The 227,303-nt window shown below is 70.1% G+C and carries 191 protein-coding genes, 4 tRNA genes and 4 pseudogenes (2 of these 199 running past the window's edge); 76 read left to right on the top strand and 123 right to left on the bottom strand.

The window, feature by feature from the left end; genetic code table 11:
• The 6 genes from ABTV91_RS08160 to creD form a co-directional block, all read right to left on the bottom strand.
• Positions 1-950, bottom strand: the 5' portion of a protein-coding gene (locus ABTV91_RS08160) for a M28 family metallopeptidase (RefSeq protein WP_433854037.1). It extends 643 nt beyond the left edge of the window; the window shows 950 of its 1,593 coding nt (coding positions 1-950); its start codon is at positions 948-950; its stop codon lies off the left edge, out of view.
• Positions 951-1,143: 193 nt separating this feature from the next.
• Positions 1,144-2,043: a carbon-nitrogen hydrolase family protein gene (locus tag ABTV91_RS08155; protein WP_433854036.1), complete on the bottom strand. Its 900-nt coding sequence runs from the start codon at positions 2,041-2,043 to the stop codon at positions 1,144-1,146.
• The gene (locus ABTV91_RS08150; RefSeq protein ID WP_433854035.1) at positions 2,040-2,645 is read right to left on the bottom strand and encodes a GNAT family N-acetyltransferase; all 606 of its coding nucleotides are present in this window, start codon (positions 2,643-2,645) and stop codon (positions 2,040-2,042) included. Before ABTV91_RS08150 ends, ABTV91_RS08155 begins: the two co-directional genes overlap by 4 nt.
• A gap of 27 nt (positions 2,646-2,672) precedes the next feature.
• The gene (locus ABTV91_RS08145) at positions 2,673-3,023 is read right to left on the bottom strand and encodes a hypothetical protein (protein WP_433854034.1); all 351 of its coding nucleotides are present in this window, start codon (positions 3,021-3,023) and stop codon (positions 2,673-2,675) included.
• A gap of 22 nt (positions 3,024-3,045) precedes the next feature.
• Complete coding sequence (locus ABTV91_RS08140) at positions 3,046-3,423, bottom strand: hypothetical protein (protein WP_433854033.1); 378 nt, start codon at positions 3,421-3,423, stop codon at positions 3,046-3,048.
• 5 nt (positions 3,424-3,428) lie between these two features.
• Positions 3,429-4,757 (bottom strand): cell envelope integrity protein CreD, encoded by a 1,329-nt coding sequence (gene creD / locus ABTV91_RS08135; RefSeq protein ID WP_433854032.1) that lies wholly within the window; start codon positions 4,755-4,757, stop codon positions 3,429-3,431.
• Between the two features lie 231 nt (positions 4,758-4,988).
• Here creD and ABTV91_RS08130 point away from each other — a divergent pair, with 231 nt between their 5' ends.
• Positions 4,989-8,054: a bifunctional diguanylate cyclase/phosphodiesterase gene (locus ABTV91_RS08130; RefSeq protein ID WP_433854031.1), complete on the top strand. Its 3,066-nt coding sequence runs from the start codon at positions 4,989-4,991 to the stop codon at positions 8,052-8,054.
• Between the two features lie 62 nt (positions 8,055-8,116).
• Here the strand turns inward: ABTV91_RS08130 and creC are convergent, their stop codons facing one another.
• Entirely contained in the window at positions 8,117-9,553 is a 1,437-nt protein-coding gene (gene creC, locus ABTV91_RS08125) for a two-component system sensor histidine kinase CreC (RefSeq protein ID WP_433854030.1), read from the bottom strand.
• 118 nt (positions 9,554-9,671) lie between these two features.
• A complete protein-coding gene (gene creB, locus ABTV91_RS08120) occupies positions 9,672-10,364 on the bottom strand; it encodes a two-component system response regulator CreB (protein ID WP_433854029.1) in 693 nt (230 codons plus the stop codon).
• Between the two features lie 45 nt (positions 10,365-10,409).
• On the opposite strand from creB, the gene ABTV91_RS08115 reads away from it, so the two are divergent.
• The 5 genes and pseudogenes from ABTV91_RS08115 to ABTV91_RS08095 all read left to right on the top strand — a co-directional run bounded on the left by ABTV91_RS08115 (position 10,410) and on the right by ABTV91_RS08095 (position 16,450).
• A complete protein-coding gene (locus tag ABTV91_RS08115) occupies positions 10,410-11,267 on the top strand; it encodes a 23S rRNA (adenine(2030)-N(6))-methyltransferase RlmJ (protein WP_433854028.1) in 858 nt (285 codons plus the stop codon).
• Positions 11,268-11,460: 193 nt separating this feature from the next.
• Positions 11,461-12,006 (top strand): GNAT family N-acetyltransferase, encoded by a 546-nt coding sequence (locus tag ABTV91_RS08110; protein WP_153190733.1) that lies wholly within the window; start codon positions 11,461-11,463, stop codon positions 12,004-12,006.
• A 139-nt stretch (positions 12,007-12,145) separates the two neighbouring features.
• Positions 12,146-13,435 (top strand): annotated as a pseudogene (locus ABTV91_RS08105) (transcription-repair coupling factor); the annotation flags it as partial.
• A 126-nt stretch (positions 13,436-13,561) separates the two neighbouring features.
• Positions 13,562-15,739 (top strand): annotated as a pseudogene (gene mfd, locus ABTV91_RS08100) (transcription-repair coupling factor); the annotation flags it as partial.
• A 90-nt stretch (positions 15,740-15,829) separates the two neighbouring features.
• On the top strand, positions 15,830-16,450 hold the full coding sequence (locus ABTV91_RS08095) for an HD-GYP domain-containing protein (protein WP_433854027.1): 621 nt from the start codon (positions 15,830-15,832) through the stop codon (positions 16,448-16,450).
• Between the two features lie 18 nt (positions 16,451-16,468).
• On the opposite strand, the gene cls is transcribed toward ABTV91_RS08095, so the two are convergent.
• Positions 16,469-17,968, bottom strand: coding sequence for a cardiolipin synthase (gene cls, locus ABTV91_RS08090; RefSeq protein ID WP_433854026.1), 1,500 nt, complete (start codon positions 17,966-17,968; stop codon positions 16,469-16,471).
• A gap of 256 nt (positions 17,969-18,224) precedes the next feature.
• Here cls and ABTV91_RS08085 point away from each other — a divergent pair, with 256 nt between their 5' ends.
• Entirely contained in the window at positions 18,225-18,578 is a 354-nt protein-coding gene (locus tag ABTV91_RS08085) for a DUF2834 domain-containing protein (protein WP_433854025.1), read from the top strand.
• A 172-nt stretch (positions 18,579-18,750) separates the two neighbouring features.
• Here ABTV91_RS08085 and ABTV91_RS08080 read toward each other — a convergent pair whose 3' ends face one another.
• From ABTV91_RS08080 to ABTV91_RS08070, 3 genes are all read right to left on the bottom strand, one after another.
• Complete coding sequence (locus ABTV91_RS08080; RefSeq protein ID WP_433854024.1) at positions 18,751-20,844, bottom strand: M13 family metallopeptidase; 2,094 nt, start codon at positions 20,842-20,844, stop codon at positions 18,751-18,753.
• A 139-nt stretch (positions 20,845-20,983) separates the two neighbouring features.
• Positions 20,984-21,463, bottom strand: coding sequence for a VOC family protein (locus tag ABTV91_RS08075; RefSeq protein ID WP_433854023.1), 480 nt, complete (start codon positions 21,461-21,463; stop codon positions 20,984-20,986).
• Between the two features lie 132 nt (positions 21,464-21,595).
• A complete protein-coding gene (locus tag ABTV91_RS08070) occupies positions 21,596-22,819 on the bottom strand; it encodes an MFS transporter (RefSeq protein ID WP_433854022.1) in 1,224 nt (407 codons plus the stop codon).
• A 72-nt stretch (positions 22,820-22,891) separates the two neighbouring features.
• Here ABTV91_RS08070 and ABTV91_RS08065 point away from each other — a divergent pair, with 72 nt between their 5' ends.
• The gene (locus ABTV91_RS08065) at positions 22,892-23,689 is read left to right on the top strand and encodes an AraC family transcriptional regulator (RefSeq protein WP_433854021.1); all 798 of its coding nucleotides are present in this window, start codon (positions 22,892-22,894) and stop codon (positions 23,687-23,689) included.
• A 14-nt stretch (positions 23,690-23,703) separates the two neighbouring features.
• On the opposite strand, the gene ABTV91_RS08060 is transcribed toward ABTV91_RS08065, so the two are convergent.
• Positions 23,704-24,075, bottom strand: a complete 372-nt coding sequence (locus ABTV91_RS08060) for a PilZ domain-containing protein (protein WP_433854020.1) — start codon at positions 24,073-24,075, stop codon at positions 23,704-23,706.
• A gap of 230 nt (positions 24,076-24,305) precedes the next feature.
• On the opposite strand from ABTV91_RS08060, the gene ABTV91_RS08055 reads away from it, so the two are divergent.
• A complete protein-coding gene (locus tag ABTV91_RS08055; protein WP_433854019.1) occupies positions 24,306-24,677 on the top strand; it encodes a helix-turn-helix domain-containing protein in 372 nt (123 codons plus the stop codon).
• A gap of 144 nt (positions 24,678-24,821) precedes the next feature.
• Here ABTV91_RS08055 and gpmA read toward each other — a convergent pair whose 3' ends face one another.
• Positions 24,822-25,571, bottom strand: a complete 750-nt coding sequence (gpmA, locus tag ABTV91_RS08050) for a 2,3-diphosphoglycerate-dependent phosphoglycerate mutase (protein WP_433854018.1) — start codon at positions 25,569-25,571, stop codon at positions 24,822-24,824.
• Positions 25,572-25,674: 103 nt separating this feature from the next.
• Here gpmA and nfi point away from each other — a divergent pair, with 103 nt between their 5' ends.
• From nfi to ABTV91_RS08030, 4 genes are all read left to right on the top strand, one after another.
• Positions 25,675-26,355: a deoxyribonuclease V gene (gene nfi, locus ABTV91_RS08045; RefSeq protein WP_433854017.1), complete on the top strand. Its 681-nt coding sequence runs from the start codon at positions 25,675-25,677 to the stop codon at positions 26,353-26,355.
• A gap of 91 nt (positions 26,356-26,446) precedes the next feature.
• The gene (locus tag ABTV91_RS08040) at positions 26,447-27,307 is read left to right on the top strand and encodes a pirin family protein (protein ID WP_433854016.1); all 861 of its coding nucleotides are present in this window, start codon (positions 26,447-26,449) and stop codon (positions 27,305-27,307) included.
• An 89-nt stretch (positions 27,308-27,396) separates the two neighbouring features.
• Positions 27,397-28,119 (top strand): aquaporin Z, encoded by a 723-nt coding sequence (aqpZ, locus tag ABTV91_RS08035; RefSeq protein WP_433854015.1) that lies wholly within the window; start codon positions 27,397-27,399, stop codon positions 28,117-28,119.
• A 239-nt stretch (positions 28,120-28,358) separates the two neighbouring features.
• On the top strand, positions 28,359-28,814 hold the full coding sequence (locus ABTV91_RS08030; protein ID WP_433854150.1) for a hypothetical protein: 456 nt from the start codon (positions 28,359-28,361) through the stop codon (positions 28,812-28,814).
• A gap of 99 nt (positions 28,815-28,913) precedes the next feature.
• Here ABTV91_RS08030 and ABTV91_RS08025 read toward each other — a convergent pair whose 3' ends face one another.
• On the bottom strand, positions 28,914-29,765 hold the full coding sequence (locus tag ABTV91_RS08025) for a pirin family protein (RefSeq protein WP_433854014.1): 852 nt from the start codon (positions 29,763-29,765) through the stop codon (positions 28,914-28,916).
• A gap of 232 nt (positions 29,766-29,997) precedes the next feature.
• Here ABTV91_RS08025 and ABTV91_RS08020 point away from each other — a divergent pair, with 232 nt between their 5' ends.
• Entirely contained in the window at positions 29,998-32,064 is a 2,067-nt protein-coding gene (locus ABTV91_RS08020) for a carbon starvation CstA family protein (protein ID WP_433854013.1), read from the top strand.
• The gene (locus tag ABTV91_RS08015) at positions 32,064-32,288 is read left to right on the top strand and encodes a YbdD/YjiX family protein (RefSeq protein ID WP_054664081.1); all 225 of its coding nucleotides are present in this window, start codon (positions 32,064-32,066) and stop codon (positions 32,286-32,288) included. The genes ABTV91_RS08020 and ABTV91_RS08015 overlap by 1 nt, the downstream gene beginning before the upstream one ends.
• A gap of 148 nt (positions 32,289-32,436) precedes the next feature.
• On the opposite strand, the gene ABTV91_RS08010 is transcribed toward ABTV91_RS08015, so the two are convergent.
• The 4 genes from ABTV91_RS08010 to ABTV91_RS07995 form a co-directional block, all read right to left on the bottom strand.
• The gene (locus ABTV91_RS08010; RefSeq protein ID WP_433854012.1) at positions 32,437-33,687 is read right to left on the bottom strand and encodes a DUF819 domain-containing protein; all 1,251 of its coding nucleotides are present in this window, start codon (positions 33,685-33,687) and stop codon (positions 32,437-32,439) included.
• 242 nt (positions 33,688-33,929) lie between these two features.
• The gene (locus tag ABTV91_RS08005; RefSeq protein WP_433854011.1) at positions 33,930-35,183 is read right to left on the bottom strand and encodes a DUF819 domain-containing protein; all 1,254 of its coding nucleotides are present in this window, start codon (positions 35,181-35,183) and stop codon (positions 33,930-33,932) included.
• Between the two features lie 260 nt (positions 35,184-35,443).
• On the bottom strand, positions 35,444-37,507 hold the full coding sequence (locus ABTV91_RS08000; RefSeq protein WP_433854010.1) for a prolyl oligopeptidase family serine peptidase: 2,064 nt from the start codon (positions 37,505-37,507) through the stop codon (positions 35,444-35,446).
• Positions 37,508-37,658: 151 nt separating this feature from the next.
• Positions 37,659-39,620: an OPT family oligopeptide transporter gene (locus tag ABTV91_RS07995; protein ID WP_433854009.1), complete on the bottom strand. Its 1,962-nt coding sequence runs from the start codon at positions 39,618-39,620 to the stop codon at positions 37,659-37,661.
• A gap of 252 nt (positions 39,621-39,872) precedes the next feature.
• Between ABTV91_RS07995 and ABTV91_RS07990 the strand changes: the two genes are divergently transcribed.
• Entirely contained in the window at positions 39,873-41,630 is a 1,758-nt protein-coding gene (locus tag ABTV91_RS07990) for a peptide MFS transporter (RefSeq protein WP_433854008.1), read from the top strand.
• A gap of 70 nt (positions 41,631-41,700) precedes the next feature.
• Here ABTV91_RS07990 and ABTV91_RS07985 read toward each other — a convergent pair whose 3' ends face one another.
• Together ABTV91_RS07985 and ABTV91_RS07980 are read right to left on the bottom strand one after the other, a co-directional pair.
• Positions 41,701-43,659, bottom strand: a complete 1,959-nt coding sequence (locus ABTV91_RS07985) for an alpha/beta hydrolase family protein (protein ID WP_433854007.1) — start codon at positions 43,657-43,659, stop codon at positions 41,701-41,703.
• A 197-nt stretch (positions 43,660-43,856) separates the two neighbouring features.
• Positions 43,857-46,685, bottom strand: a complete 2,829-nt coding sequence (locus tag ABTV91_RS07980; protein WP_433854006.1) for a TonB-dependent receptor plug domain-containing protein — start codon at positions 46,683-46,685, stop codon at positions 43,857-43,859.
• A 579-nt stretch (positions 46,686-47,264) separates the two neighbouring features.
• On the opposite strand from ABTV91_RS07980, the gene ABTV91_RS07975 reads away from it, so the two are divergent.
• Entirely contained in the window at positions 47,265-48,563 is a 1,299-nt protein-coding gene (locus tag ABTV91_RS07975; protein WP_433854149.1) for a serine hydrolase domain-containing protein, read from the top strand.
• Between the two features lie 63 nt (positions 48,564-48,626).
• Here ABTV91_RS07975 and dgcA read toward each other — a convergent pair whose 3' ends face one another.
• Positions 48,627-49,610, bottom strand: coding sequence for an N-acetyl-D-Glu racemase DgcA (gene dgcA, locus ABTV91_RS07970; RefSeq protein WP_433854005.1), 984 nt, complete (start codon positions 49,608-49,610; stop codon positions 48,627-48,629).
• A 7-nt stretch (positions 49,611-49,617) separates the two neighbouring features.
• Positions 49,618-50,640 carry a DUF1611 domain-containing protein gene (locus tag ABTV91_RS07965; RefSeq protein ID WP_433854004.1) on the bottom strand — a complete coding sequence of 341 codons (1,023 nt, stop codon included), beginning with the start codon at positions 50,638-50,640 and terminating at the stop codon, positions 49,618-49,620.
• A gap of 284 nt (positions 50,641-50,924) precedes the next feature.
• Here ABTV91_RS07965 and ABTV91_RS07960 point away from each other — a divergent pair, with 284 nt between their 5' ends.
• On the top strand, positions 50,925-52,037 hold the full coding sequence (locus ABTV91_RS07960) for a helix-turn-helix transcriptional regulator (protein ID WP_433854003.1): 1,113 nt from the start codon (positions 50,925-50,927) through the stop codon (positions 52,035-52,037).
• Positions 52,038-52,324: 287 nt separating this feature from the next.
• Here ABTV91_RS07960 and ABTV91_RS07955 read toward each other — a convergent pair whose 3' ends face one another.
• The 5 genes from ABTV91_RS07955 to ABTV91_RS07935 are packed head-to-tail and all read right to left on the bottom strand — an operon-like array spanning position 52,325 to position 55,665.
• Positions 52,325-53,488: a P1 family peptidase gene (locus ABTV91_RS07955; protein WP_433854002.1), complete on the bottom strand. Its 1,164-nt coding sequence runs from the start codon at positions 53,486-53,488 to the stop codon at positions 52,325-52,327.
• Positions 53,488-53,685 (bottom strand): hypothetical protein, encoded by a 198-nt coding sequence (locus ABTV91_RS07950; protein WP_433854001.1) that lies wholly within the window; start codon positions 53,683-53,685, stop codon positions 53,488-53,490. Before ABTV91_RS07950 ends, ABTV91_RS07955 begins: the two co-directional genes overlap by 1 nt.
• A gap of 41 nt (positions 53,686-53,726) precedes the next feature.
• Positions 53,727-54,752 (bottom strand): ACR3 family arsenite efflux transporter, encoded by a 1,026-nt coding sequence (gene arsB, locus ABTV91_RS07945; protein ID WP_433854148.1) that lies wholly within the window; start codon positions 54,750-54,752, stop codon positions 53,727-53,729.
• A 13-nt stretch (positions 54,753-54,765) separates the two neighbouring features.
• On the bottom strand, positions 54,766-55,278 hold the full coding sequence (locus tag ABTV91_RS07940; RefSeq protein WP_433854000.1) for an arsenate reductase ArsC: 513 nt from the start codon (positions 55,276-55,278) through the stop codon (positions 54,766-54,768).
• Positions 55,279-55,332: 54 nt separating this feature from the next.
• Complete coding sequence (locus tag ABTV91_RS07935; RefSeq protein WP_433853999.1) at positions 55,333-55,665, bottom strand: ArsR/SmtB family transcription factor; 333 nt, start codon at positions 55,663-55,665, stop codon at positions 55,333-55,335.
• Between the two features lie 17 nt (positions 55,666-55,682).
• Between ABTV91_RS07935 and arsH the strand changes: the two genes are divergently transcribed.
• Positions 55,683-56,414 carry an arsenical resistance protein ArsH gene (gene arsH, locus ABTV91_RS07930; RefSeq protein WP_433853998.1) on the top strand — a complete coding sequence of 244 codons (732 nt, stop codon included), beginning with the start codon at positions 55,683-55,685 and terminating at the stop codon, positions 56,412-56,414.
• 256 nt (positions 56,415-56,670) lie between these two features.
• Here the strand turns inward: arsH and ABTV91_RS07925 are convergent, their stop codons facing one another.
• Together ABTV91_RS07925 and ABTV91_RS07920 are read right to left on the bottom strand one after the other, a co-directional pair.
• A complete protein-coding gene (locus ABTV91_RS07925) occupies positions 56,671-57,207 on the bottom strand; it encodes a single-stranded DNA-binding protein (protein ID WP_433853997.1) in 537 nt (178 codons plus the stop codon).
• Positions 57,208-57,342: 135 nt separating this feature from the next.
• Entirely contained in the window at positions 57,343-57,936 is a 594-nt protein-coding gene (locus tag ABTV91_RS07920; protein WP_433853996.1) for a DUF2239 family protein, read from the bottom strand.
• An 82-nt stretch (positions 57,937-58,018) separates the two neighbouring features.
• Between ABTV91_RS07920 and ABTV91_RS07915 the strand changes: the two genes are divergently transcribed.
• A complete protein-coding gene (locus ABTV91_RS07915; RefSeq protein ID WP_433853995.1) occupies positions 58,019-58,363 on the top strand; it encodes a GIY-YIG nuclease family protein in 345 nt (114 codons plus the stop codon).
• Between the two features lie 70 nt (positions 58,364-58,433).
• Positions 58,434-59,474 (top strand): LacI family DNA-binding transcriptional regulator, encoded by a 1,041-nt coding sequence (locus ABTV91_RS07910; RefSeq protein WP_433854147.1) that lies wholly within the window; start codon positions 58,434-58,436, stop codon positions 59,472-59,474.
• A gap of 147 nt (positions 59,475-59,621) precedes the next feature.
• Here the strand turns inward: ABTV91_RS07910 and ABTV91_RS07905 are convergent, their stop codons facing one another.
• From ABTV91_RS07905 to ABTV91_RS07895, 3 genes are all read right to left on the bottom strand, one after another.
• Positions 59,622-60,002, bottom strand: a complete 381-nt coding sequence (locus ABTV91_RS07905) for an SseB family protein (protein WP_433853994.1) — start codon at positions 60,000-60,002, stop codon at positions 59,622-59,624.
• A gap of 65 nt (positions 60,003-60,067) precedes the next feature.
• Positions 60,068-61,798, bottom strand: coding sequence for an alpha-amylase family glycosyl hydrolase (locus tag ABTV91_RS07900; RefSeq protein WP_433853993.1), 1,731 nt, complete (start codon positions 61,796-61,798; stop codon positions 60,068-60,070).
• Positions 61,798-63,279: an MFS transporter gene (locus ABTV91_RS07895; RefSeq protein WP_433853992.1), complete on the bottom strand. Its 1,482-nt coding sequence runs from the start codon at positions 63,277-63,279 to the stop codon at positions 61,798-61,800. The genes ABTV91_RS07900 and ABTV91_RS07895 overlap by 1 nt, the downstream gene beginning before the upstream one ends.
• A 196-nt stretch (positions 63,280-63,475) precedes the next feature.
• Between ABTV91_RS07895 and ABTV91_RS07890 the strand changes: the two genes are divergently transcribed.
• The gene (locus ABTV91_RS07890; protein ID WP_433853991.1) at positions 63,476-65,542 is read left to right on the top strand and encodes a glycoside hydrolase family 97 protein; all 2,067 of its coding nucleotides are present in this window, start codon (positions 63,476-63,478) and stop codon (positions 65,540-65,542) included.
• A 310-nt stretch (positions 65,543-65,852) separates the two neighbouring features.
• Positions 65,853-68,612 (top strand): TonB-dependent receptor, encoded by a 2,760-nt coding sequence (locus ABTV91_RS07885; RefSeq protein ID WP_433853990.1) that lies wholly within the window; start codon positions 65,853-65,855, stop codon positions 68,610-68,612.
• Positions 68,613-69,347: 735 nt separating this feature from the next.
• Here ABTV91_RS07885 and ABTV91_RS07880 read toward each other — a convergent pair.
• Positions 69,348-70,961 carry an alpha-glucosidase gene (locus tag ABTV91_RS07880; RefSeq protein ID WP_433853989.1) on the bottom strand — a complete coding sequence of 538 codons (1,614 nt, stop codon included), beginning with the start codon at positions 70,959-70,961 and terminating at the stop codon, positions 69,348-69,350.
• A gap of 176 nt (positions 70,962-71,137) precedes the next feature.
• Between ABTV91_RS07880 and ABTV91_RS07875 the strand changes: the two genes are divergently transcribed.
• Both ABTV91_RS07875 and ABTV91_RS07870 read left to right on the top strand, forming a co-directional pair.
• Positions 71,138-72,136, top strand: coding sequence for a polyprenyl synthetase family protein (locus ABTV91_RS07875; protein ID WP_433853988.1), 999 nt, complete (start codon positions 71,138-71,140; stop codon positions 72,134-72,136).
• Positions 72,137-72,296: 160 nt separating this feature from the next.
• Complete coding sequence (locus ABTV91_RS07870; RefSeq protein WP_433853987.1) at positions 72,297-72,545, top strand: helix-hairpin-helix domain-containing protein; 249 nt, start codon at positions 72,297-72,299, stop codon at positions 72,543-72,545.
• 239 nt (positions 72,546-72,784) lie between these two features.
• Here ABTV91_RS07870 and ABTV91_RS07865 read toward each other — a convergent pair whose 3' ends face one another.
• The 5 genes from ABTV91_RS07865 to ABTV91_RS07845 all read right to left on the bottom strand — a co-directional run bounded on the left by ABTV91_RS07865 (position 72,785) and on the right by ABTV91_RS07845 (position 79,721).
• Positions 72,785-73,582 carry a dienelactone hydrolase family protein gene (locus ABTV91_RS07865; RefSeq protein ID WP_433853986.1) on the bottom strand — a complete coding sequence of 266 codons (798 nt, stop codon included), beginning with the start codon at positions 73,580-73,582 and terminating at the stop codon, positions 72,785-72,787.
• Positions 73,583-73,769: 187 nt separating this feature from the next.
• Complete coding sequence (murD, locus tag ABTV91_RS07860) at positions 73,770-75,176, bottom strand: UDP-N-acetylmuramoyl-L-alanine--D-glutamate ligase (RefSeq protein ID WP_433853985.1); 1,407 nt, start codon at positions 75,174-75,176, stop codon at positions 73,770-73,772.
• Positions 75,157-76,614, bottom strand: a complete 1,458-nt coding sequence (murL, locus tag ABTV91_RS07855) for a UDP-N-acetyl-alpha-D-muramoyl-L-alanyl-L-glutamate epimerase (RefSeq protein ID WP_433853984.1) — start codon at positions 76,612-76,614, stop codon at positions 75,157-75,159. Before murL ends, murD begins: the two co-directional genes overlap by 20 nt.
• A gap of 69 nt (positions 76,615-76,683) precedes the next feature.
• Complete coding sequence (locus tag ABTV91_RS07850) at positions 76,684-77,124, bottom strand: hypothetical protein (RefSeq protein ID WP_433853983.1); 441 nt, start codon at positions 77,122-77,124, stop codon at positions 76,684-76,686.
• On the bottom strand, positions 77,121-79,721 hold the full coding sequence (locus tag ABTV91_RS07845) for a bifunctional aspartate kinase/diaminopimelate decarboxylase (RefSeq protein ID WP_433853982.1): 2,601 nt from the start codon (positions 79,719-79,721) through the stop codon (positions 77,121-77,123). Before ABTV91_RS07845 ends, ABTV91_RS07850 begins: the two co-directional genes overlap by 4 nt.
• Before the next feature lie 212 nt (positions 79,722-79,933).
• On the opposite strand from ABTV91_RS07845, the gene ABTV91_RS07840 reads away from it, so the two are divergent.
• From ABTV91_RS07840 to ABTV91_RS07825, 4 genes are all read left to right on the top strand, one after another.
• Positions 79,934-80,806, top strand: coding sequence for a PhzF family phenazine biosynthesis protein (locus ABTV91_RS07840; RefSeq protein WP_433853981.1), 873 nt, complete (start codon positions 79,934-79,936; stop codon positions 80,804-80,806).
• A 153-nt stretch (positions 80,807-80,959) separates the two neighbouring features.
• A complete protein-coding gene (locus tag ABTV91_RS07835) occupies positions 80,960-81,820 on the top strand; it encodes a PhzF family phenazine biosynthesis protein (protein ID WP_433853980.1) in 861 nt (286 codons plus the stop codon).
• A gap of 319 nt (positions 81,821-82,139) precedes the next feature.
• Complete coding sequence (locus ABTV91_RS07830) at positions 82,140-83,015, top strand: PhzF family phenazine biosynthesis protein (protein ID WP_433853979.1); 876 nt, start codon at positions 82,140-82,142, stop codon at positions 83,013-83,015.
• Between the two features lie 38 nt (positions 83,016-83,053).
• Positions 83,054-83,851: a hypothetical protein gene (locus ABTV91_RS07825; protein ID WP_433853978.1), complete on the top strand. Its 798-nt coding sequence runs from the start codon at positions 83,054-83,056 to the stop codon at positions 83,849-83,851.
• 71 nt (positions 83,852-83,922) lie between these two features.
• On the opposite strand, the gene tsaB is transcribed toward ABTV91_RS07825, so the two are convergent.
• The 4 genes from tsaB to mrcB form a co-directional block, all read right to left on the bottom strand.
• A complete protein-coding gene (tsaB, locus tag ABTV91_RS07820; RefSeq protein WP_433853977.1) occupies positions 83,923-84,627 on the bottom strand; it encodes a tRNA (adenosine(37)-N6)-threonylcarbamoyltransferase complex dimerization subunit type 1 TsaB in 705 nt (234 codons plus the stop codon).
• A 170-nt stretch (positions 84,628-84,797) separates the two neighbouring features.
• Positions 84,798-86,780: an ATP-dependent DNA helicase gene (locus tag ABTV91_RS07815; RefSeq protein ID WP_433853976.1), complete on the bottom strand. Its 1,983-nt coding sequence runs from the start codon at positions 86,778-86,780 to the stop codon at positions 84,798-84,800.
• Positions 86,781-86,857: 77 nt separating this feature from the next.
• Entirely contained in the window at positions 86,858-87,394 is a 537-nt protein-coding gene (locus ABTV91_RS07810) for a hypothetical protein (RefSeq protein ID WP_433853975.1), read from the bottom strand.
• Positions 87,394-89,799 carry a penicillin-binding protein 1B gene (mrcB, locus tag ABTV91_RS07805; protein WP_433853974.1) on the bottom strand — a complete coding sequence of 802 codons (2,406 nt, stop codon included), beginning with the start codon at positions 89,797-89,799 and terminating at the stop codon, positions 87,394-87,396. Before mrcB ends, ABTV91_RS07810 begins: the two co-directional genes overlap by 1 nt.
• A 96-nt stretch (positions 89,800-89,895) precedes the next feature.
• Here mrcB and ABTV91_RS07800 point away from each other — a divergent pair, with 96 nt between their 5' ends.
• The gene (locus ABTV91_RS07800; RefSeq protein ID WP_433853973.1) at positions 89,896-92,001 is read left to right on the top strand and encodes a glycosyltransferase; all 2,106 of its coding nucleotides are present in this window, start codon (positions 89,896-89,898) and stop codon (positions 91,999-92,001) included.
• Between the two features lie 101 nt (positions 92,002-92,102).
• On the opposite strand, the gene ABTV91_RS07795 is transcribed toward ABTV91_RS07800, so the two are convergent.
• Entirely contained in the window at positions 92,103-93,533 is a 1,431-nt protein-coding gene (locus tag ABTV91_RS07795; protein WP_433854146.1) for a hypothetical protein, read from the bottom strand.
• A 165-nt stretch (positions 93,534-93,698) separates the two neighbouring features.
• Positions 93,699-95,861 carry a RelA/SpoT family protein gene (locus tag ABTV91_RS07790; RefSeq protein WP_433853972.1) on the bottom strand — a complete coding sequence of 721 codons (2,163 nt, stop codon included), beginning with the start codon at positions 95,859-95,861 and terminating at the stop codon, positions 93,699-93,701.
• Between the two features lie 63 nt (positions 95,862-95,924).
• On the opposite strand from ABTV91_RS07790, the gene ABTV91_RS07785 reads away from it, so the two are divergent.
• Positions 95,925-96,437, top strand: a complete 513-nt coding sequence (locus ABTV91_RS07785; RefSeq protein ID WP_433853971.1) for a hypothetical protein — start codon at positions 95,925-95,927, stop codon at positions 96,435-96,437.
• 140 nt (positions 96,438-96,577) lie between these two features.
• Positions 96,578-97,069: a DUF4124 domain-containing protein gene (locus ABTV91_RS07780; RefSeq protein WP_433853970.1), complete on the top strand. Its 492-nt coding sequence runs from the start codon at positions 96,578-96,580 to the stop codon at positions 97,067-97,069.
• A gap of 83 nt (positions 97,070-97,152) precedes the next feature.
• Here the strand turns inward: ABTV91_RS07780 and hrpA are convergent, their stop codons facing one another.
• Positions 97,153-101,337, bottom strand: a complete 4,185-nt coding sequence (gene hrpA / locus ABTV91_RS07775) for an ATP-dependent RNA helicase HrpA (protein ID WP_433853969.1) — start codon at positions 101,335-101,337, stop codon at positions 97,153-97,155.
• Positions 101,338-101,424: 87 nt separating this feature from the next.
• On the opposite strand from hrpA, the gene ABTV91_RS07770 reads away from it, so the two are divergent.
• The 3 genes from ABTV91_RS07770 (at position 101,425) to recQ (ending at position 106,561) form a co-directional block, all read left to right on the top strand.
• Positions 101,425-101,973 carry a Dps family protein gene (locus tag ABTV91_RS07770; RefSeq protein WP_433853968.1) on the top strand — a complete coding sequence of 183 codons (549 nt, stop codon included), beginning with the start codon at positions 101,425-101,427 and terminating at the stop codon, positions 101,971-101,973.
• Positions 101,974-102,611: 638 nt separating this feature from the next.
• A complete protein-coding gene (locus tag ABTV91_RS07765) occupies positions 102,612-104,627 on the top strand; it encodes a diguanylate cyclase (RefSeq protein WP_433853967.1) in 2,016 nt (671 codons plus the stop codon).
• Positions 104,628-104,755: 128 nt separating this feature from the next.
• Positions 104,756-106,561, top strand: a complete 1,806-nt coding sequence (gene recQ, locus ABTV91_RS07760) for a DNA helicase RecQ (RefSeq protein ID WP_433853966.1) — start codon at positions 104,756-104,758, stop codon at positions 106,559-106,561.
• Here the strand turns inward: recQ and ABTV91_RS07755 are convergent.
• The 19 genes from ABTV91_RS07755 to ABTV91_RS07665 all read right to left on the bottom strand — a co-directional run bounded on the left by ABTV91_RS07755 (position 106,558) and on the right by ABTV91_RS07665 (position 126,575).
• Positions 106,558-109,314: a protein kinase domain-containing protein gene (locus tag ABTV91_RS07755; protein WP_433853965.1), complete on the bottom strand. Its 2,757-nt coding sequence runs from the start codon at positions 109,312-109,314 to the stop codon at positions 106,558-106,560. The genes recQ and ABTV91_RS07755 overlap by 4 nt on opposite strands.
• Positions 109,314-109,865, bottom strand: a complete 552-nt coding sequence (locus ABTV91_RS07750) for an ECF-type sigma factor (protein WP_433853964.1) — start codon at positions 109,863-109,865, stop codon at positions 109,314-109,316. Before ABTV91_RS07750 ends, ABTV91_RS07755 begins: the two co-directional genes overlap by 1 nt.
• Before the next feature lie 138 nt (positions 109,866-110,003).
• A tRNA-Lys gene (locus ABTV91_RS07745) sits at positions 110,004-110,079 on the bottom strand.
• A 234-nt stretch (positions 110,080-110,313) separates the two neighbouring features.
• Complete coding sequence (gene queC / locus ABTV91_RS07740; protein ID WP_433853963.1) at positions 110,314-110,979, bottom strand: 7-cyano-7-deazaguanine synthase QueC; 666 nt, start codon at positions 110,977-110,979, stop codon at positions 110,314-110,316.
• Positions 110,980-111,054: 75 nt separating this feature from the next.
• A complete protein-coding gene (queE, locus tag ABTV91_RS07735) occupies positions 111,055-111,756 on the bottom strand; it encodes a 7-carboxy-7-deazaguanine synthase QueE (RefSeq protein ID WP_433853962.1) in 702 nt (233 codons plus the stop codon).
• A gap of 93 nt (positions 111,757-111,849) precedes the next feature.
• Positions 111,850-112,644: a tol-pal system protein YbgF gene (gene ybgF, locus ABTV91_RS07730; protein WP_433853961.1), complete on the bottom strand. Its 795-nt coding sequence runs from the start codon at positions 112,642-112,644 to the stop codon at positions 111,850-111,852.
• Positions 112,645-112,647: 3 nt separating this feature from the next.
• The gene (gene pal / locus ABTV91_RS07725; protein ID WP_433853960.1) at positions 112,648-113,166 is read right to left on the bottom strand and encodes a peptidoglycan-associated lipoprotein Pal; all 519 of its coding nucleotides are present in this window, start codon (positions 113,164-113,166) and stop codon (positions 112,648-112,650) included.
• Positions 113,167-113,228: 62 nt separating this feature from the next.
• On the bottom strand, positions 113,229-114,548 hold the full coding sequence (gene tolB, locus ABTV91_RS07720; RefSeq protein WP_433853959.1) for a Tol-Pal system beta propeller repeat protein TolB: 1,320 nt from the start codon (positions 114,546-114,548) through the stop codon (positions 113,229-113,231).
• 162 nt (positions 114,549-114,710) lie between these two features.
• Positions 114,711-115,787 (bottom strand): cell envelope integrity protein TolA, encoded by a 1,077-nt coding sequence (gene tolA, locus ABTV91_RS07715; protein ID WP_433853958.1) that lies wholly within the window; start codon positions 115,785-115,787, stop codon positions 114,711-114,713.
• Positions 115,777-116,205 (bottom strand): protein TolR, encoded by a 429-nt coding sequence (gene tolR / locus ABTV91_RS07710; RefSeq protein WP_433853957.1) that lies wholly within the window; start codon positions 116,203-116,205, stop codon positions 115,777-115,779. Before tolR ends, tolA begins: the two co-directional genes overlap by 11 nt.
• Positions 116,206-116,242: 37 nt before the next feature.
• Positions 116,243-117,019, bottom strand: coding sequence for a protein TolQ (tolQ, locus tag ABTV91_RS07705; RefSeq protein WP_433853956.1), 777 nt, complete (start codon positions 117,017-117,019; stop codon positions 116,243-116,245).
• A gap of 10 nt (positions 117,020-117,029) precedes the next feature.
• Positions 117,030-117,458 (bottom strand): tol-pal system-associated acyl-CoA thioesterase, encoded by a 429-nt coding sequence (gene ybgC, locus ABTV91_RS07700; RefSeq protein WP_433853955.1) that lies wholly within the window; start codon positions 117,456-117,458, stop codon positions 117,030-117,032.
• On the bottom strand, positions 117,451-118,491 hold the full coding sequence (gene ruvB, locus ABTV91_RS07695; RefSeq protein ID WP_433853954.1) for a Holliday junction branch migration DNA helicase RuvB: 1,041 nt from the start codon (positions 118,489-118,491) through the stop codon (positions 117,451-117,453). Before ruvB ends, ybgC begins: the two co-directional genes overlap by 8 nt.
• A 114-nt stretch (positions 118,492-118,605) precedes the next feature.
• Entirely contained in the window at positions 118,606-120,519 is a 1,914-nt protein-coding gene (locus ABTV91_RS07690) for a potassium transporter Kup (protein WP_433853953.1), read from the bottom strand.
• A 32-nt stretch (positions 120,520-120,551) separates the two neighbouring features.
• Positions 120,552-121,139 (bottom strand): Holliday junction branch migration protein RuvA, encoded by a 588-nt coding sequence (gene ruvA, locus ABTV91_RS07685; protein ID WP_433853952.1) that lies wholly within the window; start codon positions 121,137-121,139, stop codon positions 120,552-120,554.
• A 199-nt stretch (positions 121,140-121,338) separates the two neighbouring features.
• On the bottom strand, positions 121,339-121,860 hold the full coding sequence (gene ruvC / locus ABTV91_RS07680; RefSeq protein WP_433853951.1) for a crossover junction endodeoxyribonuclease RuvC: 522 nt from the start codon (positions 121,858-121,860) through the stop codon (positions 121,339-121,341).
• Between the two features lie 75 nt (positions 121,861-121,935).
• Positions 121,936-122,667 carry a YebC/PmpR family DNA-binding transcriptional regulator gene (locus tag ABTV91_RS07675; protein ID WP_433853950.1) on the bottom strand — a complete coding sequence of 244 codons (732 nt, stop codon included), beginning with the start codon at positions 122,665-122,667 and terminating at the stop codon, positions 121,936-121,938.
• A 66-nt stretch (positions 122,668-122,733) separates the two neighbouring features.
• Entirely contained in the window at positions 122,734-123,384 is a 651-nt protein-coding gene (locus ABTV91_RS07670) for a lipase family alpha/beta hydrolase (protein ID WP_433853949.1), read from the bottom strand.
• 101 nt (positions 123,385-123,485) lie between these two features.
• Positions 123,486-126,575 (bottom strand): TonB-dependent receptor domain-containing protein, encoded by a 3,090-nt coding sequence (locus ABTV91_RS07665; RefSeq protein ID WP_433853948.1) that lies wholly within the window; start codon positions 126,573-126,575, stop codon positions 123,486-123,488.
• A gap of 190 nt (positions 126,576-126,765) precedes the next feature.
• On the opposite strand from ABTV91_RS07665, the gene ABTV91_RS07660 reads away from it, so the two are divergent.
• The gene (locus ABTV91_RS07660; protein WP_433853947.1) at positions 126,766-127,260 is read left to right on the top strand and encodes an RNA polymerase sigma factor; all 495 of its coding nucleotides are present in this window, start codon (positions 126,766-126,768) and stop codon (positions 127,258-127,260) included.
• Complete coding sequence (locus ABTV91_RS07655; RefSeq protein ID WP_433853946.1) at positions 127,257-128,264, top strand: FecR family protein; 1,008 nt, start codon at positions 127,257-127,259, stop codon at positions 128,262-128,264. Before ABTV91_RS07660 ends, ABTV91_RS07655 begins: the two co-directional genes overlap by 4 nt.
• Before the next feature lie 57 nt (positions 128,265-128,321).
• Here the strand turns inward: ABTV91_RS07655 and ABTV91_RS07650 are convergent, their stop codons facing one another.
• Together ABTV91_RS07650 and aspS are read right to left on the bottom strand one after the other, a co-directional pair.
• Entirely contained in the window at positions 128,322-128,840 is a 519-nt protein-coding gene (locus ABTV91_RS07650) for an N-acetyltransferase family protein (protein WP_433853945.1), read from the bottom strand.
• Positions 128,841-128,939: 99 nt separating this feature from the next.
• Positions 128,940-130,700, bottom strand: coding sequence for an aspartate--tRNA ligase (gene aspS, locus ABTV91_RS07645; protein WP_433853944.1), 1,761 nt, complete (start codon positions 130,698-130,700; stop codon positions 128,940-128,942).
• Between the two features lie 161 nt (positions 130,701-130,861).
• Between aspS and ABTV91_RS07640 the strand changes: the two genes are divergently transcribed.
• Complete coding sequence (locus tag ABTV91_RS07640) at positions 130,862-131,830, top strand: DUF3011 domain-containing protein (protein WP_433853943.1); 969 nt, start codon at positions 130,862-130,864, stop codon at positions 131,828-131,830.
• A 32-nt stretch (positions 131,831-131,862) separates the two neighbouring features.
• Here the strand turns inward: ABTV91_RS07640 and ABTV91_RS07635 are convergent, their stop codons facing one another.
• The 4 genes from ABTV91_RS07635 to blaCESS form a co-directional block, all read right to left on the bottom strand.
• The gene (locus ABTV91_RS07635) at positions 131,863-132,507 is read right to left on the bottom strand and encodes a hypothetical protein (protein ID WP_433853942.1); all 645 of its coding nucleotides are present in this window, start codon (positions 132,505-132,507) and stop codon (positions 131,863-131,865) included.
• A gap of 47 nt (positions 132,508-132,554) precedes the next feature.
• Entirely contained in the window at positions 132,555-135,284 is a 2,730-nt protein-coding gene (locus ABTV91_RS07630; protein WP_433853941.1) for a protein kinase domain-containing protein, read from the bottom strand.
• Positions 135,285-135,357: 73 nt separating this feature from the next.
• Complete coding sequence (locus tag ABTV91_RS07625) at positions 135,358-136,593, bottom strand: cation:proton antiporter (RefSeq protein ID WP_433853940.1); 1,236 nt, start codon at positions 136,591-136,593, stop codon at positions 135,358-135,360.
• A 120-nt stretch (positions 136,594-136,713) separates the two neighbouring features.
• On the bottom strand, positions 136,714-137,604 hold the full coding sequence (blaCESS, locus tag ABTV91_RS07620; RefSeq protein ID WP_433853939.1) for a CESS family extended-spectrum class A beta-lactamase: 891 nt from the start codon (positions 137,602-137,604) through the stop codon (positions 136,714-136,716).
• Positions 137,605-137,777: 173 nt separating this feature from the next.
• Between blaCESS and ABTV91_RS07615 the strand changes: the two genes are divergently transcribed.
• Complete coding sequence (locus ABTV91_RS07615) at positions 137,778-138,647, top strand: LysR family transcriptional regulator (protein WP_433853938.1); 870 nt, start codon at positions 137,778-137,780, stop codon at positions 138,645-138,647.
• A gap of 274 nt (positions 138,648-138,921) precedes the next feature.
• Here the strand turns inward: ABTV91_RS07615 and ABTV91_RS07610 are convergent.
• Together ABTV91_RS07610 and ABTV91_RS07605 are read right to left on the bottom strand one after the other, a co-directional pair.
• A pseudogene (locus ABTV91_RS07610) lies at positions 138,922-139,101 on the bottom strand (ABC transporter C-terminal domain-containing protein); the annotation flags it as partial.
• 107 nt (positions 139,102-139,208) lie between these two features.
• Positions 139,209-140,934 (bottom strand): annotated as a pseudogene (locus ABTV91_RS07605) (ABC-F family ATP-binding cassette domain-containing protein); the annotation flags it as partial.
• 310 nt (positions 140,935-141,244) lie between these two features.
• On the opposite strand from ABTV91_RS07605, the gene ABTV91_RS07600 reads away from it, so the two are divergent.
• Together ABTV91_RS07600 and ybaL are read left to right on the top strand one after the other, a co-directional pair.
• Positions 141,245-143,635, top strand: a complete 2,391-nt coding sequence (locus ABTV91_RS07600; protein WP_433853937.1) for a TonB-dependent receptor plug domain-containing protein — start codon at positions 141,245-141,247, stop codon at positions 143,633-143,635.
• A 151-nt stretch (positions 143,636-143,786) separates the two neighbouring features.
• A complete protein-coding gene (gene ybaL / locus ABTV91_RS07595; RefSeq protein ID WP_433853936.1) occupies positions 143,787-145,469 on the top strand; it encodes a YbaL family putative K(+) efflux transporter in 1,683 nt (560 codons plus the stop codon).
• Positions 145,470-145,506: 37 nt separating this feature from the next.
• Here ybaL and ABTV91_RS07590 read toward each other — a convergent pair whose 3' ends face one another.
• Positions 145,507-146,412 (bottom strand): LysR family transcriptional regulator, encoded by a 906-nt coding sequence (locus tag ABTV91_RS07590; RefSeq protein ID WP_433853935.1) that lies wholly within the window; start codon positions 146,410-146,412, stop codon positions 145,507-145,509.
• Between the two features lie 123 nt (positions 146,413-146,535).
• Between ABTV91_RS07590 and ABTV91_RS07585 the strand changes: the two genes are divergently transcribed.
• Positions 146,536-147,186: an NAD(P)-dependent oxidoreductase gene (locus ABTV91_RS07585; RefSeq protein WP_433853934.1), complete on the top strand. Its 651-nt coding sequence runs from the start codon at positions 146,536-146,538 to the stop codon at positions 147,184-147,186.
• A 210-nt stretch (positions 147,187-147,396) separates the two neighbouring features.
• On the opposite strand, the gene ABTV91_RS07580 is transcribed toward ABTV91_RS07585, so the two are convergent.
• From ABTV91_RS07580 to ABTV91_RS07560, 5 genes are all read right to left on the bottom strand, one after another.
• Complete coding sequence (locus ABTV91_RS07580; RefSeq protein ID WP_433853933.1) at positions 147,397-148,683, bottom strand: O-acetylhomoserine aminocarboxypropyltransferase/cysteine synthase family protein; 1,287 nt, start codon at positions 148,681-148,683, stop codon at positions 147,397-147,399.
• A gap of 153 nt (positions 148,684-148,836) precedes the next feature.
• The gene (gene clpB, locus ABTV91_RS07575) at positions 148,837-151,422 is read right to left on the bottom strand and encodes an ATP-dependent chaperone ClpB (RefSeq protein WP_433854145.1); all 2,586 of its coding nucleotides are present in this window, start codon (positions 151,420-151,422) and stop codon (positions 148,837-148,839) included.
• A 160-nt stretch (positions 151,423-151,582) separates the two neighbouring features.
• Positions 151,583-152,437 carry a DUF3014 domain-containing protein gene (locus ABTV91_RS07570; RefSeq protein WP_433853932.1) on the bottom strand — a complete coding sequence of 285 codons (855 nt, stop codon included), beginning with the start codon at positions 152,435-152,437 and terminating at the stop codon, positions 151,583-151,585.
• Between the two features lie 72 nt (positions 152,438-152,509).
• A complete protein-coding gene (locus tag ABTV91_RS07565) occupies positions 152,510-154,099 on the bottom strand; it encodes a hypothetical protein (RefSeq protein WP_433853931.1) in 1,590 nt (529 codons plus the stop codon).
• 75 nt (positions 154,100-154,174) lie between these two features.
• Positions 154,175-154,648 (bottom strand): DUF3574 domain-containing protein, encoded by a 474-nt coding sequence (locus ABTV91_RS07560; protein WP_433853930.1) that lies wholly within the window; start codon positions 154,646-154,648, stop codon positions 154,175-154,177.
• A gap of 193 nt (positions 154,649-154,841) precedes the next feature.
• Here ABTV91_RS07560 and ABTV91_RS07555 point away from each other — a divergent pair, with 193 nt between their 5' ends.
• The 4 genes from ABTV91_RS07555 (at position 154,842) to otsA (ending at position 161,400) form a co-directional block, all read left to right on the top strand.
• On the top strand, positions 154,842-157,277 hold the full coding sequence (locus ABTV91_RS07555) for a TonB-dependent receptor plug domain-containing protein (protein WP_433853929.1): 2,436 nt from the start codon (positions 154,842-154,844) through the stop codon (positions 157,275-157,277).
• 156 nt (positions 157,278-157,433) lie between these two features.
• Positions 157,434-158,177 carry a trehalose-phosphatase gene (gene otsB / locus ABTV91_RS07550; RefSeq protein ID WP_433853928.1) on the top strand — a complete coding sequence of 248 codons (744 nt, stop codon included), beginning with the start codon at positions 157,434-157,436 and terminating at the stop codon, positions 158,175-158,177.
• Positions 158,178-158,254: 77 nt separating this feature from the next.
• A complete protein-coding gene (locus tag ABTV91_RS07545; protein WP_433853927.1) occupies positions 158,255-160,036 on the top strand; it encodes a glycoside hydrolase family 15 protein in 1,782 nt (593 codons plus the stop codon).
• Positions 160,033-161,400 carry an alpha,alpha-trehalose-phosphate synthase (UDP-forming) gene (gene otsA / locus ABTV91_RS07540; RefSeq protein ID WP_433853926.1) on the top strand — a complete coding sequence of 456 codons (1,368 nt, stop codon included), beginning with the start codon at positions 160,033-160,035 and terminating at the stop codon, positions 161,398-161,400. The genes ABTV91_RS07545 and otsA overlap by 4 nt, the downstream gene beginning before the upstream one ends.
• A 543-nt stretch (positions 161,401-161,943) precedes the next feature.
• Here otsA and ABTV91_RS07535 read toward each other — a convergent pair.
• Genes ABTV91_RS07535 through rluD form a run of 4 tightly spaced genes read right to left on the bottom strand, consistent with a single transcriptional unit; the run spans position 161,944 to position 164,688 of the window.
• On the bottom strand, positions 161,944-162,351 hold the full coding sequence (locus tag ABTV91_RS07535; protein WP_433854144.1) for a thiol-disulfide oxidoreductase DCC family protein: 408 nt from the start codon (positions 162,349-162,351) through the stop codon (positions 161,944-161,946).
• A gap of 22 nt (positions 162,352-162,373) precedes the next feature.
• Positions 162,374-162,919: a DUF4166 domain-containing protein gene (locus ABTV91_RS07530; protein ID WP_433854143.1), complete on the bottom strand. Its 546-nt coding sequence runs from the start codon at positions 162,917-162,919 to the stop codon at positions 162,374-162,376.
• Between the two features lie 2 nt (positions 162,920-162,921).
• On the bottom strand, positions 162,922-163,701 hold the full coding sequence (gene pgeF, locus ABTV91_RS07525) for a peptidoglycan editing factor PgeF (protein WP_433853925.1): 780 nt from the start codon (positions 163,699-163,701) through the stop codon (positions 162,922-162,924).
• A gap of 3 nt (positions 163,702-163,704) precedes the next feature.
• Complete coding sequence (gene rluD, locus ABTV91_RS07520) at positions 163,705-164,688, bottom strand: 23S rRNA pseudouridine(1911/1915/1917) synthase RluD (RefSeq protein ID WP_433853924.1); 984 nt, start codon at positions 164,686-164,688, stop codon at positions 163,705-163,707.
• Positions 164,689-164,801: 113 nt separating this feature from the next.
• Here rluD and ABTV91_RS07515 point away from each other — a divergent pair, with 113 nt between their 5' ends.
• Complete coding sequence (locus tag ABTV91_RS07515; RefSeq protein ID WP_153192184.1) at positions 164,802-165,686, top strand: outer membrane protein assembly factor BamD; 885 nt, start codon at positions 164,802-164,804, stop codon at positions 165,684-165,686.
• A 449-nt stretch (positions 165,687-166,135) separates the two neighbouring features.
• On the opposite strand, the gene ABTV91_RS07510 is transcribed toward ABTV91_RS07515, so the two are convergent.
• The 3 genes from ABTV91_RS07510 to ABTV91_RS07500 are packed head-to-tail and all read right to left on the bottom strand — an operon-like array spanning position 166,136 to position 167,993.
• Positions 166,136-166,459 (bottom strand): EF-hand domain-containing protein, encoded by a 324-nt coding sequence (locus ABTV91_RS07510; protein WP_433853923.1) that lies wholly within the window; start codon positions 166,457-166,459, stop codon positions 166,136-166,138.
• Positions 166,456-167,730: a UDP-N-acetylglucosamine 1-carboxyvinyltransferase gene (gene murA / locus ABTV91_RS07505; protein WP_433853922.1), complete on the bottom strand. Its 1,275-nt coding sequence runs from the start codon at positions 167,728-167,730 to the stop codon at positions 166,456-166,458. The genes ABTV91_RS07510 and murA overlap by 4 nt, the downstream gene beginning before the upstream one ends.
• A 32-nt stretch (positions 167,731-167,762) precedes the next feature.
• Complete coding sequence (locus ABTV91_RS07500; RefSeq protein WP_055767883.1) at positions 167,763-167,993, bottom strand: BolA family protein; 231 nt, start codon at positions 167,991-167,993, stop codon at positions 167,763-167,765.
• A 52-nt stretch (positions 167,994-168,045) separates the two neighbouring features.
• Here ABTV91_RS07500 and ABTV91_RS07495 point away from each other — a divergent pair, with 52 nt between their 5' ends.
• The 14 genes from ABTV91_RS07495 (at position 168,046) to mgtE (ending at position 179,608) form a co-directional block, all read left to right on the top strand.
• Entirely contained in the window at positions 168,046-169,047 is a 1,002-nt protein-coding gene (locus tag ABTV91_RS07495) for a KpsF/GutQ family sugar-phosphate isomerase (RefSeq protein ID WP_433853921.1), read from the top strand.
• A 63-nt stretch (positions 169,048-169,110) separates the two neighbouring features.
• A complete protein-coding gene (locus tag ABTV91_RS07490; protein WP_433853920.1) occupies positions 169,111-169,659 on the top strand; it encodes a KdsC family phosphatase in 549 nt (182 codons plus the stop codon).
• Positions 169,656-170,231 carry an LPS export ABC transporter periplasmic protein LptC gene (gene lptC / locus ABTV91_RS07485; RefSeq protein ID WP_433853919.1) on the top strand — a complete coding sequence of 192 codons (576 nt, stop codon included), beginning with the start codon at positions 169,656-169,658 and terminating at the stop codon, positions 170,229-170,231. The genes ABTV91_RS07490 and lptC overlap by 4 nt, the downstream gene beginning before the upstream one ends.
• A complete protein-coding gene (gene lptA, locus ABTV91_RS07480) occupies positions 170,209-170,745 on the top strand; it encodes a lipopolysaccharide transport periplasmic protein LptA (protein ID WP_433854142.1) in 537 nt (178 codons plus the stop codon). The genes lptC and lptA overlap by 23 nt, the downstream gene beginning before the upstream one ends.
• On the top strand, positions 170,745-171,464 hold the full coding sequence (gene lptB, locus ABTV91_RS07475) for an LPS export ABC transporter ATP-binding protein (RefSeq protein WP_433853918.1): 720 nt from the start codon (positions 170,745-170,747) through the stop codon (positions 171,462-171,464). The genes lptA and lptB overlap by 1 nt, the downstream gene beginning before the upstream one ends.
• Positions 171,465-171,506: 42 nt before the next feature.
• Positions 171,507-172,925 (top strand): RNA polymerase factor sigma-54, encoded by a 1,419-nt coding sequence (locus ABTV91_RS07470; protein ID WP_433853917.1) that lies wholly within the window; start codon positions 171,507-171,509, stop codon positions 172,923-172,925.
• Between the two features lie 58 nt (positions 172,926-172,983).
• Entirely contained in the window at positions 172,984-173,298 is a 315-nt protein-coding gene (hpf, locus tag ABTV91_RS07465) for a ribosome hibernation-promoting factor, HPF/YfiA family (RefSeq protein ID WP_054663771.1), read from the top strand.
• Positions 173,299-173,322: 24 nt separating this feature from the next.
• Positions 173,323-173,775, top strand: coding sequence for a PTS sugar transporter subunit IIA (locus ABTV91_RS07460; RefSeq protein WP_433853916.1), 453 nt, complete (start codon positions 173,323-173,325; stop codon positions 173,773-173,775).
• Positions 173,772-174,722, top strand: coding sequence for an HPr(Ser) kinase/phosphatase (hprK, locus tag ABTV91_RS07455; RefSeq protein ID WP_433853915.1), 951 nt, complete (start codon positions 173,772-173,774; stop codon positions 174,720-174,722). Before ABTV91_RS07460 ends, hprK begins: the two co-directional genes overlap by 4 nt.
• Entirely contained in the window at positions 174,719-175,597 is an 879-nt protein-coding gene (rapZ, locus tag ABTV91_RS07450; protein WP_433853914.1) for an RNase adapter RapZ, read from the top strand. Before hprK ends, rapZ begins: the two co-directional genes overlap by 4 nt.
• A 65-nt stretch (positions 175,598-175,662) precedes the next feature.
• Entirely contained in the window at positions 175,663-176,055 is a 393-nt protein-coding gene (locus ABTV91_RS07445; protein WP_153192212.1) for a PTS sugar transporter subunit IIA, read from the top strand.
• Positions 176,048-176,317, top strand: coding sequence for an HPr family phosphocarrier protein (locus ABTV91_RS07440; RefSeq protein ID WP_054663755.1), 270 nt, complete (start codon positions 176,048-176,050; stop codon positions 176,315-176,317). Before ABTV91_RS07445 ends, ABTV91_RS07440 begins: the two co-directional genes overlap by 8 nt.
• Positions 176,318-176,372: 55 nt before the next feature.
• Positions 176,373-178,097 carry a phosphoenolpyruvate--protein phosphotransferase gene (gene ptsP / locus ABTV91_RS07435; RefSeq protein WP_433853913.1) on the top strand — a complete coding sequence of 575 codons (1,725 nt, stop codon included), beginning with the start codon at positions 176,373-176,375 and terminating at the stop codon, positions 178,095-178,097.
• A gap of 149 nt (positions 178,098-178,246) precedes the next feature.
• On the top strand, positions 178,247-179,608 hold the full coding sequence (gene mgtE / locus ABTV91_RS07430; protein WP_054663749.1) for a magnesium transporter: 1,362 nt from the start codon (positions 178,247-178,249) through the stop codon (positions 179,606-179,608).
• 51 nt (positions 179,609-179,659) lie between these two features.
• Here mgtE and ABTV91_RS07425 read toward each other — a convergent pair whose 3' ends face one another.
• Positions 179,660-180,457 carry a hypothetical protein gene (locus ABTV91_RS07425; protein ID WP_433853912.1) on the bottom strand — a complete coding sequence of 266 codons (798 nt, stop codon included), beginning with the start codon at positions 180,455-180,457 and terminating at the stop codon, positions 179,660-179,662.
• A gap of 136 nt (positions 180,458-180,593) precedes the next feature.
• Here ABTV91_RS07425 and ABTV91_RS07420 point away from each other — a divergent pair, with 136 nt between their 5' ends.
• Together ABTV91_RS07420 and ABTV91_RS07415 are read left to right on the top strand one after the other, a co-directional pair.
• Entirely contained in the window at positions 180,594-180,860 is a 267-nt protein-coding gene (locus tag ABTV91_RS07420; RefSeq protein ID WP_433853911.1) for a hypothetical protein, read from the top strand.
• 67 nt (positions 180,861-180,927) lie between these two features.
• A complete protein-coding gene (locus ABTV91_RS07415) occupies positions 180,928-181,728 on the top strand; it encodes a prolyl oligopeptidase family serine peptidase (protein WP_433853910.1) in 801 nt (266 codons plus the stop codon).
• 44 nt (positions 181,729-181,772) lie between these two features.
• Here the strand turns inward: ABTV91_RS07415 and ABTV91_RS07410 are convergent, their stop codons facing one another.
• From ABTV91_RS07410 to ABTV91_RS07395, 4 genes are read right to left on the bottom strand one after another with little or no spacing between them, the layout of a single operon-like run.
• A complete protein-coding gene (locus ABTV91_RS07410) occupies positions 181,773-182,723 on the bottom strand; it encodes an aspartate carbamoyltransferase catalytic subunit (RefSeq protein WP_433853909.1) in 951 nt (316 codons plus the stop codon).
• Positions 182,724-182,738: 15 nt separating this feature from the next.
• Complete coding sequence (gene ruvX / locus ABTV91_RS07405) at positions 182,739-183,206, bottom strand: Holliday junction resolvase RuvX (protein WP_433853908.1); 468 nt, start codon at positions 183,204-183,206, stop codon at positions 182,739-182,741.
• The gene (locus tag ABTV91_RS07400) at positions 183,199-183,765 is read right to left on the bottom strand and encodes a YqgE/AlgH family protein (protein WP_433853907.1); all 567 of its coding nucleotides are present in this window, start codon (positions 183,763-183,765) and stop codon (positions 183,199-183,201) included. The genes ruvX and ABTV91_RS07400 overlap by 8 nt, the downstream gene beginning before the upstream one ends.
• A gap of 44 nt (positions 183,766-183,809) precedes the next feature.
• Complete coding sequence (locus ABTV91_RS07395) at positions 183,810-185,165, bottom strand: sensor histidine kinase (RefSeq protein WP_433853906.1); 1,356 nt, start codon at positions 185,163-185,165, stop codon at positions 183,810-183,812.
• Positions 185,166-185,323: 158 nt separating this feature from the next.
• On the opposite strand from ABTV91_RS07395, the gene ABTV91_RS07390 reads away from it, so the two are divergent.
• Complete coding sequence (locus ABTV91_RS07390; RefSeq protein WP_433853905.1) at positions 185,324-185,860, top strand: DNA-3-methyladenine glycosylase I; 537 nt, start codon at positions 185,324-185,326, stop codon at positions 185,858-185,860.
• Positions 185,861-185,923: 63 nt separating this feature from the next.
• Here the strand turns inward: ABTV91_RS07390 and ABTV91_RS07385 are convergent, their stop codons facing one another.
• Complete coding sequence (locus ABTV91_RS07385) at positions 185,924-187,054, bottom strand: PilT/PilU family type 4a pilus ATPase (protein ID WP_433853904.1); 1,131 nt, start codon at positions 187,052-187,054, stop codon at positions 185,924-185,926.
• A 129-nt stretch (positions 187,055-187,183) separates the two neighbouring features.
• Positions 187,184-188,221: a type IV pilus twitching motility protein PilT gene (locus tag ABTV91_RS07380; protein ID WP_055767813.1), complete on the bottom strand. Its 1,038-nt coding sequence runs from the start codon at positions 188,219-188,221 to the stop codon at positions 187,184-187,186.
• Positions 188,222-188,490: 269 nt separating this feature from the next.
• On the opposite strand from ABTV91_RS07380, the gene proC reads away from it, so the two are divergent.
• The 3 genes from proC (at position 188,491) to ABTV91_RS07365 (ending at position 191,404) form a co-directional block, all read left to right on the top strand.
• Complete coding sequence (gene proC / locus ABTV91_RS07375; protein WP_433853903.1) at positions 188,491-189,333, top strand: pyrroline-5-carboxylate reductase; 843 nt, start codon at positions 188,491-188,493, stop codon at positions 189,331-189,333.
• 184 nt (positions 189,334-189,517) lie between these two features.
• Complete coding sequence (locus ABTV91_RS07370) at positions 189,518-190,936, top strand: phosphatase domain-containing putative toxin (protein ID WP_433853902.1); 1,419 nt, start codon at positions 189,518-189,520, stop codon at positions 190,934-190,936.
• A gap of 60 nt (positions 190,937-190,996) precedes the next feature.
• Positions 190,997-191,404 (top strand): hypothetical protein, encoded by a 408-nt coding sequence (locus ABTV91_RS07365; RefSeq protein WP_433853901.1) that lies wholly within the window; start codon positions 190,997-190,999, stop codon positions 191,402-191,404.
• Between the two features lie 53 nt (positions 191,405-191,457).
• On the opposite strand, the gene ABTV91_RS07360 is transcribed toward ABTV91_RS07365, so the two are convergent.
• From ABTV91_RS07360 to ABTV91_RS07290, 15 genes are all read right to left on the bottom strand, one after another.
• A complete protein-coding gene (locus tag ABTV91_RS07360) occupies positions 191,458-193,413 on the bottom strand; it encodes an esterase/lipase family protein (protein ID WP_433853900.1) in 1,956 nt (651 codons plus the stop codon).
• On the bottom strand, positions 193,410-194,456 hold the full coding sequence (locus ABTV91_RS07355) for an Lnb N-terminal periplasmic domain-containing protein (RefSeq protein WP_433853899.1): 1,047 nt from the start codon (positions 194,454-194,456) through the stop codon (positions 193,410-193,412). Before ABTV91_RS07355 ends, ABTV91_RS07360 begins: the two co-directional genes overlap by 4 nt.
• A 395-nt stretch (positions 194,457-194,851) precedes the next feature.
• Positions 194,852-194,926, bottom strand: a tRNA-Val gene (locus ABTV91_RS07350).
• 146 nt (positions 194,927-195,072) lie between these two features.
• Positions 195,073-195,426, bottom strand: coding sequence for a PilZ domain-containing protein (locus tag ABTV91_RS07345; protein ID WP_433853898.1), 354 nt, complete (start codon positions 195,424-195,426; stop codon positions 195,073-195,075).
• Positions 195,423-196,382 carry a DNA polymerase III subunit delta' gene (locus ABTV91_RS07340; RefSeq protein WP_433853897.1) on the bottom strand — a complete coding sequence of 320 codons (960 nt, stop codon included), beginning with the start codon at positions 196,380-196,382 and terminating at the stop codon, positions 195,423-195,425. The genes ABTV91_RS07345 and ABTV91_RS07340 overlap by 4 nt, the downstream gene beginning before the upstream one ends.
• A complete protein-coding gene (gene mltG, locus ABTV91_RS07335; protein WP_433853896.1) occupies positions 196,379-197,440 on the bottom strand; it encodes an endolytic transglycosylase MltG in 1,062 nt (353 codons plus the stop codon). The genes ABTV91_RS07340 and mltG overlap by 4 nt, the downstream gene beginning before the upstream one ends.
• 438 nt (positions 197,441-197,878) lie before the next feature.
• Positions 197,879-199,222 (bottom strand): aminodeoxychorismate synthase component I, encoded by a 1,344-nt coding sequence (locus tag ABTV91_RS07330; RefSeq protein WP_433853895.1) that lies wholly within the window; start codon positions 199,220-199,222, stop codon positions 197,879-197,881.
• A 237-nt stretch (positions 199,223-199,459) separates the two neighbouring features.
• Entirely contained in the window at positions 199,460-200,722 is a 1,263-nt protein-coding gene (gene fabF, locus ABTV91_RS07325) for a beta-ketoacyl-ACP synthase II (RefSeq protein WP_433853894.1), read from the bottom strand.
• A 221-nt stretch (positions 200,723-200,943) separates the two neighbouring features.
• Complete coding sequence (acpP, locus tag ABTV91_RS07320) at positions 200,944-201,183, bottom strand: acyl carrier protein (protein WP_005415509.1); 240 nt, start codon at positions 201,181-201,183, stop codon at positions 200,944-200,946.
• 148 nt (positions 201,184-201,331) lie between these two features.
• A complete protein-coding gene (gene fabG, locus ABTV91_RS07315; protein WP_433853893.1) occupies positions 201,332-202,075 on the bottom strand; it encodes a 3-oxoacyl-ACP reductase FabG in 744 nt (247 codons plus the stop codon).
• 82 nt (positions 202,076-202,157) lie between these two features.
• The gene (fabD, locus tag ABTV91_RS07310; RefSeq protein WP_433853892.1) at positions 202,158-203,102 is read right to left on the bottom strand and encodes an ACP S-malonyltransferase; all 945 of its coding nucleotides are present in this window, start codon (positions 203,100-203,102) and stop codon (positions 202,158-202,160) included.
• A 95-nt stretch (positions 203,103-203,197) separates the two neighbouring features.
• Positions 203,198-203,980: a serine/threonine protein phosphatase gene (locus tag ABTV91_RS07305; protein WP_433853891.1), complete on the bottom strand. Its 783-nt coding sequence runs from the start codon at positions 203,978-203,980 to the stop codon at positions 203,198-203,200.
• Between the two features lie 70 nt (positions 203,981-204,050).
• Positions 204,051-205,016, bottom strand: a complete 966-nt coding sequence (locus ABTV91_RS07300; RefSeq protein WP_433853890.1) for a beta-ketoacyl-ACP synthase III — start codon at positions 205,014-205,016, stop codon at positions 204,051-204,053.
• Between the two features lie 91 nt (positions 205,017-205,107).
• Positions 205,108-205,302: a 50S ribosomal protein L32 gene (gene rpmF / locus ABTV91_RS07295; protein WP_057639642.1), complete on the bottom strand. Its 195-nt coding sequence runs from the start codon at positions 205,300-205,302 to the stop codon at positions 205,108-205,110.
• Between the two features lie 107 nt (positions 205,303-205,409).
• Positions 205,410-205,919: a YceD family protein gene (locus tag ABTV91_RS07290; protein WP_433853889.1), complete on the bottom strand. Its 510-nt coding sequence runs from the start codon at positions 205,917-205,919 to the stop codon at positions 205,410-205,412.
• A gap of 113 nt (positions 205,920-206,032) precedes the next feature.
• Here ABTV91_RS07290 and ABTV91_RS07285 point away from each other — a divergent pair, with 113 nt between their 5' ends.
• Complete coding sequence (locus tag ABTV91_RS07285; protein ID WP_433853888.1) at positions 206,033-206,605, top strand: Maf family protein; 573 nt, start codon at positions 206,033-206,035, stop codon at positions 206,603-206,605.
• A 21-nt stretch (positions 206,606-206,626) separates the two neighbouring features.
• Here the strand turns inward: ABTV91_RS07285 and ABTV91_RS07280 are convergent, their stop codons facing one another.
• Positions 206,627-208,474, bottom strand: coding sequence for an ArnT family glycosyltransferase (locus ABTV91_RS07280; protein ID WP_433853887.1), 1,848 nt, complete (start codon positions 208,472-208,474; stop codon positions 206,627-206,629).
• 64 nt (positions 208,475-208,538) lie between these two features.
• Between ABTV91_RS07280 and ABTV91_RS07275 the strand changes: the two genes are divergently transcribed.
• The 4 genes from ABTV91_RS07275 to ABTV91_RS07260 all read left to right on the top strand — a co-directional run bounded on the left by ABTV91_RS07275 (position 208,539) and on the right by ABTV91_RS07260 (position 212,985).
• Positions 208,539-209,465 (top strand): AAA family ATPase, encoded by a 927-nt coding sequence (locus ABTV91_RS07275; RefSeq protein ID WP_433853886.1) that lies wholly within the window; start codon positions 208,539-208,541, stop codon positions 209,463-209,465.
• Complete coding sequence (locus tag ABTV91_RS07270) at positions 209,446-210,423, top strand: DUF58 domain-containing protein (RefSeq protein ID WP_433853885.1); 978 nt, start codon at positions 209,446-209,448, stop codon at positions 210,421-210,423. Before ABTV91_RS07275 ends, ABTV91_RS07270 begins: the two co-directional genes overlap by 20 nt.
• Before the next feature lie 67 nt (positions 210,424-210,490).
• A complete protein-coding gene (locus tag ABTV91_RS07265) occupies positions 210,491-212,464 on the top strand; it encodes a transglutaminaseTgpA domain-containing protein (protein ID WP_433853884.1) in 1,974 nt (657 codons plus the stop codon).
• Positions 212,461-212,985 carry a Slp family lipoprotein gene (locus ABTV91_RS07260; RefSeq protein ID WP_433853883.1) on the top strand — a complete coding sequence of 175 codons (525 nt, stop codon included), beginning with the start codon at positions 212,461-212,463 and terminating at the stop codon, positions 212,983-212,985. The genes ABTV91_RS07265 and ABTV91_RS07260 overlap by 4 nt, the downstream gene beginning before the upstream one ends.
• Before the next feature lie 85 nt (positions 212,986-213,070).
• Here ABTV91_RS07260 and ABTV91_RS07255 read toward each other — a convergent pair whose 3' ends face one another.
• The 4 genes from ABTV91_RS07255 to dnaX all read right to left on the bottom strand — a co-directional run bounded on the left by ABTV91_RS07255 (position 213,071) and on the right by dnaX (position 216,529).
• A complete protein-coding gene (locus ABTV91_RS07255) occupies positions 213,071-213,424 on the bottom strand; it encodes a histidine triad nucleotide-binding protein (protein ID WP_433853882.1) in 354 nt (117 codons plus the stop codon).
• Positions 213,425-213,501: 77 nt separating this feature from the next.
• Positions 213,502-214,098: a recombination mediator RecR gene (gene recR, locus ABTV91_RS07250; protein ID WP_433853881.1), complete on the bottom strand. Its 597-nt coding sequence runs from the start codon at positions 214,096-214,098 to the stop codon at positions 213,502-213,504.
• A 175-nt stretch (positions 214,099-214,273) separates the two neighbouring features.
• Positions 214,274-214,594, bottom strand: coding sequence for a YbaB/EbfC family nucleoid-associated protein (locus ABTV91_RS07245; protein ID WP_433853880.1), 321 nt, complete (start codon positions 214,592-214,594; stop codon positions 214,274-214,276).
• 6 nt (positions 214,595-214,600) lie between these two features.
• Positions 214,601-216,529 carry a DNA polymerase III subunit gamma/tau gene (gene dnaX / locus ABTV91_RS07240; RefSeq protein WP_433853879.1) on the bottom strand — a complete coding sequence of 643 codons (1,929 nt, stop codon included), beginning with the start codon at positions 216,527-216,529 and terminating at the stop codon, positions 214,601-214,603.
• A gap of 179 nt (positions 216,530-216,708) precedes the next feature.
• Here dnaX and ABTV91_RS07235 point away from each other — a divergent pair, with 179 nt between their 5' ends.
• On the top strand, positions 216,709-219,390 hold the full coding sequence (locus ABTV91_RS07235; RefSeq protein ID WP_433853878.1) for a methyl-accepting chemotaxis protein: 2,682 nt from the start codon (positions 216,709-216,711) through the stop codon (positions 219,388-219,390).
• A gap of 97 nt (positions 219,391-219,487) precedes the next feature.
• Positions 219,488-219,580, top strand: a tRNA-Ser gene (locus ABTV91_RS07230).
• Positions 219,581-219,705: 125 nt separating this feature from the next.
• Here the strand turns inward: ABTV91_RS07230 and ABTV91_RS07225 are convergent.
• Positions 219,706-220,344: a hypothetical protein gene (locus ABTV91_RS07225; RefSeq protein ID WP_433853877.1), complete on the bottom strand. Its 639-nt coding sequence runs from the start codon at positions 220,342-220,344 to the stop codon at positions 219,706-219,708.
• Between the two features lie 168 nt (positions 220,345-220,512).
• Here ABTV91_RS07225 and pycTIR point away from each other — a divergent pair, with 168 nt between their 5' ends.
• Positions 220,513-221,424: a Pycsar phage resistance system effector protein PycTIR gene (gene pycTIR, locus ABTV91_RS07220; RefSeq protein WP_433853876.1), complete on the top strand. Its 912-nt coding sequence runs from the start codon at positions 220,513-220,515 to the stop codon at positions 221,422-221,424.
• Positions 221,425-221,432: 8 nt separating this feature from the next.
• Positions 221,433-222,131, top strand: coding sequence for a Pycsar phage resistance system uridylate cyclase PycC (gene pycC, locus ABTV91_RS07215; RefSeq protein ID WP_433853875.1), 699 nt, complete (start codon positions 221,433-221,435; stop codon positions 222,129-222,131).
• Between the two features lies 1 nt (position 222,132).
• Here pycC and ABTV91_RS07210 read toward each other — a convergent pair whose 3' ends face one another.
• The 9 genes from ABTV91_RS07210 to ABTV91_RS07170 form a co-directional block, all read right to left on the bottom strand.
• Positions 222,133-222,399 carry a hypothetical protein gene (locus ABTV91_RS07210; protein WP_433853874.1) on the bottom strand — a complete coding sequence of 89 codons (267 nt, stop codon included), beginning with the start codon at positions 222,397-222,399 and terminating at the stop codon, positions 222,133-222,135.
• Positions 222,400-222,597: 198 nt separating this feature from the next.
• Positions 222,598-222,720 (bottom strand): hypothetical protein, encoded by a 123-nt coding sequence (locus tag ABTV91_RS07205; RefSeq protein WP_433853873.1) that lies wholly within the window; start codon positions 222,718-222,720, stop codon positions 222,598-222,600.
• Positions 222,717-223,475: a hypothetical protein gene (locus ABTV91_RS07200; protein WP_433853872.1), complete on the bottom strand. Its 759-nt coding sequence runs from the start codon at positions 223,473-223,475 to the stop codon at positions 222,717-222,719. Before ABTV91_RS07200 ends, ABTV91_RS07205 begins: the two co-directional genes overlap by 4 nt.
• Before the next feature lie 82 nt (positions 223,476-223,557).
• A complete protein-coding gene (locus ABTV91_RS07195) occupies positions 223,558-223,836 on the bottom strand; it encodes a hypothetical protein (protein WP_433853871.1) in 279 nt (92 codons plus the stop codon).
• 41 nt (positions 223,837-223,877) lie between these two features.
• Positions 223,878-225,266 carry a phage terminase large subunit gene (locus tag ABTV91_RS07190; protein WP_433853870.1) on the bottom strand — a complete coding sequence of 463 codons (1,389 nt, stop codon included), beginning with the start codon at positions 225,264-225,266 and terminating at the stop codon, positions 223,878-223,880.
• Positions 225,256-225,675 carry a hypothetical protein gene (locus ABTV91_RS07185; protein WP_433853869.1) on the bottom strand — a complete coding sequence of 140 codons (420 nt, stop codon included), beginning with the start codon at positions 225,673-225,675 and terminating at the stop codon, positions 225,256-225,258. The genes ABTV91_RS07190 and ABTV91_RS07185 overlap by 11 nt, the downstream gene beginning before the upstream one ends.
• Entirely contained in the window at positions 225,663-226,265 is a 603-nt protein-coding gene (locus ABTV91_RS07180; protein ID WP_057504978.1) for a recombinase family protein, read from the bottom strand. Before ABTV91_RS07180 ends, ABTV91_RS07185 begins: the two co-directional genes overlap by 13 nt.
• A gap of 220 nt (positions 226,266-226,485) precedes the next feature.
• Positions 226,486-226,559 (bottom strand) — tRNA-Ser (locus ABTV91_RS07175).
• Between the two features lie 420 nt (positions 226,560-226,979).
• A protein-coding gene (locus ABTV91_RS07170) for a hypothetical protein (RefSeq protein ID WP_433853868.1) crosses the window boundary here: on the bottom strand, positions 226,980-227,303 show its 3' portion. It continues 180 nt past the right edge of the window; only the last 324 of its 504 coding nucleotides appear in the window; its start codon lies beyond the right edge, outside the window — the gene reads right to left on this strand; it ends in the stop codon at positions 226,980-226,982.

The following is a 227,303-nucleotide window of genomic DNA, read 5'->3' as shown; positions in this document are numbered from 1 at the left end:
CAGGAGTCCATGTGCGCGCCCAGCATCACGATCTCGTCGGCCTTGCTGCTGCCGCGGATCTCGGCGATCGTGTTGTAGCCCGGCTGGTCGGTTTCGTCGGTGAAGCGCGCATCGACGTTGACCCGCAGCTTCACCGGCTGCTTGCGCTCGAGCGCGCGCGCCAGCTGGTTGTAGTGTTCGGCGATCATCGCCAGTTCGGGGACGCCCACCGGCTCGCCGGCCTTGCGCGAACCGCCGCCGCCGACGCGGATGATGCCGTTGTCCCAGCCACTGATGCTGATCGAGGCCAGCACGCCTTCCTCGGCGAAGAAGGCATTGGTGGCGCGCACCAGTTCCTGGCGCTCGGCGTATTCCTTGAGCCGCTTCGCCCGCTCCTTGTCGGCGGACTTTGGAATGGTGAATTCCTGCAGGCCTTCCAGCGAGGTGGCGTCGTGGCGGTGCGAGTCGGCCTCGGTGCCGCGCTTGTATTCGCGCGCGTCGCCCAGCAGCAGGATCTTGCCGCGCAGCTTGCCCTTGTACTTCTCCAGGTCGGCCAGCTTCTTGATCTCGACCTTGACCACCTCGCCTTCGACGGTGCCGTTGGTGCCCGGCGTCCACGCCTTGGGCAGCGCGTACAACTGGGTCAGGCGCGGCTCCAGCATTTCCACGCTGGCCGATTCGAATTCCCAGCCGCGGCCGAAGCCGTCGAAGGCTTCGTCATGCGCGTTGACCAGGCCCCATTCGCCGAACTTCTGCCGGGTCCAGGCGTTGGCCTGGGCCATGGCCGGCGAGTTGGTCAGGCGCGGGCCGATGGATTCGGTGAGATGGGAGAACGTGTCCATCACCTGCGAACGGTGGAACGCTTCCTGGCGGATCTTGCCCACCATGTCCAGGTCCACCTGCTCGGCCGCGCCCGCGCCGCCCGCGAACGCCAGCCCCATGCCCACTACCAGCAAGCACCGCTTGATCATCATTTCCCCCGGCCCTTGGCCACACACGACAAAGGCCCGAGTCTAGCCAGCGCCGGGGGCGGCCGAGCCGGCCAATGGTCATGGATGCGGTGAACGCCGCCCCGCTTTCCGGGTAGGAGCGCACTTCAGTGCGCGATGGGGCTCTAACGGTAAAGCCCCATCGCGCACTGAAGTGCGCTCCTACGGTGCGCTCCTACGGTGTGGGTTCGCTGCCGCCCGGGACCCGCACCGCGCGCTGCAGCGCCGGCTGCCACTGGCCGGGCCAGTCGCGGTCGTTGGCCACCTGCGCCTGCGCGCGGCTGGCCTCGAAGGCGGCGAAATCCAGCCCGGCGACCGCCCAGCGCTGGCCGCCGATGGTCCGCGCCAGCACGCCGTCGTCCGGGAAACCGCGGTCCATGGGCGCGTACACCATCGCCTCGCCGGTGTTGACGTCCAGCGCCGGGCTCCAGTCGGCCACGCCCGCCGTCACCGACTGCGCCACGAACATGCGGTTCTCCAGCGCCCGCGCCAGACACCCCACGCGCACGCGGGTGGCGCCGGCCTCGGTGTCGGTGCAGCTGGGCACCACCAGCAGGCGCGCGCCGGCTTCGTACTGCGCGCGTACCGGCAGCGGAAACTCGCTGTCGTAGCAGACCGCCACGGCGGCGCGGATGCCGTCGATCTCGAACACCTTCAGCGCGTCGCCGCCGTCGATCAGGCCGGTGGCCTTCTCGAAGCCGGTGAGCTGCAGCTTGTCCTGCCACAGGTGCGCGCCCTGCGGCGTCAGCCAGTCACAGCGGTTGCGGTAGCGCCCGCCGCCGGTGTCGAGCAGGAAGCTGCCGGCGACCACGTGCATGTCCAGTTCGCGGGCCAGAGCGGCGAACAGTTCCAGCCACGGCCGCCGGTAGCGCTGGATGGCCGCCAGCGAGGCCGGCAGGTCGCGCCGGATGTGCGGTGCGAAGGTGGCCGCCAGCTCCAGCGACAGGTATTCCGGCAGCACCGCGATGCGCGCGCCGGCCGCGGCGGCTTCGCCCAGTTCCTGCCGCTGGCGGCAGGCGAAGGCGTCGAAATCCACGGGAGCGCCGATGTCGTAGCGGGCGACGGCGATCTTCATGCGGCGGGCTCCAGGGCGCGGGTCCAGAACGTGAGCGGATGCGATACCTCGCCGCGGCCGATCTCTTCCCAGCGCAGGTGCATGGTCAGGCCCGGCCGCCGCGCATAACCGCGCCTGCGCCAGAACACGTCGTTGTCGCGGTGGCCGGCGGGCCGGCGCGGGTCGTCGCCGTCGCGGTCCACCGCGCAGAAGGCGGTCATCGCGAAACGGCCGAGCGAGCGCGCATGCGCTTCGCGCGCGTCGAAGAAGGCGTGGCCGATGCCGCGCCCGCGCCATGCCGGCAGCAGCACCGATTCGCCGAAGTAGAACACCCGCGCCGGATCGATGCCGGCCGCCTCGAACGGCTGGCGGAACGCCGGGCCGTCGTCGAGCAGCGGCAGGCCGGTGGAGGCGCCCACCACCTCGTCGCCGGCCCGCGCCACCACGCATACCGCATCGGCCGTGGCCGCATAGGCGGCCAGATAATCGCGCTCGTAGTCCAGGTTGCCCTCGTACAGGTAGGGCCAGTCGTTGAACACGCGGATGCGCAGGCGCGCCACGTCGTCCAGTACCGGCAGCAGGTCGGGGCCGCGCAGCGCGGCGACGGTGGGAGAAACGTCCATGGCCGGATTCTAGCCCTGCGCCGCGCTTCAGCCGCAGCCGACGAAGGCGCCGCCATCGCCGTCCGAAACGAGGCATTGGTCGCGGCCATCGCGCTGGAACCGGTAGAAGGCCGGGCACAGCGGCGTCATGCGCCGCAGGGTCCTGCGTTCTTCCGGCGTGAGCAGCCGCGGCGTCGCCAAGGCGACATCCCATGAGGCCGAACACCGGTATACGACCGGCACGATGATGGCGAAGACCAGCCCCATCACCGCCAGTGCCGACAGCAGCACGCCAATGGCCGGGATCTTCCTGTACGCTGCACCGATGGCGGCCGCCACGCCGGCCAGCAGCGGCAGCGCGGCCACCGCCAGCCATGCCAGGGCATGGTGGAGCGGCATCACGCCGCTCCCCGGCCCGGACTCAGTAGCCGCGTGCGCATCGCGCCGTTCCCGGTTCGCGCCACAGCAGCCACAGGCGCTGGTGCAGGGCGTCGCATACCACCACCTGGTGCTGCCGCAGCACCGCCCTGAAACACAGGCCGCGGCGGCCCAGCGCCTGCCAGCGGCCCGCGCCGTCCAGCGCCGGCAGGCCTTCGGCGCCGCGCCGGCGGATCCGCTCCGCCAGCGCACCGTCCAGCCTCAGGCGCAGGCAGCCGCGGCGCGCGGCCGGTCCCAGCGCCAGCGCCGCCAGCGGCGACGCGGACCAGCCGGCGCCCTGCTCCACCCGCAGCACCGCCCCCGCCAGGCCCGGCGGCAGCAATCGCCGCAGCCGCCGGATCAACCGTGCATGCAATCGCATGGTATTCACCGCAGGCCGGTGCCGACGTCGTACCAGTCCACCTTGCGGGTGATCCACATGATCGCCGCCAGGATCGCGAACAGCAGCAGCGAGCCCATCAGCAGTGCGTTGTTCTCCGAGGCCAGCAGCACGTAGAGAACGCCATACAGCACGGTCAGCATGGTCGAGAAGCCCAGGCCGCGCTTCCAGCTGTGCAGCACGCCGGACAGGTAGAAACCCTGCAGGCCGATGCAGGCCGCCGCCGACACCAGGTAGGCCTGCCAGAAGGCGATGTGCTCGGACAGGCTCAGCAGCAGCAGGAAGAAGATCGCCAGCGCCAGGCCGACCAGCAGGTACTGCAGCGGGTGGATCTTCAGCCGCTTGATCAGTTCGAACAGCACGAAGCCGACGAAGGTCAGCAGCACGAACAGGATGCCGTACTTGCTGGCGCGGTCGGCCTGGGTATACACGTCCACCGGATCGACCAACGCCACCTCCAGCGCCTCGACGCTGCCGCCCTCGCTGCGCAGGCTGCGGCGCAGCTGTTCCTGCGCGGCCGAGGCCAGCGAGGACACCGCCCAGTCGGCCTTGAAGCCGGCGTCGTCGATGCTGCGCTCGTTGGGCAGGAAGCTGCCGCCGAACAGCGGATGCGGCCACGGCGAGGCCAGCGCCACGCGGGTGTCGTCGCCCACCGGCACCACCGACAGCGAACGCGTGCCGTCCAGCACGAATTCCAGCTCGACCTTGCGGCCTTCGGCCAGGGTGCCCTGGCGCGGATCGGCCAGCGGCAGCAGCGCGGCATGCAGCCCCTTGGAGGTGCGCTCCAGCGCGCGCGAGCCCGCCTGCAGCGGCAGCGCGCGCCCGTCCACGCGCAGGTTCGGCGTGCCGACCAGGCCGCGCACGTCGGCGATGCCCAGCGCCAGGTAGGGCTGGCCGTAGACGCGGCCGGGCACGGCGGCATAGGCTGCGTCGGCGAACTCGGCCTGCAGGCGCGCGTGCCAGCTGTACACCGGCACCCGGAACAGGCCGACGCGGCGCTCGTCCGGGCGCATCTCGCCCTGCACGCGCAGCTGCCGCGGCATCTGCAGCTCGTAGCCGTGTTCGGTCTGCAGTTCGGTCTTGCGCATGCCCGCCTCGACCACCTCGACCTCGCGCTGCTGCGTCCACGGCAGCACCCGCACCGGGCCGATCAGCGACTGCGCGCCGGCGCGGCTCTGCGCGACCCGCTCGATGGCCTGGTCGCGGTAGCGCTCGCGTTCGCCGATCGTGCCGCGGATCAACAGCAGGGGAATCAACAGCAGCAACACCAGCCCGCCGACCACGGCGAAGCGCAACAGCAGTTTCAGGGAAGTCATGGCCCATCCTCGTGTGGAAACGAGGCACAGGGTGGGCACGGCCGGTGTGCGGGGTTTGTGGCGAATTTGAAGCGGGTGTGAAGCGGCCGTTCCGCGCCAGAATCCATCAAGACCGGCCGCCGCGCCGCACCGGCCGGTTGCGGACGCGGGCCGCGGCATAGTATGAATCCGTGTTCACCCGCGCCCGGCACCACCGGCCGCGCCGTGCCATTCCCCGAAGGAACTCCCTGCGTGCTGCATGCCCGGTCGCGTACTTCGCTGATCCACCGGCTGTCCCTGAGCATATGGGGCCTGTTCCTGGCCCTCCTCCTGCTGCTTTCCGCGTTCGGCTACCTGGCCATGCGCGTGGTGACCGACCGGCTGGTGCCGATGGTGGCGCAGCGCACCGTCGACCTGCGCTCCCGGGCCAACGAAGGGCAGTTCCTGCAGGCCGAACAGAGCGTGCTGCGCCTGCAGCGCGAACTGCTGTGGCGGCTGGACCGCACCGACCGCGACGCCACCCTGGCGCGCTTCGACACGCTGTTCGCGCGCGGCCCCGACGGCCTGTGGCGGCTGCAGCCCACGCAGGTGGACCCCGAGCGCGCGCCCACCCTCTACCTGCACCAGCCGCCGCAGGGACTGGACGAGTCGGCGCGCCTGCGCGCGGTGGTCGCCTACGACCTGCTGCGCGAACAGGGGCCGGCGCTGGTGCCGCCGTTCTTCTCGGTCTACATGGACTTCATCGAGGACGGGCTGATGGTCTATGCCCACGGCATGGACTGGGGCAGCAACGCCGATGCCAGCGCCAGCAACGCCGGCTATCCGACGATGCAGGGCTCGGACCCGCGCCGCAACCCGCAGCGCAAGGTGTTCTGGACGCCGGTCTACCTGGACCGGCAGGCCAATACCTGGATGGTGTCGGTGATCAAGCCGCTGGACTGGCAGGGGCGATGGGTCGGCACGCTCGGCCACGACGTCTCGGTGCAGAGCCTGATCGACCGGACCGCCGATGCCGATGGCGCCGTGGTGCAGCTGGTCATGGGCGCGGACGGCGCGCTGATCGCGCATCCGCAGTTCCGCCGGCGCATCGCCGCCGCCGACGGGCAACTGAAGCTGTCCGCGCTCGACGACCCGCTGCTGGCGCAGGTGCACGGCATGATCGCGTACGGGCATGCCGACAGGGGCGTGGGCCGCTCGCCGGACGGCAGCCACTGGGTGGCGTGGTCGAAGATCCACGGGCCCGGCTGGTACCAGGTGTTCCTGCTGCCGCAGGCGCGGGTGGACCAGGTGCTGATGTGGGGACTGCTGGCCGTGTCCGGCTTCGGCATCCTCGGCCTGTTGCCGGCGATGTGGCTGCTGCGCCGCCGTGTGGGCTCGCTGTTCGCGGCACCGCTGCGGCGCCTCACCCAGGCGGTGGACGAACTGGGCCAGGGCGGCGAGCCCACGCCGATCGCCATGCAGGGCGACGACGAACTGGGCCGCCTGGCCGGCGCCTTCGACGACATGGTCGAGGAGCTGGTGCAGCAGCGCGCGCTGCAGTTCGCGCACGCGCAGGCGCTGCAGACCGAGGTGGACGAGCGCCGCCAGTTCATGACCCGGCTGGAGGAAGAGCGCGCGCGCCTGCTGGCGCTGCTCGGCGCGATGAACCTGGGCATCCTGTTCGTCAGCGACGAGAACCGCGCCACCTACTGCAACGCCGCCTTTCTGGCCATGTGGGATTTCCCCGAGGACGGCACGGTCGTCGGCAGCAGCACCCACCAGTGGCTGGAGACCTCGCAGCGGCTGATGCTCGATCCGCAGGCGTTCCGCCGCCACCTGGACGAAGCCATCGTTTCGCCGGACCTGCACCGGCGGCTGGAGATCCGCCTGCACGACGGCCGCATCGTCATGCACGACGCCTACCCGGTCTGCGACGCGCAGGGCCACCACATCGGCCGCCTGTGGGTGCAGGAGGACATCACCCACGAGCGCCAGACCGCCGAGCAGCTGGTACGGCTGGCCCAGCACGACCCGCTGACCAGCCTCTACAACCGGCGCCGCTTCGAGGACGACCTGGCGCGCTTCTTCCATGCCGCCGAACGCACGCCGAGCCAGGCCGCGCTGCTGTTCTTCGACCTGGACGAGTTCAAGTACATCAACGACACCTTCGGCCATCGCGCCGGCGACACCGTGCTCAACCGCATGGCGATCGAGATCCGCACCCTGATCCGTTCCGACGAGACGCTGTTCCGGCTCGGCGGCGACGAGTTCGCCGTGCTCATGCCGCACGCCAGCCTGCACGACGCGCAGCGCCTGGCCGAACGCGTCGTGCAGCGGATCTCGCAGACGCCTCTGTGCCTGCACGAACAGACCGTGCGCCTGACCACCAGCCTGGGCATCGCCCATTTCCCGACCCACGCCGACAACGCCGAGGACCTGGTCGCCCATGCCGACGCGGCGATGTACCAGGCCAAGCACACCGGCAAGAACCGCTGCAACGTCTACCGCCCCGACCGCGACAGCTCGCGCGAGATGGCGACCCGGCTGGCGTGGAACGACCGCATCGCGCGCGCGCTCGAGCACGACCTGCTGCGCCTGCATTTCCAGGGCGTGCACCATGCCGGCGACGGCCGCCTGGCGCACCTGGAAGCGCTGATCCGCATGGAGGACGAGGCCAATCCCGGCCAGCTCATCATGCCGGCGCAGTTCATCGAACCGGCCGAGAAGAGCGGCAAGATCCTGGAGATCGACCGCTGGGTGATCGGCCAGAGCATCCGCCTGCTGGCCAGCCACCCGAACCTGCCGGCGATCGCCGTCAACATCTCCGGGCGCTCCTTCGACGACCCCGAGCTGCCGGCCTGGATCGGCGGCCAGCTGCGCCAGCAGCACGTCGCCCCGCGGCGCCTGCTGGTGGAACTGACCGAGACCTCGGCGGTGTCGGACATGGGCGACGCGGCGCGCTTCATCGCCGCGCTGCGCGACACCGGTTGCCCGATCTGCCTGGACGACTTCGGCACCGGCTTCTCCTCGTTCGCCTACCTCAAGAACCTGCAGGCCGACGTGCTCAAGATCGACGGCATGTTCATCCGCGACCTGCCCTGCGAGCGCGACAACCAGGTGTTCGTGCGCGCCATCATCGAAGTGGCGCGCGGCATGGGCAAGCTCACCGTGGCCGAGTTCGTCGAGGACGAAGCCACCCTGCAGATGCTGCGCGGGATGGGCGTGGACATGGTGCAGGGCTACCACCTGGGCCGTCCGCGCGCCGACCATCCGGTCTTCGCCGACCGCCCTGCGCCGGAACCTGCTCCGCTGGGCGATGACGCATCACCGCCGGCGTAGCTGCGGGGCTTGCCCCGCATGAAGCTTTCCCGGCGCAGCCCCGTGCCGGGCAAGCCCGACACCTACGTCATTGGCAACCACAGGCTCGCCTCCGCACCGCCCTCCACGCGGTTGCGCAGGCGCGCATGGCCGCCGTGCAGGCGCGCGACCTCGGCCACGAACGGCAGGCCCAGGCCCGAACTGCGCTGCCCGCTGCCGGGACGGGCCAGCGAATAGAACCGCTCGAACACCCGCTCCCGCGCGTAGTCCGGCACGCCCGGCCCCTGGTCGGACAGGGCCACGTCCCAGCCTGCGTCCTGCGCGGCCAGCCGCAGCGCGATCCGCCCGCCCGCCGGCGAGAACGCGATGGCGTTGTCCAGCAGGTTGTCCAGCGCCTGCCGCAGCAGGAACGCATCGCCCTGCACCGGTGCGCGCGCGGGCAGTTCGCAGTGCAGCGACAGCCGCGCCGCCTGCAGCCGCGGCGCCGCGTCCTCACCCAGTTGCCGGCACAGCGCGGACAGGTCCACCGCGGTGCGGCGCTGCAGCCAACCGTGCTGCTCCACTTCCGCCAGCCGCAGCAGCTGGTCGATGGTCTCGGTCAGGCGCCGCTCCTGCTGCGCGATGTTGGCGGCGAAGCGCTGCCGCTCGGCTTCGGGCAGCGGTTCCTGCAGCAGTTCGGCCGCGCCGCGGATCGCCGCCAGCGGGCTCTTCATCTCGTGCGTGAGCGACTGCACGTACTGCTCGACGTAGGCCTTGCCCTCGAGCTTGCGGCGCATGGTCTCCAGCGCCCGGCCGAGGTCGCCGATCTCGTCGCCGCGCGGCTTCGGCGGCGGTACCGGCTCGCCGGCGCTGACCGCCTTCGCGTAGCGGCTCAACCCGCCGATGCCGCGCGCCAGCCACCAGGTCATCAGCAGCCCGATCAGCGCCGCCGAGCCGATCAGCCACGCCCCGCGCGCGACGATGGCGCGCTGGCTGGCGGTGATGAACGGGTCGATGCTGTCGTTGGGCTGGGCCAGGGTCAGCACGCCGATCAGGGTGCGCCCGTCGGCCGGGTCGTAGACCGGCGCGGCCACGTGCATCACCGTGCTGTCCGCGTCGCCCGGCGTGCCCGGGCTGGAACGGGCGCCGTACTGGCCGCGCAGGGTGCGGTAGACATCGTTCCAGCGCGAGTTGTCGCGGCCCACGTCCTGGCCGCGCGAGTCGTAGACGACGATGCCGCGCGCGTCGGTCACGGTGACCCGGTAATCGATGCTGCGCTTGGGGAAACGCCACACCATCGCGCGCGGATCGCGGCGCTGCGCGGTCGCCATCTGCGCGGCGAAGCGGCCATCGGCGATACGCCCAGCCTTCAGGTCCGGCCCGGCCATCACCGCCAGCACATTGGCCGCGTCCACCAGGGTGGATTCCATGGCCTGGCGCACGCCCGGCTTGACCTCGTCGACGAACACGCGCATCACGAAGAACGCGGCGATGCCGACGATCAGGAAGAAGCCGAGGAAGAGTTTCAGGCCGAGGCGCATTTATCGCTGCCTTCGTTTCTGGAGCAATCCCACATCCGGACGCCGTCGTCCCTCTCCCCAACCCCTCTCCCACAGGGAGAGGGGCTTAGAAAGCAGCGTCTCCAGCCCATGGAAAACCTCAGACATCCAGCGCATACCCCACGCCCCGGTGCGTGCGGATCGGATCGTCCTGCGCCCCCGCCGCGCGCAGCTTCGCGCGCAGGGTCTTCACGTGCGTATCCACCGTGCGGTCGGCGCTGTCGCTGGCGTGGTCCCAGCCGCGTTCCATCAGCTGCGCGCGGCTGAGGATCGCCCCCGGCCGCTGCATCAGCGCCGCCAGCAGCGCGTACTCGTAGCGGGTCAGGTCCAGCAGCACGTCGCGGTAGCGCACCCGCCGGCCCTCGCGGTCGATCGCGAACGCGCCCTGCCGCACCCAGCCCGCCTCGGCCGGCGCCGCCTGCGCCGGCCGCCGCAGGCGCGCGCGCACCCGCGCCACCAGTTCGCGCGGCGAGAACGGCTTGCCCACGTAATCGTCCGCGCCCAGTTCCAGGCCCAGCACCCGGTCGAACTCGTCGTTGCGCGCGGTGAGGAAGATCACCGGCACCTGGCTGAACGTGCGCAGCTGGCGGCAGACCTCGAACCCGCCCACATCGGGCAGGCCCACGTCCAGCACCACCACGTCGATGCCGCCGGCGCGCAGCCGCTCCAGCGCCTGCGCGCCCAGCGCGCAGTGCTCGGCGACGTGGCCCTCGCTGCGCAGCGCGTACAGGACGGTATCGGCGATGGCGGTCTCGTCTTCCACGACGAGCACGCGGGCGGGCTGTTCGGACATGGCGCCAGCATAGCCGCCCCCGGGCGGCGCCCGTACACTGCGCCGATGAACTACCGCCACGCCTTCCACGCCGGCAACCACGCCGACGTGCTCAAGCACATCGTCCTGCTCGCCCTGATAGACGCGCTCAGGCGCAAGGACGCGCCGTTCTTTGTGCTCGACACCCATGCCGGCCGCGGCCGCTACCTGCTGTCGGCCGAGGAAAGCCGCAAGACCGCCGAGGCCGACGAAGGCATCAGCCGGCTGATGGCCGCGCCGACCCTGCCGGAGGTGGTCGAGCGCTACCTGCGCGCGATCCAGGCCAACAACCCGGTCGGCGGACTGATCGCCTACCCCGGTTCGCCGCTGCTGGCCGCCCAGGCCCTGCGCGAGCAGGACCGCCTGGCCGCCTGCGAGCTGCAGCCGGAGGAAGCGGCGGCGCTGAAGGAGCTGTTCGCCCGCGACCGCCGCGTGCAGGTGCTGGCCGCCAACGGCTACGACAGCATCCGCGCCCTGCTGCCACCCAAGGCTGGCGCCACCAAGATCGGCCGCGCCCTGGTGCTGATCGACCCGCCCTACGAGGCGCAGGACGCCGAATACCCGCTGATCATCGCCACCCTGCGCGAGATCCTGGCGCGCATGCCGCAGGCCCAGTGCGCGGTGTGGTACCCGATCAAGCAGCGCCGCAGCCTGCTGCCGTTCTTCCGCAAGGCGGCCGCGCTGCCGGTGAAGTCGGCGCTGCTGGCCGAGCTGATGGTGCGCCCGGACGACTCGCCGCTGCGCCTGAACGGCAGCGGCATGCTGCTGCTCAACCCGCCCTGGCAGTTCGACCAGGCGCTGGCGCCGGCGCTGCCGGTCCTGCAGCGCGAACTGGGCGAAGCCGGGGCATCGACGCGGCTGGAGTGGCTCAAGAGCGGGGAGTGAGCCCGCCGGGCACGGTCCGCCGCAGGAGGCGACACGGTCCGCGCCCGGGGCATCCAGGCTTGTGCCGGATGCGGCCGGCGGCGCGCCGGCAGCGGAAATCCGCTGCTCCCGGCCAGTCGCCACGGTTGAATCGCGTTCACAGAACCTCACGCTGCAGGTGCAAGAATCGGCGGACTCTGGAGGAACCGCAGTCATGGCTACCCGCAACCGCATGCCCCCGTGGCATGAAAACTTCAAGGCTCCCAGCGGCCGGGAACTGCTCATCCGCCCGATCCGCCCCGAGGACGGCGCACCGCTGCAGGGCGCGTTCGCGCTGTTCGGGCCGGAAGAAGTCCGCGACCGCTTCCTGCAGGCCGTGGACGTGCTGTCGGACGAAACCGCCCAGCGCCTGACCCATCCGAACCCGAAAACCGAAATCTCGCTGGTCGCGGCCGAGCCGTTGCCGCCAGGCGAAGCCGTGGTCGGCGCGGTGGCGCGGGCCTCGATCATCCCCGGCACCCGCGACGCCGAGTACGCCATTCTGGTCAGCCGCTTCCTCGCCGGCCAGGGCCTGGGCCGGCAGCTGATGCGCAAGCTGGTCAAGTGGGCGCGCGGCAAATACCTGGACCGCATGTACGGTGACATCGCCCAGGACAACGAACCGATGCTGCAGCTGGCCGCCTCGCTGGGCTTCAAGCAGGTGCCGCACCCGTCCGGCACGCCGGGGCTGGTGCGCATGGTGCTGGAACTGGGCAGCTGAGGGCCAGGTGTGAGTGAAGAGGAGTGAGGAGTGAGAAGAAGCAGGAGCGGTCTCCACCTGCACGGAGATGACCGCTTTTGTTCCTGCCTTTTCTCACTCCTCACTCCTCTTCACTCACTCCTATAAAATCGGCGACGTCATGTCGCTTCCCACCCCCTACCCCGTTCCGCCGCTGCCCCGCGCGGGCCAGCTCCGCGCCTGGTGGCGCGCCCCCGCATCGACCAGCGCGCTGGCCTGGCACGTGGCCCGCGCCGCGCAGGCGCACGGCAAGCCGCTGCTGCTGGTCACCCGCGACAACCACGGCGCGCACCAGGCCGTCGCCGACCTGCAGACCCTGCTCGGCGACGCCGGCGCACTGCCGGTGGTGCCGTTCCCGGACTGGGAAACCCTGCCCTACGACCGGTTCAGCCCGCACCCGGACATCATTTCCCAGCGCCTGGCCGCGCTGCACCGCCTGCCCACGCTGGCGCGTGGCATCGTCGTGGTGCCGGTGCAGACCCTGCTGCAGCGGCTGGCGCCGCTGAGCCACATCGTCGGCGGCAGTTTCGACCTGCAGGTCGGCCAGCGCCTGGACATGGACGCGGAGAAGCGCCGGCTGGAAAGCGCCGGCTACCGCAACGTGCCGCAGGTGATGGACCCGGGCGATTTCGCCGTGCGCGGCGGCCTGCTCGACGTCTACCCGATGGGCGCCGACGCGCCGCTGCGCATCGAGCTGCTGGACGAGGACATCGACTCGATCCGCGAGTTCGATCCGGAAACGCAGCGCTCGCTGGACAAGGTCGCCGCGGTGAAGATGCTGCCCGGCCGCGAAGTGCCGATGGACGAGGCCAGCCTGGCGAAGGTGCTGGCGGCGCTGCGCGAGCGCTTCGACGTCGATACCCGGCGTAGCCCGCTCTACCAGGACCTGAAGGCCGGCGTGCTGCCCGCGGGCATCGAATACTTCCTGCCGCTGTTCTTCAACAAAACCGCCACGCTGTTCGACTATCTGCCCGAGGGCTTCCTGACGGTGGTCGCGCCCGGCGTCGGCGAAGCGGCCGACGCGTTCTGGGAACAGACCCGCGGCCGTTACGAGCAGCGCCGCCACGACATCGAGCGGCCGCTGCTGCCGCCGGAGGAGATCTACCAGTCGCCGGACAGCCTGCGCGAGCAGTTCAACCGGCAGCCGCGCGTGGAAGTATGGCCCGCTGACCACCCGCGCATCGCCGAGGCGCAGGCGCTGGGCGACCAGCCGCTGCCGCCGTTGCCGGTGGCCGCCAAGGACGCGCCGGCCGGGCAGGCGTTGAAGTCCTTCCTCGACCACTACCCCGGCCGGGTGCTGGTCGCCGCCGATTCGCCGGGCCGCCGCGAGGCGCTGCTGGAAGTGCTTGCGGCATCGGACCTGCGGCCGCAGGTGATGCCGGATTTCGCAGCGTTTCTCCCTTCTCCCCTCGGGGGAAGGTGGCCCGAAGGGCCGGATGGGGGTACGGGCGAAGCCTTGCGCAGCCAGAGCACAAGTGGGCTTGCGCCCCGTACCCTCTCCCCAACCCCTCTCCCGGAGGGAGAGGGGCTATTACCGCGCTTCGCCATCACCGTGGCGCCGCTGGACGATGGCTTCGCCCTGGCCGAACCGGCGCTGGCCGTGCTCACCGAGCGCCAGCTGTTTCCCGAACGCGCCGGCCAGCCGCGCCGCACCCGCCGCGCCGGGCGTGAGCCGGAAGCGATCATCCGCGACCTCGGCGAGCTGACCGAGGGTGCGCCCATCGTGCACGAAGACCATGGCGTCGGCCGCTACCGCGGGCTGATCGCGATGGACGTCGGCGGCATGCCCGGCGAGTTCCTGGAAATCGAATACGCCAAGGGCGACCGCCTGTACGTGCCGGTGGCGCAGCTGCACCTGATCAGCCGCTACTCCGGCGCCTCGCCGGAAACCGCGCCGCTGCATTCGCTGGGCGGCGAGCAGTGGGCCAAGGCCAAGCGCAAGGCCGCCGAGAAGGTGCGCGACGTCGCCGCCGAGCTGCTGGAGATCCAGGCGCGGCGCCAGGCCCGCGCCGGCCTGGCGCTGGACATCGACCGCGCCATGTACGAGCCGTTCGCCGCCGGTTTTCCGTTCGAGGAAACACCCGACCAGCTGGCCGCGATCGAGGCCACCCTGCGCGACCTGCAGTCCAGCCAGCCGATGGACCGCGTGGTCTGCGGCGACGTCGGCTTCGGCAAGACCGAGGTGGCGGTGCGCGCCGCCTTCGCCGCCGCCAGCGGCGGCAAGCAGGTCGCCGTGCTGGTGCCCACCACGCTGCTGGCCGAGCAGCACTACCGCAATTTCCGCGACCGCTTCGCCGATTACCCGCTCAAGGTGGAAGTGCTCTCGCGCTTCAAGAGCACCAGGGAAATCAAGGCCGAGCTGGACAAGGTGGCCGAAGGCGGCATCGACGTGATCGTCGGCACCCACCGGCTGCTGCAGCCGGACGTGAAGTTCAAGGACCTTGGCCTGGTCATCGTCGACGAGGAGCAGCGTTTCGGCGTGCGCCAGAAAGAAGCGCTCAAGGCGATGCGCGCCAACGTGCACCTGCTCACGCTCACCGCCACGCCGATCCCGCGCACGCTCAACATGGCCATGGCCGGGCTGCGCGACCTGTCGATCATCGCCACGCCGCCGCCGAACCGGCTGGCGGTGCAGACCTTCGTCACCCAGTGGGACAACGCGCAGCTGCGCGAGGCGTTCCAGCGCGAACTGTCGCGCGGCGGCCAGCTGTACTTCCTGCACAACGACGTGGAGAGCATGGGCCGGATGCAGCGCGAGCTGTCCGAGCTGGTGCCCGAGGCGCGCATCGGCATGGCCCACGGCCAGATGCCCGAGCGCGAGCTGGAAAAGGTGATGCTGGATTTCCAGAAGCAGCGCTTCAACGTGCTGCTGGCCAGCACCATCATCGAATCGGGCATCGACATCCCCAACGCCAACACCATCATCATCAACCGCGCCGACCGCTTCGGCCTGGCGCAGCTGCACCAGCTGCGCGGCCGCGTCGGCCGTTCGCACCACCGCGCCTACGCCTACCTGGTGGTGCCGGACAAGCGCTCGATCACGCCCGACGCGCAGAAGCGGCTGGATGCCATCGCCTCGATGGACGAACTCGGCGCCGGCTTCACCCTGGCCACGCACGACCTGGAAATCCGCGGCGCCGGCGAACTGCTCGGCGAGGACCAGAGCGGGCAGATGGCCGAGGTCGGTTTCAGCCTGTACACCGAGCTGCTCGAACGCGCGGTGCGTTCGATCAAGGCCGGCAAGCTGCCCGACCTGGACAGCGGCGAGGAAGTACGCGGCGCCGAGGTCGAGCTGCACGTGCCGGCGCTGATTCCGGAAGACTACCTGCCCGACGTGCATACGCGCCTGACCCTGTACAAGCGCATCAGCTCCGCGCGCGACAGCGCCGCCCTGCGCGAGCTGCAGGTGGAGATGATCGACCGTTTCGGCCTGCTGCCGGATGCGGTCAAGCACCTGTTCGCCATCGCCGAGCTCAAGCTGCAGGCCAACGCGCTGGGCATCCGCAAGCTGGAACTGGGCGGGAACGGCGGCCGCATCGTGTTCGAAGCCAAGCCGGACATCGACCCGATGGCGGTGATCCAGCTGATCCAGAAGCAGCCGAAGCTGTACCAGATGGACGGCCCGGACAAGCTGCGCATCCGCCATCCGCTGCCGGAAAGCGCGGACCGCTTCAACGCCGCGCGCGCGCTGCTGACCACCCTGCGGCCGGCGTGAGCGGGTGTGAGGTTTGCCAGGACCGGAGGCGGCGGGGACAATGCCCGCCTTCCTCCTGGCCAGGCCGTCTTCCGCGCGGTGCAGCGCTCCATGTTCTCGATTCCCCCGGCCCCGGGCCTGTCCATCCCGCCTGAAAACGACAGCTGCGGCATTGCGGTGCTCGCCACCGCGCTGGACGAACGGGACAGCTACACCGACCAGCACTGCGACCGCGTTTGCCTGCTCGCGCACGGCCTGGGCGAGCGCTGCGGCCTGTCCGGCGCGCAGCTGGAACAGTTGGCGCTGGCCGCGCGGTTCCACGACGTCGGCAAGATCGGCATCCGCGACGACGTGCTGCTGCATCCCGGCCGCCTGGACGAACCGCGCATGGAGAAGATGCGCACCCATCCCGAGCGCGGCGCGCGCCTGTTCGCCGCCACCGGCCGCGACGATGCCGCCGCCGTGGCGCGGCTGATCCTGCACCACCACGAAGCCTGGGACGGCAGCGGTTACCCGCATGGACTGCAGGGCGAGGACATTCCGCTGGAAGCGCGCATCCTCACCATCGCCGACGGCTACGACGCGCTGACCTCGCGCCGCCCCTACCGCGCCCCGATGGACGCCGGTGATGCGCTGGCCATCCTCGACCGCGAGAAGAACCGGTTGATCGACGCGCGCCTGTTCGGCGAGTTCCGCGGCCTGCTGCGCGGGCGCGACCGCCCGGCCGGCTGAACCGCGGCGCCGGCGCGCTCACAGCACCGGCGACATCATCGCCACCGCGTTCTGCACCAGCCGCCTGGCGAACGACCAGCCCTCCACCTGTTCCTGGGTCACCCGTACCGACACCGACAGGTACTTCTCCTGGCGCCGGCGGATCGCGGCGGTGACGCCCGCGTCGGCGACCAGCAGGCTGTTCTCGAAATTGAGTTCCAGGCTTCGGCGGTCGATGTTGGCCGAGCCCACCAGACTGATCTGGCCGTCGATGGTCATCGACTTGGCGTGCAGCAGGCCCAGCGGGTATTCGTGCACCGCGACGCCGCATTGCAGCAGGTCGGCATAGGTACTGCGGCTGGCCTGGCCGACCAGCCACGAGTCGTTGCGGCGCGGCAGCACCAGGGTCGTGCGCACGCCGCGCCGCGGCGCCGCGCAGATCGCGCGCAGGATGGATTCGTCCGGCACGAAGTACGGCGTGGTGATCACCAGCTCGCGCCGCGCGGCGTAGATGCACGCCACGAACATGTCGGCCATGGCGTTGTGGCGCGCGATCGGGCCGGTCTCGAACGCGGCCGCCACGCAGCCGTCGTCGTGCCAGGCATGCGCGGCCGCGGCCGCGTAGCCGTCCAGCCCGGTTTCGCCGGTCTCCGGGATCCAGCCGCTGAGGAACAGGAACTGGACCTGCGCCACCACCGGGCCTTCGCAGCGCAGCAGCAGGTCGATCCACGGCGCGCAGGCCGGCTTCACCCGGAACTCCGGATCGGCGCAGTTCTGGCTGCCGCTGTAGGCGACGCGGTTGTCGATCACCACGATCTTGCGGTGGTCGCGCAGGTCCATGCGGCTGAACGCCATGTGCTGCAGGCGGTTGATGTCGTCCAGCGTCTTCAGCCGCTTCACCCCGGCCTGGCCCAGCTGTTTCCAGCGCCGTCCGTCGATGAAGGCGCGCGAGCCCAGCGCATCGACCATCACCCGGCACGCCACCCCGCGCCGCGCGGCGGCGGCCACCGCGTCGGCGACGCGGCCGCCGGCGTCGTCGTCCAGCCAGATGTAGAAGGCGATGTGCACGCTCTCGCGAGCCTGTTCGATGTCGGCCACCAGCGCGTCCAGCGCGCGGCGGCAGTCGTTTTCCGGCGCGTCGGCGGCGCTGTCGGCGTCGCCCAGCAGCGCCACCCGGTTGCCGCCCACCGCCGGCAGGCCGTTGATCGTGCGCGCCAGTTCCAGCAGCGGCACCGCGTTGTCCGCCACCGCGACGGGCGCGGCCGGCGCCATCGCCGCGGCGGCCGCGCCCATCCGCCGCAGCGCCTGCTCCACGCGGCGGAACCGCGCGCGGCCGATGCTGGTCTCGCCCAGCAGCAGGTACGCGACCATGCCCACCACCGGCGCGAGCATCACCACCGCCACCCACGCCGCGCGCGAGGCCGGCGCGCGGTTGGCGCGGGTCAGCGCGCGCGCGGCGACCAGCAGGTGCGCGACGAACGCGACGGCGGTGATTCCCCATTGCAGCGTGGCGTGCGCTCCGCCCGCTTCCGGCACCATGCGGCCTCCCGATGATCGACGATGCGCCTTCTCAGGGCGTGGCGGATCAATAGCACGGCCGCCGCGCTTCCAACATCCCCGGCGTGGATGCATCGCGGCGCTACCCGGAGGCAGGATGCCTGCAGCACAATGGAACACCGATGAAACGCACCCCGCGGGCCGGCAGCAGCCGATCACGCACCGGATCCGGCGTCCGGCACCCCATCCAGCCGGCGCCGTCCTGCGGCGCGGCGCCCCCCCCTCGCCAGGAGACGACATGCAGCTGATCTACCTTCTTCTCTGCATCGCCGGTACGGCCCTGCCCTTGTGGCAGTTCGTTCCGTGGCTTCGTGCGCATGGCCTCGACGTGCCGCTCCTGCTGCAGCAGGCCACGACCGGGCACATCGCCGCATTCGCATGGTCGGACGTGCTCGTTTCCGGCATCGCCGTCGCCGTACTCGTAGTCGCCGAGGGACGCAGGCTGGCGATGCCACGGCTGTGGCTGCCGCTTGCGTGCCTCGTGGTCGGCCCTTCGCTGGCGCTGCCGTTTTTCCTGTTTCTCCGCGAGCGGCATCGCGCGGCGGGAACCGACGGTTCCGCCGGGCCGGACCCGCGTCGCGGACCGATCTGACCCACGCGCGCCAGCAGCGCGGCCGGTGCAGGCCACCACCGGATTGTCGGCCCCGCGATCTCGGGCCACCGATCCCACTGACAGTCGGCTGGCATGCGCCATACGGCAGGCGGAAACGAAAAGCCCGGCAGATGCCGGGCTTTCCGTTTTTTGCCAGTCGGGATTGCGGCCGTTACCAGATCACCACGCGCTTGTCGTCGCCGCGCACCATCGCGTCGCCCGCCTTGCACTGGAACGCGGCGGCGAAGGACGGCATGTTCGACGGCGCGCCGTTGGCGCGGAAGTTGGCCGGTGCGTGCGGGTCGGTGTTCAGGCGCACGCGCAGCTCGCCCTCGGTGAAGTTGCGGCGCCACACCGTGGCCCAGTTCATGAAGAAGCGCTGGTCCTCGCTGTAGCCGTCCACCGCCACGTTCTTCGACGGGTCTTCCTTGAGCGCCATCTGCAGCGCGTCGTAGGCCACGGTCAGGCCGCCGAGGTCGCCGATGTTCTCGCCCAGGGTCAGCTTGCCCTTCACGTTCGCGCCCGGCAGCGCTTCATAGCCGTCGAACTGCGCGACCAGCTGGTCGGTGCGGCTGGTGAAGGCGCTGCGGTCGGCGTCGGTCCACCAGTTGTCGAAGTTGCCATTGGCGGCGAACTGGCTGCCCGAGTCGTCGTAGCCGTGCATCATCTCGTGGCCGATCACCGCGCCGATGCCGCCGTAGTTCAGCGCCGGATCGGCCTTGGCGTCGAAGAACGGCGGCTGCAGGATCGCGGCCGGGAACACGATCTCGTTCTTGGTCGCGTTGTAGTAGGCGTTGACCGTCTGCGGGGTCATGCCCCATTCGGTCCTGTCCACCGGCTTGCCGATCTTGTCGAGCATGTAGCGGTAGTTGAACGCGCGCGCGGCCTGCATGTTGCCCAGGTAGCTGTCGTCCTTGGTGGTCAGGCCCGACCAGTCGCGCCACTTGTCCGGGTAGCCGATCTTCGGGGTGAAGCTGGCCCACTTCTCCAGCGCCTTCTTCCTGGTCTCCTCGCCCATCCACGGCAGGTTTTCCAGGCGCGTCTTCAGCGCCGCCGACAGGTTCTCCACCAGGTGCTGCATGGCCACCTTGGACTCGGCCGGGAACACCGCGTCCACGTACAGCTGGCCCAGCGCCTCGCCCATCGCGCCATTCACCGATTCCAGCACGCGCTTCCAGCGCGGCTGCATCTCCTGCTGGCCGCGCAGGGTCTTGCTGAAGAAGTCGAAGTTGGCCTGCTCGAAGGCCTTGCTCAGGTACGGCGCGGCGTTGTCCACGGTGTGGAAGCGCAGGTAGGCCTGCCAGGTCGCGGCCGGCACGTCGGCCAGCATCTTGTCCACTTCGCCGAAGAAGCCCGGCTGCGCCAGCGAGAACTTGTCCTTGGCCGGCACCTTCAGCGTGTCGAACAGCGCGGTCCAGCTGAAGTTCGGGGTCTGCTTGTCGGCATCGGCGGCGCTGACCGGGTTGTAGCGCTTGGCCGGGTCGCGCAGTTCGATGCGCGACAGCGAGGCCTTGGCCAGTCGCGTTTCGAATTCCATCACCGCCCTGGCCTGTTCCTTCGCCTGCGCGGCGTCCACGCCGGACAGGGCCAGCATCTGTTCGATGTAGGCCACGTAGGCCTCGCGGATCTTGGCCTGCGATTCGTCGAAGTAGTAACCCTTCTCCGGCAGGCCCAGGCCGCCCTGGCCGACGTAGGCGATGACGTTGCCCGAATCCTTGAAGTCCGGGCTGGCGTACAGCGAGAACAGGAAGCCCTGGCCCTGCGCGTAGGCGTCGCGCAGGTAGCCGGCGATGGCGGCGGTGTCGTTGAGCGCGGCGATCCGGTCCAGCTCCGGCTGCAGCGGCGTGATGCCGGCGGCCTCGATGGCGGCCTCGTCCGAACCGGTCTTCCAGATGTCGCCGATCTGCGCCTGCACCGTGCCGGCCTTGGCGTTGGCCGCGGCGGCCTGCTCGACCAGCGCGTGCTGCACTTCCAGCGAGCGCTCGCGCAGGATCTCGAAGCTGCCCCAGGTCACCTGGTCGCCCGGCACCGGGTTGGCCTTGAGCCACTTGCCGTTGACGAAGCCGTTGAGGTCGGTACAGGCGGATACGGCCGGGTCCACGTCGGCGGCGTTGAACGCCACCGACGGGGTGGTGATCCTGGACAGGTCGAAGGCCGGCTTGGCGGCTTCGGCCGGCGCGGCCGGGGCCTCGGTCTTGCCGCAGGCCGCCAGCGAGGCGGCGATGGCGACGGTGAGGGACAACGGGACGAGCTTGGAAAGGGTCATGCGGAATCTCCGGCCTTGCAGGGAACGCCGCGCAGCGCGCGGCCAATCCCCGAGCGTAGGCGATGCCACGCCAGGCCGGATAGGCCGAAGGTCATGCACGAGGTCATGCACGCCGGCAGGCGCCGGCGCGCGAACCGCGTCAACCGCGGCGCGCCGCCTCGATCGTGGCGATGTCGATCTTGCGCATGTCCATCATCGCCTCGAACGCACGCTTGGCCGCGGCCGGGTCGGGATCGGCGATCGCCTCGGACAGCACGCGCGGCGTGATCTGCCACGACAGGCCCCATTTGTCGCGGCACCAGCCGCAGGCGCTTTCCTCACCGCCGTTGCCGACGATCGCGTCCCACAGGCGGTCGGTTTCGGCCTGGTCCTCGGTGGCGACCTGGAACGAGAACGCCTCGCTGTGGCGGAACGCCGGACCGCCGTTCAGGCCCAGGCACGGGATGCCCATCACGGTGAATTCAACCGTCAGCACATCGCCCTGCTTGCCGGAGGGATAGTCGCCGGGCGCGCGGTGCACGGCCCCTACCCGGCTGTCGGGAAAGGTCGCGGCGTAGAAGGTGGCCGCCTCCAGGGCGGCGCCGTCGTACCAGAGGCAGATCGTATTCTTGCTGGCCATCGCGGTGGTCCTCGTTCGGGAAGGCGCACCGGCGCAACGACGCGCACGCGCCACGGCGCCAGGCGCTGCGATCGTAGCGCAGCGCCCGCCAACCCGCCGTCACGGCGACATGGACGCACGCCGCCTGCGGATTCAGGCCGCCGGCCGGGCGGGCGGCCGCGGCAGCAGCGCCGCCACGATGCCCAGCAGCGGAAGGAACGAGATCGCCTTGTAGACCCACTCGATGCTGGTGTGGTCGGCCAGCACGCCCAGCACCGCCGCGCCCAGCCCGCCCATGCCGAAGGCGAAGCCGAAGAACAGGCCCGAGACGGTGCCGATGCGGTGCGGCATCAGTTCCTGCGCGTAGACCAAGATGGCCGAGAACGCCGAGGACAGGACGAAGCCGATGACCAGGGTCAGCACCGTCGTCCATTCCAGGTTGGCGTAGGGCAGGATCAGCGCGAACGGCGCCACGCCCAGGATCGAGGCCCAGATCACCGGCTTGCGGCCGATGCGGTCGCCGACCGGCCCGCCGATCAGCGTGCCCGCCGCCGACGCCAGCAGGAACCCGAACAGGTGCAGCTGCGCGCCCTGCACCGATACGTGGAACTTCTGCATCAGGTAGAACGTGTAGTAGCTGCTCAGGCCGGCGATGTAGAAGTACTTGCTGAAGATCAGCACCAGCAGCACCGCGATCACCCAGGCCACGGTGCGCCTGGGCAGGAGCGGTCCGCTGCCGGCCGTGCCCGCCTTCGGCCGGCTGGCACTGACGGCCAGGTGCTGCTGATACCAGCGGCCCACATAGGTAAGCAGGCCGATGCCGATCAGCGCCGCGCCCCCGAACCACGCCACGCTGCGCTGGCCGTTGGGCGCGATCACCGCCGCGGCCAGCAGCGGGCCGATGGCGGTGCCGGCGTTGCCGCCGAGCTGGAACACCGACTGCGACAGGCCATGGCGCCCGCCCGAGGCCAGCCGCGCGATGCGCGAGGACTCGGGATGGAAGATCGCCGAGCCGATGCCCACCAGCATCGCCGCGGCCAGCACCGTGGCGAAGTTCGGCGCGTAGGCCAGCAGCAGCAGGCCGCACAGGGTCGAGGCCATGCCCATCGGCAGGGAGTACGGCGCCGGGCGGCGGTCGGTGCGCAGGCCGATCAGCGGCTGGAACAGCGAGGCGGTGAGCTGGTAGGTCAGGGTGATCAGGCCGATCTGGGCGAAGCTCAGGTGGAACTGGCCCTTGAAGATCGGATACAGCGCTAGGATCAGCGACTGCATCATGTCGTTGACCAGGTGCGAGCCGCTGATCGCGGCCAGCACGCCCACCGCTACCGGGCGGCGCGCGGCCGTGGGAGAAGCGGCGACAGGAACGGCGGAGGACATGGCGGTACCGGGCAGTGGAGGGCGGCGCGCATGGTAGAGTCGCCGGCCACGCCCTTCCTGCGCGATATGGTCATGCACCCTCTCGAAAAGGACATCGGCGGCCGCCGCGGGCGGCGCCTTCCGCTGCCCGCGGGCCCGGAGACGGCGGTGTACTGCAAGGCCCGCGACTACGCGCCCGGCACGCTGATCCCGCTGCACCACCACCCCGACCGCCACCAGCTGGTGTATGCCGAGAGCGGCGTGCTGGTGGTGCGCGCCGGCATGGGCCGCTGGGTGGTGCCCAGCACGCGCGCGATCTGGATACCCGCCGGCACCGGCCATGTGGTGCACTGCATCGGCCTGGTACGCATGCGCAGCCTCTATGTCACGCCGGCCGCCATGCCGCAGGCGCCGGCCGGCGCTTCGGCGGTGTCGGTCACGCCGCTGCTGGCGGCGCTGATCCGCGCCGCGGCCGGCGTCGCCCAGCCCTACGTCGAGGACTCGCGCGACGGCCGCCTGATGCGCCTGATCCTGGACGAGATGCAGACCCTGCCGGTACTGCCGTTGCACCTGCCCGAACCGGCCGACCCGCGCCTGCGCGCGATCGGCCGGCGGCTGGAGCGGCAGCCGGACGACGCCTCCACGCTGCAGGACTGGGCCGCGCGCCTGCAGGTCGATGTAAAGACCATCCAGCGCCTGTGCGCGCGCGAACTGGGCATGACCTTCGGCCAGTGGCGGCAGCAGGCACGGCTGCTGCGCGCGCTGGAACGGCTGGCGGTCGGCGAGAAGGTGATCGACGTGGCGCTGGCGCTGGGCTACGAAAGCCCCAGCGCGTTCGCCACCATGTTCAAGCGCCGCTTCGGGCTGACGCCGAGCCGGTTCTTCCGCTGAGCGCGCGCGCCCGCTCAGCCGTGCCGCACCAGCGCACCGAGCTCGCGTTCCAGCAGGGCCGGATCGGCGGCATTGAGTTCGATCACGCGGCGCAGCGCGGTGATGCTGTCCAGGTCGATCTCGTCGCAGCGCAGCCCGACGTTGCGCCCTTCCACGTGCACCACGGTGGCCTGCATGCGGATCGGCGTGTCTTCGGACAGGTCGACCTGCAGGTGGCAGCGCTCGTCCAGCCGGCAGTCGCCGCCGGCATCCACCTCGAACAGCGCCCCCTTCAGCGATACGTCGTGCACCTGCCCGGCATGCACGCTGCCGTCGGTGCGGACCAGCCGGGCTGGCGAATGGAAGGGTGCGCGCCAGAAATGGCGTCGTTCCGTGGACGTGTTCATGCGGTTCCCCTGTGCGTTGGATGGAAGCCGGCCGCGCCGCCGCCGTGGCCGAAGCATAGCCCGGCCGGCGGACACCGGCGCGGCGGCGTGCCGGGCGCGCGCCCGGCACGCCCTGGCCGGCAAGGCCTGTCGTGAATCTGGCGTGCCGCTGTCGTGGTCCGGCGCGCGGCGTCGCGGCAACGTGCCGGCTCCCTTACCATCGCCGGGCGGTCACCGTGGACGAGAAACCGATGAAGATCGACGCCAACCGGATCAGGACATTGCGCGAGGCGCGCGGCTGGTCGCAGGAACACCTGGCCGCCGTGGCCGGGCTGAGCGCGCGCACCGTGCAGCGGCTGGAAGCCGAGGGCAAGGCCTCGCATGAATCGCGGATGGCGGTGGCTGCGGCGTTGGAAGCCGATTCGGTGCAATTACTCCAAGCCGATACGCCGCCGCAGGCAGCGTCCGCTTCAATGCAGAACCCCAGTCACCTTGAAAAGATCATCCCTTGGGCAATGCTCTTTTTGCTGGCATTGGCCTGGTTCGGCTACAGCGTCGGCAAGGATCTCGCCGTGCGCGACAACTCGCGCTGCGCCGACAATCCCGTCCAGTGCAAGCACTGAGTTGCCCTCGACGCCGTCCGTCCCGTGTCGGCACTGAAGGTTCATCGCTGAACAGTGGGACGCTGGATAGCCGGCAACGACGGGCGCAAAAACGAAAACACCCGGCCAGAGCCGGGTGTTTCGAAGCCTCAAGCAGGCCGGTCTTTACTTCGCCTTGCCCTGGTTGGCCACGGCCTCGGCCGCCTTCTTCGCCGCTTCCGGGTCGCCCAGGTAGCGGAACGACTGCACGCTCAGGTCTTCGTTCAACTCGAACAGCAGCGGAATGCCGGTGGGGATGTTGAGCTCGAGGATCTCCTCGCGGCTGACGTTGTTGAGGTACTTGTACAGCGCGCGCAGCGAGTTGCCGTGGGCGGTGACCAGCACGGTCCTGCCGTCCTTGAGCTGCGGGGCGATGGCGTCGTGCCAGTACGGCAACACGCGGTCCAGCGTGGTGGCCAGCGATTCGGTGGCCGGCAGCGCGTTGCAGTCCAGGCCGGCGTAGCGGCGGTCGTGGATCGGGTGGCCCGGGTCTTCCAGGTCCATCGGCGGCGGCGGGATGTCATACGAACGGCGCCACACCTTGACCTGCTCCTCGCCGTGTTTCGCGGCGGTCTCGGCCTTGTCCAGGCCCTGCAGGCCGCCGTAGTGGCGCTCGTTGAGGCGCCAGGACTTGTTGACCGGCAGCCAGTCCTGGCCCAGCTCGGCCAGCGCGCCCTGCAGGGTGTGGATGGCGCGCTTGAGCACCGAGGTGTGGGCGACGTCGAACTGCAGCCCTTCCTCCTTCATCAACCGGCCGGCGGCGGCGGCTTCGCGGCGGCCCTGCTCGGTCAGGTCCACGTCCACCCAGCCGGTGAAGCGGTTGTCGAGGTTCCACTGGCTCTGGCCATGGCGCAACAGCACGAGTTTGCGGGTCACTGCGAAAGTCTCCGGGTCGGGGGAAAGGGAACCGGCCGATTGTAGCCGCATCGCTCCGCGCACCCTGCACCGCGCGCCCACGGCGGTATGGCAGGCTTGCCGCATGCGCTTCCAGCCCCCCGCCGACATCGCCCCCGCTACCCTGGCCGAGCTGCGCCGCCAACAGGTCGAACTGGCCGCGCGCGTGCAGCTGGACGACCGCCTGTCCGGGCTGCCGGCGCGCGTGGCCGGCGTGGACAGCGGTTTCGAGGACGAGGGCCGCATCACCCGCTCGGTGGCGGTGCGAGTCGATGGCCTCACCCTGCAGGCCCAGGAATCGACGCTGGCGCGCCTGCCCACCGCCCTGCCCTACATTCCCGGCCTGCTCAGCTTCCGCGAGCTGCCGGCGGTGCTGCAGGCCCTGCAGCAACTGCAGGAAGCGCCGCAGCTGGTGCTGGTGGACGGCCACGGCATCGCCCATCCGCGCGGGCTCGGCATCGCCGCGCACCTGGGCGTGCTGACCGGCCTGCCCAGCATTGGCGTGGGCAAGAGCCGGCTGGTCGGCGACTACGCCGAACCCGGCCCGGAACGCGGCGACCACGCGCCGCTGTTCCACCGGGGCCGCCAGGTCGGCTGGGTGCTGCGCAGCAAGCCGCGCTGCAATCCGCTGTTCCTCTCGCCGGGCAACCATGTCTCGGTGGAAGCCTGCCTGCCGCTGGTGCTGGCCTGCCTCACCCGCTACCGCCTGCCCGAGCCCACGCGCCTGGCCGACCGCATCGCCTCGCGCCGCGACGGCGGCGGCTGATTCCATCGCGGCAACAGTCCGTTACGGCGCGGCCGCCGGCAAACGCGCGCGGCGCGTGCCATCCTGCCCGTCCCCGTACCGGAGCCCTGCCATGACCACGATCATCAGCCCCCGCGTCCACGATCTCGGCGGTTTCCAGGTGCGCCGCGCCGTGCCGACGCTGCAGGCGCGCAGCGTCGGGCCGTTCGTGTTCGTCGACCACATGGGCCCGGCGGTATTCGCGCCCGGCCAGGGCATCGACGTGCGCCCGCACCCGCATATCGGCCTGGCGACGGTCACCTTCCTGTGGTCCGGCGCCATCGGCCACCGCGACACGCTCGGCTCGGAACAGGTCATCCGCCCCGGCGACGTCAACTGGATGACCGCCGGCCGCGGCATCGCCCATTCCGAGCGCACGCCGCCGCCCGAACGCGAGCACGACCATCCGCTGCACGGCATGCAGACCTGGGTGGCGCTGCCGAAGGCGCATGAGGAAACCGCGCCGGAGTTCCATCACTTCAGCGCGGCGCAGCTGCCGCAGCAGCGCCGCGACGGCGCCTGGCTGCGGGTGATCGCCGGCCGCGCCTATGGCGAGGAATCGCCGGTGCGGGTGTTCGCCGACACGCTCAACGTCGCCATCGACCTGGAACCGGGCGCGGAGATCGACCTGGACACCTCGCACGTGGAGCGCGCGCTCTATGTGCTGGAGGGCGAAGCCCAGCTCGATGGCGTGGACATCCCGGTCCAGCACCTGGTGATCCCCGAGCCGGGCGCGCGCGGGCGCCTGCGCGCCAAAACCCCGCTCAAGGCGATGCTGATGGGCGGCGAGCCGCTCGACGGCCCGCGCCACCTGTGGTGGAACTTCGTCTCCAGCTCGAAGGAGCGCATCGAGCAGGCCAAGGACGACTGGCGCGAGGGCCGCTTCGGCACCATCCCCGGCGACGACAAGGAATTCATCCCGCTGCCGGGCTGAGGCGGCCGGTTAACGATTTCGATACCTCGCCGTCACGGTTCTTGGTTATTTTGCCTGTGCCCATTCCGGGCCATTCCGGGGAAGACACGATGAGCATGGGGAAGCGACTGGCGGCCGAGTTTCTCGGCACCTTCTGGCTGGTGCTGGGCGGCTGCGGCAGCGCCGTGCTGGCGGCCAAGTTCGGCGGTGACGGCAATCCACTGGGGATCGGTTTCCACGGGGTCGCGCTGGCCTTCGGCCTGACCGTGCTGACCGGCGCCTACGCGTTCGGGCACATCTCCGGCGCGCACTTCAACCCAGCGGTCAGCCTCGGCCTGTGGGCCGGCGGCCGCTTCGCCGGCAAGGACCTGGTGCCCTACATCGTGGCGCAGGTGCTGGGCGGCATCCTCGCCGCCTTCATCCTGCTGCAGATCGCGCAGGGCCAGGCCGGGTTCGCCATCGACGGCAGCCAGGCCGGCGCGTTCGCCAGCAACGGCTACGGCGCGCTGTCGCCCGGCGGCTACAGCGTGGCCGCGGCGTTCCTGTGCGAAGTGGTCATGACCGCGATGTTCCTGGTGGTGATCATGGGCGCCACCCACGGCAACGCGCCCACGGGCTTTGCGCCGATCGCGATCGGCCTGGCGCTGACCCTGATCCACCTGATCAGCATCCCGGTGACCAACACCTCGGTGAACCCGGCGCGCTCCACCGCGGTGGCGCTGTTCGCCGGCCCCGGCGCGATCGGCCAGCTGTGGCTGTTCTGGGTGGCGCCGTTCCTGGGCGCGCTGATCGGCGGCCTGGCCTACAAGTGGATCGGCAACGGGCAACGCTGAGGCGCCCGCGCACCGCGTCACACCGACGGCCCCCGCGCGGGGCCGTCGTCTTTTCCGCCACCGCCCGGTTTGCCGCGCCCGGCATTTTTGTAATACCGTGGAAACACAGCTGGCGCGCAACGGGGACGCGCGCATCGGGCAGGGGCAACAACGCCCGCAGGTGGAATCCGTTCCAGACAGACAACACTGCCGTCGCGCCCGCCGGGGCCGACGTTCCGGGGGAATGCATGCTGAAACATATCCGTAGGGTCGCCTGTGTACTGCTGCTGTCCGGCAGCGCCGCCGTGTCCGCGCAGCAGGTCGCGCAATGCCCGCAGCTGCCGCCAGGCAGCGGCCTGCAGTGGCAGGAACAGGCGCAGAACGACTTCATCGTATGCAAGGCCACCACCGCCGACGGGCGCACGGTCCTGAACGTGATGCTGACCGCGCGCGACCCGGCGCTGACCCTGAACCGCCCGCTGCGCGCGGAGAAAGGCAGCTTCGCCGGCGAGGACCTGTACTGGTACAGGCTGGACATGGGAGGACGCGACCTGCCCGGCCTGGAATCGCGGCGCATCACCACCGTGAAACTGGCGAAGAACCGCTACGCGCAGATCTGGATCGACGCCGGCGACGTCAGCGAACTGGCCACGCTGCAGCAGGTGACCGGCCAGTTGGGCGACGGCAATACCGGCTTGGCCGGCAACGGGCAGTAACCCGGTTTTCGGGCACGGCCGCAGCGGCGGCGCGATCGGCGGCGACGTCCCGCAGGGCGCCCGCGGCGCGCCGCGACCGGCAACGCGCGGGCGGCGGGGTCAGAAGCGCCCTTCCTGGTAATCGATGAAGGCCTGCATCAGCTGCTCGCGGGTGTTCATCACGAACGGCCCGTGGCGCGCCACCGGCTCGCGCAGCGGGCGCCCGGCCACCACGATCAGGCGCGCGCCCTCCGCGCCGGCCTGCAGGCGCAGCCCGCGGCCGCCGCCCAGCACCGCCAGTTCCTGCCGCGCCACCTCGCGCGCGGCCTCGCCGCCGCCCAGCGTCAGCCCGCCCTCGAACACGTAGGCGAAGGCGTTGTGGCCGTCCGGCAGTTCATAGGACCAGCCGCGCCCCGGCGCCAGCTCCACGTCCAGGTACAGCGGGTCGGTGGCCGGCTGCACGATCGGACCGCGGACCTCGCCCACCTGCCCGGCGATCACCTTGACGGTCACGCCCTCGGCCGGGGCGGCTTGGGGAATGCGGTCCGGGGCGAATTCCTGGTACTTAGGTTCGGTCATCTTGTCGCGCGCCGGCAGGTTCACCCACAGCTGGAAACCGCGCATGCGCCCGGACTCCTGCTCGGGCATCTCCGAATGCACCAGGCCGCGGCCGGCGGTCATCCACTGCACGCTGCCGGGCGTGAGCAGGCCCTCGTTGCCGTGGTTGTCGCGGTGGCGCATGCGCCCGTCGAGCATGTAGGTGACGGTCTCGAAGCCGCGGTGCGGGTGCTCGGGGAAGCCGGCGATGTAGTCCTCGGCGCGGTCGGTGCCGAATTCGTCGAGCATCAGGAACGGGTCCAGGTCGGGCAGCGCCGGGGTGCCGATGACCCGGGTCAGCCGCACGCCGGCGCCATCGGACGTGGGCATGCCGCGGATGCTGCGCAGCACGCGCGCGAGGTTCTGGTCGCTCATGGTCAAGCCTCCCTTGGAATGCCCGGACAATGGGCGCCGCGCGCGGCCGCGCCAATGCCCACCGCCGCAACCGATCGTTCCAGCCCCGGTGTCAGCGGCGCGTCGCGCGCCGGCCATGCGCCGGCGGCAAGGCGGCCTAAGACCAAAGTCGCACGCCTCCGGGGCCGCCGGAGCGTTGACCCCCGGCCGTGGCGGGAGGACTCTTGCAACGGTCTTCCCGCGAGGTGACTCGATGAAAGGTTTCTCCAAGGCCGGCTGGGCGCTGCTGTCCCTGATCGGCGCGTTCTGCCTGGGTGTCGTGGCGCTGCGCCGCGGCGAACACATCAACGCATTGTGGATCGTGGCCGCGGCGGTCTCGCTGTACCTGGTCGCGTTCCGCTACTACGGGCTGTTCATCGCCAACAAGGTGCTGGGCGTGGACCCGACCCGCGCCACCCCGGCGGTGATCCACAACGACGGCCTGGACTACGTGCCGACCAACAAGCACGTGCTGTTCGGCCACCACTTCGCGGCGATCGCCGGCGCCGGCCCGCTGGTGGGCCCGGTGCTGGCCGCGCAGATGGGCTACCTGCCCGGCACGCTGTGGCTGATCGCCGGCGTGGTGCTGGCCGGCGCGGTGCAGGATTTCATGATCCTGTTCATCTCCAGCCGCCGCAACGGCCGTTCGCTCGGCGACCTGGTGCGCGAGGAAATGGGGCCGGTGCCCGGCACCATCGCCCTGTTCGGCGTGTTCATGATCATGATCATCATCCTCGCGGTGCTGGCGATGATCGTGGTCAAGGCGCTGGCCGACAGCCCGTGGGGCATGTTCACCGTCATCGCGACGATGCCCATCGCCATCCTGATGGGGCTGTACATGCGCTACATCCGCCCGGGCAAGATCGGCGAGATCTCCATCGTCGGCCTGGTGCTGCTGCTGGCGGCGATCTGGTACGGCGGCAAGGTCGCCGCCGACCCGGTGCTGGGGCCGATGTTCACCTTCACCGGCGTGCAGATCACCTGGATGCTGATCGGCTACGGCTTCGTCGCCGCGGTGCTGCCGGTGTGGCTGCTGCTGGCCCCGCGCGATTACCTGTCCACCTTCCTCAAGATCGGCACGATCGTCGGCCTGGCGATCGGCATCCTGATCGTGATGCCGGAACTGAAGATGCCGGCGCTGACCCAGTTCACCGACGGCAGCGGCCCGGTGTGGAAGGGCGGCATGTTCCCGTTCCTGTTCATCACCATCGCCTGCGGCGCGGTGTCCGGCTTCCATGCGCTGATTTCCTCCGGTACCACGCCCAAGCTGCTGGCCAACGAAGGCCACGCCGCCTACATCGGCTACGGCGGCATGCTGATGGAATCGTTCGTGGCCATCATGGCCATGGTCGCCGCCTCGATCATCGAGCCGGGCATCTACTTCGCCATGAACAGCCCGGCGGCGGTGATCGGCACCGACGTGGCCAACGCCGCGCAGGTGGTCAGCAACTGGGGCTTTGCGATCTCGCCCGAACAGTTGACCGCCACCGCCGCCGAGATCGGCGAGAACACCATCCTCTCGCGCGCCGGCGGCGCGCCGACGCTGGCGGTGGGCATCGCGCAGATCCTGCACGCGGTGCTGCCGGGCGACGGCATGATGGCGTTCTGGTACCACTTCGCCATCCTGTTCGAGGCGCTGTTCATCCTCACCGCGGTCGATGCCGGCACCCGCTCGGGCCGCTTCATGCTGCAGGACCTGCTGGGCAACTTCGTGCCGGCGCTGCGCCGCACCGATTCGTGGGTGGCCAGCTTCATCGCCACCGGCGGCTGCGTCGCGCTGTGGGGCTATTTCCTGTACCAGGGCGTGACCGACCCGCTGGGCGGCATCAACATGCTGTGGCCGCTGTTCGGCATCGCCAACCAGATGCTGGCCGGCGTCGCCCTGCTGCTGTGCGCGGTGGTGCTGTTCAAGGCCAAGAAGGAGAAGTACGCCTGGGTGCCGGTGCTGCCGGCGCTGTGGCTGCTGGTGTGCACCACCGCCGCCGGCTTCATCAAGATCTTCTCCAGCGAGCCGGCGGTGGGCTTCATGGCGCAGGCGCACAAGTACCGCGACGCCATCGCTGCGGGCAACCTGCTGCCGCCGTCCAAGGACTTCGGGCAGATGCACCAGGTGATGGTCAACAACTACATCAACGCCGGCCTCACCGCGCTGTTCCTGTTCGTGGTGTTCGCGGTGCTGGTGTATTCGGTCAAGACCATCGCCGCCGCGCGCCGCTCGCCGGTGCGCACCGACCATGAAACGCCGTACGTGGCGCTCAAGCCGCACGAGGTGGACCTGTAATGGGCACCGCCCTGGTCCCGGCGGGCCAGCACCAGGCGTTCCGCCGCACCTGGCGGCGCCTGGTGCAGACCGCGCGGCTGTGCTGCGGCGTGCCGGACTACGACAACTACGTGCGGCACATGCGCGAAAAGCACCCCGAGCGCGAGGTCATGGACTACAAAACCTTCTTCCGCGAGCGGCAGGAGGCGCGCTTCGGCGGCGGCAAGGGATTCCGCTGCTGCTGAGCCGGCGGCGATGCAGGAACGCAGAAGGCCGCCGAAAGGCGGCCTTCCCGTATCGGAAACCTGCTTCATGTAGATGCGGGGTTTGCCCCGCATGGGGTTTCCCGGCAAAGCCACGTGCGGGGCAAGCCCCGCACCCACGGCAGCGGCGCTACGCGCCGGCCATCCACTTGAGCATCAGCCCGGTCATGTAGGCGATGACGGTGCCGGTCGCGTAGCCCACGGTGCCCAGCAGCACGCCCACCGGCGCCAGCGTCGGGTGGAACGCGGCGGCGACCACCGGCGCCGAGGCCGCCGCGCCGATGTTGCCCTGCGAGCCGATGGCGAAGAAAAACAGCGGCGTGCGCAGCAGCCGCCCGACCAGGTACAGCAGGCCGATGTGCACGCCCATCCAGATCACGCCCAGCAGGAACAGCCACGGCCGGTCGACCAGCGACAGCAGGTCCATCTGCATGCCGATGCAGGCGATCAGGAAGTACAGGAACAGCGTGCCGATCTTCGACGCGCCGGCCGCCTCCAGGTTGCGCGCGCGGGTGAAGCTCAGCAGCAGGCCGGCGATGGTGGACAGCATCACCACCCAGACGAAGGCCGAGTCCAGTGACGCGCGGCTCGCCCAGGCGACGTTGGCGCCGAACCAGGCCGCCAGCGGCGTCGCCAGCGCGTGCGCCAGGCCGACCACGCCCAGGCCGACGCCGACGATCACCATCAGGTCGGTCAGGCTGGGATTGCGTGCGCTCCTGGCTTCGTACTCGGCGATGCGGCGCTTCATGTCGTCGATGGCCGACGTGTCGGCGCCGGTGCGCGCGTCGATGGCCTGCGAGCGCCCGGCCAGCCACAGCAGCACCGCCATCCACAGGCTGGCGCAGGCCACGTCCACCACCGCGAACTGACCGAAGGTGGTCGCATCGACGTTGAAGGTCTCGCGCATGGCGGCCATGTTGGCGCCGCCGCCGATCCAGCTGCCGGCCAGCGCGGCCATGCCGGCCCAGGTATCGCCGGCCACCGTTTCCGGATGGAGCAGCTTCATGATCTGGAACGACAGCGCCGCGCCCAGCACGATGCCGACGGTGCCGGTGACGAACATGATCAGCAGCTTGGGGCCGAGCCGGGCGATGCCCTTCAGGTCGATGGACAGGGTCAGCAGCACCAGCGCGGCCGGCAGCAGCACGTCGCGGGCGATGGGGTTGTAGAGCCGGGTGCCGTGGCCGTCGATCAGGCCGGCGGTGTTGTAGATGGCCGGGACGAAATAGCACAGCAGCAGGGCGGGTACCCAGGCGAAGACTTTCTTCCAGAACGGGGTCGGCCCGCTGGCCAGCCAGAAGATCAGGGCCAGCGTGGCGGCGATCAAGCCAAGGCCGACGATGTCGTTGGTGATGAGGGCGGTACTGCTTTCGGTCGGCATAGGGCCAGTTCCTGTCGATCGAAGGGAAACAAAAACGCCACGTTGGTGACGTGGCGTGGGGAGCGAAGCCTAGCACGGGCCGGCGGGCGAAGGGGCGGCCCCGGCCGCGCGGCGGGCAGCCTGCCTGCAGGAGCGGCTCGACGTGGCCTCGGGCCATCAGCCGCGAAACCGCGCTCCCCGACATGGCGTTTTTCGCGGCTGATGGCCCGAGGCCACGTCGAGCCGCTCCTACGGGGGCGCTATCAACCCGCGCCGGCCATCGCCCGCAGGGTGATGCCGACCACGTAGGCCGCGCCCGTGCCCACCGCGTAGCCCAGCGTGCCCAGCAGCACGCCCACCGGCGCCAGCGCCGGGTGGAAGGCCGAGGCCAGCACCGGCGCCGAGGCCGGCCCGCCGATGTTGCTCTGCGAGGCGATGGCGAAATAGAAGAACGGCACCCGCAACAGCTTGCCGGCCAGCCACAGCAGCACGATGTGCACGCCGATCCACAGCACGCCCAGCAGGAACAGCCAAGGTTTCTCCAGCAGCGCCAGCAGGTCCATCTGCATGCCGATGCAGGCGATCAGGAAGTACAGGAACATCGAGCCCCACTTCGAGGCGCCCACGCCTTCCAGCTCGCGCGCGCGGGTGAAGCTCAGGCCCAGGCCGATGAAGGTCGCCAGCAGCACCACCCAGACGAAGGGCTTGTCCAGGCTCACCGATGCCGACCAGCCGACGTTGGCCGCGAACCAGCCGGCCAGCGGCGCGGCCACCGCGTGCGAGACCGCCACCGCGCCGAACGCCACGCCGGCCATCACCATCAGGTCGCCCAGCGCCGGGATGCGCGCGTGCTGGGCCTGGTAGCTGGCGACGCGGTCGCGCAGGTCGTCCAGCGCGGTCGTGTCGGCGCCGCTGCGCCGGTCCATCGCCGGCGCGCGCGAGGCGAAGAAGATCAGCACCGCCATCCACACGTAGCCGACGCCCACGTCGACCACTGCGAACTGGCCGAAGGTGGTCGCGTCGACCTCGAAGATCTCCTTCATCGCCAGCATGTTGGCGCCGCCGCCGATCCAGCTGCCGGCCAGCGCGGCCATGCCGCCCCAGGTGCTGCCGGTCACCGTTTCCGGATGGATGAGGCACATCAGCCAGAACGCCACGAACGCGCCGAGCATGATGCTCAGCACCGCGGCCACGTACATGGCCAGCATCTTCCAGCCCAGGCCGAGGATGCCCTTCAGGTCGATGGACAGGGTCAGCAGCACCAGCGCCGCCGGCAGGAACACGTCGCGCGCGATCGGGTTGTAGAGCCGGGTGGTCTCGCCGTCGATCAGCCCGAAGGTGTTGTACACGCCGGGGATGAAGTAGCACAGCAGCAGCGCCGGCACGACGCCGTAGAACTTCTTCAGCAGCCGGTTGCTGCTGCCCGACGTCCAGAAAATGGCGCCCAGCGTGGCGGCGATCAGGCCGAACACGATGATGTCGTTGCTGATGAGTGCGCCGGAAGCGGCTGCCGTCATCGTCTTTCCCCTTGGTGCGTGAGTGTCGGGAGCTGCCGCCGCCGCTCCCCTCTCCCGACGACGGAAGAACGATCACGGATGCGCAGCCATGTCCGGCCACCGTTCCCCGCCGCCTGCGGGGAGGGACCTGAAATCGCAACCTTCCTGGTCGCGCCCCTCCACCGCCTGTGGTGGGGCCCAAGGCCGGGCGCGGCCCGCATCCGGGCTGCCGCCGCCCCGCCACGAAAAAGGGCATGCCGGTGGCATGCCCTCTTCCTGCATTACTGGCCGATGTGCTGCTTCAGCCAGGCGTTGACCGTGTCGTGCCACTGCACACTGTTGTGCGGCTTGAGCACCCAGTGGTTCTCGTCCGGGAAGTACAGCAGCTTCGATTCGATGCCCTTGCGCTGCAGCGCGGTGAACGTGGCCAGACCCTGCTCCACCGGGATGCGGAAGTCCTGCTGGCCCTGCACCACCAGCATCGGCTTGCTCCAGTTGGCGACGTGGTTGACCGGGTTGAACTTCTCGTAGTTCTGCGGGACCGCGTACGGGGTGCCGCCCTGCTCCCACTCGGTGAACCACAGTTCCTCGGTGGCATAGCCCATGGCGCGCTGGTCGAACACGCCGTCGTGGTTGACCAGGCACTTCCACGGCTCGTTCCAGTTGCCGGCGATCCAGTTGACCATGAAGCCGCCGTAGCTGGCGCCCAGCGCGCAGGCCTTGTCGCCATTGAGGAAGCCGTATTTCTGCTGCGCCGCGGCCCAGCCCTTCTGCAGGTCTTCCAGCGGGCGGTCGCCCCAGTGCTGGCTGATCGCGTCGGTGAAGGCCTGGCCGTAACCGGTGGAGCCGTGGAAATCGATCATCACCACCGCGTAGCCCTGGCCGGCATAGGTCTGCGGGTTCCAGCGGTAGCTCCAGCCGTTGCCGAAGCTGCCCTGCGGGCCGCCGTGGATCAGGAACGCGACCGGGTACTTCCTGCCCTCCTGGTAGTCGTGCGGCTTGACCACGTAGCCGTGCACGGTTTCGTCGTTCCAGCCCTTGAACGAGAACTGCTCGAAGGCGCCGAAGTCCACGCCCGGCAGCATCTCGCCGGCGCTGGGGGTGATCGCGCGCAGCGGCGCGCCGGCGGCGGTGGTGGTGAAGACCTGGTCGCCACTCTTGAGCGAATTGCGGGTGAAGGCCAGTGCGTCGCCGGCGAGGTCGAAGGACGAAATGCTGCCCTCGCCCACCACCTTGCTGACCGCGCCATCGGCCACCTTCACCGCGAACAGCGGGTGCTCGCCCATGTCCTGGGCGGTGGTGTAGATCGTGCTGCCATCGGCGGACAGGGTGATGCCGTCGGCCGAACGGTCCCACTGCGGGGCGATCTCGCGCACCTTGCCGCTGGCCAGGTCCAGCGCCATCAGGCCGAAGCGGTCGGCCTCGAAGCCCGGGCGCTTCATCGCGCGGTAATACAGGGTCCTGCCGTCGGCGCTGAACACCGGGCCGGCATCCCAGGCCGGGTTGGCGGCGGTCAGGTTGACCGGCGCCTGCTTGCCGGCGGCATCGAGCCGATACAGATCGAAGTTGGTCGACCACGGCTCCTGCTTGCCCTGCACGCGGATGCTGGCCACCACCGACCTGCCGTCCGGCGACCATACGAAGTCCTCGTTGCCGCCGAACGGCTTGGACGGCGCGTCGCCGGCCAGGCTGGCGCTGATCGCCGTGGCGGTCTTCGCGGCGGCGGCGTTGGCGGCCGGCAGCGGCGCCACGAACAGGGTGTTGCGGCGGCCATCGGCCCAGGTGTCCCAGTGGCGCACGAACATGCTGTCGAACACCACACCGCTGTTCTTCGCCTGCTCGCGCTCCTTCAGGCGCGTGGCGGTGCAGGACAGGTCCGAACCGCAGTCCTGGAACGCGCCGGTGCTGAACAGCACGCGGTCGTCCTGCGGCGAGACCCGGTAGCTGTCCACGTCCAGCGCGAAATCGGTTAGCTGGCGCGGCGCGCCGCCGGCCACCGGCATCGCATACAGCTGCTGGTTGCCGTTCTTGGCGCTGAGGAAGTAGACGGTGCGGCCATCAGCCGACAGCGCGGCCGAGTTGACGTTCCAGCCTTCCGGCGACAGCCGCTTCGGCGGGGCCATGTCGCGGGTGCGCAGGTCGCGGATCCACAGGCTGCTGCTGGCCTTCAGGTCGGCATCGACCACGCGCTTGGCGAAGATCACCTGGGCGCCATCGGGGGTGAGCAGCGGCGCGGACACGCGGTCCAGCTTCACCATGTCGCGGACTTCGAAGCCGCGGGCGCTGGCCAGCGAGGGCAGCGCGGCGAGCAGGCACAACGGCAGCAGGGCGTGACGGAGCTTCATGGGATTCTCCCGGGAACAAGGCAAACCACGGATGGTAGGCGCGGCCGGCACCGCCGCGCAAAGGCTTGAAGTCATGTCCCCGGCTCCGCCCACAACGGCAAAGCCCCGCCGGAGCGGGGCCTTGCGCGTGGAACCGGAGGACGGGCCGGAATCAGCCCTGGGCCGACGTGGCCTGCTCGCCCTTCTTCCCGACCCGGTACAGCAGCCAGCCGACCAGGAACAGCACCGCCAGGCCCACCCACTGCGCCGCGGCGCCCAGGCTGAGCGGCAGCGCCAGCACCTCCGGGTTCTGGGTGATGACGATCGGCAGGGCGATGGCGATGCCCATCAGCGCCTCGCCGGTGATCAGGCCGGCGGAGAACAGCACGCCCGGGCGGTGCACGCGGTCCAGCGCGGCCTCGTCGTCGGCACGCACCTTGTGGAAGCGCGCCACCAGGTGCGCCAGCAGGCCGCCGAGGAAGATCGGCACCATCAGCTCCAGCGGCAGGTAGATGCCGATGGCCGCGGCCAGCACCGGCACGCGGAAGCGCTTGCCGGTCTTCTTCAGCCAGCCGTCGATGGCGATCACCACCGCGCCGATGACGCCGCCGATGATGATCATGGTCCAGGGCAGGTCGCCGCCGAACAGGCCCTTGGCGACCGAGGCCATCAGGTTGGCCTGCGGCGCCGGCAGGGTCTTGGAACCGATGCCGTAGGCCTCCTGCAGCAGGTTCAGCACCGGCGCCATGATCAGCGCGCAGGAAAACGCGCCGATGCCCAGCATCAGCTGCTGCTTCCACGGCGTGGCGCCGACCAGATAGCCGGTCTTGAGGTCCTGCAGGTTGTCGCCGCCGACCGCCGCCGCGCAGCACACCACCGCGCCGATCATGATCGCCGCCACCGCGCCCAGCGGCGCGCCGCCGACCTGCACCTTGCCGCCCTCGCCCAGCAGCATCAGCAGCACCACCGAGGCGAACAGGATGGTGGCGATGGTGATGCCCGAGACCGGGTTGTTGGACGAGCCGACCAGGCCCGCCAGGTAGCCGGACACCGACACGAACAGGAAGCCGGCCACGATCATGATGATCGTCATCGGTACGCTGACCAGCCACTGGCCGACGATGGCCTGGTACAGCGCCAGCAGCGGCAGCACGAACAGCACCAGCGCCACCAGCATCCACTTCATCGGCAGGTCGCGCTCGGTCTCGGCCAGCGGGGTGGCGCCGGCGCTCTTGCGCGCGGCCGCGAAGCCGCTCTTGATGCCGGCCAGCAGCGACTTGCGCAGCGAGAACAGGGTCCACACCCCGCCCACCAGCATCGCGCCCACGCCCAGGAAGCGGATCTTGGACGACCAGATGGCGAAGGCCGCATCCGCCGCCGGCGCGCCGGCGATGCTGGCGGCCAGCTGCGGGTCGCTGCCCAGGAACAGGCCGTGGTACAGCGGGATGGCGATGTGCCAGGACAGGATCGCGCCGGACAGCACCACGATGCCGACATTCAGGCCGACGATGTAGCCCACGCCCAGCAGCGCCGGCGACAGCCCGGTGCCGAGGTAGCCGATCACCTTGTTGTTGGCGAAGTAGCCGGCGATGGCCCAGCTGTCGGGGATGACTTTCAGGCCGTTGGCGGCGGCCAGCTTGACCACGCCGCCGATGGCGGCCGAAATGCCGAGGATCTTCAGCCCCGGTCCCGGGTTCTCGCCGGCCTTGAGCACTTCGGCCGCGGCTTTGCCTTCGGGGAACGGCAGCGGATCCTCGACGATCATCGAGCGCCGCAGCGGCACCGAGAACAGCACGCCCAGCAGGCCGCCGAGGCCGGCGATGCCCAGCACCCACCAGTATTTGAAGTCCGGCCAGTAGCCCATCAGGATCAGCGCCGGGATGGTGAAGATCACGCCGGCGGCGATCGAAGAACCGGCCGAGGCGCCGGTCTGGACGATGTTGTTCTCCAGGATGGTGCCGCCGCCGAGCAGGCGCAGCACGCCCATCGAGACGACGGCGGCGGGAATGGCCGTAGCCACGGTCAGGCCGGCGAACAGGCCCAGGTAGGCGTTGGCGGCGGACAGCACCACCGCCAGCACGATGGCCAGGACCACCGCGCGGAAGGTGAGCTGCGGGGGTGCAGCATTGTTCATGAAGGTTTCCCGCTGGCAAAAAACGCTGCAACGCTAACGTCCGCTTAACGGCAAGTCCAGTTGTGCCGCAGCATGCGCCGCCTGCGGCCGCCATCGGACCGCAGGCGCGCACTCCGGTACGCCACGCGGCTTTGCCGGTGGTGTCGGTTCGCGCGCTGAAGTGCGCTCCGGCCGGGGTGGGCTGCCCTGGACCCGCGGCCCGCGCCGTGCCCGGCTCCTATACTTGCCGCCGATTCCGCAGCCGGCTCCCCGATGCACGCCACCGCCGTTTCCCCGTCCAGCGACTTCCTCGGCCACCCCAAGGGCGTCTACGTCTGCTTCTTCACCGAGATGTGGGAGCGCTTTTCCTTCTACGGGATGAAGGCGCTGCTGCTGCTCTACCTGACCAAGTACCACCTGTTCGGCGACAAGGCCGGGCTGGACCTGCTCGGCGCCTACGGTGGACTGGTGTACTGCGTGCCGGTGTTCGGCGGGCTGCTCGCCGACCGCTGGCTGGGCATGCGCAAGGCGGTGGTGTTCGGCGGCACCCTGCTGGTGCTGGGCCACCTCGGCATGGCCTTCGAGGGCCATGCGGCGCACCGGGTCGGCGGCGAGGTGGTGCGCGACGACACCGCGCTGGGCGTGACCTACCTGTCGCTGGCGCTGATCGTGATGGGCGTGGGCTTCCTCAAGCCCAACATCTCCACCATCGTCGGCAAGCTCTACCCGGAGAACGACCCGCGCCGCGACTCGGGCTTCTCGCTGTTCTACGCCGGCATCAACCTCGGCGCGCTGTTCGCCTCGCTGGTCTGCGGCTTCCTCGGCGAGGCCTACGGCTGGAAATACGGCTTCGGCGCCGCCGGCATCGGCATGCTGGTCGGCCTGGCGATGTTCCTGTGGGGACAGAAGTACCTGCAGGGCCATGCCGAACCGCCGCAGCCGGCCGCGCTGCGCGAGCGCGTGGCCGGGCTGCCGCGCGAATGGCTGATCTATGCCACCGCCATCGTCGGCGTGCTGCCGGTGGCCGCGCTGATGTGGGCCGCGGCCAACGGCGCCTTCGCCCTGGGCGGCGAGATCAGCCTGGCGCTGATGCTGATGATCGTGGTGCTGGGCGGCGTGCTGCTGTGGTTCGCCTGGTTCACCGGCACCCGCTGCACGCCGGTGCAGCGCCAGCAGATGATCGCGCTGATGGCGCTGATCTTCATGGCGCTGGTGTTCTTCACCCTGTACGAGCAGACCTATGGTTCGTGGGTCACCTTCACCGACCGCCTGCTGACCAAGGACCTGGCGCCGTCGCTGGTGGTCCGCGACGGCACGCCGCTGCCATGGTCGATCGCCTCGCTGCTGCTGGCGCCGCTGGGCTTCGTGGTCGCCGCGCGCCTGTCCGAGCGCAACCCGGCCTCGAATGCGCCGCGCGTGCTGTTCGCCGTCATCGTCGCCGCGATGCTGGTCATGCTGGTGCGCGACTGCCTGGTGCTGCCGCAGACCGCCGGTTCGCTGACCTACCTGGGCGCGCTGTTCCTGGTGCTGCTGGCGCCGCTGTTCGCCGCGCTGTGGGCCTGGCTGGACCGGCGCGGGCGGGATCCGTCCAAACCGGTGAAATCCTCGTTCGGGCTGGTGTTCGGCGCGCTGTCGTTCGTGCCGCTGGCGCTGGCCGCGCAGCACGTCGGCGCCACCGGGCAGATGGCCAGCGTGTGGTGGCTGGTGCTGGCCTACCTGGTCCTGGAGATCGGCGAGATGTGCCTGTCGCCGGTGGGCCTGTCGGCCGTCACCCAGCTGGCCGCGCCGCGCGTGGTCAGCCTGATGATGGGCACCTGGTTCCTGGCCACCGCCTTCTCGGAAACCTTGGCCGCCCTGTTCGGCAAGCTCGCCGCCATCGACGTACCCGAGGGCGAGGTGATGGACATCGCCCAGGCCGCCGCCCGCTACGAACACCTGTTCTGGCTGCTGATGTGGATCGGCCTGGGCTGCGCGGTGCTCGCCCTGCTCGCCTCGCCGCTGCTGAAGCGGATGATGCACGGCGTGCGCTGAGATCGCACAACGGTGGGAAAACCAACGGCGCCGGAGGGCGCCGTTGGTTTTCGTGGGCCGCGGATCGCGCCTACTTCGCGGTATCGCCACCGAGGTGCCGCGAGAAGAACGCCAGCAGCCTACCGTAGTACTCGCGCTGGTGCGGCTCGGTATAGAAGCCGTGGCCCTCGGTACCGTAGTACAGCGATTCGACAGGGACGCCCGCCTTCTTCAATGCGGCCTCCATCATGCGGGTATGTTCGACCGGGGCGATCTCATCCTCGCCGCCCGCCGCCAGGAACACGGGGACCTTGATCCGGTCCGCCATGCGGTTGGGCGAAACGGCGGCCAGCGCGGCCATGTCCTCGCCCACCCAGTCCCTGGACCAGTTCCCCAGGCTTCGCCGCTTGCGGCCATCCTCACGCTGCATCATCGGCAGGTCGTAAACACCGACGTAGCCGGCCGCGCAACGGTACAGCGACGGCTCCTTCGCCACGCCCATCAGCGCCGCATAGGCACCATAACTGGCCCCGTAGATGCAGATCTTCGCCGGATCGGCGTGGCCCTGCGCGATCGCCCATTTTGTGGCATCGGTCAGGTCGTCCTGCATGGCGCCGCCCCATTGGCGGGCGCCGGCATTCTGGAATGCCCAGCCGTAGTTGCCCGAACCGCGGTAGTTGACCTGCATGACCGTATAACCGGCCGCCGCCAGCATCTGCGCATCGCGGTCGTACTGCCATGCATCGAAGATGCCGAACGGCCCGCCATGCGGCATCACCACCATCGGCCGGGCGCCCGATGCGGCGCGCGGCCGGGTCAGGTAGCCATGGATGGCAAGCCCATCGCGGGCATTGAAGGCGATGGGCTCGACCGTGGCCGCGGTGTCCGGATCGACCCAGCTGCCGCTGCTCACTACATGCGCCACCTTCTTGTTCGCCGTGTCGAACAGGTAGAAGTCGCCAGGGCTGTTGCCCGACCACACCCGGATCAACAGCAGCTTGCCGTCGCGGGTGCTGGAAGTGATGCGCACGGACTGGCCGGGAAACGCGGCTTCCAGGCTGCGGTACTGGCGGGCTTCCGGCGAAGCATCGTCGAAGAAAAGATTGCGATGTCGTCCATCCATCACCTGCGCGCCAACCGGAATCGAGGTGCCGTTGCGATGGAGGACCGTCAGCGGATCGGCACCGGCGTGGTGCAGCACGGCCGTGCGCGCGTTGGTGGCCGGATCCCAGGCGACGATGCGGTCGGTGCCGGCATCCTCGCCCCGCACCTGCAGGTAGGCGAGACGATTGTCCTGCGAGAACCCCAGCGGAATCTCGATCCTCCTGCTGGCGTTCTGGTCGTTGACCAGGCGCCAGTCGCTGCCGGCGGCATCGCGGTAGTAAAGCCTGCTGGCGTTGTCCACGTCCGCACCGTACGCCAGCCGTACCTCGCCGGTGTTGTCGGTGACGAAGCTCGCGCGCCGCACCGGCGCACGCGCCAGCGTGGTGCGGCGGCCGCTGCGCACGTCCAGACGCTCCGCCCGCGTAAAGGGCTCGTCGCCCAGCAACGGCCATACCGAAATCACCGCGTGGCGGTCGTCATCCGGCAGCACGTCAGTCAGGAACGCGGCCACATCCTCGACCTTCTTCGGCTGGATGCGCGTGCCGGCGCCCTTGCCCAGTACGCGGAAACCGACCAGCAGGTCGGGCTGCCCGCCATCGGCGTTGATCGCATAGATCTCGCCCGTCGGCTGGGGCTGGTCGAGCATGCCGAACTTCTGCGCGATGCCGATGAGCACGCGCTGGTCGTTCACCCATTCGAAATCACTCACGTGCGTGTTGCGCCCCGGCATGAACGTGCCGGTGGGCTTGAAATCAGTCCGTCTGAAGATTACCAGGGCGGTCTTGTCCTCCAGCGGCACGGTCGCCGCGTAATACTCGCCGGACGGCGAGATCTTGATCTCGTTGAAGTCATCCTTGCGGGTGAACTGCCCCAGATCCACCGCCGCGCTTGCCTGCGCCGCCGTTACCAACAGGGCCAGCAGCAGCCCCCATTTTTCTGCCTTCATTCCATGCCTCGCTGGCTGTCCGTTCCATCGAGGGCGATTCTAGCCATGCAATGGAGCTGTGTGCACGCGGTGGGGCGATAACGGGCGGCGTGCCAGCCTCGCCGGACCAAAGCGTCCACGCATTACGGAACACAGGCCGGAGTGCCGTCCACGCCGCAGCGGCAGGACGCCGCTCCGGCTGTCGGCCCGCATGCCGATCAGAAATCGACGTCGAGGTTCACGTAGACCGCGCGGCCCTGGATGCCGTAGATGTTCTGGTAGAACGGGTACCAGGTCATGCTGGCGTCCTTGGGGCCGTAGCGGTCGAACAGGTTGGTCACGTCCACACCCAGGCGCAGGTTGTCGGTGATCTTCCTCGACAGGCTGGCGTTCCACTGCACGTACGACGGCAGGTGGGCGCTGGCCTGGTAGTTCACTCGCGCGCCATTGCGGTAGCCGTACATGCTGGCCGACCAGTCGCCGCGGTTCCAGCCCAGCGTCCAGTTGGTGCGCGAGCGGAACGCCAGCGGCTGGTCGCCGCAGCTGTAGGTCGCCGCGTAGGAGCAGCCCATGTAATCCTGCCACGGGTCGCCGGCGGCGATCTGCACGTCGTAGCCCAGCGTGCGGCTGTAGCCGGCGTTCAGATTGAAATCGCCGAACCGGTCCCAGCTCCAGGCGTATTTCAGGCTTGCGTCCACGCCCTTGGTGCGCACGCCGGCCTGGTTGATCGCGTCGAGAAAATACTCGGTGACGCCGCCCGCCGCGTCGCGTTTCACATAGTCGAGATAGATCGCACACGCGCCCGAATTCGGATCGACCGCCGTGCCGTCCACGCGCCGCCCGAGCAGGCAGCTGGCGTTCTCGCTCATCAGCGTCGCGGTATCCAGGTACTGGCTCTTGCCCTTGAGCGTGATCTCCCAGTAGTCGGCGCTGATCGACAGCTTGTCGGTGACGTCCCAGACGATGCCCAGGCCGTTGGAGGTGGCGGTTTCCTCGTGCAGGCGGCTGTTGTTGCCGCCTTCCACGTACCAGGCGCTTTCGTGGTGGTCGGTGGCGCACTGGGCCAGCCCGGCCGTCGTGGTCAGGTCCAGGCCGTCCAGGCGGCACAGGTAGTAGTTGGTGATGTAGTCGTCGTAGTTGGTCACCGGCTCGCCGTACAGCCACATGATGTTCGGCGCCATGAAGCTGGTCTGGCGGCTGGCGCGCAGCAGCAGGTTGTCGAACGGCCGCCATTCCAGGCTGGCCTGCCAGGTGGTCGCATCGCCCACGTCGGAGATGTCGTCGTACTTGTCCCAGCGCCCGGCCACGTTCGCCACCAGCCGCTGCAGCAGCGGGATGCGGAACTCGACGCCGGCGCCGTAGCGGTCGCGCGGCCCGCCGCCGGATACGCCGGTGTGGTTGAAGGTCTTGTCGGCGCCGGCGTAGGCGCCCAGGCTGCGCCGGTCCGGGCGCAGTTCGTACTTCGAATGCGAGGCCTCGAACACCGAGGCCATCTCCACGTCGCCGGCTGGCAGCGCGAACAGCGCGCCGCCGAGGACGAACTGCGCCTGCGCGGTCTGCGACAGGTTGCGGTTGCGGATGGTGTCCACCATCGAACCGTACTGCTGCGGCGTGATCGGCCCGAACAGAACCGCAGGATCGATGTGGTACAGCGGCGCGCCATCGACCTCGCCCACCGCCTCGCCGAACAGGTAGCGGTGCACGCGGTCGGTGATCAGCTGCTTCCAGCTGCTCTTCATCTCGTCGCGCGACAGGCTGAGGCTTGCGTCCCAGTCGAAGCGCGAACCGAAGGTGCCGCGCACGCCGGCGTTGGCGCTGAGGGTCGTCTCGTCCCACAGGCGCATCGGCGCCCCGCCGATGTCGTTGGGATCGAGCGCGCGCCAGTACTCGAACTGGCCGATGTCCACGTCGTAAGCGTTGCCGGCGTTGTACAGGTACATGCTGGTGCGGTGCGCCGCTTCGCTGCGCGAGCGCTGCACCAGCAGCTGCCCGTAGGCCTCCACGGCGTCGCTGAAGCGGAAGCTGCCTGACACGTAGGCCGAGGTCTTGTCGTACTTGTTGGCCAGCGTATCGCCGTCGTAGTAGTTGGCATTGCCGCAGGCGTAGGGCCGTTCGGCGCTGGCCGAGCCGTACATCGGGAAGTAATTGCGGCCCATGGTGCGGCAGGTGCGTTCCAGTGCCGCCGCAGCCGAATCGGCATCGACGTCGCCGGCGTAGAGCAGCCGGCCGTCCTGGCCCAGCCAGTAGTAGTCGTTGTAACCGGCGTCCATCAGCGCCGTATCCAGCCCGAAGGTGGGACGATTGCTGCCGGCGTTGCCCGGCGCGTTCATGCCGGTGCGGATGATGTTGCCGCGCTGCCAGGAGAAGATCGGCTCGCGGTTGAGCTGCTCGAACGCGTAGGTGACGCTGCCGCGGCCCCACGCCTTGCCGCCGCTGAACTGGAACTGCCCGGTATCGCCGCCGCCACGGGTCGTGGTGCCGCCGCGCACGCGCAGGTGGTTGCCCTCCCAGTTGTCGCGGGTAACGATGTTGACCACGCCGGCCACCGCGTCTGATCCGTAGATGGCCGACGCGCCGCCATTGAGCACTTCGATGCGCTCGACCACCACCGCCGGGATGCTGCCGACGCTCACGCCGGTGGACGCCGCGCCGGAACTGGCCGCGTACTCGGTCATGCGCTTGCCGTTGAGCAGGATCAGCTGGTATCCCACGCCCAGACCGCGCAGGTTGAGGAACGCCGCGTCGGGCTGCGAGGAACTGGCGTTGAACTCACCGCCGACGACATCGCCGTTGAACTGGGTCAGGGTCTGCAGGGTTTCGGCCACGGTGCTGTAACCCTGCCTGCGGATGTCCTCGCTGGTGATCACCACCACCGGCGACGGGCCCTCGACCTCGGCGCGCTTGATGCGCGAACCGGTGACTTCGACCTTGTCCAGCGTGCGCGCGACATCGCTGCCGTCGCCGTCCTCGCGCGTCGCGGCCTGTCCTGTCTCCTGCGCATGCACGGCATCGGCCGCCGATCCCGCGAGCGGAATCGCCAAGGCCATGAGAAGTGCCGCGCCCAAGCGGCTGCGCTGCGGTTGCTGGTGGCGAAGGCACGTCATGGTTCGTCTCCCCGGTTGCATGGCATGGATCGGCTGGATGGCGGCGCGGTGACTGGGCAACATCGATTTCAGCTTTTCCTTCTCCTTCCGGGAGAAGGTGCCCGAAGGGGCGGATGAGGATCCGGACGAAGCACTCGTGCGGCCTGGCTTGGGCCCGCACCCTCCCCAGCCCCTCGCCCGAGGAGGAGAGGCGTTTGAACCGAAACTTCGTGCTGATCAGGTGCGAGCACGGGATCTGCCGCAAAGGACAGTCCTGTCGTTTCCCGGACGCGGACCTGTCCATCGGCGGTGCCTTGGGCAACACCGGGCACGATGCCTGCCTCCCGGAAACGTTCCGATCATGCGGCGGCACTGCGATCGCCCATTCCCGGAACATGGCATCGATCCTAGGCGGCACCGCGCCCGCCACGCATCGGGAGAAACCCCGATTCTTCGCGCGCCGGAACGACCTTCGCCTCCATTGTTCAGTCGCATCGGAAACCACGGAAAACACGCTTGAAAAAGCAGCCTGAAAAGGCTTGGATGCGCATGTGGATGCGGTATCGTTGCCGCGGCCCGTCGCACTCCGGCGCGCAGCGCACACCGCGCTCCGCACCGGCCGAACCACTCCCGCATGCGTCGCGATGCATGTGGCGCCCTTCCGAACAGACCGGGGAAAAGATGAAGATCCAGGCACCTCGCATGGCCGTTCTGGCGCTCGCGCTATTTTCCGCCATGGCCGACGCGCATTCCGGCACGTCCGCTCCCGCTGCCGTGACCCGTCAGGGATGCGGCGCGCCCGCGTCGAAGGAAACAGACGCCGTACGGAGCAGGCGCGACGCCTTCGAGGCGGCGATGCGTTCGCATGCCGTCCCCGGCGCGCAGCTGATCCATACGCGCGACGGAATCGCCGAGCTGTATTGCCATGGCGTGCTGAAGAACCACGCCGCGGCGAAGGTCGGCGGCGACACGGTTTTCCAGGCCGCGTCGCTGTCCAAGGTCGTCGCCGCCTACATCGCGCTGCGCCTGGTGGATGAAGGGAAACTCGACCTGGACACGCCGCTGTGGGACTACTGGCAGTCGGAAAGAACGAAGGACAACCCGCAGGCACGCAGGATCACCACGCGCATGGTGCTCAACCACACCAGCGGACTGCGCAACTGGCAGATATCGCCGTCGGACCCGGCGATCGACCGCACACCGCTGGAGAGCAGGTTCGCGCCCGGCGCGCACTACGCCTACTCCGGCGAGGGCTTCTATCTGCTGCAGCGCACACTCGAGCACATCACCGGCTCGCGCTGGAACGCGCTGGCGGCGCGCGAGGTGTTCGCGCGGTTCGACATGCCCAGCAGCAGTTACCTCACCGACCACGCCTTCGACGCGCGCAACGCGTCCGGCCACGGCAAGGACGGCGCGCCCGAACCGGACCGCGTGTTCGCCTGGGAGAACACGGCGTGGACGCTGGTCACCAACGCCCACGACTACGACAACTTCATCCAGAAGGCGCTGTACCGCGGCGAAGGGCTGACGCCGGCCATGCATGCGCTGATGTTCGCCCCGTCCAGCGATGCCGACGACCCGGCTTCGCCCAGCCCGGCCGATCCGTTCATCGCCTGGGGTCTGGGCGTCGGCCTGCAGGACGCAGACGGCAGGCGGCTGGTCTGGCACTGGGGCGACAACCCCGGCTTCAAGGCGTTCTTCATGCTCGACCCGGCCAGCGGCGAGAGTCTCGTGCTGTTCACCAACAGCGAGAACGGGCCGGCCGCCTACAAGCAGGTGCTGCGCGCGTTCATGGGCCCGGGCAGCTACCCGGCGGTCGACTGGTCCAGCACGCAGGACTGACGCGGACGGGAGGCCGGTTGCGGAGATGCCGCAACCGGCCCGGTCGTTGCAGTCAACGCGCGCTCAACCCCATACCGAAGGTTCCGGCATCGACATGCGCCCGCGCTCGTAGACGATGCCGCCCGGCCAGTCCTCGGCCTGCAGCCACGGGCCGTCCAGGTCGCAGACTTCGCACAGCTGCGCCAGCACCATGCCCGGCGCGACCGACACCGAACCGCCGAGCATGCAGCCCACCATCAGCCGGAAGCCCGCCGCCCGCGCGGCCGCGGCTAGTTCCAGCGCGGCGGTGAGGCCGCCGGTCTTGTCCAGCTTGATGTTGACGAACTGGTAGCGGCCGACCAGCCCGGGAAGATCGTCCAGCGTGGACAGCGCTTCGTCGGCGCAGACCGGAATCGCACCGTCGTAACCGAGCAGGCCATCGCTGTCGGCCACCGCTATCGGCTGCTCGAGCAGCTCCACGCCGAACGGCTGCAGCGCAGGCACGTACGCGCGCAGTTCCTCCACGCTCCACGACTGGTTGGCGTCGACGATCAGCCGCGCCCGCGGCGCGCCGCGGCGTACCGCGGCCACCGCGTCCAGCGGCGGGCCCTTGCCCACCTTCACCTTGAGCCACGGGTAATCCGCATGCGCGCGCGCGGTGCTTTCGTAGGCGGCGATGTCGCGGATGCCGATGGTCACCGCGCTGTCGACTGGTTGCCAATGACGGATGCCGGCATGTGTCCACGCCGGCACGCCGCTGCGTCCTGCTTCCAGGTCCCACAGCGCCGCGTCCAGCGCATGCCGCGCGCCGCCGGCCGGCAACAGCCGCAGCAGGTCGTGGCGGTCGCAGCCCTGTTCCAGGTCCGCGCGCACCTGTTCGATCTGCGCGAGCATGCTTTCCGGCGTCTCGCCCTGGTAGCCGACGCCGCCGGCCTCGCCGCGGCCGACCAGGCCGTCCTCGTGCAGTTCGACGATGACCACGCGGGCCTCGCTGCGCACACCGCGGGCGATGGCGAAGGGTTCCCTCAGTTTCCAGGCATGCGGCCTGGCGTGCAGCGTGCGCGCCATGGCCGCCTCATCCCATGATCGAGGCGACCACCTGGTCCAGGTGGCTGCGCATCGGATCGAACGCGGGCACGCCCAGCTCGCGCGCGGCGCGCTCCAGGGCGTCCTGCGCGGCGGCATCGTCCATCGCCGAGGTGTTCAGGCTCACCCCCACCAGACGAGCGCCAGGGTTGGTCAGCCGCGCCGCCTGCAGGTACAGGTCGCGCGCCACCGCCAGGGTCGGCACCGGGTAGTCCGGCCAGCTGACCAGGTGCGTGCGCAGCGGGTCGTGGCACAGGACCAGGCCATCGGCCTGCGAGCCGTGCAGCAGGCCGAGGGTGACGCCGGCATAGGCCGGATGGAACAGCGAGCCCTGGCCTTCGATCAGGTCCCAGTGGTCGGGCGCGGCGTCGGGCGAGATGCACTCGGCCGCGCCGGCGATGAAATCGGCGATCACCGCGTCCACGGCGATGCCGGCGCCGGCGATCATGATCCCGGTCTGGCCGGTGGCGCGGAAATCGGCGTCGATGCCTTGTCCACGCATCGCCCGTGCCAGCGCCAGCGCGGTGTATTTCTTGCCCAGCGCGCAGTCGGTGCCGACCATGGCCACGCGCCTGCCGCTGCGCCACCTGCCGGTGGCGCGCGGCAGATTGTCCGGTGGCCGCCGCACATCCACCAGCCGCACCCCGGAGCGCGTCGCCGCCGACGCGAGGCCGGGCACCGACTCCAGCGGCGTGTGCAGCCCGCTGACGATGTCCAGGCCCGCTTCCACCGCGGCGATCAGCAGCGGGCTCCAATGCGCGGGAATGCGCCCGCCGACCGGGGTGACGCCGATCACCAGCGAACGCGCGCCGGCCGCGGCCGCGGCGGCCGGGTCCATCTCCGGCAGGCCGAGGTCGATGCTGCCGCCGGGCAGCCGGGTCTGGCCGATGCAGTCCGGCGCGCTCCAGTCGCGCAGGCCGAAGGCGGTCTTGGCCTTCAGCGGATTGGTCTCCTCGCCCAGGAACAACAGGTAGGGCATGTGCAGGACCAGCCTGCCGGGCACCGCGCTCATGGTTTCGCCTCTCTTGCCGCCTGCCAACGTTCATTCGTGTACCGCATCGCTGCCGCCTTTTGCCCTGGCCGGATCTGTCCGTTGCCATTCGACCATATCGCGCGGCGCGGCGAATCGGGAAAAACCCGGATGTTCCTGTCAGCATCGAGCGCGACTGCCGCAGGGGGCCGCCGCTGCGCGGCTTGCCAGCGCCGCAGAGCCGCTGCTACATAGCCGGAACGCCGCTCGCCGCAGGCGCGCATGCGGCGCCGCCGCCACGTTGTCCGCACCTTCCGGGAGATGCCATGTTGATGCTCGATGCCACCTGTGCCTCCGCCACTACGGACCGCCTGGCCGCCGAACGCGCGGCGCTGGTGAAGGCGCTCGACATGGCATCGCTGTGGCAGGCCTGCGCGGCGCTGATCAACAAGGCCCTGCCCTGCCATTCATGCAGCCTGCTGTTCGACATCGACGGCTACCAGCCGCTGCAGGGCCGCCATCACCTGGCCGATGCCGGCGACGAGGACAGCCGCCTGGTCACCAGCCTGGAAGTGGCGGCGCCCTACCTGGACGCGAACCCGCGCATCCGCTGGTATACGTTCTCGCAGATCGCCTCGCAGGACGCGCACGCGCCGGCACGGTTGAAGGCGCAGAATCCGACGCCGGGCTGGCGCGAGTTCATCCACCTGGCGTTCTGGGACGGCACGCGGCTGGAAGCGGTGATGAGCATCCGCATCCTCACCGCGCACACCGAACTGTCCGATGCCGAACTGGCCTTCCTGGCCGAGCTGTATCCGTTGCTGGACGCCAGCCTGCAGCGCGTGCGCATGCTCGAGTCCGACCGCCTGCGGCACAAGGCCGTGGAAGACCTGCTGTACGAGCTGCCGCTCGCCGCGGTGCTGGTGGACGAAACCCTGGCGCCATCCTACATGTCGCGCGAAGCCAAACGCCTGTGCCGGCGCTGGAGTGCGGATGCCGAGCGCAGCGGGCGCCTGCCGCACGCGATCGAAGCGCCGCTGCGCCGCTGGATGGCGGACGCGGCCGGCACGGGCCCGCTCCCCGGCAACCGCGCCACCTTCGCCATCGCGCACCCGCGGCGCCCGGACGAAACGCTGCGGGTGGAGGTCAGCTCGGCGCCGGGCAACTCGTTCCGCCATGCACAGCACCTGCTGATCCTGGCACCCACAGGCGAAGCGCAGGACGCGGCCGATGCCATTCCGGCGCGCGCCCTTCCGCTGCTCCAGTGCCTGTCGCCCAGCGAGCGCAAGGTCGCCGGCCTGGTCGCGTCCGGGCTGCGCAACGACGCCATCGCCGAACGCCTGTGCCGTTCGCGCAAGACCATCGAGTCACAGATCAGCTCGATCTTCCGCAAGTTGAACGTCGCCAACCGCACACAGCTGGCGCGGCTGCTGAACTGAGCGGGCGAAGCGCGGCCTTCGGCCTCATTCCTGCGGGACGGACACGGAGCGGTCGCGGGTCGCGCGCGATCTGCATGCTCATCCGGTGCACGGTCTCGTCGCTGCTAGACCAGCTTTCGCAGACGGGACCGGGATGTGTATCACCAGCGGCACGCTGGACCGTACTGGCCACCCTGAAACCGGTGGATTGCGGTAAGGCATGATCAAGGCATGCATGAACCCGGCCGTGGCGATGGCACCGCTGCGGGCCGCGGCGTGCCACGAAGGCGTGCGCCCGAGCACACGCCTCAGCGCGAAGCCGGCGCCGCCACCTTCGCCCGTCGCACCGCGTCCAGCACCGGCTCCAGCGGCAGCGCCGCCGCGGTACCGCGGTGTCCCTGCACGGTATGGGCGCGGAACAGCGAATTGACGATGGCTTCCTCGGTCGCCTCGGCGGCGGCCTGGAACAGCGGCGACATGGCTTCACCGGCAAGGCTGCGCGCCGGCTGCGCCGCCACCTCCGGATCGCGCCGGTTCTCCTTCGCCGTGGAGAAGGCGATGACGTAGTCGCCCGAGCCGTTGGACATCACCGAACCGGTACGCGCCAGACCGACCAGCGCCCGCTTCGCCAGGCGCTGCAGCTGGGCCGCGTCCAGCGGCGCATCGGTGGCCACCACCATCATGATGCTGCCGTCGCCGGTGCTCGGTGGCGGCACCGCCAGGCTGCGTGCGTAGGCCGCCGGATCCGGCAGTACCTTCCAGACCGGCACGCCGGCGATGGTGAGTTCGCCGCCGAAATTGCTCTGCACCAGCACGCCGACCGTATAGCTGCCGGCGGCCACGGGCAGCTGCCGCGAACTGGTGCCGATGCCGCCCTTCCAGCCAAACGCAACCGTGCCGGCGCCAGCGCCGACGCTGCCTTCCTCGACCTCTGCGTACGACGGTGTCGTCAAGGCGCGTTCCACCAATGCCGGCGTCAGCGGCCGCGCGCGGATGTCGCTGAGGTAGCCATCGTTGGTCTCGCCGACCACCGGATTGATCGAACGCACCTGCTCCATGCCCGGCTGGCGCAGCAGCCAGTCCACCGTCGCATCGGCGACCTTCCAGGTGCTCAGCGTCCCGGTCAGCAGGATCGGCGTTTCCAGCTCGCCCAGCTCCTGCACCTGGGTGATGCCGGCCAGCTTGCCGTAGCCGTTGCCGACGACGATCGCGGCGGGCACCCGCTGCCGGTACAGGTTGCCGGCGTGCGGCAGGACCGCGGTGACGCCGGTATGCAGCCGCGTGCCCTCGCGCAGCGTGGCATGGCCGACGCCGACACCGGCCACGTCGGTGATGGCATTGCGCGGCCCGGTCGGCAGCGTGCCGATCACCACACCGGCCTCGCGCGCGCGCGGCCGCTGTTCGGCCGCGGCCACGGGCGACACCTCACCGCCGGCAACCAGAGCGAACAGCAGGATGGACCAGGGCTTCATCATTCGACGATCTCCAGCAGGACACGGAACATGGGGGCACGGTACAGGAAGCGCTTCGCGCCCCGCATCGCCCGCGACGGCCGGATCGCCGGCCCCATTGCACGATGCTGGCGCGGGCGCGGTGCCTGCGCATCGGGAGAAATCCCGATTCTTGCATCGGTGATCGTCGCGATGCGGGGATCCCCGAAGATCGGCAACGAGGCCGACCCGGACCACCGTCCGCTCTCCACGCTTCAGCTCAGGCCCGTCGTTCGTACCAGCCCCGCGACCGGTTGACGATGTGGACCACCGACAACATCACCGGCACCTCGATCAGCACGCCGACGACCGTTGCCAGTGCCGCCCCCGAATGGACGCCGAAGACGCTCACCGCCGTGGCCACCGCCAGTTCGAAAAAGTTGCTGGCGCCGATCAGCGCCGACGGGCCGGCCACGCAATGGGCCACGCCCAGCTTGCGGTTGAGCAGGTACGCCAGCCCGGAGTTGAAATAGACCTGGATGAGGATGGGCACCGCCAGCATCGCGATGACCAGCGGCTGTGCGAGGATCTGCCGGCCCTGGAACCCGAACAGCAGCACCAGCATCAGCAGCAGGGCCGCCAGCGACAGCGGGCCGAGCCGGGCCAGCCACCCATCGAGCTGGGCTTGTCCGCCACGGCGCATCACCCAGGCGCGCAGCCCCGTGGCGATGATCACCGGCACCACGATATAGAGCCCCACGGAGATGGCCAGCGTGGCCCACGGCACGGTGATCGAGGAAATGCCGAGCAGCAGCGCGACCAGCGGAGCGAACGCTACCACCATGATGGCGTCGTTCAAGGCCACCTGGCTGAGGGTGAACGCCGCGTCGCCGCGGCACAGGTTGCTCCACACGAACACCATCGCGGTGCACGGCGCGGCCGCCAGCAGGATGAGGCCGGCAATGTAGGAGTCCACCTGGTCGGCCGGCAGCCAGGGTCCGAAGACGTGGCGCAGGAAGAACCACCCCAGCAGGGCCATCGAGAACGGCTTCACCGCCCAGTTGATGAACAACGTGGTGCCGATGCCGCGCCAGTGCTGGCCGACCTGGCGCAGCGCGCCGAAATCCACCTTCATCAGCATGGGCACGATCATCACCCAGATGAGCGCGGCCACCGGCAGGTTCACCTGCGCCCACTCGATGCTTCCCAGGCGTATGAAAACGGAAGGCCACTGGTGGCCCAGCAACGTGCCCACCACGATGCAGAGCGCCACCCACAGGGTCAGGTAGCGCTCGACGAATCCCATGCGCGGCGCAATGTCACTCACCGGCTTCGTCCCCGGCTTCGACAAAACCGATCCTGTCCAGGTCGGCCTTGAGTCGTGCGCGGTCCTCCCAGACCGATGAAGGAAGCGCCAGGAAGGCCATCAGCCGGGCCTGGATGACGCGATGGGCCTGCTTGAACGCCGCGCGCTTGTCGTCATCGCTGCCACCGGCCGCCGCGGGGTCCGGCAACCCCCAATGGGTGCGCAGGAAATCGCCGAACACCACCGGGCAGGTCTCGGCCGCCGCCGAGTCGCACACGGTCACGACCAGATCCATGCGCGGGGCTTCCGGCGTGGTGAATTCGTCCCAGGACTTGCTGCGCAGTCCGGCGGTGGATATCCCCTCGGCCTGCAGTTGGGCCAGGGCGAACGGGTTCACGGTGCCGGTGGGCTGGCTGCCGGCGCTGAACACATTGAAACGGTTGCCGGCCCACGCGCGCAGCGTGGCCTCGGCCAGGACGCTGCGTGCGCTGTTGCCGGTGCACAGGAAGAGGACGTTATGGGTCATGGCAAGAGTGTCGTGTGGAGGAGGACGGTGCGCCGCAAGAGAACGGCCGCTCGATCAGCAGCCGCAGGCGGGATCGGTCGCTGGCGCACATTCGGCATTGCTCGAACCGGCGCAGCAGTTGTGGGTGAGGTACTCGATCAGGCCGTTCATTGCCTGGAAGTTGGCGCGATAACAGACGTAGCGACCTTGGCTCTCAGCCTCGACCAGGCCGGCATGCGCCAGTTCCTTCAGATGGAAGGACAGCGTTGCGCCGGGAACGCCCAGCGCCTCGCCAATGTCACCGGCCATGCGGCCTGCGGGGCCGGCTTCGACCAGCAGACGGAACGCAGCCAGGCGGGTCGCATGGCCCAGGGCGGTCAAGGAGGCGATTGCATCTTTCATTTCCATATTTCTAGAATAGTAGAATGAAAAAGTCCGAACAATCCCCCTTTGACCTCCCCACCCACCTGGATGCCGACCTGCTGCCCGCGCCCGAGCATGAAACGCTGGGCGCCGACGACAGGCATCCGCCCCGCATCCTGCTGCTGTACGGCTCGCTGCGGCCGCAGTCCTTCAGCCGGAAGCTGGCACTGGAAGCTGAGCGCATCCTGCAGCACCTCGGCGCCGAGACCCGCGTGTTCGATCCACACGAACTGCCGGTGCTGGACAGCGTCGACAAAAGCCACCCGAAAGTGCGGCAGCTGCGCGAGTGGTCGCAGTGGTCGGAGGGCCAGGTCTGGGTGTCGCCCGAACGCCACGGCACCATCACGGGCGTGTTCAAGAACCAGATCGACTGGCTGCCGCTGGAAGACGGCAGCGTGCGGCCGACCCAGGGCAAGACTCTGGCGGTGATGCAGGTCAACGGCGGCTCGCAGTCCTTCAACGTAGTCAACACGCTGCGGGTGCTGGGCCGCTGGATGCGCATGGTCACCATCCCGAACCAGTCGTCGGTCGCCAAGGCCTGGCAGGAGTTCGACGACAACGGCCGCATGAAGCCCTCGTCCTACTACGACCGCGTGGTGGACGTGATGGAGGAGCTGATGAAGTTCACCCTGCTGGTGCGCGGGCGCAGCGACTACCTGGTGGACCGCTACAGCGAGCGGCGCGGCGCGGAGGAAGCGCGCCGCATTTCAGCGGCGGCCGGTGTCGCTGGATAACCGCCGAATCGATTCAGGCCAGCCGCCCGGGCCGATGCGGCGGCGCACGGATGATGGGGTCGTCCGCCTCAATGGCCGCCACGGCCCTGAAGGAATGTTCCGCTCCGGATCCGGCCTGCCCACGACAAGCATGGCGGCAACGAGGGGCGGAAGGAGGCAATCCGGGCCATCCTGGGCAAGTAGGGAAGCGAAACAAAAAAGCCCTCTGGAACGAGGGCTTTTCTTCTGGAACAAGGCGATTTCCCGCCCTTGCGCCTCAGAACGGAATGTCGTCGTCGGCGAAGTCGTCCATCGGCGGCGCGGACGGCTGCTGGGCCGGTGCCTGGCGCTGCGGGCGCTGGCCGTAGCCGCCGCCCTGGTCCTGGTTGCCGTAGCCGCCACCGCCGCCCTGCGGGCGCGGGGCCGACTGGCGCTGCGGGCGCTCGCCGCCGTAGCCGCCACCACCGCCGCCACCCTCGCCACGGCCGCCGAGCATCTGCATCTCGTTGGCGACGATGTCGGTGGTGTACTTCTCCACGCCGTCCTGGCCGGTGAACTTGTCGTAGCGGATCTCGCCTTCGACGTAGACCTGCGAACCCTTGCGCAGGTATTCGCCGGCGATCTCGCCGAGCTTGCCGAAGAACACCACGCGGTGCCATTCGGTACGTTCCTGGTTGTTGCCGTCGCGGTCCTTGCGCACGCTGGTGGTGGCCAGGCTGATGCGGGTCACGGCCATGCCGCTCTGGGTGTACTTCACGTCCGGGTCGTTGCCGAGGTTGCCGACCAGGATGACTTTGTTGATGCCGCGGGCCATGGGATTCGCTCTTTGCGTTGTGTGCCGGGGATTGTGCCGGCTGCAGCCGGCATCCGTGGTTCCCGGTGCAGGCGCCGGGAGGGGACGGGACACGGGATGGTAACAACCCATCCCCTTCCCGCCCACCCTGCCGCCTCATCCAGCGGCGTGCACCGACAGGCTGGCGAGGTAGGCACCTACGTCGGCGGGCCACTGGCCGATGCGCTCGGCGAAGCCGGCATCATCACCGGCGAACAGGGCGCGGCTGGCCTCCTCGAAGCCCGGCAGGTCGCCGGCCAGGGCCAGCATCGCCCGGTACTGCGCCTCGCGGCGCTGGCGCAGGTCGCCGGCCCCGCCATCGCGCCGGCGCGCCTCCTCCACCAGCCGGCGCAGCGCCGACGACGCCCCGCCGGGCTGGGCCGCCAGCCATTCCCAGTGACGCGGCAGCAGGGTGACTTCACGCGCCACCACGCCCAGCCGCGGCCGGCCGCGTTCCTTCGGTGCGGGCGGTTCCGCTTCATCCGGCGCCGGGAAGCGCGCCCGCAGCCGCTCCAGCACCTCGCCGGCATCGCCACGCAGGTCCAGGTCCAGGCTCTGCCCGGTGCGGTCGTCCAGCAGCAGCAACGGGCGGCCATCCGCCGCCACGCCGGCGCGCGCGACGGCTTCCCGCACCACCTGCCGCAGTTCGCCGCGGGCCAGCAGGCGGCAGCCTTCGAACAAGGCGTGGGGCGCCTTCAGGGGATCGTTCATGCATCGGCTCCATATTTGACCCGGGTAATATTGCCACGCTATTTTTACCCGGGCAATATATTCCTCCCTTCAGGCCCCCCCCATGGACAAGCACCAGCGCCGGCAGCAGATCGCCGATTACAAACGCCGCCCGATCCGCCGCGGCATCTACCGCGTGCTCTGCACCGCCAGTGGCGAGAGCTGGGCCGGGCCGGCCAACGACCTGTCCACCATCGGCAACCGGCTGTGGTTCACCCTGCGCCTGGGCAACCATCCGCACCGTGCGTTGCAGCAGGCCTGGAATACGCACGGCGCCGGGGCGTTCGAATGCCACGACGCGCTGGAACTGGAAGACGAACCGGACCTGCACGACTTCGAACGCACGCGCCTGCTGCAGGAGGCGCTGGCCGAGGTCTGCCGGCGGACCGGCGCCACGCCGCTGCGCTGATCCGGCGCGGCGGCGCCCTCGCCGCCGCCGCATGGCATGATGGCCGGCACCTTCACGCTGCCGGGTCATGATGGTCATCAAGGGCAAAGCCACGTCACTGGATATCGCGCACATGGCCGGCGTTTCGCAGCCGACGGTGTCGCGCGCCCTGCGCGGCAGCCCGATGGTCAATGCCGAGACGCGCCGGCGCATCCTGGAGATCGCCCGTCAGCTGAACTACAAGGTCGACAAGAACGCCTCCAACCTGCGCTGCCAGCAGTCCGGCACGCTGGCGCTGCTGTTCTTCGAGGACCCGACGCCGGACGACTCGCTGATCAATCCGTTCTTCCACTCGATGCTGGGTTCGATCACCCGCGCCTGCGCGCTGAAGGGGCAGGACCTGCTGGTGTCGTTCCAGCAGCTGTCCAGCGACTGGCACGCCGATTTCGAGGACAGCAACAAGGCCGACGGCATCATCCTGCTCGGCTACGGCGACTACCACGAATCGGTGCAGCGGCTGCAGCGGCTGGTCGAACAGGGCACGCATTTCGTGCGCTGGGGCGCGGCCCTGCCCGGCCAGCCCGGCGTGTCGGTGGGCAGCGACAACTTCCAGGGCGGCTACGACATCACCGCGCACCTGCTCGACCAGGGCCGGCGCCGCATCGCCTTCCTCGGCCACGCCTCCAGCCATTACCCGGAGTTCGAGGAACGCTACCGCGGCCACGCGCAGGCGCTGCGCGCGCGTGGCCTGGCGGCGGAACCGGCGCTGCAGCACGATGCCATCACCACCGAGGAATCCGGCCACGCCGCCTGCGCCGCCCTGCTCGCCGGCGGGCAGCGTTTCGACGCGGTATGCGCGGCCAGCGACCTGATCGCCATCGGCGCGCTGCGCGCCCTGCGCGAGCATGGCCTGCGCATACCGCAGGACGTGGCGGTCACCGGATTCGACGACATCCCGCTGGCGGCCTCGGTGTCGCCGGCGCTGACCACGGTGCAGCAGGACACCAAGCAGGCCGGGCAGCTGCTGGTGGAGAAGTTGCTGGCGCTGATCGCGCGCGAGCCGGTGGAGAGCCAGAGCATCCCGGTGAAGCTGGTGGTGCGCGAGTCGTCGCGGGCGCGGGAGCAACCGTAGGAGCGGCTTGAGCCGCGAACGCTTTCGTGGCTTTGACGGGAAAGCACCATCGCAGCTGATGGCCCGAGGCCACCCGGAGCCGCTCCTGCAACAGCAGGAGGCGTTACCGGGAAAGCGCCATGCGAGGCCAGCCCCGCATCCACAGGGTCAGCTGAAATCCTTGAGCAATTCGCCCACGCCCGAAGGCGATATCTCGAAGCCCAACGGAGTGCCGGGGTTCACCACCACGCCGTAGCCGCCCGGTACCCGGCGCAGCACGTCCAGCATCGGCCAGCGCAGCGTGTGCGGCGCCTGCTGGGCGTGGAAACCGACCCGCGCCAGGTCGGTGAACACCGCCACGTGCAGCACGCCCTGCTTGTCGAACAGCAGCGGATCGAAGCCGCTGCCGTCGGGTGTGACCAGGCTGCCGGTGAGCAGCACCACTTCCGAGGCGACGAAGGCCTGCATGAAGGCCTTGATCGGCACGGCACCGTCCATGGCCGCCTTCAGCAGCGTTTCGAGCGGGGTCTGCGGGGGAAGCGTGTCCATGGCGGGCGGGTATCGGCGGGGCGAGGATTGTACCGTCGGCGCCGCGCGGCGGGCGCGTCAGCGCATCAGCGCGCCAGGCGCGCGTCGCGGGCGGCCTGGTCGGCCATCGCCGCGTCCAGTTGCGCCTGCAGTTCCGGCTGCCGCACCTCGGCATCGAGCACGTACACCTTGACGCCATGCGCCGGCACCTGCGCTTTCAGCACGTCCCGTACTGCCGCCGCGCCGCCATCCAGCGCATCGCGCCAGGTGCCGGCCTGCAGGTAGCGGCGCACCTCGAAGGTCTGTTCCGCATCGCCCTTGTTGAGCAGCACCAGCGCGGTCTGCGCGGTGTCGCCCTGCTGCAGCACGCGGTAGAACACCGCCTGGTCGCCGTGCAGGCGTTCGTTGACCTGCAGCCCGCGCTGCAGCGCCGGCGTCGCCTCGCGCAGGCGCGCGATGCGCTGCAGCGGCGCGAAGATCGGGCTGCGCGGCGCCGCGTCGATGCGTTCCTGGCCGAAGTAGGCGCGGTTGCCGGCGTGCTCGGCGCGGCCGCGCATGAAGCCGGTTTCCGAGCCGTAGTAGAGCACCGGGATGCCGCGCGCGGTGAACAGCCAATTGTGCGCGTCGATGAAGCCCGCGTCGCTGGCGTCCAGCCGCGCCATGTCGTGGTTGTCGTAGAAGGTCATCAGCGCGTATGGGTTGGCATACGGGCCGCCACTCAGATGCAGCGGTTCGGCCAGCGCCTCGAAGCCCTTGCCTTCCCTGCCGAACACCGCCGACAGCGCGCCGCGCAGCGGGAAATCCAGCACGCTGACGTTGGCGTTGGCCGGCCAGGTGTGCTCGGCGATGCGCGCGGCGTCGTAGTCGAAGGCCTCGCCGAACATGAACATGCCCGGATGTTCGGCGCGCATGCGCTCGACGAAGGCGTGCCACCACGCATGCGGCAGCCAACCGATGGTGTCGATGCGCAGCGCATCCACGCCCTGCGCCGTCCATTGCAGGTAGGCGCCGGCCAGGTAGTCCATCACCGCCGGGTTGTCCTGGTTGAAATCGGACAGCTCGGCGAGGTTGCCGTCGAAGATCGAGCCTTTTTCACCGTCCACCGGGCCGATGGTGTTGTAGAAGGCGTGCAGCGGGTTGTGCTTCGGGTCCAGCTGCGGCGGCGGCAGGTTCTGGTGGTCGGCGATCAGCTTGCCGTCCCTGTCGAACAGTTGGCCGAACTGCGGCTGCCGGACCGGCATCGTCCACGCCGGCGAGCCGTGGTTGCCGACGATGTCCAGCACCACCTTCAGCCCGGCATCGTGCAGGCCGCGGGTGAAACCGGAAAAATCCAGATCCGCGCTCGGCAGGTGTTCGTCCAGCCGGTAGAAATTCACGCCCCAGTAGCCGTGGTAGCCGGTCTTGCCGCGATCGGTCAGGGTACTGGTGCAGGTGACCGGTTTGCTGCCGGTGAAGGCCTGGTCTGGGTTGTCGACGATGGGCGTGACCCACACCGCGCCGAAGCCGAGGCCGCGGATGTAACCGGCGTTGTCGAGTACGCCTTTGAAATCGCCGCCGAGGTAGCCGATGTTGCCGTCGATGCCGTCCGGGCAGTGCACCGGAATGTCGAAGGTGCGGTGCGCACCGCCCTGGTCGCGGTGGTCGTTGGACGGGTCGCCGTTGACGAAGCGGTCGGTGACGACGAAGTACACCGCGTCGCTGGCGAACGGCTCGGTGGTGCCGACATAGTCCGGGCGCGTGCCGGCCGCCGCGCCGCCGGCCAGCAGTGCAAGGGAAAGCGCCGGCGCAAGACCGGCCATCGACAGACGCACGCGCATCACACCACCTCCGGACGGGACGGAACCCGCAGCACGCACAGGCCGGCCACGAACAGGCTGCAGCCGCCGAGCACCAGCACATGCATCGGCACGCCGCCCAGCCACGCGCGCAGGGCGAAGCCGAGCGCGCTGGCGGCCACCAGCTGCGGGATCACGATGAAGAAATTGAAGATGCCCATGTACACGCCCATCTTCGACGCGGGCACGCTGTCGGACAGCAGCGCGTACGGCAGCGACAGGATCGAGGCCCAGGCGAAACCGACGCCGACCATCGACAGCAGCAGCCACGCCGGATCGGTGATGAACATCAGCGAGACCAGGCCGGCGCCGCCCAGCCACAGGTTGAGCAGGTGGCTCCAGCGCAGGCCGAAAGCCCGCACCATGGCCGGAATGACCAGCGCCGCCAGCGCGGCGAAGCCGTTGTAGGCGCCGAACAGCACGCCCACCCAGTTGGCGCCTTCGTTGTAGGCAGCCGACTGCGGATCGGTGGAACCGAAGTGGGTGCCGGCCACAGCCGCGGTGGTGTAGATCCACATCGCGAACAGTGCGAACCAGGAGAAGAACTGCACCCACGCCAGCCGCCGCATGGTGGGCGGCATCGCGCGCAGGTCGCCGACGATGGCCGCCAGCATGTGCGTGCCCGGCAGCAGCCGCACCAGCGCCAGCAGCACGCCGTAGGCGGCGCACAGGCCGGCCAGCACGTAGAGCATCCTGTCGCCCTGGCGCCAGGCGATCAGCGCCGCCAGCGCGATGCCGAGCAGCAGCCACGCGCCGGCCTGCGCCCATGACGGCGCGCCGGTGGCCGCGGCCGCGTGGTGTCCGGCGGCAGGTTCGGCATCGTCGAAGGAAGCCAGTTCGGCCGGCGAATATTCGCGCGTGCTGAACACCGTCCACGCGATCGCCGCCAGCAGTACCACCGCGCCGAAGTAGAACGCGTAGCGCACCGTGTCCGGCACCTCGCCCGGCGCGGCGGTGTTGGCCACGCCCCAGTGCGCCAGCAGATAGGGCAGCAGGCTGGCAACGATGGCGCCGACGCCGATGAAGAAGCTCTGCATCGCATAGCCGGCCGGGCGCTGGCGCGGCGCCAGCTGGTCGCCGACGAAGGCGCGGAACGGCTCCATCGACACGTTGATCGAGGCATCCAGCACCCACAGCGTGCCGGCGGCGATCCACAGCGTCGGCGAATTGGGCATCACCAGCAGCGCCAGCGTGGTCAGCACCGCGCCGATCATGAAGAACGGCCGGCGCCGGCCCCAGCGGGTCCAGGTGCGATCGGACAGGTAGCCGACCACCGGCTGCACCAGCAGGCCGGTCAGCGGCGCGGCGATCCACAGCCCCGGCACCGCCTCCATCGACGCGCCCAGCGTCTCGAAGATGCGGCTGGCATTGGCGTTCTGCAGCGCGAAGCCGAACTGGATGCCGAGGAACCCGAAACACATGTTCCAGATCTGCCAGAACGACAGCTGCGGTTTGCTTTTCATCAAGCGCTTCCCCCCTCCGGGAATCACGGATGCGATGTACGGCGCCAATGCGCCCGGGCCATGGTAGAGGCCACCCGCCGGATGCGCACCGCCGGTGCATACGTATTCAGTGCCGCTGCCGCCAATGACGCTGCGCACCAACTGGAATAGTGGCGACACCCGCCTTCCGTTCCTTGCTCCGGAGTCGATACCCGCCATGGCCCCGCCACGCCCCTCCTCGCGCCTGTTCCGCATCAAACTCGCCTTCGCCCTGCTGCTGGCCGGCCTGCCCGCCGCGCAGGCGGCCGAGCTGGCCCGCATCCGTTCGCCCGGCGACGTGCTCACGGTCGCGCTCGAATCGCAGCACGAAGGGCGCATCGCCTACCGCGTCGAACGCCGGGGCCAGGCGGTGATCGCGCCGTCGCGGCTGGGTTTCCTGCTCGGCGATGGCCGGCTGGAGCGCAACCTCGAACTGGTCGGGCAAACCCGCCGCAGCTTCGACGAGACCTGGGAACAGCCCTGGGGCGAGCGCCGCCTGACCCACAACCACTACAACGAGCTGCGCGCCCGTTTCGCCGAGAAGCCGGTGGACGCCACCCATCCCGGGCGCCGCTTCGACGTGGTGTTCCGCGTCTACGACGACGGCGTCGGCTTCCGCTACGAATTCCCGCAGCAGCCGACGATGCAGGAAGCGCACATCCGCGCGGAACTGACCGAGTTCGCGCTGGCCCGCCCCGCCAACGCGTGGTGGATTCCCGCCTTCGAATGGAACCGCGAGGAATACCTGTACCACCGCACGCCACTGCGCGAAGTCGGCACCGCGCAGACGCCGCTCACGCTGCGCGACGACAACGGCCTGCACATCTCCCTGCACGAAGCGGCGCTGGTGGACTACGCCGGCATGAACCTGGCGCGCGGCGATGGCGACGTGCTGCGCGCCGCGCTCACCCCGGGCAGCGGCGATGCCGCGGTGGTGCGCACGCTGCCGTTCCACACGCCGTGGCGCACGATCCAGGTCGGCGAGCGCGCCGGCGACCTGGCCGAATCCAGCCTGGTCCTCAACCTCAACGAACCCAACGCCATCGGCGACGTGAGCTGGTTCACCCCGGCCAAGTACGTGGGCGTGTGGTGGTCGCTGCACCTGGAGACCGAGACCTGGGCGACCGGCGCGAAGCATGGCGCCACCACCGCCAATACGCGGCGTTACATCGACTTCGCCGCCGCCAACGGTTTCCGCGGCGTGTTGGTGGAAGGCTGGAACCCCGGCTGGGACGGCAACTGGTTCGCCAATGGCTGGGGCTTCGACTTCACCCGCGCCACCGCGGATTTCGACCTGCCCGGGCTGGCGAAGTACGCCGCCGGCAAGGACGTGCACCTGATCGGCCACCACGAGACCGCGTGCGCGGTCAGCCACTACGAGCGCCAGCTGCCGGCCGCGCTCGACCTGTACGCGCGCAACGGCGTGGACGTGGTGAAGACCGGCTACGTCTGCGATGCCGGCGACATCCAGCGCCAGGACCGCGCGGGCGGTCCGGTCGTGCGCGAGTGGCACGAGGGCCAGTGGATGAGCAACCACCACCTGCGCGTGGTCCAGCAGGCGGCGCGGCGGCACATCGCCATCAACGCGCACGAGCCGATCAAGGACACCGGCCTGCGCCGCACGTACCCGAACTGGGTATCGCGCGAGGGCGCGCGCGGCATGGAGTTCAACGCCTGGGGCGATCCGCCGAATCCGCCGGGACACGAAGCCACGCTGGTATTCACCCGCATGCTGGCCGGGCCGATGGACTACACCCCCGGCATCGTCAGCCTGAAGGGACGCAACGGCCTGCCGCTGCGCAGCACCCTGGCCAAGCAGCTGGCGCTGTACGTGGTGCTGTACAGCCCGATCCAGATGGTGGCAGACCTGCCCGAGCATTACGCGCAGCATCCCGATGCCTTCCAGTTCATCCGTGACGTGGCGGTGGACTGGGAGGAAAGCCATGTACTGGACGGCGAGGTCGGCGAATACGTCACCTTCGCGCGCAAGGCGCGCGGCAGCGGCGAATGGTTCCTGGGCAGCGTCGGCGACGACAAGCCGCATGCGCTGTACACACAGCTGTCCTTCCTCGAACCGGGCCGCCGCTACCGCGCCGAGATCTACCGCGACGGCGATGGCGCCAACTGGCGGGACAAGCCGTTCGCCTTCGCGCGCGAAACCCGCGAGGTCGGCAGCGGCGACCGCATCGCGCTGAAGCTCGCACCCGGCGGCGGCGCCGCGATCCGCTTCGTACCACTGGATTGATTACATCGTGGATGCGGGGCTTGCCCCGCATGGCAGCCCGGCCACCTCGTGCGGGGCAAGCCGGCACCTGCGACTCCGCATGACCGACGGCGCCCTCGAGGCGCCGTTGCCATCGTTGTCATCCCAAAACCCAGCGCACGCGGCGCAAACCGGCGCATTGAATACGTATGCAGGCCGATTCCACGACGTTGCCCGCTGATTACCATGCATGACAGTCGCAGTCCGACCGCATCGCATCGGCGACGAAGGCCCGGAATCCGATCCGGGCGCACGCAGAACAACCAAACGACATCACCTGGGAGAGGGGAGAATGTTGAACACCAAGCGCAACCTGTTGAGCGTGGCGCTCGCATCCGCGCTGGCCCTGCAGGCCAGCGGTGCATACGCGCAGAGCACTAGCGACGACGGCCAGAAGAAGGCCGACGCCGTCGACCTGGACACCGTCACCGTCACCGGTATCCGCCGCGGCATCGAAAGCGCGATCTCGGTCAAGCGCGACGCCACCTCGATCGTCGAGGCGGTCTCAGCCGAGGACATCGGCAAGCTGCCGGACGTGAGCATCGCCGAGTCCATCGCCCGCCTGCCCGGCCTGGCCGCCCAGCGCGTGGCCGGCCGCGCCCAGGTGATCAGCGTGCGCGGCCTGTCGCCCGACTTCGCCACCACCCTGCTCAACGGCCGCGAGATGGTCAGCACCGGCGACAACCGCAGCGTGGAATTCGACCAGTACCCGTCCGAGCTGATCAGCGGCGTGACCGTGTACAAGACGCCGGACGCCGGTCTGGTCGGCCAGGGCCTGTCCGGCACGCTGGACATGCAGACCGTGCGCCCGCTCAGCTACGGCGACCGGGTGATCGCCATCAGCGGCCGCTACCAGAAGAACTCGCTGGGCGAGGCCGCTGGCGTCGATCCCTACGGCAACCGCTTCAACGTCAGCTTCGTGGACAAGTTCGCCGACGACACCGTCGGCCTGGCCATCGGCTATTCGCATTCGGACATGGCCAAGCAGGAGAACCAGGTCGGCCTGTACGAGCCGTGGCAGGCCATCGGCGACAACTGGCGCCCGGGCGTGGCCGCCGGCACGTTCTACTCCGACGGCATCAAGGCGCTGCGCCGCACCGGCAACGCCAGGCGCGACGGCGTGATGGCTACCCTGCAGTTCCGCCCGAACAACGCCTGGACCAGCACGCTCGATGCCTTCTACACCAAGGCCAAGGAATACGACACCGCCAACCAGATGGAAATCCACCTGGGCGACTACAACGGCGGCTATGACCGCCTGCAGGTCAGCGACGTCGTGGTCAAGGACGGCACGTTCGTCGGCGGCACCGCGCACAACGTCTATCCGCTGGTGCGCGGCATGTACAACCATCGCGAGGACAGCATCAAGGCCTTCGGCTGGAACAACGAATTCACCTTCGGCGACGTGCGCGTGGTGGCCGACGTCAGCTGGTCCAAGGCCGAGCGCGACGAGATCAACCTGGAAAACAACCTGCAGCTGCTGCCGGCGCCGCGGCTGGATTCGGTGAAGCTGAACTTCGCCGGCGGCAGCTTCCCGCAGTTCACCCCGGGCATGGACTACTCCGACTACAGCAGGCTCTACCTCACCAACACCATCTACGGCTCGGGCTATGGCAAGACCCCGCACGTGGACGACGAGCTGAAGGGCTTCAAGCTGGCGGTCAACTTCCCGGCTCCGGAAGGCTTCAGCTGGTTCACCGACATCGACGCGGGCGTCAACTACGCCGATCGCAGCAAGGACAAGACCCAGGCCGAGGGCAACATCAACCTCGGCGCGCAGGGCGTGACCAGCATCGCGTCCGAATTCCAGTACGCGCCGGTCAACCTGGGCTTCGCCGGCGCCGGCTACATCCCGGCCTGGAACGTCCCGGCGGTCGTCGCCAAGTACATGGTGTTCAAGCCGACCACCACCGAAAGCTACCTGATTCCGAAACAGTGGACGGTGGACGAGGAAATCACCACCACCTTCCTGCGCGCCAACATCAGCACCCAGATCGGCGCGATCCCGGTGCGTGGCAACATCGGCATCCAGGCACAGCACGTGCGCCAGTCGTCCAGCTCGAACTACTGGGACGGCGGGCAGCCGGTCGGCAGCCAGGTCATCCCGATCAACGAAGGCAAGAGCTACATCGACTTCCTGCCCAGCCTGAACCTGGCGTTCGAACTGCCGGCCGAGAACACGGTGCGCTTCGCGATGGCCCGCCAGGTCGCGCGCCCGCGCGTGGACGAACTGCGCGCGTCGATGGAGTTCGGCGTGGACACCAACACCGGCAAGCCCGGCGCCAGCGGCGGCAATCCCAACCTGGACCCGTGGGTGGCCAACGCGGTCGACCTGTCGTGGGAGAAGTACTTCGGCAACAAGGCCTACGTGGCCGCCGCGGTGTTCTACAAGGACCTGAAGACCTACATATACACCGAGAAGCGCGACGGCTACGACTTCACCCCGCAGGTCGACGCATGGCTGGAAGCCAACGGCGTCACCCTGCCGCCGGGCATCGTGGTCGACAAGACCGGTTATTACACCGCCCCGTTCAACGGCAACGGCGGCAGCCTGCGCGGCGCCGAGCTGACCGCCTCGCTGCCGCTGGACCTGTTCGTCGACGCCCTGCGCGGCTTCGGCGTGGTGGCCAGCGCCAGCTTCAACGACAGCGACATCACCATTCCGCCGGACCCGGGCACCACCTCCAGCGTCGGCAGCGATCCGATCATGCTGCCGGGCCTGTCCAAGCGCGTGTACAACTTCACCGCCTACTACGAAAACAACGGTTTCGAAGTACGCCTTAACCAGCGCAAGCGCTCGGACTTCATCGGCGAGATCGGCAACTTCAACGGCAACCGCACCCTGCGCTACGTCAAGGGCGAGGACGTGCTGGACGCGCAGATCGGCTACAGCTTCGGCGACGGCACGATGTTCAGGGGCCTGAGCCTGTTCCTGCAGGCCAGCAACCTGACCAACTCGAAGTACGAGACCTATGCCGGCAGCAAGGACCGCCCGTTGGAAACCGTGGAATGGGGCCGCAGCTACCAGATCGGCGTGAACTACAAGTTCTGATCCGGCGGAGGCTGTTCCGCGACATCAAGGCCCGCTGCGCAAGCAGCGGGCTTTTTCGTGCATGGGATGGACATCGCCCGCTGCCAACCGCCGCCATGCCCGTAGGAGCGACTTCAGTCGCGAAAGGGCTTCACAGGTAAAGCTTCATCGCGACTGAAGTCGCTCCTACGAAGAGCGCACCGTTGCCCGCGCCGGCTCTGTCGTGGCCGCTGCACAGGCAGCGGATTTTCGTGCGTAGAGGCCGGATGCGGAAATGCGCTGGATTGAATCCCACACTATCCAACAACAGGATGCGGCACGCAGAACAGCACCCGCTTCGCCCGGCTGCTCCCGTAGGAGCGACTTCAGTCGCGAAAGGGCTTCACCGGTAAAACCTCATCGCGACTGAAGTCGCTCCTGCGAAGAGCGCGGCACTGCCTGCACCGGCTCTGTCGTGGCCGCTGCGCAAGCAGCGGGTTTTCGTGAGGCCGGATGCGGGAATGCGCTGGATTGAATCCCGCACCATCCAACAACAGGATGCGGCAGACAGAACAGCCCCCGCTTCGCCCGGCTGCTCCCGTAGGAGCGACTTCAGTCGCGAAGGGGCTCCACCGGTAAAGCCTCATCGCGACTGAAGTCGCTCCTACGAAGAGCGCGCCATCGCCTGTTGTCCCCTACACACGCTTCAGGCGACGCCCAACGAAAAGGGCGGAGATCGCTCTCCGCCCCGCTCCACCGCTTCGTGTCTCTAGCCGCTCAGCCTCGCCGCGCGCAGTACACCGCGTGCGCCGGCAGCACCAGCTCGCCGCCCTCGACATGGCCGGCGACCGGGCCGGGCACGTCCAGTGCCTGCCACCGGCCGGCGGGCAACCCATGCCGCACCGGCGCGGACGACAGGTTGAAGGCCAGCAGCAAAGTCTCGCCTTCGAGCATGCGCTCGAACAGCAGCACCGGCTCGGCGCTGTCGAGGAAACGGATCGCGCCGCCGGTCAGCGCCGGCTGCGTGTGGCGCCAGGCCAGGAACGCGCGGAACGCGTTGAGTACCGAGTCCGGCGCGGTTTCCTGCGCCTGCACCGACAGCGCGCGGTGCTCGGCCGGGATCGGCAGCCATGGCCTGCCGCTGCTGAAACCGGCCAGTTCGGCGCCGGTCCACGGCATCGGCGTGCGGCAGCCGTCGCGGCCCTTGAAGTTGGGCCAGAAGGTGATGCCGTAGGGGTCCTGCAGCGCCTCGAACGGCACGTCGGCCTCGCCCAGGCCCAGTTCCTCGCCCTGGTAGATGCACACCGAGCCGCGCAGCGAACACACCAGCGCGGCCAGCATCTTCGCCATCGACGGATCGGCCGGCGCACCGCCCCAGCGCGTCACCGCGCGCTGCACGTCGTGGTTGGACACGGCCCAGCACGGCCAGCCGTCGCGCATCGTCGCTTCCAGCTTCTCCACCGTGGCACGGATGTAGCCGGCGCTGTAGTCGTCGACCAGCAGTTCGAAGCTGTAGCCCATGTGCAGGCGGCCCGGCGCGGTGTACTCGGCGGTCGTCGCCAGCGAATCCTCGGAGGAAATCTCGCCCAGCGTCACCGCGCCCGGGTACTGGTCCAGCAGCGCGCGCAGGCGCTCGAGGAAGCCGACGTTCTCCGGCCGGGTGTTGTTGTAGTAGTGGTACTGGAACGCGTACGGGTTGTCCGGACTGAAGCCGCGGCCCACGCGCTCGCTCTCCGGCTTGGCCGGGTTGTCGCGCAGCTGCGCGTCGTGGAAGCAGAAGTTGATCGAATCCAGGCGGAAACCGTCGACGCCGCGGTCCAGCCAGAACTTCACGTAGTCCAGCGTGGCCTGCTGTACCGCCGGGTTGTGGAAGTTCAGGTCCGGCTGCGAGGACAGGAAGTTGTGTAGGTAGTACTGGCGCCGGCGCGGCTCCCACTTCCAGGCCACGCCGCCGAAGATCGACAGCCAGTTGTTGGGCGGCGTGCCGTCCTCGCGCGCGTCGGCCCACACGTACCAGTCGGCCCGGGGGTTGTCGCGGCTCTGCCGGCTTTCGCGGAACCAGTCGTGCTGGTCGGAGGTGTGGCTGAACACCTGGTCGATCATCACCTTCAGGCCGCGCGCATGCGCTTCCGCCAGCAGGCGGTCGAAGTCGTCCAGCGTGCCGAACAGCGGATCGACGTCGCGCTGGTCGGCGATGTCGTAGCCGAAATCGGCCATCGGCGAGCGGAAGAACGGCGACACCCAGATCGCATCCACGCCCAGCGAGGCGACGTAGTCGAGCCGGTCGATGATGCCCGGCAGGTCGCCGACGCCATCGCCGTCGGTGTCCAGGAAGCTGCGCGGATAGATCTGGTAGATGACGGCGCCCCGCCACCAGGGAGTGTTCGACATCGAGCGCCCCTCCGGGCTGTGCGTGCCCGCGGCGGGGCATGGATGAACCCGACCAGCTTAGCGGCGGCACCGGAGCCATGGAGCGCTGTGCATACGTATTCACGGCCGCGCGGGCGCTCACGCCCGGTCGCCGGCGGCACCGCCTATAATTCCCCCACGCCCCCCGACGCCATCGCATGAGCATCGCCGAAGACCTCCGCCCCGCGCTGGGCCTGCCCGCCATCCAGACCCTTGCCGCCCCGGACATGGCCGCCGTCGATGCCCTGATCCGCCATCGCCTGTCCTCGGACGTGGTGCTGATCAACCAGATCGCCGACCACATCATCTCCGCCGGCGGCAAGCGCCTGCGGCCGATGCTGGTGATGCTGGCCGGCCACGCGGCCGGCGGCGCCGGCCCCGAGCACCACCAGCTGGCGGCGATCATCGAGTTCATCCACACCTCCACCCTGCTGCACGACGACGTGGTGGACGAGTCGGACCTGCGCCGCGGGCGCAGCACCGCCAACGCGCTGTGGGGCAACGCGCCCAGCGTGCTGGTCGGCGATTTCCTGTATTCGCGCAGTTTCCAGCTGATGGTCGAACTGGACCGCATGCCGGTGATGCGCATCCTGGCCGACACCACCAACCGCATCGCCGAGGGCGAGGTGCTGCAGCTGCTGCACGTCCACAACCCGGACACCGACGAGGCCGCCTACCTGCGCGTGATCGAGCGCAAGACCGCGGTGCTGTTCGCCGCCGGCACCCGCCTGGGCGCGCTGGCCAGCGGCGCCGGCGAAGCCGTGCAGCAGCAGCTCTACGACTACGGCATGGCGCTGGGCTACGCGTTCCAGATCGCCGACGACGTGCTGGACTACTCGGCCAACGCCGAGGAGCTGGGCAAGAACCTGGGCGACGACCTGGCCGAGGGCAAGGCCACGCTGCCGCTGATCCACGCGATGGCGCATTCGGACGCCGCGATGCGCGAGCGCCTGCGCGAAATCGTGCAGGACGGCGATGCCGGGGCGATGCCGGAAGTGCTGGCCGCCATCCACGCCACCGGCGGCCTGGAATACAGCCGCCAGCGCGCGGTGGAATATGCCGACGCCGCCGAGCGCGCGCTCGACGGCCTGCCCGAAAGCGAGGCGGTCGCCGCCCTGCGCGGCCTGGCCCGCTACGCGGTCGAACGCAGCCACTGAGCCCGCTTCCGTAGGAGCGGCTCCGGGTGGCCTCGGGCCATCAGCCGCGAAGGGGCTTTCTCGCCCCCCCCACCCGACCCTTGGATCTCTGTTGGTATCCAGGGAAAGCCCCTTCGCGGCTGAAGCCGCTCCTACGGACCTCCCAGAGGAAGCATCGAACATGTCCAATGCCTTCAGCGACAACGAACGCGCGGTGCTGCTGGCGGTGAAGGGCGTCGGCGCCACCGTGGTGGCGCGGCTGGAACAACTGGGTTTCCACACGCTGCGGCAGCTGGCGCAGGCCGAGCCGGGCGACATCGTCAGCCAGGCCTCGGCGATGCTGGGCAGCAGCTGCTGGCGCAACAGCCCACAGGCGCGCGCCGCGATCACCGGCGCGATCGGCGCTGCCCGCGCCAGCCTGGCGCGCTGACCTTTCGCCAAAGCTCTGTCGAGAAAAGCCACTGCGGGGCAAGCCCCGCAGCTACGGCTTCATCCGGTTCGTGGATGCGAGGCTCGCCTCGCATGAAGCCTCACCGCCTCACCGGGAAAGCCTCCATGGGGCAGGCCCCGCAGCATCAGTGCCCCGCCTGCTCGTAGATGCGGGGCTCGCCCCGCATGGCTTTGCCAATGCAGCCGTGCGGGGCAAGCCCCGCACCTACCGCGTGGCGTTCAATCGCCGAGGCGTTCTTCCAGGAAGTTGTCCATCATCTTCCAGGCACGTCTGGCCGCGCGCGGGTCGTAGACGCAGCCCGGCGGGCTGTTGGCGTCCGACTCGGCGAAGCAGTGCACCGCACCGCTGAAGTTGACGAACTGCCAGTCGGCGCCGGCCGCGTCCATTTCCCTGCCGAAAGCGGCGATGTCCTCGGCGGTCACGCCCTGGTCGGCGGCGCCGTTGAGCACCAGCATCGGCACCTTGGCGCTATGCGCCGCGGCCGGTGCGGGCGATGCCAGCCCACCGTGCAGGCTCACCACGCCGGCCAGCGGCATGCCCGCGCGCGCCATTTCCAGCACCGTGGTGCCGCCGAAGCAGAACCCCACCGCGCCGATATGGGCGGCATCCAGCGGTGCCTTGCCGGCCTGTGCCTTCAGCGCCTCCAGCGCCGCCCCGGCACGTGCACGCAGTTCGGCGCGGTTTTCGCGCAGCGGCCTGGAGGCCGCGGCGGCTTCATCGTTGTCCTTCGGGCGGACCTGCTTGCCGTAGACGTCGGCCACCAGCACCACGTAGTCGTCGCCGGCGATCTGCGCGGCCTTGGCGACGGCCGAGGCGTTCACGCCCCGCCAGTTCGGCACCATCACCACGCCCGGGCGGCGCGCATCGCCGTCGTCGTCATAGACCAGCACCCCGCTGTAGGTGGTGCCGCCGTGCTGCCATTCGACCGGGCGCTGCTGCATCTTCGCCATGGCGGGCATGGCCGCCGAAACGCACAGTGCCAACGCTGCCAACTGCCACTTTCGTGCTGCCTGCATGGGAGTGCTCCGGGTTGGGTTGTCCCGCGGAGTCTACGGGTAAACGCCGCCCTCACCCCAACCCCTCTCCCGCAGGCGGGAGAGGGGCTCGGAAAGCGTGGGTTCGCAGTGCATCAGCCCCTCTCCCGCCCGCGGGAGAGGGGTTGGGGCGAGGGGAAGCTCCCGGCCCAGGAAGCCAGCGACAAACTCAGCCCACGCCCAACCCGGGAATCGCGCTGATGAGGTCCGGATCAAACCCGGCCAGTTCAGCGAAATGACGGCCGCGCGCCACGTAATCCTTGTAGGCACCGAAGCTCGGCGCACCGGGTGACAGCAGCACCACCCCGCCCTGCGCGCCCAGCGCGGCGCGCGCCAGTTCGACCGCATGCGGCAGGTCGCCGGCGGCATGCAGGCCGAACCGGCCTTCAGCGGCGAGCGGCTGCAGCAGGGCATGGATGCGTGGGCCATTGGCGCCCATGGTGACGATTTCCACCGGCGCGTCGTCGCGCATGCGCGCGGCGAAGTCGTGCCAGTCCAGCCCGCGGTCGTGGCCGCCGACCAGCAGCGCGATGCGCTGCCCGGCAAAGCAGTCCAGCGCGGCCAGCGAGGCGTGCGGCGTGGTGCTGATCGAGTCGTTGACCCAGCGCAGGCCGTCGCGTTCGCCCAGCAGCTGCAGGCGGTTGGGCAGCGGGCGGAAGCTGCGCACCGCCGGCGCCAGTGCCACCGCATCCAGGCCCAGCGCTTCCAGCGCCGCCAGCACCGCGCACAGGTTGCCGCGGTTGTGGCGGCCCGGCAGCGGCGTGTCCGAGGTATCGAACACCGGCTGCGCGCCGCGGTGCACCACCTCGCCGACCATGTGCCAGCCTTCGGGCTGGTTGAACCACACGACCTGGCTGTGCGGCAGCTGCAGCGCGCGCAGGTGTTCATCGGCGGCATTGAGCACCGCCACGCGCGGGTGGCCGCCGGTCACCAGCGACAGCTTGTCGTCGATGTAACGCTGCTCGCTGCCGTGCCAGTCCAGGTGCTCGGGGAAGATGTTCAGCACGATGGCCACATCCGGCCGCGCGCCGCTGCGCGCGACCTCGCCGGTCTGGTAGCTGGACAGCTCCACTGCCCAGTACTCGGGCGCCGGCCGCGGGTCCAGAACTTCCAGCAGCGGCAGGCCGATGTTGCCGGCCAGCCCGGTGCGGTGCCCGGCCGCGCGCAGCAGGTGCGCCAGCAGCGAGGTGGTGGTGCTCTTGCCCTTGGTGCCGGTCACGCACACCGTGCCGGGCAGCGTGCCGTCGGCGCGCGCGTGCTCGCCGAACCACAGCGAGGTGCCGCCGATGAACTGCGTGCCGCGCGCAGCGGCGGCCACTGCCTCGGGCCGGTACGGGCTGATGCCCGGCGATTTCACCACCACCTCGAAACGCGACAGGGCTTCGCCGGTCGCGTCGGTTTCCACCTGCAGCGCGCCACCGGCCTCGGCGCGCGCGCCTGCGGCTTCGGCCTCGGGGCAGAACAGGGTCAGCGGCAGGCCGGGCAGGCGTTCGCGCAGCGCATGGAAGGCGGCGCGGCCTTCGCGGCCCCAACCCCACAGCGCGACGCGTTTGCCCTCAAGCTGCGAAATCCGCACGCAGGCGCTCCCACAGAGCCGCGGGGATGCGGTGCTCGCCATCGATCACCAGCAGCGGTTCGATCTTCAGTTCGTCGGCCGCCAGCGTCGGCTGGATCAGGCTGGCGAAGCGCTTGACCAGCACGTCCTCCTTCCATTCCGGGCGCGCGGCCAGCGTCGCCAGCGCCGCGCGCGACTCCTTGCCCTCGCCCACGCATTCGAACGGCTTGTGGTCCTGGAATTCCAGCAGCGCGTCGAAGCCGCCAGCCTGGTCGCCATCGTCGAGCAGGTTGCGGCCGAAGATGCGCACCAGCCGGGTCTTGGGCATGAACGGCGCCAGCGCCAGGAAGACGAAGTGGCACTTCGGGCAGACGCCGCACCAGCGGTTCACCGGGCGCTCGCCGAGGATGTGGAAGTTGCGGTTGCAGCTGGAGAAGTGCGCGTCGTAGTAGTCGGTCTTGGCGAACTGCCGCGCCACCGCCAGTTCCGACAGCGGACGCAGCAGCGAGTAGTAATGCAGGTCGGCGGCGACATGCCGCTGCACGTATTCGCCGAACGCCTTCTCGAACACCCAGCCCTTGGACCACTGGTGGTTGACCTCGCCGGTGCCGGCGATCTGGCTGCCGTAGCTGGCCGAGCGTTCGTTGGAGAACACCACCTGGTCCACGCCCTGCACCAGCGCCGCCAGCACCATGATCGCCGAGTTCACCGCGGTCACCGGGATGTGGCCGTTCCACGCACCCTGCCGGTTCAGTTCGAACAGCTCCGGCGCCAGCGTGCGGCCAATGTTGAGCATCGGCAGGCCGGTGCGCTCGGCGCAGGCGCGGATCAGCTGCGAACCGCCGATCCAGGTGACGGTCTCGCCGACGCCGGCATGGCGCAGCGCCTCGATGCTGACCAGCGAATCCTTGCCGCCGCCGATGGCGACCAGGGCGTGGTGGCGCAGACCGAGCACCGGCGCTTCCGGGCCCCTCTCCCCTTGGGAGAGGGGTTGGGGTGAGGGTACGGCGGAAGCAGCAGCGGCTCCGGCAACCGCAGCGGCGGCCGTCCTCTCACCCCCGGCCCCTCTCCCGGAGGGAGAGGGGAGCGAAACCGGCAGCCTGAACCGGCCGCGCAGGTTCAGGCCGTTGCGGTAGGCGAACTCGCCCAGGCCGTTGAGGTAGACCGTTTCCACCAGCGCCGCGGTATCGGCGTCGATGGCGTAGCCGTCGATGGATACCTGCGCCGGCACCGCCGCCTTGTAGTAACTCACGCCGGCAATCAGGTGCAGCAGGCGCAGGGCGCGCTGCACCGCCGCCGCGCGTTCGCCGTCCAGGCGGAACGGCGCGCCCGGCACGGTGACGGTCTCGGTCATCTCCGGGCCGTCGTCGAAGGCGTACACCAGCCGCGCCACGCCGGTATCCGCGGCGAAATCGCAGCGGACGAAACGGAAGACGGCAACGGAATTTCGATCAAACATGCGGCTCAGGACTCCACCCGGTTCGGAACGTACCGCACGCGACGGCGGCAACGGGAAAACTCAAAGATCTCATGCCGCCACCCTGCGGTCGCGGCGCCAAAGAAAGCGCCATGCCAACGGCGAGGTGAGCAGCAACGCCGGCAGGCCGCCAAGCCCGGCGGCGAATGCCAGAAGCACCGCGACCACTTCGGCCAGCTCCAGCACGTCCAGGTGCGCGGCCATGCCAACGCCCAGCATCGCCATGCACAGCGGGAAGAACAGGCCCAGCGCCACCAGCACGGTGAAGAAGGCCATGCCGAATACCCGCCTGGCGCGGCGATCCGCATCCAGCAGCCACTGCCAGCCGCTTACCCAGCCGGCCGACAGCAGCGCGGCCAGCCCCGCCGCCGCGCTCAGCTGCCAGACCATGGCGTCGTCCAGCAGCCTGAAGGTGACCAGGAACACCGTCGCCGGCGCCAGCGCAAACGCCAGCAGACCGGCCGACAGCGCATATTCCAGGCGCGGTGTCATTCGATGACGTCCTCGCGCGGCAGCGTGCGGTGGTTGTAGCGGCTGGCCATGCTGAAACCATAGGCGCCGGCGTCGGCGATCAGCATCACGTCGTCCGGCACGGTGGTGGACGGCAGCTTCACCCGCTGCGCGAACACGTCGCTGGATTCGCAGATCGGGCCGACCACGCTGAAGTCCACGTCGCGCGCGTCGTCCAGCCGCGACAGGTTGGCGATGTCGTGCCAGGCGTCGTACAGGGCCGGGCGCAGCAGCGCGTTCATGCCCGCATCCAGGCCGACGCGGCGCACGCCGTCCTTCTCCACCACCTGGGTGGCATGGGCCAGCAGCACGCCGGCCTCGGCGACCAGGAAGCGGCCCGGCTCGACCGCCAGCTGGAACGCCGGGTGCACCGCCTTGATCTCGGCCAGGCCGGTGGCCCAGGCGTCGAGGTCGAACGGTTCGTCATCGTCGCTGTACGGCACCGGCAGGCCGCCGCCGATATCGAGGATCTCCACGCTGCCGATGCGGCGCGCGAAACCGGCCAGTTCGTCCACCATCTGCTTCCAGTGGCCGCTGTTCTCCACGCCGCTGCCCAAGTGCGCATGGATGCCGGTGATGCGTACGCCGATGCCGCGCGCCACGTCGAGGAACTCGTCCACGCGCTGCGCCGACAGGCCGAACTTGGCCTCCTTGCCGCCGGTGTTGACCTTCTTGTGGTGGCCGTCGCCGTGACCCAGGTCGATGCGCAGCCACAGCGCGCGGTCGCCGAACACCTCGGGCCAGCGCCGCAGCAGTTCGACGTTGTCGACGGTGACGTTGACGCCGCGCGCCAGCGCCGCCGCGTATTCGCCGATCGGCGCGAAGCTCGGGGTGAACAGCACGCGCGAAGGCGACAGCTCCGGCAGCGCGGCGAACACGTGCTCTACCTCGCCCAGCGACACGCATTCCAGGCCGAAGCCTTCCTCGACCAGCGCGCGCAGGATGGCCGGATGCGGATTGGCCTTGATCGCGTAGTAACGGCGGTCCAGCGCCGCCACCGCCTTCAGCTGGCGGGCGCGCTCGCGCACCGTCGGCAGGTGGTAGACGTAGCGCGGCGTGCCCTGCGCGGCCAGTTCCAACAGTTGCCGGCGCGGCTGCGGCGCGCGCCACCACGGCGTCGCGCGCGGGCGCACATGGCCGATGATCTCGCGCCAGCGCGGGCCGAATACCTGTTCCTCGTACACCGGCATCGCGCCGCTGTCGATCAGCTCGGCGTGCAGGATCGGCAGCAGGCCGTCGGCGTCGGCCTCGTCGATCACGAAGGTCAGGTTCAGGTCGTTGGACGACTGCGAGATCATGTGCACGCGCTCCTTGCCGAACGTGGCCCACACGTCCGAGAGCTTGTACAGCAGCGAACGCATGCCGCGGCCGACCAGGGTGATGGCCGCGCACGGCACGATCACCTTGACCTTGCAGATTTCCGAAAGATCCGCCGACAGCGCGGCCAGCACGTCGGTGCTGACCAGGTTCTCGGACGGATCCAGCGAGACGGTGACGTTGGTCTCGGCCGAACCGATCAGGTCCACCGACAGGCCATGCCTGCGGAACAGGTCGAACACGTCGGCGAGGAAGCCGACCTGCTGCCACATGCCGATGCCTTCCATCGACACCAGCACGATGCCGTTGCGGCGGCTGATCGCCTTCACCCCCGGCACCGGCTCTGCGCTGCCGTCGATGCTGGTGCCCGGCATGTGCGGGCGCTCGGTGTCGAGGATGGCCATCGGCACGCCGGCGTCGCGGCACGGCTTGATCGAGCGCGGATGCAGCACCTTGGCGCCGGTGGTGGCGATTTCCTGCGCCTCGTAATAGTCCAGCCGGGTGAGCAGGCGCGCGTCGGGCACGTCCTTCGGGTTGGCGCTGAACATGCCCGGCACGTCGGTCCAGATTTCCACGCGGCTGGCGCCGAGAAGCGCGCCGAAGTACGCGGCCGAGGTATCGGAACCGCCGCGGCCGAGGATCGCCGTGCCGCCGTCGCCATGCCGGGCGATGAAACCCTGGGTGAGCAGCATGCGCGTGGGCTGGGCGTTGAAGCGCTCCTTGAAGCCGGCCTCGCCCTGCCACTGGCAGTTCACCGAAAGCCGCTGCGACCACTCGGTCTGGTTAGGTGCCGGCGGCTGCGCCTGCAGCCAGTCGCGCGCGTCCATCCAGCCGAAATCCAGTCCGTTGCCGCGCAGGTAGGCCGCGCCGATGGTCGAGGACAGCAGTTCGCCCTGGCCCAGTACCTCGGCCTGCCAGTCCAGCGGGCGGCTGGCCGCGCGCGGGTCGTCGAGCAGCGCCTGCAGTGCCGCCAGCCGCGCGGCCAGCACCTCCTCGCCCAGCTCCAGCTCGGCGAGGAAGTCGTTGTGGCGCGCGACCAGCGCCGCCGCCCGCGCGCGGCTGTCGGCGGCGCCATCGGCGATGGCGGTCAGTTCATTGGTCACGCCCGACAGCGCGGACACCACCACCAGCACCCGGCCGCCGGTCTCGTCCGCACGTTTTTTCGCCAGTTCCCCGATCGTGTTCCAACGATGACGACGCGACACCGAGGTGCCACCGAACTTGAGAACGATCCAGCGATCGACGAGGGGGGAAGAGGACATTGGCGTGGGGGTTCACGTTGGGGAGAAAGACCCGGCGGGCGGGCGGAACCGTCGATTCTATAGCCATGCCCCGCCCCGCGGAGCCGCCGCTTCCGGGCGACAGCATTGCAGTGCCGGCACGCCTGCCAGCGACGGGCCGCATGCCGGCGCCGCCCCGCTCGCGACCGGAGCGCGCCAGGCCTATGCTGGCCCGCCCCGAAAACGCCGCCGCCATGACCGCACGCCGCTTCCTGCAACTGGACGTCTTCGCTCCCCGCCCCGGCACCGGCAATCCGCTGGGGGTCGTGTTCGACGCGGACGGGCTCTCCGCCGCGCGCATGCAGGCACTGGCCGCGTGGCTGAATCTTTCCGAGACGGTGTTTTTTCTGAAGCCCGACGCGCCGGGCGCCGACTACCACATCCGCATCTTCACCCCCAGCAGCGAGCTGCCGTTCGCCGGCCACCCCAGCGTCGGCGCCGCCTGGGCGGCGGTGCGCTGCGGCCTGGCCGCGCCCCGCGACGGCGCGCTGCTGCAGCAATGCGCCGCCGGCCTGCTGCCGGTGCGGGTGGGCGGCCCGGCCGAAGCGCACCGCATCCAGCTCGCCAGCCCGCCGGCGCGGCAACGGGACACCGCGCCCGGCGCGGTTCCGCCGGCGCTGCTGGCGCTGGCCGCCGCCGGCCATGTTCCGGAGTTGTGGGACAACGGCCCGCGCTGGTGGCTGCTGCCGCTGCGCGATGCCGCCGCCGTACGCGGCCTGCAGCCGGACATGGCCGCCCTGCGCGACTGGACCAACGCCACCGGCGCGACCGGCGTGGCGGTGTTCGCCGACGAGGACGGCGCCGGCCATGCCCGGGTGGTGCGCGCGTTCTGCCCCGGCGACGCGGTGAGCGTGCCGGAAGACCCGGTGACCGGCAGCGCCAACGCGCTGATCGGCGCCTGGCTGCACCGGCGCGGCGCCCTGCCCGATGGCGAGGGTGGCTACGTCGCCAGCCAGGGCCGCGAGGTGGGCCGCGACGGCCAGGTGCAGGTGCGGGTCGATGCACAGGGCACGGTGTGGATCGGCGGCCAGGTGCAGTGCGTGATCGACGGCAGCGTGCACTGGTAGCACTGCCGGCGCGGTGGTGCCCTGCAAACGCAGGCTTGCTGTGGCCGCGCCTGACGATGTGTCCGCCACCACGCCGCTGGCGCGGCCCCTCAGCGCGGCCCGGCGCGACTACAGGCTAAGCTGCGCGCCATCCTTCCCTGGAGTTGCCGCCCGATGCCCGCACGCCGTTTCCTGCAGCTGGATGTGTTCACCGCCCGCCCGGGCGCCGGCAATCCGCTGGCCGCCGTGGTCGATGCCGACGGCCTGGACGATGCCGCCATGCAGGCCATCGCCGCCTGGCTGAACCTGTCCGAGACGGTGTTCTTCCTGCCGCCGGAAGCGGGCGCGGATTACCGCATCCGCATCTTCACCCCGAAGATGGAGCTGCCCTTCGCCGGCCATCCCAGCGTCGGCGCGGCGTGGGCGGCGGTGGAACTGGGCTTGGCCACGCCCGACGACCAGGGCCGGCTGGTCCAGCAATGCGCCGCCGGCCTGCTGCCGGTACGGGTGCAGGGCGGCGGCCGTTTCCGCCTGCTGCACGTGCGCAGCCCGCGGGCGGAGCGCCGCGACGTCGCCGCGCCGCCATTGCCGCCCGGCCTGGCCGCGCTGGCGCATCCGGGTGCGGAACCCGCGTTGTGGAACAACGGCCCGGACTGGTGGCTGCTGGAAGCGGCCGACGAGACCGCGCTGCGCCGCTACAAACCCGAGCTGGCCGCCATCGCCGCCCTGCCCGGCAAGGGCAAGCTCGCCGTGTTCGCACCGGCGGCGCGGCCCGATGTCGGCTACCAGTACGTCGTGCGCGCCTTCGCCCCGGGCGTGGGCGTGGACGAAGACCCGGTGACCGGCAGCGCCAACGCGCTGGTCGCCGCGCACCTGCTGGCGCAGGGCCGGCTCGCGCCGGGGCAGCAGTACCGCGCCAGCCAGGGCCGCGAGCGCGGCCGCAACGGCGAGGTCCACGTGCAGGTGGACGCCGACGGCCACGTCTGGATCGGCGGCGAAGTGCAGCCGGTCATCGACGGCCATCTGGACTGGTAGGACTGCCCCTCGGAAGAAGAGGAAACAGACTTGTTCCTTCTCCCACCGGGAGAAGGTGCCCCGAAGGGGCGGATGAGGGCAAGTGCGAAGCCACGTGCACCATGATGCAAACAACGGGATCCGCGCGATGCATTCATCATTGCGGTTGCCGCGACCTCGCCCCCCAACCCTCAGCTCCCCCTCGCTCCGCCCCGGCCCACGCCAGTGGCGTGTGCGCTCCGAGGCACGCGCGCCCGTGGTGCGCAAGCCGCCCCTTCCCGACCCGACGGAGAAGGACTCCCTCCCTCGATCTGCACCCCATCAGACACACGGAAATCCCATGACCACCCGCCGCTTCCTGCAACTGGACGTCTTCGCCCCGCGCCCCGGCACCGGCAATCCGCTGGCCGTGGTGCTCGATGCCGACGGCCTGGACGATGCCGCCATGCAGGCCATCGCCCGCTGGACCCGCCTGCCCGAGACCACCTTCGTCTTCGCGCCCACCGCGCCGGGCAGCAGCTACCGCATCCGCATGTTCGCGCCGCAGAAGGAAGTGCCGTTCGCCGGCCATCCCAGCGTCGGCAGCGCGCACGCGGTGCTGGAATGCGGCCTGGCCGCGCCGGTCGATGGCCTGCTGGTGCAGGACGGCATCGCCGGCCAGCTGCCGCTGCGCGTGGACGAGGCCGATGGCGTGCGCCGCATCGCCATCCGCACCCCACGCGCCGCGGTGGCGGAAGTCGTGGAGGCCACCGATGCGCGCCTGCGCCCGGCCATCGCCGGCTGGGCGCTGGGCGCGCTGCCGCCGGTGCTGATGGACGGCGGCCGCCGCTGGTGGCTGGTGGAACTGGCCGACGAGGCCACGCTGCGCGCCCTGGCCCCCGACTGGGACGCCATCGCCACGCTGGCCGAGGCCAGCGGCGCGATGGGCGTGTTCGCCTATGCCCGCAGCGACGCGCCCTCCCACGACCTGGCGGTGCGTGCCTTCGTCGGTAACGGCCGCCGCTTCGAGGACGCCGCCTCCGGCGCGGCCAACGCCGTGCTCGCCGCGTGGCTGGACGAGCGCAACGCCCTGCCCGGCAGCGGCAGGCGCTACACCGCCAGCCAGGGCCGCGAGGTCGGCCACGACGCACTGCTGGAACTGCGCATCGACGAACACGGCGAGGTGTGGTCCGGCGGCCAGGTGCAGACGGTGATCCGCGGAACCATCGACTGGTAGACCGGTCACAGCAACATTCCGCGGACGGACCAAAACCCATGCGTCGATGGCTGCTGCTGTTGTCCCTGTTGCCTGCGTGCATGTCCGCTTTCGCGGCGGAGCCGGCGCAGCGCGTCCTGTTCGTGGGCAACAGCCTGACCTATGTCGGCAACCTGCCGGCCACCTTCGCCGCGATGGCGAACGCCAATGGCCAGCGCGTGCACAGCGCGATGCTCGTCCAGGGCGGCGCCACGCTCGAGCAGCGCGTGGCCGATGGCAGCGCGCGCAAGGCCCTCGCCGATTACCGCCCCGCGGTGCTCGTCCTGCAGGAACGCGGCGGCGACCTGATGATGTGCGGCTCCGGGGAAGACGCCTGCCGGAAATCCCGACAGGCCGTGCAGGCGCTGGCCCGGGCCGGCCGCGAAGCTGGCGCGCAGGTGCTGCTGCTCGGCAGCTATCAATCGCACCCGCGCGCCTCGGCGGTACTGGTCGAACAGGAGCGCGATGCCGCCACACTCGCCGGCATCGGGTATGTCGAGATCTCCGAAACCCTGCGCCGGCTTTCGGACGAAGCCGGCGCCCTTGCCTGGTACGACGCCGACGGCATGCATCCCGGGCCGGCGCTGACTCTGCTCGATGCCGTCCAGTTGTACCGGTCGTTGTTCGGCGCATCGCCCGTGCGCGGCTTCGACGTCGCCGCGCCGATCTACACGGCCAGCAGCGGACTGCGCGCCGAACTGCGCGCTGCCGACGCGCCGGCCCCGCGGCCGGATACGCCGCAGGGCATCGGCTACGACGACGCGACGATCGAACGATTCAATTCGATGCTGGATGCCAGCGGCAGACAGCCGCGGTAGACGTGGGGCTCGCCCCGCATGGCGTATTCCCGCAAAGCCAGTGCCGGGCAAACCCGGCACCTACCGACAGATCAGCGCGAGACGCGCAGCGCCTGCTGTTCGACCAGTGTGAGCGCGACGTTGTCGCGCAGGTAGGCCGGCTGCACCAGCTCAGGCGCGATGCCCTCGCCACGGGCGAAAGCCGGCACGGCGATCTTCAGCACGTCCGATGCGCGCGGCAGCGCCTGCGCATCGACCGACGACAGCCGGGCCTGCAGGCGCGTGGCGAGCAGGCCGTCCGCGGCGGCGAAGCCGGTGCCGACACCGGCCCAGCGGCTGCCGTCGTCGGGCAGCTGCAGCACGTCGGGGGCGATTACCACCTCGGCCCCCTGCGCGTCCCACAGGCCATCGCCGCGACGCAGGCAGCGCGCGGCGTAGACCTCCCCCATGCGCGCGTCGATGCTGGCCAGCACGTGGGTGGCGTCGTCCGGCGCCTGCATCGCCAGCACCTGCAGCGTGGACACCGGCAGCAACGGCCGGTCCAGCGCCAGGGCGATGCCCTGGGCGATGGCGATGGCCAGGCGCACGCCGGTGAAGGCGCCGGGGCCGCGCCCCAGGGCGATGGCGTCCAGCTGAGCACGCGCGATACCGGCTTCGGCGAGCAGTTGCTCCGCCCACGGCAGGGTCAGTTCGGCATGCCGGCGCGGCGCGATCTCGAAACGCTCCAGTACCTGCCCATCGACATGCAGGGCGACGGAACAGGCTTCGGTGGCGGTTTCGAGGGCGAGCAGCTTCATGGGGCAAAGGACGGGAAAACAGGGAGCAAGGGTAGCACTGTGCCCATGCGCCCCCTTCGATCGAACGGGTCCCTTCCCTTCTCCCATCGGGAGAAGCTGGCGCGCGGCGCCGGATGAGGGCAAGGGCGCAGCCTCATGCAATGTGCCTCAGGAAGGCTTCGCCCCAGCCCTCACCCCAACCCCTCTCCCGTGCGGAGAGGGGCTTCGAAGAATGCCTGCACGTCGGCCAGTTCGCGGGTGCGGCGGAACGGCGGCAGCGAATCGAGGAACACGCGCCCGTAGCCGCGGCTGAGCAGGCGCGGGTCGCACAGCACCAGCACGCCGCGGTCGGTCTCGCTGCGGATCAGCCGGCCCACGCCCTGCTTGAGCGCGATCACCGCCTGCGGCAGCTGCTCGTCGCGGAACGGGTTGCCGCCCTCGCGGCGGATCGCGTCCAGCCGCGCCTCGTACACCGGGTCGTCCGGCGCGGCGAAGGGCAGCTTGTCGATCACCACCACGCTGAGCGCGTCGCCGGCCACGTCCACGCCTTCGCGGAAGCTGGCCGAGCCGAGCAGCACGCCGTTGCCGGATTCGCGGAAATGCTGCAGCAGGCTGGCGCGCGGCGCCTCGCCCTGCACGAACAACGGCCACGGCCCGCCGCGCAGCGCATCGGCGGCCTCGCGCAGCGCGCGGTGCGAGGCGAACAGCAGGAAGGCGCGGCCCTGCGAGGCTTCCAGCACCGGCCGCAGGGTGGCGATCAGCGCGGCGCCGAAACCACGCGCGGCCGGATCGGGCAGCTGCCTGGGCAGGTAGCACAGCGCCTGCACCGGCCAGTCGAACGGACTGGGCTGGACCAGCGTGTCCGGATCGTCCAGGCCCAGGCGCGCGGCCAGGTGGTCGAAACCGCCATCGACGGTAAGCGTGGCCGAGGTGAACACCCAGGCCGCGTGCGAGCGCTGGCGGTGTTCGCGCAGCGGCCCGGACACGTCCAGCGGCGTGCGCTGGCAGCGGAAGCCGCGCGGGGTGAGTTCGTACCAGAGCACGTCGTTGCTGGCGGCGCCCTCGCCCGCATCGTCGGCCTCGAAATCGGGCAGCGGCGCATCCTCGCCCAGCCAGCGCGAAAGCCGCGCGGCGCCTTCGACCGCGCGCGCGTGGCAGGCATCCAGGCCCGGCGACGCCTCGCGCACGCCGGCCAGCGCCTCGCGCAGCTGCGCCAGCGCGGTGGCCAGCACGTCGAATCCTTCGGCCACTTCCGGCACCGCCAGCGCGCGCCATTGCGTGCCGCGCGGCGGCAGCGGTTCCATCGCATCGCGCAGTTGCCGCAACGCCATTTCCAGCGTCGCGACCGGCTGCTGCAGCGCCGGCTGCGCGCCGGCCACGCCGCGGCATTCGGCCAGGCAGTCGCGCGCCAGTTCCTGCCACGGGCGCATGCCGAAGCCTTCGCCGAAGAAATTGGCCGCCAGTTCCGGCAGCTGGTGCGCCTCGTCGATCACGAACGCCTGCGCGCCAGGCAGGATCTCGCCGAAGCCTTCCTGCTTGAGCGCCAGGTCGGCCAGCAGCAGGTGGTGGTTGACCACGACCAGGTCGGCCTCCTGCGCGCGCTGGCGCGCCTGCACCACGAAGCACTCGCTCCAGAACGGGCAGTCGCTGCCCAGGCAGTTGTCGACGGTGGAGGTGACCATCGGCAGCAGCGGCGAGTCGTCGGCCAGCCCGTCCAGTTCGGCCACATCGCCGAACTGCGTGCGCCCGGCCCAGGCGACGATGCGCTGGAACTGCGCGGCCTGCTCGGGCGAGGCGAAGCGCGGCTCGCCGCGCGCCTGGTCCAGCCGGTAGCGGCACAGGTAGTTGGCGCGGCCCTTGAGCAGCGCGCTGCGGTGGCCGACGCCGAGCGCGGCGCGCACCCGCGGCAGGTCGCGGTGGTAGAGCTGGTCCTGCAGCGCGCGGGTGCCGGTGCTGACGATGGTCTTCAGCCCGGACAGCAGCGCCGGCACCAGGTAGGCGAAGGTCTTGCCGGTGCCGGTACCGGCCTCGGCCAGCAGCGTGTCGCGTTGCTGGAACGCGTCGGCGATGGCCTCGGTCAGCCGCAGCTGCGCCGCACGCGGGGTGAAGGCGTCCAGCTGCCGCGCGAGCGCGCCGTCCTCGCTGAGGGCTTCACGGCTGGCGATTCTAAGCATCGGGGGTCGGGGGCCGGAGGCCGGGGATCAGGGAGGAGCCGGGGCGCACTGGCCTCTGGCCTCCGGCCCCTGGTCCCTCAATATCTGATGATCCCCGGCACGGTGCAGCCCTCGATCTGTGCATGCGCCGAGGTGGCGTTTTCCTTTTCGGCGCGTGCCAGGTGCGCCTGCTCGACGGTGGCCCAGTGGCGGCGGCACAGCGGGCCGGTTCGCGAGCCGAGCGAGACGGCCTTGCGCGCCAGCGTTTCGGCGCGCGCCCAGTCGCCCTGCAGCAGCGCGATCTCGGCGCGTTCCTGGAGGATGCCCGGGTCGCTCTCGACCAGCAGCAGCGCCTGGTTCAGCGCTTCGGCGGCGCCCGCCAGGTCGCCGGCCTCACGGCGTTCGGCAGCGACCTGGCGCAGGTCGTCCACCTGCGGGTCGCGCAGCGGCTGCACCGACACCTCCTTGTCGTCGACGCCGGCGATGTTCTGCACCGCGGCCATGCGCTGCGCCGGCGTGGTGGTGTCGACCACCGGCGGCGGGGGCGGCGGCGTGCTGGTGCACGCGGCCAGGGCGAGGGATACGGCCAGGACGGCCAGTGCGCGGATCGGAAGCGGGCTGTTCATGCGCCGCATTATCGCGCAGGCGTATCTGAAGGCGTGCTGGACGCCGGCGCCGGCTCCTTGCGGTCCAGCCCGAACCAGCTGCGCCAGCCACCGCCTTCCTGCGCTTCCTCTTCCGGCACCGGCTGCGGCGCGCACGGCATGTAGCCCGGGGCGAAGCCGGCCACGAACGGGAAGCGGCGCGCGCCCGGGCAGCCTTCGTCGGTGCTGTTGTTGCCTTCGGCCGCGACGTACTGCCAGTCCAGGCCCTTGCTGTTCACCCGCAGCGGCTTGCTCGGCAGGTTGCGGAAGATGCCCGCCCACACCCGCATCGCGGCGGTGGCGCCGTACAGGCCGGCCTGCTCGTTCTGGTCGTTGCCCATCCACACCACCGCTAGGTGGTCGCCGGTGTAGCCGGCGTACCAGCTGTCGCGGCCGTCGTTGGTGGTGCCGGTCTTGCCGGCCGGCTGCAGCCGGCCCAGGCCGTCGGCGTTGAGGCCCGCGGCGGTGCCGCTGGACACCACCTGCTGCAGCGCCACGCTGATCAGGTTGGCGGCGATCGAATCGCCTTCCTGCGCCGGCGCCGGGGTCTTGTCGTAGCGCTTGAGCAGCTTGCCCTGGGCGTCGACCACGCCACGCACGGCGTGCAGCGGCTGGATCTCGCCGCCGGAGGCCAGGAACTGGTACAGCTGCGCCATGCCGTAGGGGCTCTGGTCGGTCGAACCCAGGATCACCGCCGGGTTGGCCTCGGCCTTGAGCCCGGCCAGCACGTGGATCAGCTGGGTCAGCCGCTCCGGCCCGACCTGCATGCCCACGCGCACCGTGGCCTGGTTGTAGGAACGGGCCAGCGCGTCGATCAGGCGCACCGTGCCGTGGCTGCGGTTGTCGGCGTTGCCCGGCGTCCAGTTGCGCCCGCGGCTGAGCTGCACGGTGACCGGGGTGTCCTCGACCCAGGTCGCCAGCGACCAGCGGTCCGGCTGCGCCAGCGCCAGCAGGTAGACGAACGGCTTGAGCAGCGAACCGACCGGGCGCTGCGCGTCGATGGCGCGGTTGAAGCCCGGCTCGGCCACGTCGCGGCTGCCGACCACCGCCAGCACGTCGCCGTTGTGCACGTCGGTCAGCACCAGGCCGGCCTGCAGTTCCGGCCGGCGCTTGTTCTGCAGCGACTTGACGGTATGCGCCACCGCGCCTTCGGCGTAGGCCTGGGCCGAGGGCGACATGCCGGTGAAGACGTTCAGGCCGGCGCCCTGCAGGGTGCTCTCCGGGTAGTCGTGGCCGAGCTGGCGCCGCACCAGGTCGATGTAGGCCGGGAAGCGGTTGGCCGCGACCAGCCCCGGCGCCTTCGGCACGCCCAGCGGCACCTTCAGCGCGCGCTGGTATTCGGCCTGGTCGATCAGCCCGTTCTCGTGCAGCTTGCCGAGCACGAAGTTGCGCCGGTCCAGCGCGCGTTCGGGATTGCGGCGCGGGTCGTAGTACGACGGTCCCTTCACCAGCCCGATCAGCAGCGCCACCTGCTCGGTGGTCAGCGAATTCAGATCGCGCCCGAACCAGAACTCGGCGCCGGAGGCCACGCCATGGATGGCCTGGCTGCCGCGCTGGCCCAGGTAGACCTGGTTGAGGTAGGCCTCCAGGATCACCGGCTTGTCGTAGCGCGCTTCCATGATCAGCGCGTACAGCACTTCGTTGAACTTGCGGGTAAGGGTCTGCTCCTTGCCGATGCCCAGCAGGCCGCTGCGCGCCAACTGCTGGGTCAGCGTGCTGGCGCCCTGCCGCACCTTGCCGCCGGAACGCACGGTCACCCACACCGCGCGCGCGATGCCGCTCAGGTCGATGCCGTGGTGGCTCTTGAAGTCCCGGTCCTCCACCGCCTGCAGGCCGGTGACCAGCAGTTCGGGCGCCTCGGCGATGCGCACCAGCCGCCGCTCTTCCTGCTTCTGCCCGTACAGCGTGGCGATGCGCGCCGGGTCCAGCCGCGCGGCCTTGAGCGCCTTGCGCGCGGCGGCGTCGCGCAGCGACGCCACCTGCCCGCCGGAAACGGCCACTTCCACCCGCCGCGGCGCCACCCGCCCGTCCACGTCGACGTAGCCGCGGCTGGAAATGGTGAAGCGGCCGCCCTGCAGCCGGTAGGTGCCCGGGCTCTGACCGACGCCGTCGTCGCGGTAGGCCGAGGCCGCCAGTTCGGTCTTGAGCGTGTCCGCGTCCATCGCCAGCCCCGGCGCCAGCACCAGTGGCCGCGCGTAGACGCGGGTCGGGATCTGCCAGCGCAGCTCACCGAAACGCTGGGTCACCTGCGAGTTCAGGTACAGCGTGTAGGGAATCAGGAAACCCAGGCCCAGGGCCGCTGCCGCCAGGCCCCAGGTGATCAGGCGGCTGCGCCAGGGCGTGCCGAGATCGTCGGTATCGTCGTCCAGTTCGTCGGAATCGTAGCGTCGCGGCACGGGGATGCGAGAATGTAGGTTCAGGCGAGTCTAACGCAGCCTTGCGCCACGGCACGGCTGCCGGCCCCCACCTGCTTAAGCTGGAGTTGCAACCGAATGTCGATGTCCCCGGCCGACGTGCGCTACCACCTGGATCGCATCGTCGGCCTGATCCGCCGCGGCCTGGCCAGCCTGCGCACCCGCGGCTGGCGCGCCACCCTGCAGCGCGTCGGCGTGCACCTGCGGCGGCAGCCGCCGCCACGGCGCGAGCCGCTGTTCGCGCCCGCCGACGCCCCGTTCGCGCCGTTCGCCGTGCCCGCCAGCGCCGAGCCGGCGGCCAGCATCGTCATCCCGGTCTACGACCATGCCCGGCACACACTGGCCTGCCTGCGCGCGCTGGCCGCACACCCGCCGGCGGCGGCCTGCGAGATCCTGGTGATCGACGACGGCAGCAGCGACGACACCGCCGCCTGGATGGCGCAGATCGACGGCCTGCGCTACCACCGCCGCGTACAGAACGGCGGCTTCATCGCCGCCTGCAACGACGGCCTGCGGCTGGCGCGCGGGCAGTACGTGGTGCTGCTGAACAACGACACCGTGCCGCAGCCGGGCTGGCTGGACGCCCTGCTCGACACCTTCGCGCGCGTTCCCGAGGCCGGCCTGGTCGGCGCGCAGCTGCTGTACCCCGACGGCCGCCTGCAGGAATCGGGCGGCGTGGTGTTCGACGACGGCAGCTGCTGGAGTTATGGCCGCTTCGAGTCGGCCGAGGACCCGCGCTACGCCAGCCTGCGCGAGGCCGACTACTGCTCCGGCGCGGCGCTGGCCATCCCGCGCGCCCTGTTCGAGGAACTGGGCGGGCTGGACACGCGTTATGCGCCGGCCTACTACGAGGACACCGACCTGGCGTTCAAGGTGCGTGCCGCCGGCCGCCGCGTGCTGGTGCAGCCGGCCAGCCGCGTGGTGCACGACGAGGGCACCAGCAACGGCACCGATACCCGCAGCGGCGTCAAGGCCTGGCAGGTGCGCAACCAGCAGGTGTTCGCGGACAAGTGGCGCGACGCGCTGTCGCGGCAGCTGCCGGCCGGCAGCGTTCCCGGCCCCGCACTGCTGCACCGCGGCCAGCGCCAGATCCTGATCGTCGACGAGGCGGTGCCGCGGCCGGACCGCGATTCGGCCTCGCTGCGCCAGTTCAACCTGATCCGCATGCTGCTGGCCGGCGGCGCGCACGTGGTGTTCCTGCCCACCCGCGGCGGCCACGGCGGCGCGGCCACCGAGGCGCTGCAGGCGCTGGGCGTGGAGGTGTGGCATGCGCCCTGGCTCAAGGGCGTGGGCCCTTGGCTGCGTGCGCACGGCCCGCGCTTCCAAGTGGCGATGCTGGTCCGCCACCACGTCGCCAGCGAGTGCCTGCCGCTGCTGCGCCGCGACGCCCCGCAGGCGCGCACCGTGTTCGACACGGTGGACCTGCACTACCTGCGCGAACGCCGCGGCGCCGAACTGGCCGGCGACCCGCGCCTGGCGCGCAGCGCCGAACGCACCCGCGCCAGCGAGCTTGCGGTGATGGCCGCCACCGACGTCACCCTGCTGGTCAGCGCCGCCGAGAAGGAACAGCTGGCCCTCGACGCGCCGCAGGTGAAGGTGGAACTGCTGTCCAACCTGCACGAGGTCGCCGGACAGGGCCTGGACTGGGCGCAGCGGCACGACCTGGTGTTCGTGGGCGGCTTCCGCCACCCGCCGAACCTGGACGCGATGCAGTGGTTCATCGGCGAGGTGTTCCCGCTGATCCGGCAGCGCCTGCCGCTGGTCCGCTTCCACTGCATCGGCGCCGACGTGCCCGACAGCCTGCAGGCGCTGGCCGCCAGCCAGCCGGGCGTGCAGGTGCACGGCTACGTGCCCGACGTGGTGCCGTGGATGGCCGGCGGTCGCATCGCGGTGGCGCCGCTGCGCTTCGGCGCCGGGGTGAAGGGCAAGATCAACCTGAGCATGGCCCACGGCCAGCCGGTGGTGGCGACCCCCTGCGCGGCCGAAGGCATGCACCTGCGCGACGGCCAGGACGTGCTGGTCGCCGACGGCGCGGAGGCCTTCGCCGACGCGGTGGTGCGGCTGCACGACGACGAGGCCCTGTGGCGGCAGCTGTCCGGCAACGGCCTGCGCAACATCGCCCGGCACTTCTCGATGGACGCCGCGCGCGCGACCGTGGCGCGGGTGTTTCTGGGGCAGGAGTGAGTGAAGAGGAGTGAGGAGTAAGAAGGGGCAACAGCCAAAGCCGTCATGTCCGCGCAGGCGGAGAGTGCTTTTCGCTCTTTCTCACTCCACTTCACTCACTCCTAGCGCCTCGCATTGCCCAGCCGCTCGGCGAAAGCCGGCAACTCCGGCGTGGCCGCGTCCAGTTCGCGCGCCTGCTCCAGCGCGCGGCTGGCGAAGGCGACGTCGCCCGCGCCGAGGCGTTCGCTGCCGACCGCCAGCCAGCGCTGCGCCAGCCGGCGCCGCGCCGCGGGCAGCAGCGGATCGCCCGGCGCCAGCGCCTGCCAGGCGTCCAGGCAGGTGCGCGCCGCCTGCAGGCGGTTGCCCTGGAGGTTGTCGTCCAGGCAGCGGCGCGCGGCCGGCAGGATGCGGGCGCCGGCCTGCCTCACCCGCGCGTCGCGCGGCGCCAGCGCCTGCGCGGCCTTGAAGCGGTCGTAGGCGCTGGCGCCCGGCGGCAGCAGCCACTGTCCCTGCGCCGCGGCGCTCTCCACCTGCGCCAGCAGCGCGCGCACCCGCCGTTCGCGCTCGGCGGCCGGCAGCCGGGTTTCCAGCGCCTGGCGCGCGCCCTGCGCGCGCTGCAGCGCCTGCGCCGCGGCCGCGACCTCGGGGCTGTCGGGCACCAGCGCGCGCGCCTGCCCCAGCGCTTCGGCGGCCTGTTCGAAATGGAAATCGCCGGCCAGCCGCGCGGCTTCGCCGGCCCAGGCGCGCGCCACCTGCTGCAGTCCCTGCGTGGCCGCCGGATCGTCGGCCACCGCCAGCACCTGCCGATAGCCGTCCGCGGCCTTGTGCAGGCGCCCGCGCGCCAGGTCGCGCGCGGCCTGGCCGCGGCGCCGGTCCAGCGCGGCGTTCAGCGCGGCGCGGGTGGCCGGCAGTTCGGAATGCCCCGGGTCGTAGCCTTCCACCTGCCGCAGCAGGCGCGCGGCGGTATCCGTTTCGTTGCGCTGCGCCGCGGCCACGGCTTCGGCCAGCAGGTCGGACAGCGCGTCGTCCTTTCCCTGCAGCGCCTGCAGGTGGTCGGGCCGCACCGCGAGCACGCGCTGGTACAGCGGCAGGGCGCTGTCCGGCCCGTCGTCCAGGCGGCCCTGCGCCTGCGCCGCCTCGGCGCGCCGCAGCAGGTCGCCGACGGCATCGTGTTCCTGCGCCTGGTGGCGCAGGCGCGCGGCGATGGCCTCCCGTTCGGCCTGCGGCACCTGCAGCTGCCGGGCCAGTTCCAGCGCCTCGCGCGCGGCGGTGGCGTCGCCCGCCGCCAGGCGCTGCCGCGCCTGTTCGAGCGCCTGCCGGCCGGTGGCCGCCAGGGCGTCGCGCACGTCGCCGCGGTCCGGGTCCAGCGCCGCCGCCGCTTCGAACAGTTCGCGCGCGCCGCTGCCGTCGGCGGCGGACAGGTGGCCCTGGCGCAATGCGCGCCGGCCGTCGTCGAGCAGTTGCTGGATGCGGGTTTCCGGCCACAGCAGGTTGGCCAGCGGCTGCCGGAACAGGGTCAGCAGCAGCGCCAGCACGGCGACGCCGATGGCGATCGAGCGCCAGGCGCGCGGGCTGTCCCAGCCGCGCGCCACCCACCAGCGCCCGTACAGGCGCAGGCGGCCGGCGGCCAGCGCCAGCCATCGCGGGAGGTGGGGATGCCCGTTGTGCATGCGGCCAGCCTAGCAGTCCGCCATGACGCCGCGCGTCGCCGCGGCGGTTCAGCCCATGCGGCGCGCTTCGTCCACGCCCGGCAGGGCGTCGAGCTTGCCCAGCAGCGTGGACAGCTGGCCGTAATCGCTCACCTTCAGGCGCAGGCGCAGCTGCATGCGGCCGCTGTCGCGCAGCGGGTCGCTGTTGATGTTGAGCACGTAGGCGTCTTCCTGGGCGATCAGGTTGGTGATGTCCTTCAGCAGCCAGCGCCGGTCCATCGCGCGCACCATCACGTCCACTTCGTAGCCCGAACCCGCGCGCCCCCACTCCACCGGCAGCACGCGCTCTGGATGCGCGGCCGACAGCCGCGCCAGCGCCGGGCAGTCGGCACGGTGCACGGTGACGCCGCGGGTGCGGGTGAGGTAGCCGGCGATGGGTTCGCCGGCCACCGGCTGGCAGCAGCGCGCCAGCTGCACCAGCAGGTTGCCCACGCCCTGCACGGTGAAATCGGACCGGCCGATGCTCTCGCGGCGCGCGGTCGGCCGCGGCAGCGGCGGTGTCGCCGGCGCCGGCTGGCTCTTCTCCTTCTCCGCCTCCAGCAGCGCGCGGCTGACCTGGCTGGGCCCGGTGTCGCCGAGCGCGACCTGGATGTACAGGTCGTCGACGCTGTCGGCGTGGAAGCGCCTGGCCGCGACCATCAGGTCGGCCTGCTGCAGCCCCAGCCGCTTGAGCTCGCGGTCCAGCAGTTCGCGCCCGGCCTGCACGTTGCGCGCGCGGTCGAGCTTGTGGAACCAGGTGCGCACCTTTTCGCGCGAGCGGCTGCTGGCGAGGAAGCCGTTGGCCGGCAGCAGCCAGTCGCGGCGCGGGTCGGCCTCGCGCGCGGTCATGATCTCGACGCGGTCGCCGCTGCGCAGGCGGTAGGTCAGCGGCACGATGCGGCCGTTGACCTTGGCGCCGCGGCATCGGTGCCCGACCATGGTGTGCACGTGGTAGGCGAAATCCAGCGGCGTGGCGCCGGCCGGCAGGTCCATCACCTCGCCCTTGGGGCTGAGCGCGTAGACGCGGTCCTCGATCAGCTCGGCGTCCAGCGCGCCGGCCAGGTCCTCGGGGTTGGCCGCGTCCTGCGCCTGCTCCAGCAGCTGCCGCATCCAGGTGATCTTGCGGTCGAAGGCCTTCTCCGCGCCCTTGCCGCCTTCCTTGTATTTCCAGTGCGCGGCCACGCCGAGCTCGGCCTGCGCATGCATCTCGTGGGTGCGGATCTGCACTTCCACGGTGCGCCCTTCCGGGCCGATCACCGCGGTGTGCAGCGAGCGGTAGTCGTTGGCCTTGGGCCGGGCGATGTAGTCGTCGAACTCGCTGGGGATCGGCGTCCACAGCGCGTGCACCACGCCCAGCGTGGCGTAGCAGGCGCCGATGTCGTCGACCATCACCCGCACCGCACGCAGGTCGTAGAGCTGGTCGAAGGCCAGCTTCTTCTTCTGCATCTTCCGCCAGATGCTGTAGATGTGCTTGGGCCGGCCGCTGACCTCGGCGCGGATGCCGTTCTCGGCCAGCGCCGCGGACAGGCGCCGCTTGACCGCCTCGACGTAGCGCTCGCGCGCCAGCCGGGTCTCGTCGACCTCGCGCGCGATGTGGCGGTAGGTGTCCGGCTCGAGGAAGCGGAACGCCAGGTCCTCCAGCTCCCACTTCAGCTGCCAGATGCCCAGGCGGTTGGCCAGCGGCGCGTGGATGTCGCGGGTCAGCTGCGCCAGCGCGCGGCGCTGGTCCTCCGGGCTGCGGTCGGCCGCGCGCATGCAGGCCAGCTGGCGCGCCAGCAGCACCGGCACCACGCGCAGGTCGTGCACGATGGACAGCAGCAGGCGGCGCAGGCCCTCGCTGTTGCGCCCGGCCTCGCGCCCGGCGTGCAGCGCCCACACCTGGTCGGCCGCATCCTGCCCGTCGAGCAGGCCGCGCACGGCCGCGGCCGCTTGGCCCAGCGGCAGTTCCGCCAGGCGCGCGCGCAGGCCCGGCAGGTCGAACAGCAGCGCGGCCGCGATCACCGCCTCGTCGGCGGACAGCAGCGCCAGCGAGTCCAGCGTGTCGGTCAGCACCGGCCATGGCAGGCGCGGCTGCGCATCGGTTCCGGGCTGCTGCCACGCGGCCAGCAGCGCCTGCCGCAGCGGATCGGAAAGGGCGCCGCAGGACGGGCGTTGCAGCAGGGCTTCCAGGCCGGAGAGGGAGGAACGGTTCACAGCGGTCGATCGCGGGCGGATGCCCCTACACTAGCGCCCAACCATCCACGGGAACAATCGCCCATGAAGCCGTCGCGCCTTTCCGTCCTGCTCACCGCCGCCCTGGTGCTTGCCCCGGTCTTCGCCGCCCAGGCGCAGCGCGTCGTCGAAGGCGACCTGCAGCAGCAGATGTCGGCCGAGGAATTCAAGGCCGCCGGCCTGGACAAGCTCTCGGCCGAGGAACTGGCCGCGCTCAATGCCTGGCTGCAGGGCAAGGTGCAGCGGGCCACCGCCACCGCGCTGGAACAGGCGCGCGAGGAAGGCCGCCAGGAAGTGATCGTGAAGAACCGCGGCTTCTTCGACTTCGGTTCCAAGGACCCGATCGAGGCGCGCCTGGAAGGCGAGTTCCGCGGCTTCGGCAAGGGCCGCCAGTACACGCTGGACAATGGCCAGGTATGGGAGCAGAGCGATGACGCCAGCGTCGCCGGCGTGCGCAAGCAGGCGCCGGGCGTCAAGATCGCGCCGGGCCTGCTGAACGTGTGGTACCTGCAGGTCGAAGGGCTCAATACCCGCGCCAAGGTCCGTCGCATCAAGTAACCGCGGGACGTCCGCGCCGGTCCGCACCGGCCGCGGGCACCTGCATGCCGGCAGGCCACCGCGATCCGTCGCGGCCTGCCGACCCGGGCCACCGCGCCTGCCTTCGACGATCGTCCACCATGCCCGCCATCGTGTTGCTCATGTTGCTGCTCCTGCTGCCGGCCGCCGCCTCGGCGCAGGTCTACAAATGCAAGGGAAAATCCGGCGAAACGGCCTATTCCGAGCATCCCTGCGATGCCAACGCGCAACCGATGAAGCTGCGCGAGGAGCGCCCTGCCGTGCCGCCGCCGCAGATGGAGCCGGCCGCGCAGGAAACCTCCCCGCTGCGCGAGAGCGATTCCACGCCGGCTCCCGCCGCCGCGGAGCCTGACCGTACCGCCGAACGCGAATGCATCGCCAACGCGACCGCCTCGATCTACGGCCCGTCCAACGACCGCGTGGCGACCTTCCAGCAGCAGATGGCCATGCTCAACGAGCAACTGGCCAACGCGCCGGACGCGCAGCGCAGCCAGGCGCTGCGGGCGCGCATGGCCAACCTGCGCCAGGCCATCGGCCGCGAGCACGCGCATGCCCACGAGCAGGTCAACAGCGCGCGCCGGCGCTGCGTGGAGCAGTACCGCCCCACGCCGTAGGCGCGGGCTTGCCCCGCATGCTCTGCTCCCGGTGAAGCCGTGCCGGGCGAGCCCGGCACCTACGGCGCCCCCGGCGGCGGTGATCAGCCGCGCAGCGCGGCGACCCGCTGCGCCAGCTTCTTCGGCGAAATGCCGGAGCGGAAGCCCAGTTCCTGCGCGAACAGCGACACCCGCAGTTCCTCGATGTCCCAGCGCAGCGCCGACCATTCCGGCTGCGCCGCGCGGCCCTGCAGCCGCGCCTCCTCCAGCGCGTCGACGAAGGGCTTGAGCTCGAGCATGCGCGCCTGGTCGCGCGGCGGATCGCGCTTGGCCCGCTCGGTGCGCAGGATCATCGCCTTGAGGTAGCGCGGGAACTGCGCCAGCGCATCGGCCGGCGTTTCGCGCAGGAAACCGGCGTGGATCAGCGAGGCCAGCTGCCGCTCCATGTCATCCAGGTTGCCGCGCGCCCAGCCCATCAGCGGCGCCTCCAGCAGCGGCTTGAGCTCGCCGGCCAGGCCGAGGATGCTCTCGGCCAGCCGCAGCCGCTCCATCGCCTCGCCGAACAGGCACTTGCCGGCATCGGTACGGCGCTGCTCGAACGCATCGGGCGAACGGATATCGCCCAGCCCGTCGGCCAACACCGCGTTCATGGCGGCGTCGACGAGGTCGCCACGCAGCCTTTCCTGCGACTCTATCGCCGCATACAGCAGCCCGGTCTTGGGCGACACCGGCAACTGCTTGCGGGCCTGCTTGACCTTGTCGGCCAGGGCGATTTCCAGCAGGCGCCGCACGCCGCCCGGATGCGCCAGCCGCGCTTCGTTGCGGTCGGCGAAGATGCGCAGCGCCGCCGCCTCGCCGGTATCGACCAGCGCCGGATACGCCGGCACGCCAGCTTCGCCCGGCACCTGCTCGGGGATGGCCGCGGCCGGGAATTCGCGCAGGCCCTCGGCCGCCAGCGCCTTGCCGGCGCGCGCCGCGAACGCCTGTCCGGCACGCTCGCCGTAACGCGCGCGCAGCGCCTCCAGGTCGCGCGACATCGCCAGCACCCTGCCCTCGCCATCGGCCAGGCGCAGGTTCATGCGTAGGTGCGGCTCCAGCGCGCCCTCGTCGAAGTCGGTGGCCGCCACCGCCGCGCCGGTGGCCTTGGACAGGAACCGCGCCAGTTCGCCACGGATGTCGTCGGCCGACGGCTGCGGCCAGGCCTCGAAGAACGCGCGGCCGAAATCCGGCGCCGGCACGTAGTTGCGGCGCATCGCCTTGGGCAGGCTGCGGATCAGCGCCGCCGCCTTGTCGGCGACGAAACCCGGCGCCAGCCACGACAGCCGCGCCGGGTCCAGCGCGTTGAGCAGGTGCAGCGGCACGTCGAGGGTGACGCCGTCGTCCTGCGCCCCGGGCTCGAAGCGGTAGTGCATCGCCAGCCGTGCGTCGCCCAGCGCGAAGTACTTCGGATAGCGCTCCTGCTCGCTGCCCTCGCCCGGCAGCAGGTCGGTCAGCGACCAGCGCAGCGCGCGGTGCTGATCGGCCGGCAGCGCCTTCCACCAGGCATCCAGCCCGCTGGCCGAATGGATCTCCGCCGGGATACGGTCCAGGTACCAGCGTGCCTGCCAGTCCTCGTCGGCGACGATGCCGGCGCGGCGCAGCTTGGCTTCTTCCTCGCGCGCCTGTTCCAGCACCTTGAGGTTGTCGGCGACGAAGCCGGCGCGGGTGTTGATCTCGCCGGTGACCAGCGCCTGGCGCACGAAGATGTCGTGCGCTTCGCCGGGATTGATGCGCCCGTAATGCACCGGCTTGCGCGGCGCCAGCACCAGCCCGAACAGGCTGATCTGCTCGGCGGCCAGCACCTGCCCCTGCGCGCGCGACCAGTGCGGATCGAAATGCTTGCGCGCCAGCAGGTGCGGCAGTTCGGCGATCGCCCAGTCCGGTTCGATCGCGGCGTTGGTCAGGCCCCAGACGCGCTGGGTATCGAGCAGGGTCGCGCTCAACACCCACGGCGGCGGCTTTTTCGACAGCGCCGAACCGGGGAACAGATGGAAACGGCGCTGGCGCGGCGCCTGGAAATCGCCCTTGTCGGTACGGTGGCCGATCTGCGTCGGCAGGCCGGCGAGGATCGCGCGGTGCAGCGCCTGGTAGGCGGCGACGCGGACCTTCTCGGGAATGGAGGCGGACTCTGCGCTTGAGTCGGTGTTCCCACTGACCTGCCGGGCTGCTGCGCTTTTGCTGGAGGAAGCCGATGCCGCCTCCGGCTTCGCGCCTTCGCGCGCCAGCCGCGCCGCCTTGTGCAGTTCGCCGCGCGTGGCCTTGCGTTTGGCTTCGCCATCGCCGCCGGCCGGCAATGCCGCCGGTGCGGCCAGCAGCGCCTTGCCGAAGACACCGTCGCTGCCGCTTTCCCAACCCAGTTCTTCGCACAGCAGGCGCAATTGCCGGTGCAGCTCGCGCCACTCGCGCATGCGCAGGAAGCCGAGGAAATGCCGGCCGCACCAGTCGCGCAGCTTCGACTGGGTCAGCTCTTCGTGCGCGACGCGGTAGCCCTCCCACAGGCGCAGGATGCCGAGGAATTCCGAGCGCGGGTCGGCGAAGGCGGCATGCGCGTTGTCCGCCGCCTCGCGCGCCTCCGGCGGTCGTTCGCGCGGGTCTTGGATGCCCAGGAAGGAGGCGATCACCAGCATCTCGTGCAGGCAGCCGGCCTTCTGCGCGGCCACCAGCATGCGCGCCAGTTTCACGTCCACCGGCAACCGCGCCATCTGCCGGCCGATGGCGGTGGGCTTGCGCTCGCCGTCGATCGCGCCCAGCTCGGCCAGCTGCTGCCAGCCATCGGCCACCGCGCGCTCGTCCGGCGGTTCCAGGAACGGGAAATCCTCGATCCGCCCCAGGCCCAGCTGCAGCATGCGCAGGATCACCCCGGCCAGCGAGGAGCGGCGGATTTCCGGATCGGTGAACTCCGGCCGCGACTGGAAATCGGCTTCGGCGTACAGCCGGTAGCACACGCCCTCGGCGATGCGTCCGCAGCGGCCCTTGCGCTGGTTGGCGCTGGCCTGCGACACCGGCTCGATGTGCAGCCGGTCGAGTTTCTGCCGCGGGCTGTAGCGCTTCACGCGCGCAAGACCGGGATCGACCACGTAGCGGATGCGCGGCACCGTCAGCGAGGTCTCGGCGACGTTGGTGGTCAGCACGATGCGCCGCTTCGGGCCAGGATTGAACACCCGGTCCTGGTCCTTCGCCGACAGGCGCGCATACAGCGGCAGCACCTCGGTCTCGCGGTACTTGCGCCGTTCCAGCGACTGATGCGCATCGCGGATCTCGCGCTCGCCGGGCAGGAACACCAGCACGTCGCCGCGCGGATCGGTGCGGGTGATCTCGTCGACCGCGGCGACGATGGCGTCGGTTGTTGGATCACGGGACCCGGGACCGGGGACCGGGGACCCGGATAAGCCCGTGCGCTCACCGCGCGTGCCGCCCGCTTTTCCCGGGTCCCCGGTCCCCAGTCCCGGGTCCCGGTCCTCCAGCGGCCGGTAGCGCACTTCCACTGGATAGGTGCGGCCCTCGACGCTGACCACCGGGGCACCGTCGAAATGGCGGGAAAAACGCTCGGTGTCGATGGTGGCCGAGGTCACCACCAGCTTCAGGTCCGGGCGCCTGCGCAGCAGCTGCTTGAGATAGCCGAGCAGGAAATCGATGTTGAGGCTGCGCTCGTGCGCCTCGTCGATGATCAGCGTGTCGTAGCGCGACAGCCAGCGGTCCGAGGCGATCTCGGCCAGCAGGATGCCGTCGGTCATGAACTTGATGCGGCTGTCCTCGCCCACCTTGTCGGTGAAGCGCACCTGGTAGCCGACCATCGAACCCAGCTCGGTCCCCAGTTCCTCGGCCACGCGCGTGGCCACCGCGCGCGCGGCGATGCGACGCGGCTGGGTGCAGCCGATCATGCCGGCCTCGCCGCGCCCGGCGGCCAGGCACAGCTTGGGCAGCTGCGTGGTCTTGCCCGAGCCGGTTTCGCCGGCGATCACCACCACCTGGTGGTCGCGGATCAGCGCGGTGATGCGTCCGGCTTCACGCGCGATCGGCAGCGCCTCGTCCATGCTGACCGCCAGCGGCTGGGCCGCGCGCTGCCGGCGCTGGCCGCGGGACTGTTCCAGCAGTTGCCGGAAGGCCGCCTCGGCGGCGGTGTCGGCCGGCCTGCCCTGCCAGCGCGACAACAGCCCGAGCAGGCGCCCGCGGTCGCGGCTCATCGCCCCGTCGATGCCCTTGCGGGCTTCGCGCAGGCGCGCGGCAATGTCCTTTTCGATAGCGCTCATCAATCGTTCAACGAGAAAACTTGAAATACCGGTAGGGTCCCGATGGGACTATTGTGAAGCCATTCAACCCGCCAAGGAGAAAGCAGCATGGCCAAGGCCAAGAGCAGCAGCAAAACCGAGACCGGCAAGAAGAAGCTGGTGGCCGCCGCGCCGTCGGCGCCCGGCATCGATATCGGGATCAAGGACGCCGATCGCAAGAAGGTGGCCGACGGCCTGTCCCACTTCCTCGCCGATGCCTACACCCTGTACCTGAAGACCCACAACTTCCACTGGAACGTCACCGGGTCGATGTTCAATTCGCTGCACACCATGTTCGAGGCGCAGTACACCGAACAGTGGACGGCGCTGGACGAGATCGCCGAGCGCATCCGCGCACTGGGCTTCAACGCGCCCGGCTCCTACCGCGAGTTCGTGGCGCTGACCTCCATCGCCGAGGAGCCGGGCCTGACCGACAGCGCCGACTGGCGCGAGATGGTGCGCCAGCTGGTGCAGGGCAACGAGGCGGTGTGCCGCACCGCGCGCAGGGTGCTGGAACAGGCCGAAAAGGCCGGCGACGCGCCCAGCGAGGACCTGCTGACCCAGCGCCTGCAGACCCACGAGAAGTACGCCTGGATGCTGCGGTCGCTGTTGCAGTAAACCCTTCGGGGCTTCGCCCCTGCGGGTTTTCCAGGGTTCCGCGTAGCGGAACCCTGGACCCTGCTTCATTTGCCTGCCAGATCCCCCCGCCTTCGGCGCGCCCCCTTGACTCAAGGGGGCTCTGCTCCGGATATTCCGCTTCGATTCCATCGTGCACGGGGGAGCACGGATGATGGCGACCAAACGGATTTCCGGGGTGGCACTGGCTTTTACAATTGTTGGGATCATCAGCGGCGCCAACGCCGCGCCCGATTCAAAGCCATCTTCCGCAACGGCCATTTTCCACGGGACACCGGCACAGGCCGATAGCTGGCTGGCAGCCCATCCCGCCCCGGAAGTCTGTGCCACTCGCCATCACCCGGAAGCCGGTAGTTGGTATTCCGGAAATCGCGCCAAAGCTTGGTCGGGTTGTACCCGGGATGGCTACTACCGCGATGTGAGAGGCAAACGACGCCTGCTCAGAACTGCCGCACGCCAATAGCCAGTTCGCACAAACGCCGACATTTCGTGACCGGCCCTGCAGCCACCCAAGACGTATCGCCCCCACCGCAAAAAGCGTGTCGGCTCAAGATGATGCCAACGGCTCCTGCGCACGCTCCCCATTCAACTCTTTGCCGATTCTGGCCGATACTGCGGGGATGATCCGGTTTCCGCCCGTCCTGCTGCTGGCCGCGCTGCTGTGTTCCCCGTCGCTGGCGCACGGGGAACGGCTGGCCGCGGTCGTCGACAGCCTGCAGACGCGCGGTTACTCCTCGCCGCTGGCGGCGGTGACCCGGCTGCAGGCGGTCGAGGACCGCCCCGCGGACGACGCGCCGCTGGCGCAGCGCCACGCCTACCAGGCCGCCGTCGGCCGCTACGCGGCGCAGGAGCGGCGCCCGGCGATGGCGACGCTGGCGCAGCAGGCCAGCGCCGCGCTGGAGAAGATGGCACGCGACGAGCGGTGCGGCGCCTGCGCGGTCGACCAGCATCTGATCCAGGCCCGCTGGGCGCTGACCGAACGCAATGCCGACCGGGCCCAGGCCATGCTGGACCGCATCGGTTCGCGCCGGGAAGAGCTCAACTCCCTGCAGCGGCAGCAGTTGCATTACCTGCGCGCGCGCCAGTACCAGCTGCAGAGCCGGCTGGACATGGGCATCCGCGAAGCGCTGCTTGCCGACGAACTGTCCGGCCGCCATGAAGCGGAGCGGCTCATGGCGCAGAACCTGCTGGCGGTGCTCAATGTCTACCTGGGCGACTACCGGCGCACCCTCGAGATCAGCAAGGCCACCCATGCCCGCGCCGAGCAGTTGGGCTTCACCCAGGCCATGGCCGAATCCAAGCTCAACATGGGATTCGCCCACCTGCGCAACGGCCGCCGCGACCTGCAGCTGAAACTGCTCGACGAGGTGCTCGCCCTCACCCGTGGCGACGAGGGCCTGGCCATCATCCAGAGCACCGCGGTCTCCAACCTGGCCGACTACTGGCTCAACCAGCGCGACTACCGCAGGGCGCTGGACTATTCCGAACAGGCCGTGGAGCTGGCCGGGCGCATCGACGACCCGCTGACCCTGGCCTATGCGCTGGTCAATCGCGGCGCGTCCAAGGCCGGGCTGGGCCAGGTCGAGGCCGGCGTCGCCGACGCCACCGAGGCCATCACGCTGACCGAGCGGATCGGCGCCAGGACCGACCACATCGGCATGCTGCAGGAACTGGTCAACATCCACGAGCACGCCGGCGATTACCGCAATGCCTTCCTCACCCTGCGCCGCGTCGAGGGCCTGCAGCAGGAGATCACCCGCCAGGCGCGCGAGAAGGCGGTGCTGGACCTGCAGGAGAAATACGCCTCGGAAAGCCGCCAGCGGGAGATCGAACGGCTGGCCGCGGCCAACCGCCTCAAGGAAGCCGAGCTGGCCACGCAGGCGGTACGGCGGCAGATGTGGGCGGCGTTCTCGCTGGCGCTGGTGCTGCTGGCGGTGGTGCTGGTGCAGTGGCTGCACCGCAGCCGGCGCGCGAACCGGCGCCTGTCCCGCGACGTGGCCGACCTGGCCGAGCAGTCCATCCACGACCCGCTGACCCGCGTCCACAACCGCCGCCACGGCCAGGCGCTGCTGGCCGGTTACGGCCGCAGCGTCGACGACGCGCCGCCGGGCGATCCGCCGGCGCTGGGGCTGATGCTGCTGGACATCGACTTCTTCAAGCAGGTCAACGACCGCCACGGCCATCCGGCGGGCGACAAGGTGCTGGTGGAGGTCGCGCACCGCCTGCGCGCCCTTCTCCGCGAGCAGGACGCGGTGGTGCGCTGGGGCGGGGAGGAATTCCTGCTCCTGCTGCCGGGCCTCCACGCCGCCGCCCTGCCGGCGCTGGCCGACCGCCTGCTGCGCACCATCGGCACGCCGCCCATCGCCCTGCCCGGCGAGGACATCGCGCTGACCGCGTCGATCGGTGCGCTCAGCGCGCCGTTCGCCGGCAGCACCGACACCGATGCGCTGATCCAGCTGGCCGACCTGGCGCTGTACCGGGCCAAGGCGTCCGGACGCAACCGCGCGCTGTGCCTCGCCGCGCTGCAGGAGAGCCTGGACCCGGTGGCGCTGGCGCGCGACCTGGCCGCCGCGCAGCAGGCCGGGCAGATCGGGATGACCGTCGTTCCCGGCCCTGCCCAGCCGCCGCGGCCATGATCGTGCTCCCCGACGGCCGCTCCGATCCGGCGATCGCCCGGAGAAAGTGAAACGACCACGTCTTCCCCGACCCATGCGCGGGAAACCGGCGGACGGCGAGGCTTGACCGGGCAGTTATCCTAGGCGGCATGTCTTCCCCCGCCCACGAACTGCTGAAGCGCGTCTTCGGCTACGACGCCTTCCGCGGCAACCAGCAGGCCATCGTCGAACACGTCACCGCCGGCAACGACGCCTTGGTGCTGATGCCCACCGGCGGCGGCAAGTCGCTGTGCTACCAGGTGCCGGCGCTGCTGCGCGAGGGCTGCGGCATCGTGGTTTCGCCGCTGATCGCGCTGATGCAGGACCAGGTGGAGGCGCTGCGCCAGCTCGGCGTGCGCGCCGAATTCCTCAATTCGACGCTGGACGCCGAGACCGCCGGCCGGGTCGAGCGCGAACTGCTGGCCGGCACCCTGGACCTGCTCTACGTCGCGCCCGAGCGGCTGCTGACCGGGCGTTTCCTGTCGCTGCTCGAGCGCAGCCGCATCGCCCTGTTCGCGATCGACGAGGCGCACTGCGTGTCGCAATGGGGCCACGATTTCCGCCCCGAGTACCGGCAATTGACGGTGCTGCACGAGCGCTGGCCGCAGATACCGCGCATCGCCCTGACCGCCACCGCCGACCCGCCCACCCAGCGCGAGATCGCCGAGCGCCTGGACCTGGCGCAGGCCGAGCATTTCATCAGCTCCTTCGACCGCCCCAACATCCGCTACACCGTGGTGCAGAAGGACAACGCCAGGCGCCAGCTGCTGGATTTCCTGCGCGGCCACCGTGGCGAAGCCGGCATCGTCTACTGCATGTCGCGGCGCAAGGTCGAGGAAACCGCCGACATGCTGCGCGCCGAGGGGCTGGACGCCCTGCCCTACCACGCCGGCCTGCCGGCCGAGGTGCGCGCGGCCAACCAGCGCCGCTTCCTGCGCGAGGACGGCATCGTGATGTGCGCCACCATCGCCTTCGGCATGGGCATCGACAAGCCGGACGTGCGTTTCGTCGCGCACACCGACCTGCCCAAGTCCATGGAAGGCTACTACCAGGAAACCGGCCGCGCCGGCCGCGATGGCGAGCCGGCCGAAGCGTGGCTGTGCTATGGGCTGGGCGACGTGGTGCTGCTCAAGCAGATGATCGAACAGGGCGAGGCCGGCGAGGAGCGCAAGCACCTGGAACGCGCCAAGCTCGACCACCTGCTCGGCTACTGCGAATCGATGCAGTGCCGCCGCCAGGTGCTGCTGGCCGGCTTCGGCGAAACCTACCCCCGGCCCTGCGGCAACTGCGACAACTGCCTGACCCCGCCGGCCGCGTGGGACGCCACCGTTCCCGCGCAGAAGGCGCTGAGCTGCGTCTACCGCAGCGGCCAGCGCTTCGGCGTCGGCCACCTGATCGACATCCTGCGCGGCAGCGACGGCGAGCGCGTGCACCAGCTGGGCCACGACAAGCTCAGCACCTTCGGCATCGGCAAGGACCTGGACGCGCGCAACTGGCGCGGCGTGTTCCGGCAGCTGGTCGCCGCCAGCCTGCTGGAAGTGGATCCGGAGGCGCACGGTGGCCTGCGCCTGACCGACGCCAGCCGCGACGTGCTCAAGGGCCGCCGCCAGGTGATGATGCGCCGCGAACCGCCGGCCACGCGCGGCGAACGCGACCGCAGCGGCACCCCGCGCACCGGCGTGGCGGTGCAGCCGGAAGACCTGGCGCTGTTCAACGCGCTGCGCGGCCTGCGCGCCGAACTGGCGCGCGAGCAGAACGTGCCGGCCTTCGTCATCTTCCACGACAGCACCCTGCGCAACATCGCCGAGCAGCGGCCGACCAGCCTGGACGCGCTGGGCCGGGTCGGCGGCATCGGTGGCAGCAAGCTGGCCCGCTACGGGCAGCGGCTGGTCGAGATCGTGCGCGAGCAGGGCTAGCCGCGGGCCAGCAGCAGCAGTCCTTCGAGCCGGCGCCGCCACGGCGCGCCTTCGACCTGCAGGCGCGCGAGCGCCGGGCCGGCCTGCCGCAGCGCGTCCAGCGCCGGTTGCCGGTGTCCGAGCCGGAGCAGGGTTTCGGCCAGCTCGATGCGGCAGAGCGCGGTTTCGACCTTGTTGTCGCCGTGCAGCAAGCGCGCATGCGCCAGCGCGGTCCTGCGCAGCGCCAGGGCGGCGGCGCCTTCGCCGCGCCGCTCGGCCAGGTCCGCACGCGTGCGCAGCAGGCGCAGCTGCAACGGGGCCGGGACGCTGCCGCCGAGCTTCTCCAGCAGCGCCTGCGCCTGCGCGGTGTCGCCCTGCAGGACGTGCCAGTCGATGCGGTTGAGCCGCGCCTCGATGCGCCCCGGCGCATCCGGCGGCAGCGCCGCGTCCAGGCCTTCGTCGGCGTGCAGCAGCAGCCAGCCGGCTTCGTCCATGTGCCCTTGGCGCATCAGCAGCGCGCCCAGTCCCGATTCGGCGCGCAGGCTGGTGGGCGACTGCCCGCCCAGCCTCTCGCGGCGGATCGCCCACGCCTGCCGGTAGAGCCGCTCGGCCTGCGCGACATCGCCGCGCAGCTCCTGCAGGTCGCCGTAGTTGTACAGCCCCATCGAGTATTCCACCGAGTCGGTGCCGTCGATGATCCCGCTCAGCTGCTGGCGCTGCCGGTACTGGCGCTCGGCGGCGGCGTAGTCGCCCGAATCGCGGTACAGGTCGGCGAGCCCGTCGTGCTGCATCAGCACGAAACTGCTCTGCGGCCCATACAGCTCCTCGGCGTGGCGCAGGCCCGCCTGCAGCAGCGGCAGGGCCTGCGCGAACCGCCCCTGCTCGCGCAGGATCTGCGCCAGCCGCATCTCCGTGGCCAGCGCCATGCTGGTGCCGCGGCCCTGCGCGCCGCCGAGCACGTGGCGGAACTCGCGCTCGGCCGACGCCAGCCGTCCCCAGCGCAGGTACATCAGTCCCTTGTTGTAGGACAGCGTCAGGGTTTCGGTGGCGACGCTGTCGGCCGGCAGCTTGCCGTACAGCGCCATGGCGGCATCGAACGCGGTTTCGGCGTGGTCGAAATGCTGCTGGTTGACCAGCGCCAGACCGCGCGCGCCGTGCAGCCGGGCCCGGATCGCGGTGGCGCCGCGGGCCGGCAGCAACGCCAGCCCACGCTCGGCCAGGGCCTGGCCCAGCATGCCGTTGCCGCCCTGCGTCTTCTGCACGGACAGCTCCGCCAGCACCGCCGCCGCATCCGCCGGGCGGTTGACCCGCGCGTCCATGAAACCGTCGTAGGCCTGCTGCAGCAGCGCCTCGGCCTGGCGCGGGACGCCGGAGTTGCGGTAGGCCGTGCCCAGCACCGCACGCATCCGGGCCAGCTGCGCCGGCGCGTCGGCGAGGTCGCGCGCCACGCGCTGCGCGGCCTGGTCCAGCAGCTGCCGCGAGGAACGTTCCTCCTGCCCGCGCTCGGTGCGCAGGAAGGGGTCGGCGGTCTCGAACACGCCCACCATGAAGTCGCCGACCTGGCGGGCGACGGCCGCCTCCTCCTCGGCCTGCCGCCGTGCCTGCATCAGCCCGGCGACGAACAGCACGGCCAGCGCGAAGGCGGCGGTGCCGGCGGCGAGCCCACGCCAGTTGCGCTGCATGCCGCGCGCCAGCCGGTACATGCGGCCAGCCTGGCGCGCCGTCACCGGCTGCCGCTCCAGGTAGCGGGCGACGTCGGCCATCAGCGTTTCCACCGAGCGGTAGCGGCCGGCGACCTCCAGCGCGCAGGCCTTGGCGGCGATGGCATCCAGGTCGCCCACCAGCGCCTTGCGCCAGCGCAGGCTGGCCGGCGCGTTGGCCGACGGCAGCACCACCGCCGCTTCGCTGTCCTGCACGCCGCGTGCGCACGGGCGCGTGGACAGCAGTTCCACCAGCAGCACGCCCAGGCTGTAGACGTCGCTGGCCACGCCCACCGGCTCGCCGTTCATCAGTTCCGGGCTGGCGTAGGCCGGCGTGCAGTAGCCCGCCTCCTGGCGGTCGCGCGCGTCGTTGAGCAGGCGCGCGAGGCCGAAGTCCAGCAGCACCGGGCGGCCGTCGCGCCGCACCAGCACGTTGCCCGGCTTGAGGTCGCAGTGCAGCACCAGCCGCTCGTGCGCCGAACGCACGATCGCGCAGATGTCCAGGAACAGGCGCAGGCGCTGTTCCAGGCCGGGCGCGTGACTGGCGCAGTGGCGGTCCAGCGGCAGGCCCTCGACGTATTCCATCACCAGGTACGGGTAGCCGTCCGGCGTGGTGCCGCCGTCGTAGAGCTGGGCCACGTCGGGCAGGTTGAGCCCGGCCAGCACCTGCCGTTCGGCCTGCAGCCGCTCGACCTCGCCCGGCCCCGGCAGGCCGTGCAGCAGCTTGATCGCCACCGTGCGCCGGTAGACGCCGTCGTCGCGCTCGGCCTTGAACACCGTGCCCATGCCGCCGCTGGCGATGCGCGCGGTCAACCGCCACGGCCCCAGCCTTCCCCCCACCGCCAGCTCCGGGGTGAGCGCGCGCGCCAGCGCCGTATCCAGCCGGCTGCTGACCCGGCTCAGGCCGCGGGTCTGCGACTGCAGCAGCTGCAGCACGTCCTCGGCCAGCGCGGGATCGTCGCAGCGCGCCTGCACTTCCTGCCGCCACTGCGCGCGCGGCAGGTCGCAGACGGCATCGAACAGTTCGCGGACCTGGCGCCAGCGCGCCGCGTCCGCCGCCTCCGCGTTCGCCATCAGGCCAGCTGTCGGTTGAGCCAGGCCCGGGCGAAGCGCAGGTCGCGGTCCACGGTGGGCGCGGAAACGCCCATCACCGTGGCGATCTCGTCGCGGCTCATGCCCCCGAAATAGGTCAGCTCGACCATGCTCGCCGCCCTGGGTTCCAGTTCGGCCAGCTGGTTCAAGGCCTGGTGCAGCGCCATCACGTCGTAGGCGCTGCCGTCGTCGTCGGGAACGTCGCTGGCGTGGGACAGCGTCAGCTGCACCAGGTTGCCGCCGCGCTTGTCCGCCGCGCGCGCGCGCAGGTGGTCGACCAGCACCGAACGCATCTTCAGCGCCGCCACCGCGATGAAATGGGCGCGGTCCTTGTAGTCCGCTTCCGCCCCCAGCAGCCGCAGCAGCGATTCGTTGACCAGCGCGGCCGGCTGCAGCGTGCCGCCGCTGTTGTTGAACAGGCGGTTGCGCGCGACCAGCATGAGGTCCGAATACAAGGCTTCGAACAGCTGTTCCCGCGCCTGCGCATCGCCGCCCTGCCAGCGGTGCAGGAGTTGCGTGATCTGGGTACTCAAACGTCCCCCGTCCTGCCGAAAACCGGACCGCTCCATGGTAGGACCGGCCCTGCCCACTGCCAACCACGGCAGTTCACGGAATCGCGCAGGCCCTGCAAACGAAAAGGTCCCGGACGATGCGGGACCCCTGCGCGATCATGGTGGGCCGTGAAGGATTCGAACCTTCGACCAAAAGATTAAAAGTCTTCTGCTCTACCGACTGAGCTAACGGCCCAAACAAAGACCCGGCATGGCGCCGGGGTGCGCATTCTAGCGCAAGACGCCCGAAAACAGAATTCGGCGACGGCCCGCCGTCCGTCGCGGACGCGGCCCGGTGCACACCGGAAACGGCGCGGCATGCCGTGCCGGCAGGCCGGAGCCGCCGCCTGCCGCGCACGGCGCCGCCGGCGCACCGCACCGCATCACCGACGCCCTGCCCGCGACCGCGGCCCCGGCGAGGAATGGCGGCTCAGGCGTAGCGGGTCGGATCGGCCAGACCGGCGGCGGCGAAGCCGTCGGCGCGCAGGCGGCAGGCGTCGCAGTGACCGCAGGCGCGCCCCTGGTCGTCGGCGCGGTAGCAGGACACGGTCAGCGCGAAATCCACGCCCAGCCGCGCGCCTTCGCTGGCGATCTGCGCCTTGCTCAGGTACTGCAGCGGCGCATGGACGCGGATGCCCGCGCCTTCCACGCCGGCCTTGGTCGCCAGGTTCGCCAGCGCCTGGAAGGCGGCGACGAACTCGGGGCGGCAATCCGGATAGCCGGAGTAATCGACCGCGTTGACGCCGCAGAAGATGTCGCTGGCGCCCAGCACCTCGGCCCAGCCCAGCGCGAGCGACAGCATGATGGTGTTGCGCGCCGGCACGTAGGTGACCGGAATGCCGTCGCCGCCGGCGTCGGGCACGTCGATGTCGTCGGTCAGCGCCGAACCGCCGATGGTGCGCAGGTCCACGTCCACGACCTTGTGCGCGGCCACGCCCAGCGCCTGCGCCACGCGCGCGGCCGCGTCCAGTTCGGAGGTATGGCGCTGGCCGTAGCGCACGCTCAGCGCGTGCACGGTGTAGCCCTGTTCCTGGGCCATGGCGATGACGGCGGCCGAATCCATGCCGCCGGAAAGAAGCACGACTGCCTTCTTCATGGAGTGATCTTCCGGTTGGGAGGGAACGCCAGCACGCTGTCCCGCGCCGGTATGGAATGGGAACGGAGCGCGCGCTTACCTGCCCGGCTCGTCGTTCCAGAGGATCTTGTGCAGCTGCATCTGGAAGCGCACCGGCAGGCGGTCGGCGACGATCCAGTCCGCCAGCGCGCGCGCGTCGAGCCGGTCCTTGCATGGCGAGAACAGCACCATGCAGCGCTCGTGCAGGCGCTGCGCGGCAACCATGTCCCTGGCCCAGTCGTAGTCGGCGCGGTCGCACAGCACGAACTTGACCTGGTCGCGCGCGGTCAGCAGCGGCAGGTTTTCCAGCCGGTTGCGCGCCATCTCGCCCGAGCCCGGGGTCTTGAGGTCGACGACGCGCGACACGCGCGGATCGACGCCGCCGATGTCCAGCGCGCCGGAAGTCTCCAGCGAGACGTCCAGCCCCGCGTCGCACAGCGCGCGCAGCAGCACCAGGCAGCGCTTCTGCGCCAGCGGCTCGCCGCCGGTCACGCAGACATGGCGCACGCCGTGGCCGCGCACCTCGGCGACGATGTCGTCGATGTCGCGCCATTGCCCGCCATGGAAGGCGTATTCGGTGTCGCAGTAGCCGCAGCGCAGCGGGCAGCCGGTCAGGCGCACGAATACCGTCGGCCACCCGGCGGTGTCGGCCTCGCCCTGCAGCGACAGGAAGATCTCGGTGATCTTCAACCGCGGCAGCGGCGACTGCACGATCTCGCTGGGCGTGGCGGCGGCGCTGGAAAGGGAAACGGCGGTCATGGCGGGGACTTCTGATGGGCGGGCGGTTTCACCGCCCCCTGAACGAACGCAGCCGGGCATGGCCCGGCTCTGCGGAAAACGTGTCGCCGGCGCTCAGCGGATCTGCTGGCCGAGCCGGATCGACTGCAGGCGGTCCTGCGCGGTGCGTGCGGCATCGCTGCCCGGGAAACGCGTGGCGACCTGCTCGAGCGTCTGCTCGGCCTTGCCCGCATCGCCCTGCCCGAACTGCGACAGGCCAAGCTTCAACAGGCCGCCGGCGGCCTTGTCATGGGTCGGGTAGCGGGCCACCAGGTCGCGGAACTGCGCCTCGGCCAGCTGGAAATTACGGGTGGCGTAATAGCTCTCGCCCAGCCAGTACAGCGCGTTGGGGGTGTAGACGCCGTCGGGGTACTGCTCCAGGAAGCCTTGGAAAAGACGGGCCGACTCGTCGTACTTGCCCGCCTTCAGCGCGTCGAACGCGACGTTGTAGGTGGCGCGTTCATCGCCGGCCGCCGCGACCGCGCCGGCATCGCCGCGCACGGTCGGGGGCTTTTCCGCCGCCGTGGGGCTGGTCGCCGGAGGCGCCGGCAACGCGGGCGTGTCCGCTGGTGCCGCGCCACCCTCGAGGCGGTTGAGGCGCCCGTCCAGGTCCAGGTACTGGTCCCGGTTGCGCTGCTTGAGCTGTTCGTTCTCGTGCTGGAGCTGCTCGATCGTGCCCTGCAGCGCCTGCATCTCGCTGCGCAGCTGCTGCAGCTGGTTGAGCATGTCGGTGTTGGCCTGGCTGTTCTGGACCTGCTGCTCCAGCGCGCCGACACGGTCGGCCAGGCTTTGCCGCTGCGCATGAGCGGGCGCGGCAGCCACGAGGGCTGCCGCAACCACGAGCATCATCGCCTTGATGCCGGTACGCATCGATTACTGCGCGGTGTAGACGATTTCGACGCGGCGGTTCTGCGACCAGCAGGACTCGCTCGACTCGGTGCAGACCGGACGCTCTTCGCCGTAGGACACGACGGTCAGCTGCGAAGCCGAACCACCGTTGGCCTGCAGCGCCGAGTTCACGGCGTTGCCACGACGCTCGCCCAGGGCCTGGTTGTAGGCGCGGCTGCCGCGCTCGTCGGTGTGGCCCTGCAGGGTGATGCGCGAGGACGGACGGTCACGCAGGTACTTGGCATGGCAGGCCATGATGGCCTGGAACTCGGACTTCACTTCTTCCTTGTCGAAGTCGAAGTAGACAACGCGCTGGCGCAGGCAGGCGTCGGTGTCCAGGTCGCCCGGACCGTACAGGCCGGAGGTCGACGGACCGGTCGGTTGGGTGGTGGCGGGGCCGTTGTCGACCGGTGCAGCCGGCTGCTCCTTTACCTTCTTCGAGCAGCCCGCCAGCGCGGCAACCGACAGCAGCGAAACAAGCAGAACACGGGTGGACTTGTTCATGGGGATACCTGAGGCTCCTGAGCCAATGATGGGATTAATGCGGGTGGGATATTAACATTTAATCAACGCGCGGTACGGTATGGGCCCCATGCCGGTTCGCGCACATCGCCGTCCGCCAGGACCAGGCGTTGGCGGACCCGCGCGTCGGCCGATACCGCATACAGCACACCGCGTCCGCCCTCGCGGGCGGCGTACAACACCATGCCCGCGTTGGGCGCGAAGCTGGGCGATTCGTCCAGCGAGCCCGGCGACAGCGTGCTCCAGCGGGGAGACCCCAGGCTGCTGTCCATCAGCGCGATCTTGTAGGTGTTGCCGCTGCCCTGCGCCACGGCCAGCTTCTTGCCGTCGTAGGACACGGACACCTTGGCGTTGTAGTTGCCCTGGAAGGTCACGCGGCTGGCGCTGCCGCCGGCGGCGGGCACCTGGTAGATCTGCGGGCGGCCGCCGCGGTCGGAGGTGAAATAGATGGTCCTGCCGTCGGCGCTCCAGGTCGGCTCGGTGTCGATGGCGAAATGGCTGGTCAGCTGGGTCAGCTGCTTGCTGCCCAGGTCCATCACGTAGATCTCGGGGTTGCCGCTGCGCGACAGGGTCAGCGCCAGCCGGCGGCCGTCGGGGGAGAACGCCGGTGCGCTGTTGATGCCGCGGAAGCTGGCGACCAGTTCGCGCGCGCCGGTGGAGATGTTCTGGATGTAGATGGCCGAATTGCCGCGCTCGAAGCTGACGTAGGCCAGCTGGCTGCCGTCCGGGCTCCACGACGGCGACAGCAGCGGTTCGGCCGAACGCACGATGGTCTGCGGGTTGTAGCCGTCCGAGTCGGCCACCATCAGCGCGTAGCGCATGGCGTCGCCGCGGCCGCTGGCGGTGATGTAGGCGATGCGGGTCCAGAACGCGCCGCGCACGCCGGTGACCTTCTCGTAGATGGCATCGGCCATCTGGTGGGCGACGTCGCGCATCGCGTTGGAGCGCGCGGTCATCGCCAGGCCGAGCATGCGCTCGCCCTTGGCCACGTCGAACAGTTCGTACTCGACGCGGTAGGCGCCGGCGCCGGCGTCGAGCACGCGGCCGACGACTAGGTAATCCTGCTTGAGCGCGCGCCAGGTCGGGTACTCCACCTCGCTGCCGCGGGTCGGGCGCTGCACGATCTGCGCCTCCGGCAGGGTGCGGAACTGGCCGGAACGGTCCAGGTCCGAACGCACCACCGCCGCCACGTCCGTGGCCGGCGCACCGGCGCTGCCCTGGTAGGGCATGGGCACCACGGTGATCGGCAGGGCCGATGCGTTGCCGCCGATGATGTCGATCTCCAGCCCCCGTTGCTGCGCCGTCGCCACCAGGGGCAGGAGCAGTACGGTCAGGGCGGCCAGCCAGCGAAGCGGTTTCTTCATGGGGTGCTCAACGTCGGATGAACAGGGAACAAGGGATAACAGCAGGCGGATGAACATTTTCGCAATCGTGAACGAAAATCCCGTGAAATCCAGCCCCCGGGGGCCGGAACCGCGGCGGGAGCGTCGCCGAGAGTGCCGATGGCGGCGTGAAGCCGCCGCGATTCAGCGATCCTGCGCCTCGAAGGTGAAGTTCAGCGTGCGCTGGAACACCGATTCGAAACCGCGGTACGGCAGCGGCTGGGCGCGGAGCACTGCCGCCTCGACCGAGCGCCGGCCGGCGTCGTCATAGGGGCAGCCGGCGGCGAACTGCACGTCCACGACCTCGCCGCCGGGCAGCTGGCGGATGGTCAGGCGGCAGCGCTGGCCGCGCGGAATCGTGTCCGGGCGCACCCACTGGTTGAGCACGGCCTGCTGGATGGCGGCGGCGTACTTGGCGGTGAGGTCGTTGCTGGTGCCGCCCTGCCCCGGCGACGCCTGCGGCGTGCCGCTGCTGGACGCGGCGCTGGAGGATGCGGCCTGCGCACGCGCCTGGGCATCGGCGACCTGGCGCGCGCGCTGCTCGGCGAGCTTGACCTCGCGCTCGGCCTGCTCGCGCTTGCGGCGGATCTCGGCGATCTTCTGCTGGCGCTCCTGCTCGGCCTTGGCCTCGTTGGCCTTGCGCTGTTCCTCGGCCAGCTTCTTCTGCCGGTCGGCTTCTTCCTGCTGTTTGGCCAGGCGCAGCTTCTGCTCGGCCTCTTCCACGCGCTTGCGTTCGGTCAGGTCGATCTGTTCCTGGCGGCGCTTGGCCTCCTGCTCCTGCCTGGCCTTCTCCTCGGAGATGGCCAGCGCGCTGACCCGTTCCTGGTCGACCGTGTCCGGCTGGGCGATGCGCTCCTGCGCGTTGTGCTGCTGCGGCGTCGGCGCGTCCTGCGGCCGGGGCTCGGGGATCGGCTGCGGCGGCGGAATCGTGTCCTCCGGTACCGGCTCGGGCTGCACGTCCTGCACCGGCTCGGGCAGCGGCGGCAGTTTCTCCGAGGCGCGCAGCGCGCTGCGCGCGGCCGCTGCTTCGGCCGCCGACAGCTGCAGGCTGGCTTCCACCGCCGGATCGCCGGCGGCGGCCTCGGTGCTGCGCGAAGGCGACCACAGCCAGGCGACGATGAACACCAGCGCGACCAGCAGATGCACCAGCAACGCCAGTACGACGGGCATGCCCCATTCGTTGCCGGGGTCGCGCGGCGGCGGCAGAGCGTCAGCGTGCATCGGTCGCCAGACCCACCTTCTCGATCCTGGCCGCCTTGATCACGTCCATCGCGGAAACGACCTTTTCATAGGCCACGGCGCGGTCGGCGGCGACGATCACGCGCAGGTCCTTGTCCTGCGAGGCCATCGCGCCCAGCTGCGCCTGCAGCGTGGCCGCGTCCATGCGCTCGGGGCTCTTGGCGTCGGGCAGCTTGAGGCTGAGCTGCCCGTCGGCCATCACCGAGACGATGACCGGGTCCTGCCTGCTTTCCAGCGCCTTGGCGTTGGAGGTGGGCAGGTCGACCTCGAAGCTGAGCGTCAGCAGCGGCGCGGTCACCATGAAGATGATCAGCAGCACCAGCATCACGTCGATGTACGGCACGACGTTGATCTCTGACTTGAGCTTGCGGCGCCTGCGCCGGGAAATGCCGGAAATCATGGTCTGTTCCTGTGCGTGCTCGTGCGCGTGACCCGCATCACTCGTCGGCGCCGGACTGGCGCTGCAGGATCGAGCTGAACTCCTCGGCGAAGGTTTCGTAGCGCACCGACAGCCGTTCCACGCGGGTGGTGAAGCGGTTGTAGGCCCACGTCGCCGGGATCGCCACGAACAGGCCGATGGCGGTGGCGAACAGCGCTTCGGAGATGCCCGGCGCGACCGAGGCGATGCCGGCCTGCTCGCCGCTGCTGATCATGTCGTGCATGGTCACCATGATGCCGAACACGGTGCCGACCAGGCCCACGTACGGGGCGTTGGAGCCGATGTTGGCCAGCAGTTCCAGGTTGCGCTCCAGCCCGTCGACCTCGCGCGCGAAGGTGGTGCGCATGGCGCGCTGCGTGCCTTCCAGCTGGGTGCGGCTGTCCAGCCCGCGGCGGCCGTTGAGGCGGCTGTACTCGCGGAAGCCGGATTCGAAGATCGCTTCCAGGCCGTCCACGGTGCGGTTGCGGTCGGCGGCCGAGGCGTACAGCTTGGCCAGGTCGGCACCGGACCAGAAGCGGTTCTCGAAGTCGTCGGCGGCGCGGTCGGCGGCCTTGAACACGCGCGCCTTGCGGAAAATGATCACCCAGCTGATGAACGAACCGGCCAGCAGCAGCAGCACGATCAGTTTGACCGGGATGCTGGCCTTGAGCATCAGGTCCAGGTAGTTGATGCCGCCATGGCTGGCGCGGGCCACGGTCTCCGCTGCGGCGGCGCTGACGTCCGCCGGCAGCGCCTCGGTCACGGTGGCCTGCAGGGCCAGAAGCAAAGCGATCATCCGATGTTCCTCAATCTTGCGCGTGTAGGGTTTCGAACTGTTTGAGCGTGGCGTACAGCGTGTCGTCCATGGCCTGCGGGCGGAAATCGCGGGCGCCGACCGCGGCCAGCCGCACCTGCGCGGTCACCAGCGGCTGGCCGTCGCGCAGCACCGCCTGGCGGATCACCAGGCTGGCGCGGCGGCACTGCAGCAGTTCCACCGTGGTTTCCAGCGCGTCGTCCAGCCGGGCCGGCTTCAGGAAATCCAGCGTCATCGCGCGGACCACGAACACCTGCCCGTCGCCGCTGCGCATGGTTTCCTGGCCGTAGCCCATCGCCCGCATCCATTCGGTGCGCGCGCGCTCCATGAAGGCCACGTAGCGGGCGTGGTAGACCACGCCGCCAGCGTCGGTATCTTCCCAATAAATGCGTGTCGGCCAACTGAACCGCGCTTCAATCATCGCCCTGCTGCTCCACGAACAGATCGGCCGGCGCGGCCTTGGCTTTCAGGCCCATGTGCCGGTAGGCCTTGTGGGTGGCCATGCGGCCGCGGGCGGTGCGCACCAGGAAGCCCTGCTGGATCAGGTAGGGCTCGACCACGTCCTCCAGCGTGCCGCGTTCCTCGGACAGGGCCGCGGCCAGCGATTCGATGCCGACCGGGCCGCCGTCGAAATATTCCACCAGGGTGCGCAGCAGGCGCCGGTCCAGTTCGTCGAAGCCTTCCGGATCGACCTTGAGCATCTGCATCGCCGCCTGCGCCACGGCATCGTCGATGTGGCCGCCGGCCTTGACCTGGGCGTAATCGCGCACGCGCCGCAGCAGGCGGTTGGCGATGCGCGGGGTGCCGCGCGAACGCCGCGCGATCTCGCCGGCGCCCTCGGCGCTGCAGTCGATGCCGAGGATGGCCGCCGAGCGGCGCACGATGCGGGTCAGTTCCTCGGTCGAATAGAACTCCAGCCGCTGCACGATGCCGAAGCGGTCGCGCAGCGGCGCGGTCAGCAGGCCGGCGCGGGTGGTGGCGCCGATCAGGGTGAACGGCGGCAGGTCGAGCTTGATCGAGCGCGCGGCTGGGCCCTCGCCGATCATGATGTCGATCTGGAAATCTTCCATCGCCGGGTACAGCACTTCCTCGACCACCGGCGACAGGCGGTGGATCTCGTCGACGAACAGCACGTCGTAGGGCTGCAGGTTGGTCAGCAGCGCGGCCAGGTCGCCGGCCTTCTCGATCACCGGGCCGGAGGTCACGCGCAGGCCGACGCCCAGTTCGTTGGCGATCACGTGGCTCAGCGTGGTCTTGCCCAGCCCCGGCGGGCCGAAGATCAGCACGTGGTCCAGCGCCTCGCTGCGCGACTTCGCTGCCTGGATGTAGATGTCCAGCTGCTCGCGCACCGGCGCCTGGCCGAGGTAGTCGGCCAGGCGGCGCGGGCGGATGCTGGCATCGGCGGCGTCGTCCTCGCGGGTGGCGCCGGCGGCGATGATGCGGTTGTCGGTCATGGGGCTATGGTAAGGCGAGGAACGAGTGGAGAGGAACGAGAAACGAGTAAAAGCCCTCGGCTTCCGCTTTTGCCGTCACTCCTTTCTCATTCCTCCCCACTCGTTCCTGCACCATCAGATCTCCACCTGCGCGCCCAGTTCCACCAGCCGGTTCCCCGGAATGCGGAAGAAGTTGGTGGCCGGGGCGGCGTTGCGGTGCATGAAGGCGAACAGCTTGTCGCGCCAGACCGGCATGCCGCGGTTGGCGCTGGCGACGATGGTCTCGCGGCTGGCGAAGAAGGTGGTGTCCATCGGGTCGAAGTAGACCCCGCCATGGTCGCAGGAGCGCATCAGCGCCAGCGGCACGTCGGGCGTCTCCATGAAGCCGAAGCGCACGTAGATGCGGTAGAACTCGTCGCCCACCGGCTCGATCCGCAGCCGCTGCCCCGCCGCCGCGTACGGCACCGGCAGGGTCTCGACATGCAGGAACACGTTGCGCTCGTGCAGCACCTTGTTGTGCTTGAGGTTGTGCATCAGCGCGTGCGGCACCACCGTCGGGTCGGCGGTCAGGAACACCGCGGTGCCCGGCACCCGCACCGGCGGGGCCAGCATCAGCCCGGGCAGGAAGGTGTCGATGCGGATGCCGTCCTTGCGCACCTCGTCGCGCAGCAGCTCGCGGCCGCGGCGCCAGGTGCGCATCATCGTGAACAGCGCGATGCCCAGCACGACGGGGAACCACGCGCCCTGCAGCAGCTTGGCGCCGTTGGCGACGACGAAGCCCAGGTCGATCAGGAAGAACACCACGCACAGCGCCAGGATCCAGCGCTGCGCGCGCGGCCACAGCGCGCGCGCCACCAGCGCCAGCAGCAGGGTGTCGATCAGCATCGTCGCCGACACCGAGATGCCATAGGCCACGGCCAGGTTGCTGGAGCTGCGGAACGCCAGCACCAGCCCGAACACCATCAGCGCCAGGCCCCAGTTGATGCCGGGAATGTAGATCTGGCCAATGGTGTCGTGCGAGGTATGCAGGATGCGCATGCGCGGGATGTAGCCCAGCTGCATGGCCTGGCGCGAGACCGAGAACGCGCCGGTGATCACCGACTGGCTGGCGATCACCGCCGCCATCGTCGCCAGCACGATCATCGGGTACAGCGCCCAGCCCGGCACCGCCTCGAAGAACGGGTTGGCCACCGCGTCGGGCCGCTGCAGCACCAGCGCGCCCTGCCCCAGGTAGTTCAGCACCAGGCACGGCAGCACGAAGAAATACCAGGCATGGCGGATCGGCGGCGCGCCGAAGTGGCCCATGTCCGCGTACAGCGCCTCGCCGCCGGTCACCGCCAGCACCACCGCGCCGAAGATGAAGATGCCGTGCCAGCCGTGCTCCATGAAGAAGCGCGCCGCCCACCACGGGTTGAACGCCTTGAGCACCTCCGGCGCGGCGAACACGTTCCAGATGCCGATCGCCGCCAGCGACAGGAACCACAGCATCATCACCGGGCCGAACACCTTGCCCACCTTCTCGGTGCCGAAGCGCTGCGCGGCGAACACCGCCGCCAGCACCACCAGGGTGATGGGCACCACGAAATGGCCCAGCGCGGGCGCGGCCACCTGCAGGCCCTCGACCGCGCCCAGCACCGAGATCGCCGGGGTGATCACGCCGTCGCCGAAGAACAGCGAGGCGCCGAAGATGCCGAGGATGCCGACCACGTAGGCCGAGCGCGAGCCGTTGCGCAGGGTGCGCTGGGCCAGCGCCATCAGCGCCATGATGCCGCCCTCGCCGTCGTTGTCGGCGCGCATGATGATGGTCACGTACTTGAGCGTGACCACCATGTTCAGCGCCCAGAACGCCAGCGACAGCACGCCCAGCACCGTGTCGTGGTCGCTGTCCAGGCCGTAGTGCGGCGAGAACGCTTCCTTGAGCGTGTACAGCGGGCTGGTGCCGATGTCGCCGAACACGACGCCGATGGCGCCGACGATCAGCGCCAGGCCGCCGGCGGCGCCGGGACTGCCGTGGTGGCCGGAGGTTTCAGGCTTGGAAGCGTGGGACATGGTGGTCTCGATCGCCCGTGGAGGGGAATGCGTCAGCGCAGCGCCGATTGCAGCGCCTTGCGGATCACCGCGGCGACATCGTCGCCCTCGGTGGCCGCCTCGCGCGCCATCTTCGCCGCCTCGGCGGGTTTGTAACCCAGTTGCTGCAGGGCCACCGTCGCCTCGGACACCGGGTCGGTGGCCAGCGGCCCTGCCACCGGCGAACCGCCGCCGGCGAAATCGGCCGCCTTGTCGCGCAGCTCCACGATCATGCGCTCGGCGGTCTTCTTGCCGATGCCGGGAATGCGGGTCAGCGCGGTGATGTCGCCGGCCTGGATCAGCCGGCCGAACTCGTCCACGCTGGCGCCGGACAGCACCGCCAGCGCGATCTTCGCGCCGATGCCGGTGACCTTCTGCACGTCGCGGAACAGCCGCCGCTCGCCCTCGCGCAGGAAACCGTACAGCGACACGCTGTCCTCCTTCTGCGCGTAATGGGTGAACAGCACGACCTCGCGGCCGATGTCGGGCAGGTCGTAGAAGGTGCTCATCGGCGCCTCTAGTTCGTAACCGACGCCGCCCACGTCGATCACCAGCCACGGGGGGGCCTTGTGGGCGAGGATGCCGCGCAGACGACCGATCATTCGAGTGCTCCTGGTGCTGTTTCCTTCTCCCTTCGGGAGAAGGTGGCGCGCAGCGCCGGATGAGGGGTGAACGGAGTCAAGGAAGGCGAACGGCAGAGTTCGTTCTGCTGCATTGAATGTTGTCCATCATGACTTCGTTGCCCCTCACCCCAACCCCTCTCCCGCAGGGAGAGGGGCTTTGAGTCTGCGCGCGCTTCGTTCATTTCCGGCTCCACGCGGAACGCACGTCAACGCCCAGGCGCCCGGCCGTGGCGCGCACGTGCGCATGGGTGATGGCCACGGCCAGCGCGTCGGCGGCGTCGGCCTGCAGCCTGCCCTGCAGGCCGAGCATCAGCCCGACCATGTGCTGCACCTGCTGCTTCTCGGCGCCGCCGCGGCCGACCACCGCCAGCTTGATCTCGCTGGCCGCGTACTCGCTGACCGGCAGCTCGCGCAGCACCACCGCGCACAGCGCCGCGCCGCGCGCCTGGCCGAGCTTGAGCGCCGAGTCGGCGTTCTTGGCCATGAACACCTTCTCCATGGCCACTTCCTGCGGCTGGTATTCGTCGATCAGCGCGTGCACGCCATGCACCAGCCGCTTCAGGCGCTGGGCGAAATCCGCCGCGCCCAGCAGCACCAGCGGCTGGTGGTGGACATGGCGGGCGCGCCCGCCGGCATCGATCTCGATGATGCCGATGCCGGTGCGCTGCGAGCCGGGGTCGATGCCGAGGATGCGGGTCATTGCCGTGGCGGCCGGGAAGGAACGGCGGCCATGATCGGCGGCCGCCGTCTCAGATGACGGGACGCGGGCGCGCCGTCAGGCCTGCTCCAGCCCGGCCTGGTCGACGTTGGAGTACACGTCCTGCACGTCGTCCAGGTCCTCGAGCATATCCAGCAGCTTCTTGACCTGCAGCGCGGTGTCGCCGGCCACGGCGATGTCGTTGTCGGCGCGGAAGGTGATCTCGGCATGGTCGGGAACCAGGCCGGCGGCGTCCATGGCATCTTTCACCGGCTGGAAATTCTCCGGCGCGGTGACCACGTCGATCGAACCGTCGTCCGGGTAGACGACGATGTCGTCGGCGCCGGCCTCGATGGCGGCGTCGGTGATTTTCTCCTCGTCGGCGCCCGGCGCGTAGGCCAGCACGCCCAGGCGCTTGAACATGAAGGCCACCGAGCCTTCGGTGCCCATGTTGCCGCCGCACTTGGAAAAGGCGTGGCGCACATCGGCCACGGTGCGCACGCGGTTGTCGGTCAGGCAGTCGACGATGACCGCCACGCCGCCCGGCGCGTAGCCCTCGTAGCGGATCTCCTCGTACTCGACGCCCTCCAGCTCGCCGGTGGCCTTCTTGATGGCGCGCTCGATCACGTCCTTGGACATGTTCGCCGCCAGGCCCTTGTCCATGGCCACGCGCAGGCGCGGGTTGTTGTTGGGGTCGCCTCCACCGCCGCGGGCGGCCACGCCGATCTCGCGGATGATCTTGGTGAAAATCTTGCCGCGCTTCGCGTCGGACGCGTTTTTGCGGGCTTCGATGGAAGGACCTCTACCCATGGGGATCTACCGTACATCTGTCGGGAACAGGGGGCGGATTCTACCCGATCCCCGCACCGCGGCCCGTCATGCGGCCCGCTGCGCGGCCCCTGCGCCGAAGCGCCCGTCGCGCAGGAACGCCGCGGTCAGGGCGGCCACCTCCGGCGACAGCACCAGCCCGCTGTGGCTGACCGGCACCACGCAGTGGTCGGCCAGGCCCGGCAGACGGGTTTCGGCCAGCGCCACGGTGCCGTCGGAGTCGCCGTGCAGGGCGCCCATCAGCGCGCCCAGGCCATGCGGCACGCTGCCGGCCACCAGCCCCACTTCCGCCCGCCCATGCCATTCCGGCAGGCCGTGCAGCAGCAGGCCGCCGCTGCGCCCCAGCGCCGCCGCCCAGCCATGCCCGGCCAGCGCCCGCGCCGTCTCGCTGCCGCACAGCGGCGAGCCCAGGCAGACCACGCGCGGCACGTCGAGCCCCGGTTCCTGCCGCAGCGCCTCCAGCGCCACCAGCCCGCCCAGGCTGTGCCCGACCAGCGACATCCTGCCCTGCCCGCGCAGCCGCTCAATCAGCGACGGCACTGCCACGTCGGGACCGCCGAACACGCTCGGATAGCCGAAGGCGGCCACCTCGAAGCCGCGCGCGCGCAACCGCCACGCCAGCGGCCCCACCCACGCCCGCGCGTTCCAGATGCCATGCAGCACGATGACGCGGGGCTTTTCTGCGGACACGGTGCTCATGGCGGCAGTGTCCCGCATCGGGCCGGCCGGCGTCATCACCCGCCATCGACGCCCCTGCCGGCGGACACCCCGTGGTGCGGGATGTCCGCCGCGTTGCGGGTTCAGCGCAGCTGGTACTCGAACTGCACGGCCACTTCCCGGCCCACCGGGCTGTAGACGTCGTAGAAGTACGGGAAGCTGCTGTTCGTCTCGTCGTGCGGATGCAGGCTGTTGAACAGGTTGTTGACGTACAGCTTCAACGCCGCCTTGTCGGTGATCTTCCGGCCGACGTTGGCGTTCCACAGGAAGTGCACGCCGGTGCGGCCCACGCCGCCGTATTTGGGCAGGCTGCCGTAGCGGGTGCCGAACACGCCCGCCGACCAGCCGCCCAGGCGCCAGTCCACGCCGGTGGTGATGCGGCTGCGGAAATCCAGGTTGTCCGGATCGTCGCGCCAGTCCTTCTGCACCGGGTCGGTGGCCTGCACCTGGCGCTCGGAGGCGAGCGTGTGCGACCAGTTCAGGCGCAGGTTGTAGCGCCCCAGGCGCGCGGTCTGCAGCCGCCAGTTGAAGCCGGCGTCGATGCCGGCCACCCGGCGGTGTGACTGGTTGATCGGCAGGGAGCGGATCTCGGTGACGCGGCCGATGCTCTGACCTTCCTCCGGCGTGCGCGTGACCAGGCTGGTGACCAGCTGGCAATAACCCGAATCGGCGGCGAAATCGAACGGCTGGCCGTTGAGCTTGCGGCCGGTGCGGCAGCCCGCCTCGTCCTGCAGGATGCCGGTGTTGGAAAGGCGCTCGAGCGCGCCGTTCAGCTCGATGTTCCAGTAGTCGGCATTGACCGACAGGCCGTCGGCGATGTCCCACACGAAACCGGCGCTCCACGACTTGCCGGTTTCCTCCTCCAGCGCCGGATCGCCGCGGGTGACCGAGAACATCGAATAGCTGTAGCCAGAACATCCCGGGTTGGCGCCGGCCTCGATGCAGCGCCACGGATCGGTGCTGGTACCGAAGCTGCCGCTGCCCTCGCTGAACACCCAGTGCATGTCCGGCGCCTTGAAGCTGGTGGCGTGGCTGGCGCGCACCAGCAGCGAGTCGAACGGACGCCACTCCAGGCCGGCGTTCCAGGTCTTGGCGTCGTTGACGTCGGTGATGTCGTCGTACTTGTCGAAGCGGCCGGCCAGGCTCGCCTTCAGCGTATCCACGATGGGGATGCTGAACTCGACGCCGGCGGCATAGCGGTCGCGCTCGCCGCCGCCGTTGGTGCCGGTCAGGTTGTACAGCTGCACGACGCCGGGCTGCACGCGCGGGTCGCTGTCCAGGTCGTAGCCCTGGCGGCTGGCCTCCATCACCACCGCCATTCCCAGCGGGCCGGCCGGCAGCTGGAACAGGTCGCCGGTGAGCACGAAGCTGCCGGTGGTCACCCACGACTGTGCTTCGTACCGGGCCAGGGTGGAGATCGAGGCGTACTCGTCGGGCGTCAGCGGCCGCAGCCAGCGCTCCAGGTTCATCTGGTGGATCGGCACGCCCTTGGAGGTGGTGCCCAGTTGCGGGCCGAAGAAGAAATCGTTGACCAGGTTGCCGACCATGCGCCGGCGCGTGCGCTGGAAGTCGTACTCGGCGCGGCTCAGGGTGACGTCCCAGTCGAAGCGTTCGGCCAGGTGACCGCGCAGGCCGACGGCCAGGTCCACCGAACGCTCCTTGTAGTGCTGGTTCATCTCCGCCGCGCCGCCCAGGTCCACCGGCGACAGGTAGCGGGTCGGGGCGATCACCGCGCCGAACTGCGGGTCGTAGAAATCGCCGCGGCGGCCCACGCCATCGGTATGCGGGCCGGTGATGCTCTCGAAGCCGCCCAGCGATTCGGCCTTCGAATCCCAGACCTGCAGCGACGCCCAGCCCTGCAGCGCGTCGTTGAAATCGTAGGTGCCGAACACATAGGCGGCCGCCTCGTTCTTGCCCTTGCTCAGGTGCGTGTAGCCCACGTCGTTCCAGCTGCCGCAGGCATTGCCCAGGGTCTGCACCTTGCCACTGCTGATGCGGCGGTAGGTCCAGTCGACGAACTCGTCACCCCACCGCTGGCAGGTCCCCTCCGGCAGCGCGATCAGCGGGTTGCTGCTGCTGGTGCCGCCGCGGCGGATGCGCAGCGTAGCGGTGGGTTCGGCACCGATGCGCGGGTCGATCCTCGGATTCCGGCGCACGTCCCAGTCGTCGCGCTGGAAGCCGTAGAGCAGTTCCTGGGCGTAGTACTGCAGCGCATAGGTCACGCTCCAGTTGTCGCCGCTGCGGCCGCCGGTCCACTGCAGGTCGGCGCGGTCGCGGCCGCCCATCGTGCTGGTGCCGCCGCGCACCTTGAACGCATCGCCTTCATAGCCGCGCTTGAGCACCACGTTGACCACGCCGGATACCGCATCGGCGCCGTAGATGGCGGACGCGCCGCCGGCGAGCACTTCGATGCGATCGACCGCGCCGGAAGGAATGTTGCCGAAATTCTGGAAGTTGCTGCGGCCGCCGTAGGGAAACGGATAGTCGGCGGCGCGGCGGCCGTCGATCAGCAGCAGCGAGCGTCCCGGGCCCAGGCCGCGCAGGTTGAGTGGATGGGCGTTGGCCGAAAAGCCGCCGGACAGTTCCGTCTCCACCGCGCCGCCGGCCATGACCAGCGTTTCCAGCGCCTCGAACACCGTGGCGTGGCCTTCGTTCTCGATCTGCTGGGCGGAGATCACCATCACCGGCGAAGGGCCTTCCACTTCGGCGCGCTTGATGCGCGAGCCGGTGACCTGCACCGCCGCCATGTCGCGGGCCTCGGCCGTGCCGCTGGCGGCGGCCGGCGACGACGACGGGCGCGGCTCGGGCGTCTGCGCCGGTGCCGCGGCGCGCGCGAGCGTGATCACGCCGCCGCGGGTGCTGCGATGGACCAGTCCGCTGCCGGCCAGCAGCCGGTCCAGCGCCTGCTCGACCGTGTACTGCCCGGCGAGCGCCGGCGCGGTGTGGCCGCGGACCAGGTCCGGCGGCACCATGATCTGCACGCCTGCCGTCTCCGCCAGGCGGTTGAGCGCTTCGCCCAGCGGCTGGCTGGCGACGGCGAACTGGTGCGTGGCCGCCTGCTGCGCGAACGACGCCGGCGCAGTGCCCAGCAACGAGATGCCCAGGGCCGTGGCCAGGGCGGTGGCGACAACGGAACGGCGGGGGCGGTTGCACGCCCGTGTGGTGTTTCTCATCTGGCTCCCCAATGCAATGTCGGATGGCGGCCTGCGGCAGGCTCCCCCTACGCAGACGCAAGGGAACGCGTATTCCTCACCCTCCTTTCCGCACGGTTGCGCCCGTGCCGCGCCTGCGCTTACCGTCGGCGGGCTCCTCACCGTGGATTCCTTCACGATGCCGCCATTCACTGCAGACCAAGTCCTGGCCATGCGATGGGAACCGGACCACGTCCGGCATTTCCGTCCGGTGCTGCTGCGCTACTTCCGCCGCCATCTGCAGCACCACGCCGATGCCGAGGACCTGACCCAGGAAGCGCTGATCCGCCTGGCGCGCTCGCCGGCCCGCGTCGACAACGCCGAGGCCTACGTGCTGCGGATCGCCTCCAACCTGCTGCGCGACCGTTTCCGCCGCGACCGCAGCCACCATGCCGGCCAGCACGAGCCACTCGATGCCGCCCTGCACGAACTCCCCAGTGAGGAACCGGCCAGCGATCACGTCTACGCAGGCAGGGAGCGCCTGCAGCGGTTCCTGGCGGCGCTGGACGAACTGCCGCCGCGCTGCCGCGAGGTATTCCTGCTGCAACGCTACGAAGGCATGACCTACGCCGCCATCGCGCTGCAACTGCAGGTGAGCGTGAGCGCGGTGGAGAAACACATGATGCGCGCGCTGCTGCACCTGCAGGCGCGACTGGCGGAAACATGAGCAGACCGGACATCTCCGCCATCGACGGCGGCAACCCCGTGGAGCAGCAGGCGACCGCCTGGTTCGTCCGCCTGCGCGCCGACGACGCCAGCGAGCGCGACCGCCAGGCATGGCAGCAATGGCTGCACGCCGATCCCGGGCACCGCGCCGCCTACGGCCGCATCGAGGCGCTATGGTCGTCGCTGGGCGATTTCGCCGCCGCGCCCGAGCTCGCCACGCGGGTGCCGCGGCCACGGGTGGCGCCGCGCCGCGCGCCACGGCCGCGGCGCTGGCTGGCCGCCGCGGCGGCGGCCACGGTGCTGGCCTGTGCCACCGGCATGGCCTTCCTGCTGCTGGCGCCCGCTGCCGTCGAGAGCGCGTACCGCACCGGCATCGGCGAACGCCGTTCGCTGCAGCTGGAGGACGGCACCCGCGTGGACCTGGACGCGGACACGCGGGTGCAGGTGCGCTACGACCATCGCGGCCGCCACGTGCGGCTGGACGGCGGCCGCGCATTCTTCCGCGTGGCGCGGGACAGCGAGCGCCCGTTCCTGGTCCAGACCAGCGCCGGCAGCGTGCGCGCGCTGGGTACCCGGTTCGAAGTGTCGCGGCTCGGCAACGCCGCCGACGTGACCCTGTATGAAGGCAGCGTGGAACTGCAGGGCAGCGCCGATGCCGCGCGTCCGGCCGCACGCCTGGGCGTGCTGGTTCCGGGACAGCGCGCACGCATGGCCGACCAGCGCATGCAGGTGACCGACGCGGCGGTGGCCGCGGGCTCGGCGCCGGGCTGGCTGTCCGGGCGGCTGGTCTTCAACGACACGCCGCTGCCGGAAGCGGTGGCCGAGTTCGGCCGCTACAGCTTCAAGCCGGTGCTGCTGGCCGATCCGGGACTGGCCTCCTACCGCGTCAGCGGCGTGTTCCGCGGCGAGGACGTCGAAGGTTTCATCCAGGCGCTGGGCGAGGTCTACGGCATCCCCGAGCACCACACCGCCGATGGCTCGCACGTGCTCGGCAACGCGCCCTGAGCCGATGCGCCCGCGCGCTGCGGGCGCCGGCTTCCCGGCCCCGCCGCGGACGCATGTTCAGTCGTGCCGTGCCGGACGGCGCAGGATGAACTCGCGGTCGCGCGTGCGGCCGACCGCGAATTCGTACTCGCCGGCCTTGTCGAAGCCGTGCCGCGCGTAGAAGCGCTGCGCGCCCAGGTTCTCCGACCAGACGCCGATCCACAGCGTGCGCAGGCCGGCCTCCAGCAGCCACTGTTCGGCCTGCGCGAACAGCTGGCCGCCCCAGCCACCGCTCTGGTGGCTGCGCAGCACGTAGAGGCGCTTCAGTTCGCCGTCGCCGGGCCGTACGTCGGCATGCGGCAGGCCGCAGGGGCCGGCGAAGGCGAAACCCACCGCCTGCCCGTCCACTTCCAGCAACCAGGCCGCGTAATCGCCCGATGCCAGCTGCTGGCGCTGCAGGTCCACCGGATAGGCGCCGGCCAGGTAATCGGCCAGGTCCTGCGGCGGGTACAGGTGGCCGAAGGTCTCCACGAAGGTACGTTCGGCCAGCGCGCACAGCGTTGCGGCATCGTCGGGGGTGGCGCGGCGGATGGGCATGGAGCGAGGAGTGAGCGAGGAGAAGTGAGGAGTGAGAAAGAGCGAGGAGCGGGAAGCAAGCACGGCTGTTGCCGCCTCTCACTTCTCACTCCTCTCCACTCACTTCTCGCTTTTCTGGCTTTCCCGGACCCGCACGTGCACTTCGGCCAGCTGCGCGTCGGCGATCGGCGACGGCGCGTCGGTCATCAGGCACTGCGCGCCGGTGGTCTTCGGGAACGGGATCACGTCGCGGATCGATTCGGTGCCGGCCATCAGCGCGGCGATGCGGTCGATGCCGAAGGCGATGCCGCCGTGCGGCGGCGCGCCGTAGTTCAGCGCGTCCAGCAGGAAGCCGAACTTGGCGCGCGCTTCCTCGGCGCCGATGCCGAGCAGCTCGAACACCGCGCTCTGCATTTCCGGGCGATGGATGCGGATCGAGCCGCCGCCGATCTCGTTGCCGTTGAGCACCATGTCGTAGCCACGCGACACCGCGGTCCGGGCATTGGCGCGCAGGTCGGCCACGTCGTCGACGGCCGGCGCGGTGAAGGGATGGTGCAGGGCCACGTAGCGCTGCTCCTCCTCGTCCCATTCGAACATCGGGAAGTCGGTGACCCACAGCGGGCGCCAGCCCTCGGCAACCAGGCCGAAGTCCCTGCCGGCCTTCAGGCGCAACGCGCCCATGAAGTCGGAGACCTTGTTGTAGCCGCCCGCGCCGAAGAACACGATGTCGCCATTGCCGGCGCCGACGTGCCTGACCAGCGCGGCGAAGGATTCCTCGCCGAAGAACTTCTGGATCGGCGAGCTGACCGCGCCGGCCTCGTCGATCTTGATGTAGGCCAGGCCCTTGGCGCCGTACTTGGCGGCGTGCGCGGCGTACTCGTCGATCTGCTTGCGGCTCAGCGCCGCGCCGCCCGGGATACGCAGCGCGGCGACGCGGCCTTCCGGATCATTGGCCGGGCCGGTGAACACGGCGAACTCGCTGTCCTTGACCAGCGCGGCCACGTCCACCAGCTCCAGCGCGATGCGCAGGTCCGGCTTGTCCGAACCGTAGCGGCGCATCGCCTCGGCCCAGGTCATGCGCGGGAACTGCGCGTCGAGTTCGACGTCCACCACTTCCCTGAAGATCGAACGGATCATGTCCTCGACGAAATCCTGCACGTCGCGCTCGCGCACGAAGGCGAACTCCATGTCCAGCTGGGTGAATTCCAGCTGGCGGTCGGCGCGCAGGGCCTCGTCGCGGAAGCAACGCGCGATCTGGTAGTAGCGGTCGAAGCCGGCCACCATCAGGATCTGCTTGAACAGCTGCGGGCTCTGCGGCAGCGCGTAGAACTCGCCCGGGTGCATGCGCGCCGGTACCAGGAAGTCGCGCGCGCCTTCCGGGGTGGCCTTGGTCAGGATCGGGGTTTCGATGTCCTGGAAGCCGCGCGCGTCCAGGTGGCGGCGCAGCGCCTGCACCAGCTTGATGCGGGTGCGCTGCATGCGCTGCATTTCCGGGCGGCGCAGGTCCAGGTAACGGTACTTCAGGCGGGTGTCTTCGCCCGGGTTCTCATGGGCGTGGAACGGCAGCGGCGCGGCCTTGTTGAGCACGGCGATGCGGCTGGCGATCACTTCCACCTTGCCGGTGCGCATCTTGTCGTTGACCGCATGGCGCGCGCGCACCACGCCTTCGACCTGCAGCACGTCCTCGTAGCCCAGCGACGCGGCCACGGCGAACACCTCGGCGTTGTCGATCTCCACCGTCACCTGCACGATGCCTTCATGATCGCGCAGATCGATGAAGCAGACGCCGCCCTGGTTGCGGGCGACGTCGGTCCAGCCGGCAAGGGTCACGGTTTGGCCGATCAGGGTCTCGTCGACCAGGCCGCAGAAGTGGGTACGCATGGAGGGGCTCCGCAGGGGCAATACCGGCACGGGAGGACGCCGGCGAGCCGGCTATTCTGCGGCCGCCCGGCGAACGGGGCAAATCCGACCGGCAGTCACGCCCGCTTAAGCCGGACTCTCCCTATAGTTCGCCCCATCCAAACCTGAACAGGGATGCCGCCATGAACCGCACGCTGCTGCTCGCCGGACTGACCGCCCTCCTGCCGGGCGCCTTCCTCGCCACCGATGCCGCCGCACAGCCGGCCTACGGCAACGGTCCGGGCACGGTGGCCGCGGTGCGCTGCGAAAGCGTCAACAACCGCCAGCAGGTCTGCAATACTGGCTGGCGCGATGCCATCGTCGTGCGCCAGCTCTCCAACACCCGCTGCGTGGAAGGCCAGAACTGGGGCAGCCGCGATGGCGCGGTCTGGGTCAGCAACGGCTGCCGCGCCGACTTCGGCCCCGGCCGCGGCGGCGGCTGGAACGACGGCGGCGGCAACTGGGGCGGCAACAACGGCGGCACCCTCCGCTGCGAAAGCAACGACAACCGCCAGCGCGTTTGCAACACCGGCTGGCGCGGCGCCACCCTGGTCCGGCAGTTGTCCAAGACCCAGTGCATCGAAGGCCGCAACTGGGGCAGCAACAACGGTTCGGTGTGGGTCAACAACGGCTGCCGCGCGGAGTTCGCCGAGGGCCGCGGCGGCTGGGGCGGCGGCGGCTGGAATGGCGGCGACGGCCAGACCATCCGCTGCGAGAGCAACGACAACCGCCAGCGCGTGTGCCGCACCGACTGGCGGCGCGCCACCCTGGTGCGGCAGCTGTCCAAGTCGCAGTGCGTCGAGGGCCGCAGCTGGGGCAGCAGCAACGGCGCGGTGTGGGTCAGCGACGGTTGCCGCGCGGAATTCGCCGAGGGCCGCGGCGGCGGCTGGGGCGGCGGCAACGGCGGCAACTGGGGCGGTTCCAACTACAGCATCGAGTGCAGCAGCGAGGACAACCGCATGCGTTCATGCGCCTGGGAACGCCGCCAGGGCCGTCCGGTGCTGATCCAGCAGCTGTCCAGGACGCAGTGCGTGGAAGGCCGCAACTGGGGCTACAACGGCAACAGCCTGTGGGTGAACGGCGGGTGCCGCGCGCGCTTCGGCGCCCGCTGACGCCAGCCTCCCAAGGGAATCCAAGGGCGCCGTCAGGCGCCCTTTTCCGTGGCCGGCAGCGTGGCGCCCCACGGCGGCGGCGGCGTGTCCACCGGTCGCGACAGATCGAACTCGACCTGGAACAGGCGGCCGTCCGGACGCGACAGTTCGTAGAGGAAACGCCTGCCCGGCTCCACTTCCATCGCCCAGGTATTGCGCACCGAGCCGGCCAGGCCTTCGCGCCCGAACATCGCCACGGACTCGGCGTCCACCGGGAATTCCTGGCGCAGCGCGGTGCCGGCGTCGCGGGTGTCGCCGCCGTAGAGCGTGACCGCGTCCGCCGTGCCGTCGGCGTGGCGGTGGTCGTGCTTCAGGCGCAGGCGCTCGCCGACGCGGGTCAGCACCCAGGTCCGCGAACGGTCCTCGCCGACATGGAACGGCACGCGCAGCTCCTGCTCCGGTGCGTCGCATCCGCGCACGTGCATCACCAGCGCCTTGCCCTCGAACGGATCGGGCGCGTCGCTGGCCGGGCGGTTGGCGACCACGCGGCCGGCGAAGGCCTGGCCGCAGTGCTGCGCCAGCGCGGCCAGGAAGGCGGCGGCGCCGGCATCGTCGGCAGCGCGGGGAACCGGCGCCGCCATCGACGCCACCGGAACGAGGAACAACGGCAGGAGACCTGCGAGCACGGAACGTTTCATGCCCCCGACCCTAGCCGTTGCCTCCGCCGGCGACAAGCCGCCCGGGCTCACTGCCGCGATTGCGCCAGGCGCCGCAGCAGCGGGCTGTCGGCCGCCAGCTGCGCGCGGAGCACCGGCAACGCCCGCGCGGTTTCGCCGTCGCCGCGCTGGCCGGCGGCGACCAGGGCATCGGCCAGCGCGACGCGCGAGCGCGCCGTCCGCGCCGAGGACGCGCCGAGCAGGCGCGTGCTGGCGGCCACCACCGCGCGCCACGCCGCGACCGCCGCATCATCCTCGTCACGGCGCTGCAGCAGCATCGCCTGCAGCGCCTGCTGGCGCAGCGCCGTCTCGGGACCGGCCGCCGCGGCGTCGCCACGCAGCGCCGCCAGCGCGGCGTCGGCTTCGGCGATCCGGCCCGTCCACAGCAGCCACTCGGCCCATCCCTGGCGCAGGCGCAGCCCGTTGGCGCTGGTGGCCGGAATGCGCGGCAACCACAGCTGGCGGGCGCGCCGCACCAGCGCGTCGCCTTCGGCGCGGCCCTGGCGGGCGAGGAACAGCCCCAGCTGCAGTTCCAGGTCCAGCGTATCGGGGTGGTCGCCGCCGATCGCCGCGCGGCGCACCGCCAGCGCCCTGCGCCAGGCGGCCTCGGCGGCGGGCAGGTCGTCGCGGGCCTCGGCCAGCTGCGCCGCCGTCTCCAGCATCGCCGAGTAGTTGAAGCTGTCCTGGCCCATCACCGCGGCGGACAGGCGCAGCGCGGTGCGCACGTGTCCGTCGGCCCGCAGGTAGTCGCCGCGGCGGATCAGCGCGCCGGCCAGGCGGTTGTTCTCGCTGATGTAGTACACGCTGCGCTCGCCGAAGATGCGCGGCGCGCGCGCCAGGTTGGCCTCGAACGCGGCGATGGCGTCGTCCAGCCGCCCCTGGTCGAGCAGCACCAGGCTGCGCTCGCTGTGGCTGGACCAGTAGTCGAAGGACATCTCCCCGAACAGGCGCAGGAAGATCGGCGTGGAGCGCTCGAACATCGCCGCGGCGGCCGCCAGGTCGCCCTTGCGCCGGTACATCATGCCCAGGTTGTCCAGGGTCACGCCGATGAACTGGTCGCGCCGCGCCAGCTCGTGCCGCTGCAATGCCTGCCGGAAGGCCAGCTCCGCCTCGCCATAGCGCTGCTCGGACAGCAGCGACAGGCCCAGCGAGTTGTAGGACTGGGCGACGCGGAAGCTGTCGGCCGGCTGCTCGCCCAGCAGCGCCAGCGCGCGCCGCGCCAGCGCCTCGCCCTCGCGCCCGTCGCGGTTGTTGGCGTGGCTGCCGGCCAGCAGGTTGAACTGGCGCGCGGCCTCGTCGATGTTCCTTGCGCCGCCGCGCTCGGCCAGCGCTTCGGCCGAGGCGCGCATCATCGGGTTGGCGCGCACCAGGTCGCCCATGTTGCGGTAGGCCAGCCCGATCACGCCCTTGAGCCGGGCCTGCACCTCGGGCGAGGCCGCCAGCCCGGCGTCCACCCGCGCCGCGGCGCGGTCGAGCACTTCGCGTGCGGTGATGTCCACGCCAGCGCGCGCGCCCTTCTCGCGCGGGTCGGCCGCCTCGAACATCGACACCAGGAACGCGCTCACCTGTTCGGCCACCTGCGCCTGCCGCTCGGCCTCGGCGCGGGCGTCGGCCAGCCGCCAGACGAAAACGCCGGCCAGCAGCGCGACGCCGGCCAGCGCGGCGGCGCCCTTCCAGTTGCGCCGCAGCCAGCGCCCGCCGCGATAGAAACCGCCGCCGCCCCGCGCCGCTACCGGCCGGTGCTGCAGGTAGCGGCGCACGTCGGCCGCCAGCGCCTCGACCGAGGCATAGCGCTCCTGTGCGGACGCGGCCACCGCCCGCATCGCGATCGCATCGAGGTCGCCGCGCAATGCGCCGCGCCAGGCGCAGCGCGCGTCCGCCAACTGGCTGGGCGCCACCGGCGCCCGCCCCGTGGCCAGCCCGCGCGAGGCATCCTGCGCGCACAGCAGGCCGGCCAGGACCACGCCCAGGCTGTAGACGTCGCTCGCCATGCCGGCCGGTTCGCCGGCGTGCAGTTCCGGGGCGGCGTAGCCGGGAGTGAAGAACTGCACGCGCCCCTGGCTGCCGTCGTTCCCGATCAGCCGCGCGATGCCGAAATCCAGCAGCACCGGCCCGCCGTCGGCGCGCACCAGGATGTTGGCCGGCTTGAGGTCGCAATGCAGCACCAGCCGCGCATGCGCGGCCTGCACCGCCGCGCACACCTCCAGGAACAGCGCCAGCCGCTGGCGCAGGTCCAGCTGCCGCTGCCGGCAGTACGCGTCCAGCGCCGCGCCGTGCACGTATTCCATCACCAGGTAGGGCTGGCCGCCGGCGGTGGTGCCGCCGTCGTAGAGGCGCGCGATGTTCGGATGCTGCAGGCCGGCGAGGATGCGCCGTTCGGCGGCCAGCCGTTCGGCGATGCGCGGGTCGGGCGCGGCGTGCAGGACCTTGATCGCCACCTCCTGCGCGTACAGCCCGTCGGCGCGTTCGGCGCGGAACACCACGCCCATGCCGCCGCTGGCCAGGCGTTCGCACAGCCGCCAGGGCCCCAGCCGCTCGCCCTCGGCCAGTTCGGCGCGCACGCCGGCGTCGAGCAGTTCCCGCAGCGGCGGCTGCGCGCGCGACAGGTCGGCGGTCTGCGCCTGCAGCAGCTCCAGGGTCTCGGCCACGACCTGCGGATCGGCGCTCAGCCGCGCCAGTTCGGTCCGCCACTGCGAGGGATGCAGGTCGCAGACCGCATCGAAGAGTTCGCGCACGCGCTGCCAGTTGTCGCTGTCCACCACCTGCCCCGTTGTCGGTGCGCCGCAGGGCGGGCGGCGCCACGGGCCGGGATGATAGCCGCCTCCGCGCGGCCTAGCCGGACGGCGGCCTGGCGGCGTCGATCGCGGGCGAAGCGTCCGGCGCCGGCACCGTGGCCGTTTCCTGCGCCACCGCCGCTTCCTGCGCGGCCTCGCCGCGCAGCGGGTCCACGCTCAGCGGCGCGCGCAGCAGCAGCGACGGCAGCAGCGTGTTCAAGGCCGCATACAGCAGCAGCGCGCCGTACAGCACCGCCGGCGCGTCGAAGCGTTCGCGCATGATGCCGGCCAGCACCAGGGTGAAGATCAGGGTCGGCGACAGCGCCAGCGACACCCGCAGGCTGGACTGGAAGCTCTCGCCGAACAGCACCCGCCGCTGCAGCCAGACCACCGCCACGCGCAGCGGCAGCACCACCAGGGTGATCACCAGCCCCAGCCCCAGCGCCTCGAAGCTGAGCGCGTCGCCGGGCACATGGGTGCCGGCGTTGAAGAAGTAGAACGGCACGAAGAACGAGGCGAACAGGCGCAGCGCGTGCAGGTTCTCGTGCGAGGCCAGCAGCGGCATGCGCTGCTGCAGCAGGCGCGCGACCAGGCCGGCGATGAAGGCGCCCACCAGGTAGTACACGCCCAGCGAATAGGTGATGTAGGCCGCGAGCAGGCCGACCATCACCAGCAGCGAGAACTCCGAGCCCGGCGCATGCGGCGCCACCCAGCGGCCGAGGCCGACGAACAGCAGCGGCAGGCCCACCATCATCGCCAGCAGCGCCAGGCTGGACAGCGCCATGTGCGCCGGATCGCCGGCCTGCAGCACCACGAACAGCGCCGCCAGCGCCAGCAGCTCGCCGGCGATGGCCTTGCTGCTCACCCAGAACCGTTCGGCCTCGTCCAGGCCCAGCCGCGCGAGCGAATCCATGATGAAGCCGGTCGACGGGGTGAGCAGCGCCAGCGCCAGCAGCCCCGCGGCCTGCCACTGCAGGCCGCCGTAGCGCCAGCCCAGCCAGGCCACGCCGGCCAGGGTCAGGCTGCGGATCAGCAGGTGCACCAGCAGCGGCCACATGCCGCGCCGCAGGTCCTGCAGGTCCACTTCGAGCCCGGCGAACAGGAACAGGGAGGAAATGCCCAGCGTGGCCAGCAGCGTCACCACCGGGTCGTGCGCGCCGTCGCCCAGCCACAGCATCGCGCCGATGCCGAACGCCAGGCAGGTCAGCGGCGCCGGCACGCAGAAGCGCTGCAGCGCGCGCGGGATCACCAGCAGCGCGAAGATCAACGACAGGTAGACCAGTTCGCGGCTCATGCGCCCGGTTTCCGTTCCGACAGGGCGCACAGGGTACACGCGCGCCTGCTGTCCGCGTACCGTCGGGAGCATGGGCCGGACGCGGGCCGTGGCCGGTCGCGGCATGGCCCCCGCGGCGGCTCAGCCCAGGTGCGCGGCGGCCAGTTCGCCGACCCGGCGCAGGACCGCGTTGCGGCCGGCGTCGTCCAGCGCGGCGCCCTGCAGGTAGCTGGCCAGCACCCAGGGCGAGCCGCCGCGCTCCGGCCACAGCACGGCGATGTCGTTGGTGGTGTCGCGGCCGTTGCTGCCGGTCTTGTCGCCCACCCGCCAGCCCTCGGGCAGGCCCGCGCGCAGCCGCGCGTCGCCGGTCCCGTTGTCGATCAGCCAGTCGGCCAGCTGCCGCCGCGAGGCTTCGTCCAGCGCATCGCCGAGCACGAAGCGCTGCAGGTTGCCGGCCATCGCCGCCGGGCTGGTGGTGTCGCGCGGGTCGTCCGGCGCGAAGCGGTTGGCGTCCGGTTCGTAGCGCGCGGTGACGGTGACCGCATCGCCCTGGGCGCGCAGGAAGGCGGTCAGCCCGGCCGGTTCGTCGACCAGCGGCAGCAGCAGGTTGGCCGCGGCGTTGTCGCTGGTGGTCATGGTCGCCCGGCACAGGTCGCGCACCGTCAGGTCCTTGCCGGCATGGCGCGCGGTGACCGGCGAGTGGTCGAGCAGGTCCGCATCCCGCACCGGCACGCGCCGGTCCAGCGACAGCCGGCCCTGCCCGGCGCGGTGCAGCACCGCGGCGGCGAGCAGGAACTTGAAGGTGCTGCACATCGGGAAACGCTCGTCCATGCGGTGACCGAAGCGGGTGCCGCTGGCCGGGTTCCACAGGCACACGCCCAGCCGGCCGCCGCTTCCGGCCTCCAGCGCGGCGAAATCGCCGGCCGCGGGGACGGGAGCCGCCGTGGCGGCCGCGTGGGCCAGCGCGGGCACGGCGACGACGCCGGCAAGGGCGGCGCCACCGAAAACGAGGAACTGGCGACGGGCGATCATGCGGAAGCTCTCCTTGGGCATCGGGTGGCGGCGATTATTGGAAGCCGCGGCCACTTTCCACCAGCACGAAAAACCATCGGAAGCCATTAGATTTATTGGCAGCAAAGCCCACTCTTCCGGCATGCCGTGCAGGAATAATGGGGCCACCCATCACCTGTCGTCATGGCTCAGGCATGATCCGTCCCCAGCTCCCGCTCAACGCCCTGCGCGCCTTCGAGGCGGCCGCGCGCCACCTCAACTTCACCCGCGCGGCGCTTGAGCTGTGCGTCAGCCAGGCCGCGCTGAGCCACCAGATCCGCACGCTGGAAGAGCGCCTTCAGGTGACGCTGTTCCACCGCCTGCCGCGCGGGGTGGCGCTTACCGACGAGGGCGCGGCGCTGCAGCCGGTGCTCACCGACGCCTTCGACCGCATCGCCATCGCCCTGGACCGCTACACCGGCGGCCGCTTCCGCGAGGTGCTGACGGTGGGCGTGGTCGGCACCTTCGCCACCGGCTGGCTGCTGCCGCGGCTGGGCGATTTCGAGGCCTCCCACCCGGACATCGAGCTGCGCCTGCAGACCCACAACAACCGCATCGATCTGGCTGGCGAAGGCCTGGATTTCGCGATCCGCTTCGGCGACGGCGACTGGCAGGGCCAGGACTGCACGGCCATCGTCGATGCCCCGTTCGCACCGGCCTGCGCCCCGGCGCTGGCACGCCGGCTCAAGCGTGCGCGCGACCTGGCCAACGTACCGTTGCTGCGTTCGTACCGCGGCGATGAGTGGCCGCGCTGGTTGCAGGCGGCCGGTGTCAGTGGCGTGGAAGCCCGCGGGCCGATGTTCGACTCTTCGCTGACCCTGGCCAGCGCGGCCGCGGCAGGGACCGGCGTGGCCTTGCTGCCGCTGCGCATGTTCGAGCAGGAACTGGCCGAGGGGCGTCTGGTGCAACCGTTCGCGCAGACACTGGCGCTCGGGCGTTATTGGTTGACGCGGCTGCGCTCGCGCGAGGAGCGGGAGGCGATGAAGCGGTTCCGGTTGTGGTTGTTGGGGCAGGAAGGAGGTTAGGCCGGTGGCTGGCCTTGGGCGGCGTGGCGGGAGCAAAGGCAGGAAGCAGGGAACAGGAGCAGACGCTACCCCTCCCCAGCCCTCCCCTTGGCTGCGCCAAAGGGAGGGGGCGGTTCATGCGATCTGGCAGCGCGCCGCCAAGCCTGCTCTTGCCCCTCCCTTTGGCGCAGCCAAGGGGAGGGTTTGGGGAGGGGTCGGCTTTGGCTGTTGCAGTTGCCGGGAATGCCTTTACTCCAGCGCTCTCGGCGTCGCGGCCCAGCCCGCACCTGCCGCGTCAGTCGCCCAGCAGTTCCATCCACGCGGCCTCGGCTTGTTCGAGCTGCTGCGCCAACACCTCGCGTTCGCCCCCGAGCTTGCCCATCTTCGCCGCGTCGGCGTAGTTGGCCGGGTCGGCCAGCTGGCGATCGATGTCCGCCAGCGCCGCACCCAGCTGCTCGACCTTCTTCTCCGCCGCTTCCAGTTTGTGCGGGTTGACCGGCTTCTTCGCCGCAGCCGACCGGGCCGGGGCGGCTGCCTGCGCCGGCGCGGGCGTCTCCACCTTCTCCACGCGATCGGCCTTGCTGCGCGCACCCTGCGCGCTGGCGCGGGTGCGCAGCCACGCGGCGTATTCGTCCAGGTCGCCGGCGAACGGCTCGACCACGCCGTCGGCCACGCGCCAGAAGGTGTCGCAGACCAGGCCGATCAGGTGGCGGTCGTGCGAGACCATGACGATGGCGCCTTCGAACACGCTCAGGGCCTCAGCCAGCGCCTCGCGCATTTCCAGGTCCAGGTGGTTGGTCGGCTCGTCGAGCAGCAGCACGTTGGGCTGCTGCCAGGCGATCAGCGCCAGCGCCAGGCGCGCGCGCTCGCCGCCGGAAAAACCGTCCACCGGTTCGAAGGCGCGGTCGCCGGGGAAATTCCACTTGCCGAGGAAGTCGCGGAAGCTCTGGTTGACCCCGTCCGGGTCGATCTCGCGGAAGTGGTCCATCGGCGTGGCGCCCTCGCGCAGCGATTCCACCGTGTGCTGGGCGAAGTAGCCGATCTTCATGTCCGGGTGCGCGCTGCGCTCGCCGGCCAGCGGCGGCAGGTCGCCCACCAGGGTCTTGACCAGGGTGGTCTTGCCGGCGCCGTTCGGGCCGAGCAGGCCGACGCGCTGGCCCGCCTCCAGGCCGAAGCCGACATCCTTCAGGATCACCGTGCTCTTCCCTTCTCCCTCCGGGAGAAGGTGGCGCGCAGCGCCGGATGAGGGTTCGGGCGAAGCCTCGTGCGCTTGATCGCCCCGCGGGCTTCGCCCCGTACCCTCACCCCAACCCCTCTCCCGGTGGGAGAGGGGCTCTGCGGGATAGCCGCAATCGACGTGATTGAGGCGGATCAGCGAGAACGGCAGCTTGGCCGGCTCGGAGAACTCGATGCGGAACTCGCGCTCGGCGCGCACCGCTTCGGTGCCGGCCATCTTGGCCAGGCGCTTCATGCGGCTCTGGGCCTGGGTGGCCTTGCTGGCCTGCGCCTTGAAGCGGTCGATGAAGCTCTGCAGGTGGGCGCGCTCGGCCTGTTCCTTCTCGTGCGCGATCTGCTGCTGGCGCAGGTGCTCGGCGCGCTGGCGCTCGAAATCGGTGTAGCCGCCGGTGTACAGCCGCGCGGTGCCGCCGTGCAGGTGCAGGGTGTGGGTGGCGACGTTGTCGAGGAACTCGCGGTCGTGCGAGATCAGCAGCAGCGTGCCCGGGTACTTGAGCAGCCACTGTTCCAGCCAGTACACCGCGTCCAGGTCCAGGTGGTTGGTCGGTTCGTCGAGCAGCAGCAGGTCGCTGGGCATCATCAGCGCACGGGCCAGGTTCAGGCGCGCGCGCCAGCCGCCGGAGAACGCCGCCACCGGGCGGCCGTGGGTCTCGGCCGGGAAGCCCAGGCCGTGCAGCAGCTTGCCGGCGCGCGCCTCGGCGTCGTAGGCGCCCATCTCGGCCATGCGCGTATGCGCCTCGGCCACCGCTTCCCAGTCCTCGCGCGCGGTCGCGGCGGCCTCCTCGGCCAGCACCGCGGCCACCACGTCGTCGCCGCCGAGCACGAAGTCGATGGCGCGGTCCGGCAGCGCCGGGGTTTCCTGGGCCACGTCGGCGATGCGGATCCTGCCCGGCAGCGACACGTCCCCCTTGTCTGCTTCCAGCTCGCCGCGCACCGCCGCGAACAGGCTGGACTTGCCGGCGCCGTTGCGCCCCACCACGCCCACGCGGTAGCCGGCATGCAGGGTGAGGTCGACGTTGGACAACAGCAGGCGCTCGCCCCGGCGCAGGGCGAAATTACGAAGGGAAATCATCAGGGGGTCCGTTATAACGAAAAGGAATGTGCACACAAGCAACATTCCTGCGACGCGATTCTAGCGTTAACGAATACTTGACTCACGCCTTCCCGCGCACGGATTCCGTCCCGGGACGCCCTCCCCCAACCCACGCCCGCACCGCGCATGCCGGTCGAAATGCTTTCAAAAGCAACGATATAGGCAGGCCAATGGGCATTTGACACCTCGTAAAAATTCCATTAATCCATGATGGCGCACCGCACCACCCCTCCGTGACGGGCATTGCCTGTCCGCCGGTGCCGCCCATTCATACCGGAGCTGCAATCTGATGAACCGCAAGTCCAGTACGCTCGCCGTTGCCGTCGCCATCGCCCTCGGCCTCCCGGTTGCCCCCGCCTTCGCCCAGTCCGGCGCGCAGACGCTCGATACCGTGATCGTCACCGGTACCCGCGTGGCCGACCGCACCGTGGCCGAATCGCAGTCGCCCATCGACATCATCACCCCGGAGGCCCTGCAGGCCACCGGCTCCACCGAGCTGGCCACCGCGCTGTCGCGCGCCCTGCCCTCGCTCAACTTCCCGCGCCCGGCGCTGACCGACGGCACCAGCGGCGTGCGCCCGGCGCAGCTGCGCGGCCTGTCGCCGGACCAGGTGCTGATCCTGGTCAACGGCAAGCGCCGGCACCTGTCCGGCCAGCTCAACGTCAACGGCAGCATGGGCCGCGGCTCGTCGGCGGTGGACCTGAACACCATCCCGGTGTCGGCGATCGAGCGCGTGGAAGTGCTGCGCGACGGCGCCTCGGCCCAGTACGGCTCGGACGCCATCGCCGGCGTGGTCAACATCGTGCTCAAGGGCGCCGGCAGCGGCGGCAGCCTGGCGCTGGACCTGGGCCAGTACTCGGCCGGCGACGGCAGGCAGTACCAGCTCTCCGGCGACACCGGCGTCAGCTTCGCCGACGGCCGCGGCACGGTGCATTTCGCCGGCCAGCTCACCCACCAGGACCGCACCAACCGCGCCGGTCCGTTCAACGCCTACGGCCTGCCGGGCAACCCGACGCCGAACACCGGCAACTACCCGGGCGTGGGCGAGAAGACCTTCGTGGTCGGCGACCCCGAAGTGGATACCCGCGCCGTGTCGGGCAACGCCGGTTTCGATTTCAGCGACAACCTGCACGGCTATGCCACCGCCATCGCCAGCAACCGCGACATCACTTCGTTCGCGTTCTACCGCTCGAAGAACCACAACGCGGCCACCTCGCTGTTGTATCCCGATGGCTTCGTGCCGCAGATCAACCAGTACCTGAAGGACCGCTCGCTGGTCGCCGGCCTGAAGGGCAGCACCGAAGGCGGCTTCAACTGGGACGTGAGCTACAACTACGGCTACAGCCGCATCGACTTCGCCACCCGCAATACGATGAACTACGCGCTGGGCGCCAGCAGCCCGACCAGTTTCCACGACGGCGCGCTGGAGTACACCCACAACATCGTCAACGCCGACTTCTCGCAGGCGCTGGACTGGGGCCTGGCCTACCCGGTCACGCTGTCCTTCGGCGGCGAATACCGCCAGGAGAAATGGAACCAGTCGCCGGGCGAGCCCGACTCCTATCTCGGCAGCGGCGCGCAGGGCTTCGGCGGCTTCACCCCGATCAACGCGGTGCACGCCGACCGCCACAACTATGCGCTCTACGCCGGCCTTGAAGCCGACCTCAGCGACCGGCTGTCCGCCGGCGCCACGGTGCGCTACGAAGACTATTCCGACTTCGGCGACAAGACCTCGGGCAAGCTTTCGGCCCGCTATGCGTTTACCGACAAGGTGGCGCTGCGCGCCACCGTGTCCAACGGCTTCCGCGCGCCGTCGCTGGCCCAGCAGAGCTACCAGGTCATCACCAGCAACTACACCAACGGCCAGTTCGTCGAGTCGGGCACCTTCCCGGCGACCAGCGCCGTGGCGCAGGCACTGGGTTCCAAGCCGCTGCAGGCGGAGACCTCGACCTCGTACAGCCTGGGCCTGGTGCTGCAGCCGGCCGAGCGCCTGTACCTGACCATCGATGCGTTCCAGATCGACATCGACGACCGCATCCTGCTGTCCTCCACCATCAACACCAACGCGGCCACCAACGCCCTGCTGAACTCGCTGGGCATCAACAACGTCACCGCCTTCCGCTATTTCAACAATTCCGCCGACACCCGCACCCGCGGCGTGGACGTGGTGGGCAGCTACAACATCCCGCTGGCCGCCAGCGCCCTGGACCTGACCGCCAGCTACAGCTACAACAAGACCGAAGTGCAGCGGCTGGCGCCCTCGCCGGGCGTGCTGACCAGCCTGGGCCTGACCACGCCGCTGGTGGCGCGCGACGAGATCGGCCGCCTGGAAGACGCCTTCCCGCGCGACAAGGCGATCCTCGGCGGCACCTGGACCTCGGACCAGTGGACGCTGGGCCTGAACGCCACCCGCTACGGCAGGTTCACCGTGCGCCAGACCAACCCGGCACTGGACCAGGGCTACGACCCGCAGTGGGTGCTGGACGTGTCGGCCAGCTTCAAGCCGAGCGAGCAGTGGACGCTGACCGTGGGCGCGGACAACGTGCTGGATTCGCACCCGGACAAGGTCAACCCGGCCTTCACCGGCGTCAACGCCTGGGGCCAGATGCCGTACAGCAACTACTCCCCGGCCGGTTTCAACGGCGCCTATGTCTACGGGCGCATCGGCTACAAGTGGTAAACCGCGCCCAGCCCGCCGGACGTGTGGAGGAATGCCCCGGGAAACCGGGGCATTCTTTTTTCCCGCTTCGCCGCGGCATCGCCGCCGGGTTTTGTTGTCTGCGCGGAGCGCACCCGTAGAATCGCCCTGTCCCCCAGCCCTGCGAGTTCCGATGCACCATGACACCGCCCTGATCAACATGATCGCCATCGGCCTGGGCCTGGCCTTCGTGCTTGGCGCCCTGGCCAACCGGCTGCGGCTGTCGCCGCTGGTGGGCTATCTGGTCGCGGGGGTGGTGGTCGGGCCGTTCACGCCGGGCTTCGTCGCCGACCAGGCGCTGGCCAACCAGCTGGCCGAGATCGGCGTGATGCTGCTGATGTTCGGCGTCGGCCTGCATTTCTCGCTCAAGGACCTGATGGCGGTGAAGGCCATCGCCATCCCCGGCGCCATCGGCCAGATCGCCGTGGCCACCGTGCTCGGCTGGGGCGTGGCCACGCTGATGGGCTGGCCGGCACTGCACGGGGTGATCTTCGGTTTCTCGCTGGCCACCGCCTCCACCGTGGTGCTGCTGCGCGCGATGGAGGAACGGCGCCTGCTGGAGACCACGCGCGGCAAGATCGCGGTGGGCTGGCTGATCGTGGAAGACCTGGCCTGCGTGCTGGCGCTGGTGATGATGCCGGTGATCGCCGGCGTGTTCGGCCCCGAGGCGCAGGGCCAGAACCACAGCGTGGGCAGCGTGCTGGCCTCCATCGGCTGGACCTTCGTGCAGCTGGGCCTGTTCGTGGCGGTGATGCTGGTGGTCGGGCGCCGGGTGATCCCGTGGATCCTGGAACGCATCGCCGGCACCGGTTCGCGCGAACTGTTCACCCTGTCGGTGCTGGCCATCGCCCTGGGCGTGGCGTTCGGCGCGGCCGCGCTGTTCGGCGTGTCGTTCGCGCTGGGCGCGTTCTTCGCCGGCATGATGCTCAACGAGTCGGAACTGAGCCACAAGGCCGCGCACGACTCGCTGCCGCTGCGCGACGCGTTCGCGGTGCTGTTCTTCGTCTCGGTGGGCATGCTGTTCGACCCGATGATCGTGGTCGAGCACCCGTGGCAGGTGCTGGCGACGGTGGCGATCATCATGTTCGGCAAGTCGGCGGCGGCGTTCTTCATCGTGCGCGCCTTCGGCCACTCCAAGGCCACGGCGCTGACCATTTCCGCGTCGCTGGCGCAGATCGGCGAGTTCGCCTTCATCATCGCCGGACTCGGCGTGGCGCTGAAGATCCTGCCGCCCACCGGGCAGTCGCTGGTGCTGGCCGGCGCGCTGGTGTCGATCATGCTCAACCCGCTGGTGTTCGGCCTGCTCGACCGCTGGCAGGCGCGGCACAAGGAAGCCCTGCCCGTGCCGGAGACGCCGGACATCCCGCCCGGCCCGTCGCTGGACCTGCACGACCACGCCATCGTCATCGGCTACGGCCGCGTCGGCAGCACTCTGGCGCAGGTCCTGCGCGACCGCGGCGTGCCGGTGCTGGTGATCGACGACAACCGCGACCACGTCGAGCGTGCGCACGCCGCCGGCATCCCCGGCATCCGCGGCAGCGCCGCCGCCGACAGGGTGCTGGCCGAAGCGCACCCGGAGCGCGCCAAGATCGCCATCCTCGCCATCCCGCAGCCGCTGGAAGCCGGCGAGGCGCTGGCCAAGCTGCGCGCCATCAATCCCGACCTCACCCTGCTGGCGCGCGCACACAGCGACGCCGAGGTGAAGCACCTGCTCGAGCACGGTGCCGACGGCACGGTGATGGCCGAACGCGAACTGGCGCATTCGCTGGCGGAAATGGTGATGGCCACGCCGCCGTACCGCACGATGCGCGCCTGAACGCCCCCGGCATGATCCCGCGCCTGGCCGGTCCCGCTCAGGCCGCGGGATCGGCGGCGCCAGGGATGCGCGCCAGATAATCGCCCAGCCGTTCGATGGCCTGGCGCACCTTGGCCGGCTGGGTCTGCCGGTGCGGGGTCACCGCCCACACCGGCAGCGGCGGGACGTCCCACTCGGGCAGCAGCCGCAGCAGGCGGCCGTCGGCCAGCAGCGGCATCACGTCCAGGCAGGTCAGCACGGCCACGCCCAGTCCCGACTCGCACAGCTGGCGCACCGCCGGCTGGTTGTGGCTGACCAGGCGCGGGTGCGCCGGCACCTGCCGTTCCTGCCCGGACGCCCGGTGCCGCCATGCCAGCCCCGGCACCTGCGCCAGGCCCAGCCAGTCGCCGGCCGCCACCTGCAGCGGATCGGACGGCGCGCCATGCCGCTGCAGCCAGTCCGGCGCGGCGCAGGGCCAACGCTGCAGGGTGCCCAGGCGCTGCGCCATCCAGTCGCTGTCCGGCAGCCGGCCGAAGCGCAGCGCCAGGTCGATGCGCGCCTGCACCAGGTCGGTCCAGCCGTCCTCGAAATGCAGGTGCAGGCGCAGCTGCGGGTTGTCGCGCAGCCACGGCCCCAGCGCCGGGCCGATGTGGTCGGCCATGCCCAGCGGCGCGGACAGGCGCAGCTCGCCGCTGGGTGCGTGGCGCGCGGCCGACAGCTCGGCCTCGGCCTCGCCCGCCGCATCCAGCAGCCGCGCGCAGGCGGCGTAATAGCGACTGCCCACGTCGGTCAGGGACAGCTGCCGGGTCGAACGGTGCAACAGCGCCACACCGGCCTCGCGCTCCAGCGCGCGCAGCTGCTGGCTGACCGCCGAGGTGCTCATGCCCAGCGCGCGCGCCGCCGCGCTCATCGAGCCGTGCTGGACCACCTGCGCGAACAGCGCCATGCGCCTGAGATTCTCCATCGCCCCCTCCTTCCGCCGGCACCGTGAAGCGTGGCTTCAAGGTGATTGTGGCCCCCGGAGACTGCCGCCGCCAACGGGGCGGGAGGACACTGGCGTCCATCCCATCCCACGCGAGGAATCGCCATGAACGTCGCCCTGATCGGCGCCACCGGCTTCGTCGGCCGCGCCCTGCTCGAAGAACTGCTCGCCCGCGGCCACGCGGTCACCGCGCTGGCCCGCCACCCGGAAAAACTCGCCGCACGCGACGGCCTGCACGTGGTCCGCACCGACGTGCAGGACGCCGCGCAAGTGCAGGCCGCGGTCGCCGGCCACGACGCGGTGCTCAGCGCCTACAACGCCGGCTGGGGCAACCCGGACATCTACCACGACTTCCTGCAGGGCTCGCGCGCGATCGTCGCCGGCACCAGGGCCGCCGGGGTGAGGCGCTACCTGGTGGTCGGCGGCGCCGGCAGCCTGTACACCGCCGACGGCGTGCAGCTGGTGGATACGCCGGACTTCCCGCCCGCCTTCCACGACGGCGCACGCGCCGCGCGCGACGCGCTGGAGGACCTGAAGGGCGAATCGACGCTGGACTGGACCTTCCTCAGCCCACCGGTCGCCTTCCACGCCGGCGGCCCGGTCGAGCGCACCGGCCGTTACCGCACCGGCACCGACACGCCGCTGATGGCCGCCGACGGCCCCGGCACGATCAGCCCGGCCGATCTGGCGGTGGCCCTGGTCGATGAGCTGGAACAGCCGCGGCACCTGCGCCGGCGCTTCACGATCGCGTGGTGAAGCGGACCGCATGGCGCCCCTCTCCCCAACCCCTCTCCCGCGGGGAGAGGGGCTTGGATCGCGGCGGCTGTCAGTACGCTGGCCTCACTTCCGTTGGGGGCGAAAAGGCCTGCCAGCGCGCCACTGGCGGCGCGTGCCTTGGAGCGCCCTTCCACTTGGCGTTGGCCGGAGCGCGGAGCGGATCGAGGCGAGGGCGAGCACCGCCGGATCTCAGGCCTGCGCCAGCGCCTGTTCCAGGTCGGCCAGCAGGTCGTCGATATGCTCGATGCCGACCGACAGCCGCACCGTATCCAGCGTCACCCCGGCCTTCTCCAGTTCGGCGGCGTCGAGCTGGCGATGGGTGGTCGAGGCCGGGTGCGTGGCCAGCGACTTGGCATCGCCCAGGTTCACCAGCCGCGTGAACAGCTGCAGCGCGTCGAGGAAACGCGCGCCGGCCTCGCGGCCGCCGGGCAGGCCGAAGGTCAGCACGCCCGAGCCCTGCCCGCGCAGGTACTTGCGCACCAGCGCATGCTCGGGATGGTCGGGCAGCGCCGCGTAGTTCACCCACGCCACCTTCGGGTGCTGTTGCAGGTAGGTTGCGACCGCCAGCGTATTGCTGTTGATCCGGTCCATGCGCAGCGCCAGGGTCTCGATGCCCTGCAGGATCTGGAAGGCGTTGAACGGCGAGATCGCCGCGCCGGTGTTGCGCAGCGGCACCACGCGCGCGCGGCCGATGTACGCCGCCGGGCCCAGCGCCTCGGTGTAGACCACGCCGTGGTAACTCACGTCCGGCGTATTGAGGCGCGGGAAGCGCTGTTTGTGCTCGGCCCACGGGAAACGCCCGGAATCGACGATCGCCCCGCCCAGGCTGGTGCCATGCCCGCCCAGGTACTTGGTCAGCGAATGCACCACGATGTCGGCGCCGAAATCGAACGGGCGCAGCAGGTAGGGCGTGGCCACGGTGTTGTCGACGATCACCGGCACGCCGTGCGCGTGCGCGATCGCGGCGATGGCCTCGATGTCGGTGATGTTGCCGCGCGGGTTGCCGATGGATTCGACGAACACCGCCTTGGTGCGCTCGTCGATCAGCGCCGCGAAGGCCTGTGGGTCGCGGTAGTCGGCGAAGCGGGTCTGGATGCCGAACTGCGGCAGCGTGTGCGCGAACAGGTTGTAGGTGCCGCCATACAGCGCGCTGGAGGCCAAGATGTTGTCGCCGGCCTCGGCGATGGTCTGGATCGCATAGGTCACCGCCGCCTGCCCCGACGCCAGCGCCAGCGCGCCGATGCCGCCTTCCAGCGCGGCGATGCGCTGCTCCAGCACGTCGGTGGTCGGGTTCATGATGCGGGTGTAGATGTTGCCCTGCACCTTCAGGTCGAAGAGGTCGGCGCCGTGCTGGGTATCGTCGAAGGCATAGGCCACCGTCTGGTAGATCGGCACCGCCACCGCGCGGGTGGTCGGGTCGGGACGATAGCCGCCGTGCACGGCAATGGTTTCGGGCTTCCAGTTCGGCTGGGACATCGCGGGCTCGATGCGGGGAGTGGCCCCAGACCATAGCCGAGCCCACAGCGCTCATGGCCGCTGGTTGCAGCGGTTACTGCTGCCCGATGGCGATGAGCCGATAACCCGTGTGCATGAGCGGGCACCCCGGCGCGGGGGTGCCCGCCTGCGGCATCAGCCCCTGGCGAAGCGCAGCTGGCCGCCGCCGGCTTCGACGTGGATGGTGTCGCCGCTGGCGAACTCGCCGGCCAGGATCTTCTGCGCCAGCGGGTTTTCCAGCTGCTGCTGGATCGCGCGCTTGAGCGGGCGCGCGCCGTACACCGGATCGAAGCCGACATTGCCCAGCAGGTCGAACGCCGAATCGGCCACCTCCAGCTTCAGCCCGCGCTCGCCCAGCCGCTTCTCCAGCCCGCGCATCTGGATGCGCGCGATCTGCCGGATCTGCTGCTTGTCCAGCGGGTGGAACACGACGATGTCGTCCAGGCGGTTGATGAACTCCGGGCGGAAGTGCGCCTGCACCACACCCATCACCGCCGCCTTCATCTGCATGTAGGCCTCCGGCGAATCGTCCGCGCTCAATTCCTGGATCTGGTGCGAGCCCAGGTTCGAAGTCATCACGATGACGGTGTTGCGGAAGTCCACGGTGCGGCCCTGGCCGTCGGTCAGGCGGCCGTCGTCCAGCACCTGCAGCAGGATGTTGAACACGTCCGGATGCGCCTTCTCCACCTCGTCCAGCAGGATCACGCTGTACGGGCGGCGGCGCACCGCCTCGGTGAGGTAGCCGCCTTCCTCGTAGCCGACATAGCCCGGGGGCGCGCCGATCAGGCGCGCGACGCTGTGCTTCTCCATGAACTCGCTCATGTCGATGCGCACCATCGCGTCGGGGCTGTCGAACAGGAAGTCGGCCAGCGCCTTGGTCAGTTCGGTCTTGCCCACGCCGGTCGGGCCGAGGAACAGGAACGAACCGCTGGGGCGGTTCGGGTCGGACAGGCCGGCGCGCGAACGGCGCACCGCGTCGGACACCACGCGGATCGCCTCTTCCTGGCCGACCACGCGCGCATGCAGCACCTCTTCCATGCGCAGCAGCTTGTCGCGCTCGCCCTCGAGCATCTTGCTGACCGGAATACCGGTCCAGCGCGAGACGACCTCGGCGATTTCCTCGTCGGTCACGCGGTCCTGCACCAGCCGGAAGTCCTTGCGCTCGACTTCCTGCGCGGCGGCCAGCTGCTTTTCCAGGTTGGGCAGCAGGCCGTACTGGATCTCGCTCATGCGGGCGAAATCCTGGCGGCGCTGCGCGGCCTCCAGCTCGAGGCGCGCCTGTTCGATCTGCTCCTTGACCTTGGTCGTGCCCTGCAGCGCGGCCTTTTCCGACTTCCAGATTTCGTTGAGATCGGAGAACTCGCGTTCCAGCGTGTCGATGTCGGTTTCCAGGTCGGCCAAGCGCTTGCGCGAGGCCTCGTCCTTTTCCTTCTTCAGCATCTCGCGCTGGATCTTGAGCTGGATCAGGCGGCGTTCGAGGCGATCCAGCTCCTCCGGCTTGGAATCGATCTCCATGCGGATGCGCGAGGCGGCTTCGTCCATCAGGTCGATGGCCTTGTCCGGCAACTGGCGGTCGGTGATGTAGCGGTTGGACAGCGTGGCCGCGGCGACGATGGCCGGGTCGGTGATCTCCACGCCGTGGTGCACGGCGTACTTTTCCTTCAGCCCGCGCAGGATGGCGATGGTGTCCTCCACGCTCGGTTCGCCGACGAACACCTTCTGGAAGCGGCGCTCCAACGCGGCGTCCTTCTCGATGTACTGGCGGTACTCGTCCAGCGTGGTCGCGCCGATGCAGTGCAGTTCGCCGCGCGCCAGCGCGGGCTTGAGCATGTTGCCCGCGTCCATGGCGCCGTCGGCCTTGCCGGCGCCGACCATGGTGTGCAGCTCGTCGATGAACAGGATGATCTGGCCTTCGTTCTTGGCCAGGTCGTTGAGCACACCCTTGAGCCGTTCCTCGAACTCGCCGCGGAACTTGGCGCCGGCGATCAGCGCGCCCATGTCCAGCGACAGCACGCGCTTGCCGCGCAGGCCCTCGGGCACTTCGTCGTTGATGATGCGCTGGGCCAGCCCTTCGACGATGGCGGTCTTGCCCACGCCAGGCTCGCCGATCAGCACCGGGTTGTTCTTGGTGCGGCGCTGCAGGACCTGGATGGTGCGGCGGATTTCCTCGTCGCGGCCGATCACCGGGTCGAGCTTGCCGCTCTCGGCGCGCGCGGTCAGGTCGATGGTGTACTTCTCCAGCGCCTGGCGCTGCTCCTCGGCGTTCTCGCTCTGCACGGTCTCGCCGCCGCGCAGCTTTTCGATGGCGGCCTCCAGCTTCTTCCTGTCGGCGCCGGCCGCGCGCAGCGCCATGCCGGCCGCGCCGCTGTCGTCGGTGGCGGCCAGCAGGAACCACTCGCTGGCGATGAACTGGTCGTTGTGCTGCTGCGCCAGCTTGTCGGTGGCGTTGAGCAGGCGGCTGAGGTCGTTGCCCATCGACAGGTTGCCGGCCTGGCCGGAGACCTTGGGCAGCGCGTCCAGGGCCTCGCCCAGGCGCTCGCGCAGCAGCGGCACGTTGACGCCGGCCTGGGCCAGCAGCGGCCGGCTGCTGCCGCCGGCCTGGTCGAGCAGCGCGGCCAGCACGTGCGCCGGCTCGATGATGTTGTGGTCGCGCCCAACGGCCAGCGACTGCGCGTCGGCCAGGGCCTTCTGGAAGTTGGAGGTGAGCTTGTCCATCCGCATGGTGGTCATCCCGAATCTGGAGGCCGGCGCCGCCGGCGATACTCGTTCAGATGCGGTTGCGGCGGTGTGATTCAAGCCCGGCCCGGGAGCCCGTTCAGCCTTGGCCGCCCCGCCCGCGCAGTATCCGCCGGCGGCGCGGCCGTGCCTTGATCCGGCGCAATCAGTCCGATCCGCCGCGCGTTACCGCCAGCCGGATCGCGCGCAGCTGCCGCTTCACCGCCTGCGCCTGCTGCGCATCCAGCCGCAGCAGGGCCTTTTGCCCGATCGAGCGCGCCTGCAGGCCGGGATCGACGAAACGGTAGCGGCCGCGCGCGTCGCGCTCCAGCGCCGGCGGCTGCGCCGGCTCGGGCGTCTGCAGCAGGTGGTCGATCACCCCGACCAGGCGGTCGTTGAAGTGCCCGCCGGGATGGCCCAGTTCGCGGTAGGCCTGCTGCACCAGCGGATACAGGCGCATGTAGGCGGCCGCCAGCGCATCGGCGTCGGCGGCGGTGAAGGCCGCCACGTACGGCGCATAACGTTCGGCGTTGGCGCCGGCGAAGGTGATGCCGGACGCGGCGTCGCCTTCGACCTGCAGGCCGCCGGGCAGCGGCCGCAGCGCCAGCGCGGTGGCCGGCACGCTGGGTTGGGTGAGATTGTCGATGTGCGCGACCAGGCGCTGGATCACATGGTCCGGCAGCAGCAGCGCCAGCACCGGTCCGGGGAAAAACGTGCCAAGGTCCTCGCGCACGCGCGCGTCGCTGTCCTCGAGCGAAGGCAGCGCGGCGTCGATGGACGCATCGCGCGGCAGCGGATGCTGCGCCGGCGCCGTGGCCGGGGTCGTCGCCGCAGCCGGCGCCTGCTCCGGCATGCCGGCGGCCGGCACGCTGCGGCTGCCGCCGGCCGGCGTTTCCGCGGCGAACGGGGACATGGCCGGCGCGGCCGTGCGCAGCTCATCGCCGAACAGCCACCACCCCGCGCCGCCCAGCACCAGCACGCCCGCCACGGCCCACGGCCATACCGCTTTCCTGTCCTGCATCGGGAACCACCTCTGTCGTTGCGATCACCCCGGGTGTGACCCGGGGGATCGCGGAGGGTTCCCCGCGCCGGTTCAGCCGGTCCGCTGCGGCCGTTGCAGCGACAGCCCGCCCAGCACCGCTGCCAGGGCCACGTAGGCGCCAGCGAACTGCCAGCTGATGCTGCGCTGCAGCCCCTGCAGCGCCCAGGGCAGGTACACGCCGCCGTGCGGATCGACCGAATGGATCAGGCCGAACAGGGTCAGCAGCGCGGCGACCAGCAGCAGCACCGAGGCGCGGCGCAGCTGCTGCTCGATCATCGCCACCACCGTGGCGATCCACAGCATCGCGGTGATGATGAAGCCGTTGCCGAGGGCGAAGATCACCGCCAGTTCCGGCAGGCCGTGGCCATCCAACGTGGTGGTCAGTTCCACCAGCCGCTCCGGCGCGATCCAGCCCGGCGCCTTGATCGCCAGCAGGTAGGCCACCGACGGCAGGAAGCCGAGCACCATCGCCGCGGCGTGCCGCTTCGGCGTGGCCTCGAACGCCTGGGTGGTGATGTCGATGGCCACGTACACGATGATCGGCGCCAGCACCGCCAGCGGCAGCCACTGCACCAGCCCGGAGATCACCCCGAGCATGCCGCCGATGCCGACGAACAGGCCGGTCAGCAGCGTGTAGCCGCTGCGCGCGCCCATGTGCTTGTAGGCCGGCTGGCCGATGTAGGGCGTGGTCTGGGCGACGCCGCCGCAGAGCCCGGCCACCAGCGTGGCCACCGCCTCGACCAGCAGGATGTCGCGGGTGCGGTAGTCGTCGCCGGCCGCGCGCGCGCTTTCGGACACGTTGATGCCGCCGACCACCATCAGCAGGCCGAACGGCAGCAGCAGCGGCAGGTAGTCCATCGCCGCCGGCAGGCCGTGGATGAAACCCAGGGTCGGCAGCGGCAGCACCACCTGCGGCGGCGTCCACTGCGGCAGCGCGAAACCCGGCGCGCCCAGCCCGGCCAGCCCCAGCCCGTAATAGAGCGCGGTGCCGACGACGAAGGCCACCAGCACGCCCGGCGCGCGCACCGGCAGCCGGCCCTTGGCGATCAGTACGTACAGCAGCAGGCCGAGGGTGACGAAACCGGCCACCGGCGAGCGCAGCGCTTCCAGCAGCGGCAGCAGGCCCATCAGCACCAGCGCGATGCCGGCGATGGAGCCGAGCAGCGCGGCGCGCGGCAGCGCGCGGGTCACCGCCTCGCCGAAGAAGGACAGCACCAGCTTGAGCACGCCCATGATCACCAGCGCCGCCATGCCCAGCTGCCAGGTGGCCATCGCCGCGGCCTGCGGCTCCATGCCCTGCTGCCGGAAACCGGCGAAGGCCGGGCCCAGCACCAGCAGCGCCATGCCGATGCTGGTCGGCGCATCCAGCCCCAGCGGCATCGCGGTGACGTCGTCGCGGCCGCTGCGCACGGCCAGCCGCCGCGCCATCAGCGTGTACAGCAGGTTGCCGACCAGCACGCCGAAGGCGGTACCGGGGAACATGCGCCCGAACACCACCTCGGCCGGGAACTGGAAGATGCCCACCAGCGCCATGGCGATGAAGCCGAGGATGGACAGGTTGTCGACCACCAGGCCGAAGAAACCGTTGAGGTCGCCGGCGACGAACCAGCGTGGGCGTGCGGAAGCGGGGATGTGAGCCATGGGCAGACCGGAAGGAAAAGGGATGAAGCCGGGCTGGAACGCATGCGCCGCGCTCCAGCCCGGCTCACGCGATGCTCAGAACGACACCTCGACCGCCTGCCGCGACCACAGCACCGACTGGTGGTGGGTGGCCTGCTTCCACGCCAGGCGGATCGCCTCGATGTCGTTGCGGCGCTGCGGCGTGTCCTCGTGCAGCACCACCAGCACCTTGGTGCGCAGGCGCTCGGGCTGCGGCGCGCCGCGGAACAGCCATTGGCCGTAGGCATCGAACACGGTCAGGCCGTCGGGGAAACGCGGCGTCACCTCCTTGTCGAGGAAGGCGCGCCACTGCGTCTCGCTGATCGCGTCGGTCTGCTCGCGGCTGGAGTCGCCGCCTTCCCGTCCCACGCCGAAATACAGTTCGCTGCGCACCCAGTGCGCGCCTTCCGCCGGTCGCGCCGCGTCGCCGTGCAGCGCGGCGGTCGCCGGCGGGTCAGCCACGGGAGAAGCGGCGCAGGCAACACCGCCCAGGCACAGCAGCAGCGGGAACAGGAGAGCGGAAACCTTCATGGATGACCTCGGTCGGGGATAGGCAGGGTGGCATCCTCGCCACTGCACCGGCATATCACGTTTGCGGATGAGCTGATGCCATGCAGGGCTTGCACCCGGGGCCGGCATCACGCGAAGATAACATATCGCTCCATCCGGATGAATGTAACAAGACATCCGGAACCCTTTCCCCACGTCATCCCGGAGTTCCCCCATGCCCCGTATTTCCCCGGCTCCGCTCGGTCTGGCCGTAGCGCTGGCGCTGTCCTGCCCCGCCCACGCCCAGGACGCCCCCGGCCAGGCCACCACGCTGGATACGGTGATCGTCACCGGTACCCGCGCCGTCGACCGCACCGTGCTCGAATCCACCTCGCCGGTGGACGTGCTCACGGCCGAGGACATCCGCAAGGCCGGCGTGGTCAATGGCGAACTCGGCAGCGCGCTGCAGGCGCTGCTGCCCTCGTTCAATTTCCCGCGCCAGTCCAACTCCGGCGGCGCCGACCACGTGCGCGCGGCGCAGCTGCGCGGCCTGTCGCCGGACCAGGTGCTGGTGCTGGTCAACGGCAAGCGCCGCCACAACAGCGCGCTGGTCAATACCGACAGCAAGATCGGCAAGGGCACCACGCCGGTGGACTTCAACGCCATCCCGGTCAGCGCGATCAAGCGCATCGAGGTGCTGCGCGACGGCGCCGGCGCGCTGTACGGCTCGGATGCGGTGGCCGGCGTGATCAACGTAATCCTCGACGACGCCCCGCAGGGCGGCGCCATCGAGGCCAGCTTCGGCGCGCACCACACCGACCTGGCGCCGATCGGCCGCACCCTGACCGACGGCCAGACCAGCTACTTCAGCGCCAAGGTCGGCACCGCGCTGGGCGAGGAAGGCGGCTTCCTGCGCGTGGGCCTGGAACTGAAGAACCGCGAGGCCACCAACCGCGCCGGTTTCGACCAGATCCCGCCGTGGGAGGCGCAGACGCCGGACAACCTGGCCTTGGCCGGCAAGCGCAACTATTCGCTGGGCGACGGCGAAAGCCGCGACCTCAACGCCTGGTTCAACGCCGAGATCCCGTTCGGCGCCACGTCGAAGGCTTATGCCTTCGGCACCTACAACCAGCGCGATACCGAGGGCGCCAACTACTTCCGCTACCCGGACGGCGTAGCCAACTGGAAAGCGCTCTACCCGCACGGTTACCGCCCTGTGTCGGAGGGCGAGAACCTGGACCTGCAACTGGTCGCCGGCGCGCGCGGCCAGTGGGGCGACTGGAACTACGACGCCAGCCTCGACCACGGCCGCAACGAATTCACCTACCGTCTGCGCGATTCGCTCAACGCCTCGCTCGGCCCGGCCAGCCCGACCCGCTTCAAGACCGGCGACTACGCATTCGACCAGACCGTGGCCAACCTCGATGTCGGCCGCATCTTCGTGCGCGCCGACGACAGCCACAGCCTCGGCTTCGGCGTGGAAGCGCGCCGCGAACGCTACGAGACCGGCGCCGGCGATCCGGCCAGCTACGCCGCCGGCCCTTGGACCGACCGTCCCACCGGCTCGCAGGCCGGCGGCGGCCTGACCCCGCAGGACGAAGCCGATCTGTCGCGCGACGTGTTCAGCGCCTATACCAGCCTGTCCTCCACCTTCGGCGAGAAGTTCTCCACCGACGTCGCCGCCCGCTACGAGCATTACCAGGACTTCGGCGGCGAGCTGACCGGCAAGCTCGGCGCGCGCTACGCGTTCGCGCCTGCGTTCGCGCTGCGCGGCGCCATCTCCAACAACTTCCACGCGCCGTCGCTGAGCCAGACCGGTTTCGAATCCACCTCCACCGGTTACACCGCCGGCGGCCAGCTGGTGCAGGGCCGCCTGCTGTCGGTGAACAACCCCATCGCGCGCGCGCTGGGCGCCACCGACCTGAAGCCGGAGAAGTCGGTCAACTACAGCCTGGGCTTCACCAGCCAGATCGGCAGCCACCTGGACCTGTCGCTGGACCTGTTCCAGATCGACATCGACGACCGCATCGCGCTGTCGGAAAGCATCACCGGCGACGCGCTGACCGACTTCGTGCAGCAGCGCTTCGGCGTGGCCGGGCTGGAGAGCGCGCACTACTTCGTCAACGCCGCCGACACCCGTACCCGCGGCGCCGAGTTCGTCGCCAACTGGCGGCAGACGCTGGGCGGCGGCGACCTGCTGCTGACCGGCACCTGGAGCTATGCGAAAACCGAGCTGAAGAACGTGCTGGCCACGCCGGCGCAGCTGCTGGCGCTGGACCCGGATTACGTGCTGTTCGGCGTGGAGGAAAGCAATACGCTGACCGATGCCGCGCCGCGCACCCGCGCGCAGCTGGCCGCCAGCTGGGCCGACGAGCGCTGGTCGCTGAGCAGCCGCCTGAGCCGCCACGGCAGCGCGCGGCGCGTGTTCGATTTCGGCGGCGGCTACATCCCGACCCAGACCTATGCCGCGGAATGGCAGCTGGACGCGGAAGTGGAATACCGCATCACACCGAAGTGGAGCGTGGCCGTGGGCGGGCAGAACCTGACCGACAACTACCCGGACCGTTCCAACGAGGACATCCACTACTTCGGCAACCTGCCCTACGACGTGCTGTCGCCGATCGGCAGCAACGGCGCGTACTGGTATGGGCGCGTGCGCTACGCGTTCTGAGGGCGGGGGATGGGGAAGCGGGTACGGGGAAGTGATTTTCCCCGTGCCGCGGACCTCGCATCCATTGCTGTTGACCGCGCGTCCGTGGAGGCGGTGTCTGCTCCGCATCCACCTCCTGTAACTTTCCGCTCACGCCGCGCATGGCATGGTGGCCGCATGCTCAATGCGTCCCCCAGCCCGCCCCCCGCGCTGGATCCCGGCAGTGCGTTGTTCCTCGACGTGGACGGCACACTGGTCGGTTTCGCCGCGCAACCCGAGGATGTCCGCCTGCCGCCGCAGGTCCGCGAGTGGATCGCCCGCATCGGCGAACGCCTGCACGGCGCGCTGGCGCTGGTCAGCGGCCGTCCGCTCGACCAGCTGGACCAGTTGTTCGCGCCGCTGCGCCTGCCGGCCGCCGGCCTGCATGGCACGCAGCTGCGGCACGCCGCCAACCAGGCGCCGCGAACGACGGAAACCGCGCAATGGCTGCACGACCTGCACGTGCAGGCGATGCGGTTCGCCCATGCCCACCCGGGCGTGCGCGTGGAAGCCAAGGGCCAGGCGCTGGCCCTGCACTGGCGCAACGCGCCGGCGGCGGCGCAGGCCGTGGAGGCCTTCGCCCGCGCGCAGCTGCCGCTGCTGCCCGGCGTGCGCCTGCAGCCGGGCAACCACGTCGTGGAGCTGGTGTCCGCCGGCCACGACAAGGGCTCGGCGGTAACCACGCTGATGGGCATGGCGCCGTTCGCCGGGCGCATGCCGGTGTTCGTCGGCGACGACCTCACCGACGAGGATGGCTTCGCCGCGGCGACGCGGCTGGGCGGCTACGGAATCCTGGTCGGCGACCGCAGCGGCAGCCGCGCGCGCCACCGCCTGGCCGACGTGGCCGCGATGCACGACTGGCTGCGCGCGGGCGCGGCATGAATCCGGCGCCGCAGCGCCGGCGCGCCACCGAATCCACGACGGGAGGCGCGGACCTCCCCTGCAACAAGGAGGAAGCGATGCTTCGGGCAGACCTGGACATGGGCGTCATCGGCAACGGCAGCTTCGGCGCCCTGGTCGACCGCCACGCGCGCGTGGTGTGGAGTTGCCTGCCGGCCTTCGACGGCGATCCGTCGTTCTGCGCGCTGCTGTCCCCGCGCGCGCACGAGGGCGGCGATTTCGCCATCGAGCTGGAGGATTACGCCGGCAGCGAACAGCACTACATCACCAATACCGCGATCCTGCGCACGGTGCTGCGCGACAGCCGCGGCGGACAGGTGGAAGTGATCGACTTCGCACCGCGCTGGCGCCGCAACGGCCGTTTCTACCGGCCGCCGAGCATCATCCGCCGCATCCGCCCGCTCAGCGGCAGCCCGCGCATCCGCGTGCTGGCGCGGCCGCTGGCCGACTGGGGGGCGCGCGCGCCGGAAACCACCTGGGGCAGCAACCACCTGCGCTGGCTGCTGCCCGGCTTCACCCTGCGCCTGACCACGGACGTGCCGGTGCGTTTCGTGCGCGAGGGCCTGCCCTTCGTGCTGGCGCACCCGATGGAACTGGTGCTGGGCGTGGACGAGACGCTGGACTGCCCGCTGGCCAGCTACGCGCAGGAAGCGCAGCAGCGCACCGAGGACTACTGGCGCGAGTGGGTGCGCTACCTGTCCATCCCGCTGGAATGGCAGGACGCGGTGATCCGCAGCGCCATCACCCTCAAGCTGTGCCAATACGAGGACAGCGGCGCGATCATCGCGGCAATGACCACCTCCATCCCCGAGGCGCCCGGCAGCGCGCGCAACTGGGACTACCGCTACTGCTGGCTGCGCGATGCCGCCTTCGTGGTGCGCGCGCTCAACCGCCTGGGCGCGACCAGGTCGATGGAGGACTTCCTGCGCTACATCTTCAACCTCGCCACCACCGACGGCAGCCTGCAGCCGCTGTACGGCATCGGCATGGAGGAACGGCTCGACGAGCACGAGGTCGAATCGCTGGCCGGCTACCGCGGCATGGGTCCGGTGCGGCGCGGCAACCTCGCCTGGCTGCAACAGCAGCACGACGTCTACGGCTCGGTGGTGCTGGCCTCGACCCAGCTGTTCTTCGACCAGCGCCTGAAGGACCCGGGCGACCTGCATACCTTCGCCCGGCTGGAACCGCTGGGCGAGCGCGCCTATGCCCTGCACGACGTGCCCGATGCCGGCCTGTGGGAGTTCCGCGGGCGCACTGCGGTGCACACCTATACGGCGGCGATGTGCTGGGCCGCCTGCGACCGCCTGGCCAAGATCGCCGGCCGGCTCGGCCTGGCCGAACGCGCCGGCCTGTGGCGCGAACGCGCCGACGCCATCCGCCGGCGCGTGCTGGCGCACGGCTGGAACGCACGGCAGGGCCATTTCACCGACACCTTCGACGGCACCCACCTGGACGCCTCGCTGCTGCTGCTGGCCGACATCGGCTTCATCGACGCCGGCGACGAGCGCTACGTCGCCACGGTCGAGGCGATCGGCCACGGGCTGCGGCGCGGCGACGCGCTGTTCCGCTACATCGCCCCGGACGACTTCGGCGCGCCGGAGACCAGCTTCACCATCTGTACGTTCTGGTACATCGACGCGTTGGCGGCGATCGGCCGCCTCGACGAGGCGCGCGCCCTGTTCGAAAGCGTGCTGGCGCGGCGCAACCACCTCGGCCTGCTGTCCGAGGACCTGGCCTTCAGCGACGGCGAGCAATGGGGCAATTTCCCGCAGACCTACTCGCACGTGGGCCTGATCACCGCCGCGATGCGGCTGTCGCGCAGCTGGCAGGAGGCCTCGTGAGCCGTCTGGTGGTGGTGTCCAACCGGGTCGCGCTGCCCGGCGAAAACCGCGCCGGCGGCCTGGCGGTGGGCCTGCTGGCGGCGCTGAAGGAACGCGGCGGGCTGTGGTTCGGCTGGAGCGGGCGCAGCGTGCCCGGCGCCAGCGGGCAGCTGCACGAACAAAGCGAGGGCGCCATCCGCTACGTCACCATGGACCTGTCGCGGACCGACCTGGACAACTACTACAACGGCTTCTCCAACCGCGCGTTGTGGCCGCTGCTGCACTTCCGCCTGGACCTGGTGGACTACGACCGCAACAAGCGCGAGGGCTACTGGCGGGTCAACACGCTGTTCGCCGACCGGCTCGCGCCGCTGCTGCGCGAGGACGACACCGTGTGGATCCACGACTACCACCTGATCCCGCTGGCGGCGCTGCTGCGCGAACGCGGCGTCGGCTGCCGCATCGGCTTCTTCCTGCACGTGCCGGTGCCCTCGGCCGACCTGGTGCAGGCGCTGCCCGAACACCGTTCGCTGTTCTCGGCGCTGTACGCCTGCGACCTGCTCGGCTTCCAGACCCGGCGCGACGTCGACCGCTTCCATTCGTGGGTGCGCCTGTTCGGCGGCGGCCGCATCACCGACGACACCTGGATCGAGACGCCCGACGGCCGCCGCGTGCGCACCGCCGCGTTCCCGATCGGCATCGACACCGCGCACATCGCGCGGCAGGCGCGCGCGGCCACCGGCAACAGCGCGGTGCGCGCGCTGCGGCAGAGCCTGCAGCACCGCAAGCTGGCCATCGGCGTGGACCGGCTGGATTATTCCAAGGGCCTGCCCGAACGCTTCCACGGCTTCGAGCGCTACCTCGAGCGCTACCCGCAGCAGAAGGGCAGCATGACCTTCCTGCAGATCGCGCCGGTCTCGCGCGGCAGCGTGACCGAATACCGCAAGCTGCGCGGCGACCTGGAACAGCTGGCCGGGCACATCAACGGCGGCCACGCCGAGGCCGACTGGACGCCGCTGCGCTACGTCAACCAGAACTACGCGCACAGCACCCTCACCGGCTTCTACCGCGAAGCCGCCGTGGGCCTGGTGACGCCGCTGCGCGACGGCATGAACCTGGTCGCCAAGGAGTACGTGGCCTCGCAGGACCCGGACGACCCCGGCGTGCTGGTGCTGTCGCTGCTGGCCGGCGCCGCCGACGAACTGAAACAGGCGCTGCAGGTCAATCCGCACGACCTGGACGGCGTGGCCGACGCCATCGCCACCGCGGCCAACATGCCGCGCGCCGAACGCATCGAGCGCTGGCGGGCGATGATGGACCACCTGCGCGAATACGACATCAACCGCTGGCGGCGCGACTACCTGCAGGCGCTGGAAGGCGGCTGAGCGGCAGCGAGGATGACCGCAGGAGCGGCTTCAGCCGCGAACGCTTTTCGAGCATGGCCATCACGGAGCGTTCGCGGCTGAAGCCGCTCCTGCGCGCCCGCTACGTTGCCCTGGCCTGATCCGGAAAACGCGCCATCGGGCCCTGCTTCCGCAAATGCAGGATTCCCGTAGGTGCGGGGCTTGCCCCGCACAGGCTTTGCCGGAAAAGCTCCATGCGGGGCAAGCCCCGCATCTACGCCTGCTACGTTGCCCCGGCTGAACCAGGAAACGTGCCATCGGAGCCGGCTTCCGCAAATGCGGGATTCCCGTAGGTGCGGGGCTTGCCCCGCACAGGCTTTGCCGGGACAGCTCCATACGGGGCAAGCCCCGCATCTACGCCTCTGCTACGTTGCCCCGGCTGAACCAGGAAACGCGCCACCGGAGCCGGCTTCCGCAAATGCGGGATTCCCGTAGGTGCGGGGCTTGCCCCGCACCGCTTTGGCCGGGACAACTCCGTGCGATGCAAGCCCAGCCTCCACGAACGCCGCGCGGATGGCGCCGGTCTCAGTCCAGGAAACGCGCCGCCTGCGCCGGCGTCGGCAGGTAGCAGGCGTCGTGGCGCCCGAACCAGCGGTAGCGGTTGCGCGCCAGCCAGCGGTAGCCGCGGTCGCGCAGCGGACGGGGCAGCAGGCGCGCCAGCAGGGCCAGCTTCCAGACGCCGCCCAGCCCGGCCAGCACGCGCACGATGGCGTCGGTGTCGGTGTACGCGCGATCCCGCTCGACCAGCAGGAACGACAGCGGGTTGTCCGGATCGAGCCCGTGCGCGGCCAGCAGCGCGCGGCCATGGGCGCCCTGCATCGCCGCGAAGCGGTAGCGGGCGCGGCGGTCGAAGCGCAGCAGGAAGCGCACCCATCGGCTGCACAGCGCGCAGACGCCGTCGAACACGATTACCGGTGCAGGCCCGCCGTCCATCGCATGGAAACCGAGGGCAGGGTCAGGTTTGCCGTGCATGGTCCTCCTCGGGCAGCAGCCAGCCTTCGTAGCGGATGAACGGGCCGGCCAGCGGCAGCGCCACGTCCACCAGGAATTCGTAGCGGCCGGCGTGCTCGCGTTCGCGGCAACGCACCCGCGCGAACCAGCTGGCCGGCAGCGGCACCAGGCCGAAGGCCCAGGCGCGTTCGGCCCGCCAGTGGATTTCGCCGTCCACCGCTTCCAGCGCGAAGCGGAAGCGCAGCGCGCCCAGGCGCTCGAACAGGCGGCCTCCGCGCTGCCACAGGCGCGAGGCCATGCGCGCCTCGCCGAAGCGCCGGTTCCAGCGTTCGCCGGCATCGTCCACCACGAACTCGACCGTCACCGGCACTTCGTCCGCGCCCGGTGGCAGGCGCGCGAGCCAGGCGCACGGTGCCACCAGCCAGTGGTCACCGCGATGCACGCGGCCGCGACCGCGCCAGACCTGCTGCCGCGGCACCGAATGCAGCGCCTGCAGCAGGGGCGGCAGCTGCCCGAACGCGGGCCCCAGCACGCGCCCGAACAGCGGCATGGTCACGGCGCCATCCACACCAGCGTGGCCATGCGCCCGCTGCGGCGGTCGCGGCGGTGCGAGAACCAGCGCGACGGATCGGCGATGGTGCACTGGTCGCCGCCGTGGATCGCCGCCGCGGCCATGCCGGCGGCCTGCAGCCGTTGCCGCGCCAGCGCGTACAGGTCCACCCGCCAGTGCCCGGGCCGGGTGGCGGCGAACGCCGCTTCGGCCGCGGCCGAGTGGGCGAGGAAGGCGTCGCGCACGTCGGCGCCGATCTCGTAATGCGCCGGACCGGCGGCCGGGCCGAGCCAGGCGACGACGTCGGCCGCAGGGGTGCGCATCGCCGCCAGCGTCGCTTCCAGCATGCCGTCGGCCAGCCCGCGCCAGCCGGCGTGGGCGGCGGCCACCTCGCGGCCAGCGCGGGCGGCGAACACCACCGGCAGGCAATCGGCGGTGAGGATGGCCAGCACCACGCCCGGCGTCGCGGTCACCGCCGCGTCGGCGACGGGTTCGGCGTCCGCGCCCTGCGCCGCGGGCGGCGCGTCGAAGCGCAGCACGCCGGTGCCGTGCACCTGGCGCAGCCAGTGCGGCGCCGACGGCAGGCCCGCCAGCCGCCGCAGTTCGTCGCGGTTGCGCTGCACCCGCAGCGGGTCGTCGCCCTCGGGCGAGGTGCGGTTGCCCAGGTTGAAGCTGTCGAACGGCGGCCGCGAGCCGCCGGCGCCCTGGCGCAGCGTGGTGAAGGCATGCACGCCCGGCGGCGCCGGCCAGTCGGCCTGCAGCAGCGGCAACGCGGCGGCCATGGCTCAGCGCCGCTCGCGTTCGGCGAACAGCTGCGAGTCCCCGCGCAGCGCCTTCATCAGCGCCAGCATGTCGGCCGGCACCGGTGCGCTGTTGCGGATCGCCTCGCCGGTGATCGGGTGCACGAATTCCAGCGTCTCGGCGTGCAGCGCCTGGCGCCGGAAGCCACGCAGCTGCGCCACCAGCTCGTCGGTGGCGCCCTTGGGCAGCTTCAGCGCGCCGCCGTACAGCGGGTCGCCGATGATCGGGTGCTTCAGGTGCGCCATGTGCACGCGGATCTGGTGGGTGCGGCCGGTTTCCAGCCGGCACTCCAGCGCGGTGTGGGCGCGGAAGCGCTCGCGCAGGCGGTAGTGGGTGACGGCGTCGCGGCCGTCCTCGCGCACGGCCATGCGCAGGCGGTCGCGCGGGTGGCGGTCGATCGGCGCGTCGGCGGTGCCGCCGGAAACCAGCGCGCCGCTGACCACCGCCAGGTACTGGCGGTGCACCTCGCGCGCGGACAACTGCTCGACCAGCGCGGTCTGCGCCTGCAGGGTGCGGGCCACGACCATCACCCCGCTGGTGTCCTTGTCCAGCCGGTGGACCACGCCGGCGCGCGGCACCGCCGCCAGCGACGGGTCGCGGAACAGCAGCGCGTTGACCAGGGTACCGGTGGGGTTGCCGGCGCCCGGGTGGACCACCAGCCCGGCCGGCTTGTCGATCACGAAGACATGTTCATCCTCGTACAGCACCGACAGCGGGATGTCCTCCGGCTGGGCGTTGGTTTCGGTATCCAGCGTCGCGTTCAGGGTGGCCACCTCGCCGCCGCGCACCGGGTCGCGCCCGCGCACCGGGGAGCCGTCGAGCAGGACCGCCCCGGACTTGATCCATTCGCTCAGGCGGGAACGGGAGAATTCGGGGAACAGCTCGGCCAGCACGGCGTCGAAACGGCGGCCGGCGGCGGCATCGGGCACCCGCGCCTGGCGGGAAGGAAGGGAAGCGTTGTCGGACATGTCAGGGGGCAGATGGCGGAATTCGGGAGGTCCCGGCGACGGGAGTCAGTCGCAGGACAGGCCACTAGGCTATCATCGCCCCTTCGTATTCCTGCCGCGTCCCGCCCCGACCCATGATCCGACGCTCCCCGTTGCTGTCCGCGCCCGTCCGCATCACCGCCCTGCTGCTGGTCCTGGTCTTCGCCGCCACAGGCTGCCATCGCGGCACCAAGGGCAAGAACGCGGACGAAGGCATGCCGGTCGAACAGCTCTACGAAAAGAGCCACAAGCTGATGGAAGGCGGCAACTGGTCCGGCGCCGAGAACAGCTTCAAGCGGCTGATCGCCCAGTACCCGTACGGCCCGTACACCGAGCAGGCGATGATCGAAAGCGCCTACGCCCAGTACAAGGCCGGCAAGAACGACGACGCTGTCTCCAGCATCGACCGCTTCATCCGCACCTACCCGACCCACCGCAACATCGCCTACCTGTACTACCTGCGCGGGCTGGCCAACGGCAACAGCGACACCGTGTTCCTGCGCCGGGTGTGGTCGCTGGACTCCAGCCGCCGCGACCTGTCCACGCCGCGCCAGGCCTATGCCGACTTCAACATCGTCACCGAGCGCTACCCGAACAGCCGCTACGCCGCCGACGCGCGCCAGCGCATGATCGAACTGCGCGACGTGTTCGCCCAGCACGAGATGGACAACGCCCTGTACTACGCCCGCCGCGGCGCCTGGGTCTCGGCCGCCGGCCGCGCCACCTACCTGCTGGAAACCTATCCGCAGAGCGCCTTCCAGAACGACGCGGTGGCCCTGCTCGGCGAGGCCTACACCCACCTGGGCAACAAGACCCTGGCCGACGACGCCCGCCGCGTGCTGGAGCTGAACGAAGCCGACCACCCGTGGCTGCGCGGCGACTGGCCGAAGTACCCGTGGATGGTGCGCAAGCTCAACCCGTTCGCCGGCGAGAAGTCCGCCGCCACCGGCCAGCGCAACGCGCAGATGAACCGCCGGTAATCCCGCCCACCAAGGCAGGCTCCGGACATGACGCCCCGCAAGGGGCGTCCTGCGTTTCAGGGGGAGGGTGCACGTGGCGCGGCCCCTGCCCCCTGTTCGTCGCAGGAGCGGCTTCAGCCGCGATGGGGCTTTCCCAGGTGGATCGGCGAGGCCCCTTCGCGGCTGAAGCCGCTCCTGCGGGCACCGGGCCGGTTACGGCCTGGCGGGGTCGGCCTTGAGTCGCGGCGGAATTCCTCGCCGCTACGGCGCAAGACGAAGCTGCGGCAGCGGCGGGTTTCCTTCCACGGTGTCCGCCACCTTCACCGCGCGGAATACCTGGAAGAACCCGTCGCAGCTGACTTGGCCGCGAGAACGCAGGCCCTGTCGTAGGAGCGGCTTCAGCCGCGATGGGGCTTTCCCGGTGAAGGCCCATCGCGGCTGAAGCCGCTCCTACCGGTGGACGGGGATGGTTACGGTTTGGCGGCGTCCGCCGCCTCGTCCGTCTTGAACACCGTCCTGCAGTCGCGGCGGAATTCCTCGCCGGTGCCGCGCCAGAGGAAGCTGCGGCAATGGCGGTTGCCTTCCTGCACGTCCTTCACCGTCACCGCGTGGAAGGCCTGGAAGAACTCGTCGCGGCTGACCTGGCCGTCGCCGTTCCAGTCCATCTGCTCCTTCTCCACGCCGCGGGTGATGGCGATGCCGGCGTACCACGCCCAGCCCAGCCAGCCCAGCGCCAGCAGCACCAGGACCAGCAGCGCGCGGCGGCGCGGGGTGAACCTGCCGCGCAGGATCACGCGCTCACCCGGCGGATGCGCGCGCCGAGCGCACCGAGCTTCTCCTCGATGTTCTCGTAGCCGCGGTCCAGGTGGTAGATGCGGTCGATGGTGGTGTCGCCCTCGGCCACCAGGCCGGCCAGGATCAGGCTGGCCGACGCACGCAGGTCGGTGGCCATCACCGGCGCCCCGCTCAGGCGCTCGACGCCGCGGCAGATGGCGGTATGGCCTTCGACCTGGATGTCCGCGCCCAGGCGCAGCAGCTCGTTGACGTGCATGAAGCGGTTTTCGAAGATCGTCTCGTTGATCACGCCGACGCCGTCGGCCACGCAGTTGAGCGCCATGAACTGCGCCTGCATGTCGGTCGGGAACGCCGGGTACGGCGCGGTGGTCAGGTTGACCGCCTTCGGCCGCCGGCCCTGCATGTCCAGGGTGATGGTGTCCTGCGTGGTCTCGATCTGCGCGCCGGCCTCGACGAGCTTGGCCAGCACCGCGTCGAGCGTGTCCGGGCGCGCGTTGCGCATCACCACGCGGCCGCCGGTCATCGCCGCGGCGACCAGGAAGGTGCCGGTCTCGATGCGGTCCGGCAGCACCGCGTGGCGGCCGCCGTCCAGGCGCTCGACGCCCTCGATCACCAGCCGCGCGGTGCCCAGGCCCTCGATCTTCGCGCCCAGCGCGATCAGGCAGTGCGCCAGGTCGGTGACTTCCGGCTCCATCGCCGCGTTTTCCAGCACGGTGGTGCCTTCGGCCAGCACCGCGGCCATCAGCACGTTCTCGGTGCCGGTGACGCTGACCATGTCGAAGGTGAAGCGGCCGCCCTTCAGGCGGTCCGCGCGCGCCTTGATGAAGCCGTTCTCGACGGTGATCTCCGCGCCCAGCGCCTGCAGGCCCTTGATGTGCTGGTCCACCGGCCGCGAACCGATCGCGCAGCCGCCGGGCAGCGACACTTCGGCCGCGCCGTACTTGGCCAGCAGCGGGCCCAGCACCAGGATCGAGGCGCGCATGGTCTTGACCAGTTCGTAGGGCGCCACGTGCTGGTTGACGCTGCGCGGGTCGACCACGATCGCGCTGCCACGCGAGAGCGTGCCCTGGTCGATGGTGACCTTGGCGCCCAGTTCCCCCAGCAGCTTCACCGTGGTGATCACGTCGTGCAGGTGCGGCACGTTGGTGATCTCCACCGGCGCATCGGCCAGCAGGGTCGCGCAGAGGATGGGCAGGACGGCGTTCTTGGCGCCGGAGACATTCACTTCACCGTTCAGCGCGTTGCCGCCGGTGACCACGATTTTCGCCATGTGTGTAGGCCAGTAGGGGGAAGGGGGCCGGCTCAGCCGGCTTCGCCGGGAGTGACGGTTTTCAGGGCCAGCGCATGGATCGCGCCGCCCATCAGGTCGCCCAGCGTCGCATAGACCATGCGGTGGCGGGCCAGCGGCAGCTTGCCGGCGAAGGCCTCGCAGACCACGGTGGCCTCGAAGTGCACGCCGTCCTCGCCCTGCACCTCGGCGCGGGCGCCGGGCAGGCCGGCTTCGATCAGGTTCTGGATGGTCTCGGCGTCCAAGTCGCTTTCCTAATAAAATGAACGCCCATTCTACTCTCCGAGGGGCGCCCGCATGGCTGCTTCCCCCCCTTCGCCGGACTCGCTGCACGACGCCGACCTGATCGCCAGCGGCCGCCGCGTGTTCGAGATCGAGCGCGCCGAACTGGAGCGGACCGGCGGCCGCATCGGCGACGCATTCGCCGCCGCCTGCCGGCTGATCCTGGGCTCGCGCGGCCGCGTGGTCGCCACCGGCATGGGCAAGTCCGGGCACATCGCGCGCAAGATCGCCGCCACCCTGGCCTCCACCGGCACGCCGGCGTTCTACGTGCACCCGGGCGAGGCCGGCCATGGCGACCTGGGCATGATCACCGAGGACGACGTGGTGCTGGCGCTGTCCTATTCCGGCGAGTCGGACGAGGTGCTGATGCTGCTGCCGGTGCTCAAGCGCCAGGGCAACCCGCTGATCGCCATGACCGGCCGGCCGCAGTCCAGCCTGGCCAGCGCCGCGGACGTGCACCTGGACGTGAACGTGGACCACGAGGCCTGCCCGCTGGCGCTGGCGCCGACCTCCAGCACCACCACCTCGCTGGCCATGGGCGACGCACTGGCGGTGGCCCTGCTGGACGCGCGCGGCTTCACCGCCGACGACTTCGCCCGCTCGCACCCGGCCGGCAGCCTCGGCCGGCGCCTGCTGCTGCATATCACCGACGTGATGCACAGCGGCGCCGACCTGCCCAGCGTGCGCGAGGACGCCAGCCTCAGCGAAGCGCTGATGGAAATGAGCCGCAAGCGCCTGGGCATGACCGCCGTGGTCGATGCGGAGGGCCGCCTGGTGGGCCTGTTCACCGACGGCGATCTGCGCCGCGCCCTGGACACCGACCTGGACGTGCGCACCGCCGGCATCGCCGAGGTGATGACCCGCGCGCCGCGCACCATCGGCGCCGACCAGCTCGCGGTGGAGGCCGCGCGCCTGCTGGAACAGCACAAGATCAACGGCCTGATCGTCGTCGACGGCGAGGGCCGCGCGGTCGGCGCCCTGAACATTCATGACCTGTTGCGGGCAAAAGTGGTTTAAAAGCCCGCACAATCACGCTTCCGGGCCAGATGGCCCGTCCCGCTGCAACGGATCGCCCGCACCATGCCCTGGTCTCCCCTCGCCCATTTCCCCGCCGAACTGCACGCCGTCGCCGCCAACATCCGGCTGGCGTGCTTCGACGTGGACGGGACGCTGACCGACGGGCGGCTGTTCTACGATCACGCCGGCAACGAAAGCAAGGCGTTCTTCGTGCAGGACGGGCTGGGCCTGAAGCTGCTGCAGAAACACGGCATCCACCCGGTGCTGATCACCGCGCGCAACAGCCTGTCGGCGCAGCGGCGCGGTGCCGACCTCGGCATCGACACGCAGATCGCCGTCGGCGACAAGCTGGCCAGCGTGCGTGCGCTGTGCGGTCGCTTCGGCATCGGCCTTGAGCAGGTGGCGTTCATGGGCGACGACCTGCCGGACCTGGCGCCGCTGTGCGCGGTCGGGCTGGCGGTCGCGCCGGCCAACGCGCACCCGCTGGTCGCCGCGCGCGTGCACTGGCAGACCCGCGCCGAAGGCGGCCGCGGCGCCGCGCGCGAACTGTGCGACGCGCTGCTGGCCGCGCAGGGCAAGCTCGAGGCGGCCGTGGCGGAGTTCGCACGATGAACTGGCGCATGGTCATCGGCGGCGGGCTGCTGCTGGCGGCGCTGGCCAGCGGCTGGTCGGCGTGGCGGCACCGCGGGACCAAGGCGCCGTCCGGCGCCTCGCAGGTGCGCGCGGACTACGTGCTGGGCGATTTCGAGATCGTCACCTTGGACAAGGACGGCAAGGAAGCGGCCACGCTGCGCGCGCCGTCCATGGAGCGCAACGCCGCCGACCAGACCTCGACCATCGCCCGGCCGGTGTTCCTGCTGCCCGACGCCGAGGGCCGGCACTGGCAACTGAAAGCCGACACCGGCTGGGTCAGCGCCAAGGGCGAGGAGCTGCGCCTGCGCGGCAACGTCGCCGGCGACAGCCCGCAGGACGGCAAGACCCCGCCCACGACCTTCCGCACCACCGCGCTGGACGTCTTCCCCGAGCGCAACCTGGCCCGCACCGCCGAGCGCGTCACCCTGACCCGCCCGGGCCTGGAGCAGACCGGCGTCGGCTTCGAGGCCCAGCTGAAATCCCGGCAGTATTCCCTTCTTTCCGAGGTCAAGACCCGCTATGAACCCAATGCTGCCCGCCAGGCTCGCTAAGCTCGCCAAGCTCGCGCTGCCCTTCCTGCTCGCCGCCGCGCTTGTTCCCGGCGCGGTCGGGGCGAAGGAATCGGACCGCAATCAGCCCATGTCCATCGACGCAGGCGGACAGTCCGGCTCCATTAACGGGACGGGCAAGACGCTGCTTTCAGGTGGCGTCATCATTGTCCAAGGCACGATGGAACTGCGATCCAGCGAAGGCGAGCTGTACATGAATGACGGCGAGATCGTGCGCGCCGTGTTCATCGGCAAACAGGCGCATCTGAAGCAACAGTTGGACGACGGCACATGGATGAATGCCACCGCCGACCGAATCGACTATGACATTCGCGCCGAAACCCTCACCTTGACCGGCAACTACAAGGTCGATTCCGAACGCGGCTCCAACGCCGGCCAGCGCATGGTCTACAACACCCGCACCGGCGACATGCAGAGCGGCGGCGACGGCACCCGCGTGCGCACCGTGATCCAGCCCAAGAACAAGGCGCCGGCCACGGCGGGAGAGAAGAAGTAATGCTCGTCGCCGAAGGCCTGCGCAAGCGCTACAAGAACCGCGAGGTCGTGCGCGAGTTCGGCCTCACCCTCGATGCCGGCGAAGTGGTCGGCCTGCTCGGCCCCAACGGCGCCGGCAAGACCACCTGCTTCTACATGATCGTCGGCCTGGTCGAGAGCGATGCCGGCCGCATCGTGCTGGACGGCCGCGACATCACCGGCGACCCGATGTACGCGCGCGCCAAGCTCGGCGTCGGCTACCTGCCGCAGGAACCGTCGGTGTTCCGCAAGCTCAGCGTGGCCGACAACATCCGCCTGGTGCTGGAACTGCGCGAGGACCTGGATGCCGACGGCCGCAAACGCGAACTGTCGGCGCTGCTGGACGAGCTGCAGATCGGCCATGTCGCCGACCAGGCCGGCGCCAGCCTGTCCGGCGGCGAACGCCGCCGCTGCGAGATCGCCCGCGCGCTGGCCGCCAGACCGCGCCTGATCCTGCTCGACGAGCCCTTCGCCGGCGTCGACCCGATCTCGGTCGGCGAGATCCAGCGCATCGTCACCCACCTCAAGCAGCGCGGCATCGGCGTACTGATCACCGACCACAACGTCCGCGAGACCTTGGGAATCTGCGACCGCGCGTATATCCTCAACGAAGGCAGCGTGCTGGCGCAGGGGGCACCGGAAGAACTGCTGTCCAACACCGACGTCCGCCGTGTCTACCTTGGAGACAGCTTCACGCTCTGATCCGGCCGCGGCAGGTCGCCCCTCCTTCTGCCTGGAACCGGGATGAAAGCACGGCTGCAGACATCGCTGGGACAGCAGCTGGTCATGACGCCGCAGTTGCGCCAGGCCATCCGCCTGCTGCAAATGTCCAGCACGGAACTGGAGCTGGAACTGACCGAGGCGGTGGAGAGCAACCCGCTGCTGGAATGGGCCGAGGAGGCCGGCCCGGGCGAACCGGCCGGCGAGCAGGCCGATGCTCCCGCGCAGGCCGACGCCGACGGCGACCGCCACGAGGAAGGCATGGACTGGCCCGGCGAGGGCGAACAGTGGAGCGGCGGCCAGGGCGGCTCGTTCGACGACAACGACGGCGACGCCGGCGAGCGCATCGCCGAGGCCGATACCCTCGCCGACCACCTGCTGTGGCAGCTGCACCTGTCCCACCTCAGCGCGCGCGACCGCGCCATCGGCGTCGCCCTGATCGACGCGCTGGACGAGGACGGCTACCTGCGCGAACCGCTGACCGCCATCGTCGAGGCGCTGCGCCCCGACATCGCCGCCGGCGAGGACGAGATCCTCACCGTGCTGCACCAGATCCAGCGCTTCGACCCGGCCGGCGTCGGCGCCTGCACCCTGGGCCAATGCCTGTCGCTGCAGCTGGACGCCCTGCCCGCCGACACGCCGGGCCTGTGCCTGGCGCGGCGGATCGCCGAAGGCCCCCTGGAACGCCTGCCGCGCGCCGGCATTCCCGGCATCGCCGCCGAACTTCGGCAACCGCCCGAGGCGGTCGAGGAAGCCGTGCAGCTGCTGCGCACGCTGGACCCGCGCCCGGGGCGGCAGCTGGGCGAGGTGGCCTCGGACAGCTACGTCGTCCCCGACTGCGTGGTCTGGCGCCAGCGCGGCGTCTGGAAGGCCGCCCTCGCCGGCCATGCCGGCCCGCGCGTGGTGATCCACCGCGGCTACGAGCAGCTGATCCGCCGCTGCGGCGACGCCGACGCCAGCTACCTGCGCGGCCAGCTGCAGGAAGCGCGCTGGCTGCTCAAGGGCCTGGAGGCGCGCGGCGAGACCCTGCTGCGCGTGGTCAACAGCCTGCTGCACCACCAGGCCGGCTTCCTCGAATTCGGCGCGCAGGCGCTGCGCCCGCTGACCCTGCGCGAGATCGCCGCCGAGCTGGACCTGCACGAATCCACCATCTCCCGCACCATCGCCCGCAAGTACGTGCGCACGCCGCGCGGCACCCTGCCGCTGCGCGCGTTCTTCGCCTCGGGCATCGACACCGAAGGCGGCGGCGAAGCCTCCAGCACCGCGATCCAGTCGATGATCCGGCGCCTGATCGAAGCGGAGAACCCGCGCAAGCCCCTTTCTGACGCCAAGCTGGCCGACATGCTCAAGAGCAGCGGGATACCGGTGGCGCGCCGCACCGTGGCGAAGTATCGTGAAGCCATGAACATCTCCGCCTCCCACGAACGCGTACGCCTGGTCTGAAGCGCTCGCGGCTGGCGGCAGGGTTCATTGGCAACCGACGAACCACAGGAGGCATCCGATGCGTATCGAAACGTTTGGCAAAGACGTGGAAGTCACCCCCGCCCTGAAGGAGTACGTGGAAACCAAACTGCAACGGCTGGGCAAGCACTTCGACCAGCACTGCGAAGTCAGGGTGACCCTGTCGCTGCAGAAGAACGAACACCATGTCGATGCCAGCGCCAACCTTCCCGGCCAGACGCTGCACGCCGAGGCCGGCGGCCAGACCATGTACGCGGCGATCGACGTGCTGGCCGACAAGCTGGACCGGCTGGTGATCAAGCACAAGGAAAAGCATCTGCCCCACGCCTCCCATGCACTGCGCGACAATGGCTGACTTCCGTCGCCATCCGTTGCCGTCATGCCCTTGAACGACCTGATGGCGGCCGTGAGTACCCGGGTACTCGCGGCCGCCGACCGTGACAGCGCCCTGCGCGCCGCCGCCGGCCTGCTCGCCTGCCGCGAAGCCGGCGCCGAAAGCATCTTCCAGAGCCTGTGCGACAGGGAGAACGTCGGCAGCACCGCCATCGGCCATGGCATCGCCATCCCGCATGGCCGCTCCCCGACCCTGCAACGCCCGCGCGGCGCCTTCCTGCGGCTGCTGCAGCCCATCGATTTCGGCGGTACCGAACCGGTCGACCTGGTCTTCGCCATGGCCGTGCCCGAGCACTACACCCACCAGCACCTGATGCTGCTGTCCGAACTGGCGGAGATCTTCTCCGACGCCCACGTGCGCGACGCCCTGCGCGCGGCCAACGACGGCAGCGCGCTGAAGCAGATCCTCGACCATCCGCAGCGGATCCGACCCTCATGAACACCCGCATCACCGCGCGCGAACTGTTCGACCAGCAGCGCGAGAAACTGGACCTGCGCTGGGCCGCGGGCCAGGCCGGCGGGAACCGCGAGCTGGATGCCGGCGACACCGTCGCCCGGCGCCCGTCGCTGGCCGGCTACCTCAACACCATCTACCCGAACAAGGTGCAGATCCTGGGCACCGAGGAACTGGCGTGGCTGGATTCGCTGGATTCGCGCCAGCGCTGGGAAGTGATCGAACGCATCATCCAGGCCCGCCCGCTGGCCCTGGTCATCACCAAGAGCCACGGCTGCCCGGAAGACCTGCGCGCGGCCGCCGACGAATCGCAGACCCCGCTGTGGGTGTCGCCGCGGCGCGGCCACGAACTGCTCAACCACCTGTCCTACCACCTGGCGCGCACGCTGGCGCCGCGGATCATCCTGCACGGCGTGTTCATGGAGATCTACTCCATCGGCGTGCTGATCACCGGCGAGGCCGGCTCGGGCAAGAGCGAACTGGCGCTGGAACTGCTCAGCCGCGGCCACCGGCTGGTGGCCGACGACGCCCCCGAATTCACCCAGATCGCCCCGGACGTGCTCGACGGCACCTGCCCGGAACTGCTGCAGGACCTGCTGGAAGTGCGCGGCCTGGGCGTGCTCAACGTGCGCCAGATGTTCGGTGACACGTCTGTAAAGAAGAACAAGTACCTTCGGCTCATCGTCCACCTGACCAAACCGATGACCGAACCCGGCAGCTACGGCTACGAACGCCTGACCGGCGACTCCGGCAAGCGCCACGTGCTCGACCTGGACGTGCCGCTGATCACCCTGCCGGTGATGCCCGGCCGCAACCTGGCGGTGCTGACCGAGGCCGCCACCCGCCTGCACATCCTGCGCACCAAGGGCATCGACCCGGCGGCGATGTTCATCGCCCGCCACAGCAACCTGCTGGAGCAACGCAACCCATGAACGCCGCGCCCTCCCCGGTGCTGGTCATCGTCAGCGGCCTGTCCGGATCGGGCAAGTCGGTGGCCTTGAAGACCTTCGAGGACCTGGACTACTACTGCTCGGACAACATCCCGGTGAACCTGCTGCCGGAGTTCGTGCGCGGCGTGCTCGGCGAGCGCGACGAGGGCCGGCCGCGGCGCATGGCGCTGGGCATCGACGTGCGCGGGCGCAGCGACCTGAGCCAGCTCGGCCAGTGGCGGCAGAGCGCGCGCGACCACGACATCGACGCGACCCTGCTGTTCTTCGAGGCCGACGACGACACCCTGCTGGCGCGGTTCGCCGACACGCGGCGGCGCCATCCGCTCAGCCAGCTCGGCCTGTCCCTGCCCGAGGCCATCGTGCGCGAACGCGAACTGACCGCGCCGCTGCGCCACGAGGCCGACGCCATCATCGACACCAGCCGGCTCAACGTGCACCAGCTGCGGCGCAAGCTGATCACCGAGTACGCGCTCGGCCACGGCAGCGGCCTGTCGCTGCTGTTCGAGTCCTTCGCCTACAAGCGCGGCGTGCCGGCCGAGGCCGATTTCGTATTCGACGCCCGGGTGCTGCCCAACCCGCACTGGGATCCGGAGCTGCGTCCGCTGACCGGCCGCGACCGCGAGGTGCGCGAGTACCTGGACGCGCAGCCGGAGGTGGTGCGCTACGCCGCCCAGCTCGAGGACCTGCTGGACACCTGGCTGCCCAAACTCGGCAGCGAAACGCGCAGCTACGTCACCGTCGCCTTCGGCTGTACCGGCGGCAAGCACCGCTCGGTCTACCTGGCCGAACGGCTGGCCCGGCACGCCCGCGCGCAGGGCTGGCCGGACGTGGCCACGTTCCACCGGGAACAGGACTGAATGGCACGCAGAAGACACGATTCCGGCGCTATCGCGGACTGCGCCTGACCTGTTAACGTTCGGTAATGACCTGCGGCATCCTTCTCGTGACCCATCCCGGCGTCGGCTCTTCCCTGCTGGAAGTGGCCACGCGCCTGCTGCGCCAGCTCCCGCTCAAGGCCGAGGCCTTCGAGGTGCCGTTCGACGCGGACCTGGACGCGCAGCTGCCGCTGGCCTCGGCGGCCATGCGGCGGGTGGAGGGCGAAGGCGGCGTGCTGGTGCTGACCGACCTGTACGGCGCCAGCCCGAGCAACCTGGCCGCGCGCCTGGCGCGGCTGGGAACGCCGGTGCGGCGGGTGTCGGCGCTTAGCCTGCCGATGCTGCTGCGGGTGATGAACTATCCGGAACAGGGACTGGAGCAACTGCCCGCGACCGCCGCGGCAGGGGCCCGCAATGGAGCCATCATCGACGATGCTTGAACGCGAACTCACCGTATCCAACCGCCTGGGCCTGCACGCCCGCGCGACCGCCAAGCTGGTGCAGCTGCTGTCCGGCTTCCGCGCCAACGCCACGCTCGTGGCCAAGGGCCGCGAGGTCAACGCCAAGAGCATCATGGGCGTGATGCTGCTGGCCGCCGGCCAGGGCACGCCGGTCACGGTGCGGGTACAGGGCGAGGACGAGGCCGACGCGATGGCGGCGGTCGTGGACCTGTTCGAGCGCCGCTTCGACGAGGACAGCTGATGGCGCCCGACGCAGCGTCGGCTCCTGCCAGCACCGCGCCGGGAGGCGCGGCGGCATGACGACGCTGCGCCTGCACGGCCATGGCGCCTCGCGCGGCAGCGCGCTCGGCCGCGCCCGCGTGCGCCTGCCGCATGCGCAGGAAGTGACCGAAAAACGCATCGCCGCCCACGCGGTCGACGCGGAGCTGCAGCGCCTGCACCAGGCCATCGAATCGGCGCGCGCGGAAATGCGCGAACTGCGCCAGCGCCTGCAGGGCGCCCTGCCGGCCGAAGTCGGCGAGTTCCTCGACCTGCACGCCATGCTGCTGGACGATCCCGAGCTGCTGGCGGCGCTGGACGAGCGCATCCGCAGCCACCGCTACAGCGCCGCCTATGCCCTGCGCGTGCAGCGCGACACCCTGGCCCAGGTGTTCGAGGGCATGGAAGACGACTACCTGCGCAGCCGCCTGGACGACCTGGACCACGTCATCGGCCGCATCAACGCCTTCCTGCATAAGCGCCCGGCCGGCATGAAGGGCCTGGCCGGCGAGATCCTGGTGTGCGAGAACGTCGCCCCCTCGGAGCTGGCGCAGCTGCAGTCGCAGGGCGTGGTCGGCATCGTCACCAGCGCCGGCAGCCCGCTGTCGCACAGCGCCATCCTCGCCCGCAGCCTGCACCTGCCGCTGGTGGTCGGCGCCAGCGGCGTGCTGAACCGGATCAACGACGGCGACGTGCTGATCCTGGATGGCGGCAGCGGCGAGGTGGTGCTGGAACCGGCCGCCGACGACCTGCGCCAGTACCGCCAGCGCCTGCGCGAGCTGGCGCGCGAACAACGCGAGCTCGGCCACCTGCGCTCCAAGCCGAGCCGCACCGTGGACGGGGTGGACATCACCCTGCTGGCCAACGCCGAATCGCGCGAGGACGTGGCGCGCGCGCATGCGCTGGGCGCGCACGGGCTGGGCCTGTACCGCACCGAATTCCTGTTCCTGCAGCGCAACGGCCTGCCCGACGAGGAAGAGCAGTTCCACCACTACCGCGACGCCGTGCTCGGCATGAGCGGGCGGCCGGTCACCATCCGCATCCTCGACCTGGGCGCGGACAAGGCCGACCGCAGCGGGCTGGTGCTGGGCCGCGAGGAGAACCCGGCGCTGGGCCTGCGCGGCATCCGCCTGCTGCTGGCCCACCCGAAGGTGGCCGACACCCAGCTGCGCGCGCTGCTGCGCGCCTCCGGCTATGGTCCGGTGCGCATCCTGGTACCGATGGTCAGCACCCGCGAGGAAATCCTCGCGCTCAAGCGCCGCATCGCGCGGCTGGCGGTGGCGCTGCGCGAGGAAGGCCATGCGCTGGCCGAGCACGTGCCGGTCGGCGCGATGATCGAAGTCCCCGCCGCGGCCATCGCCCTGCCGACCTTCATCGACCAGGTGGACTTCCTGTCCGTCGGCACCAACGACCTGGTGCAGTACCTGCTGGCGGCCGACCGCAACAACGAGGCCGTGGGCGAGCTGTATTCGCCGCTGCATCCGGCGGTGCTGCAGTTGCTGGCGCAGGTGATCGAGACCGCGCGCGCGCACGGCACGCCGCTGTCGGTGTGCGGCGAGATCGCCGGCGATCCGCGCATGACGCCGCTGTTGCTGGCCTTGGGCCTGGCGGAGTTCAGCCTGCACCCGGCCACGCTGCTGGAAGTGCGCCGCGCGATCCGCGACTGCGACCACGGCCAGTTGCGCGCGCGCGTAGGCAAGCTGCTGCAGGCGCGCGACCGCCGCGGCATCGAACGCTGGCTGGCCGGCGCGACCGCGCCGTAGACCGCAGGCGAAGCGTCCGTGCCGCGGTGACGGGCCGCGCATTCCCGCCGGACAAGGGTGTGCACCGAAACATCCGCGCGTGATAATGACGCGCCCGACACGTCCCCTGCCGCATCCTGCATCGCGGCCCTCCCTTTTCCGGAGTCCCGATGGCCGAAGCCGTACGCCACGACAAGACCGCACGCCAGCTGCGCATGCTTTCCGACGCGCTGGACAGCGGCCGGCTGGGACCGGTGCGGCGGCTGGTCAACACGCTGGCGCCGGCGGAGATCGGCAACCTGCTCGAATCGCTGCCGCCGGGCAAACGCGAGGTGGTGTGGGGCCTGGTCGACCAGGAAGACGACGGCGAGGTGCTGGTCCACGTCGGCGAGGAAGTGCGCGAAAGCCTGCTGGCCGATATGGACCCGGACGAGATCATCGCCGCGGTCGAGGACCTGGACATCGACGACCTGGCCGACCTGGTCGAGGACCTGCCCGACACGGTCATCGACGAGGTCCTCAAGTCGATGGACCGCGAGAACCGCGAGCGGCTGGAGCAGGTGCTGTCCTATCCGGAGGACACCGCCGGGCGCCTGATGAACCCGGACGTGGTCACCGTGCGCGCCGACGTCAACATCGACGTGGTGCTGCGCTACCTGCGCCTGCGCGGCGAACTGCCCGACCACACCGACTACCTCTACGTGGTCAGCCGCCGCCACCAGTACCTGGGCCGCGTCTCGCTGGCCTCGCTGGTCACCCACGAGGACAGCACCCCGATCAACCGCCTGGTCGACGACGAGCAGCCGGCCATCGACGTGGGCGAAAGCGCCGACGAGGTCGCGCGGCAGTTCTCCGACCACGACTGGGTGTCGGCGCCGGTGGTGGACGACAACAACATCCTGATCGGGCGCATCACCATCGACGACGTGGTGGACATCATCCGCGCCCAGGCCGAGCACCAGGCGCTGGGCGCCGCCGGCCTGGACGAGGACGAGGACCTGTTCAGCCCGGTCTGGCGCGCGATGCGCCGGCGCCTGGTGTGGCTGTTCGTCAACCTGTGCACGGCCTTCGTCGCCGCCAACGTGGTCGGCCAGTTCGAAGGCACCATCGACAAGCTGGTGGCGCTGGCGGTGCTGATGCCGATGGTCGCCGGCCTCGGCGGCAACGCCGGCACCCAGGTGCTGGCGCTGATGGTGCGCGGCCTGGCGCTGGGCCAGGTCGGCGCCTCCAACGTGAAGGCGCTGCTGTGGAAGGAACTGCGCGTGGCCCTGCTCAACGGCCTGCTGATGGGCGCGGTGCTGGGCCTGATCGTGCTGGTCTGGTTCCACAACCCCGGGCTGTCGCTGGTGATCTTCATCGCCCTGACCTGCAACCTGCTGCTGGCCGCGTCGGCCGGCGTGCTGATCCCGATGACGCTCAAGCGGCTGGGTTTCGACCCGGCGCTGGCCAGCGGCATCTTCCTGACCGCCATCACCGACTCGATGGGTTTCTTCACCTTCCTCGGACTGGCGACCCTGGTGCTGCTGCGCTGAGCGCGGCGCGCCGGAACCGTCGCCGGTCCGGCGACGGATGCTGCCGTGCGCTCAGAAGCTGGCGCGCACGCCCAGGCGGTAGAAGCGCACGTCCTCGTAGAACTCGGCTTCGCCCACCAGTCCCCATTCCGGGGTGAAGCGGTACTGCAGGCCGATATTGCCGACCATCGAATGGTCGACCAGCAGGTTGTCGTCCACCCGCAGGTAACCGGCCTTGGCCCACAGCTCCAGGTTGCGTACCGGCCGGGCGCGGATGCCCAGCATCAGCTTGCCGGCATACAGGTGATCGCGGCCGCTGAAACCGTCCTGCGGGTAGTCCCCGTCGCGGTAGTCCAGCCTCGCGCCCAGCCGCAGCAGCGACAGTTCGCTGATGAAATCGGCGCGCGGGGACAGGGAGAGGCTCGCGCCAAGGCCGATCTCGGCCTGGTCGATGGCGACCTCCAGCTGCTGGGCGCCCATGTTCCAGTCCTTGGAAACCCGGTCGTAGCCGCCGAAGACGTAGAGACCGTCGGTTACCGCCACCGAGCCGCGCGCGTAACCGCCGTTGCCGTGCTCGCCGGCGTCATACAGGTCCACGTCGAGCCGGGCCACGCCGGCCTCGATCCAGGTATAGCCCGGCCCTTCGATCTTCTCGCGCCTGACGAGGGGCGCCTGCGACGCAGGCTGGGGTGTGGCGGGTCGCGCGGCGTCAGCCTGCGTGGCGGTTTCGCCGCCATCGGCCTGCGCGGCCGCCTGCGCCGCCTTCTGCCGCTCCCACCACGGCGCGCGTTGCGCGTGCGCGTCCTGCATCCCGGCCATCGCCACCAGCACGGCGGCCCCGGCGCAGGCGGCCCTGATTTCCTTCTTCATGCGTTCACTTCCTGTGTGGATTGATGCCCGGACGGGCCCCGCGATTCTAGCCGAAGCAACGCCTCCGGCCACGGCCGGGGCGACGGACGGCGGCGTCCGCCGGCTATCATGCGGGCGACACGCCGGACACTTCGCCATGACCACCACCGTCACCGATTACTACCAGCCCGGCTGGCGCGAACACGACCACGCCTGCCCCGCCTGCGGATGGCAGGGCAGTTCCCGGCAGATGGAAATGGAACTGCACGACGAGCAGAGCGAGTACGCCTGCCCGCAGTGCGAGTTCCCGTTGCTGGTGGTGCTGCATCCCGACCTGGCGCAGGTCCAGGCCGCCGCCGCAGCCGGCAATGCCGAGGCCCAGCAGCAGTTGGCGATCCTCGCCAGCGCGCCGCGCCCCCGATGATGCGCCGTACCGGGCAGGAACGCGGCGCCGCCGCTACGATGGAAGCACACCCGACGCGGAGCGTTCCATGGCCTTCCCCCGCCTGCATCGCCTTGCCCTGCTTCTGCTGATGGCCGTCATCGCCGGCTGCGCCTCGACACCCGACGCCAGCCAAGGCCGTTTCGTCGCCCGCACCGTCGAGCTCGACGGCACGCGCATGCCCTACCAGGTGTTCGTCCCTGCCGCCTCCACGCGCAGGCCCGGCGCGCTGCCGGTGGTGCTGTTCCTGCACGGGTCGGGCGAGCGCGGCGACGACGGCATCCGCCAGACCGAAGCCGGGCTGGGCCCGTACCTGCGCGCGCATGCCGACGATTTCCCCGCGCTGGCCGTGCTGCCGCAGGTCGCCGACGGCGAGGAATGGAGCGGGCGCAACAACCGGCTGGCGGTCGCCGCGCTCGATGCGGCGATGCGCGAGTTCGGAGCCGACCCGCAACGCCAATACCTCACCGGCATGTCGATGGGCGGCTATGGCAGCTGGAACATCGCCCTGGCCGAACCGTCGCGCTTCGCCGCGATCGTGCCGGTCTGCGGCGCGGTGCGCGCGCCGCGCAGCGAACGGCCGGGACTGCGCGTCGATGCCGTCGCGCAGGAATCCGATCCGTACAAGGCGATGGCCCTGCGCCTGAAGGACATGCCGGTGTGGATCTTCCATGGCGCGCGCGACGAGGTGGTGCGCCCGGACGACGACCGCAGGCTGCATGCCGCCTTCCAGGCGGCCGGTGCCCGCGACGCGCGTTACACCGAATACCCGCAGGGCAACCACAACGCCTGGGACGCGACCTACGCCGACCCGGCGATGTGGCGCTGGCTGTTCGCGCAGAAACGCTGACGCGGCGCTCGTTGCCGGTTACGGGCCGGCACCGGTCCGCACGCTCAGCCCAGCAGCGTCTCCAGCACCGCCATGCGCACGGCCACGCCGTTGGCGACCTGGCGCAGCACCCACGACTGCGGGCCGTCGGCCACTTCGTCGGTGACTTCGACGCCGCGGTTGATCGGCCCCGGGTGCAGCACCGCCGCGTCGGTGGCGGCGCGGCGCAGGCGCCTGGCGTCCAGGCCGTATTCGGCGTGATACTGCTCCAGCGACGGCACCAGCCCTTCTTCCATGCGCTCGCGCTGCAGCCGCAACATCATCAGCGCATCGGCGCCTTCGAGCATGGCGTCGAAGTCCTGCCCGACCACGCAGTCGCGCAGGGTGTCGTCGTCCGGCAGCAGCGACTGCGGGCCGCAGACGCGGATTTCGCCCACGCCCAGGGTGCGCAGCGCGTGCAGGTCGGTGCGCGCCACGCGCGAATGCTTCACGTCGCCGACGATCAGCACCTTCAGTTTCGAGAAGTCGGCGCCCTTGGCCTGGCGCAGGGTCAGCATGTCCAGCAGGCCCTGGGTGGGGTGCGCGCTGCGGCCGTCGCCGGCGTTGATCAGCGCGGTGCCCTCGCCCGCAGCGGCGGCCAGTTCGGCCACGGCGCCGTCGTCGGGGTGGCGCACCACGAAGCCGCGCACGCCCATCGCTTCCAGATTGCGCAGCGTGTCGCAGGCGGTCTCGCCCTTGCGCGTGGACGAGGTCGAGGCGTCGAAGTTCAGCACGTCCGCGCCCAGCCGCTGCGCGGCCAGCTGGAACGAACTGCGGGTGCGGGTGGACGGCTCGAAGAACAGCGTGCACACCGCGGTACCGGCCAGCACGCCGCGCTTGTTGCCGACCCGGCCCACCGCCGCATCGCGGATCTGCCCGGCGCGGTCCAGCAGCTGCAGCAGGTGATCGCGCGGCAGGCCCTCCAGGGTCAGCAGGTGGCGCAGGCGTCCGTCGGCATCGAGTTGGGAGGCGGTCATGGCAGGTCTTGGGGGTCAGGAAACAGGAGTGGCGTCGCCCGGGGCGGACAGCCAGCGTTCGATGATGACCGCGGCGGCCACCGCGTCCAGGTTGGCGGCGTCGCGGCGGCGCTTGCGGCCCTCGGCGCGCTCGGTGGCGAAACGGCGCGCGGCTTCCACCGAGCTGGAGCGTTCGTCCACCAGCAGCACCGGCAGCCGGTAACGCTGCAGCAGTTGCCGCGCGAAGGCCTGCGCGCGCCTGCGGTTGGGCTGGTCCTCGCCTTCGAGGGTGAGCGGGTCGCCGACGATCAGGCCGTGCGGCCGCCATTCCTTGTGCAGGCGATCCAGCGCGGGCCAGTCGGGGCCGTCGGCGCGCACGTCGATCACCGCCAGCGCACGGGCGCCGACACTGAAGGCGCTGCCGATGGCCACGCCGATGCGGCGCGAACCGACATCGAAACCGAGCACGGTACTGTCGGGCGAAAGCGCCGCCGGATCAGGCATGGCCGCTGTATCCGGCCAGGCGGAACAGGTCCACGCCGATGCGCGCGGCCGCCAGCTGCCAGCGCTCGTCCATCGGCGCGGCGAACAGCACCTCCGGATCGGCCGGCACGGTCAGCCAGCTGTCCTCGGCCAGTTCCTGCTCCAGCTGCCCCGCGCCCCAGCCGGCGCAGCCCAGCGTGACCAGCGCGTTGCGCGGCCCGTCGCCGCGCGCCATCGCCTCGAGGATGTCGCGCGAGGTGGTCAGGTACAGGCCTTCGCCCACCGCCAGGCTGGAATCCCAGTCGCGGGCGTCGTCATGGATCACGAAACCGCGGCCGGTGTGCACCGGGCCGCCGTTGAGCACAGGACGCGCGCGCAGGCTTTCGTCGCCGGTATCGATGTCCATCTGCGACAGCACTTCGCCCAGCGTGTATTCGGAGGGCTGGTTGACCACCACGCCCATCGCGCCGTTGTCGTCGTGCTGGCAGATCAGCGCGACGCTGCGCGCGAAACCCGAATCGGCCAGCGAGGGCAAGGCGACCAGCAGCTGGTTGGCGAGAGTGTCGAAAGGCACGGACATGGCCGCATTCTACCGTCAGGCCCGCGCGCCCGCCTGTACCGCGCTCACGCCGCGACGACATGCCGTCCCGCCGGCATGCGCCCCGGGATGCGCAGGAAGAAGACGCTGCCCCGCCCCGGCTCGCTTTCGGCATGGATGCTGCCGCCGCCGGCCTCGACCAGGTCCCGGACCACCGACAGCCCCAGTCCCGTTCCCTGCCCGCGCGGGCGCGTGGTGAAGAACGGCTCGAAGATGCGCGCCAGCACGGCCGGCTCCATGCCGGTGCCGTCGTCGCCGAAGGCCAGCAGCAGGCTGCCGTGCGCGTCCTGCCGCGCGCTGATGGTGAACACGCCGCCGCCGGGCATCGCGTGGTCGGCATTGGCGGCGATGTTGAGCACCATCAGCTCGAAGCGGGTGCGGTCGAAATGGATCTCCGGCAGCGGTCCGGCCAGCGAAAGGCGGATCCGCACCGAGGGCGCGAGCAGTTGCCGCAGCATCGGTTCCAGATCGCCGATCGCGGCGGCCGGATCGAACCATTCGCGCGTTTCCTCTTCCGCGCGCGAGAACGCCATCAGCCGCCGGGTGAGCACCGCCGCGCGCGAGGCGGCCGATTCCACGCCGGCGAGCGCGTCCTTCATTCGCGCCGCGTCGTCCGTGCCGCGGCCGCGGTGCGCGTGGCCGCGGATGATGCCCACCAGGTTGCCGAAGTCGTGCGCCACGCCGCTGGCCAGGCGGCCCATGGCCTCGGTCTTCTGCGCCTGGACCAGCTGCGCCTGGGCGCGTTCGCGCTCGGCCATCTCCGCCTGCAGGCGCGCATTGGCCGCTTCCAGCGCGCGGCCGTGCGCAGTCGCCTCGCGCAGGCTGTCGCGCAGCGCGGTCGAACTGCGGTCGAGCACGATCGCCAGCATCAGGAAGATCGCCGCGCTGACCGCCAGGTCGGTCAGCCGCGCGGCCGTCTCGCCGTTCGCGCCGATGTCCACCGCGATCCCGACACCGAAGGCGGCCAGCAGCCCGGCGTACATCAGCCACAGCGTGCCGCGCCCCAGGGCGAGGGCGGCGATCGCCATCCACACCCCCAGCACCGGCTGCTCGAAGCGCTGGGCGGCGAAACCGGAGGCGGCATGGGCCAGCAGCGCGGACGCGACGAAGCCGGCCAGCAGCAAACGCGACGCCGGCACGAAACGCCCGCGGCGCACCAGCCGGAAACTCAGCGCCGCCAGCGCGCTGACCGACAGCCCGACCAGCATCGAGGCGACCTCGCCGGGACGCCACGGCACGTCCGGCATCATCGCCCGCAGCAGCCACAGCAGCGGCGGCAGCACCGCCAGCAGCAGCGCGATCACCTGGATCACCGGCGCATTGCGCCGATCCACCGGATCGGCGATGGGGACATCGCGCAGCCAGTCCCGCAGCCGGCGCATGGCGGCCGCGGGGGCATGGAGCAAACGGACGAATGGCCGCGGCATCTGGAATCCGGTTCTGCTGGGGGTGGTGGCACGATGCGCGAGGCGGCGCCCGCGGGCAAGTGCGGCGCGGAGCCGGCCCCTATACTGGCCCGCCCACGGTCCACCGCCGCCCCATGAGCGCCTACTGCGACACCGCGCCGGGCCATCCGGTCCACGCCCGTTACCATGCCCGCGAATACGGGTTCCCGCAGCGCGACGAAGCCGAACTGTTCGAACGCCTGCTGCTGGAGATCAACCAGGCCGGACTGAGCTGGGAAACCATCCTGCGCAAGCGCGAGGGTTTCCGCCGCGCCTACGGCGGCTTCGACGTGGACACGGTGGCCGCCTACGGCGAAACCGACATCGCGCGCCTGCTGGCCGACGCCGGCATCATCCGCAACCGGCTCAAGGTGCTGGCCGCCATCCACAACGCCAACGTGATCCGCGGCCTGCGCGCCTCGCACGGCGGCTTCGCGCAATGGCTGGACGCGCACCACCCGCGTTCGAAAGCCGACTGGGTCAAGCTGTTCAGGAAGACCTTCCGCTTCACCGGCGGCGAGATCACCGGCGAGTTCCTGATGAGCCTGGGCTACCTGCCCGGCGCGCACCGCGACGATTGCCCGGTGATGGCCGACATCGCCGCCCACGACCCGCCGTGGATGCACGGCTGACTTCCGTCCCCGGAAAATACGAAGCCCGGCCGCAGGGCCGGGCTTCAAGAACGGAACGCCGGCTCAGCGCGTACCGGCGATCTCCACCCCGTCCAGCCCCTGCGACAGGGTCTTGGCGTCGCCGCCCTGCGAGAGCTTGATGCGCAGGCGCACCTCGTTCTGCGAGTCGGCATGGCGCAGCGCGTCGTCGTAGCTGATCTCGCCGGCCTGGTACAGCTCGAACAGGCTTTGGTCGAAGGTCTTCATGCCCAGCTGGACCGAGTCCTTCATCACTTCCTTGAGTTTGTGGATCTCGCCGTCGCGGATGTAGTCCTGCACCAGCGGCGTGCCCAGCAGGATCTCCATCGCCACGCGGCGGCCCTTGCCGTCGGGCGTGGGCACCAGCTGCTGCGCGACCACGCCCTTGAGGTTGAGCGAGAGGTCCATCAGCAGCTGGCCGCGGCGATCTTCCGGGAAGAAGTTGATGATGCGGTCCATCGCCTGGTTGGCGTTGTTGGCGTGCAGCGTGGCCAGCACCAGGTGGCCAGTTTCGGCGAAGGCGATGGCGTGGTCCATGCCCTCGCGGGTGCGGATCTCGCCGATCATGATCACGTCCGGCGCCTGGCGCAGGGTGTTCTTCAGCGCCGCTTCCCAGCTGTCGGTGTCGATGCCGACCTCGCGCTGGGTGATGATGCAGCCCTCGTGCTTGTGCACGAATTCGATCGGGTCCTCGATGGTGATGATGTGCCCGGTCGAGTTCTGGTTGCGGTAGCCGATCATCGCCGCCAGCGAGGTCGACTTGCCGGTGCCGGTGGCGCCGACGAACAGGATGATGCCGCGCTTGGTCATGGCCAGCGTCTTGATCACCGGCGGCAGGTTCAGTTCCTCCACCGTCGGGATGCGCGTCTCGATCCGGCGCAGCACCATGCCGACCTGGTTGCGCTGGTAGAAGCAGCTCACGCGGAAGCGGCCCACGCCGGACAGGCCGATGGCGAAGTTGCACTCGTGGGTTTTCTCGAACTCCTCGCGCTGCGCCGGCGTCATCACGTTGAGCACCATGTCGCGGCTCTGCTGCGGGGTCAGCGGCGTCTGCGTGATCGGGCTGATCCGGCCGTGCACCTTCATCGACGGCGGCATGCCGGCGGTGATGAACAGGTCCGACGCCTTCTGGTGCGCCATCAGCTTGAGGAAGGAGGTGAAATCGATGGTGCTCATGATGGGCTCCTGTGGAACCGTGATCTGCATGCCGGCGCCGCCCTCCCCCTGGATGACGGCGCTGTCGATACGGACTGTACGCCTTCGCCGGCGCGACGGCGACGCGGTCGCCCGCGCCGGCGCCCTGCCTTATTCGAACAGGCGACGGTCCTTGGCGTACTCGCGGGCCTGGTTGCGGGTGATCAGGCTGCGCTTGACCAGGTCCTGCAGGTTCTGGTCGAGCGTCTGCATGCCGACCTGCTGGCCGGTCTGGATCGCCGAATACATCTGCGCCACCTTGTCCTCGCGGATCAGGTTGCGGATGGCCGGGGTGGCCACCATGATCTCGTGCGAGGCGATGCGGCCGCCGCCGACCTTCTTCAGCAGCGCCTGCGAGATCACCGCACGCAGCGATTCGGACAGCATCGAGCGCACCATCGGCTTCTCGCCGGCCGGGAACACGTCGATGATGCGGTCGATGGTCTTGGCCGCCGAACTGGTGTGCAGGGTGCCGAACACCAGGTGGCCGGTTTCCGCGGCGGTCAGCGCCAGGCGGATGGTTTCCAGGTCGCGCAGTTCGCCCACCAGGATGTAGTCCGGGTCCTCGCGCAGCGCCGAGCGCAGGGCCTCGTTGAAGCCATGCGTGTCGCGGTGCACCTCGCGCTGGTTGATCAGGCACTTCTGCGGGGTGTGCACGAATTCGATCGGGTCCTCGACGGTGAGGATGTGGGCGTATTCGTTCTTGTTGACGTGGTCCACCATCGCCGCCAGCGTGGTCGACTTGCCCGAGCCGGTCGGGCCGGTGACCAGGATCAGCCCCTGCGGCTGCTCGATCAGCTGGCGGAACACCGGCGGGCAGCCCAGGTCTTCCAGGGTCAGCACTTCGGACGGAATGGTGCGGAACACCGCGCCGGCGCCGCGGTTCTGGTTGAACGCGTTGACGCGGAAGCGCGCCAGCGAAGGAATCTCGAAGGAGAAGTCGACCTCGAGGAATTCCTCGTAATCGCGGCGCTGCTTGTCCGACATGATGTCGTACACCAGCGCGTGGACCTGCTTGTGGTCCAGGGCCGGGATGTTGATGCGGCGCACGTCGCCGTCGACGCGGATCATCGGCGGCAGGCCGGCGGACAGGTGCAGGTCCGAGGCCTTGTTCTTGACCGAGAACGCCAGAAGTTCAGCGATGTCCATGCGCTGTGTTTCCCCGAGGTTGCGGATGGCTGGAAGGTGTTTCCCCTGCCCCGCAGTATAGCCCTCCGGCGTAAGAGGTCGATGCGCGCCGGCCGATTGCAGGCAGCGCGTCACAGCCGCTCCTGCGCCCGCCGCGCGCCGCCGCGACCGCTGCCCGGAACCGCCGCTGCCGGCCCCGCGCCCTCCCCGCTGGCTACACTGTCCGCGGGCCGGGGCGGCACCTTCCGCCGCCGCCCGGGACACTGGCCAACATCGCAACCGAGGCTTCCATGAACGGCACCCACGACACGTCCTCCCTTCCCTCCGGCATCGCCTTCGTCGGCGGCGGCAACATGGCGCGCAGCCTGATCGCGGGCGTGACCCGGGCCGGCGTGCCGGCCGCCTCGATCGAAGTGGTGGAACCCCAGGTCGCCCTGCGCCAGACCCTGCAGCAGGAGCATGGCGTGCGCACCGCCGGCGCGGTCGCCGCGGCGACGCTGGAGGCGCAGGTCGTGGTGCTGGCGGTCAAGCCGCAGGTGATGGCCGCAGTCTGCGCCGAACTGGCGCCACGGCTCGCCGCCGGGACGCTGGTGGTGTCCATCGCCGCCGGCATCACCACCGCCGCCCTGCGCGAATGGCTCGGCGCGGGCGCGGTGCTGGTGCGCGCCATGCCCAACACGCCCGCGCTGCTGGGCGCCGGCATGACCGGCCTGTACGCAGGCGCCGAGGTGGGCGATTCCGACCGCCAGGCCGCGCAAGCCATCCTCGCCGGCGCCGGGCAGACGCGCTGGATCGACGACGAGGCGCTGATGGACGCGGTCACCGCGGTGTCCGGCAGCGGCCCGGCCTATGTATTCGCACTGGCCGAGGCGATGGAGGACGCGGCGCGCGCGCAGGGCCTGGCCGACGATGCCGCGCGGCAGATGGTGGTGCAGACGGTGCTTGGCGCGGCGCGCATGCTCGCCGAGAGCGGACAGGGCGCAGGCGCGCTGCGCCAGGCCGTCACCTCGCCCAATGGCACCACCCAGGCCGCGCTGGAAACGCTGGCCGACGGCGGCTTCCACCAATTAGTGGGCAACGCCGTGGCCGCCGCCGCGAGACGTGGACGGGAGCTCGCACGCGCCGGCGGATGAAAGCCGCTCATTGCGATACCGGCATCACACATCGATCTTTCCTCTCCGTTGGTCTCATGGACAAGTCCAAAGCGAGGACTGACACTTTCACGCACATCTGCGGCGGACGTTCGACGTCATCAGCACGGATGTAGTGGAAGGCTGCGGACGGCAGCAGGGAAGAATCCTCGTTCCGGGATCGGCGATGACCGTAGAGCAGCACGTGTTCCCACAGGGGGCACGAATCGAATTCAGCAGTTGGGGCCTGCGCCTGGGCCGGCGGACCATCCTTGCCGACATCGACCTGGAGTTCGGGTCGCCCGGCGTGCTGGTGCTGATGGGCCCGGCCGGAACCGGAAAATCCACCCTGATCAAAACGCTCGCCGGCCAGGCCAGCGCCCATGCCGGCTACACCGGCAGCCTGCGGCTCGACGGCCAACCCTTCGACCAAGCCGCACCGCTTCCCGCGCTGGTGCAGCAGCATCCCCGCGACCTCGCCATGACCGTGCTCGACACGCTGGTCGAAGCCGCGCGCAACGGTCCGCCGCTGACGCCGGCGGAGCTGCGGGAGCGCGTCCACCAGGCGCTGCATCGTTCCGGCCAGCACGATCTGCTCGGACAATTGGAACGCCGCCTGTTCGATCTGCCGCGCGACCAGATGCGGCGCGCCCTGATCATGCGGGCGGCGCTGTCCGCCAGTCCCGTCCTGCTGATCGACGAGCCGACCAGCGGCCTGGACGACACGCAGGCGGCGGGCGTGCTGGACCTGGTCCGGCACCTGTCCGTTGATCGCTGCTGCGTGCTTGTCCTGCACCACCAGGCGCAGGCCCGCGCCATCGCCGACCGCGTCGTGCTGCTGGCCGGCGGCCGTGTCCAGGTCGACGCGGACAACGCCGCCTTTTTCGCCAACAGCGCCGGTCATCCGGTACTGGCGCAGTTCCTTCGCACCGGCAGCTGCCACGTACCGGGTCCCGATGCACTGGCGGCAGAACTGGATGCGCCTTATGACGCGCCCGACACCCTCGCTGCCGACGACGTCGCGGACCGGATCGAGCCCGACTTGCACACCGCTGTCTCCGCGGCCCCGGCCGTCGCCACCGGAGCTTCCAGCGTCGGCACCTTGTCGCCCGGGGTGCTGCCTGCCAGCCGTGGCCCCAACGGCTTCCACTGGCTGCTTCCCGGCAGGCTCGCCGGTTGCCCCATGCCAGGCGCCATGCTGCCGCTGGAACACGACCTGGGCCTGCTGCGCACCCTCGGCGTCACCGTGCTGGTGAACCTCACCGAGAAGCCGATGGCCGATGTCGCCATTCCCGCCCACGGCCTGCGCACGCTGCACATGGGCGTGGAGGATCGCGACGCGCCGCCGCTGATGTGGATGAAGATGCTGCTGGTCAGGATCGACAGGTTGATGCAACAGGGCGAAGTCGTCGCCGTGCATTGCCTTGCCGGCCTCGGGCGTACCGGCACCGTGCTCGGGGCCTGGCTGGTGCGCGAAGGCCTGACCGCCGATGAAGCGCTGCGCCGGCTGCGCGCGATCGAACCCGGCTTCGTCCAGTCCAGGGTGCAGGAAGAACTGCTGCACGAGCTGGAAACCAACCTGCTGATCCGCGCACCCGATCTCTGATCCCCACCCGCCGCGCGGCCTGCCGCCGGTATCGAACCCCGCCACACCGGAGAGAAACCCATGTCCCTCGATTCAATCATCCAGAGTTCCATCAGCACGGTTCCCGAATGCCTGGCCGCCGGCTATGTCGATATCTCCTCCGGCATGCTGCTGGCGATGCGCACCGTGGACTCGCACCCGCGCGAAGTGATGGACCTGCTGGCCGCCGCTACCGCCGACCTCTACGACGGCGCCAACGTGCGCATGATCGAACAGCTGTTCCGACGCTCGCGCGGCCTGCCCGAAAGCGACGGCGCGCATTATTTCCAGGAAATCATCGTCAACAGCGAGAACCTGATCCACGTGTTCATGCGCGGCAAGCGCTACCCGAACTACATCATGACCTTCGTCTGCCGCCGCACCGCCAACCTCGGCATGGCCCTGACCAAGGCCCGCCTGGCCATGCCGCAGATCGAAGCGGCGGTCTGACGCGCGACCCGGGTTTTCTCCGGACGGCCGCCGGATCCGACGGCCGTCCTCGCTCAGCGCTGCGCGCCGGCCGATTGCCGATGCAGGTCCTCGCGCAGGATGCGGCGCACTTCGAGCACGGCCTCGGGCGTTTCCTGCACGCTGTGGCCGGAGACGATCACCTTCTCCGACAACGCTCCGTCCAGGTGCGCGCTCCAGTACGGCACCAGCCCGTCGTCGGATTCGGCCAGCGGCCCTTCCGCCTTGCGCCTGGCGACGATCGAGTGGTACTTCAGCCCCGGCGCCAGCGGCAGCGCCGACGAGGCGCGGATGAACGGATCGCTGGCCTTGAGGTTGTCGATGCTGTTGCCGATGCGCGGCGCCTTGGGCTTGCCACCGGGCTCGGCGGCGTCCTGCATGGCCAGGAACACGTCCTCGAACTTGCCCAGGATGGTCAATGGCAGGCGCACCAGCTTGCCGATCAGGCGGCCGAGCCGGTCGCCGGCGATGTCGGTGCCGCGATGCGGGGAAGCGATGAAGACCGCGCGCGCGACGTCCGGCTGCGGCGAAAAGCGGGTCAGCGGCCCCAGCCTGGCCTCGACCCGCCGCAGCCGTTCGCCGCGCAGGTTGAAGCGCTCCACCGCGCCGTTCCACAGCGTGTCGCCCGAGTCGCTGAGCATCAGCCGCGCGATCACCCCGCCCATGCTGTGGCCGATGAACACCATGTCGTGGCTCGCCGCCGCGGTGCGCGCCGGATCGAAGTGGTCCAGCGTCCGGTTGAAGGCGTTGCTGACGGTGTAGCGGTTCAGCGCGATCGGCGCGTTGGTCGGGTAGTAGACCGACCATATCTGGTAGTGCCGGCGCATTTCCGGGTCGCCCATGATCTCGTTGGCCAGGTTGACCCAGGCCTCCGGGCTGCTGGCCAGGCCATGCAGCATGAAGATGATGCGGCGGTCCGGGTCGTAGGGCTGCATCAGGTAGATGTGCGGCTCGCGGATGCCCTGGCCGCGGCCGAACAGCGTGCGCAGCGACTCGGTGGCGAAGCCGGACTGCGCCATCCACACGCCGTAGGCCGCGGTGTAGTTGGCCGCCAGCGGCACCTGCTGGCCCTGCAGCTGGATGGTGGTGGCGGCCTCGGCCGGCCACGCTTCCAGGAGGATGTCGCGCGTGGCCAGCACCTCGTCCAGCGTCGTTCCGCCGAAACGCAGCAGGGCGGTGGCGTTGATCGCGGGCATCTCGCTGAACACCGGCGACGCCGCCGCTCTCCCGCCCTCCACCGGCGCCGCCAGCGCCGGCGCGTCCATCACCACCACCAGTTCGGCGCCGAAGCCGTCGCGGCGGTAGGTGCTGCGCAGGCCGGCGAAGCTCACCGAGGCCGCCGTCACCAGCTGGCGCGGAATGCCGTTCAACTGCAACCGGTCGAAATCCGAGCGGATGGTCCAGCGGTCCACCTGCACCGGGCTGCGGTAGTCGGCGCCTTCCAGCGCGCGGGCGCGCACCTGCTGGAACACGACCGCCGCCGTCTGTTCGGCCGCGTAGTTGTAGTAGTCGCGCACCTGCGTGAGGCGGTCTTCCAGCGCTCGCTCGGCCGGCGTGCGGCCGCTGAAGAACAGGTAGGCGTAGGAATAGCGCGCGGTTTCCAGCCAGGCGTCGAGCGCGGCGTCCGACAATGCCACCGGCTCGCCCATCCTGGCCTTCGGGGCCAGGGCGAGGGCTTCCTGCATCCACAGCTCGGCCAGCGTGGACAGCCGCTGCTCGGTCGGCAGGCCGTCGATGCCGGCGACCGTCTGCCGGCAGGCGTGCAGGTCCTTCTCGCACTGCCCCGCAGTCAGGCCGATGACGCTCAGCGATTCCTGCGACAAGGCGCTCAGGTGCCCGCTGTTGAGCACGTCGTCGCGCTTGAGCATCGCGTAGTCGGCCGGCGTGACCTGCTTGATCTTCACCATCGCGCAGCCGCTGGACAACAGCAGCGACGCGGCGAACAGCGGAACCAGGCAGCGGCGCAGGCGCGCCCGCAGTCCCTGCATCATGGAATGCCTCCCTCGGCAATGCCGGGGATGCCTTCGCGGATCCGCCGGGAAAAATCGACCGTATCGCCCGCCGCGCGCGCGCGCAGGCTGATGCGGCCGCGCTCGTGCAGCTGCGCGTAGGGCACGCCCGGCGCCAGCCCGCCCACGTCGGCGGCGTACTCGGCCAGGTAGCCGGACAACAGCAGGCGGTAGTCCAGCGGCAGCGTCGGCACGATCCGCCGCATCAGCGCGAAGACCACCGTCGTGCAGTTGCTGGTCAGCGTATTGTAGAACGCAGGCGCGCGTTCCAGCGCCTGCGCCTGGCCGACGTAGTAGCGGAGCAGTTCGCGCATGTCCTCCTGGCTCAGCCCATGCAGCCGGTACAGGTAGACGTCCTCGCCGCGCACGCTGGTGCGCACCTGCACGATGTCGCGCTCGTCGGCGGCCACCAGCACCGCCTCGAACCTGCGGAAGAAGCCGCCCAGCGCCGAGAACGATTCGCCGCGCTCCTTGCGGATCTCCAGCGAGAACACCAGCTGCCGGCCATCGGCGAAACCGAAGGAAACCAGCGTGTGCGCGATCGCCGGGCCCATCCAGTAGGAAAGGATCAGGTCGACCGAACGCACCTGCGACAGGTCGTATTCGCGCCGCTCCCAGCGCACGTCGTAGTCGTCCTCGCCGCGCCAGCGGAAGTCGCGCACGTTGTCCAGCAGCAGGCGGTCGCCCTCGATGCGCGCATGCAGCGGCTGCGCCACGTCGTCGGCCCATTGCCGGTCCTGCGCCGGCCGGATCGTCGCCCACCAGCCCAGCAGCAGGAAGAAACACGCGGCGAATATCGCGAACGAACGCCAGTGCGGTTTCCACGCCAAACCGGCGCGCAGCGCCAGCATGCAGGGCACGCACCAGACCAGGATCGCCATGCCCTTGGCGACGGCATTGCCGGGAAACTGGAACCACAGGGCCAGGCCGCCCCAGATGCCCGCCGCCAGGCAGGCGAGCACCAGCGCGAAGCTGCCGACCCGGCGCAGGAGCCTGCGCGGACCGCCCAAGTCAGTGATCGCCAAGCCCGCCCCCGCATCCGGTCGATACGCACGCCGCACGGTCACGGCCGACCCTTCCCTTCCGGTTTGCCGCATCGACCTCCGATGCCATCGCGATCGCTCCCTTCCGTTGTGCCTTCCCGGCCGCGCAACGATAGCGTGCAGGCCACCGAAAGCCGAGTGAAGCCCGCCCCGCCACCGCGAAGGCCTGCCAGCAGGATCGCGCCGGACCGGACGCACTGAACCCGCACGGGCTACACCTCGCCCGGCCTGCCGACGGCACCGGCTTCCCTTCATGGAAACGGGCACAAAAAACCGCCGGGAGCGGTTTTTGACATCGCCTGTCGATGGCCCGAAGGGGGGGCGCCACGGATGGCGGGCACAAAAAAACCGGCCAGGAGGCCGGTTTTTTCTTCGCTTGGTGGGCGGTGCAGGGTTCGAACCTGCGACCCTTGCCGTGTGAAGGCAATGCTCTACCGCTGAGCTAACCGCCCGTGTTGCGAGCCGCTCATTATAGGGGGAATCGCGACGACGTCAACGGATCGATGCAACTTTTTGCGATCCCCTCCGTGGCGGCGGCTGACACGCCGACGGCGGATTCCCTGCATGCGCTTTCCGGGTCTTCCGGCGCGCGGAGTGCCTACATGGTCTGGGTCGGCTTGTCCGAGCCGGCGGTACCGGCCAGCAGCGTTTCGATCCGGCTGCGGATCGACTCGCCGTCGGCGCCATCGGCCAGCTGCACGCCGATGCCGGCTTGGCGGTTGCCCTGCGCGCCCAGCGGCGTGACCCAGACGACCTTGCCCGCCACCGGCAGGCGTTCGCTGGAATCGGGCAGGGTCAGCAGCAGGAACACCTCGTCGCCCAGGAAGTAGCGCTTGGGCGTTGGCACGAAGACGCCGCCGTTCTTCACGAACGGCATGTAGGCGCTGTACAGCGCGGCCTTGTCCTTGACCGCCAGGGAAAGGATGCCCTGGCGGGCGTTCGTCGCACTCATCGGATGTTTCCTCTGGATGGCACCTGGTGGGCTGCTGTCCAGGCCAGCAGCAGTTCCACCACGGCCAGGTCGGCGCGCACCGTGGTGCGCAGCAGGTCGCGGGTGCGGTTGGCCGCATCGAACCAGGCCGCCAGCTTGTTCAATCGGTTCGGGTCGGTCAAGCCGTCGCCGGCCCTGCACAGGGCCAGGTCGGCGGCGTGGCGCAGGCGCAGGTCGGCGTGTTCGTCGCCGCTCCAGCGCTGGGCCAGCTCCACCGCGCCCACGCGGCCGGCGGCGAGCCTGTCCAGTTCATCGGCCACCTGGCGGCGCAGCGCCATACCCTCGCCCTGCAGCCAGCGGTCGGCCAGGCCGGGATGGCCGCGCGCGGCATCGAGCGCCTCGCGCGCCGCGCTTTCGCCATGCCCCTGGCGCTGCAGCCAGGCCAGCGCTTCCTCGCGCGGCGGCAGGCGGAACTCCAGCCGCTGGCAGCGGCTGCGGATGGTCTGCGGCAGGCGCGCCGGGTCGGCGCTGACCAGCCACAGGTAGCGGCCGGGCGCCGGTTCTTCCAGCGTCTTGAGCAGCGCATTGCAGGCGGCGCGGTTGATCGCGTCGGCCGGGTCGACGATGACCACCTGGGCCACGCCGTACTGCGGCGTCAGCGCCAGCTTCTGCGAAATCTCGCGCACCTGCTCGATCACGATCTCGGTGCGCAGCTTGTCGCCGGCCTTGTTGGGGATGAAGGAGACCACCTGCAGGTCCGGATGGGTGCCGGCGGCGATCAGCTGCGCGTTGCGCTCACGACCCGCCGCATCCATGCCGTTGTCCAGCACATGACGGGCCAGCGCCATCGCCACTTCGCGCTTGCCCATGCCGGCCGGCCCGCACAACAGCAGGCCATGGCCGAGGCGGCCGGCGTCCAGCGCCGCCACCGTCTGTTCGTAGGCGCGCTGCTGCCACGGGGCGAAACCCTCGTTCACTGCCCTGCCTCCGCGCCGCGGTTCTCGCGCAGCTGGCGCAGGTAACGCGCGACGGCGGCGTTGTGCTCGGCATAGGTGGCGGAGAACACATGCGCGCCACTGCCATCGCCCACCGCGACGAAGTACAGCGCTTCCCCCGCGGCCGGCCGCGCCGCGGCAAGCAGCGCGTCCTTGCCGGGCATGGCGATCGGCGTGGGCGGCAGGCCGGCGCGGGTATAGGTGTTGTATGGCGTGTCCGTGGTCAGGTGCACCTTGCGGATGTTGCCGTCGTAGGCGCTGCCGATGCCGTAGATCACGGTCGGATCGGTCTGCAGGCGCATGCCCAGTTTCAGCCGGCGCGCGAACACCCCGGCGATCTGCGGACGCTCCGCGGCCAGGCCGGTTTCCTTCTCGACGATCGAGGCCAGGATCAGCAGTTCATGGGGCGAGGCCAGCGGCAGGTCGTCGCTGCGCGCGGCCCAGGCGGCGGCCAGTTCCTTTTCCATCGCCGCGTGGGCGCGCAGGAGCACGTCCAGGTCGCTGTCGCCGCGCTGGTAGACATAGGTTTCCGGCAGGAAGCGGCCTTCCGGGTGCTGGTCGGGAAAGCCCAGGCGGCGCATCAGTTCGGCGTCGTCCAGCGCATCGGTCTCGTGAACCAGCGGTTCGGCGCGCCGCAGCGCCGCGCGCAGCTGGCGGATGTTCCAGCCTTCGACGATGGTCACGCGGTGCTGCAGCACCTTGCCCTGGCGCATGCGCAGCAGCAGTTCGCGCGGGGTAAGCGTGTCGTCCAGCGCGTACTCGCCCACCTTGAGCTTGCCGGCGGCGTCGAGCTGGCGCGCCAGCAGCTGCCACTGGTAGTTCTGGCCTTCCTCGATGCCGGCCTGGCGCAGCTTGCCAAGCACGGCGTTGAGGCCGTCGCCACTGGCGACCACGACGCTCTGCTGGCTGGGCGTGAGCCGCACATCGGCGAACTGCACCTGCCGGTAGTAGAACCAGCCGCCCACGCCGGCGGCGATTCCCGCCACGACCAGCAGCAGCATCAGCACCAGCAGAAGACAGCCGCGTTTGGCTCGCGCCATGGATTACCTCGAAGTCCGATCCTGCCGCGCAGGATACCGCGCGCCGCCTCGCCGCCGCCAAAGGAATCGCCAGGAGCGATTCCTGACATCGCTTGCCGATGGCCCCGAAGGGGTGCCGCCATGGAAGGCGGCACCAAAGGAATCGCCTGGAGCGATTCCTGACATCGCTTGCCGATGGCCCGGAGGGGCGCCGCCACGGAAGGCGGCACCAAAGGAATCGCCAGGAGCGATTCCTTACATCGCTGCCGATGGCCCGGAGGGGCGACGCTATGGAAGGCGGCGACAAATCGCCGGGGCTATTCCGACACAGCCTGTCGATGGCCCGAGGGCCCGCGGCCAGGGACGAAAGCAAAGGAATCTCCCGGAGCGCCCCCGACATCGCCTGCCCATGGCCCACAGGGTCGCCGCCCAGGCGGCAACACGCCGTGCCCGCATCCGCTACAGCGCGCGCAGCAGGCCGCGCGCCTTGGCGCGGGTCTCGTCCAGTTCGCGGGAGGGATCGGAATCGACCACGATGCCGGCGCCGGTGCGGAAACGCACGGTATCGCCCTGCACCTCGGCGGTGCGGATCAGGATGTTCAGGTCCATGTCGCCGTCGCGGTTGAGCCAGCCGAAGGCGCCGGTGTAGGCGCCGCGCGCGGTCCGCTCCAGCTCGGCGATGATCTCCATGCAGCGCACCTTGGGACAGCCGGTGATGGTGCCGCCCGGGAACGTGGCGGCGATCACCTGCCCGGGCGTCACCTCCGGGCGCAGCCGGGCGCGCACGTTGCTGACGATGTGGTGCACGTGGGCATAGCTTTCGACCGTCATCAGCTCGTCCACCTCGACGCTGCCCGGCGCCGCGATGCGGCCCAGGTCGTTGCGCTCCAGGTCGATCAGCATCACGTGCTCGGCGCGCTCCTTGGGGTGGCCGACCAGCTCGCGGATGCGCGCGGCATCGTCGTCGCCGTCGAAGCGCGGGCGCGTGCCGGCGATCGGCCGGGTCTGCACCACGTCGCCCTCCACCGAAACCAGCCGCTCCGGCGAGGAACTGACCACCGCGCGCCCGGCCGCATCGAACAGCCCGGCGAACGGCGCCGGGTTGGCCTGGCGCAGGCGCGCGTACAGCGCGGCCGGCGCCAGCGGCCGCCCGAAATGCGCCTGCCAGCGGCGCGACAGGTTGACCTGGAACACGTCACCGGCATGCAGGTAGTCGATCACCCGGCGCACACCGTCGATGAACTGCCCGTCGGGGTCCTCGTCCATCGCCACCGGCGGCTGCCAGGCCGGCAGGGCCGGCAGATGCCGCGCGTCGAGCAGATCCTGCCGGAGCTGCGCGAGCAGCGCGTCATGGCCGTCCTCGGCCATCGCCATGCACTGGCCGCTCCCGCGATCGCGCAACACCGCGGCTGGGCACCGCAGCGCCAATGCCGGCGGCAGGCCATCGGCGCGGTGCGGCAGCCGCAGTACGGGTTCGATCTGCGCGGCCAGTTCGTAGTCGAGCAGCAGCGCCCAGCCGCCGCGGAACGGAACGCCGGCATCGGCCGGGTCACGCGCCAGGCACAGCGCCTGCCAGTCGCGATCCAGCGCATCAAGGAAACCGCCCTCGACCGGCGTGCCGTCCTCGCGCCGCACCTGGCCGTCGGCGTCCAGCCGCAGTTGCCCGCCATCGGCGATCAGCAGCAGGTCCCAGCGCCCCTGGCGCCCGGCGGCGGTGGATTCAAGCAGCAGCGGATAGCGCTGCGGGGCGAGCCGATGCAGCGCCAGCAGGTCGGTGTCGGCGTGCAGGGGGAAGAGGTGCATCGTCGCCCCAGGAGAGTCCAGGAGAGCCAGCCGTTCTCCCGGTGGGAGACAGTCCGGCAGGATTGCCGGGCTGCACGGCGAAGCCGCCCGGAGGGTGAGGCACAGGGATGTGCCGAATGCAGGTGCCCCGAAGGGGCGGATGAGGGCGCGAACGGGACCAGCGATGTTCGAACCGCCTGGACCGCGTTGCCCCTCACCCCAACCCCTCTCCCGCAGGGCGAGGAGGGGCTAGCGGCATCAGACGCGCTTGAACACCAGCGTGCCGTTGGTGCCGCCGAAGCCGAAGCCGTTGGACATCACCACGTCGACCTTGGCCTGGCGCGCCTCGTTGGGCACGTAGTCCAGGTCGCAGCCTTCGCCGGGCTCGTCCAGGTTGATGGTCGGCGGGATCACGTCGTCGCGCAGCGCCAGCACCGAGAAGATCGCTTCCACGCCGCCGGCGGCGCCGAGCAGGTGGCCGGTCATCGACTTGGTGGAGCTGACCATCATCTTGTACGCGTGGTCGCCGAAGGCGGTCTTCATCGCCATGGTCTCGCCCAGGTCGCCCAGCGGCGTCGAGGTGCCGTGCGCGTTGAGGTAGCCGACCTGTTCCGGCGACACGCCGGCGTCCTTCATCGCCGCGGCCATGCAGCGCGCGGCGCCTTCGCCGTTCTCGCTCGGCGCGGTCATGTGGTAAGCGTCGGAACTGGCGCCGAAACCGGCCAGTTCGCAGTAGATCTTCGCCCCGCGCGCCTTGGCGTGCTCGTATTCCTCGAGGATCAGGATGCCGGCGCCGTCGCCCAGCACGAAGCCGTCGCGGTCCTTGTCCCACGGCCGCGAGGCGCGGGTCGGGTCGTCGTTGCGGGTGGACATGGCCTTCATCGCGCAGAAGCCGCCCACCGCAGTCGGCGAGGAGCCGCGCTCGGCGCCGCCGACCACCATCACGTCCGCGTCGCCGTACTGGATCATGCGCATGGCGGTGCCGATGGAATGGTTGGACGTGGCGCAGGCCGAAACCGCCGAGAACGACGGCCCCTTCAGGCCGGCGATGATGCTCAGCTGGCCCGGCAGCATGTTGATGATGGTCTTGGGCACGTAGAAGGGCGAGATCTTCTTGCCCTCGTGGAACTCGATGGTCTGTTCCTCGATGCCCAGCAGGCCGCCGATGCCGGCGCCGACGATGGCGCCGACGCGCTCGGCGTTGGCTTCGGTGATCTCCAGGCCCGAATCGTGCAGGGCCATGAACGCCGCGCCCAGGCCGTAATGGATGAACGGGTCCATCTTCTTGGCATCCTTGCCGCTGACCCGGTACTTGCCGAACTGTTCGTTGTCGGCGGTGATGTCGAAATCCTTGACCTCACCTGCGATCTTGGTGGTGAAGCGTTCCAGGTAGGCGTCGGCGATGTGCGTCAGCGGACCGATGCCGGAACGGCCTTCGATGATGCCCTGCCAGCTGCTGGCCAGATCATTGCCCAGGGGCGAGACCATGCCCAGGCCGGTAACGACGACGCGACGCTTCATTGCGGTTTCTCCTGACCCGGTGCTCGATGCGGGTATGGCGCGGGGGACGCTTGGATGCACGTGGCCGCTTGCGGCCCGATTTCAGATTTCAGGGACCAGACCGCCGTGCGGTCGCCCCTTGAGGATGGAACACCCGAATGGGATGGGGCCGCTGTCGCGGCCCCATGGGCTTGCCGTGCGCGGCGTGCGACAAGCCGCCGCCACGCATCAGCCGCCGGTCATCAGGCCTTGACGTGGGCCTTGATGTAATCGATGGCAGCCTGCACGGTGCTGATCTTCTCGGCTTCTTCGTCCGGGATCTCGCACTCGAACTCTTCTTCCAGCGCCATCACCAGCTCGACGGTGTCCAGCGAGTCAGCGCCCAGGTCATCGACGAACGATGCGCTGTTGGTGACTTCTTCTTCCTTGACGCCAAGCTGTTCGACGACGATTTTCTTGACGCGTTCTTCGATGGTGCTCATTGGATATCGCTCCAGATGGAGTAGTGGTTCAAAAGGCGCCATCGGAAGCGATGGCCGTGGGATAGTGTAGTGGAAAGCGCCGGAGCCTTGCATTCTGGCAAAAAGCCACGGCGATCAACCACTTGGGCGCAGTCCCTGCGCCGCACGCTTACGGCATGTACATGCCGCCGTTCACGTGGAGGGTTTCGCCGGTGATGTAGCCGGCCGAGGGGCCGGCCAGGAACGCCACCGCGCGGGCGATGTCCGCCGGCTCGCCGAGACGGCCCAGCGCGATCTGGCCGAGCATCGCGGTCTTGGCGTCCTCGGGCAGATCCTTGGTCATGTCGGTATCGATGAAGCCGGGCGCGACGACGTTCACGGTCACGCCGCGGCTGCCGATTTCCTTGGCCAGCGACTTGGAGAACGCGATGATGCCGGCCTTGGCCGCGGCGTAGTTGGCCTGGCCGGCGTTGCCGGTCACGCCGATCACCGAGGCGATGTTGACGATGCGGCCCTTGCGCGCCTTCATCATGCCGCGCATCACCGCCTTGGAGGTGCGGTAGACGCTGGTCAGGTTGGTGTCGAGGATGGCCTGCCAGTCCTCGTCCTTCATGCGCATCAGCAGGTTGTCGCGGGTGATGCCGGCGTTGTTCACCAGAATGGTGATGGCGCCGAACTCCTTGCCCACCGCGTCGATCAGCGCTTCGACCGCGCCCGGCTCGGTGACGTTCAGCGCGCGGCCATGGCCGCCCTGCGCGGCCAGGCGCGCGCCGATGGCGGCGGCGCCGGATTCGGTGGTGGCGGTGCCGATGACGGTCGCGCCCTGCGCGGCCAGCTCGTCGGCGATGGCGGCGCCGATGCCACGGCTGGCGCCGGTGACGAGCGCGATTTCACCCTGCAATGGCTTGCTCATGCGGTTTCCTCGTGATGCGCCGCGCCTGGCGGCTGCAGGTCGGGGCCGGGCGCGGAAACGCGCGCCGGCCGTATCGTAGGGGTCAGGCGGCCCACTCTTCCAGCGCGCCGGCGAAATCGGCCGGGGTGGAAAGCGAACGGCCGTCGAGGCTCTTGTCGATGCGCTTGACCAGGCCGGTCAGCACCTTGCCCGGGCCGCACTCGGCCACCCGGGTCGCGCCGCGCGCGGCCAGGGCCTGCACGCAGCCTGTCCACTGCACCGGCAGGTAGAGCTGCCGCACCAGCGCGTCGCCGATGGCCTCCACGCCGTCATGCGCCTGCGCATCGACGTTCTGCACCACCGGCAGCGCCGGCTGGCGCCAGTCCAGCCCGGCCATGGCTTCGGCCAGGCGGTTGGCGGCTTCGCGCATCAGCGGGGTATGCGAGGGCACGCTCACGGCCAGCTTGACCGCCTTGCGCACGCCCTTCTCGGCCAGCAGCGCCAGCGCGCGGTCCACCGCCGCGGCGTCGCCGCCGATCACGATCTGGCCCGGGGAATTGAAATTGGCCGGCACCACTACCTGGCTGCCGCTGGCCTGCACGCAGACCTCCTGCACCAGCGCATCCTCGGCGCCGAGCACCGCGGCCATGGCGCCGACGCCGGCCGGCGCGGCTTCCTGCATCAGCTGGCCGCGCAGGCGCACCAGGTGCGCGCCGTCGCGCAGCGACAGCGCGCCGGCGGCGACCAGCGCGGTGTACTCGCCCAGGCTGTGGCCGGCCAGCAGCGCCGGCTTTGCCCCACCCTGCGCATTCCACAGCCGCCACACCGCGATGCCCGCGGCCAGCAGGGCCGGCTGGGTGTATTCGGTGCGGTTGAGCTGCTCCTCCGGGCCGCCCTGCGACAGCGCCCACAGGTCGACGCCCGCGCCTTCGGACGCCTCGGCGAAGGTTTCGCGGACCTGCGGGTGCAGTTCGGCCAGTTCGGCCAGCATGCCCAGCGACTGGGAGCCCTGGCCGGGGAATACGAATGCGAGTCGGGAGTCAGTCACGCGGTGGTCTGCTGCATGAATCGAAGCGGCGCATCATAAGCGTGAATGCCCCCGCCCGTCTGTACTGGCGCGTATGCAGATCGATTCCGGGCGGCTCAGCCAAGCAGCGCCAGCAGGTCCAGCTCGCCATCGGCCAGCCAGTCCAGGGACAGCACCGCCAGGGTGGCGAAACCGAACGCCGTGGCGCCGTGCACGACCAGGATGGCGTGCGCCAGCGCGCGCCCCGAGCGGCCGGCGCGGCGCAGCAGCCGGGCCAGGCGCCGCAGACGGCCGGTCACGTGGTGGGCATGCTCCACCACCGGCCGATCCGCCTCCTCCATCGCGCCGGCGAGCATCGCCTTGAGCGCCTGCGGACGCTCCTCGTAGTACCTGGCCACGCCGTAGCCGAACATCAGCCAGTCGCGGGCCTGCGCCTGGTCCAGGTCCATGACCTCCAGCGGATCTTCCTCGAAGTCGATGAAGCCCACGCGCTGTCCGTCCCAGGTCATGTTGCGCGGCAACGGCTGACCGAAGTACGCGCCACGGCGGTGCGCCTGCGCGATGGCCTCGATGGCCGCGGCCACCAGGCGGTCGCGGCCGGCCGCGTCGGTCTCGCGCAGGCAGGTATTGAACGACGCGCCGGTATGTTCGAGCACCAGCGCGGCCCGGCCCTGTCCGATCACGTCGGGCACGTTGATGCCCTGGGCCTTGAGCTCGTCCAGGCGCCGCGCCTCGATCTCGCGCGCCTGTGCGCCGCCCCGGTGCGGCGGCGGCCGCAGGGCGTCGAGCTGGAAACGGCGGGCAACGAAATTCAGCAGCCCGAGGGCCAACGCCCGGCTGCCTTCACCATAATGCTTGAGCCATGCGCGCTGCCCTTCGATGAGAATGGGTTCAGCCATGACGACACCTCCGGAAACAACGGCCCTGCGGCCGCGCCGGGAGCCTCATGCGCCCGGCCAATCCGGCATATCAATAGCGCAGCAGCGCCGAACCCCAGGTGAAGCCGCCGCCGAAGGCTTCCAGCAGCAGCAGCTGGCCGCGCTCGACCTTGCCGGAGCGGATCGCATGATCCAGCGCCAGCGGCACCGAGCCCGCCGAGGTATTGCCGTGCTTGTCCACGGTCACCACCACCTGCTCCATCGACATCTCCAGGCGCTTGGCCGTGGCTTCGATGATGCGCAGGTTGGCCTGGTGCGGGATCAGCCAGTCCAGGTCGGACTTGTCCAGGCCGTTGGCCTGCAGGGTTTCGTCGACGACCGAGTCCAGCGCCTTGACGGCGTACTTGAACACGTCGTTGCCCTTCATCGTCAGCTTGCCGGGCTTGTCCAGGCCGGTGGATACGCCGGCCGGGTGCCACAGCAGTTCCTTCTTGCTGCCGTCGGCATGCAGATGGGTGCTGAGGATGCCGGTGTCCTCGTCGGCCTTGAGCACGACGGCGCCGGCGCCGTCGCCGAACAGCACGCAGGTGGTGCGGTCGTTCCAGTCGACGATGCGGGTCAGGGTTTCCGCACCGATCACCAGCACATGCCTGGCGTCGCCGTTGCGGATGAATTTGTCGGCCACGCTCAGGGCGAACAGGAAGCCCGAACATGCCGCGTTGACGTCGAACGCCGCCGCGCCGGCCGCGCCGAGGCGCGCCTGGATCAGGCAGGCGGTGGACGGGAAGATCAGGTCCGGCGTGGTGGTGCCCACGACGATCATGTCCAGCTGCGACGGCTCGATGCCGGCCGCTTCCAGCGCGCGCAGCGCGGCGTTGTAGCCGAGGTCGCCGGTGGTCTCGCCGTCGGCGGCCACATGCCGCTCGCGGATGCCCGTTCGCGACTGGATCCACTCGTCACTGGTGTCGACGATCTTGGTCAGATCCTCATTGGTCAACACCTTCTCGGGCAAATAACTACCGGTGCCCGCGATCCTCGAGTAGATCCGCTTGCTCATGCTGGTTCCTGTTGCGCGGGCCCGCCCTGTGGCGGTCCCGGAAGAGTCGGTGCGACGGCCACCGCCATGCGGCGGCGGCCGTCGCCGCGAATCAATCTTCTTCGACGACCGAGGACTTGGTCGTGATCACCTTCTTGCCGCGGTAGAAACCATCGGCGGTGATGTGGTGACGCAGGTGCACTTCGCCGGTGGTCGGGTCGGTGGACAGCTGCTTGGCGCTCAGCGAGTCGTGCGAACGGCGCTGGCCGCGGCGGGACGGGGTAACACGGGATTTCTGCACAGCCATGGGATTGCTCCAAACTCGGTTCGTTCGTTTCGTCGTTGCAGTGCACGGGGATGCGGACATCCGGCACTGGTTTTGCTTTCGCCGCAGCCGCCGACGACAACCGGCTGCTATTGTTTCTTCAGCGCCGCCAATGCCGCGAACGGATTGGCCTTGCCCAGTTCCTCGCTGGTCGCGGAGAAGTCGCGCTCGACCGCTTCGCTCCCGGGCGCCACCGGCACTACCGGCACCGCCATCACCAGCTCGTCCTCCACCAGGTCCAGCGGCCGCAGGCTGCCGTCTTCCGGCACCAGCAGCGCTTCGTAATCCGGCGGAAGCGCCTGTTCCTCTTCCTCGTCGTGCACCAGCCCCAGCCGCTGCACCATGTTCACCGGCAACAGGAAACGCTGCATGCTGCGCTGGCAGACCAGCGGCAGCGCGGTATCGATGGTCAGTTCGACATAGGCGACCCGCAGGACCTCGTCGCGGCCGAATTCCAGCGCATAGCTGCACTCTCCTTCGGCATCGGCGACCAGCCCCTGCAGGCGTGCCAGTGCGGACAGCGGCACACGGCCCTCGAAGCGCCTGCGCGCCGCGACCATCCGCCAAGCATCCAGCAATTCGGGCACGTTCGCGGACATAAGCTGCAGAATGTTAAGGACAGGCCTGCCGGCTGTCAAATCCGCCGCACCGGCATTGCCACGACGACACCGGCGCCGCAGACTCGGCGCGGCTTCCACGCCGGTATTGTCGCATGCCCGCCCTGATCCTCGCCTCCACTTCCCGCTACCGGGCCGAACTGCTGTCGAGGTTGCGGCTCCCGTTCAGCTGCGCGAACCCCGAAGTGGAGGAAGCCGCGCTTCCCGGCGAGGCCCCGCCCGCGCTGGCCGCACGGCTCGCGCGTGCGAAGGCCGCCGCCGTGGCCGCGCACCACCCGGGCGCATGGGTCATTGGCTCGGACCAGATGGCCGAATTGGACGGCGCGCCGCTCGGCAAGCCCGGCACCCGCGACGCCGCCTGCGCGCAACTGGCCGCGATGTCCGGCCGCGAGGTGCTGTTCCATACCGCGGTCTGCGTCAGCAACGGCGGACGGCACCTGCAGGCGGCCGACCTGACCCGGGTACGCTTCCGCACGCTGCGCGCCGACGAGATCGAACGCTACGTCGAGGCGGAAATGCCGCTGGACTGCGCCGGCAGCTTCAAGTGCGAGGGACTGGGCATCGCGCTGTTCGAGGCGATCCACAACCAGGACCCGAGCGCGCTGGTCGGGCTGCCCCTGATCGCGCTGTGCCGGCTGCTGCGCGAAGCCGGCTTCACCCTGCCCTGAGTCCGCCGCGCGCCCTTGCGCTCAGCGCTCCGGAACGTCCAGCGGCTGTTCCCACCAGTCCTCGACGCTGCCGTCGGCGCCATGCAGGCGCAACCCCAGCCAGTGCCTGCCCGGCGGCAGCGCGTCCGCATCCAGGCGCGCGGAAAAACCCACGCGGGGATGGTTCGGATCGGTGGAGATCTTCCAGAAGGCGGTGACATCGTAGTCGGCGCCGTAATCGGCCCTGGCCACGGCCTTCCCGTCCACCAGCACCTCGACCGCGTCCAGGCCGATGCCGTCCTTGAACGCCCATCCCTTGACGTCGACGACGCCATGCGCGGCCGCGCCGGGCAGCGGCGCGTCGATCCAGGCCATGGCCGGCGTGGTGCAGGCACCCTCCTGCCTGCCGGCCGGCAGCCGGAACAACAGGAAACGCTGGTAGCCATGGTCGGTGGAGACCACGCGCGGCGGCGGCAGCGGCCCCACCAGCGCGCAGACCTGGTGGTAGCGCTCCAGCAGGTCGCGATAGCGCTGGTCGCCCGGCGCCAGCACCAGCAGCTGCGGGACGGAGCGCCGACCTTCGTCGATGAGCTTCCACAGCGCCAGCTGCGCGGTACGCCCGTGCTTGTCGTTGAGCGGATGCGGCAGCACCGGGATGGACGCGTCCGCGCGCAGGAACCCGAGTTCGGCGCCGACCTTGAAGCTGCCGGCCAGCAGCCGGGTGTCCTCCGGCATCGCCGCCAGCTCCTCGCGCACCGCGTCGGCCAGCGGCTGCCAGCCGGCGAAATTGCGCGGGTAGTACTTGTTGCCGGCCAGTTGTTCGCGCAGCGCGGGCGAGGCCGCCACCAGGTAATAGCCGAACGCGAGGACGAGGCCGGCCAGCGCCATCGCCCATGCGAGCCGGCGCCAGATGCGCGGCCAGCGGCCGAGGATCAGCGGCACCGCCGCCAGCAGGGCGAAATAGCCCGGCAGCGGCCAATGGAAACTGATCCGCTCCACGTCCGTGAAGAAGCCGAGCAGGAAGATGGCCAGCGTGGAGACGCCGCCCACCAGCGCGAAATAGCGCCATTGCACGCGCTGCTGGCCACCCGGCGCCGGGCGGATGCCGGCCGCGCCCGCCTGCCACATCGCCAGGCACAGCAGGGGCGTCACCAGCAGCGGCTGGATCGCCAGGAACCACAGCCCGCTGATCTGGAACGCCCACGGGTGGCGCTCGACGAGCTGGAACTTCAGGCCCGCGTCCTGGTTGTCCAGGTTCCAGGCCAGCAGCGGCAGCCAGGCGATGATGCCCACCGTCAAGGCCATCCACACCCGCGCGTCGCGCAGCGTGCGCCGCCCTTCGGGCAGCAGCAGCAGCGCGATGAAACCGACTCCGATCACGCCGATGAAGCGGTAGTGGCTCAACGCACCCAGCAGCAGTCCCGACGCCAGCATCAACGCGCTGCCGGCGTCGACGCCGCGCAGCAGGCGGGCGCCGGCGTCCAGGCAGAGCACGGCGGCGAAGGCCATCGGCACGTCCGGCACCGCGAGGATGCCCAGCGTCGCCGAGAGCGGCATCAGCACGGTGAGCGAACCGGCCTGCCAGCCGAAGCGCGCGCCGAACCAGCGCATGGACAGGCGCGCGACCATCCACGGCAACGCCGCGCCCATCACCAGGAACGGCAGGCGTACGCCGAATGCATGGTGGCCGGCCAGTTCCACGCCAAGCCGCGTCATCCACGCGGTCAGCCCCGGCAGGTCCGAATAGGCGGCGGCCAGGTGCCGGCCTTCCTGCCAGTAGAACGCCTCGTCGACGAACAAGGGCAGGCGCGCCGCCACGATCGCCTTCAGCGCCGTGACCGCAACCCAAAGCACGACGAATACATTGCGTGCCCGCTGTCCAGCCTGCATTGCCGCTTACACTCCCCTCGACCCCTGATCCGAGACGACCATGGTTCCAATGCCGCCACGAAGAATGCTAACCGATGTCGCGTTCAAGGCCCTGCAGCAGGCGCAGGACCAGGTCAATGCCCTGCTGCTGGGCAAGACCTCCGAGGTGCGACTGGCCTTCGTGGCGCTGCTGTCCGGCGGGCACCTGCTGATCGAGGACCTGCCGGGCCTGGGCAAGACCACGCTCGCCCATGCCATGGCCTCCACGCTGGGACTGCAGTTCCAGCGCGTGCAGTTCACTTCCGACCTGCTGCCCGCCGACGTGCTGGGCGTTTCCATCTACGAAGCGGAAAGCCACGGCTTCCGCTTCCATCCGGGCCCGGTGTTCAGCAACGTGCTGCTGGCCGACGAGATCAACCGCGCGCCGCCACGCACGCAGAGCGCGCTGCTGGAAGCCATGGCCGAGCAGCAGGTGACCTTGGACGGCACCACCCACGCGCTGCCGGACCCGTTCTTCGTGATCGCCACGCAGAACCCGGTGGACATGTCCGGCACCTTCCCGCTGCCGGATTCGCAGCTGGACCGCTTCCTGCTGCGGCTTGCCCTGGGCTACCCGGATGCCGGCGCCGAACGCGCGCTGCTGGCCGGCACCAGCCGCCGCGAACTGATCGCGCAGACGCTGCCCAGCCTGGCCGAGCAGGACATCCGCGACCTGCGCGCGGCGGTCGAGCAGGTCCACGCCAGCGACGCGCTGGTCGACTACGTGCAGCGCCTGCTGGCGCGCAGCCGCCAGCAGCCGGGCGTGCGCGTCGGCCTGTCGCCGCGCGCCGGCATCGCGCTGCTGCGCGCGGCCAGGGCGCATGCGCTGCTGGCCGGCAGGGAGCACGTGCTGCCGGAAGACGTGCAGGCGCTGTTCGTCGCCGTGGCCGGGCATCGGCTCGTCGCCGAGGCGGAGTCGTCCTCGGGAACGGCGCTGGCCGGCACGATCCTGCATGGCGTCCAGGTCGACTGACGTGGCCGGCGGCCTGCGCGCCCGCCTGCAGGCCCTGCAGTGGCTGGCGCGCCCGCGCCGGCCCGAGGCGCTGCCGGTCACGCTCGACCGCCACCGCATCTACGTCCTGCCCACCGGCTTCGGCCTGTTCCTCGCCGCGCTGCTGGCGGTGATGCTGCTGGGCGCGCTGAACTACAACAACAACCCGGCGCTGCTGCTGGCCCTGCTGCTGGCGGCCACCGCGCTGGCCAGCGCATTGCAGGCCCACCTGCAGCTGTCGGGGCTGCGCATGGAAGCCGTGTCGGCCGAACCGGTCGCGGCCGGCACCCCGCTGCGGCTGCGGCTGGCGCTGGCCCGCGACGACCGCCGCCCGCGCCGGGGGCTGCGCCTTGCCCTTGGCCCGGCCGCCGCCAACGCCGATCTCGTGGATACGGACGGCACCGAGGTCGACCTGTGGCTGCCCACCACCCGCCGCGGCTGGCTGGACCTGCAGCGGATCCGCCTGTCCACCACCCAGCCGCTGGGACTGGTGCGCGCCTGGAGCTGGATCTGGCCGGCGCCGCCGGTGCTGGTCTACCCGGCGCCCGAATCCAATGCCCCGCCCCTGCCCGATACCGGCAGCGCCTCGCTGCGCACCCGCCAGCATCCGCTCGGCGACGAACTGCAGCAGCTGCGCCCCTACCGGCAGGGCGATGCCCGCCGCACCATCGCCTGGAAGCATTCCGCGCGCCGCGACACGCTGCTGGTGCGCGAATACGAACGCCCCGCCGGCACCGAACTGCTGCTGGACTGGCACGCGCTCGGCCCGCTGCCGCACGAACGCCGCATCGCCCGGCTGGCGCGCTGGGTGGACGAGGCCGAACGCGAAGGCCGCCGCTATCGCCTGCTGCTGCCGGGCCAGCCGGCACTGGGGCCGGCGATCGGCGACACCCACCGCCACCAGTGCCTGCGTGCGCTGGCGCTGATGCCCGACGCATGAAAAAACGACAGTACAGCCGTTTTCCACGGCGAAGCCGCCCAACGGGCGGCGCACACGCAGGCGCGCCATGAACGGTACGACTCCCGCTCCACTCGATCCCGGCGCGCGCGGCTGGGCGCTGCTGACCACCGCGCTGGCGCTGCTGCCACTGCTGCTGCAGTTGCCCGGGATGCTCGCCGGCGTATTCGCCGCCGCGGCGCTGCTGGTGGCGGCGCTGTCGTGGCGACGCCTGGTCCCGCTGCCGCTGCGCCTGCTGCTGGTCGCCACCATGCTGGCGGCGATCTACTGGCAGATGGGCGCCTCGCCCGGCCGCGACACCGGCTGCGCGCTGCTGGCGGCGATGCTGGCGATCAAGTCCAGCGAACTGCGCACCCTGCGCGACGCGCGCAGCCTGCTCGGTTTCGCGCTGTTCGCGCCGTTCGCCGCCTTCCTGCTCGACCAGGGGCCGCTCACCCTGCTGCTGGCGCTGGCGGCGGTGGCCTGCGCCCTGCTCGGCCTGCAGCGCCTGGCCGACGCCGAAACCGGCACCGCGCCACAGCCGCTCGGCTTCGAGCTGCGGACGGTCGGCCGGCTGCTGGCCGTGGCGTTGCCGCTGGCGCTGTCCGCGTTCTGGCTGCTGCCGCGCCTGCCGACGCCGTTGTGGGGCATTCCGGAACGGTCCGTGGGGCAGCCCGGCCTGTCGGACACGATGGCGCCGGGGCAGTGGCTGGACCTGATGGCCGACGACAGCCCGGCCCTGCGCGTGCAGTTCGCCGGCGCCGCGCCCGCACCGGAGCAGCGCTACTGGCGCGGCCCGGTGCTGACCCGCTTCGACGGACGCACCTGGACGCGGCTGGAAAGCCAGCGCCGCAGCGTGCCGCCGCCCGTCGTCGCCGCGCCCGCGCAGTGGGATTACCAGATCGAGTACGAGCCCACCGAGCGTCGCGAACTGGTGGCGCTGGATCTGCCGCTGGCCGCCCCGGCCGATACCTGGCTGGATGCCGATTACACCCTGGTGAGCACGCGCCCGTTGACCGCGCTCACGCGCTGGCGCCTGCGCTCGGCGCCGCCCGCCCGCTTCCAGCCGGAGCTGCCGCCCGCCCTGCGCCGGCAGGCCCTGCAGCTGCCCGACGGTTTCAATCCGCGCACGCTGGCGCTGGCGCGGCGGTGGCGGCAGGACGCCGGCGACGACGACGCGGCCATCGTCCAGCGCGCGATGCAATGGATCGGCCGCGATTTCAGCTACACCCTGAGCACGCCGCTGCCCGGTCGGCACGGCGCCGACGAATTCCTGTTCGACTGGAAGGCCGGCTTCTGCGAGCACTTCAGCTCGGCGTTCGTGGTGCTGATGCGCGGCGCCGGCATCCCCGCGCGCGTGGTCACCGGCTATGCCGGCGGTACCCGCAACCGGTATGGCGGCTACTGGCTGGTCCGCAGGATGGACGCGCACGCCTGGGCCGAAGTCTGGCTGCCGCGGCGCGGCTGGACCCGCGCCGACCCGACCGCGGCGGTGGCGCCCGAGCGCATCCGCGACACGCTGGAGGACCGCCTGGCGCGTGGCGATACCGCCGGCGGCGGCCTGGACATGGGCACGCGCTGGCTGCAGATCGCACAGGTGGGCGACTGGCTGCGGCGCAACTGGAACGGCATGGTCCTGTCCTTCGACGCGCGGCGCCAGCAGCAGTTGCTGCGCTCGTTCGGCATCGAGCGCCTGCAGCCGGCGCAGCTGGCCGGGCTGTTCGCCGCCTTCGCGCTCGTCGCCATCGGCGCCATGGCCTGGCTGCTGGCGCGCGGCGAACGCGAGCGCGACCCGCTGCTGCGCGCCTGGCGCCGCCTCGACCGCCGCTATGCCCGCCTCGGCCTCGGCCGCCAGCCGCACGAACCGGCCGAAGTCTGGGCCGAACGCGTCGAGGCCAGCCACCCCGGCAGCGGCCTGGCGATGCTCAGCCGGCGTTTCAGCGACGCGCGCTACGCTGGCGCCTCGTCGGACCTCGCTTCATTATTGCGGGACCTGCACAGGCACCGCCCCCAACCCGGAGTACGAACCGGAGCACGAACATGAAGACCCGCATCCTCCTTACCCTCGCCGCCAGCCTGGCACTGGCCGCCTGTGCCACCGCTCCCAAGCCGCTGCAGGGACAGTTCAGTACTGTGTCCCCGCGCGATACCGTCGCGCAGAAGCAGACCGGCACGCCGGTGCGCTGGGGCGGCCGCATCATCGAGACGCTTCCCGGCCAGGGCGAGACCTGCTTCCAGATGATCGCCCGCCCGCTCAATGGCAACGGCCGCCCGAGCACCACCTCCGCCGACGCCAGCGACGGCCGCTTCCTGGCCTGCCGCGCCGGCTTCTACGATCCGGCGGTGTTCGAGCCGGGCCGCGACGTGACCTTCATCGGCCGCATCGAGGGCTATCAGAGCACCAAGATCGGCGATTACGACTACCCGCTGCCGAAGATCGCCGCCGACGTGGTGTACCTGTGGCCGGTGCAGCGCGAGGTCGAAGTGGTGCCGGCCTACCCGTACGGCCCGTGGGGCCCGGGCTGGGGTCCCGGCTGGGGCTGGGGTTGGCGCGGCTGGTGGTGACCGGCCGCAACCGGCACTCCCGAGGAAAAAAAAGACGCCGCCCCTGGGGCGGCGTCTTCGTTTGGCGATGCGGCCGCACCCATGCTCAGGCCGCGCCGAAATGCCCCAGCGGCGCGCCGGCCAGCAGGTGCAGGTGGATGTGGAACACCGTCTGCCCGGCGTACTCGCGGCAGTTCATGACGATGCGGTAGCCGTCCTGCGCCAAGCCCTCGCGGCGCGCGTATTCGGCCGCGGCCAGCGCCAGCTTGCCGATCAGGTGGGCCTGCGCCGGCTGCAGGTCGTCCAGGGTCGGGATGACCTCGTGCTTCGGAATGAAAAGGACGTGCACCGGCGCCTGCGGCGCGATGTCCTTGAAGCCCAGCACCTCCTCGTCCTCGTAGACGATGGTGGCGGGAATCTCGCGGCGGATGATCTTGCCGAAAATCGTGTCGTTGCTCATGGCCTGCCTCGGCGGAATATCGCCGGCATTGTATGCAACGCCGTCGCGGCCGTGCCCGCGGCCGGCCGGCATGCGTCTCAGTCCGGAATCTCGCTGCGGCTGCCGAAGGCGTGCGAGAGCGTGCCACGGTCGACGTATTCCAGTTCGCCGCCCAATGGCAGGCCCTGCGCCAGCCGGCTCGGGCGTACCTGGTGGCGACGCGCCAGCTGCGCCAGGTAGTGCGCGGTGGCCTCGCCCTCGACGGTGGAGTTGGTGGCGATGATCAGCTCTACGACCTCGCCCTGCGCCAGCCGCGCTTCCAGCTGGTCCAGGCCGAGTTCGCGCGGGCCGATGCCGTCCAGCGGCGACAGCCGGCCCTGCAGCACGTAGTACAGGCCGCGGTAGCTGGTGGCGTGCTCGATGGCCAGGCGGTCGGCCGGCGATTCCACCACGCACAGCGTCTGCCGCTCGCGGCTGCTGCTTGCGCACAGCGGGCAGACCTCGGTCTCGCTGAAATCGCGGCACTGCGCGCAGTGGCCGATCCGTTCGATCGCCTCGGCCAGCACCTGCGACAGGCCCAGGCCGCCATCGCGCGCGCGCTCGAGCACGTGGTAGGCCATGCGCTGGGCCGTCTTCTGGCCGACGCCGGGCAGCACCCGGAAGGCTTCGATCAGTTGTTCGAGAAGGGAATACACGGAGAGTCGTGAGGGCCTGGCAATGCCGGCTGTTTCCTTCTCCTACCGGGAGAAGATGCCCCGCAGGGGCGGATGAGGGTACGGTCGAAGCCGCATGCGATCGAATGGCGCGAGGGGGCTTCGCCCCGGCCCTTCCCCTGCGTGAGAAGGGCTTGGTGGCTGGCCCCCACTGCCGTCAGAACGGCAGCTTCATGCCTGGCGGCAGCTTCATGCCGGCCGTGGCCGAGCCCATGCGGCTCTGCGATTCGGCGTCGATCTTGTTGGAGGCATCGTTGAACGCCGCGGCGATCAGGTCTTCGACCATTTCCTGGTCGGACAGCACCGACGGGTCGATGCGCACTTTGCGGCACTCCTTGGCGCCGGTGAGGGTCACGCTGACCATGCCGCCGCCGGCGCTGCCGGTGACTTCCAGCTTGGCCAGTTCTTCCTGGGCCTTCTGCAGGTTCTCCTGCATCTTCTGGGCCTGTTGCATCAGTTGGGCGATGTTGCCGCGCATGGTTTTCTACTCTTCAAAGGGACGGATGGAATCGGGCACGACCCGGGCGCCCTGCGCGAGCAGGTGCTGCACCTGGGGGTCGGCCATGAAAACGGCCTCGGCCGCGTTCTGTCGTTCGCCGCGCTGGCGGTCGGCGCGTTCGTGCAGGGTTTCGGCCTCGGCGTTGCCGGTCTCGATCACGATCTTCGGCGCGCTGCCCAGCGCCTGCGCCAGGGTCTGCGCCAGCGCGCCCAGCGAACGTTCGGACTGCAGGTATTCGAAACCGGGCAACAACGCCAGCCGCAGCACGCCGTTGCGGTAGCCGACGAAGGCGGCATTGGCGGCCAGTTCGCGCGAGGGCCCGGACAGGCCGCTGGCGGCGACCAGGTCCAGCCACTGCTCGGCGTTCTCCAGCGCGCGCGGCGGTTTGCCGGCCGGTACCGCGGCAGCCGCCGGCACCGGCGGCGCGATGGCGATGCCTTCGGCGCGGAACGGGGACGGCGGCGCCTGGCGCGGCGGTGGCATCGCTTCGGCAACGTCATCGCGCGCCGGCATGGCGGCTTCTTCCTCCATCCACGGCGGCAGATCGTCGTCGCGGCGGGCCTGCATGGGTTTTGCTGCCGGCGGCGTGGCAAGCACCGGCTCCGGCTCTGGTTGCGGCTCGCGTACGTGCGCCGGCTCGGGCGCAGCGGTTACAGCATTCGTCAGCGCATAAGCCATCGGCGCAGGCGTTCCGGGCACGGCCTTCTCCGCCGGAAGCGGCGCCTGCGGCACCGGCGCAGCAGCGGCCGCCGCCGATGCGCCCGATGCAGCGCCGCTCGCCGACGACAGCGTGCCCGCCTCCGGCCCGGCGCCTTCCGGCACCGCCGGCACCGCGCCGGCCGGGCGGAACGCCAGCATGCGCAGCACGGTCATCTCGAAACCGGCGCGCGGGCTGGGCGCCAGGTGCAGGTCGCGGCGCCCGCCGAGCGCCATCTGGTACCAGAGCTGCACCACTTCCGGGCGCAGCCGCGCGGCGAACGCCGCCGCGTCGATGCCGTCGCCGGGCACCGCCGCGCCCGGCACCAGCTGCTGCACCTGGATGCGGTGCAGGGCTTCGGCCAGCGCGTCGAGCACGCCGCTCCAGTCCGGCGAGAAATCGGCCAGGGTAGCCACGACCTGCAGCAGGCGCGCGCCGTCGCCGGCCGCCAGCGCGTCGAGCATCGCCGCCACCTGGGTGCGGTCGACGGTGCCGAGCATCGCCCGCACCACGTCGTCGCGCAGCGCGCCACCGGCGTAGGCGATGGCCTGGTCCAGCAGCGACAGGCCGTCGCGCAGCGAGCCGTCGGCGCCGCGCGCCAGCTGCACGATCGCCGCGTCGTCGAACTCGATCTGCTCGGCGCCGAGGATGCGCTTCATCTGCCCGTGGATCTGCTCCTCGTCCAGCCGCTTGAGGTTGAACTGCAGGCAGCGCGACAGCACGGTGACCGGCAGCTTCTGCGGGTCGGTGGTGGCCAGCAGGAACTTCACGTGCTCCGGCGGCTCCTCCAGCGTCTTCAGCAGCGCGTTGAACGCCGCCTTGGACAGCATGTGCACCTCGTCGATCAGGTAGACCTTGAACTTGCCGCGCGAGGGCATGTACTGCGCGTTCTCGATCACCTCGCGCACGTCGTCCACGCCGGTGTTGGAGGCCGCGTCGATCTCCAGCAGGTCGATGTAGCGGCCGCTGTCGATGTCCAGGCAGGCCGGGCACTGGCCGCAGGGGTCGGCGCTGGTGCCGTGCTCGCAGTTGAGCGACTTGGCGAAGATGCGGGCGATGGTGGTCTTGCCGACCCCGCGGGTGCCGGTGAACAGGAAGGCATGGTGGACGCGGCCGCTGTCCAGCGCGTTGCTCAGCGCGCGGACCACGTGTTCCTGGCCCACCAGTTCGGCAAAACGCTTCGGGCGCCACTTGCGGGCAAGGACGAGGTAGGACATCAGGCAACCATCTTCATCTCAAGGCCCCATTGTGCCACGCCCGGTTGGTGGGCGACCCGGCCGCCCCCCCCGGCTCCGGCCCGCCCCGGCTCAAGCTCCCCGCCGCCGCGGCCGATACCCCACAGACGTGGGCGCCGCTTCCGCCGCCCCGCGCATCCGCTTTCCAGCAGGAGATGTCCATGTCCTTCCACCGCGCGGGACTCAAATCGGTGGTGGCGCGTACCGCCCTCATCCTCGGCCTGGTCGCCGCCGCCTGTTTCGGCGGCGCGACCTGGCTGATCCAGCACAAGGCCGCGGCGGTGCAGGAAGCCACCGCCCTGAACGAACTGGAACACCTGGCGCGCGCCGAGGCGGCCAAGGTGCGGGGCGACGTCACCGAGACCCTGTCGCGGGTACGCGGCCTGGTCGACGCCACCCAGGCGCTGATGGCGCGCGGCGACGCCAGCCGCGGCGAAGCCTCCGAACTGGTGCGGCGCTTCACCGCCGCGGACACCGCGACGCTGGGTTACTGGCTGGAGTTCGAACCGGACGGCTACGACGGACGTGACGCCGCGTTCGCCCGTACCTGGCCCGAGGGCGAACCCGACGCGGACGGGCTGCGGGCCTTCATCGACGGCCTCGGCGCGGACCAGCGGGTGAGCAGCGATTCGGGGCGGGTCTCCATCTACTGGCACAGCCAAGGCACGGAGGAGCCGACGCTGCAGGACGCGGTCGGCAGCGAAAACGAAATCCACATCGACGGTCCCGATGCGGAGAAATACTACGTGGCAGTGAAGGAACGCGGCGACGAGCTGATGTTCGAGCCGTACCTGGACGATGTCGGCAGCAGCAAGGTGCTGATGACCAGCCTGATGGCGCCGATCGTGCGCGACGGCCGGTTCCAGGGCGTGGCCGGCGCCGACATCGCGCTGGGGACCATCCAGTCCAACCTGGCCAAGGTGCGCCCCTACGAACGCGGCGTGGTGCGCCTGCTCTCGCCCGGCGGCATGGTGCTGGCCGCGCCGGAGCAGCAGAGCCTGGGCAAGCCGTTCGCCCCGGACCTGGCGCCGGTGCTGGCGCAGCTGGCCAAGGGCGAGGTGGTGCGCCAGCGCGTTTTCGACGCTGCGGTCGGCGGCGAAGTGTTCCGCGTCTACGTCCCGGTCACCGCCGGCCACGCGCCGGATGCCTTCGCGCTGATGGTGTCGGCCCCTGTCGACGCGGTGATGGCCGGCGTGGTGCAGATCCGCAACCGGGTGATGCTGGTGGGTGCGGCCAGCGTGCTGCTGCTGGTGGCCGTGGTCGTGCTGCTGCTGCGCCGGCTGGTCGGCACGCCGCTGCGCGGCATCGTGCGCGGCGTGGACGCGGTCGCCGCCGGTCAGCTGGATTACCCGATCGCCGCCGGCGGCGACGACGAGGTGGGCCAGGTCTCGCGCGCGCTGCGCCAGATGCAGGCCGACCTGAAGGCGCGCCTGGACGCCGAGCGCGCCATCGCCGCCGAGAACCTGCGCGTGCGCATCGCGCTGGACAACGCCGGCACCGCGATGCTGATCGCCGACGCGCACGGCCAGGTGGCCTACGCCAACCCGGCCATGCGCGGCCTGCTGGCGCGCCATCGCGCCGAACTCTCCCGGCACCTGCCGCACGCCGACCTGGACCAGGTCGAGGGGCAGCCGCTGTCGCGCCTGCAGGCGCAGGCCGACGATGCGGCCGCCGCCACCGGCAAACAGCAGAGCGAACTGGTGTTCGGCAGCGCGGTGTTCGCCCAGACCCTCGCCCCGGTGACCTCGGCCGACGGCCAGCGGCTGGGCCTGGTGGTCGAATGGCGCGACCGCAGCGAGGAAGTGGCGGTGGAATCGGAGGTGGCCACCGTGATCGACGCGGCCGCCGCCGGCGACCTGTCCCAACGCATCGGCACCGGCGGCAAGACCGGCTTCTTCCGGCGCCTGGCCGAAGGCGTGGACGGCATGCTCGACGCCAACGCCGGCACCATCGGCGACGTGCAGCGCGTGCTCGGCGCGCTGGCGCAGGGCGACCTCACCCAGCGCATCACCGCCGACTACCGCGGCGTGTTCGGGAAGATGCGCGACGACACCAACGCCACCGTCGAACGCCTGACCGGCATCATGCAGGGCGTGCGCGGCGCGGTCGACGCCATCGGCAGCGCCGCGCGCGACATCGCCGCCGGCAACAGCGACCTGTCCGCGCGGTCGGAGCAGCAGGCCGCCAACCTGGAGGAAACCGCCGCCTCGATGGAGGAACTGACCTCCACGGTGCGCAGCAACGCGCTGTCCTCGCAGCAGGCGCGCGAACTGGCGACCGGCGCGGCCGACGTCGCCGCGCGCGGCGGCGAGGTGGTGGCGCAGGTGGTCGGGCAGATGGACGGCATCAGCGCCGCGTCGCGGCAGATCGAGAGCATCATCGGCGTGATCGACGGCATCGCCTTCCAGACCAACATCCTGGCGCTCAACGCCGCGGTGGAGGCGGCCCGCGCCGGCGAGCAGGGCCGCGGCTTCGCCGTGGTCGCCAGCGAGGTGCGCGCGCTGGCGCAGCGCTCGGCCGATGCGGCCCGGCAGGTCAAGGGCCTGATCGGCGATTCCGTGCAGCGGGTGGAACAGGGCGCGGCGCTGGCTGGCGGCGCGGGCGACACCATGCGCGAGATCGTGGCCGCGGTCCGCCGCGTCAACGACCTGATGGCCGAGATCTCCGCCGCGTCGCAGGAGCAGAGCGCGGGCATCGAGCAGGTCAACCAGACCATCGTCCACATGGATGGCGCCACCCAGCAGAACGCGGCCATGGTGGAAGAAGCCGCCGCCTCGGCGCGCTCGCTGCAGGAGCAGGCCGACGAACTGGCGAAGATGGTGGCGGTATTCCGCCTGCGGTGAGGTACCGGCCGCGGCCGGCGCACGTTCGACTTGTGGCCGCCGCGCCGGCCCTATAGAATCTGCGCCCCTGCAGCGCCTTCGGGTGGCGGCAGGTCCCGGAGAGGTGTCCGAGTGGTTGAAGGAGCACGCCTGGAAAGTGTGTAAGCGTCTAAACCGCGCTTCGGGGGTTCGAATCCCCCTCTCTCCGCCAGTTATCCAATAGGTAGTGGCTCCGGCCAAGCAATTCCGGAACTACCCTACTAAAAGACCTACTACGCCTGATGTGCTGGGCTAGTTGGACGAGAAGGCCACCCGTCGAGGTGGCCTTTTTGTTGTTCAGAGTTTGGTCCGCTGGCTTTCGGTCGCCTCTCGCTTCGCGTCCCGCTCCGCTTTGATCTCGGCGGTCACGACACTCATAGTCCCCACGTTGGGACCACCCAATGTCGGCAGCTTGGCCATCGCCATGTTCGGGCTTTCCAACTTCACGTATGTCCCCGTCGGCAGCTCCCACTCTGCGAGGAGCCCTTCAAATGTCGCACCCGCTCCATTCTGGAGGGACAAGGGCTCAAAGTGTGTTGGCTCCCCGTACTTCTCCTTCAACTGGGCTAGGTCCTGAGCTTGGGTGCTGATGCCGCCCGTTCGCGTGCCGACCGACACGAGCCGACCGCCTTTAAGCTCACCCCAAATCTTGTAGCCCGAGACAATCGCGGGTCTGTTTCTGTGGGCAAAGTAAATCTCAACCCGCTCGTCACCCAAGGGGCCTTCGGCATCTACCAACTTGCCACGGTTGTTCCGTACTTGGTCACGCTTGTAACAAGAACCCGCCTCGGGGAAGTAGGTCCGGGAACTCCGGTCGAACTGACATTCCGGGATCGAAATAGGCGCGTTCAACTCCAAGCCGAAAACGGTTTCTGGAGCTTGCTGCGCTGCGGCAGACCCCGCCATAAAAAGACCAAGAAATACAAAGGCGCGCATGCCATCCCCTCCTCTTGCCCGGTAGCGATCCTAGCACCGGGTTTCCGCACACGGTACAAGGCGACAAAGGCTGTTAACTCGTCTCGTCTCCTGAGACACAGGCGAGGCATCTTGTTGTCTTAACTCCACGCCCATAGATTTGGGGAAACAGGACTCGCGGGGGCGAGCATGATCGAGCGATTTCAAGGGGACGAGGGACGGCGACGCTTGGTCGCGGCCCTCACGGAACACAGGCTGATAGCAAACCGTCAGGAGCTTGCGGAACGACTTGTCGCCGCAGGCGAGTTGATGGAGGTTCCCGCGGGGACGGCCTTCATTAATCAGGGCGACCAGGCTTCGGATGTTTTCTTCATCATCGCCGGCAAGGTTGAAATTCGGGTCAACGGCAAGATCGTGGCGAACCGCTTTCCGGGCGATCACGTCGGCGAAATGGCCGCAATCGAACCCTCGCAGCCCCGGTCGGCATCGGTTGTCCCTGTTGAGCCAACCGTCTTGATCAAAGTCAGCGAGGCCGACTTCTCGGCGGCGGCGGAGCTGTTCCCGGACATGTGGAGGCGAATTGCGGCAACGCTTGCCCGGAGGCTCGCACAGCGGAATCACTTGGTGACTGCCCAGCGGGAACGGGTCCGGGTATTCATCATGTCCTCCGTAGAGGCGCTACCAATCGTTGACTTGCTTATCAAGCAATTCGCACACGATCCGTTTTTGGCGGTGGCGTGGAAAAATGGCGTATTTCGGGCATCCAACTACACGCTTGACGAGCTGGAGGCCGAACTGGACGACTCGGATTTTGCTATCGCCGTGGCGCACGCGGACGATGTTGTTATCACGCGAGACGACGAATGGCCGACTATCCGAGACAACGTTATCTTGGAGTTCGGGCTTTTCATGGGCCGACTTGGGCGGCGTCGGGCTTTCCTGATGGAGCCTCGTGACGTGGACTTGAAGCTGCCGAGCGACTTGGCGGGACTGACGACCATCCCCTATCGCTATGTGAAGGGGAAGGATGCGGAGCACTACATCGCGCCAGCTTGCGCGAGGCTGCGTGAATTGATTATGGCCGCAGGCGCGAAGGACTAGGGGGCGACATGGGACTTAAAGATGAGTTGACGACTTTCTGCCACGACGTATTCCACAGCAAGTGGGAAACGACTGAGGGCAGGAAGGTTCCTGATGAAGACAGCAAGCTCACACTCAAAAACACCGCTATTACCATCGAGGGGACCGTTTTGTATGCTGACCTCGATGGATCGACAGCAATGGTGGATGGATACAAGAACTGGTTTGCTGCTGAAATCTACAAGACTTATTTGTACTGCTGCGCGCGGATCATTGCGGCGCAGGATGGGGTAGTAACGGCCTACGACGGCGACCGTGTAATGGCGGTTTTCATTGGAGACTCAAAGAACACCAACGCAGTGAAGGCCGCGTTGAAAATCAAATGGGCGGTTGACCAAATCATCATGCCGAAGTTGAAGGCAAGGGGATATGCAAACTGCAACTTCGATCTGAAGCATGTGACTGGAATCGACACTTGCTCATTGTTCGTCGCGAAAACTGGTGCACGAGGGGCAAATGACTTGGTCTGGGTCGGAAGGGCAGCCAACTATGCAGCCAAGCTGACCTCCATGCCGTCGAGCTACACCTACATAACAGCCAGCGTTTACAACAAGTTGGCGGATGAAGCCAAATTCACGAATGGAAAATCCATGTGGGAAACCGTCAAGTGGGATAAGTTCAACAACGACACCATCTATCGTTCCAGCTGGCATTGGTCGTTCGTTTGAGCTAGGGAAAGATCCACCGCGGACTCTCGCCCAGCAGCGACCGCGGCGCGAGCCGCCAGCCCCGGGAAGTCTTGATGCGCCCGGCCACGAGGCCGTCCAGCGATGTGGGCCGGAGGCCGTGTTCTTCCCGCATTTCGAGCTTGGTCCGGGAGACGATCCGCCCGGACTCGACGTGTTGCCAGCGGTGGGTGCGTTCGTCGCGGTGAAAGCCCCGGGCGCGCTCCCGGTAGGCAGGGTCCGCCCACCTGGCCTTCATCTGCGCGGACATGCGCTCGCGGTGTTCGGGGTCGGCCCATAGCCGGGCCATCGTTTCCCGCGTAGCCGTTGCCTGTCGCGTGGCAGCTTCCCCCGGCGCGGTCGCCCCGTCACCGTCGTTCCCGTCCGCGCCGGGGGTCGCTGGTTGGTCAGGGTGCCCCGGCGGCACGAGGCGGGCGCGATACGTCACCGCCGGGACACCCCGATTCGGTCAGCGACCGCGGCGAGTGGACGCCGCGCGCTTCTTCATCTTGTTGGCCGTGGCGTTGCGCTCGGCCTGCTTCTTTTCGTGGATGGCCTTGGCCTTCCGGACGTTGGGGACCGCGCCTTTCATGCTTCGTCCTCCTCGCCCGACGCCTCGGCGATGGCCCGGGCGGCGAGCTGGTTGCTCAGGTTGGCGATGGGGTCGGCCTTGCCGCGGACGAACTCGTCATTGGCCGCGCGCGCGGTGCGCTCGGCCAGCAGGACGCCCTTGAGCTTGGCCGTGACCTCGGCGTGCTGCGCGCCCCACACCCTCTCGGCAAACGCCGCCACCGAGAACGGGCGGCGATCCGAAGGGCGGCGGTCTACCACGGTGGCGACCGCGGCTGCCAGAGGCATGTCCCCGGTGGCAATCGCGGTGATCGCGGCGGTTTCCAGCTCAACCGGGCCTGCGCCTTCGAGCTGCGTCTGGTACTGCGTGCGCCGGGCATCGCCCAAGGCGACGCGCCCAAGCATCTGCGCGGGCGACTGGCACAAGGTCAGGAGGAACGCGGCATCGGCGGCGACCTTCGCCAGCGGGCGCAGGAGTTCCTCGCGCTGGCCGCGGCTCGATTCCACGATGGTCAGGCGGAACTTGGCGATGCGCGAGGCGAGCTGCCGCTTGGCGAACTGCTTGGCAACGGCGCGATTGGCGGCGTCCGTCTCACGGACAAGGTCGTCACCGTCGCGGCTGAAACGGTCGCGGGCGTCGGCGACCTGCTGCTGGATGTTGGCGATGCGCGCACCGAAGGCGGTGGCGAGTTCGGCGGCGCGGTTCGCGAGCCGGTCGATGTTCTCCACGGTCAGCGGAACATCGGTGGGGATGGTCTTGAAGTTGACGTTCGGCATGGGGGCTATTCCTCAGCGTGCGGCCCAGCCAGTGGGGCCGCTCGCTCCCGACCATATGGACCCGAATTGCCCCGCGCGAGTGTTATTTCTTGGGTCGGTTTACTTCTTCGGCTGGAAAAGGCACGCAACGTATGGAATTCGTGGCGTCGTCCAATTTGCAGTCCATCCGCTCGAATCGTTGTTGAATCTGGCGGTTTCCGTGGCCGTTCGTGCGAAACCGCGCGGGCTGCTCCACCTCGACCCGCACCGGCGGCTGCGCGCGCGGCGAGTAGGTGCCGACCTTCGCCCGCTCCAACGTCTCGCGCGCATTGAACAACTCGCGCTGCGCTGCCTGCGCATTGCCGATCACGAGGGCCAGCATCAGGTACTTGTAGGAACGTCGAATCTTCGTCTCCTCCGTTGTCAGACCCACACCACGCGCTCATCGCGCGGCATCCGCGGTTCCGGCGTAAAGCTGGACTGCTGGACGCGCCCGCCGGACTCGCCTGCGATGCCGTAGCTGGTCGCGTCGAGGAAATGGTCATTGGCCGAGCTGTCGCAGTCATCCGGCACGCGCGAATCTCGCGGCAGGCTCGGGACCGTCGCCAGCCACATGCGACACCGGGACGCGACAAAGAACTCGCCGTTCACCATGAGCTGCTTTAGATGCTCGAAACGTGGGACACGCGCGCCCTTCTTGGCGGGCGAGACGCGCACCCCGGCCTCACGGAACAGGTCGGCGATAGACGCCTCCGCCCGGCCCATTTGCCGAGCCTCGGCGGCGGAGTCGATCACCCCACGCGCCCGGACACCGTTGCGCGCGGCCATCGCGTGCAGCGACGGCGCAATCTGGCCCGGAGTGCGGCCCGTACCGCGGGAAATGTTCCGCGGATCGCATTCGGCGTGCTCATCGAATACCACCCACGCGCCCCGCGACATCACGCGATCACCCGGGAGGCGCACGGCATAGGCGAGCTGTCCAACAAGGACCGTCGCGCACGGCGCGGCGCTGCCCCAGTCGATGGACAACTTGAGCGAAGCGAAGCAATCCAGCGGCACGTCGTGATGGTCGATCACCATCTTGTCCGCGTTCCATATTCCTTGGAAGAAATCGCCGACCAGTGCGGACCAATCGCCCAAGCGCATCGCGCGGTACAGGGCCGGGTCCGTGCGCGCCAAGACCTCAAAGTTCCGCCGGTACGCCTCCGGCAAGTACGGATTGTCATCGAGACGCGACGGCGCATAGACCCACGTATTCCCCTCGAACTCGAACGGCACCCACGGCTCCCGACCCGTCACGTACCGCTCTGCGAGCGCACCGTGATTCGCGCCGCCCGGGTTCCCGGCCAACACCATGCGCAGCGGCGTGCCGTTGCCGCGCAGGCTCATGCCGAGCTGGTCGATCACCTCAATGGAGGGGCCTTCGCCCGCCTCATCGCACGCGATCAACGTGTAGGACATGCCCTGCGCCACATCCGACAGCGCCGACGCCGACTCCACGTGCGTGAGCTGGACCGTCGCCCCGTTCGGCAACCGGAACATCGCATCGTTCTGGTTGTAGGCAATGTCGCGCCCGTAGGCAGAGCGCAGAAGCTGGCGCAGCTCCTCGGCGAACTGGCCCAAGGACTTCAAGCGGCGGCGCGTCACGAGGACCCGGGCGCGGCTCTTGTATTGGTCGCAGTGGCGCAGGATCAGGAACTGTACGGCCATCGACTTGCCACCACCGCGACCGCCGCCCAGGAACACGAAGTGATCCTCGGGCACGGTCAGGACCTGCGACTGGAACGGCGTCGGACGAATCTCAACGCTCATGGGTCAGGACTCCCGGCTGCTGCTGGACCGCGATCACGCGCGCGTACTCATCGGGCGACATGGCGGCTTGGATGAAGATAGCGACCCGCGGCACGTCGGCGTTTCCGTCGCCGCGGCCAAGCTGGAACACGCGATCCGCGAGGAACTCGGCGGCGCGTTCGCTGCCTTCGCCCATGCGCTTCTTCATGAAGGCGATGATGTCCCCGGCACCTTCGGCGCGGCCTTCCTCCAAGGCCAGCGCGAGAGGCGACAGCTCGCCCGCCTCGGTGTCCTCCTTGAGCGCCTTCCACTGCGGCAGGGTCAGGCCCAGGGCACGGCGGATGGTGTGTTCCCGGCATCCCTCCTGCGCGAGAAGGCGGGCGGCGTCGAGGGCCTTTGTCGTGAGGTCGGGCAAGGTCAGGCGCGACATGCTTCCAGCTCCCGCTTGATGCGATAGACAGCGGCGTTCCCTACGCAGGTCATGCGAGCGACGCGGTTGGCCGGTGTCCCTGCCTCTAGGAGCGCCGCTATGCGGTGTTCGACCCCGGGCGGCACCTTCGGCCTGCCGAGCTTCTTCCCTTGCCGCCGGGCACGTTCTAGGCCCAGTAGCGTGCGCTCCCGGATCAGCTCCCGCTCGAACTCGGCGAGCGAGCCCATCACGTTGAACATCAACCGCCCGGCGGGCGTGGAGGTGTCCATCGCGAGGTTGCGAACGAACAGGCCGACCCGAAGGGCCTCCAGCTCCGCGACCAGCGACACGAGGTGCGGCAGGCTACGGCCCAACCGGTCCAGCGCCGTCACCGCGACCATGTCCACCTCGCGGCGCGTGGCGGCCTTGAGCATCGCGTCCAGCGCCGGGCGCTTGTCGCGACCCTTCGCGCCGCTGATGCCTTCGTCGGCGAACTCGGCAGCGATGGTGTGGCCGCTGGCCCGGGCCCACTCCCGCAGCGCGATCAACTGGTTTTCAACGGTCTGGTCCTTGTGGGTGGACACCCGGACGTACAGGGCTACGCGCGCCATTCTCAATCTCGTGTGAGACGGCGAGACCATAGCTGGCCGGCACGCATCCGAAAAGGGCCGCGAACGGATAAAAATCCCGTGGGATCAGTGAGTTGGGAAATCGTGGAGCGCCGGAACTGGGTTTTCCGACCCGATTTCAGATTGGATGGATCTTGTATGTGAGCGGCGGTGCGCTGCCCGTAGCCCAGACAAGCGAAGCCCCGCGCGTGGCGGGGCCTCAGAAACCGAGCCGGACTCGAACCGGCGACCTCCCGCTTAGCAGGCGGGTGCACTATCCAACTGTGCTATCGGGCCATAGAAAACCGCCCATGGCGGCGACCCGAATATGCAACGACTGTCAGTGCCTTGCAAGCCGACCGCCCAGCAGGGCGGCGCGCTAGCTGACCTAGCTGACCTAGCTGACCGCCCAGCGAGGTCAGCGTGAGGTCAGCTAGTCGGGAATCCCATCGGTTACTGGGTTTCGGCTGACCTAGCTGACCTTTCTGACCTTTTAGGAGGAGAAAGAGAAATTGCGGCGGTCAGCGACGCTTCGACATTGCACCTCTGGGCCTTCTGCCAGCAGGCACACCGCCGAGATTTTCTCGGGCAAGTACGCACGAAAAGGCCAGCGAGGTCAGCTAGGTCAGCTAGAGCCCACGAATTACTGGGCCTAGAACAGGCTGACCTCATCGCGGAGGTCAGTATGAGGTCGGCTAGGTCAGCCGAATCGGCGCACTACTGCGCGCTTTCCGGGTCCGCGGGCCAGAGTCGGTCGAACAGGGCGAGCTTGGCCGCGTCCTCAGTTGGATAGCTGGCGACGCTGAAGGTGGAATTGATGCGGTATCCCCAGCGGCCATTCTTCTGCTGGTGGACGCCTAGATTGTTTCCCTCGACGTTGAGGAAGTCGTTGCCCTTCGCAGAGTGCCGCCACTTGCGCTTGAGCCACTTGCTCCGGCGCGCAGCCCGGTTGACCAGCCGTCGCTCGCGGGCACGCGGCCCGCTATCGCTGTAGTCCTCGCAGAGACTCTCCGCACAGACGCAGCCGACCTCGATGGATTC

This window comes from Stenotrophomonas nitritireducens (assembly GCF_050984405.1).
GTDB classification, from domain to species: Bacteria; Pseudomonadota; Gammaproteobacteria; order Xanthomonadales; family Xanthomonadaceae; genus Stenotrophomonas; species Stenotrophomonas nitritireducens_B.
The sequence above is the reverse complement of the archived record's forward strand: the minus strand, read 5'-3'. Positions and strand labels throughout refer to the sequence as shown.

Bases quoted from the DNA above. Each gene is read 5' to 3' on its own strand.
- mgtE (WP_054663749.1), top strand. From the start codon at position 178,247: ATGGCCGAAGCCGTACGCCACGACAAGACCGCACGCCAGCTGCGCATG.
- ABTV91_RS07675 (WP_433853950.1), bottom strand. From the start codon at position 122,667: ATGGGTAGAGGTCCTTCCATCGAAGCCCGCAAAAACGCGTCCGACGCG.
- ABTV91_RS07275 (WP_433853886.1), top strand. From the start codon at position 208,539: ATGCTAACCGATGTCGCGTTCAAGGCCCTGCAGCAGGCGCAGGACCAG.
- ABTV91_RS07180 (WP_057504978.1), bottom strand. From the start codon at position 226,265: ATGGCGCGCGTAGCCCTGTACGTCCGGGTGTCCACCCACAAGGACCAG.
- ABTV91_RS07185 (WP_433853869.1), bottom strand. From the start codon at position 225,675: ATGTCGCGCCTGACCTTGCCCGACCTCACGACAAAGGCCCTCGACGCC.
- ABTV91_RS07380 (WP_055767813.1), bottom strand. From the start codon at position 188,221: ATGGACATCGCTGAACTTCTGGCGTTCTCGGTCAAGAACAAGGCCTCG.
- ABTV91_RS07925 (WP_433853997.1), bottom strand. From the start codon at position 57,207: ATGGCCCGCGGCATCAACAAAGTCATCCTGGTCGGCAACCTCGGCAAC.
- ABTV91_RS07990 (WP_433854008.1), top strand. From the start codon at position 39,873: ATGCACGCCACCGCCGTTTCCCCGTCCAGCGACTTCCTCGGCCACCCC.
- ABTV91_RS07850 (WP_433853983.1), bottom strand. From the start codon at position 77,124: ATGACACCGCGCCTGGAATATGCGCTGTCGGCCGGTCTGCTGGCGTTT.
- ABTV91_RS07670 (WP_433853949.1), bottom strand. From the start codon at position 123,384: ATGAGCACCGTGTCCGCAGAAAAGCCCCGCGTCATCGTGCTGCATGGC.
- ABTV91_RS07765 (WP_433853967.1), top strand. From the start codon at position 102,612: ATGATCCGGTTTCCGCCCGTCCTGCTGCTGGCCGCGCTGCTGTGTTCC.
- ABTV91_RS07390 (WP_433853905.1), top strand. From the start codon at position 185,324: ATGAGCGCCTACTGCGACACCGCGCCGGGCCATCCGGTCCACGCCCGT.
- ABTV91_RS08085 (WP_433854025.1), top strand. From the start codon at position 18,225: ATGCAGCTGATCTACCTTCTTCTCTGCATCGCCGGTACGGCCCTGCCC.
- ABTV91_RS07460 (WP_433853916.1), top strand. From the start codon at position 173,323: ATGCCCTTGAACGACCTGATGGCGGCCGTGAGTACCCGGGTACTCGCG.
- ABTV91_RS07385 (WP_433853904.1), bottom strand. From the start codon at position 187,054: ATGAGCACCATCGATTTCACCTCCTTCCTCAAGCTGATGGCGCACCAG.
- ABTV91_RS08020 (WP_433854013.1), top strand. From the start codon at position 29,998: ATGAAAGGTTTCTCCAAGGCCGGCTGGGCGCTGCTGTCCCTGATCGGC.
- ABTV91_RS08065 (WP_433854021.1), top strand. From the start codon at position 22,892: ATGCACCCTCTCGAAAAGGACATCGGCGGCCGCCGCGGGCGGCGCCTT.
- acpP (WP_005415509.1), bottom strand. From the start codon at position 201,183: ATGAGCACCATCGAAGAACGCGTCAAGAAAATCGTCGTCGAACAGCTT.
- dgcA (WP_433854005.1), bottom strand. From the start codon at position 49,610: ATGGCGCGCACGCTGCACGCCAGGCCGCATGCCTGGAAACTGAGGGAA.
- ABTV91_RS07410 (WP_433853909.1), bottom strand. From the start codon at position 182,723: ATGACCGCCTCCCAACTCGATGCCGACGGACGCCTGCGCCACCTGCTG.
- ABTV91_RS07985 (WP_433854007.1), bottom strand. From the start codon at position 43,659: ATGAAGGCAGAAAAATGGGGGCTGCTGCTGGCCCTGTTGGTAACGGCG.
- ABTV91_RS08070 (WP_433854022.1), bottom strand. From the start codon at position 22,819: ATGTCCTCCGCCGTTCCTGTCGCCGCTTCTCCCACGGCCGCGCGCCGC.
- ABTV91_RS07965 (WP_433854004.1), bottom strand. From the start codon at position 50,640: ATGAGCGCGGTGCCCGGCAGGCTGGTCCTGCACATGCCCTACCTGTTG.
- ABTV91_RS07690 (WP_433853953.1), bottom strand. From the start codon at position 120,519: ATGTCCCACGCTTCCAAGCCTGAAACCTCCGGCCACCACGGCAGTCCC.
- ABTV91_RS08060 (WP_433854020.1), bottom strand. From the start codon at position 24,075: ATGAACACGTCCACGGAACGACGCCATTTCTGGCGCGCACCCTTCCAT.
- ABTV91_RS07425 (WP_433853912.1), bottom strand. From the start codon at position 180,457: ATGAAGAAGGAAATCAGGGCCGCCTGCGCCGGGGCCGCCGTGCTGGTG.
- ABTV91_RS07655 (WP_433853946.1), top strand. From the start codon at position 127,257: ATGAGCAGACCGGACATCTCCGCCATCGACGGCGGCAACCCCGTGGAG.
- ABTV91_RS07960 (WP_433854003.1), top strand. From the start codon at position 50,925: ATGTTGATGCTCGATGCCACCTGTGCCTCCGCCACTACGGACCGCCTG.
- ABTV91_RS07770 (WP_433853968.1), top strand. From the start codon at position 101,425: ATGGCCAAGGCCAAGAGCAGCAGCAAAACCGAGACCGGCAAGAAGAAG.
- ruvB (WP_433853954.1), bottom strand. From the start codon at position 118,491: ATGACCGACAACCGCATCATCGCCGCCGGCGCCACCCGCGAGGACGAC.
- ybaL (WP_433853936.1), top strand. From the start codon at position 143,787: ATGCACCATGACACCGCCCTGATCAACATGATCGCCATCGGCCTGGGC.
- ABTV91_RS07625 (WP_433853940.1), bottom strand. From the start codon at position 136,593: ATGAGCCGCGAACTGGTCTACCTGTCGTTGATCTTCGCGCTGCTGGTG.
- ABTV91_RS07285 (WP_433853888.1), top strand. From the start codon at position 206,033: ATGCCCGCCCTGATCCTCGCCTCCACTTCCCGCTACCGGGCCGAACTG.
- ABTV91_RS07330 (WP_433853895.1), bottom strand. From the start codon at position 199,222: ATGCACCTCTTCCCCCTGCACGCCGACACCGACCTGCTGGCGCTGCAT.
- ptsP (WP_433853913.1), top strand. From the start codon at position 176,373: ATGACGACGCTGCGCCTGCACGGCCATGGCGCCTCGCGCGGCAGCGCG.
- ABTV91_RS07665 (WP_433853948.1), bottom strand. From the start codon at position 126,575: ATGAGAAACACCACACGGGCGTGCAACCGCCCCCGCCGTTCCGTTGTC.
- ABTV91_RS07640 (WP_433853943.1), top strand. From the start codon at position 130,862: ATGAACCGCACGCTGCTGCTCGCCGGACTGACCGCCCTCCTGCCGGGC.
- ABTV91_RS08025 (WP_433854014.1), bottom strand. From the start codon at position 29,765: ATGAGCGACCAGAACCTCGCGCGCGTGCTGCGCAGCATCCGCGGCATG.
- proC (WP_433853903.1), top strand. From the start codon at position 188,491: ATGAACGGCACCCACGACACGTCCTCCCTTCCCTCCGGCATCGCCTTC.
- ABTV91_RS07265 (WP_433853884.1), top strand. From the start codon at position 210,491: ATGAACGGTACGACTCCCGCTCCACTCGATCCCGGCGCGCGCGGCTGG.
- creD (WP_433854032.1), bottom strand. From the start codon at position 4,757: ATGACTTCCCTGAAACTGCTGTTGCGCTTCGCCGTGGTCGGCGGGCTG.
- murL (WP_433853984.1), bottom strand. From the start codon at position 76,614: ATGTTTGATCGAAATTCCGTTGCCGTCTTCCGTTTCGTCCGCTGCGAT.
- dnaX (WP_433853879.1), bottom strand. From the start codon at position 216,529: ATGTCCTACCTCGTCCTTGCCCGCAAGTGGCGCCCGAAGCGTTTTGCC.
- nfi (WP_433854017.1), top strand. From the start codon at position 25,675: ATGCGCTTCCAGCCCCCCGCCGACATCGCCCCCGCTACCCTGGCCGAG.
- ABTV91_RS07225 (WP_433853877.1), bottom strand. From the start codon at position 220,344: ATGCGCGCCTTTGTATTTCTTGGTCTTTTTATGGCGGGGTCTGCCGCA.
- ruvC (WP_433853951.1), bottom strand. From the start codon at position 121,860: ATGACCCGCATCCTCGGCATCGACCCCGGCTCGCAGCGCACCGGCATC.
- rapZ (WP_433853914.1), top strand. From the start codon at position 174,719: ATGAACGCCGCGCCCTCCCCGGTGCTGGTCATCGTCAGCGGCCTGTCC.
- tsaB (WP_433853977.1), bottom strand. From the start codon at position 84,627: ATGAAGCTGCTCGCCCTCGAAACCGCCACCGAAGCCTGTTCCGTCGCC.
- ABTV91_RS08115 (WP_433854028.1), top strand. From the start codon at position 10,410: ATGAACTACCGCCACGCCTTCCACGCCGGCAACCACGCCGACGTGCTC.
- ABTV91_RS07810 (WP_433853975.1), bottom strand. From the start codon at position 87,394: ATGCGGCGCATGAACAGCCCGCTTCCGATCCGCGCACTGGCCGTCCTG.
- ABTV91_RS07535 (WP_433854144.1), bottom strand. From the start codon at position 162,351: ATGGACGGCGGGCCTGCACCGGTAATCGTGTTCGACGGCGTCTGCGCG.
- ABTV91_RS07545 (WP_433853927.1), top strand. From the start codon at position 158,255: ATGCTTCGGGCAGACCTGGACATGGGCGTCATCGGCAACGGCAGCTTC.
- ABTV91_RS07900 (WP_433853993.1), bottom strand. From the start codon at position 61,798: ATGCGCGTGCGTCTGTCGATGGCCGGTCTTGCGCCGGCGCTTTCCCTT.
- ABTV91_RS07635 (WP_433853942.1), bottom strand. From the start codon at position 132,507: ATGAAACGTTCCGTGCTCGCAGGTCTCCTGCCGTTGTTCCTCGTTCCG.
- tolR (WP_433853957.1), bottom strand. From the start codon at position 116,205: ATGATTTCCGGCATTTCCCGGCGCAGGCGCCGCAAGCTCAAGTCAGAG.
- pal (WP_433853960.1), bottom strand. From the start codon at position 113,166: ATGAACAAGTCCACCCGTGTTCTGCTTGTTTCGCTGCTGTCGGTTGCC.
- ABTV91_RS07530 (WP_433854143.1), bottom strand. From the start codon at position 162,919: ATGCCGCTGTTCGGGCGCGTGCTGGGGCCCGCGTTCGGGCAGCTGCCG.
- ruvX (WP_433853908.1), bottom strand. From the start codon at position 183,206: ATGCCTGATCCGGCGGCGCTTTCGCCCGACAGTACCGTGCTCGGTTTC.
- ABTV91_RS07235 (WP_433853878.1), top strand. From the start codon at position 216,709: ATGTCCTTCCACCGCGCGGGACTCAAATCGGTGGTGGCGCGTACCGCC.
- ybgC (WP_433853955.1), bottom strand. From the start codon at position 117,458: ATGATTGAAGCGCGGTTCAGTTGGCCGACACGCATTTATTGGGAAGAT.
- lptC (WP_433853919.1), top strand. From the start codon at position 169,656: ATGAACTGGCGCATGGTCATCGGCGGCGGGCTGCTGCTGGCGGCGCTG.
- mltG (WP_433853896.1), bottom strand. From the start codon at position 197,440: ATGGCGCGAGCCAAACGCGGCTGTCTTCTGCTGGTGCTGATGCTGCTG.
- arsH (WP_433853998.1), top strand. From the start codon at position 55,683: ATGAAAAAGTCCGAACAATCCCCCTTTGACCTCCCCACCCACCTGGAT.
- ABTV91_RS08145 (WP_433854034.1), bottom strand. From the start codon at position 3,023: ATGCCGCTCCACCATGCCCTGGCATGGCTGGCGGTGGCCGCGCTGCCG.
- ABTV91_RS07650 (WP_433853945.1), bottom strand. From the start codon at position 128,840: ATGCCCATCCGCCGCGCCACCCCCGACGATGCCGCAACGCTGTGCGCG.
- ABTV91_RS07785 (WP_433853971.1), top strand. From the start codon at position 95,925: ATGAAGCCGTCGCGCCTTTCCGTCCTGCTCACCGCCGCCCTGGTGCTT.
- ABTV91_RS07660 (WP_433853947.1), top strand. From the start codon at position 126,766: ATGCGATGGGAACCGGACCACGTCCGGCATTTCCGTCCGGTGCTGCTG.
- ABTV91_RS07190 (WP_433853870.1), bottom strand. From the start codon at position 225,266: ATGAGCGTTGAGATTCGTCCGACGCCGTTCCAGTCGCAGGTCCTGACC.
- ABTV91_RS08075 (WP_433854023.1), bottom strand. From the start codon at position 21,463: ATGGCCAGCAAGAATACGATCTGCCTCTGGTACGACGGCGCCGCCCTG.
- ABTV91_RS07590 (WP_433853935.1), bottom strand. From the start codon at position 146,412: ATGGAGAATCTCAGGCGCATGGCGCTGTTCGCGCAGGTGGTCCAGCAC.
- ABTV91_RS07370 (WP_433853902.1), top strand. From the start codon at position 189,518: ATGACCGTAGAGCAGCACGTGTTCCCACAGGGGGCACGAATCGAATTC.
- cls (WP_433854026.1), bottom strand. From the start codon at position 17,968: ATGGTGCCGGAAGCGGGCGGAGCGCACGCCACGCTGCAATGGGGAATC.
- ABTV91_RS07935 (WP_433853999.1), bottom strand. From the start codon at position 55,665: ATGGAAATGAAAGATGCAATCGCCTCCTTGACCGCCCTGGGCCATGCG.
- ABTV91_RS07815 (WP_433853976.1), bottom strand. From the start codon at position 86,780: ATGCTTAGAATCGCCAGCCGTGAAGCCCTCAGCGAGGACGGCGCGCTC.
- ABTV91_RS07345 (WP_433853898.1), bottom strand. From the start codon at position 195,426: ATGAGTGCGACGAACGCCCGCCAGGGCATCCTTTCCCTGGCGGTCAAG.
- ABTV91_RS07495 (WP_433853921.1), top strand. From the start codon at position 168,046: ATGGCTGCTTCCCCCCCTTCGCCGGACTCGCTGCACGACGCCGACCTG.
- ABTV91_RS07910 (WP_433854147.1), top strand. From the start codon at position 58,434: ATGGTCATCAAGGGCAAAGCCACGTCACTGGATATCGCGCACATGGCC.
- ABTV91_RS07260 (WP_433853883.1), top strand. From the start codon at position 212,461: ATGAAGACCCGCATCCTCCTTACCCTCGCCGCCAGCCTGGCACTGGCC.
- ABTV91_RS07980 (WP_433854006.1), bottom strand. From the start codon at position 46,685: ATGGCCTTGGCGATTCCGCTCGCGGGATCGGCGGCCGATGCCGTGCAT.
- pgeF (WP_433853925.1), bottom strand. From the start codon at position 163,701: ATGGCCGCCGCGTTGCCGCTGCTGCAGGCCGACTGGCCGGCGCCGCCG.
- ABTV91_RS07255 (WP_433853882.1), bottom strand. From the start codon at position 213,424: ATGAGCAACGACACGATTTTCGGCAAGATCATCCGCCGCGAGATTCCC.
- ABTV91_RS08155 (WP_433854036.1), bottom strand. From the start codon at position 2,043: ATGAAGATCGCCGTCGCCCGCTACGACATCGGCGCTCCCGTGGATTTC.
- ABTV91_RS08005 (WP_433854011.1), bottom strand. From the start codon at position 35,183: ATGACGGCAGCCGCTTCCGGCGCACTCATCAGCAACGACATCATCGTG.
- ABTV91_RS07290 (WP_433853889.1), bottom strand. From the start codon at position 205,919: ATGTCCGCGAACGTGCCCGAATTGCTGGATGCTTGGCGGATGGTCGCG.
- clpB (WP_433854145.1), bottom strand. From the start codon at position 151,422: ATGCGGATGGACAAGCTCACCTCCAACTTCCAGAAGGCCCTGGCCGAC.
- ABTV91_RS07490 (WP_433853920.1), top strand. From the start codon at position 169,111: ATGCCCTGGTCTCCCCTCGCCCATTTCCCCGCCGAACTGCACGCCGTC.
- ABTV91_RS07580 (WP_433853933.1), bottom strand. From the start codon at position 148,683: ATGTCCCAGCCGAACTGGAAGCCCGAAACCATTGCCGTGCACGGCGGC.
- ABTV91_RS07780 (WP_433853970.1), top strand. From the start codon at position 96,578: ATGTTGCTGCTCCTGCTGCCGGCCGCCGCCTCGGCGCAGGTCTACAAA.
- ABTV91_RS07195 (WP_433853871.1), bottom strand. From the start codon at position 223,836: ATGCTGGCCCTCGTGATCGGCAATGCGCAGGCAGCGCAGCGCGAGTTG.
- lptB (WP_433853918.1), top strand. From the start codon at position 170,745: ATGCTCGTCGCCGAAGGCCTGCGCAAGCGCTACAAGAACCGCGAGGTC.
- ABTV91_RS07515 (WP_153192184.1), top strand. From the start codon at position 164,802: ATGATCCGACGCTCCCCGTTGCTGTCCGCGCCCGTCCGCATCACCGCC.
- ABTV91_RS07975 (WP_433854149.1), top strand. From the start codon at position 47,265: ATGCGCATGTGGATGCGGTATCGTTGCCGCGGCCCGTCGCACTCCGGC.
- ABTV91_RS07835 (WP_433853980.1), top strand. From the start codon at position 80,960: ATGCCCGCACGCCGTTTCCTGCAGCTGGATGTGTTCACCGCCCGCCCG.
- ABTV91_RS07205 (WP_433853873.1), bottom strand. From the start codon at position 222,720: ATGAAAGGCGCGGTCCCCAACGTCCGGAAGGCCAAGGCCATCCACGAA.
- ABTV91_RS07585 (WP_433853934.1), top strand. From the start codon at position 146,536: ATGAACGTCGCCCTGATCGGCGCCACCGGCTTCGTCGGCCGCGCCCTG.
- ABTV91_RS07845 (WP_433853982.1), bottom strand. From the start codon at position 79,721: ATGTCCTCTTCCCCCCTCGTCGATCGCTGGATCGTTCTCAAGTTCGGT.
- fabF (WP_433853894.1), bottom strand. From the start codon at position 200,722: ATGAAGCGTCGCGTCGTCGTTACCGGCCTGGGCATGGTCTCGCCCCTG.
- ABTV91_RS07420 (WP_433853911.1), top strand. From the start codon at position 180,594: ATGACCACCACCGTCACCGATTACTACCAGCCCGGCTGGCGCGAACAC.
- ABTV91_RS08010 (WP_433854012.1), bottom strand. From the start codon at position 33,687: ATGCCGACCGAAAGCAGTACCGCCCTCATCACCAACGACATCGTCGGC.
- tolB (WP_433853959.1), bottom strand. From the start codon at position 114,548: ATGAAGAAACCGCTTCGCTGGCTGGCCGCCCTGACCGTACTGCTCCTG.
- ABTV91_RS08015 (WP_054664081.1), top strand. From the start codon at position 32,064: ATGGGCACCGCCCTGGTCCCGGCGGGCCAGCACCAGGCGTTCCGCCGC.
- rpmF (WP_057639642.1), bottom strand. From the start codon at position 205,302: ATGGCTGTGCAGAAATCCCGTGTTACCCCGTCCCGCCGCGGCCAGCGC.
- ABTV91_RS07270 (WP_433853885.1), top strand. From the start codon at position 209,446: ATGGCGTCCAGGTCGACTGACGTGGCCGGCGGCCTGCGCGCCCGCCTG.
- ABTV91_RS07920 (WP_433853996.1), bottom strand. From the start codon at position 57,936: ATGAACGATCCCCTGAAGGCGCCCCACGCCTTGTTCGAAGGCTGCCGC.
- otsB (WP_433853928.1), top strand. From the start codon at position 157,434: ATGCTCAATGCGTCCCCCAGCCCGCCCCCCGCGCTGGATCCCGGCAGT.
- hpf (WP_054663771.1), top strand. From the start codon at position 172,984: ATGCGTATCGAAACGTTTGGCAAAGACGTGGAAGTCACCCCCGCCCTG.
- ABTV91_RS07210 (WP_433853874.1), bottom strand. From the start codon at position 222,399: ATGTCCGCGCAGATGAAGGCCAGGTGGGCGGACCCTGCCTACCGGGAG.
- arsB (WP_433854148.1), bottom strand. From the start codon at position 54,752: ATGGGATTCGTCGAGCGCTACCTGACCCTGTGGGTGGCGCTCTGCATC.
- ABTV91_RS07570 (WP_433853932.1), bottom strand. From the start codon at position 152,437: ATGCAGGACAGGAAAGCGGTATGGCCGTGGGCCGTGGCGGGCGTGCTG.
- ABTV91_RS07895 (WP_433853992.1), bottom strand. From the start codon at position 63,279: ATGAAAAGCAAACCGCAGCTGTCGTTCTGGCAGATCTGGAACATGTGT.
- aqpZ (WP_433854015.1), top strand. From the start codon at position 27,397: ATGAGCATGGGGAAGCGACTGGCGGCCGAGTTTCTCGGCACCTTCTGG.
- ABTV91_RS08095 (WP_433854027.1), top strand. From the start codon at position 15,830: ATGTTCTCGATTCCCCCGGCCCCGGGCCTGTCCATCCCGCCTGAAAAC.
- ABTV91_RS07565 (WP_433853931.1), bottom strand. From the start codon at position 154,099: ATGGCTCACATCCCCGCTTCCGCACGCCCACGCTGGTTCGTCGCCGGC.
- ABTV91_RS07615 (WP_433853938.1), top strand. From the start codon at position 137,778: ATGATCCGTCCCCAGCTCCCGCTCAACGCCCTGCGCGCCTTCGAGGCG.
- fabG (WP_433853893.1), bottom strand. From the start codon at position 202,075: ATGAGCAAGCCATTGCAGGGTGAAATCGCGCTCGTCACCGGCGCCAGC.
- ABTV91_RS07800 (WP_433853973.1), top strand. From the start codon at position 89,896: ATGTCGATGTCCCCGGCCGACGTGCGCTACCACCTGGATCGCATCGTC.
- blaCESS (WP_433853939.1), bottom strand. From the start codon at position 137,604: ATGATCGCCCGTCGCCAGTTCCTCGTTTTCGGTGGCGCCGCCCTTGCC.
- ABTV91_RS07470 (WP_433853917.1), top strand. From the start codon at position 171,507: ATGAAAGCACGGCTGCAGACATCGCTGGGACAGCAGCTGGTCATGACG.
- recQ (WP_433853966.1), top strand. From the start codon at position 104,756: ATGTCTTCCCCCGCCCACGAACTGCTGAAGCGCGTCTTCGGCTACGAC.
- ABTV91_RS07560 (WP_433853930.1), bottom strand. From the start codon at position 154,648: ATGAAGGTTTCCGCTCTCCTGTTCCCGCTGCTGCTGTGCCTGGGCGGT.
- ABTV91_RS08040 (WP_433854016.1), top strand. From the start codon at position 26,447: ATGACCACGATCATCAGCCCCCGCGTCCACGATCTCGGCGGTTTCCAG.
- ABTV91_RS07445 (WP_153192212.1), top strand. From the start codon at position 175,663: ATGACCTGCGGCATCCTTCTCGTGACCCATCCCGGCGTCGGCTCTTCC.
- ABTV91_RS07885 (WP_433853990.1), top strand. From the start codon at position 65,853: ATGTTGAACACCAAGCGCAACCTGTTGAGCGTGGCGCTCGCATCCGCG.
- ABTV91_RS07305 (WP_433853891.1), bottom strand. From the start codon at position 203,980: ATGGCTGAACCCATTCTCATCGAAGGGCAGCGCGCATGGCTCAAGCAT.
- queC (WP_433853963.1), bottom strand. From the start codon at position 110,979: ATGAAGAAGGCAGTCGTGCTTCTTTCCGGCGGCATGGATTCGGCCGCC.
- ABTV91_RS07940 (WP_433854000.1), bottom strand. From the start codon at position 55,278: ATGACCCATAACGTCCTCTTCCTGTGCACCGGCAACAGCGCACGCAGC.
- aspS (WP_433853944.1), bottom strand. From the start codon at position 130,700: ATGCGTACCCACTTCTGCGGCCTGGTCGACGAGACCCTGATCGGCCAA.
- rluD (WP_433853924.1), bottom strand. From the start codon at position 164,688: ATGTCCGACAACGCTTCCCTTCCTTCCCGCCAGGCGCGGGTGCCCGAT.
- hrpA (WP_433853969.1), bottom strand. From the start codon at position 101,337: ATGAGCGCTATCGAAAAGGACATTGCCGCGCGCCTGCGCGAAGCCCGC.
- ABTV91_RS08055 (WP_433854019.1), top strand. From the start codon at position 24,306: ATGAAGATCGACGCCAACCGGATCAGGACATTGCGCGAGGCGCGCGGC.
- pycTIR (WP_433853876.1), top strand. From the start codon at position 220,513: ATGATCGAGCGATTTCAAGGGGACGAGGGACGGCGACGCTTGGTCGCG.
- ABTV91_RS07200 (WP_433853872.1), bottom strand. From the start codon at position 223,475: ATGCCGAACGTCAACTTCAAGACCATCCCCACCGATGTTCCGCTGACC.
- ABTV91_RS07415 (WP_433853910.1), top strand. From the start codon at position 180,928: ATGGCCTTCCCCCGCCTGCATCGCCTTGCCCTGCTTCTGCTGATGGCC.
- ABTV91_RS07600 (WP_433853937.1), top strand. From the start codon at position 141,245: ATGAACCGCAAGTCCAGTACGCTCGCCGTTGCCGTCGCCATCGCCCTC.
- ABTV91_RS07440 (WP_054663755.1), top strand. From the start codon at position 176,048: ATGCTTGAACGCGAACTCACCGTATCCAACCGCCTGGGCCTGCACGCC.
- ruvA (WP_433853952.1), bottom strand. From the start codon at position 121,139: ATGATCGGTCGTCTGCGCGGCATCCTCGCCCACAAGGCCCCCCCGTGG.
- ABTV91_RS08140 (WP_433854033.1), bottom strand. From the start codon at position 3,423: ATGCGATTGCATGCACGGTTGATCCGGCGGCTGCGGCGATTGCTGCCG.
- lptA (WP_433854142.1), top strand. From the start codon at position 170,209: ATGCTGCCCGCCAGGCTCGCTAAGCTCGCCAAGCTCGCGCTGCCCTTC.
- ABTV91_RS07360 (WP_433853900.1), bottom strand. From the start codon at position 193,413: ATGATGCAGGGACTGCGGGCGCGCCTGCGCCGCTGCCTGGTTCCGCTG.
- creB (WP_433854029.1), bottom strand. From the start codon at position 10,364: ATGTCCGAACAGCCCGCCCGCGTGCTCGTCGTGGAAGACGAGACCGCC.
- ABTV91_RS08110 (WP_153190733.1), top strand. From the start codon at position 11,461: ATGGCTACCCGCAACCGCATGCCCCCGTGGCATGAAAACTTCAAGGCT.
- ABTV91_RS07365 (WP_433853901.1), top strand. From the start codon at position 190,997: ATGTCCCTCGATTCAATCATCCAGAGTTCCATCAGCACGGTTCCCGAA.
- hprK (WP_433853915.1), top strand. From the start codon at position 173,772: ATGAACACCCGCATCACCGCGCGCGAACTGTTCGACCAGCAGCGCGAG.
- ABTV91_RS07905 (WP_433853994.1), bottom strand. From the start codon at position 60,002: ATGGACACGCTTCCCCCGCAGACCCCGCTCGAAACGCTGCTGAAGGCG.
- pycC (WP_433853875.1), top strand. From the start codon at position 221,433: ATGGGACTTAAAGATGAGTTGACGACTTTCTGCCACGACGTATTCCAC.
- ABTV91_RS08150 (WP_433854035.1), bottom strand. From the start codon at position 2,645: ATGGACGTTTCTCCCACCGTCGCCGCGCTGCGCGGCCCCGACCTGCTG.
- ABTV91_RS07890 (WP_433853991.1), top strand. From the start codon at position 63,476: ATGGCCCCGCCACGCCCCTCCTCGCGCCTGTTCCGCATCAAACTCGCC.
- ABTV91_RS07865 (WP_433853986.1), bottom strand. From the start codon at position 73,582: ATGCAGGCAGCACGAAAGTGGCAGTTGGCAGCGTTGGCACTGTGCGTT.
- ABTV91_RS07880 (WP_433853989.1), bottom strand. From the start codon at position 70,961: ATGTCGAACACTCCCTGGTGGCGGGGCGCCGTCATCTACCAGATCTAT.
- ABTV91_RS08000 (WP_433854010.1), bottom strand. From the start codon at position 37,507: ATGAAGCTCCGTCACGCCCTGCTGCCGTTGTGCCTGCTCGCCGCGCTG.
- ABTV91_RS07955 (WP_433854002.1), bottom strand. From the start codon at position 53,488: ATGAAGCCCTGGTCCATCCTGCTGTTCGCTCTGGTTGCCGGCGGTGAG.
- ABTV91_RS07300 (WP_433853890.1), bottom strand. From the start codon at position 205,016: ATGAGCAAGCGGATCTACTCGAGGATCGCGGGCACCGGTAGTTATTTG.
- ABTV91_RS07755 (WP_433853965.1), bottom strand. From the start codon at position 109,314: ATGGCGAACGCGGAGGCGGCGGACGCGGCGCGCTGGCGCCAGGTCCGC.
- tolA (WP_433853958.1), bottom strand. From the start codon at position 115,787: ATGCACGCTGACGCTCTGCCGCCGCCGCGCGACCCCGGCAACGAATGG.
- ABTV91_RS07830 (WP_433853979.1), top strand. From the start codon at position 82,140: ATGACCACCCGCCGCTTCCTGCAACTGGACGTCTTCGCCCCGCGCCCC.
- ABTV91_RS07840 (WP_433853981.1), top strand. From the start codon at position 79,934: ATGACCGCACGCCGCTTCCTGCAACTGGACGTCTTCGCTCCCCGCCCC.
- ABTV91_RS07280 (WP_433853887.1), bottom strand. From the start codon at position 208,474: ATGCAGGCTGGACAGCGGGCACGCAATGTATTCGTCGTGCTTTGGGTT.
- ABTV91_RS07825 (WP_433853978.1), top strand. From the start codon at position 83,054: ATGCGTCGATGGCTGCTGCTGTTGTCCCTGTTGCCTGCGTGCATGTCC.
- queE (WP_433853962.1), bottom strand. From the start codon at position 111,756: ATGACCGCCGTTTCCCTTTCCAGCGCCGCCGCCACGCCCAGCGAGATC.
- ABTV91_RS07245 (WP_433853880.1), bottom strand. From the start codon at position 214,594: ATGCGCGGCAACATCGCCCAACTGATGCAACAGGCCCAGAAGATGCAG.
- tolQ (WP_433853956.1), bottom strand. From the start codon at position 117,019: ATGATCGCTTTGCTTCTGGCCCTGCAGGCCACCGTGACCGAGGCGCTG.
- ABTV91_RS07400 (WP_433853907.1), bottom strand. From the start codon at position 183,765: ATGTCCGTGCCTTTCGACACTCTCGCCAACCAGCTGCTGGTCGCCTTG.
- ABTV91_RS07395 (WP_433853906.1), bottom strand. From the start codon at position 185,165: ATGCGCCGGCTGCGGGACTGGCTGCGCGATGTCCCCATCGCCGATCCG.
- ABTV91_RS07995 (WP_433854009.1), bottom strand. From the start codon at position 39,620: ATGAACAATGCTGCACCCCCGCAGCTCACCTTCCGCGCGGTGGTCCTG.
- murA (WP_433853922.1), bottom strand. From the start codon at position 167,730: ATGGCGAAAATCGTGGTCACCGGCGGCAACGCGCTGAACGGTGAAGTG.
- ABTV91_RS07875 (WP_433853988.1), top strand. From the start codon at position 71,138: ATGAGCATCGCCGAAGACCTCCGCCCCGCGCTGGGCCTGCCCGCCATC.
- ABTV91_RS07870 (WP_433853987.1), top strand. From the start codon at position 72,297: ATGTCCAATGCCTTCAGCGACAACGAACGCGCGGTGCTGCTGGCGGTG.
- ABTV91_RS08080 (WP_433854024.1), bottom strand. From the start codon at position 20,844: ATGACCCTTTCCAAGCTCGTCCCGTTGTCCCTCACCGTCGCCATCGCC.
- ABTV91_RS07555 (WP_433853929.1), top strand. From the start codon at position 154,842: ATGCCCCGTATTTCCCCGGCTCCGCTCGGTCTGGCCGTAGCGCTGGCG.
- ABTV91_RS07915 (WP_433853995.1), top strand. From the start codon at position 58,019: ATGGACAAGCACCAGCGCCGGCAGCAGATCGCCGATTACAAACGCCGC.
- creC (WP_433854030.1), bottom strand. From the start codon at position 9,553: ATGCGCCTCGGCCTGAAACTCTTCCTCGGCTTCTTCCTGATCGTCGGC.
- ybgF (WP_433853961.1), bottom strand. From the start codon at position 112,644: ATGCGTACCGGCATCAAGGCGATGATGCTCGTGGTTGCGGCAGCCCTC.